192 protein-coding genes, 4 tRNA genes and 1 pseudogene (2 of these 197 cut by a window edge) are annotated in these 230,686 nt (G+C 54.6%); 138 read left to right on the top strand and 59 right to left on the bottom strand.

From position 1 onward, the window contains the following. Window positions 1-1,300, bottom strand: partial view of a protease pro-enzyme activation domain-containing protein gene (locus tag LT85_RS14710; RefSeq protein WP_052135203.1) — the 5' portion only. 698 nt of this gene lie to the left of the window's left edge; 1,300 of the gene's 1,998 nt are visible here — the first part of the coding sequence; its start codon is at window positions 1,298-1,300; its stop codon lies beyond the left edge, outside the window. A gap of 1,042 nt (window positions 1,301-2,342) precedes the next feature. On the opposite strand from LT85_RS14710, the gene LT85_RS14705 reads away from it, so the two are divergent. Beyond that, the gene (locus tag LT85_RS14705) at window positions 2,343-3,791 is read left to right on the top strand and encodes a DHA2 family efflux MFS transporter permease subunit (protein WP_038490042.1); all 1,449 of its coding nucleotides are present in this window, start codon (window positions 2,343-2,345) and stop codon (window positions 3,789-3,791) included. 29 nt (window positions 3,792-3,820) lie between these two features. Here LT85_RS14705 and LT85_RS14700 read toward each other — a convergent pair whose 3' ends face one another. From LT85_RS14700 to LT85_RS14690, 3 genes are read right to left on the bottom strand one after another with little or no spacing between them, the layout of a single operon-like run. Continuing rightward, the gene (locus LT85_RS14700) at window positions 3,821-4,267 is read right to left on the bottom strand and encodes a YeeE/YedE family protein (RefSeq protein WP_038490039.1); all 447 of its coding nucleotides are present in this window, start codon (window positions 4,265-4,267) and stop codon (window positions 3,821-3,823) included. A 1-nt stretch (window position 4,268) separates the two neighbouring features. Further along, the gene (locus tag LT85_RS14695; protein ID WP_038490037.1) at window positions 4,269-4,703 is read right to left on the bottom strand and encodes a YeeE/YedE family protein; all 435 of its coding nucleotides are present in this window, start codon (window positions 4,701-4,703) and stop codon (window positions 4,269-4,271) included. Further along, entirely contained in the window at window positions 4,700-5,032 is a 333-nt protein-coding gene (locus tag LT85_RS14690; RefSeq protein WP_038490032.1) for an ArsR/SmtB family transcription factor, read from the bottom strand. Before LT85_RS14690 ends, LT85_RS14695 begins: the two co-directional genes overlap by 4 nt. A gap of 515 nt (window positions 5,033-5,547) precedes the next feature. Between LT85_RS14690 and LT85_RS14685 the strand changes: the two genes are divergently transcribed. The 6 genes from LT85_RS14685 (at window position 5,548) to msrA (ending at window position 17,015) form a co-directional block, all read left to right on the top strand. Beyond that, complete coding sequence (locus tag LT85_RS14685; RefSeq protein WP_038490029.1) at window positions 5,548-5,883, top strand: hypothetical protein; 336 nt, start codon at window positions 5,548-5,550, stop codon at window positions 5,881-5,883. A 137-nt stretch (window positions 5,884-6,020) separates the two neighbouring features. Beyond that, the gene (locus LT85_RS14680) at window positions 6,021-11,864 is read left to right on the top strand and encodes an alpha-2-macroglobulin family protein (RefSeq protein WP_437177300.1); all 5,844 of its coding nucleotides are present in this window, start codon (window positions 6,021-6,023) and stop codon (window positions 11,862-11,864) included. A 113-nt stretch (window positions 11,865-11,977) separates the two neighbouring features. Next, complete coding sequence (pbpC, locus tag LT85_RS14675) at window positions 11,978-14,176, top strand: penicillin-binding protein 1C (protein WP_052135537.1); 2,199 nt, start codon at window positions 11,978-11,980, stop codon at window positions 14,174-14,176. A gap of 452 nt (window positions 14,177-14,628) precedes the next feature. Next, window positions 14,629-14,835, top strand: a complete 207-nt coding sequence (locus LT85_RS14670; RefSeq protein ID WP_038490027.1) for a hypothetical protein — start codon at window positions 14,629-14,631, stop codon at window positions 14,833-14,835. A 289-nt stretch (window positions 14,836-15,124) separates the two neighbouring features. Next, complete coding sequence (locus LT85_RS14665) at window positions 15,125-16,336, top strand: MBL fold metallo-hydrolase (RefSeq protein ID WP_367379772.1); 1,212 nt, start codon at window positions 15,125-15,127, stop codon at window positions 16,334-16,336. Between the two features lie 169 nt (window positions 16,337-16,505). Next, a complete protein-coding gene (gene msrA / locus LT85_RS14660) occupies window positions 16,506-17,015 on the top strand; it encodes a peptide-methionine (S)-S-oxide reductase MsrA (RefSeq protein ID WP_038490024.1) in 510 nt (169 codons plus the stop codon). 116 nt (window positions 17,016-17,131) lie between these two features. On the opposite strand, the gene LT85_RS14655 is transcribed toward msrA, so the two are convergent. Next, window positions 17,132-18,148: a 1-aminocyclopropane-1-carboxylate deaminase gene (locus tag LT85_RS14655; RefSeq protein ID WP_038490020.1), complete on the bottom strand. Its 1,017-nt coding sequence runs from the start codon at window positions 18,146-18,148 to the stop codon at window positions 17,132-17,134. 207 nt (window positions 18,149-18,355) lie between these two features. Between LT85_RS14655 and LT85_RS14650 the strand changes: the two genes are divergently transcribed. Then, window positions 18,356-18,865, top strand: a complete 510-nt coding sequence (locus tag LT85_RS14650; protein ID WP_038490018.1) for an Lrp/AsnC family transcriptional regulator — start codon at window positions 18,356-18,358, stop codon at window positions 18,863-18,865. A gap of 18 nt (window positions 18,866-18,883) precedes the next feature. On the opposite strand, the gene LT85_RS14645 is transcribed toward LT85_RS14650, so the two are convergent. The 7 genes from LT85_RS14645 to LT85_RS14615 form a co-directional block, all read right to left on the bottom strand. Beyond that, on the bottom strand, window positions 18,884-19,609 hold the full coding sequence (locus LT85_RS14645) for an ABC transporter ATP-binding protein (protein ID WP_038490016.1): 726 nt from the start codon (window positions 19,607-19,609) through the stop codon (window positions 18,884-18,886). Further along, a complete protein-coding gene (locus LT85_RS14640; RefSeq protein ID WP_038490012.1) occupies window positions 19,606-20,355 on the bottom strand; it encodes an ABC transporter ATP-binding protein in 750 nt (249 codons plus the stop codon). The genes LT85_RS14645 and LT85_RS14640 overlap by 4 nt, the downstream gene beginning before the upstream one ends. Further along, window positions 20,352-21,245 (bottom strand): branched-chain amino acid ABC transporter permease, encoded by an 894-nt coding sequence (locus LT85_RS14635; RefSeq protein ID WP_081992783.1) that lies wholly within the window; start codon window positions 21,243-21,245, stop codon window positions 20,352-20,354. The genes LT85_RS14640 and LT85_RS14635 overlap by 4 nt, the downstream gene beginning before the upstream one ends. 53 nt (window positions 21,246-21,298) lie before the next feature. Beyond that, window positions 21,299-22,168 carry a branched-chain amino acid ABC transporter permease gene (locus LT85_RS14630; protein WP_038490005.1) on the bottom strand — a complete coding sequence of 290 codons (870 nt, stop codon included), beginning with the start codon at window positions 22,166-22,168 and terminating at the stop codon, window positions 21,299-21,301. Window positions 22,169-22,320: 152 nt separating this feature from the next. After that, window positions 22,321-23,577, bottom strand: a complete 1,257-nt coding sequence (locus tag LT85_RS14625; protein ID WP_038490003.1) for an ABC transporter substrate-binding protein — start codon at window positions 23,575-23,577, stop codon at window positions 22,321-22,323. Between the two features lie 380 nt (window positions 23,578-23,957). Further along, window positions 23,958-24,353, bottom strand: coding sequence for a GFA family protein (locus LT85_RS14620; protein WP_038490000.1), 396 nt, complete (start codon window positions 24,351-24,353; stop codon window positions 23,958-23,960). 238 nt (window positions 24,354-24,591) lie between these two features. Further along, window positions 24,592-25,278: a phosphatase PAP2 family protein gene (locus tag LT85_RS14615; RefSeq protein ID WP_216595014.1), complete on the bottom strand. Its 687-nt coding sequence runs from the start codon at window positions 25,276-25,278 to the stop codon at window positions 24,592-24,594. Between the two features lie 747 nt (window positions 25,279-26,025). On the opposite strand from LT85_RS14615, the gene LT85_RS26655 reads away from it, so the two are divergent. The 36 genes from LT85_RS26655 to LT85_RS26645 all read left to right on the top strand — a co-directional run bounded on the left by LT85_RS26655 (window position 26,026) and on the right by LT85_RS26645 (window position 62,926). Next, window positions 26,026-26,280: a hypothetical protein gene (locus tag LT85_RS26655; protein ID WP_156117540.1), complete on the top strand. Its 255-nt coding sequence runs from the start codon at window positions 26,026-26,028 to the stop codon at window positions 26,278-26,280. A 395-nt stretch (window positions 26,281-26,675) separates the two neighbouring features. Continuing rightward, on the top strand, window positions 26,676-27,854 hold the full coding sequence (gene epsL / locus LT85_RS14610; RefSeq protein ID WP_038496293.1) for an XrtB/PEP-CTERM-associated polysaccharide biosynthesis outer membrane protein EpsL: 1,179 nt from the start codon (window positions 26,676-26,678) through the stop codon (window positions 27,852-27,854). A gap of 10 nt (window positions 27,855-27,864) precedes the next feature. Next, window positions 27,865-29,244 carry an undecaprenyl-phosphate glucose phosphotransferase gene (locus tag LT85_RS14605; RefSeq protein WP_038489997.1) on the top strand — a complete coding sequence of 460 codons (1,380 nt, stop codon included), beginning with the start codon at window positions 27,865-27,867 and terminating at the stop codon, window positions 29,242-29,244. A 96-nt stretch (window positions 29,245-29,340) separates the two neighbouring features. Continuing rightward, on the top strand, window positions 29,341-29,874 hold the full coding sequence (locus tag LT85_RS14600) for a hypothetical protein (protein ID WP_052135201.1): 534 nt from the start codon (window positions 29,341-29,343) through the stop codon (window positions 29,872-29,874). 37 nt (window positions 29,875-29,911) lie between these two features. After that, window positions 29,912-30,868 (top strand): EpsD family peptidyl-prolyl cis-trans isomerase, encoded by a 957-nt coding sequence (locus tag LT85_RS14595; protein WP_253273558.1) that lies wholly within the window; start codon window positions 29,912-29,914, stop codon window positions 30,866-30,868. A gap of 38 nt (window positions 30,869-30,906) precedes the next feature. Next, entirely contained in the window at window positions 30,907-31,698 is a 792-nt protein-coding gene (epsE, locus tag LT85_RS14590) for a polysaccharide export protein EpsE (protein WP_038496288.1), read from the top strand. Between the two features lie 55 nt (window positions 31,699-31,753). Continuing rightward, window positions 31,754-33,145 (top strand): chain length determinant protein EpsF, encoded by a 1,392-nt coding sequence (gene epsF / locus LT85_RS14585; RefSeq protein WP_038489991.1) that lies wholly within the window; start codon window positions 31,754-31,756, stop codon window positions 33,143-33,145. Between the two features lie 57 nt (window positions 33,146-33,202). Continuing rightward, on the top strand, window positions 33,203-34,084 hold the full coding sequence (gene epsG, locus LT85_RS14580; protein ID WP_038489988.1) for a chain length determinant protein tyrosine kinase EpsG: 882 nt from the start codon (window positions 33,203-33,205) through the stop codon (window positions 34,082-34,084). Continuing rightward, complete coding sequence (locus LT85_RS14575) at window positions 34,084-35,340, top strand: polysaccharide polymerase (RefSeq protein ID WP_156117539.1); 1,257 nt, start codon at window positions 34,084-34,086, stop codon at window positions 35,338-35,340. Before epsG ends, LT85_RS14575 begins: the two co-directional genes overlap by 1 nt. Beyond that, entirely contained in the window at window positions 35,330-36,451 is a 1,122-nt protein-coding gene (locus LT85_RS14570; RefSeq protein ID WP_038489984.1) for a glycosyltransferase family 4 protein, read from the top strand. Before LT85_RS14575 ends, LT85_RS14570 begins: the two co-directional genes overlap by 11 nt. Before the next feature lie 11 nt (window positions 36,452-36,462). Beyond that, a complete protein-coding gene (locus LT85_RS14565; RefSeq protein WP_038496285.1) occupies window positions 36,463-37,545 on the top strand; it encodes an acyltransferase family protein in 1,083 nt (360 codons plus the stop codon). Beyond that, the gene (locus tag LT85_RS14560) at window positions 37,542-38,606 is read left to right on the top strand and encodes a glycoside hydrolase family 5 protein (RefSeq protein ID WP_253273557.1); all 1,065 of its coding nucleotides are present in this window, start codon (window positions 37,542-37,544) and stop codon (window positions 38,604-38,606) included. Before LT85_RS14565 ends, LT85_RS14560 begins: the two co-directional genes overlap by 4 nt. Window positions 38,607-38,671: 65 nt before the next feature. Then, window positions 38,672-39,508 (top strand): glycosyltransferase family 2 protein, encoded by an 837-nt coding sequence (locus tag LT85_RS14555; protein WP_038496282.1) that lies wholly within the window; start codon window positions 38,672-38,674, stop codon window positions 39,506-39,508. Then, window positions 39,505-40,989, top strand: a complete 1,485-nt coding sequence (locus LT85_RS14550) for a lipopolysaccharide biosynthesis protein (RefSeq protein WP_038496278.1) — start codon at window positions 39,505-39,507, stop codon at window positions 40,987-40,989. Before LT85_RS14555 ends, LT85_RS14550 begins: the two co-directional genes overlap by 4 nt. A 69-nt stretch (window positions 40,990-41,058) precedes the next feature. Further along, window positions 41,059-41,799, top strand: a complete 741-nt coding sequence (locus LT85_RS14545) for a WecB/TagA/CpsF family glycosyltransferase (protein WP_253273556.1) — start codon at window positions 41,059-41,061, stop codon at window positions 41,797-41,799. 57 nt (window positions 41,800-41,856) lie between these two features. Next, the gene (locus LT85_RS14540) at window positions 41,857-42,999 is read left to right on the top strand and encodes a sugar phosphate nucleotidyltransferase (protein ID WP_038489977.1); all 1,143 of its coding nucleotides are present in this window, start codon (window positions 41,857-41,859) and stop codon (window positions 42,997-42,999) included. Further along, window positions 42,996-44,447, top strand: coding sequence for a mannose-1-phosphate guanylyltransferase/mannose-6-phosphate isomerase (locus tag LT85_RS14535; protein WP_038489974.1), 1,452 nt, complete (start codon window positions 42,996-42,998; stop codon window positions 44,445-44,447). The genes LT85_RS14540 and LT85_RS14535 overlap by 4 nt, the downstream gene beginning before the upstream one ends. A gap of 18 nt (window positions 44,448-44,465) precedes the next feature. Next, on the top strand, window positions 44,466-45,878 hold the full coding sequence (locus LT85_RS14530) for a phosphomannomutase/phosphoglucomutase (protein WP_038489971.1): 1,413 nt from the start codon (window positions 44,466-44,468) through the stop codon (window positions 45,876-45,878). Beyond that, complete coding sequence (locus tag LT85_RS14525) at window positions 45,879-46,934, top strand: acyltransferase family protein (protein ID WP_038489969.1); 1,056 nt, start codon at window positions 45,879-45,881, stop codon at window positions 46,932-46,934. A gap of 195 nt (window positions 46,935-47,129) precedes the next feature. Continuing rightward, complete coding sequence (locus tag LT85_RS14520) at window positions 47,130-47,336, top strand: glycine zipper 2TM domain-containing protein (RefSeq protein WP_038489966.1); 207 nt, start codon at window positions 47,130-47,132, stop codon at window positions 47,334-47,336. Between the two features lie 311 nt (window positions 47,337-47,647). Next, complete coding sequence (locus LT85_RS14515; protein WP_038489964.1) at window positions 47,648-47,980, top strand: BON domain-containing protein; 333 nt, start codon at window positions 47,648-47,650, stop codon at window positions 47,978-47,980. A gap of 82 nt (window positions 47,981-48,062) precedes the next feature. Then, window positions 48,063-48,329: a hypothetical protein gene (locus tag LT85_RS26650; RefSeq protein ID WP_156117538.1), complete on the top strand. Its 267-nt coding sequence runs from the start codon at window positions 48,063-48,065 to the stop codon at window positions 48,327-48,329. Window positions 48,330-48,464: 135 nt separating this feature from the next. After that, window positions 48,465-49,007, top strand: a complete 543-nt coding sequence (locus LT85_RS25465; RefSeq protein WP_052135198.1) for a hypothetical protein — start codon at window positions 48,465-48,467, stop codon at window positions 49,005-49,007. 443 nt (window positions 49,008-49,450) lie between these two features. Continuing rightward, a complete protein-coding gene (locus LT85_RS14505; protein ID WP_156117537.1) occupies window positions 49,451-49,672 on the top strand; it encodes a hypothetical protein in 222 nt (73 codons plus the stop codon). Between the two features lie 602 nt (window positions 49,673-50,274). After that, complete coding sequence (locus LT85_RS14495; RefSeq protein WP_052135197.1) at window positions 50,275-50,895, top strand: hypothetical protein; 621 nt, start codon at window positions 50,275-50,277, stop codon at window positions 50,893-50,895. Window positions 50,896-50,957: 62 nt separating this feature from the next. Beyond that, a protein-coding gene (locus LT85_RS14485; protein ID WP_253273555.1) for an IS3 family transposase occupies window positions 50,958-52,099 on the top strand; the annotation gives its coding sequence in 2 pieces (ribosomal slippage) (window positions 50,958-51,210 and window positions 51,210-52,099; 1,143 coding nt in all). Window positions 52,100-52,399: 300 nt separating this feature from the next. After that, window positions 52,400-52,891, top strand: coding sequence for an Hcp family type VI secretion system effector (locus LT85_RS14480; protein ID WP_038489956.1), 492 nt, complete (start codon window positions 52,400-52,402; stop codon window positions 52,889-52,891). 99 nt (window positions 52,892-52,990) lie between these two features. Continuing rightward, complete coding sequence (locus LT85_RS14475; protein WP_052135196.1) at window positions 52,991-55,495, top strand: type VI secretion system Vgr family protein; 2,505 nt, start codon at window positions 52,991-52,993, stop codon at window positions 55,493-55,495. Next, window positions 55,492-56,376, top strand: a complete 885-nt coding sequence (locus LT85_RS14470) for a DUF4123 domain-containing protein (RefSeq protein WP_038489952.1) — start codon at window positions 55,492-55,494, stop codon at window positions 56,374-56,376. The genes LT85_RS14475 and LT85_RS14470 overlap by 4 nt, the downstream gene beginning before the upstream one ends. Before the next feature lie 69 nt (window positions 56,377-56,445). Beyond that, window positions 56,446-56,796: a hypothetical protein gene (locus tag LT85_RS14465; RefSeq protein ID WP_038489950.1), complete on the top strand. Its 351-nt coding sequence runs from the start codon at window positions 56,446-56,448 to the stop codon at window positions 56,794-56,796. A 106-nt stretch (window positions 56,797-56,902) separates the two neighbouring features. Continuing rightward, window positions 56,903-57,505 carry a DUF3304 domain-containing protein gene (locus LT85_RS14460; RefSeq protein WP_038489947.1) on the top strand — a complete coding sequence of 201 codons (603 nt, stop codon included), beginning with the start codon at window positions 56,903-56,905 and terminating at the stop codon, window positions 57,503-57,505. Continuing rightward, window positions 57,502-59,466: a T6SS phospholipase effector Tle1-like catalytic domain-containing protein gene (locus tag LT85_RS25460; protein ID WP_052135195.1), complete on the top strand. Its 1,965-nt coding sequence runs from the start codon at window positions 57,502-57,504 to the stop codon at window positions 59,464-59,466. The genes LT85_RS14460 and LT85_RS25460 overlap by 4 nt, the downstream gene beginning before the upstream one ends. 12 nt (window positions 59,467-59,478) lie before the next feature. Then, complete coding sequence (locus tag LT85_RS14450) at window positions 59,479-59,745, top strand: PAAR domain-containing protein (RefSeq protein ID WP_038489945.1); 267 nt, start codon at window positions 59,479-59,481, stop codon at window positions 59,743-59,745. Between the two features lie 4 nt (window positions 59,746-59,749). Next, the gene (locus LT85_RS14445) at window positions 59,750-61,114 is read left to right on the top strand and encodes a hypothetical protein (RefSeq protein ID WP_156117536.1); all 1,365 of its coding nucleotides are present in this window, start codon (window positions 59,750-59,752) and stop codon (window positions 61,112-61,114) included. After that, the gene (locus LT85_RS14440; protein ID WP_038489939.1) at window positions 61,114-61,413 is read left to right on the top strand and encodes a hypothetical protein; all 300 of its coding nucleotides are present in this window, start codon (window positions 61,114-61,116) and stop codon (window positions 61,411-61,413) included. The genes LT85_RS14445 and LT85_RS14440 overlap by 1 nt, the downstream gene beginning before the upstream one ends. Before the next feature lie 10 nt (window positions 61,414-61,423). Beyond that, complete coding sequence (locus tag LT85_RS26645; protein WP_156117535.1) at window positions 61,424-62,926, top strand: zinc-ribbon domain-containing protein; 1,503 nt, start codon at window positions 61,424-61,426, stop codon at window positions 62,924-62,926. 737 nt (window positions 62,927-63,663) lie between these two features. Here LT85_RS26645 and LT85_RS25455 read toward each other — a convergent pair. Together LT85_RS25455 and LT85_RS14420 are read right to left on the bottom strand one after the other, a co-directional pair. Continuing rightward, entirely contained in the window at window positions 63,664-66,984 is a 3,321-nt protein-coding gene (locus LT85_RS25455; RefSeq protein ID WP_052135194.1) for an NERD domain-containing protein, read from the bottom strand. A 1,043-nt stretch (window positions 66,985-68,027) separates the two neighbouring features. Further along, window positions 68,028-68,825 (bottom strand): recombinase family protein, encoded by a 798-nt coding sequence (locus tag LT85_RS14420; protein ID WP_156117534.1) that lies wholly within the window; start codon window positions 68,823-68,825, stop codon window positions 68,028-68,030. A gap of 108 nt (window positions 68,826-68,933) precedes the next feature. Here LT85_RS14420 and LT85_RS14415 point away from each other — a divergent pair, with 108 nt between their 5' ends. The 6 genes from LT85_RS14415 to LT85_RS14400 all read left to right on the top strand — a co-directional run bounded on the left by LT85_RS14415 (window position 68,934) and on the right by LT85_RS14400 (window position 84,953). Then, window positions 68,934-70,763 carry a ShlB/FhaC/HecB family hemolysin secretion/activation protein gene (locus LT85_RS14415; protein WP_253273554.1) on the top strand — a complete coding sequence of 610 codons (1,830 nt, stop codon included), beginning with the start codon at window positions 68,934-68,936 and terminating at the stop codon, window positions 70,761-70,763. A gap of 37 nt (window positions 70,764-70,800) precedes the next feature. Next, window positions 70,801-82,218 carry a hemagglutinin repeat-containing protein gene (locus LT85_RS14410; protein ID WP_038489927.1) on the top strand — a complete coding sequence of 3,806 codons (11,418 nt, stop codon included), beginning with the start codon at window positions 70,801-70,803 and terminating at the stop codon, window positions 82,216-82,218. A gap of 166 nt (window positions 82,219-82,384) precedes the next feature. Next, on the top strand, window positions 82,385-83,374 hold the full coding sequence (locus tag LT85_RS26060; RefSeq protein WP_081992396.1) for a CdiA family toxin C-terminal domain-containing protein: 990 nt from the start codon (window positions 82,385-82,387) through the stop codon (window positions 83,372-83,374). Window positions 83,375-83,381: 7 nt separating this feature from the next. Then, entirely contained in the window at window positions 83,382-83,786 is a 405-nt protein-coding gene (cdiI, locus tag LT85_RS14405) for a ribonuclease toxin immunity protein CdiI (protein ID WP_156117533.1), read from the top strand. Window positions 83,787-84,120: 334 nt separating this feature from the next. Then, a complete protein-coding gene (locus LT85_RS26640) occupies window positions 84,121-84,504 on the top strand; it encodes a hypothetical protein (RefSeq protein WP_156117532.1) in 384 nt (127 codons plus the stop codon). Beyond that, a complete protein-coding gene (locus tag LT85_RS14400) occupies window positions 84,501-84,953 on the top strand; it encodes a hypothetical protein (RefSeq protein ID WP_052135192.1) in 453 nt (150 codons plus the stop codon). The genes LT85_RS26640 and LT85_RS14400 overlap by 4 nt, the downstream gene beginning before the upstream one ends. 1,242 nt (window positions 84,954-86,195) lie before the next feature. On the opposite strand, the gene LT85_RS14395 is transcribed toward LT85_RS14400, so the two are convergent. Further along, window positions 86,196-86,272 (bottom strand) — tRNA-Pro (locus LT85_RS14395). Between the two features lie 167 nt (window positions 86,273-86,439). Here LT85_RS14395 and LT85_RS14390 point away from each other — a divergent pair. Beyond that, entirely contained in the window at window positions 86,440-87,561 is a 1,122-nt protein-coding gene (locus LT85_RS14390; protein WP_038489926.1) for a M14 family metallopeptidase, read from the top strand. 67 nt (window positions 87,562-87,628) lie between these two features. Here LT85_RS14390 and LT85_RS14385 read toward each other — a convergent pair whose 3' ends face one another. The 5 genes from LT85_RS14385 to LT85_RS14365 form a co-directional block, all read right to left on the bottom strand. Further along, window positions 87,629-88,882, bottom strand: a complete 1,254-nt coding sequence (locus LT85_RS14385; protein ID WP_038489923.1) for a DUF2863 family protein — start codon at window positions 88,880-88,882, stop codon at window positions 87,629-87,631. 355 nt (window positions 88,883-89,237) lie between these two features. Then, complete coding sequence (gene acnA / locus LT85_RS14380; protein ID WP_038489920.1) at window positions 89,238-91,949, bottom strand: aconitate hydratase AcnA; 2,712 nt, start codon at window positions 91,947-91,949, stop codon at window positions 89,238-89,240. Window positions 91,950-91,974: 25 nt separating this feature from the next. Continuing rightward, window positions 91,975-92,472 (bottom strand): hypothetical protein, encoded by a 498-nt coding sequence (locus LT85_RS14375; protein ID WP_038489917.1) that lies wholly within the window; start codon window positions 92,470-92,472, stop codon window positions 91,975-91,977. Window positions 92,473-92,530: 58 nt separating this feature from the next. Then, window positions 92,531-93,502: an HpcH/HpaI aldolase/citrate lyase family protein gene (locus LT85_RS14370; protein ID WP_038489913.1), complete on the bottom strand. Its 972-nt coding sequence runs from the start codon at window positions 93,500-93,502 to the stop codon at window positions 92,531-92,533. A gap of 89 nt (window positions 93,503-93,591) precedes the next feature. After that, window positions 93,592-94,581 (bottom strand): malate dehydrogenase, encoded by a 990-nt coding sequence (locus tag LT85_RS14365; protein ID WP_038489909.1) that lies wholly within the window; start codon window positions 94,579-94,581, stop codon window positions 93,592-93,594. 445 nt (window positions 94,582-95,026) lie between these two features. Between LT85_RS14365 and LT85_RS14360 the strand changes: the two genes are divergently transcribed. The 13 genes from LT85_RS14360 to LT85_RS14300 all read left to right on the top strand — a co-directional run bounded on the left by LT85_RS14360 (window position 95,027) and on the right by LT85_RS14300 (window position 110,230). Then, window positions 95,027-95,833, top strand: a complete 807-nt coding sequence (locus tag LT85_RS14360; protein WP_038489906.1) for a GntR family transcriptional regulator — start codon at window positions 95,027-95,029, stop codon at window positions 95,831-95,833. Window positions 95,834-96,069: 236 nt separating this feature from the next. After that, window positions 96,070-96,480 (top strand): succinate dehydrogenase, cytochrome b556 subunit, encoded by a 411-nt coding sequence (gene sdhC, locus LT85_RS14355; RefSeq protein WP_038489904.1) that lies wholly within the window; start codon window positions 96,070-96,072, stop codon window positions 96,478-96,480. Next, window positions 96,480-96,845, top strand: a complete 366-nt coding sequence (gene sdhD, locus LT85_RS14350; protein WP_038489902.1) for a succinate dehydrogenase, hydrophobic membrane anchor protein — start codon at window positions 96,480-96,482, stop codon at window positions 96,843-96,845. Before sdhC ends, sdhD begins: the two co-directional genes overlap by 1 nt. Before the next feature lie 2 nt (window positions 96,846-96,847). Continuing rightward, window positions 96,848-98,626, top strand: a complete 1,779-nt coding sequence (gene sdhA / locus LT85_RS14345) for a succinate dehydrogenase flavoprotein subunit (RefSeq protein WP_038489900.1) — start codon at window positions 96,848-96,850, stop codon at window positions 98,624-98,626. A 183-nt stretch (window positions 98,627-98,809) separates the two neighbouring features. Further along, complete coding sequence (locus LT85_RS14340; protein WP_038489897.1) at window positions 98,810-99,523, top strand: succinate dehydrogenase iron-sulfur subunit; 714 nt, start codon at window positions 98,810-98,812, stop codon at window positions 99,521-99,523. Between the two features lie 251 nt (window positions 99,524-99,774). Next, the gene (locus LT85_RS14335) at window positions 99,775-100,044 is read left to right on the top strand and encodes a succinate dehydrogenase assembly factor 2 (RefSeq protein WP_038489894.1); all 270 of its coding nucleotides are present in this window, start codon (window positions 99,775-99,777) and stop codon (window positions 100,042-100,044) included. 107 nt (window positions 100,045-100,151) lie between these two features. Next, window positions 100,152-101,456 carry a citrate synthase gene (gltA, locus tag LT85_RS14330; RefSeq protein WP_038489891.1) on the top strand — a complete coding sequence of 435 codons (1,305 nt, stop codon included), beginning with the start codon at window positions 100,152-100,154 and terminating at the stop codon, window positions 101,454-101,456. Window positions 101,457-101,798: 342 nt separating this feature from the next. Then, a complete protein-coding gene (locus tag LT85_RS14325) occupies window positions 101,799-104,654 on the top strand; it encodes a 2-oxoglutarate dehydrogenase E1 component (protein WP_038489888.1) in 2,856 nt (951 codons plus the stop codon). Between the two features lie 57 nt (window positions 104,655-104,711). After that, entirely contained in the window at window positions 104,712-105,977 is a 1,266-nt protein-coding gene (gene odhB, locus LT85_RS14320) for a 2-oxoglutarate dehydrogenase complex dihydrolipoyllysine-residue succinyltransferase (protein WP_038489885.1), read from the top strand. Between the two features lie 204 nt (window positions 105,978-106,181). After that, complete coding sequence (gene lpdA / locus LT85_RS14315) at window positions 106,182-107,609, top strand: dihydrolipoyl dehydrogenase (protein WP_038489881.1); 1,428 nt, start codon at window positions 106,182-106,184, stop codon at window positions 107,607-107,609. 13 nt (window positions 107,610-107,622) lie between these two features. Next, complete coding sequence (locus tag LT85_RS14310; RefSeq protein ID WP_052135191.1) at window positions 107,623-108,051, top strand: hypothetical protein; 429 nt, start codon at window positions 107,623-107,625, stop codon at window positions 108,049-108,051. 207 nt (window positions 108,052-108,258) lie between these two features. Continuing rightward, a complete protein-coding gene (zapE, locus tag LT85_RS14305; RefSeq protein WP_038489878.1) occupies window positions 108,259-109,356 on the top strand; it encodes a cell division protein ZapE in 1,098 nt (365 codons plus the stop codon). Between the two features lie 61 nt (window positions 109,357-109,417). Continuing rightward, window positions 109,418-110,230, top strand: a complete 813-nt coding sequence (locus tag LT85_RS14300) for a hypothetical protein (RefSeq protein ID WP_038489876.1) — start codon at window positions 109,418-109,420, stop codon at window positions 110,228-110,230. A gap of 46 nt (window positions 110,231-110,276) precedes the next feature. On the opposite strand, the gene LT85_RS14295 is transcribed toward LT85_RS14300, so the two are convergent. Then, window positions 110,277-111,083, bottom strand: coding sequence for a PP2C family protein-serine/threonine phosphatase (locus LT85_RS14295; protein ID WP_038489873.1), 807 nt, complete (start codon window positions 111,081-111,083; stop codon window positions 110,277-110,279). Window positions 111,084-111,294: 211 nt separating this feature from the next. On the opposite strand from LT85_RS14295, the gene LT85_RS14290 reads away from it, so the two are divergent. From LT85_RS14290 to LT85_RS14280, 3 genes are all read left to right on the top strand, one after another. Beyond that, entirely contained in the window at window positions 111,295-111,495 is a 201-nt protein-coding gene (locus LT85_RS14290) for a YdcH family protein (RefSeq protein WP_038496252.1), read from the top strand. 135 nt (window positions 111,496-111,630) lie between these two features. Beyond that, window positions 111,631-113,637, top strand: a complete 2,007-nt coding sequence (locus LT85_RS14285) for an ATP-dependent DNA helicase (RefSeq protein ID WP_253273754.1) — start codon at window positions 111,631-111,633, stop codon at window positions 113,635-113,637. Window positions 113,638-113,817: 180 nt separating this feature from the next. Beyond that, entirely contained in the window at window positions 113,818-115,272 is a 1,455-nt protein-coding gene (locus tag LT85_RS14280) for a Ppx/GppA phosphatase family protein (protein ID WP_038489870.1), read from the top strand. A 156-nt stretch (window positions 115,273-115,428) separates the two neighbouring features. Here the strand turns inward: LT85_RS14280 and LT85_RS14275 are convergent, their stop codons facing one another. Then, window positions 115,429-116,541, bottom strand: coding sequence for an ABC transporter substrate-binding protein (locus LT85_RS14275; protein ID WP_253273553.1), 1,113 nt, complete (start codon window positions 116,539-116,541; stop codon window positions 115,429-115,431). 195 nt (window positions 116,542-116,736) lie between these two features. On the opposite strand from LT85_RS14275, the gene LT85_RS14270 reads away from it, so the two are divergent. The 4 genes from LT85_RS14270 (at window position 116,737) to LT85_RS14255 (ending at window position 120,360) form a co-directional block, all read left to right on the top strand. Continuing rightward, window positions 116,737-117,264: a hypothetical protein gene (locus tag LT85_RS14270; RefSeq protein WP_038489864.1), complete on the top strand. Its 528-nt coding sequence runs from the start codon at window positions 116,737-116,739 to the stop codon at window positions 117,262-117,264. A 401-nt stretch (window positions 117,265-117,665) separates the two neighbouring features. Then, on the top strand, window positions 117,666-118,433 hold the full coding sequence (locus tag LT85_RS14265) for a GNAT family N-acetyltransferase (RefSeq protein WP_038489861.1): 768 nt from the start codon (window positions 117,666-117,668) through the stop codon (window positions 118,431-118,433). Then, on the top strand, window positions 118,430-119,320 hold the full coding sequence (locus tag LT85_RS14260; protein ID WP_038489858.1) for a UDP-2,3-diacylglucosamine diphosphatase: 891 nt from the start codon (window positions 118,430-118,432) through the stop codon (window positions 119,318-119,320). Before LT85_RS14265 ends, LT85_RS14260 begins: the two co-directional genes overlap by 4 nt. Beyond that, window positions 119,302-120,360 (top strand): glycosyltransferase family 4 protein, encoded by a 1,059-nt coding sequence (locus LT85_RS14255; protein ID WP_038489855.1) that lies wholly within the window; start codon window positions 119,302-119,304, stop codon window positions 120,358-120,360. Before LT85_RS14260 ends, LT85_RS14255 begins: the two co-directional genes overlap by 19 nt. A gap of 62 nt (window positions 120,361-120,422) precedes the next feature. Here LT85_RS14255 and LT85_RS14250 read toward each other — a convergent pair whose 3' ends face one another. After that, window positions 120,423-121,238 (bottom strand): outer membrane protein assembly factor BamD, encoded by an 816-nt coding sequence (locus LT85_RS14250; RefSeq protein WP_038489852.1) that lies wholly within the window; start codon window positions 121,236-121,238, stop codon window positions 120,423-120,425. A 93-nt stretch (window positions 121,239-121,331) separates the two neighbouring features. On the opposite strand from LT85_RS14250, the gene LT85_RS14245 reads away from it, so the two are divergent. Both LT85_RS14245 and pgeF read left to right on the top strand, forming a co-directional pair. Beyond that, complete coding sequence (locus LT85_RS14245) at window positions 121,332-122,387, top strand: RluA family pseudouridine synthase (RefSeq protein ID WP_038489850.1); 1,056 nt, start codon at window positions 121,332-121,334, stop codon at window positions 122,385-122,387. A 67-nt stretch (window positions 122,388-122,454) separates the two neighbouring features. Further along, window positions 122,455-123,270, top strand: coding sequence for a peptidoglycan editing factor PgeF (gene pgeF / locus LT85_RS14240; protein ID WP_038489847.1), 816 nt, complete (start codon window positions 122,455-122,457; stop codon window positions 123,268-123,270). Between the two features lie 24 nt (window positions 123,271-123,294). Here pgeF and LT85_RS14235 read toward each other — a convergent pair whose 3' ends face one another. After that, window positions 123,295-123,555: a hypothetical protein gene (locus tag LT85_RS14235; protein ID WP_038489844.1), complete on the bottom strand. Its 261-nt coding sequence runs from the start codon at window positions 123,553-123,555 to the stop codon at window positions 123,295-123,297. Between the two features lie 68 nt (window positions 123,556-123,623). Here LT85_RS14235 and phaC point away from each other — a divergent pair, with 68 nt between their 5' ends. From phaC to LT85_RS14205, 6 genes are all read left to right on the top strand, one after another. Beyond that, window positions 123,624-125,420 (top strand): class I poly(R)-hydroxyalkanoic acid synthase, encoded by a 1,797-nt coding sequence (phaC, locus tag LT85_RS14230; protein ID WP_038489841.1) that lies wholly within the window; start codon window positions 123,624-123,626, stop codon window positions 125,418-125,420. 155 nt (window positions 125,421-125,575) lie between these two features. Beyond that, window positions 125,576-126,316: a 3-ketoacyl-ACP reductase gene (locus LT85_RS14225; RefSeq protein ID WP_038489839.1), complete on the top strand. Its 741-nt coding sequence runs from the start codon at window positions 125,576-125,578 to the stop codon at window positions 126,314-126,316. 227 nt (window positions 126,317-126,543) lie between these two features. Next, complete coding sequence (gene phaR, locus LT85_RS14220; RefSeq protein WP_038489835.1) at window positions 126,544-127,110, top strand: polyhydroxyalkanoate synthesis repressor PhaR; 567 nt, start codon at window positions 126,544-126,546, stop codon at window positions 127,108-127,110. Between the two features lie 108 nt (window positions 127,111-127,218). Then, on the top strand, window positions 127,219-128,601 hold the full coding sequence (gene rimO, locus LT85_RS14215) for a 30S ribosomal protein S12 methylthiotransferase RimO (RefSeq protein WP_038489832.1): 1,383 nt from the start codon (window positions 127,219-127,221) through the stop codon (window positions 128,599-128,601). Continuing rightward, entirely contained in the window at window positions 128,598-129,050 is a 453-nt protein-coding gene (locus LT85_RS14210) for a hypothetical protein (RefSeq protein WP_038496246.1), read from the top strand. Before rimO ends, LT85_RS14210 begins: the two co-directional genes overlap by 4 nt. A 14-nt stretch (window positions 129,051-129,064) precedes the next feature. Continuing rightward, window positions 129,065-130,228: a cystathionine beta-lyase gene (locus LT85_RS14205; RefSeq protein WP_038489829.1), complete on the top strand. Its 1,164-nt coding sequence runs from the start codon at window positions 129,065-129,067 to the stop codon at window positions 130,226-130,228. An 84-nt stretch (window positions 130,229-130,312) separates the two neighbouring features. On the opposite strand, the gene LT85_RS14200 is transcribed toward LT85_RS14205, so the two are convergent. The 5 genes from LT85_RS14200 to mfd all read right to left on the bottom strand — a co-directional run bounded on the left by LT85_RS14200 (window position 130,313) and on the right by mfd (window position 136,595). Beyond that, the gene (locus LT85_RS14200; protein WP_253273551.1) at window positions 130,313-131,080 is read right to left on the bottom strand and encodes a class I SAM-dependent methyltransferase; all 768 of its coding nucleotides are present in this window, start codon (window positions 131,078-131,080) and stop codon (window positions 130,313-130,315) included. Between the two features lie 144 nt (window positions 131,081-131,224). Then, window positions 131,225-131,761 (bottom strand): GNAT family N-acetyltransferase, encoded by a 537-nt coding sequence (locus LT85_RS14195; protein WP_052135189.1) that lies wholly within the window; start codon window positions 131,759-131,761, stop codon window positions 131,225-131,227. Between the two features lie 75 nt (window positions 131,762-131,836). Then, a complete protein-coding gene (locus LT85_RS14190) occupies window positions 131,837-132,199 on the bottom strand; it encodes a DUF4870 family protein (protein ID WP_038489823.1) in 363 nt (120 codons plus the stop codon). Window positions 132,200-132,256: 57 nt separating this feature from the next. Beyond that, window positions 132,257-133,105: a phosphoserine phosphatase SerB gene (gene serB, locus LT85_RS14185; RefSeq protein WP_038489821.1), complete on the bottom strand. Its 849-nt coding sequence runs from the start codon at window positions 133,103-133,105 to the stop codon at window positions 132,257-132,259. Between the two features lie 49 nt (window positions 133,106-133,154). Beyond that, entirely contained in the window at window positions 133,155-136,595 is a 3,441-nt protein-coding gene (gene mfd / locus LT85_RS14180; protein WP_038489818.1) for a transcription-repair coupling factor, read from the bottom strand. Between the two features lie 148 nt (window positions 136,596-136,743). Here mfd and ispD point away from each other — a divergent pair, with 148 nt between their 5' ends. Continuing rightward, window positions 136,744-137,436: a 2-C-methyl-D-erythritol 4-phosphate cytidylyltransferase gene (gene ispD, locus LT85_RS14175; RefSeq protein WP_052135188.1), complete on the top strand. Its 693-nt coding sequence runs from the start codon at window positions 136,744-136,746 to the stop codon at window positions 137,434-137,436. Between the two features lie 52 nt (window positions 137,437-137,488). Further along, the gene (gene ispF / locus LT85_RS14170; protein ID WP_038489813.1) at window positions 137,489-137,974 is read left to right on the top strand and encodes a 2-C-methyl-D-erythritol 2,4-cyclodiphosphate synthase; all 486 of its coding nucleotides are present in this window, start codon (window positions 137,489-137,491) and stop codon (window positions 137,972-137,974) included. Between the two features lie 62 nt (window positions 137,975-138,036). Here ispF and LT85_RS14165 read toward each other — a convergent pair whose 3' ends face one another. Both LT85_RS14165 and ompR read right to left on the bottom strand, forming a co-directional pair. Then, window positions 138,037-139,377 carry a sensor histidine kinase gene (locus LT85_RS14165; protein WP_038489810.1) on the bottom strand — a complete coding sequence of 447 codons (1,341 nt, stop codon included), beginning with the start codon at window positions 139,375-139,377 and terminating at the stop codon, window positions 138,037-138,039. Between the two features lie 51 nt (window positions 139,378-139,428). Further along, the gene (ompR, locus tag LT85_RS14160) at window positions 139,429-140,190 is read right to left on the bottom strand and encodes an osmolarity response regulator transcription factor OmpR (RefSeq protein WP_301280466.1); all 762 of its coding nucleotides are present in this window, start codon (window positions 140,188-140,190) and stop codon (window positions 139,429-139,431) included. 218 nt (window positions 140,191-140,408) lie between these two features. Here ompR and LT85_RS26635 point away from each other — a divergent pair, with 218 nt between their 5' ends. Together LT85_RS26635 and LT85_RS14150 are read left to right on the top strand one after the other, a co-directional pair. Then, on the top strand, window positions 140,409-140,645 hold the full coding sequence (locus tag LT85_RS26635) for a hypothetical protein (protein ID WP_156117531.1): 237 nt from the start codon (window positions 140,409-140,411) through the stop codon (window positions 140,643-140,645). Between the two features lie 385 nt (window positions 140,646-141,030). Next, window positions 141,031-142,893 carry an aspartyl protease family protein gene (locus LT85_RS14150; protein ID WP_172656984.1) on the top strand — a complete coding sequence of 621 codons (1,863 nt, stop codon included), beginning with the start codon at window positions 141,031-141,033 and terminating at the stop codon, window positions 142,891-142,893. A 73-nt stretch (window positions 142,894-142,966) separates the two neighbouring features. On the opposite strand, the gene LT85_RS14145 is transcribed toward LT85_RS14150, so the two are convergent. Together LT85_RS14145 and LT85_RS14140 are read right to left on the bottom strand one after the other, a co-directional pair. Then, window positions 142,967-143,043 (bottom strand) — tRNA-Arg (locus LT85_RS14145). A gap of 72 nt (window positions 143,044-143,115) precedes the next feature. Beyond that, window positions 143,116-143,192, bottom strand: a tRNA-Arg gene (locus tag LT85_RS14140). 291 nt (window positions 143,193-143,483) lie between these two features. On the opposite strand from LT85_RS14140, the gene LT85_RS14135 reads away from it, so the two are divergent. The 5 genes from LT85_RS14135 (at window position 143,484) to LT85_RS14115 (ending at window position 147,953) form a co-directional block, all read left to right on the top strand. Next, complete coding sequence (locus LT85_RS14135) at window positions 143,484-144,026, top strand: iron transporter (RefSeq protein ID WP_038489800.1); 543 nt, start codon at window positions 143,484-143,486, stop codon at window positions 144,024-144,026. A gap of 36 nt (window positions 144,027-144,062) precedes the next feature. After that, complete coding sequence (locus LT85_RS14130; protein ID WP_052135536.1) at window positions 144,063-144,395, top strand: cupredoxin domain-containing protein; 333 nt, start codon at window positions 144,063-144,065, stop codon at window positions 144,393-144,395. A gap of 118 nt (window positions 144,396-144,513) precedes the next feature. Beyond that, window positions 144,514-145,344 (top strand): FTR1 family iron permease, encoded by an 831-nt coding sequence (locus tag LT85_RS14125; protein WP_038489799.1) that lies wholly within the window; start codon window positions 144,514-144,516, stop codon window positions 145,342-145,344. Between the two features lie 4 nt (window positions 145,345-145,348). After that, window positions 145,349-146,752: a 4Fe-4S binding protein gene (locus tag LT85_RS14120; RefSeq protein ID WP_253273550.1), complete on the top strand. Its 1,404-nt coding sequence runs from the start codon at window positions 145,349-145,351 to the stop codon at window positions 146,750-146,752. Window positions 146,753-146,933: 181 nt separating this feature from the next. After that, window positions 146,934-147,953 (top strand): bile acid:sodium symporter family protein, encoded by a 1,020-nt coding sequence (locus tag LT85_RS14115; RefSeq protein ID WP_038489793.1) that lies wholly within the window; start codon window positions 146,934-146,936, stop codon window positions 147,951-147,953. A 40-nt stretch (window positions 147,954-147,993) separates the two neighbouring features. On the opposite strand, the gene LT85_RS14110 is transcribed toward LT85_RS14115, so the two are convergent. The 3 genes from LT85_RS14110 to LT85_RS14100 all read right to left on the bottom strand — a co-directional run bounded on the left by LT85_RS14110 (window position 147,994) and on the right by LT85_RS14100 (window position 152,173). Beyond that, entirely contained in the window at window positions 147,994-149,043 is a 1,050-nt protein-coding gene (locus LT85_RS14110) for an NADP(H)-dependent aldo-keto reductase (RefSeq protein ID WP_038489790.1), read from the bottom strand. Window positions 149,044-149,201: 158 nt separating this feature from the next. After that, window positions 149,202-150,485, bottom strand: coding sequence for an MFS transporter (locus tag LT85_RS14105; protein ID WP_172656983.1), 1,284 nt, complete (start codon window positions 150,483-150,485; stop codon window positions 149,202-149,204). A gap of 104 nt (window positions 150,486-150,589) precedes the next feature. Continuing rightward, window positions 150,590-152,173, bottom strand: coding sequence for an ABC transporter substrate-binding protein (locus tag LT85_RS14100; protein ID WP_038489787.1), 1,584 nt, complete (start codon window positions 152,171-152,173; stop codon window positions 150,590-150,592). Between the two features lie 355 nt (window positions 152,174-152,528). Between LT85_RS14100 and LT85_RS14095 the strand changes: the two genes are divergently transcribed. The 11 genes from LT85_RS14095 (at window position 152,529) to LT85_RS14045 (ending at window position 163,966) form a co-directional block, all read left to right on the top strand. Next, entirely contained in the window at window positions 152,529-152,732 is a 204-nt protein-coding gene (locus tag LT85_RS14095) for a cold-shock protein (RefSeq protein WP_014005790.1), read from the top strand. Window positions 152,733-153,051: 319 nt separating this feature from the next. Beyond that, complete coding sequence (locus LT85_RS14090) at window positions 153,052-154,209, top strand: ABC transporter substrate-binding protein (protein WP_038489784.1); 1,158 nt, start codon at window positions 153,052-153,054, stop codon at window positions 154,207-154,209. Window positions 154,210-154,380: 171 nt separating this feature from the next. Continuing rightward, the gene (locus tag LT85_RS14085; protein ID WP_038489781.1) at window positions 154,381-155,271 is read left to right on the top strand and encodes a branched-chain amino acid ABC transporter permease; all 891 of its coding nucleotides are present in this window, start codon (window positions 154,381-154,383) and stop codon (window positions 155,269-155,271) included. Between the two features lie 2 nt (window positions 155,272-155,273). After that, entirely contained in the window at window positions 155,274-157,247 is a 1,974-nt protein-coding gene (locus LT85_RS14080) for a branched-chain amino acid ABC transporter ATP-binding protein/permease (RefSeq protein WP_038489778.1), read from the top strand. Window position 157,248: 1 nt separating this feature from the next. Beyond that, window positions 157,249-157,974, top strand: a complete 726-nt coding sequence (locus LT85_RS14075; RefSeq protein ID WP_038489775.1) for an ABC transporter ATP-binding protein — start codon at window positions 157,249-157,251, stop codon at window positions 157,972-157,974. Window positions 157,975-158,168: 194 nt separating this feature from the next. Continuing rightward, a complete protein-coding gene (locus LT85_RS14070; protein ID WP_216595013.1) occupies window positions 158,169-158,978 on the top strand; it encodes a hypothetical protein in 810 nt (269 codons plus the stop codon). 116 nt (window positions 158,979-159,094) lie between these two features. After that, window positions 159,095-162,067, top strand: coding sequence for a putative bifunctional diguanylate cyclase/phosphodiesterase (locus LT85_RS14065; RefSeq protein ID WP_052135186.1), 2,973 nt, complete (start codon window positions 159,095-159,097; stop codon window positions 162,065-162,067). A 6-nt stretch (window positions 162,068-162,073) separates the two neighbouring features. Continuing rightward, on the top strand, window positions 162,074-162,673 hold the full coding sequence (locus tag LT85_RS14060) for a LysE/ArgO family amino acid transporter (protein WP_038489773.1): 600 nt from the start codon (window positions 162,074-162,076) through the stop codon (window positions 162,671-162,673). A gap of 88 nt (window positions 162,674-162,761) precedes the next feature. Continuing rightward, the gene (locus LT85_RS14055; protein ID WP_038489771.1) at window positions 162,762-163,073 is read left to right on the top strand and encodes a Dabb family protein; all 312 of its coding nucleotides are present in this window, start codon (window positions 162,762-162,764) and stop codon (window positions 163,071-163,073) included. A gap of 8 nt (window positions 163,074-163,081) precedes the next feature. Beyond that, window positions 163,082-163,510 (top strand): PaaI family thioesterase, encoded by a 429-nt coding sequence (locus tag LT85_RS14050; protein WP_038489768.1) that lies wholly within the window; start codon window positions 163,082-163,084, stop codon window positions 163,508-163,510. Window positions 163,511-163,540: 30 nt separating this feature from the next. Then, window positions 163,541-163,966 (top strand): GNAT family N-acetyltransferase, encoded by a 426-nt coding sequence (locus tag LT85_RS14045; RefSeq protein ID WP_038489765.1) that lies wholly within the window; start codon window positions 163,541-163,543, stop codon window positions 163,964-163,966. 35 nt (window positions 163,967-164,001) lie between these two features. On the opposite strand, the gene LT85_RS14040 is transcribed toward LT85_RS14045, so the two are convergent. From LT85_RS14040 to ygfZ, 3 genes are read right to left on the bottom strand one after another with little or no spacing between them, the layout of a single operon-like run. Then, complete coding sequence (locus LT85_RS14040; RefSeq protein ID WP_038489762.1) at window positions 164,002-164,787, bottom strand: NRDE family protein; 786 nt, start codon at window positions 164,785-164,787, stop codon at window positions 164,002-164,004. After that, window positions 164,778-165,071 (bottom strand): DUF4936 family protein, encoded by a 294-nt coding sequence (locus tag LT85_RS14035; RefSeq protein ID WP_038489759.1) that lies wholly within the window; start codon window positions 165,069-165,071, stop codon window positions 164,778-164,780. Before LT85_RS14035 ends, LT85_RS14040 begins: the two co-directional genes overlap by 10 nt. A 7-nt stretch (window positions 165,072-165,078) precedes the next feature. Then, window positions 165,079-166,122: a CAF17-like 4Fe-4S cluster assembly/insertion protein YgfZ gene (gene ygfZ, locus LT85_RS14030; protein ID WP_038489756.1), complete on the bottom strand. Its 1,044-nt coding sequence runs from the start codon at window positions 166,120-166,122 to the stop codon at window positions 165,079-165,081. A 146-nt stretch (window positions 166,123-166,268) separates the two neighbouring features. Here ygfZ and mltG point away from each other — a divergent pair, with 146 nt between their 5' ends. The 8 genes from mltG to LT85_RS13990 all read left to right on the top strand — a co-directional run bounded on the left by mltG (window position 166,269) and on the right by LT85_RS13990 (window position 172,313). Next, complete coding sequence (gene mltG, locus LT85_RS14025; RefSeq protein WP_038496232.1) at window positions 166,269-167,225, top strand: endolytic transglycosylase MltG; 957 nt, start codon at window positions 166,269-166,271, stop codon at window positions 167,223-167,225. Between the two features lie 240 nt (window positions 167,226-167,465). Beyond that, complete coding sequence (gene tmk, locus LT85_RS14020; protein ID WP_038489753.1) at window positions 167,466-168,089, top strand: dTMP kinase; 624 nt, start codon at window positions 167,466-167,468, stop codon at window positions 168,087-168,089. Continuing rightward, the gene (locus LT85_RS14015) at window positions 168,086-169,129 is read left to right on the top strand and encodes a DNA polymerase III subunit delta' (RefSeq protein WP_038489750.1); all 1,044 of its coding nucleotides are present in this window, start codon (window positions 168,086-168,088) and stop codon (window positions 169,127-169,129) included. Before tmk ends, LT85_RS14015 begins: the two co-directional genes overlap by 4 nt. A gap of 20 nt (window positions 169,130-169,149) precedes the next feature. Beyond that, window positions 169,150-169,530 carry a PilZ domain-containing protein gene (locus LT85_RS14010; RefSeq protein ID WP_038489749.1) on the top strand — a complete coding sequence of 127 codons (381 nt, stop codon included), beginning with the start codon at window positions 169,150-169,152 and terminating at the stop codon, window positions 169,528-169,530. Window positions 169,531-169,559: 29 nt separating this feature from the next. Further along, the gene (locus tag LT85_RS14005; RefSeq protein WP_038489747.1) at window positions 169,560-170,081 is read left to right on the top strand and encodes a GNAT family N-acetyltransferase; all 522 of its coding nucleotides are present in this window, start codon (window positions 169,560-169,562) and stop codon (window positions 170,079-170,081) included. A gap of 213 nt (window positions 170,082-170,294) precedes the next feature. Then, window positions 170,295-170,879, top strand: a complete 585-nt coding sequence (gene rdgB / locus LT85_RS14000; RefSeq protein ID WP_038489744.1) for an RdgB/HAM1 family non-canonical purine NTP pyrophosphatase — start codon at window positions 170,295-170,297, stop codon at window positions 170,877-170,879. Then, window positions 170,876-172,132: a radical SAM family heme chaperone HemW gene (gene hemW, locus LT85_RS13995; protein ID WP_038489741.1), complete on the top strand. Its 1,257-nt coding sequence runs from the start codon at window positions 170,876-170,878 to the stop codon at window positions 172,130-172,132. Before rdgB ends, hemW begins: the two co-directional genes overlap by 4 nt. A 91-nt stretch (window positions 172,133-172,223) precedes the next feature. Beyond that, window positions 172,224-172,313: transfer RNA gene (locus LT85_RS13990), tRNA-Ser, on the top strand. Window positions 172,314-172,765: 452 nt separating this feature from the next. On the opposite strand, the gene LT85_RS26950 is transcribed toward LT85_RS13990, so the two are convergent. Beyond that, on the bottom strand, window positions 172,766-173,044 hold the full coding sequence (locus tag LT85_RS26950) for an integrase (RefSeq protein WP_038489738.1): 279 nt from the start codon (window positions 173,042-173,044) through the stop codon (window positions 172,766-172,768). Between the two features lie 37 nt (window positions 173,045-173,081). Here LT85_RS26950 and LT85_RS13980 point away from each other — a divergent pair, with 37 nt between their 5' ends. The 3 genes from LT85_RS13980 (at window position 173,082) to LT85_RS13975 (ending at window position 175,854) form a co-directional block, all read left to right on the top strand. After that, complete coding sequence (locus LT85_RS13980) at window positions 173,082-174,404, top strand: hypothetical protein (RefSeq protein WP_038489734.1); 1,323 nt, start codon at window positions 173,082-173,084, stop codon at window positions 174,402-174,404. Window positions 174,405-174,777: 373 nt separating this feature from the next. Next, entirely contained in the window at window positions 174,778-174,897 is a 120-nt protein-coding gene (locus LT85_RS27175) for a hypothetical protein (protein ID WP_253273549.1), read from the top strand. A gap of 105 nt (window positions 174,898-175,002) precedes the next feature. After that, on the top strand, window positions 175,003-175,854 hold the full coding sequence (locus LT85_RS13975; RefSeq protein WP_038489731.1) for a toll/interleukin-1 receptor domain-containing protein: 852 nt from the start codon (window positions 175,003-175,005) through the stop codon (window positions 175,852-175,854). A gap of 114 nt (window positions 175,855-175,968) precedes the next feature. Here the strand turns inward: LT85_RS13975 and LT85_RS13970 are convergent, their stop codons facing one another. The 4 genes from LT85_RS13970 to LT85_RS13955 all read right to left on the bottom strand — a co-directional run bounded on the left by LT85_RS13970 (window position 175,969) and on the right by LT85_RS13955 (window position 179,978). Then, window positions 175,969-177,057, bottom strand: a complete 1,089-nt coding sequence (locus LT85_RS13970) for a GIY-YIG nuclease family protein (protein WP_038489728.1) — start codon at window positions 177,055-177,057, stop codon at window positions 175,969-175,971. A 261-nt stretch (window positions 177,058-177,318) separates the two neighbouring features. Next, complete coding sequence (locus LT85_RS13965; RefSeq protein WP_253273548.1) at window positions 177,319-178,179, bottom strand: FRG domain-containing protein; 861 nt, start codon at window positions 178,177-178,179, stop codon at window positions 177,319-177,321. Between the two features lie 150 nt (window positions 178,180-178,329). Then, window positions 178,330-179,463, bottom strand: a complete 1,134-nt coding sequence (locus LT85_RS13960) for a hypothetical protein (protein ID WP_038489726.1) — start codon at window positions 179,461-179,463, stop codon at window positions 178,330-178,332. Further along, window positions 179,460-179,978: a DUF4365 domain-containing protein gene (locus LT85_RS13955; RefSeq protein WP_081992393.1), complete on the bottom strand. Its 519-nt coding sequence runs from the start codon at window positions 179,976-179,978 to the stop codon at window positions 179,460-179,462. Before LT85_RS13955 ends, LT85_RS13960 begins: the two co-directional genes overlap by 4 nt. Before the next feature lie 789 nt (window positions 179,979-180,767). On the opposite strand from LT85_RS13955, the gene ampC reads away from it, so the two are divergent. The 5 genes from ampC to LT85_RS13930 all read left to right on the top strand — a co-directional run bounded on the left by ampC (window position 180,768) and on the right by LT85_RS13930 (window position 187,030). Next, window positions 180,768-181,958 carry a class C beta-lactamase gene (ampC, locus tag LT85_RS13950; RefSeq protein WP_038489723.1) on the top strand — a complete coding sequence of 397 codons (1,191 nt, stop codon included), beginning with the start codon at window positions 180,768-180,770 and terminating at the stop codon, window positions 181,956-181,958. A 15-nt stretch (window positions 181,959-181,973) separates the two neighbouring features. After that, window positions 181,974-182,978, top strand: coding sequence for a porin (locus tag LT85_RS13945; protein WP_038489721.1), 1,005 nt, complete (start codon window positions 181,974-181,976; stop codon window positions 182,976-182,978). Window positions 182,979-183,334: 356 nt separating this feature from the next. Further along, on the top strand, window positions 183,335-184,153 hold the full coding sequence (gene blaOXA, locus LT85_RS13940) for a class D beta-lactamase (RefSeq protein ID WP_052135181.1): 819 nt from the start codon (window positions 183,335-183,337) through the stop codon (window positions 184,151-184,153). An 87-nt stretch (window positions 184,154-184,240) separates the two neighbouring features. After that, entirely contained in the window at window positions 184,241-185,062 is an 822-nt protein-coding gene (locus LT85_RS13935; protein ID WP_038489718.1) for a M23 family metallopeptidase, read from the top strand. 159 nt (window positions 185,063-185,221) lie between these two features. Continuing rightward, complete coding sequence (locus tag LT85_RS13930; protein ID WP_081992392.1) at window positions 185,222-187,030, top strand: ABC transporter substrate-binding protein; 1,809 nt, start codon at window positions 185,222-185,224, stop codon at window positions 187,028-187,030. A gap of 91 nt (window positions 187,031-187,121) precedes the next feature. Here LT85_RS13930 and LT85_RS13925 read toward each other — a convergent pair whose 3' ends face one another. Then, a complete protein-coding gene (locus tag LT85_RS13925; RefSeq protein WP_038489712.1) occupies window positions 187,122-188,459 on the bottom strand; it encodes a tetratricopeptide repeat protein in 1,338 nt (445 codons plus the stop codon). 367 nt (window positions 188,460-188,826) lie between these two features. On the opposite strand from LT85_RS13925, the gene LT85_RS26625 reads away from it, so the two are divergent. From LT85_RS26625 to LT85_RS13870, 10 genes and pseudogenes are all read left to right on the top strand, one after another. Further along, entirely contained in the window at window positions 188,827-188,991 is a 165-nt protein-coding gene (locus tag LT85_RS26625; protein WP_156117529.1) for a hypothetical protein, read from the top strand. A gap of 1 nt (window position 188,992) precedes the next feature. Beyond that, window positions 188,993-189,802 (top strand): hypothetical protein, encoded by an 810-nt coding sequence (locus LT85_RS13920; protein WP_038489709.1) that lies wholly within the window; start codon window positions 188,993-188,995, stop codon window positions 189,800-189,802. A 55-nt stretch (window positions 189,803-189,857) separates the two neighbouring features. After that, the gene (locus LT85_RS13915; protein ID WP_038489707.1) at window positions 189,858-190,595 is read left to right on the top strand and encodes a hypothetical protein; all 738 of its coding nucleotides are present in this window, start codon (window positions 189,858-189,860) and stop codon (window positions 190,593-190,595) included. Between the two features lie 488 nt (window positions 190,596-191,083). Next, window positions 191,084-191,134: pseudogene (locus LT85_RS27680) on the top strand (ESPR-type extended signal peptide-containing protein); the annotation flags it as partial. 234 nt (window positions 191,135-191,368) lie between these two features. Beyond that, window positions 191,369-197,494 carry a YadA-like family protein gene (locus tag LT85_RS26620; protein ID WP_437177299.1) on the top strand — a complete coding sequence of 2,042 codons (6,126 nt, stop codon included), beginning with the start codon at window positions 191,369-191,371 and terminating at the stop codon, window positions 197,492-197,494. A 215-nt stretch (window positions 197,495-197,709) separates the two neighbouring features. Then, window positions 197,710-198,153: a transposase gene (locus LT85_RS25445; protein WP_052135177.1), complete on the top strand. Its 444-nt coding sequence runs from the start codon at window positions 197,710-197,712 to the stop codon at window positions 198,151-198,153. A 101-nt stretch (window positions 198,154-198,254) separates the two neighbouring features. Then, on the top strand, window positions 198,255-198,857 hold the full coding sequence (locus tag LT85_RS13885; RefSeq protein WP_038489706.1) for a hypothetical protein: 603 nt from the start codon (window positions 198,255-198,257) through the stop codon (window positions 198,855-198,857). 359 nt (window positions 198,858-199,216) lie between these two features. Then, the gene (locus LT85_RS13880) at window positions 199,217-199,924 is read left to right on the top strand and encodes a class I SAM-dependent methyltransferase (protein WP_253273547.1); all 708 of its coding nucleotides are present in this window, start codon (window positions 199,217-199,219) and stop codon (window positions 199,922-199,924) included. A gap of 145 nt (window positions 199,925-200,069) precedes the next feature. After that, window positions 200,070-201,419, top strand: a complete 1,350-nt coding sequence (locus tag LT85_RS13875; RefSeq protein WP_172656982.1) for a tetratricopeptide repeat protein — start codon at window positions 200,070-200,072, stop codon at window positions 201,417-201,419. A 612-nt stretch (window positions 201,420-202,031) separates the two neighbouring features. Beyond that, window positions 202,032-203,609, top strand: a complete 1,578-nt coding sequence (locus LT85_RS13870) for an OmpA family protein (RefSeq protein WP_038489699.1) — start codon at window positions 202,032-202,034, stop codon at window positions 203,607-203,609. 444 nt (window positions 203,610-204,053) lie between these two features. On the opposite strand, the gene LT85_RS13865 is transcribed toward LT85_RS13870, so the two are convergent. Next, entirely contained in the window at window positions 204,054-204,530 is a 477-nt protein-coding gene (locus LT85_RS13865; RefSeq protein ID WP_038489696.1) for an Lrp/AsnC family transcriptional regulator, read from the bottom strand. A 245-nt stretch (window positions 204,531-204,775) separates the two neighbouring features. Between LT85_RS13865 and LT85_RS13860 the strand changes: the two genes are divergently transcribed. The 4 genes from LT85_RS13860 to LT85_RS13845 all read left to right on the top strand — a co-directional run bounded on the left by LT85_RS13860 (window position 204,776) and on the right by LT85_RS13845 (window position 208,904). Then, a complete protein-coding gene (locus LT85_RS13860) occupies window positions 204,776-205,984 on the top strand; it encodes an amino acid aminotransferase (RefSeq protein WP_038496204.1) in 1,209 nt (402 codons plus the stop codon). 45 nt (window positions 205,985-206,029) lie between these two features. Next, window positions 206,030-206,422, top strand: a complete 393-nt coding sequence (locus tag LT85_RS13855) for a RidA family protein (protein ID WP_038489693.1) — start codon at window positions 206,030-206,032, stop codon at window positions 206,420-206,422. Window positions 206,423-206,567: 145 nt separating this feature from the next. Next, window positions 206,568-207,689, top strand: coding sequence for a porin (locus LT85_RS13850; RefSeq protein WP_038489690.1), 1,122 nt, complete (start codon window positions 206,568-206,570; stop codon window positions 207,687-207,689). Between the two features lie 69 nt (window positions 207,690-207,758). Then, window positions 207,759-208,904: a branched-chain amino acid ABC transporter substrate-binding protein gene (locus tag LT85_RS13845; RefSeq protein WP_038489687.1), complete on the top strand. Its 1,146-nt coding sequence runs from the start codon at window positions 207,759-207,761 to the stop codon at window positions 208,902-208,904. 825 nt (window positions 208,905-209,729) lie between these two features. On the opposite strand, the gene fusA is transcribed toward LT85_RS13845, so the two are convergent. From fusA to LT85_RS13825, 3 genes are all read right to left on the bottom strand, one after another. Next, on the bottom strand, window positions 209,730-211,775 hold the full coding sequence (gene fusA / locus LT85_RS13835; RefSeq protein ID WP_038489682.1) for an elongation factor G: 2,046 nt from the start codon (window positions 211,773-211,775) through the stop codon (window positions 209,730-209,732). A gap of 404 nt (window positions 211,776-212,179) precedes the next feature. After that, the gene (locus LT85_RS26615; protein ID WP_156117528.1) at window positions 212,180-212,353 is read right to left on the bottom strand and encodes a hypothetical protein; all 174 of its coding nucleotides are present in this window, start codon (window positions 212,351-212,353) and stop codon (window positions 212,180-212,182) included. A gap of 114 nt (window positions 212,354-212,467) precedes the next feature. After that, window positions 212,468-213,604 carry an NHL repeat-containing protein gene (locus LT85_RS13825; protein ID WP_052135175.1) on the bottom strand — a complete coding sequence of 379 codons (1,137 nt, stop codon included), beginning with the start codon at window positions 213,602-213,604 and terminating at the stop codon, window positions 212,468-212,470. Between the two features lie 251 nt (window positions 213,605-213,855). On the opposite strand from LT85_RS13825, the gene LT85_RS13820 reads away from it, so the two are divergent. Then, window positions 213,856-214,545: a haloacid dehalogenase type II gene (locus LT85_RS13820; protein ID WP_038489676.1), complete on the top strand. Its 690-nt coding sequence runs from the start codon at window positions 213,856-213,858 to the stop codon at window positions 214,543-214,545. Window positions 214,546-214,550: 5 nt separating this feature from the next. Here the strand turns inward: LT85_RS13820 and LT85_RS13815 are convergent, their stop codons facing one another. Both LT85_RS13815 and LT85_RS13810 read right to left on the bottom strand, forming a co-directional pair. Beyond that, entirely contained in the window at window positions 214,551-216,311 is a 1,761-nt protein-coding gene (locus tag LT85_RS13815; RefSeq protein WP_038489673.1) for a chloride channel protein, read from the bottom strand. Between the two features lie 8 nt (window positions 216,312-216,319). Continuing rightward, window positions 216,320-216,727 carry a MarR family winged helix-turn-helix transcriptional regulator gene (locus tag LT85_RS13810; RefSeq protein WP_038489672.1) on the bottom strand — a complete coding sequence of 136 codons (408 nt, stop codon included), beginning with the start codon at window positions 216,725-216,727 and terminating at the stop codon, window positions 216,320-216,322. Window positions 216,728-216,947: 220 nt separating this feature from the next. Between LT85_RS13810 and LT85_RS13805 the strand changes: the two genes are divergently transcribed. Beyond that, entirely contained in the window at window positions 216,948-217,541 is a 594-nt protein-coding gene (locus tag LT85_RS13805; RefSeq protein ID WP_081992388.1) for a YdeI/OmpD-associated family protein, read from the top strand. A gap of 22 nt (window positions 217,542-217,563) precedes the next feature. On the opposite strand, the gene LT85_RS13800 is transcribed toward LT85_RS13805, so the two are convergent. Both LT85_RS13800 and LT85_RS13795 read right to left on the bottom strand, forming a co-directional pair. Then, the gene (locus LT85_RS13800) at window positions 217,564-217,926 is read right to left on the bottom strand and encodes a cupredoxin domain-containing protein (RefSeq protein WP_038489669.1); all 363 of its coding nucleotides are present in this window, start codon (window positions 217,924-217,926) and stop codon (window positions 217,564-217,566) included. A gap of 2 nt (window positions 217,927-217,928) precedes the next feature. Continuing rightward, on the bottom strand, window positions 217,929-218,849 hold the full coding sequence (locus tag LT85_RS13795; protein WP_038489666.1) for a metallophosphoesterase: 921 nt from the start codon (window positions 218,847-218,849) through the stop codon (window positions 217,929-217,931). A gap of 152 nt (window positions 218,850-219,001) precedes the next feature. Here LT85_RS13795 and LT85_RS13790 point away from each other — a divergent pair, with 152 nt between their 5' ends. The 6 genes from LT85_RS13790 (at window position 219,002) to LT85_RS13765 (ending at window position 222,924) form a co-directional block, all read left to right on the top strand. Next, window positions 219,002-219,574, top strand: a complete 573-nt coding sequence (locus LT85_RS13790; protein ID WP_038489662.1) for a sigma-70 family RNA polymerase sigma factor — start codon at window positions 219,002-219,004, stop codon at window positions 219,572-219,574. Continuing rightward, window positions 219,571-220,341: an anti-sigma factor family protein gene (locus tag LT85_RS13785; RefSeq protein WP_081992383.1), complete on the top strand. Its 771-nt coding sequence runs from the start codon at window positions 219,571-219,573 to the stop codon at window positions 220,339-220,341. Before LT85_RS13790 ends, LT85_RS13785 begins: the two co-directional genes overlap by 4 nt. A gap of 121 nt (window positions 220,342-220,462) precedes the next feature. After that, window positions 220,463-221,029 carry a hypothetical protein gene (locus LT85_RS13780; RefSeq protein ID WP_052135174.1) on the top strand — a complete coding sequence of 189 codons (567 nt, stop codon included), beginning with the start codon at window positions 220,463-220,465 and terminating at the stop codon, window positions 221,027-221,029. A gap of 536 nt (window positions 221,030-221,565) precedes the next feature. Further along, the gene (locus LT85_RS13775) at window positions 221,566-221,751 is read left to right on the top strand and encodes a hypothetical protein (protein WP_038489657.1); all 186 of its coding nucleotides are present in this window, start codon (window positions 221,566-221,568) and stop codon (window positions 221,749-221,751) included. A gap of 73 nt (window positions 221,752-221,824) precedes the next feature. After that, window positions 221,825-222,049, top strand: a complete 225-nt coding sequence (locus LT85_RS13770; protein ID WP_038489654.1) for a hypothetical protein — start codon at window positions 221,825-221,827, stop codon at window positions 222,047-222,049. 260 nt (window positions 222,050-222,309) lie between these two features. Further along, window positions 222,310-222,924: a glutathione S-transferase gene (locus LT85_RS13765; RefSeq protein ID WP_038489651.1), complete on the top strand. Its 615-nt coding sequence runs from the start codon at window positions 222,310-222,312 to the stop codon at window positions 222,922-222,924. 222 nt (window positions 222,925-223,146) lie between these two features. Here the strand turns inward: LT85_RS13765 and LT85_RS13760 are convergent, their stop codons facing one another. Continuing rightward, window positions 223,147-223,551, bottom strand: a complete 405-nt coding sequence (locus LT85_RS13760) for a hypothetical protein (RefSeq protein WP_038489649.1) — start codon at window positions 223,549-223,551, stop codon at window positions 223,147-223,149. A 165-nt stretch (window positions 223,552-223,716) separates the two neighbouring features. After that, window positions 223,717-225,120 (bottom strand): MFS transporter, encoded by a 1,404-nt coding sequence (locus tag LT85_RS13755; protein WP_052135173.1) that lies wholly within the window; start codon window positions 225,118-225,120, stop codon window positions 223,717-223,719. A 135-nt stretch (window positions 225,121-225,255) separates the two neighbouring features. On the opposite strand from LT85_RS13755, the gene LT85_RS13750 reads away from it, so the two are divergent. Then, window positions 225,256-226,122: a LysR family transcriptional regulator gene (locus LT85_RS13750; protein WP_038489646.1), complete on the top strand. Its 867-nt coding sequence runs from the start codon at window positions 225,256-225,258 to the stop codon at window positions 226,120-226,122. 6 nt (window positions 226,123-226,128) lie between these two features. Here the strand turns inward: LT85_RS13750 and LT85_RS13745 are convergent, their stop codons facing one another. From LT85_RS13745 to LT85_RS13730, 4 genes are all read right to left on the bottom strand, one after another. Next, window positions 226,129-226,833 (bottom strand): glutathione binding-like protein, encoded by a 705-nt coding sequence (locus LT85_RS13745; protein ID WP_038489644.1) that lies wholly within the window; start codon window positions 226,831-226,833, stop codon window positions 226,129-226,131. 76 nt (window positions 226,834-226,909) lie between these two features. Further along, window positions 226,910-228,013 (bottom strand): lipocalin-like domain-containing protein, encoded by a 1,104-nt coding sequence (locus LT85_RS13740; RefSeq protein ID WP_081992775.1) that lies wholly within the window; start codon window positions 228,011-228,013, stop codon window positions 226,910-226,912. 8 nt (window positions 228,014-228,021) lie between these two features. Beyond that, window positions 228,022-230,610: an ABC transporter permease gene (locus LT85_RS13735; RefSeq protein WP_052135171.1), complete on the bottom strand. Its 2,589-nt coding sequence runs from the start codon at window positions 230,608-230,610 to the stop codon at window positions 228,022-228,024. Next, window positions 230,607-230,686, bottom strand: the 3' end of a protein-coding gene (locus LT85_RS13730; RefSeq protein WP_052135170.1) for an ABC transporter ATP-binding protein. The gene runs 655 nt beyond the window's last position; 80 of the gene's 735 nt are visible here — the last part of the coding sequence; its start codon lies beyond the right edge, outside the window; it ends in the stop codon at window positions 230,607-230,609. The genes LT85_RS13735 and LT85_RS13730 overlap by 4 nt, the downstream gene beginning before the upstream one ends.

The raw sequence follows: 230,686 nt of genomic DNA, 5'->3' as shown, positions 1-230,686 counted from the left end.
TAGGTGCAGGCTCAGTAGTGCTTGGTCCGCCGCCGGCGCCGCCGCTTGCGCTTTGCTGGCAGCTTTGCCAATCCGAGCAAGACCAGACGGATTCCGACGACCAGGCATTATTCGAACCTGTATTCACCTGTGTGCCGCCGACTGCAATCACATACGGCGATACCGCAGGATAGCTTTGGGTTGTGGCGCTAGTGCCGCACTCATAGGCGCCAGAGTCACCCGACGACACCGAGAATGTTTGTCCTTGGGCCACTGCAGACTGGAAGATCTGGTCGTTGCTGGCGGTGATACCCGACGATTGCGCGTCGGTTTCGCATTCACCCAGGGAGACATTGATGGCTTGCGCCTTGTTGTCGATCACCACCTGGTTGTAGGCCGAAGTCAGGTCTGCATCGCTCAAGGTGTTGGCTGCGTACAAGATCATTTGCTTGATCGTGCCGCCTGCCGCTGCCAGCGAGCTTTGCGTATCCATGTTCCATTCATCGATACCGGAAGTATCGCTGCTGGCGCCATTGATCACCACGGTGGAGACATTGGTTTGCGGATAGCCGGCGTTAGCTGTGAAGGTGTTCAGATCCGCAATGGTTTGCGTCAGGTCGCCCTGGGTGATGATGCCGATGGTGGCATTGCTCGCGCTAGGCAGGCCGGCTGCATTGTAGATGGCCGGAAAATCCGTAGGGCTGTGACCGGTTACCGACTGTATCCTGGCGTTGGTGCTGACGTTCGCTTTCTTCAGCATGGTGTGATGCAGATGCACCGTTTGCAGGCCATGCACCGCCAGCACAATGCCGCCCAGTGCTTGTGGCACGGCAGCATCGCTGACGTTGGCGTAAGCGCTGCGGCCGTTCACGCTATAGGTATGCAGTTCGGTATTGAATGCCGATTTCACCGAGCCTGCGGAACCGTTGGCGCTAACCAGAAGGTTGTTGGCCGAAACGGTGATGTTGGTAAAGCCGGTACGCGTCAGATGATCGACCACGGCCTGGACTTGCGCCTTGGTAGGTGCATACTGGCGCAGGAAGTCTTCGCTAGACAGCGTCTTGTGCGAGCGTCCAGCCATCAGGTCGGCGGTAAGCTGATCCAGTTGCGCTTTGTTGCGCAGTTTCAGCGCCACCACCACGTGAGTCAGGGCGCCGGCTTGCATGGCCGAGATATGCGTCACAGCGGTTCGCGCCGTGCTTGCGACAGCGGTGGCCTTGGTCGCGGTAGGCGCCCAGGTTTCCGCGTGAGCGGTTGTGGCGAACGCGGCAATCGTCATCGCCGCGAGCGCCAGCATTTTAAAGTTGGATCTGAATGTCATTACTTTACTCCGGTTTTTTAGGGATAAAGTGATCCTGCCGACGGTGGTCGGCGGAATCTGCTCAGTGAATGCATTCCCCTGAAATGTAAGGCTCTCAAGGGAAGTCGCAATTTCCCGCAACGTCAATGCGGCCTGGCGTTGTGGCGAAATTCCTTGTTGCCCGTATCCGCATAAATTGCGGATACGGCGCACGCGCCCGGCGACAGATCAGCATCTGCCTGGCGTGTTGAAAACATTGGTGAAAACTTCGACGGCGTGCGCCTGCTTGTTCCAGGAGGCGCTACTTGCTAAGAGGCTGTTGCAAAATCAAGATGGCTAGGCGCGCCGACGAAGACAGTACGAGCAGTACGGCTAGGAGCGGATGGCCGCCCCGACGTAACAACGCCAGGTTAATTTTGCAACAGCCTCTAAGGCTCCTGGCTGGACAAACTGGCCAATCTATCCAGATGCCGGGAGTGACGTGATGCGAACGACGAGACGAATACTGTAGCCGTCAGCTTGGCGGCCGCAACGTTACGGCGGCGGCATGCAGTGGCGGCGATGGCAATGCGGTGAAGCAGGGCAGGCGTGCGGCATCGTCGAATAACGATGTTGGAAAAAGCGGAACGGCTGATCTGTATCTAACGCAAGGCATATTGCTTTCCCCTTGAGGATTGACAGCGGCAGCCGGTTCTCTTTTTATTGTCCCTGGTCAGAGAAAAAGCAGCCCTTATGCACCATGTTTCGAAAAGTAATTCAGGCTTGTTGGGAATTCAGAGTAAAGCAAATATTTCCATGTGGCAATGTAATTTATCGTTTTATTTTGTAACAGAGAACAGACAGATCTGTTTAATTTTCGAATGTAAAACTAGATGGTTTTTTGAATGTAAAGCCAGGCTGGCTGTGCTTGAGCGGCGGTCACAAGTGCGTCATGCTGCGCTTCATGTAAATGGCTGGACCACTGCTTGGGTGTGCATGAGTGGCGCGACCCGTGATCGCAACATATTTTGTATACTCGAGCGATTAGCCGTAACGCACCCCGCCTATTTTCGAAGAGGTTTTCATGCAAGCAGTACAAGCCAAGTCGCGTCTGCACTGGCTGCCGTTCATCGTCGCCGCCACCTTTTTCATGGAGTATCTGGATACCACGATCATTGCGACGGCATTGCCGCAGATGGCGCGCGACTTTCATGTCGGTCCAAATGAATTAAGCCTGGGCATGACCGCTTACATGCTGACGCTGGCGGTCTTCATCCCGGTCAGCGGCTGGGTTGCCGACCGCGTTGGTTCGCGCACCGTGTTCGCTTCGGCGATCGTGATTTTTACACTGGCGTCGATACTGTGCGGGCTGTCCGGCAGCGTGTTTGAATTCACCGCGGCCCGTATCCTGCAGGGGATAGGCGGCGCGATGATGGTGCCGGTAGGGCGCCTGATCGTGGTGCGCAACACCAGCAAAGACAAGTTGATGCAGGCGATTTCCACCATTACCTGGCCAGCCATCGTCGCGCCGGTGGTCGGTCCTTCGATTGGCGGCTTTATCACCACCTATGCGTCCTGGCACTGGATATTCCTGATGAATGTGCCGTTTGGCATAGCGGCCCTGAGCGCGGTGATTGCCATCGTTCCCAATGAACGCGGCGACAACCGGCGGCCGCTCGACATGCTGGGTTTTGTCCTCAGCGGCGCGGCCTTGACCTCCTTGTTGTACGGCACCGAACTGGCCAGCCACATGGAAGCCAATTTTGTCGTCGCGTTGAGTTTTGTGGCGGCCGGCATTGTGCTGGGCGTGATTGCCTATCGCCATGCGTTGGGGCGCGAACATCCCTTGCTCGATTTTTCGACATTGAAGGTGCCGACGTTTTCAGTCACGGTCATCACCGGTTCGGCCACCCGCATCGGGATTGAAGCCGTGCCGTATCTGCTGCCGCTGCTGTTCCAGATCGGTTTCGGCTTGTCGGCATTTCGTTCCGGCTTGCTGCTGCTGGCTAGCGCGCTCGGCAATCTGGGTATGAAGATGTTCACCACGCGCATCATCAGGTGCTACGGTTTCCGTCGCGTTGCCGTGACCAACGTGACGATTGCCGCGCTGTTCGTATTTGCCTGCAGCTGGCTGACGCCGTCGACGCCGCTGGCATGGATATTAATCACCTTGTTCATCTACGGCCTGGCGCGTTCCTTGCAATTTTCGACGCTGGCGACACTGGCCTATGCTGATATCGGCGAAGCGCAGAAGAGCTCCGCCAGCACCTTGTGGAGCGTGGCGCAGCAAATGACGATCGGCATGGGCATTGCGTTCGGCGCTTTGGCATTGCGGGTTGCGGCCTATTTCCGCGACGCTGATGTGGCTGCTCCTGAAGCGCATTTCGTCCTGGCCGATTTTCACTGGGCCTTTGTGATGGCGGCGATGTTGACGCTGATTACCGTGCTCGGCTATCGCGGTCTGGCGAGGAATGCCGGCAGCAACCTTGGCGGTGGCGCGCAGTCGAAACAAAGTAACGCCGTCACGCGGTAGCTAGGTTGAGCGGCGGGCAGCTTTGCCCGCTACTGAGAGGCCTTGTCTGTTTCTTCAGCGTGGACAGAACGTCGTTCGGCCAGAGAGAAAATCATCATGCCGGCGAGCATGGCAACAACAAATAATATTGCTTTTGGCTCGCCGCTGCCGAGGCTCACCAGGCTCGGCCCTGGGCAGAATCCCGCGAGGCCCCAGCCGGCGCCGAACAGGGTGCTTCCGGCGAGCAGGCGGCGGTCGATGCGCGTCGTTGTCGGCAACGACATTGGCGCCCCGAATGCGCTCTGCTTGAGTCGCCGTGCAAGTGCGAAGCCGATGGAGCTGATCGCGATTGCACCTGTCATAACGAACGCTAGCGATGGGTCCCAATTCCCGGCCAGATCAAGAAAGCCCAGTACCTTGGCAGGGTTGGCCATGCCGGATACGATCAGTCCTATGCCGAATATCATGCCGGCCAGTAGTGCGTTGAGAATCAGCATGTCACAGCTCCAGCAGATGGCGAATGACGAAGACTGTGCAAAAGCCCGTCGCCATGAATGTCGCGGTGGCGGCAAGCGAACGGACTGAGCCGCGTGACAGGCCACATACGCCGTGGCCGCTGGTGCAGCCGGACGCGTAGCGGGTGCCGATGCCGACCAGCAGGCCGGCCGCAACGAGCGTTAGCGGCGATGACGTAATTGTTGCGACGGGTAGCGATGTGAAAGATTTGAATAGCCAGGGTGCAGCGAGCAGCCCAAGCACAAACGCGATGCGCCACACCCGGTCGCCAGGAGGTGCGTTGAACAGGCCGCCAAGGATTCCGCTAATGCCAGCGATGCGGCCGTTTCCGATCACGAGCAGCATTGCCGCAAAACCGATTAGCAGGCCGCCAGCCAGCGCCGCGATCGGCGTGAAGTGCGCAAGATCGATACTCATTTCATGCCCCCTTTGGTTTTGCCGCAATAGAGGCTCGACAATGTCTGCATAATGCTGAGGACTTCGGCGCTCGCCAGGCTGTAGTACATGTATTTACCCTCACGGCGTGCGTTGACCAAGCCTTCTTCGCGCAGCACGCCGAGGTGTTGCGAAAGGCTCGGTTGACGAAGGCCTATCGAGGCTTCCAGTTCACCGACGTTATGCTCCCCTTCGAACAACTGGCATAGCAGCAGCAAGCGGTCTTCCTGCGCCATGGCCTTGAGGAGTGCGCAGCACTTTGCCGCGGAATGACGCAGCGCGTCGAGCGCAGCGGGAGAGGGCGTTTCCATTGGTTGATAATCCTTTGCCTTTCAATGTGTCAATTTAAATTATATATTAAGACATAATGTATTTTGATATATTGATTGAAGCATGAAATGGAGCATGAAAAGGAATCACATCGTCCGCCTGGCGGAAGCGAGCATAAATTCGTTTATTGCTTTTGCCGGAAGGTTGCTTGATAACGGGCTTTAACAGCGACACTAACAACAGGCTTTAACGTCACAGCAAACATCCGTATTCGGATCGATAACGGATCGCGCTCACCCACTTGGGATAATGATCATTTGCGATCGCTGGCATCGGACGGAGCGCATCTACTTGAACCCCTGCCAATGCTGATCATCTCCCACTAATCGTGAAAATTTAGTTGTCGCAATCCCATGTAATAAGTTGTAGAATTGCAACAAATAAATTGCAATTAATTCAATCGCACAAAACTTTGAAACCAGCCCTTTAGCGGCTGGTTTTATGTTGTGCTTACTCGGGATAGAGGTTTTTATCCGCCTCAAGACAGGACGAAAAAATGATCGTGATTTGGAAGGGTTGGGGCTTATTGGTTATCGTCATTGCAGCATTGATAGTAGTATTGACGACTACGGTTTTTGACAAGATCGGTTTGCCGGTCGCTTTTGGTGCTGCACTCGGAATGTTCATTTCCGCAGCCGCGATCTGGCAGGTCGGAAATAAATTCAACTCGCCGCTCAAGAACAGGATCCTGATTGATAAACAAAGCGGTGCGGAGGTGGTTTTAAAACCGGATCATTCCTTATTTTTCATAAAAATGCAGTATTGGGCATTCATTGCAGGTGCGATCGGTCTGTTCATGCTGATCAATCTTGTGGCGGGGCGTCAGGCTTGACGCAGTCGAATTTTAAAAAAAGAATGGCGGCGAAGCCCAAAGCAAGCGAACCGCCATTGTCATGTTTTCCTAGTCTGAGGACGTCCATGCGACCAGCGATCGAACGCAAAGAACCAAGCGGCAGCGCCATGAAATTTATGGGGCTGTTTTTTTTCGCCTGCAAGCTCCCGAGGGGCGCTCGAAATATCCTGCATGTCCTCGCGCTGCTCATGGCGTTGCTGCTCAGCCAGATGGCGTATGCCGCCGCGGGTAGCATCAACAGTTTTTCTCCGCAGGGCGACATCGCACAGGTGCGCCAGGTGCGCGTCAATTTTTCGGAGGCCGCCGTCAAATTCGGCGATCCGAAGGCGCCGATGCCGTTCGATATTAACTGCGCCGAGGCCGGCAGCGGCCGTTGGGCCGACGAGCGCAACTGGATCTATGATTTCGTGCGCGACGTCGGACCGGGCACACGCTGCAGCTTTACGCTGAAGCCAGGCTTCAAATTGTTGTCGGGTGCTGCGGTGTCCGGCAAGACCGTGTTCCAGTTCAATACCGGCGGTCCTGCCGTCATCAATGTCATGCCGTCGGACGATGGCATCGATGAAGATCAGATTTTCATCCTGGTGCAAAACGGCGCCGCGACCAGCGACAGTATCTTGCAACACGTCTATTGCGAAGCCGAAGGCGTCCATGAGCGGATTCCGGTCAAGATGATCTCCGGCCCGGTGCGCAAGGATCTGCTTGATCATTTTGCCGAAAAAATCAATCCAGAGCGCGTCAGTACCTTGCAATGCCAACAGCGCCTGCCCAACGATGGGGCAGTCCAGTTGACCTGGGACAAGGGCGTGATGACGCCGTCGGGCGTCGCCACCCGCCAGCCACAAGTGTTCAAGTTCAAGGTGCGGCCAACCTTTACGGCCAGTTTCAGCTGCGAGCGCGAGAATGCGAATGCGGCCTGCGCGCCGATTCTGCCGCTGCGCGTATTGTTCACCTCGCCGGTGCCACGCAAGCTGGCGGAAAATGTCATCGTGAACGCCGCCAACGGCAAACTGAAGCCGTTCTTTGAAAAAAACGACACCGACGATACGGTGACGCGGCTGACCTTCAATCCGCCTTTCGCCGAGAAATCGGAACTCAGCATCGAATTGCCAAGAGACTTCAAGGACGAAAGCGGCCGTCCCTTATCAAATGCCGCTGCATTCCCTATGAAGACCCGCATGGCGGATTATCCGCCGCTGGCTAAATTTCCTTCCGCGCCATTCGGCATCATCGAGCTTAACGCCGACGCCACGTTACCGGTGACCCTGCGCAGCGTCGAGGCCGGCATGATTGCGCGCAGCGCCGATGGCAAGATCCATCCCGGCAATGTCAGCAACCTGAAAGTCACCGACGACCAGAGCATCATTGCCTGGCTGACCAAGCTCAATCGCTATCACGAAAGCACCATCACCATCAACAAGCAGCCGGTCGAAACCCGCAGCATCGGCATCCTGGCCAAGCAAGCCGGGGTAAAGACCCTGGCGCTGCCGCCGTCGCCGGAAACCAAGGATGGCATCCGGCCGTTCGAAGTGATCGGTATCCCGCTCAAGGATCCGGGTTTCTACGTGGTCGAGCTGGAATCGCAAAAGCTTGGCGCCGCCTTGCTAGGTAAAGCCGCGCCGATGTTTGTGAGGACCAGCGCGCTGGTGACCAACCTTTCGGTACACGTCAAGATCGGCCGCCAGAATGGCGCGGTGTGGGTCACCACGCTGGACAACGCCAAGCCGGTCAGCGACGCCGACGTGCGCATTTCCGATTGCCGCGGCACCGAGCTGTGGCGCGGCAAGACGGATAAAACCGGGATCGTCATGGTGCCGGAGTTTCCGGATGATATTTGCCGCAATGGCGAGCAATCTGAATCCGGACAAATCTCCGGATTCTTTGTCAGCGCCCGCAAGACCGATGAAAAAGGCCGGCCCGACATGGCTTTTGCGCTGACCTCCTGGAACAACGGCATCGAATCATGGCGCTTCAATTTGCCGACGGATACAGACAAGGCCTCCACCGTACGCGCACACACAGTATTTGACCGTACTTTGTTCCGTGCCGGCGAAACGGTGTCGATGAAACATGTGATCCGTACCGAAACCATGCAGGGTTTCGGCTTGCTGGCGAAAGACAAATTGCCTACCCGGGTACGCATCGTCCATCAGGGCAGCGGCCAGGAATACCAGTTTGCACTGACCTGGCGCGGCCAGAAGAATGCCGAAACCGTATTCGCGATACCCAAGGAAGCCAAGCTAGGCAGCTATGAAGTGATGCTCGACAGCGGAACGGTAAAGAGCGTCGTCGACAATAGCAATGCGAGTGCCGAAGGCGACAATGGCAATGACAGCGGTGATCAGGATGATAACAACGGCGGCCGCCGCAGTTATAGCACCGGCGGTTTCCGGGTTGAAGAGTTCCGCCTGCCCTTGTTGCAGGGCCGGATCACGCCGCCGAAGAGCCTGATCGCACCGAAAGAAGTGCCGCTGGATGTGCAGTTGAACTACCTGAACGGTGGCGGTGCGTCTGGCCAGTCGGTGCATGTCACCAGCCTGTTGCGCAGCAAAGGCGTCAGCTTCTCTGCCTACGACGGCTATTCCTTTTCGGCAGCCAGGAACGATGAAGACAATGCGGCGGACGACCAGAAAATCGTTGCCGATAAATTGCCGGTGACGCTAGACAAGAACGGCGGCGGCAAGACGGTGGTGAAGGATTTGCCGGCCATTACAGCGCCGAAGGAACTGCTGACGGAAATGACCTTTGCCGATCCGAACGGCGAAATTCAGACTGTCTCAAGCGTCACGCCGATATGGCCAGCAGCGGTGGTGGTTGGTCTGAAAGCGGGGGAGTGGGTCTCCGTGAAGAAAAAACTGACTTTGACCGCGGTCGCCCTGAACGCAGCAGGCCAGCCGCAAAGCGGCGTATCGATTGACATTAGCGGTTCTTCCAAACGCACCAACTCGTATCGCAAGCGTATGGTGGGCGGTTTCTACGCCTATGAGAACACCACTACCGGCAGCGATCTCGGTTCACTCTGTTCCGGCAAGACTGACGCTCGCGGCCTGATGATCTGTACCGTGGAACTGTCGGAACCGGGCAACATCGAACTGACGGCCAAGGGCAAGGACGATAGCGGCAAGATCTCGCTCGCCACCAGCTCGGTGTGGGTGACCAAACAGGGAGAACTCTGGTTCGATGGCGAGAACCAGGACCGCATCGATATCTTGCCGGAGAAAAAGAATTATCAACCCGGCGAAACCGCCAAGTTCCAGGTGCGCATGCCGTTCCGTTATGCGACCGTGCTGGTCGCGGTAGAGCGCGAAGGCGTGATTGAAACCCAGGTGCTGCAACTGAACGGCCAGGATCCGACCTTCAGCCTGCCAGTCAAGGCCGGCTATGCGCCGAACGTGTTTGTCTCGGTGCTGGCGGTGCGCGGCCGCATGCGCGACGTGCCTTGGTATTCCTTTTTTACCTGGGGCTGGAAAGAGCCGTTGAACTGGTGGCATGAGTTCAAGGAATACCAGGCGCCAAGCGCGACCGTCGATCTTGCCAAACCGGCCTACAAGTTCGGCATTGCTGAAATCTCGGTCGGCGCGGCAGCCAATCAGCTGGCGGTGACGGTCAAGGCTGACCAGCCTAGTTACGCGATCCGCACGACCGCCAAGGTGAATATCCAGGTCAACCTGCCGAACGGCAAGCCGGCGGCCGGCGCTGAAATCGCCCTGGCGGCGGTGGATGAAGCCTTGCTGGAGCTGGAACCCAACAAGAGCTGGGATTTGCTGCAGGCGATGCTGCAGCGTCGCAGCTACGGCGTAGAAACCTCGACCGCGCAGATGCAGGTAGTCGGCAAGCGCCATTACGGCCGCAAGGCGATCCCTGCCGGCGGCGGCGGCGGTAAATCGCCGACGCGTGAACTGTTCGATACCTTGTTGCTGTGGAAACCTGCCATTGTGCTGGATGCCAATGGCCGGGCGCAGGTTGACGTGCCGTTGAACGACGCATTGACCAGCTTCAAGATAGTCGCAGTGGCGCAAAGCGGCGACAGCCTGTTCGGCACCGGCGCGGTGAGTATCCGTTCTACCCAGGATTTGCAGCTGATTTCCGGTCTGCCGCCGTTGGTGCGTGAAGGCGATGATTTCAGCGCCATGGTCACGGTGCGCAATACCACCACGCGTGTGATGCAAGTCAATGCTACCGCCCAGGCAGCAGGCCTGACAGCGCCATTACCAGCCAAAGACATCAGCATCCCGGCTGGCGAGTCGCGCGAGCTGGTGTGGGCGGTGACCGTGCCGCCGGATGCGCCGCAGCTGGTATGGGAAATCAACGCCCAGGAACAAGGCGGCCCCAAGGTCAAGGACGCCATCAAGTTCACCCAGCGGGTAGTGCCCGCAGTGCCAGTGACGGTGCAGCAGGCGACCATGTTCCAGCTCGATAAGCCGTTCAGCATGTCGGTGGCGCCACCGGCCGATGGCCTGCCGGGGCGCGGCGGGCTGGCAGTGTCGTTGTCGCCTTCGCTGGCTGGTAATAGCGAAGGATTGCGCCGTTATTTTGTCAATTATCCATTTTCCTGCCTGGAGCAAAAGACTTCGCGTGCAATCGGCTTGCGCGACGACGTGGCATGGCAAAAGGTGGCAAACGACCTGCCAACCTATCTGGACAGCGACGGCCTGGCTTACTACTATCCGCCGACCGAAAGCAACGCGCGGCGCGGCAGCGATACCTTGACCGCGTATTTGCTGGCGATCACGCAAGAATCCGGCTTTGCGATTCCGCAGCAAAGCCGCGACAAGATGCTGGATGGCCTGGCGGCTTTTGTCGAAGGCAAGATCACGCGCGATTTCTGGTCGCCCAAGAAAGATCTGGACGTGCGCAAGCTGGCGGCGCTGGAAGCCTTGTCACGCTATGACCGGGTACGGCCGGCAATGCTGGACTCGATCCAGTTGTCACCGAACCTGTGGCCGACTTCGGCGGTGCTGGACTGGATCAATATCTTGCAACGCGTGTCCAGCATTCCCGAGCGCGCCAAACGCCTGGCAGAAGCAGACCAGATTATCCGTGCTCGCCTGAATTACCAAAGTACGCGTATGGGCTTTTCGACTGAGACCGACGACTATTGGTGGTGGCTGATGGCCAGTGCCGATGTCAATGCCAACAGGCTGGTGCTGACCATGCTGGACAACCCGGCATGGAAAGAAGATATGCCGAAATTGATCAATGGCGCCATTCAGCGGCAGGTGCGCGGTCACTGGGCAACCACCACCGCCAACGTGTGGGGTAGCCTTGCCTTGCAAAAATTCGGTCAGAAATTCGAAGCTGAAAAAGTCGCCGGCGTGACCAAGGTGTCGCTGGAGCAGGGCGCAACCGTGGTTGGCAGCCAAAGCTTCAACTGGCCAGCGGCCGCAAGCGCCGTTACAACCGAAGGCGGCAAGCTGCAACTGCCGTGGCCAGCCACCAAGGCGCCTGCGGACCTGAAACTGAACCACGCTGGCAGCGGTGCGCCGTGGATTACCGTGCAAAGCCTGGCGGCGGTGACGCTGAAAAAGCCGTTCTCAAGCGGTTACCGGATCACCAAGAGCATCGTTCCGGTCGAGCAAAAGGAAAAAGGCAAATACAGCCGCGGCGATATCTTCCGTATCGATCTGGAGATCGACGCGCAGACCGACATGACATGGGTAGTCGCCACCGATCCGATTCCGGCCGGCGCTACCTTGCTGGGCTCGGGCCTGGGCCGCGATTCGGCGATTGCAACCACCGGCGAGCGGCCAAGCGGCAGCGCATGGCTGGCCTACGAAGAGCGCAGCTTCGAAGCGTTCCGTAGTTACTACGAGTATGTGCCTAAGGGTAAATTCACCATGACCTATACCTTCCGTCTCAATAATCCGGGTGAGTTCAGCCTGCCGCCAACCCGGGTAGAGGCGATGTATGCGCCGGAAATGTTTGGCGAGATGCCTAATCCGAAATGGATGGTGAAGTGAGTTTGAACCAAAACGCGATTTTCGGCGATATCGGCGATCACGACAAGAACGCTGTATCGCCAGAGGGGCAGGGTTACCGGCAGCACTTGAAGCGTTGGTCGTTGACGGTGGTTATGCTGCTGGCCTTCAGCACCAATCAGGCGCATGCGCTGCAAAAATTCGCCGATGTGCAGCAAGAGTTCCGCTCTTCGGAAGCGAGCCTGTATGACCGCAAAGGCCAGCTTCTGCAGGAAATTCGCCTGAATCCGCACGAGCGCCGTTTATCGTGGGTGGCGCTGGAGGATGTTTCTCCGGCTTTGCGCAACGCTTTGGTGGCATCCGAAGACCGGCGCTTCTACCAGCATAGCGGCGTCGACTGGAACGCGGTGGCCGCTGCCGCATGGGGTAATTTGTGGAACAGCCGGACGCGCGGCGCTTCGACCATCACCATGCAACTCGCAGGTTTGCTGGATGACGATCTGCGACGCCGCACCTCGCCGCGTTCGTTCAGCCAGAAACTGTCGCAGGTGATGGTGGCGCAGCTGTTGGAGCGTAACTGGCGCAAGGATCAGATCCTTGAGGCCTATCTCAACCTGGTTAGTTTTCGCGGCGAGCTGGTGGGCATACATGCCTTGTCGCGGGTCTTGTTCGGCAAGCATCCAAGCGGTTTGAGCCAGCGCGAGGCGGCCATTGCCGTGGCGTTGATCCGCGGTCCGAATGCGACGCCGGCCCGGGTCACCGAGCGCGCCTGCCGCATCCTGCAAGAGCAGCATGCCAGCCAGGAGTGCAAGGACCTGGAAAGCTTTGCCTTGCTGGCCCTGGCGCGTACCGGATCGAATTCCGAAGTCATTGTCACCACCACTGCGCCACAGCTGGCGCCGCATCTGGCACGCAGGCTGCTGCGCACACCGGGGCAATCGCTGCGCTCGACGCTGGATGCCGGCGTGCAGCGCTTCGCCACCGATGCCTTGCAGCGGCAACTGGCGGCGCTGACCGATCGCAACATCCAGGATGGCGCCATCATCGCCATCGACAACGCTAGCGGCGACGTGCTGGCGTGGGTTGGTTCCAGCGCAACGTTTTCTCGCGCCGCCGATGTCGATGGCGTGCTGGCCCTGCGCCAAGCCGGGTCGACCTTGAAACCCTTCCTGTACGAACTTGCAATCGAAAAAAGATGGATGACGGCGGCGTCGCTGCTCAACGATGCGGCAATCAACCTGCCGACCGCCAGCGGCCTGTATATCCCGCAAAACTACGACAAACAGTTCAAAGGCTTGGTCAGCGTGCGCACGGCGCTGGGCTCATCGCTAAATATCCCAGCGGTGCGCACCCTGGTGACGGTAACGCCGACCGCTTTTTTCGAACGCCTGCAACAGCTCGGTTTCCAGCTACGCGAATCGGGCGATTATTACGGCTACAGCCTGGCATTGGGCAGCGCCGATATCAGCTTGCTGGCGCTGACCAATGCCTACCGCGCATTGGCCAATCAAGGACGCTACAGCGGTATACGGACTGCGCTTAGCGACCCGCCGGTAAAAATGAGCAAGGCGATGGACGCGGGCGCCACCTTCATCATCGGCAACATTCTCTCCGACCGCAGCGCCCGCAGCCGCACCTTCGGTCTTGAGAACGCACTCTCGACCAGGGTCTGGACCGCGGTCAAGACCGGCACCTCGAAAGACATGCGCGACAACTGGGCTGTCGGTTATTCGGACCGTTACACGGTCGGCGTCTGGGTCGGCAACGCCTCCGGCTTGCCGATGTGGGATGTCTCTGGCGTCACCGGCGCCGCGCCGATCTGGCAAGAGGTCATGCAATACCTGCACAGCCGCGACCAGCTGCGGCAACACATTCCGCAAAAGCCGGACGGCGTGATCGAACAGGCGATCCGCTACGAAGACAAGGCTGAAGCGCCGCGCCAGGAATATTTTTTAGCAGGAACGGAGCAGGCCGTTATCAGAACCGCGAAGTCCGACGATATCGGCATAGCGATACGCTACCCGACGCCAGGCATGCTGGTGGCGCTCGATCCGGATATCCCACCCGAGCACCAGCGCATACGTTTCGAAGCCGGTGGTATCTCCAGCGGCTCCTGGCGGCTTGATGGCAGGCTGCTGAAGCCGGTGGCGCAAACCAAAGCCGGCAAGAAAACGAGCCAGCCAATCTCGGCGCAAAACCAGCAGCTTGCCCTAGACTGGATGCCCTGGCCGGGCCGGCATGTGCTGGAGTTATTGGACGAAAAGCAAACAGTGCTTGATCAAGTCAGATTCGAGGTGCGGGGAGCGGTCGAAAAAGAAATGCCGCCGAAACCCGATCGCCGTAGCCGGAAATAATGGATGTCTCGCTAGTTTTCGCCGCGTGCTATAGCGGCTCCACGAAATTATGATTGCTTATATTGTCTCAAGGTAATTTTATTGTAATTCAGAATTTGAGAACACTAGATAAAACTTCAATCTAAATTGTAGGAAATATGCCAACTTTGTGACCGAGGCGGTCTTGCAGGGTCATGCGAGACCCAACCCCATCGGGAATTTCTACGGCTGCAGTTCAGAGTGCGTGATGCCGGCAGGACGAAATAACTAAATTTGGGCAGGCGGTCAATAGCTGACGGACTAGATTGCGAGAATGATCGAATAGTTGTGTTATGCGGGGAAGTTGAATGTCGCCAGAAAGTCGTTGGCCATGTTTCCAACTGATGGCGAGTACAATGAATTTTGCTTGCAACATTAGGACTGCTGGCGATGTTCTGATGGATTCGATGAATTTTCATATCTAGGAGACGCGAATGACCAAAAGTCTTTTTATTAGCCAGGATGCATCTGGACATTTTATCGTCGAACCTGCTCATAGCAGCACGCCAATTCACACGGCAACGACGCAGGAAGGCGCCATTATCTGGGCAAAGAAAAATCATGCAAACAATCCGCTGCACGCGGCCCGCGTTCCAGAGTTGCATGATAAAAAAATCCCCAGCCATTGGCGCAAAGTCTAACCAGACTAAATCGACTCAGCGGGAAACGCTGGGTCGTGTTGCCGATATGGGAATCGTTCCTTCATTTTTCTGAAGCGCTTTATCCTGGTACGCCTGGCAAAGGTACTGAGATCAGGCGCCTCTGTTTCAGCTTCGCGTCGGAGCGGATGAAATACAAGATGGCGCTGCCGATCATTTCCAGAGCCAGTCGATAGTCCAGTACGTTTCACACCTCACCGAACTCATCCATTTGCCTCTGAAAATCTCCCGAATCCTGCACGCCGGCTACTTGTTTGAGTGCGACGATACGATGATCGCATTCGATCCCATCGTTGAAAATCCATTCAGCAGGAATTGCCATGCCTTCCCTGAAGTCAGCTTTGATCACGAGCAAGTGCGTCAGCTTAAGCTGGACGCCGTTTTTATTTCACACTTCCATGATGACCACTGCTCGCTGGAAAGCCTGGATTTCCTGGATCGCCAGACGCCGATCTATCTGTATTGCATCTTCGAACAATTATTCTCGATGATCCGTGCGTTGGGTTTCGAGCATGTGCATAGCCTGAAAATCGACATGCCCGTGCAAATCGGCGCAATTGAGGTCATTCCCAGAAAAGCCCTCGATGCCGATGTCGATTCCATGTTCCACGTCAAGGCGGCCGGCCTGAACATTCTGAACTTGGTCGACTCATGGATTGATCCTTCTACGTTGTCTGAGCTGGCCGGCTTTGCCCCTTGGGACATGGTGCTGTGGCCCTTTCAGACCATGCACGAAATCGATGTGATAGCGCCATCCCGCGCGGTCTCCGGCGCCGTCGAATTACCGGAAGAATGGATAGGGCAGTTGAGGGCGTTAAATCCCAGGTACGTGGTGCCCAACTCCTGCCAGTTCGTACAGGAACCCTGGTCCTGGTACAACCACGCGTTATTTCCGGTCACCTACCGGCAATTCCAGCAAGAAATCGAGACGGCCTTGCCGACGACACGCGTACTCAGGCTGAATCCATCGGTCTCGGTGGTATTGGACCAGACGTCGCTGGAACCGGCAGCGCCGCTCAGCTGGGTTATCCCGGTTGGCGACCAGGACGTCGATTATCAGTACTGGCCCAATCTCAAACCACCCGCCACGGCTGAAATTGCTGGACGTTTTGCGCCGTTAAGCGTCGAGCAAACTGAGTTGGTGATGAAGTTCTGCCGCACGGGTTTGCCGGAAAAATACCGCGACATGGAATTACCCGACGATAGCTTTTTCCGGCAGCCGCGGCTGTGGCAGTTGACGCTGTACGGTAATGCCGGCGACGCTACGCATTTCCACTATCGTACCGATGGCGACAGTATCGAGCTCGTCGGTCCTACCGACGAACCCTTGTCCTGGACTACCGAGGTCTCGCTCGCCAAATGCTATGCCGCGCTGGCGCTGGGGGAGTCATTGACTTCGATGTATGTCAGGATCAACGACCATACCTTCGATGCCAATGGGATGCCGAGCTTGCCTCTGCGGATATTGTCGACGATCCCTTGATCCGCTGTCTGTTCAATGATTCCGTTGCCGCCTACCAGGCGGCGCAACTGGTACGGATCAACGCAAGGACTGGGCGGGCGCAAGAATTGGTCGCAAAAGAGTAAGATGCAGCTATAAAATGTTGCTATCAAATGCAAGCAATGCGTTATTTTGAAAAAAGGAAACGACAATGACAACAGTAAGCGAAAAAGCCATTCTTGCAGGAGGCTGTTTCTGGGGCGTACAGGACCTGCTGCGCAGTTATCCGGGCATACTCGCCACGCGGGTCGGATATAGCGGCGGTGATGTCGCCAATGCCACTTATCGCCATCACGGCACACATGCTGAAGCTATCGAAGTGACTTTCGATCCGCAGGTCATCAGCTACCGCAAACTATTGGAATTCTTCTTCCAGATACACGATCCCAGCACAACGAATCGCCAGGGCAACGATATCGGGACAAGTTATCGCTCCGCCATTTTCTACACCGGCGAACAGCAGAAGCAGACTGCGGAAGACACCATTGCCGATGTCGATGCCTCTGGCCTGTGGCCAGGAAAAGTGGTGACCGAAGTTGCGCCGGCGGGGCCATTCTGGGAGGCAGAACCCGAGCATCAGGACTATTTGCTGCGTATCCCTGCGGGGTATACCTGCCACTTCGTTCGACCCGACTGGCGGTTGCCGCATCGAGAAAAGTGATAGGCAAGAAGGCCGTCAAGCCTTCAGCATCGCTGCTGGCGCCAAGTGAGTCAGTGACGCCGATTCCGCTACTCTTTTGGAATGGATTGTAGAGAGTAGCGGGGGAGTAGCGCTCTTTATCCGTTGCGGAACAAGAAGCTATAGGCGTTCAGCGCCGGCACGCCACCCAGATGCGCGTACAGGACCTTGGCGCCTTGCGGGAATTCACCCAGCCTGACCTTCTCGATCATCCCGTGCATTGATTTACCCTCGTAGACCGGATCGGTCAGCATTCCCTCCAGGCGGGCGCAAAGGCGGATTGCTTCTAGCGTGCCGTCGTTCGGCAAACCATATTCGGGACCACCAAAGCGTGTATCCAGAATTACGTCCCTGGCGGTGATGTCACGGTCGAGTTCGACCAGCCCGGCAGTATTTTTGGCGATGCGCAGAATCTGATCGAAGGTCTGTTGTGGTTTGGCCGAGGCGTCGATGCCGATGACCTTGTCTGCACGGCCATCTGCCGCAAAACCCACCAACATGCCGGCTTGCGTGCTGCCGGTCACCGAGCAGGTCACGATGTAATCGAATTTGAAACCCAGCTCGGCTTCCTGTTGCCGGACTTCTTCGGCAAAGCCGACGAATCCCAGTCCGCCGCGCGGGTGCTCGGAGCAACCCGCCGGAATCGGAAATGGCTTGCCGCCGGCTTTGCGCACATCTTCCATGGCTTGTTCCCAGCTTTGCCGGATGCCGATATCAAATCCGGCGCTGTCGAGCCGCACGTCGGCGCCCATGATGCGCGACATTTCGATGTTGCCGACCCGGTCGTAGACAGCATCCGAGTAGTTCACCCAGTTCTCCTGCACCAGGACACATTTAAGTCCGAGGTGTGCCGCCACTGCGGCTACCTGGCGCGTCTGATTGGACTGGATGCCGCCAATGGAAACCAGCGTGTCATAGCCACCTTCCAGTGCTTCAGGAATGAGGTATTCGAGTTTGCGTGTCTTGTTGCCGCCGAAGGCCAGGCCGCTGTTGCAGTCTTCGCGTTTCGCATACAAATCTACTTTTCCGCCGAGATGGGCGCTGAGCCGTTTGAGCGGCTGGATCGGCGTGGGACCGAAAGTCAGGGAGTGACGGGGAAATTTCTTCAGGTTCATGGGAGCGGCTCCTGGGGTTAGGGTGCGTATCCGTGCATCAAAACTGGCAAAGAAAACCGGCGTGTCTGAATCCAGATTTCATCGATGCCGAGATCGCATCCATATTAGAATTAAAGCGGTGAAACATGGTTGCAAATTTCACCGGTAAATCGAACTTAAAAGACGAATTTTATTAATATGTATATCTTTTATTTTGAAATTAATAATATGAAAGCAATAAAATTTCGTACAGAGAAGTTGCCGCCTGATGCGGTTGGCGAAGCCCTGGATCGCACCGACCGCGCCATCCTTAAAATACTTCAGCGCGATGCATCCATATCGAATGTGGCGCTTGCGGCAAAAGTGAATATGAGTGCGCCTGCATGCTTGCGGCGCGTTGAGCGTCTCAAGGAGTTGGGACTGATCAAGGGAATTGTGGCGTTGCTCAACCCGCGCGCCCTTGATGCCGGTACGTTGGTGATGATCGGCGTCGTGCTGGATAGATCAACGCCGGAATCGTTTGCCGATTTCGAAAAAGCAGTGCAAAAGGTAGCCGGCTGTCTCGAATGCCATGTTGTCACCGGCGAGTTCGACTACTTCATGCTTGTACGCACAAGGGACAACGATAGTTACAATCGCCTGCACGCAGAGCAGTTGCTGTATTTACCGGGCGTAAGGCAAATCCGTACATTTATGGTGCTCAAGGAAGTTCTTTCTACTACCCAGTTGCCGGTTTGATTTCAAGTGTGCCGGCGACTATGCGGCATCATCCTCCCAGTTTTCAACACTCGCCCCAGCCAGCGAGCGCATTCGCGCTTCATCGCTGGCAAACTCCTTGACGGCTCCCTGGAAAACCACGCGGCCATCGTCGAGCACACAGGCGCTATCGGCAATCTCGACTGCGGCGCGTACATTCTGTTCGACCAGCAGCACAGAAATACCCTCGCGGCGCATCGCCGCAATCACTTCAAATACTTCTTGCACGAGAAGCGGCGCCAGGCCTTGCGACGGTTCATCTAACAGCAGGAGTTTGGGATTGAGCATGAGTGCGCGTGCAATTGCCAGCATTTCTTGTTCGCCGCCGGACAGTTGGCGGCCTTTGTTCATGCAACGCTCCTTCAGGCGGGGAAACAACTTGTAGACGCGTTCCAGCGTCCACGGTCCGGAGCCTGCAAGCGGTACCTTGAGATTTTCTTCGACGCTCAAATTCTGGAACACGCGCCGTCCTTCAGGTACATATCCGACACCAAGCGCAGCGATGCGGTAGGGCGACCATGCGGTAGTTACCTTACCCATGATATGTACCACGCCTTCGCGAGCGCGCGTCAAGCCCATCAGGCTGCGCAGCGTGGTTGTTTTTCCCGCGCCGTTACGTCCCAGAAGTGCAACGATTTCCCCCTCGCGTACGTGCAGCGACACCGAGTGCAGGATATGACTCTTGCCATAAAACGTGTGCAGTCCCTGGGCTTCCACGACATTCATTTGGTTTTCCCCAAATAGGCTGCCTGTACATTTTCATTTGCAGCGATTTCGGCGGGCGTGCCTTCAACCAGTACACTTCCTTCGGCGAGTACCATGATGTGCTGGGCCAGCCGGAAAATGACACGCATGTCGTGCTCGATAATCACCATCGTCAGTGCCAGCTCTTCGTGCAGATGGTGTATCAGTTGAGTGATATCGTAAGTTTCCTGGTCCCCCATGCCGGCGGTCGGTTCGTCAAGCAGTAACAGGCGTGGGCGAAGTGCGAGCGACATGGCGATCTCGACGGTGCGCTGGTCGCCCGGAGATAACTCGCCGACTAGCTTTCTGTCCTTGGCGGCAAGGCTGCTCATGGCGATCAGTTCGTCGACGCGTCCCCGTACTGTTGCCTTCCCGGTGCGCGATAGCCATGGGCTCAGGCGATAGCCAGCTTCAATTTCTACCGGGATGCGCAGATTGTCGCGCACCGATAATTCAGGAAATACCTCGGTAATCTGAAAAGTCCGCGCCATGCCCATCTTTACCCGGCGATGAGGCGGCATGCCCGTAATATCCTGCCCGTCAAACAAGATGCGCCCGACTGTAGGAGGGAAAAAGCCGCTGATCAGATTGAAGAAAGTCGTCTTTCCGGCGCCATTCGGGCCGATGACAGCCCGCAGCTCGCCCGGCTCGATAATCATCGAGACCTCATTGACCGCCCGCAGGCTGCCGAAATAACAGGAGACGTTTTCGACGGTCAGTAAGCTCATGAGTCCTCTTTTTTATGAAAAAGGCCGAGGACGCCACGTGGGAAAAACAGGACGACCAAAATGAAAAGCAGGCCAATAAATGACATCCAGTTCTCTGTGTGGCTGGAAATATAGTCTTGCAAGACGACGAAAATCGCGGCGCCAATCAACGGCCCCCAAAACGAGCGCATGCCGCCGAGCACCGTCATGATAACGAAATCGCCCGACTGATTCCAGTGTAAGCCGTGCGGGTCGGCGAAATTGTTGAGCAAGGCGTAGAGTGTGCCCGCCAGGCTCACGAACAGGCACGAAATCACGAACGACAGCCAGATGTGCGACGCTATCGGAATACCCAGGAATTGTGCGCGGCGTTCATTTTCGCGGATGGCCAGCAGCGTGCGGCCAAACGGCGAGCGAAGCAGTGCAGCCATGATGGCGACTGCGACGGCAAAACAAATCAGTACGAAGTAATAGAATATTTTGTCATTGCCCAGAATGTCGATCGTGCCAAATCCCAGGTTAATCGGTATACGGTGCCAGCCGGAGAGGCCGTCATCACCGCCGGTGACGGTATTCCAGCGGAAGGCGATGAAGTAAAAAACTTGTCCGAAGGCGATCGTCGCCATGGCGAAATAGACGCCACGCAATTTGACAATCAGTGCGCCAACGACGGCCGCTGCTGCGGTGCCCACCGCTATTCCGATCAGGATGCCGAGAGGAGTGCTAGGTGTCAGGTATCTGATTGTCATGCCTACGCCGTACGCGCCCAGACCAAAATAGGCTGCGTGTCCGAAGGACAAGACGCCGGTAAATCCCAGCAGGAAGTTGAGCGACATGGCCGCCAGCCCCATGACCAGGACACGGCTGCCCAATGCAGGATATCCGCCAATCGAGCTCATCCAGAAGGGCATGCTGAGCAACACGGCCCAGATCGCCAGATCGCTTGCCAGGTTGTAGCGGCTGTTCACCGTATCCTCCCTTCTTCTCCCAGCAAGCCGCGCGGGCGCAACAACAGTACGAGGGCCATCATCACATATATCACCGCTTCGGTTGCCGAGGGAAAGAATACGGAGGTGACGCTCGATGCGACACCGATCAAAATCCCACCCAGCAGTGTGCCGGGAAGGCTACCGAGGCCGCCGACAATGATGGCGACGAAGCTTGGCATGATGAGCGAATCGCCGATTGTCGGTTGCAGGCCGAGCATGCCGGCGGCAAGCACGCCGGCCAGTCCGGCCAAATAGATGCCGAGACCGAAGTTCAGGTTGCGCAGTATCCGCACGTTGACTCCAAGTGCGGACACCATGTCAAGGTCGGAAGTGCCGGCACGGATCCGTATGCCGAGCCGCGTGTGGTTAAGGATCAGGAACAGGCCGATCACCACGCCGATCACCAGCAGCAGCATCAGCAGCCGATAGCCTGTCAGGAAAAACAGGGTCGCATTCAGCGGCGTGGTCAGCGCGGCAGGTATCTCGTAAGGAAGTGTCTGTGGCCCCCAGATATAGCGCGTGCCGTCCTGCAGTATGAAAGCCAGTCCGAATGTCAGCAGCAAGCTGTACAAGGGGTCGCGCCCATACAGCCGGCGAATCAGCACGCGTTCTGTAACCAGGCCAAGTATTGCGGTTAGCACCGGAGCGATCAGCAAAGCTAGCCAGAAACCTGTGTATGGGAACAACGTGTAGGCCAGATAGGCACCCATCGCAAGGAAGCCGCCGTGGGCGAAGTTGATGACCCCGCTCAGGTTGAGAATCAAGGACAAGCCGAGCGCCATCAGCGCATAGAATGCGCCGATGATGATGCCATTGAAGACGTTGAAAAGGATGAGTTCGGTCATGTTGCCCTCGCCGATACAGTTCGCCAGTTTGGTCTGGCGGACTGCAAAATATGATTCGGCGATTTCTTCTTATTCGCCGCGTGCGGTGCTGCAAGACCCGCATCCAAGCCAGTCGTCGCCTATCGCTGCGGACAGCATAGCCCGGTTGGCGTCTAGGACCATTTCATGGTGCAGCCTGTCTGCGAGACCGGCAATGCCGCCTCGGAGCCCTTGACCACGGAGTCCACATGAAACAGATCTTCGGGAGCGGAGCCTTTTTCGACGGCGTGTCCGACATACAGGTTCGGCATGAGCTGATGGTCGCCAGCACGATAGAAGGGCGTGTCGGGCATCAATCCAACTTCGGGCGGCAGCTTGAATCCTTCGAGCGCCTTGGCCAGTTTGACTGCGTCCAGGGTCTTTTCCTGGTTAGCGACGAGCGCCACGGTCCAGACTGCAACATAGCCGAACCAGTGACGCGCAGTTGGCACCCTGCCGGCTCTTTTCTTGATTACGGCGACGAATTCGGCAACATGCGGCACGTTGGGCTGGTTCCAGTACCATTCGAAAACCCAGGTACCGATGCGAGCATTGGGAGGCAATCCCTCCAGCACTTCGAGTTCTTGCTGGGCGCCGGCGATATGGAAGCGTTTGTCCAGGCCGAATTGCACGGCCTGCTTGAGTGAGTTAACTGCATCGTCTCCCGCTGTGAGAAAGAGGACGACGTCCGGATTCGCGGCTTGCGCCTTGATCAGGTAGGGCGAATAATCGCTTGTTCCAAGGGGCGCCAATGCCGCGCCAACCCCTGTTCCGCCATATGTTTTAAGGCTGGCCTCGAAGCCCTGCTGCAGGGTATGGCCGAACGCATAGTCCGGTGTGATGAAAAACCATTTCTTGCCGTACTTTTCGAAAAGGAGTCTCGCAACAGAATTGGTTTCCATGCGAGTGGTATTGCACACACGAAATACGTTCCAGTGACAGTCGGTGCCGGTCACGGCATCGGTGTGGCCGCCGGTAACTATATGCAATGTTCGGAGTTCATTGGAAACTTGACCGATCGCTAGCGCCATCGCGGAATTGACGTTTCCCAAGAGAAAGTCAACCTTGTCGCGCGCGATCAGCTTGCGTGCCTTTTGTACTGCCGTACCGGTGTCGGCGCTAGTCGAATCTTCCACCACCAGCTGCACCGGACGCCCAAGAATGCCGCCCTTGGCATTAATTTGCTCAATGGCGAGCTCGCACCCGATTTGTTCATTTTTGCCAAGTTCGGCATAGGTTCCGGTGAGAGGATTGTCGAGCCCGAACTTGATGGGTTCCTCACCATAGGCCTTGGTGACGAATGGGGCTGCAATTTGCAAAATGCCAGTCGCCACTGCGGCTTTGAGAATTGTCCTGCGTTGCGGATTGCCGATAGCTGCGTGATCGCCCATTTTGTTCTCCTTCTTTGGACCACAACCTCTGGGCCGTGACATGACCATGCGGTCTCCGGGGAGTCAAGATCGCCTTTAGGGAAGGCTATGGGCGGCGAGGCCGGTTCGTGCATTGGTGTATCAACATCTTGCGCCGGATCGGCAGGTTGCTTACTTGTCCACAACCTCGCTGATATTAATATAGGACACAATCCAAGCCCGAACAAGCCTTCGAGGCAACATGATCTTAGAGGCGTACCCCCGTTCTCCAGGGGGATGACATTCGAGAGGCAGATAGCTCCCTGGCGCCGGATATTGGTAGCAACGTGGAACAGGTGGCGCACACAACCCGGCATCGTCTCGCAAAAATGGTGCAGTTGCCGCTGACGAGCGCACGCGGGCTAATCCATGTGCTCGATGCCTGCGGGCATTTCAACCCAGGTGTGCATGCGTTCTTCGTACACCGAGAACGTGGGGGCGGGAAAGGCCGGATCTGCAAAAGCCCCGACGGGAATAACGATGCTGTCTCCGCTGTCCTCGATGGTGTAGTACACCGTGGCGCCGCATGTGGCGCAGAAGTGGAACGTGCTCTTGCTTCCAGCATCCCCGACCCGAACGAAGGTGCTCGATGCTCCGGCAATGGCCACCGAGCTCGCGGGAAATCGCGCTTGTGCAGCGAACACGCTGCCCGTTCTGCGTTGGCAGTCCAGGCAGTGGCAAACGGAGACGCGAACAGGGGCGGCCGACGTAGTAGCGGTGAGCTGGCCGCAAGAGCAACTGGCAGTTCGGTGCGTCATCTTGAGGCCCGTGTTTCGTGCGGCTCAATTGGGCTAAGGCAGCGCCTGCGAATTGCCGCCTCCGGCTCGCTGCGTCTGTCGGTGGTCAATGTCATTCTATGTATGCTCCTTAGACTTGCCGCTTACTATTGATTGTATGCATCCCATTTCAATGCTTAGGTAGACTGGTAGCGCCGGGACGAATCCGGGCAGCCTGTAAATTCGAGTCGACCGATTTCCGTTGCATGCTGTTACCTGGCTATCTGGGAAAATATTTCACTATCCCTTCAAGCAGCAATCGGATGTCGCCAAACATCACGCCTATTTCAGTGCTGATGATGAACAGCGCCGTCTGAAACGCCGCAGGATATCTGTTCATGAGCGTAACGCAGTAGCCGTCATATAGTCTGGTCACACTAGCGCGCGTGCTGAGTGCGACACACGCGATTCCCAAAATGCCGCCGGCGAAAATGTCGGTAGGGTAGTGCAAGCCGAGGTACACCCTGGGCAGCGCAATGAAGATCAGGACATACAGATAGGCCAGCCATCCTGCGCTTCTTGAAATCAAAAAAATTCCGGTGGCGAGACTGAAAAACAATGCGGCATGGTCGCTTGGGAAGGAACTCCATATGTACAAGGCCTGACTCTCCGGCACCGGCAGCCCGATATAGGTTTGATGGGCGAGCGCCAGGTTTGCAAAAGGGCGGGGCTGATACGGGCCGAGATTGTTCGCGACCCTGGCGATGAACACCGCGACTACGCATCCCAGCAATGTCGCGATGATAATCCGCCGGGTGTCCGATTTCGGATCGGAGTCCCGAAACCAGAAATACCAGATCAGGCCCATGACAGGGAAACCTTTGAACAGGTTCGAGCCGGAAATATAGTGAACGATTTGATTGAAAGGCGCTGACATCACCGTAAATTGGTTCAACCAATTGATCACGGCTACATCCAGGTCATTGTTCCACATTGTGTCCGTCCATATCTTGAGCAGGTTGTCTCAATGCGCTACCCGAGCGTCTGGAGAATATATCGCTTTCCTGCATTTTTTTTCAAAATTTCTTGCAAATCGTTTTGTGGAAAGTTGAATTTATGTGCGGCGGTCAGTTTGCAATGATTCGCCTCAACGGAGTACGCAGGTAAAAATCCGCCTTCAGGATTTTCACATTATTTCCATTTTATTGTGCTATGCACAATTGCGTATTCTGTATGAATAATAATGTTAAAGATTGATTTTTAAAATAGCTAATTTATGTTGAGAAGAATCGCCGGCTATGTCTGTTAGCGTACAGAGAAATGTAGTGGATAGATTCAAAATAAAAATCGTTGCATGCCGTGAAGCCTTATATTTAAAGAGTTTTGGAGGGGGTGTAAAAAATTTTCAAAATTGGAACTTAAATGTTTCCATGTATTCTCAAATCGTCAACGCACTAGTTGTCATCGTGAGAACTGCCAAAAAGTAAGATGTAACAAATCGTTTCAAAACAGAACTAACGATGTTTTACATATGTCTTTATGTTGGCCTGCAGCATAACTCTGACTGTGCACTTAATGTACATGTCCGAGAGGGCGACAGCTTGCTCCTTCAATGCTTTCAGAACGTAAAGCACTGAATAGCAATGCTGACTTTACTCAATTTCTTGCATGAGTCGCAACCAGGCTCGTTAAGTATTCTGTTAAAGGAAATATCATGCAAACAAACGTTCCGCCGTTGCGCCGAAAACGAGCCTCAAATGGCCGTTCCATCGCAGCACGCGTCCATGTAGTTGATGCGAATCCAAAGGGGTTTTCTGGCAACAATATTTTTGTTGCTGTGTCTGGATTGCGCCGCCTCGCATCAGTTAACTCGGTAGCAAAAATTCAATATCAAACAACGCGGGGAAGCGGTCCGTATCGCAAACTTCCTGCGGCATTCCGTCCACTGTTTCTTAACCGGATTCTTTAGTTGCCTTTAGCGCATTTCGACGCAAAGCGATAACCGCGGATTCGGCTTGCATAAGCAATGCCGATACCGGGAATTTCTCTGAAGTAATTGACGTTGGCCCGACTCTTTTGAAAGATGCGGCGCCGTAGCCCCTTGTCGCCCTTTGATAAATCCGAAGCGCTCTGGAGGCCAGTTATCGACTGATGTTTCTACCATTTTCATTGCCAGGCGTACAGCTCTGGCCAATAGGAGTGGTGTTGATGTCATGCAATTTGGACCAGCTTATTGGTCCAGGAAGGTGTTTGATGGACAGATATATGAGAAGTCGTGCCGTGTTTTATCGTGTGCCCTGGAGATGCGTTTTTTTGATACCGATGTGCTCCTTCGCTGCAGTACCGGCTATTGCTGGCGACCTGGTGCCTACCGACGTAATTCCGACGCCCGACATTATTACCCCTCCGCCTGATGCAGTCACTCCGTATGCAGGTTACGGAATCAGCTATGACAACAATTTGCTGAGATTGCCGGATTCCGCATCGGCGCAGGCCATGGGGATAGGCAGCAATTTGTCCGATATCACGCACAGGTATCTGTTCGGCCTGGCGGTGGACAAATCACTCAGCCAGCAGCACCTGACGGCGAACGTGAATGTGGCGAAAGTCGATTACGACAGATTCGACCAGCTCAATCATCTGGAGAAGAATCTGGCGGCTAACTGGAACTGGCATGCAGGCAATCAATTCCAGGGGAATGTTGGCGTCAATTATTCGCAAGGACTGACTCCATTCATCGATTTCCACTTGCTGGAACGTAATCTGCGCACGCAAGAGGATGTCTACGCTGACGGCGCCTGGCTGTTCCATCCCAGCTGGCGCGTGCGTGCGGGAGTGACGTATAGCAAATTGTGGTACGACCTGGAATCGCAACGACCGGGCGACAACTCGAAGAATCAAGAAGAACTGGGGCTAGATTACCTGGCTGCCAGCGGCAGCACAATCGGACTGCAGTTGCGCCATACGCGCGCCGATTACCCGACGCCGGAACTGGATAGCGGCGTGCCGGTATTCAACGGCTATGACCAGAACGAGATCAAGGGCAAGGTCGATTGGCTGTTGACCGGCAAGACCACGCTGCACTTCCTGGGCGGATGGGTGAGCCGAAAGCAGGATGAATTCCCTGTCCGAAATTTTAGCGGCATCAATACGCGCGTCTCAGCCGACTGGTCGCCCACCGGGAAAATCGACGTCTCCGTCGCCGGCTGGCGGGAAATCGGCGCAGTTGACGATGTCTCTACCGTGTACTCCCTGAATCACGGCGCCAGCATCGCCTCGGCTTGGCAATATTCCGACAAAGTCCGTCTGGTAGCCCAGTACAAATATGAAAAAAGAGATTTCAGCCAATCGGCGGCGGCCGGTATCTTCAGCGCCACCAATCCAAACGATGCGCTGCGCAACATGGCGCTGAGCGTGATCTACAACCCGACGCTGCATTGGCGTGTCCAGTTGTCGGGCGTTCGCAGTACGCAGATCCTCAACAATGCGCCAGGCGGCTATGTGAGTAACGGCGTGATGTTCAACACGCGTTATTCATTCTAAGGGGTGGCAAATGACTGAGAACGACATCCCGCTGGTTTCTTTCTTCAAGCGTCTGCTTGATCCGCTGATTATTCTCGGCTCCTTGTATCTGATCATCCTGGTACAGGACGAAGTATTCACGGGCAGTTACCTGGTGCTGATGATTATCGCTTTCTTCATTTCTTCCTATATCTACGAACAAATCGAACTCTATCGTACTTTGCACATTGGAAAACAGCTGGCATATGCCGTCGATATTTTCCTGGGCTGGGCGATCACCATTGCTATCCTGGTCCTGATAGGGCAAGGCACCGGATTGCGCTATGAATTTTCCGACCGCGTGATCGGCACCTGGTTTGTGCTCGCGCCTTTTGCGCTGCTGCTTAGCCGCCTGACAGCCTACATGTTGGCATTCAATTTCGGCAAAAATCCGGAAGTGCGGTCGGCGGTGATCGTCGGCTCCAACGATCCTGGGGGAGGTATTCTCAGCCGGCTGGCTTCGCCAGGCAATGCAGGTATCGATATCCGTGGATTTTTTGAAGATACAGGCAGGTCGGCCGATGTGCATAGCCTCAGTCCCTACCTTGGCGCTATCGCCGACGTCCGGTCATACGTCCTTGCGCACAAGATCAGGACCATCTTTATCTGCCTGCCGATGTCGGAGCAGGCCAGGGTGCTGGCACTGATGGAAGAGCTGCGGGATACGACCGCCTCGGTCTACCTGGTGCCGGACATCTATACCTACGGTTTCATACAAGCGCGCCTCGACCATGTCGGTGGTGTGCCGGTGATCGGTATCTGGGAGACGCCGTTTACCGGCCTGCGCGGCGTAGTCAAGCGCGGCAGCGACATTGTATTGGCAATCCTGATCCAGATTTTTTTGTTGCCGATTATGGTAGCGATAGCAGTCGGCGTCAAACTCTCGTCCCCCGGAAAAATCATCTTTGCGCAGCGCCGCTATGGCTTGAATGGCGAAGAAATCGTGGTCTACAAATTTCGCTCGATGACAGTCGCCGAGGATGGCGCCGTAGTCGCCCAGGCCAAAAAGAACGATGTGCGGGTTACTCCCTTCGGCAGCTTTTTACGGCGCACTTCGCTCGATGAATTGCCGCAGTTTTTCAACGTTTTGCAGGGGCGCATGAGCATCGTCGGCCCGCGTCCGCATGCAGTTGCACACAATGAACTGTATCGCAAGCTCATCAGCGGCTACATGCTGCGGCACAAAGTCAAACCTGGCATTACCGGCTGGGCACAGGTGAACGGGTACCGCGGAGAGACGGACACCCTGGACAAAATGCGTTCGCGGATCGAGTTCGATCTTGAGTATTTGCGCAACTGGTCGCTGGCGTTGGACTTGTGGATCATCGTTCGCACCGTTAAAGAAGTATTGAAAAAAGACAGCGCCTATTGATGCGCTGCAAAAGCAGGATCAATGGAGACCCGGCTAACGCCTTGTGCGGGGCTGGAAACAATTCCATATGCAATGAATTTTGTCAGGAGAAACATCATGCAAAGAGCCAGGTTGTTGACAACTCTGCTACTCACAATTTCTTTCACGGTTTCTTGTGGTTCCGCCCTGGCGGCGACACCGGTTTTTCAGCTAGATGCGGGGCAGGGCGAGAAAGCCCTGGCACACGCGATTGATGCTTACCCGTCCGGCAGAACCGGCGCGATGCAAGCGATGCCGGCAGACTCCGCCTCGGCGCCAGTACAGCAAATCCCTGTCGCCTCCATCGTGTTTAGCGAGGCCGGCGCATCGAATGGCGCGTGGCTCAGTGGTAATGCTATTCCCGTCGTGTATTCTCCCGGCGCTGATAACCGGCGCTGGCCTGAAAAAGTGATTTCACGCCTGAACATTTCGGACGATTCGCTGTTTTATTTCCTCAGGGATTTCAAGGCGCGGCCGCTGCAAAAGCCTGCCCGATGGAGCATTTTGCTGATCGGACTTTGCTTCCTGCTATACCAGGTGCGTCGCCGTCCTGCGCGCACTTCGATCGGCTTCCCGTCTGCGGTAATGCAAGTTGCGCCTAGCGCTGCGTGACCTCATGCCAGCCATTGCCTTTTATCCGATGGAAAAAATGAAAATTGTCTCTTCGCAAATCAAGGGCGTTGGCATATTGTTATTGCTGACCGCCGTGAGCTTGTCCGCCTGCGGCGATCAGAAGAAAAAGACCGGCAAGGTGCTCGCCCGCGTCAACGGCGAGCCGATTACGGCGCTTCAACTGGAAACCGAGTTGAGTTACGCAAACGACGCAAAGAAAGCGGGCCAGCAGCAACCACTGCGCGAGCAGGCTCTGGAGGCGTTGATCGACCGCCAGATATTGCTGGACGAAGCTTTGCGCAACAAGCTCGACCGCGATCCGAAACTGATGCAGATCATAGATCGTTTCAAGACCCAGGCAATTGTCCAGGCTTATCTGGAGTCGATAGAGGCCGGCCGTGGCAAACCTTCCAAGGCGGAAATCCATGCCTATTTTCAAGGTCATCCGGAATTGTTTGCACATCGAAGAATATTTAATGTCCAGCAATTGAGTATTGCCGAACAAGACCTCACTCCTTCGCTCAAGTCGACGATGGATTCGGCAAAAACCTTGAACCAGGTCGCTGCCTGGTTGCAAAAAAACGGCGTTCCCTATGAGGTGGCCAAGCTTTCATATACCAGCGCCGAGCTGCCGCCCGAGGTTGCCGGAAAACTTCAACAACTGGGCAGTAATCGCTTGTTCGTCGTGAAGGACGGTGGGAAAGGCTTGCTGTGCGCACTCACGGAATCCAGGGAAAGTCCTGTCACAGAAGAGATTGCTGGCGCACAAATCGAGCGTTATTTGCTGAATAAACGGATGCAGGAAGTGGCAGCGGCGGAAATTGCGCGGCTGCGCGCTTTGACGAAACTCGAATACGTCGACAAACCTGCGGCGCAGGTAGTGGAGGGGAATGCCGCTTTGGCGACAGGGCTGCCGGATAAGAAAGTAGCTGAGAAGAACGTAGCTGACAAGAAAAACACGCACGCCATGCAAGATATGGCCGGACTCAAATGAGCAAACGCATGCAAAAAATTACTCACAGGGTGAATAAGATGAAACTCCGATTCTATCAATCCATGGTGGCCTTGCTGCTGGCTATCTGCATCGTTCCTGCCTTCGCCGCCGATACGCCGCTGGGAGCGGGTGACGCCTTGAAAATCTCGGTGTTCGGCAATCCCGATCTGAGCCTGGAGACCAAAGTCAGCGATGCCGGCAATATTACTTTCCCTCTGATCGGCAATGTCAGTGTTGGAGGCTTGTCTACAGCTGATGCTGAAAAGAAAATCTCCGGAATGTTGACCGACGGCGGCTTCTTGCGCAAAGCGGAAGTGAACATCATGGTGACGGAATTGCAAAGCCAGATGGTGTCAGTGCTTGGCCAGGTCTTGCATCCGGGGCGTTATGCGATCAGCGGTAAGCGCAACGTGACTGACATGCTGGCGGCAGCAGGCGGGGTCAGCCCGGAAGGCGGCGATACCGCCACCGTCATTCGTGTCCGCAATGGCAAAACCATCAAGCAAGTCGTGAACCTGGTTGAGATGATTCATTCAGCCGACATGAAATCGAATCTGGATCTCAGCAACGGCGACATGGTGTACGTGGATCGCGCACCAAAATTCTATATTTATGGCGAGGTGCAGCACCCCGGCGGATACAGGCTGGAAGCAAACATGACGGTGATCCAGGCGCTGTCGGTAGGCGGCGGCCTGACTCCGCGCGGCACCGAGCGAGGCCTGCGTATCAAGCGCCGCGACGCCAGCGGCAATGAGCAGATGATCGATGCGAAAAACAACGAAGTGCTGCAAACGGATGACGTTGTCTACGTGAAAGAGAGTCTGTTTTGATGTGCGGCATTGATAGCTGCTGCCAATTCCGAGCCAGCGCTCGAGAGGAGCTTCCATGACTTTCCCCCAACTCCTGACCATTTTGCGGGCACGCTATAAGGTCATCCTGGCGACATTGCTGATCGTGGTAACGGCCACCGTCGCGGTCAGTCTCGCATTGCCAAAAATCTACAGGACATCGACCACCGTTCTGCTCAATTACAAAGGCACAGACCCGGTGTCTGGCCGTGTCCTGGCAGCGCAGCTGGTATCCGGATATATGGCGACCCAGATGGATATCGTCGCAAGCAGGAGCGTGGCCTTGAAGGCGGTTGACAATCTCGGATTGGCTAACGATCCGGACGTCAGGCAGCGCTTCCGGATGGCCACCGGCCGCAATGCCTCAATTCGCGACTGGCTTGCCGATTCATTGCTGAAGATGGTGGAGGTTGCGCCTTCGCGGGAAAGCAGCGTGATCGAAATTATCGCCAAGGGCAACGATCCGGCATTCGTTGCCAAGGTTGCGAACGCTTTTGCGACTGCTTACCAGCAGCTGAACCTGCAGATCAAGGTCGAACCCTTGCATCAGGCTTCGCAATATTTTTCCGGCGAAGTCAAGACGTTGCGCGCCAACCTGGAGGAAGCGGAGAACAAGCTGTCGAAATATCAGCAAGATCACGGCATCGTCAGCACCGACAATCACCTCGACGTCGAGACGGCACGGCTGAACGAGCTGTCGACGCAGCTGGTCCAGGCCCAGGGCCAGGCGATAGAAGCGTCGTCGCGCGGCAGCCAGGCAATGGGAAGCGGCGGCAGGGATTCACCGGATGTGGCGTCAAACATGCTGATCCAGAATCTGAAATCGTCCTTGGCTACGGCAGAAGGGAAGTTCGCCATGCTGTCGCAGAACCTGGACCGCAATCATCCGCAATATCAGGCTGCCAAAGCCGAAGTAGACAGATTGCAGGCCGAACTCAACAGCAGTATCAGCTCGACCAATAACAGCGTCGCCAATAACGGCCGCATACAGCGCCAGCGCGAAGCAGAGGTGCGGGCAGCGCTGAGCGCCCAGACAGCGAAGGTGCTGCAACTGAATCGTGCGCGCGACGAACTGTCGGTGCTTGGCAAGGATGTGGAGAGCGCGCAGCACGCCTACGATGCCGCCATGCAGCGCCTGGCGCAGACCGAACTCGAAGGCAATGCGAACCAGTCCGATGTGTCGGTGCTTAATCCTGCCGCCACGCCGACGCGTCCCGCCAGCCCCAATGTCATGCTCAATACGGTGCTGTCGATATTGCTTGGCAGCACGCTTGGTCTGGCGCTGGCGATCCTGGCAGAAATGGCCAACCGGCGTGTGAGGTCCGCCAACGATCTGCTGAAGGTGTTGCAGGCGCCGATGCTGGGAACCATTGCTTGGGGAAAACCTGCGCGCAGGTCGGGGTTCACCAGCCTGTTTTTATCGAGATGACTGCGGTCATTGCAGTGCGATCTTGATGAATATGCCCAAGATGAAAATGGAGGTCAAATGAACAAACCGGTAAGTTCCATACTGAGTGCCGCTGCAGCAGCGGCGCCGCGCAAGGATGCGCACATTGGTCGAATGCTGGTGGAGCAGGGCAAGCTCACACCTGATCAGGTAGAAAAAGTACGGCTGTTGCAAAAACAGGAAGGATTGCGCTTCGGCGAGGCAGCAAAGCGCCTTGGCCTGGTAAGCGATGCCGATATCCAGCAGGTGCTGTCGCGCCAGTTCGACTATCCCTACCTGCAAGACGGTAACGGTAATTATCCGTCGACGCTGATGGCTGCTTATCAGCCATTCAGCACCGAGGTAGAAGTACTGCGCTCGATACGCAGCCAGTTGATGTTGCGCTGGTTCACGGCGGGACGCAAGAAACTGGCTATTGCCAGCGTTAATCCAGGTGACGGCACCAGTTTGCTGGCAGCTAATCTTGCTGTTGTATTTTCGCAGCTGGGCGAGCAGACCTTGCTGGTCGACGCAAACTTGCGCGCCCCGCGCCAACATCAGATTTTCAATCTGCCCGCCGAGCGTGGACTGGCCGATGTGTTGGCTGGACGCAGCGGCCTGGACATGGTGGCAATGGTTGAATCGTTCGTCGATCTGTCGCTGCTGCCGGCAGGTTCGCCCGTGCCCAATCCTCAAGAACTGTTTAACCGCGCCAGCTTCGGTGTACTCAACCAGACGCTGTGCGATCGCTTTGACATCGTTTTATACGACACACCGGCGTTCCTGAGCTCGGCCGATGCCTTGATTGTCGCCGCCCGTGCCGGCGGGGTATTGCTGGTGGTGCGGAAAGATCGTACGCGAGTAGCCGATCTTGCCGATTTCAGCGATCAGCTGCGACGTAGCGGCGTCGAAATTGTCGGTTCTGTCATGGTGAGTTTCTGATGAATGAGAGCCAGTTTATGCAGCCGGGCCCGATGGTCCGGGAGCAGTCCGCCCTGGCTGCACCGGCCGGGCGGCTGACATTCTGGATATTGATGGGGGCGTTGGGATATCAGGCCGTCCTGTGCTCAATTCACACGAATCTGCATAGCATCTCCATGGCGGATGTGGCGCTCGCCGAAGCGGCCATCTATCTCGGCTGCGTAGTCGTCCTGGCCAGGCATATCCGGCTTGAACTGCTTGCTGTCGCCAGCCTGGCGGCGGCCTATCTGCTGCTGCTGGCGATCTTGCGCAATCAGCTGGATCCAAAGGGATTCAGGGATGTGATGATTCCCATCCTGTTCTACGGGCTTGGACGGCAAGTCGGCAGCGTGAAATTTGCTGACCGTGTGCTTAAGCTGATGATTTTGGTGGTGCTGGCATTCGGCTTTTTTGAATTGTTTTTCCTGGACTGGTTTTCCCGCGTTTTCAATATTTTTTCTTATTACGTCAATCAGGGCGGTCTGGCTGCCGGGTCCAACTGGGCCAAGGATAGCGTGTTAGGGCTCAATGGCATGCGGCCGGAAGGAATCGGCCGCACCATCCTGCCCTCATTGCTCGGCAACCATCGCATATCTTCCATTTTCCTGGAGCCGGTTTCACTAGGCAATTTTGCCGTCATTGTCGCCGCCTGGGGTCTGGCCAAACGTCGCGAAGAGATCAAGGAAATGATTTTCTTCGTGCTGGCTGCCGCCGTCATGATTGCCTTGAGCGATTCGCGCTACGGCATGATTACGGTCGCCGCGCTGGTGCTGCTGCGCTGCCTGCCGCTGGGCAAGCACTATACGTGGACGCTGGTTTTTCCGTTGCTTAGCATCGCCATGCTGCTCGTGCTGGCAGGCTATTTCGGCGGCCAGTATAGCGACAGCGTCCTGGGCCGTTTGTATGTCAGCGGCCGCACTTTGCTGAATCTGGATTTGGGAATGATTTTCGGCCTGGATGGATTCAACTTCGGCTTTGGCGACATGGGCTATCCCTCGCTGCTCACCAGGCTGGGCGTGTTGCTCTGTCTGTTTCTATGGGGCGCGTTCTGGATGCTCAAAATGGAAGACGAACGCGGCGAACGCCTGCGCGCGTACATCACCCTGTATATGTCTCTGATCCTGTGCGTGAGCGGCACTTCTCTGTTTGCCTTGAAAACCGCCGGCATTCTCTGGTTTCTGGTCGGCTGCGTGGCGAACCACCAAAGTGATGAAAAGGAAATTCAACATGCCTATTAAAGTTACGCACATTGTGCGCCAATACGCTCCATCTATCGGCGGCATGGAAGACGTGGTCCAAAACATCGCCCGGCAGCAGCGCGAGCAGCATGGACAACTTCCCAAGATCCTTACGCTCAACCGCCTGTTCAGGAATTCAGCGGAGTTTCTGGAGCCGGAAGCTTTGATCAACGGCGTCGGCGTGATCCGGTTGCCGTTTCATGGCACCAGCAGATATCCACTGTGTCCGCAGGTATTGCGTCATCTCGAAGACACCGACGTGATCCACGTGCATGGCATCGATTTCTTTTTCGATTACCTTGCCGCTACCAAGTTTTTACACAAACGACCGCTGGTGGCATCGACACATGGTGGCTTTTTTCATACCAAATTTGCATCGAGGTCGAAGAAAGTCTATTTCAACACCATCACGCGTGCTTCCAGCCTGGCTTATGACAAGATCATCGCCACTAGCGACAACGATGGCGATATCTTTAGGAATATTGTCAAGCCGCCAAAACTGGCAGTGATTGAAAACGGCGTCAATGTCGAAAAATACAGCGATCAGTCGGCAACGCTATCGACTCGGACACTGATCTATTTCGGCCGCTGGTCCGTCAACAAGGGCTTGCTGGAAACGTTGGCCCTGTTCAAACAACTGGTAGCGCACGGGCCCGACTGGAAACTGATCATCGCTGGTCGCGAATACGATCACAGCGCCGCTGAATTGAAAGCCGTCGTGGAGCAGCAACAATTGACCGGATCGGTGCAGATAGCGGCGAATCCTTCCGATCATGAATTGTCGGTCTTGATCGGCCAATCCAGTTATTTCATCTGCCTGTCCCGCCATGAAGGTTTTGGCATTGCGCCGATTGAAGCGATGAGCGCGGGGCTGACCCCGATACTGAGCGACATCCCGCCATTTCGCCACTTGGTCGAACAATCCCGTATCGGCCTGTTGCTTGCGCCCGGAAACGAGGAAGCCAATGTAACGCAAATATCCAGACTGTACGAAGGCACAGCGTCCGACTATGCGCGGAGGCGGTCGCAGGTGCAGTTGTTTGCCGAACGTTACAACTGGCGGCATATCGCGGATAAGTATGTCGACGTCTATAAAGCGTTGATGAGCTGATGATGCCTGCCATGAACCAGACAAGAATCGATGCGATCACCGGTTTGCGTGGAATGGCCGCGTTGCTGGTGGTGTATGGCCATTCGGTGGAGTGGTTTTCCCTGCCTTGGGAAAATCATTTTTCCGGAGAAATCGGCGTGATGATTTTTTTCTCGCTGAGCGGCTTTCTCATGGCTTATCTTTATCTCGGCAAACAGTTCTCGGCCTTGAACGTCACCGAGTATGCAATATCCAGGTTTTCAAGAATCGCACCGGCCTATCTGGTCATCGTACTGCTGTCTCTGTTCATCTACACAAAAATTGATCCGCATTTCGTCTACGACATATCGGCTAAGAACATCCTGCGTCATCTGCTGTTTTCGGGAAACGTGTCGGTATTCTGGAGCATTACGCCAGAAGTCGAGTTCTATTTCCTGTTCGTTCTGGTATGGGCCGCAGCCAGCCGCTACGTCAACCGCCTGGATATCCTCGGCCTGGTTTTCCTGGCGCTTTGCTGCATGATCCTGTTGTCGTATCGGGCCTCATTTCCCGGCACGTTTATCGGATCAAAACTGCATTATTTCCTGTTTGGCGTCATCGCCGGCATTATTCGTTCGAAAATCAGGTCCGACAGGCAAGGACCCAAATCGTTGACTGTGCTGCATGCCTTGCTGATTGCATCGACGGTACTGATGCTCGGCGGCTGGCTGTCACTGCCTTTTGCCAGCAACAACGATTTCTATAGCAGCATCATGACAGCCATTTTCGGCGCCTTGCTCGTGTTCAGCCTGTCGTTCTCATCTGCGCTCGGAGCTGTCGTTTTTGAAAATAAATTCATCGTCTTATGCGGGGAATGCAGTTTCTCCATTTACCTGCTGCATATGCCGGTTATTTACCTGGTGCATAAATTGCACCCTGAACCGCTTCAGCTTATTTTCCTGCTTCCTTTTACCGTTTTTGTATTGCTGTCTTCCTGGCTGAATTTCCAGCTGATTGAGAAGCCTGGGGCACGGTTCATCAAATCCGTCGGGATTGTTTTTAAACGGACAGTCATTCCGCTTTTTGCATTGGCAAGCAATTCACGATCGGTAACCACGGAAAGGGAGATTAGATGATAAAGCCATTACCAATCGCGGCACATGGCTGCTGGTGGCAGCGGTCCTTGGCAGGGCGTCGCATGCTTGGGCTGGCGCTGGCCGTCGCATGCTTTTTCTTCTCCCATCTGGCGGCGGCCAGTTGCCTTGACGGGAACCGGATGACCGGCGTCAATCTCAGCGGAGCCGAGTTCGCGGCGGACAAATTGCCCGGGACGATCTTTAAGGATTACGTTTATCCCGATCCGGCCGATATGCGCCATTTTCAATCCTTGGGCATGAACACCTTCCGGCTACCGTTTCTGTGGGAACGGATACAGCCCCAATTGTTGGGTCCGCTAGATGAAGCCGAGGTGCACCGCATAGAAGAAACGGTTGCTGCCGCACGGTCGCTGGGGACCTGCGTGATCCTTGATGTCCACAACTACGGCGAATATCGGGGCAAGCCGATCGGCTCTACTGAGGTGCCGCGCGCCGCGCTGGCCGACTTGTGGACGCGGCTACTGGCGCGGTTCAAGGACCCTGAGAACACCGCTTTCGGCTTGATGAACGAACCAAGCAAACTGCCTGTCGCCGAATGGGCGGCGGTGGCGCAGGAAACCCTGAACATACTGCGAAAAAAGGGATCACGCCATTTGATCCTGGTTCCCGGCGGCAGCTGGAGTGGGGCGCATTCCTGGTTTGCAAAAGACAACGGGGTATCGAACGCCGACGCTTTCCGCCGGTTTCACGATCCTGCCGATAACTACATGATCGAAGTGCATCAGTATGCGGATGCGGATTTTTCCGGGACCAGCAACACCTGTGTCGACCCGGCGCGCTTGGGCGCCATCATGGCCGATATCGCGGTATGGGCAAATTCGACCAGGCGACGCCTGTTTCTCGGTGAGTTCGGCGTGCCCGCCAATCAGCAATGTCTGCAAGCACTGGCCGCCATCATGGATGGCATGAAAGGCAACTCCGCCTGGGGTGGCTGGACTTATTGGACCAGCGGCAAGTGGCTTGGTAATTATCCGTTTAGCTTGCAGCCCGACAGCAATGGCGACAAGCCGCAAATGACAATTTTGAAAACCGGCATGTGACAGATGTACTTGGCGAGATGTGAAGTGATGTACCGCCTATGCACGAGACTGACAAAGGGAACGATATGAAATTTTCACTGGTGCTAGCAACGCTAGGACGCTCCGAAGAAGTGGCACGGCTTTTAGAGTCGCTGGACGCCCAAGATTATCGGAATTTTGAACTGATCGTGGTCGACCAGAACGACGACGACAGGCTGGTTCCGCTGCTGGCGTTGTACGGCAGGAAATTCCCCATCCGGCACATTCGTTCAGCTGAGCGCGGCGCCTCGCGCGCGCGCAATGCGGGCCTGGCGGTAGCCGCTGGCGACGTGATTGCCTTTCCCGACGACGATTGCTGGTATCCGCCGCGCCTGCTTGATCTGGTGGTAACTGTCCTGAGCGACCATCAGGAGCTGGACGGCATTACGGGACGTTTCACTGACGGCAGCGGCCGTACAGAAGGGCGCTGGCTGGCGCGCAGCATGTTGCTGGACCGGTATAACGTCTGGCGCGGCGCAATTGAATTCAGTATTTTCCTGCGGCGGCGGGTGGTCGAGGCGGTCGGACAGTTCGATGAGTCGCTGGGCGTCGGCGCCGGCACCGCATGGGGGGCGGCGGAGGGAACCGATTATCTGCTGCGCAGTTTGCAGCAGGGCTTCAAGTTGAAGTATCTGAGCGATATGACGCTGCACCATCCGGTGAAAACCGCCAATTTCGATGACAGTGCTTGTAGCCGGCAAAAGAAATATGAAGCGGGCATCGGCCGCGTGATGCGCATCAACGGTTATCCGTTCTGGTATTTTCCCGTGGCCTGTTTGCGGACCTGCTGCGGGGTTTTGCTGGCCATAGCGACTGGCAATCTTCCTAAGGCACGCTTCAAGTACGTCAGCGTATTGGCCCGCGTGCAGGGATGGCGGACATGAACGTAAAGAAACAGCACGGCATGAGCGGCAACCTGGCGTCCGGCTCGGTCTGGTCGATCGTGGATAACCTCGCGCAGCAGTTGCTGTCGTTCGTGATCTTTGCCGTGCTGGCGCGCTTTCTAGCACCGGATGCCTTTGGTTTGCTGACGGTCGCCAATCTTTTCATTTTATTTGCCCGGTTGGTCGTGTTCGACGCCATCGCCATGCCTATCGTGCGTGCCATTGCGCCCAATGACAGGCTGTATTCCTGGGTGTTCACGTGCTGCTCGATTGCCGGCTTGTTGCTGACTGCGGCAATGTTCTTTTCGGCTGACTTGATTTCATCGTTATTTCGCGCGCCAAACCTGAAAGTAGTGCTGCAGGGGATGAGTGTTTCAATTCTCTTATTCGGACTGGTGCGGGCCTATGAGGCCAGGCTGGTACGTAACATGATGTTCAGGCAACTCGCAATCCGCTCGATTGCTTCGGTGATGATTGGCGGCGGGATCGGTATTGCGCTTGCGGCCAGCGGCTGGGGCGCGATGTCGCTGGTGGTGCAGCAGGTCACGGCATCCGGCCTGGGGCTGCTGCTGGTCGTGGTGCAAAGCCGATGGCTGCCGGCGATCGTTTTTGATCGTGCGCTGAACGGTAAATACTGGAACGATATCCGGCAGGTCGGAATGACCGGCGCGCTGAGTTTTGCCAACACCAATGGCGATTCGCTCCTGGTCGGCTTTTTTCTGGGGCCGCATGCCACCGGCTTGTATAACCTGGCCAAGCGTATTACCTCGGCGGTGTACCTGGTGATCTCCAGTTCCATGCAAAAAGTCGCGCTGCCGGTATTTTCCGATGCGGGGACGGACAAGGCTGCGCTGCGGCGCGGCTATCTGAAAATTGTCGGCATCACGCTGTTTTGCATGGCCCCTTTGCTGTGTTTCCAAGGCGTACTGGCAGAGCCTTTGGTAGTGGCCGTTTTTGGCGCTAAATGGCTGCCTGCGGCGCCCGTAGTCGGTGTTCTGGCGCTGCTGTATATGGTGTCGTCGATCGTTCATCTGAATGACTACGTGTTTTTTGCAATGGGAAAAAATCGCTTGCCGGTGTGGCTCGGTATCGCGCAATTGCTGCTGGCAACGACGTTGGCTGCAGGATTTTATCAATTCGGCCTGCTCGGCATGAGCCTGGCGTTTTGCGGCGCCTACCTGGTTGTATTTCCGATTTCACAATATCTGCTGAACCGCGAACTCGGTCTCGATGTGCGCGTGATGTGGTATGCGCTAGCGCCGCCATTGGTGGGGAGCGTCATCCTGTTTCTCGGGTTAGCCGGCTATCTCTCACTGATGCCGGAACGCTTCACCAACATCACGCTGATAGGAGGGGGGGTAGTCATCGCGTGTCTGCTGTACCCGCTCATGGTTGCCGCTACAGGCTGGCGCATCAGGGCGGTTAACGCTTCCTGGCATGAATTGCTGTTGTCCGCCATGCGGCTGCGCCGTGCGCGATAGGCGACGCTGCGCTGGGCAGGACGCGCAGTCCTTGCTCGATTGGTTCTGTTGTCAATGAAGGAGTTTCTTGTGGCTGAAAAAAATGTTATTCCCATCGCCGGCTTTCCGGTGGTCAAAACCACCACGCCCGTGTTGTCACGATATCTGCTGCGGACGATGTGGATCAACAAAAAAATGACCTTGTTCTTTGCCAATACGAATTTCATCGTTCAGTGCCGCCATCTGCTGGACAAGATGAAAAACATGTCGGTGACAATCGTCAATGACGGTGTCGGCATGGATATCGCCGCCTATCTGTTCCGCCGCGACGCGTTCAAAGAGAATTTGAACGGTACGGATTTCATTCCGTACTTTCTTTCTGGCGCAAACATTTCGATGCGCGTGTTCATGCTGGGTGGGAAACCCGAGATGCTTGGCAAGGCTGCCGAATATGTGCGCACGACCTTGAAACAGGAAGTGGTCGGTACATGCGACGGCTACGGCGGGCTGGCAAAAGATCGCGCCGTCCTGGTTGAGCTGATCAACAACGCACAGGCAGAAATGGTGCTGGTGGCGCTGGGCAATCCGATGCAGGAGGAATGGATCCTGGCTAATCGCCAGGCGCTCGATGCCAATGTGGTGATCGGGGTCGGCGCCTTGTTTGATTTCTGGAGTGGCGACAAGCCGCGCGCGCCGCGCCTGGTGCAACGGATTCATCTTGAATGGCTGTACCGCCTCTGCATCGAGCCGCGGCGATTAGTACGCCGCTATACCGTCGACATCGTGAAATTCCTGTTGTTGTGCCGCAAATACAGTGGAGAAAGTTCGTAGATAACTGTAACGGCAACACACGACATATTTTTTATCAACTTGCATGAGGTGACATCAATGAAAGCAATGATTCTAGCCGCCGGCAAAGGTACCCGGGTACGCCCGCTGACCTACGATCTCCCCAAGCCGATGATTCCGATTCTGGGAAAGCCGGTGATGGCTTATCTGGTTGAATACCTTGCCAGCTATGGCGTCAAGGACATCATGGTCAATGTCAGTTATCTGCATCATAAGATCGAAGAATATTTCGGCGACGGAAAGCAGTTCGGGGTGCAGATCGGCTATTCCTTCGAAGGCTACGTCAATGAAAGCGGCGAAGTGGTGCCGGAGCCGCTTGGCTCGGCTGGCGGCATCAAGAAAATCCAGGAATTCGCGCACTTTTTCGACGACACCACCATCGTGATATGCGGCGACGCCCTGATCGACCTTGATCTTATCTCCGCACTGTTCGAACACAAGCGCAAAGGCGCGCTTGCCAGCGTCATTACCAAGGAAGTGCCGTGGGACAAGGTCGACAGCTATGGCGTGGTTGTCATGGACAAGGATGGCCGGGTGCAGTCGTTCCAGGAGAAACCGAAGCAAGAGGAAGCCCTGTCGAATTTCGCCAGCACCGGCATTTACATCTTTGAACCGGAAGTAATCGATCTGATCCCTGCAGATACCGTGTTCGACATCGGTTCCGAACTGTTTCCGCTAATGGCGCAAAAGGGCTTGCCGTTCTACGCGCAGCAAGGCTTTTTCAACTGGATCGATATCGGCAGCGTGACCGATTTCTGGAGCGTCTCGCAAAGCGTGCTGCAGGGCGAAGTCGCCCAGATGGAAATCCCGGGGCAGCAAATTGCCGAGGGTGTGTGGGTGGGTCTCAATACCAGTATAGATTGGGAGGGCAGCACCATCGAAGGTCCGGTGTATATCGGTTCCGGTTGCCGCATCGAAGCCGGCTGCAAGATTGTCGGCCCGACCTGGATCGGACATGGCAGTCACATCTGTTCCGGCGCCCAGGTGGTGCGCAGCGTGCTGTTTGAATACACCCGCATACTCTGCGACGCCCAACTGGACGAGGTGATCGTATTCAAGGAGTACAGCGTGAACCGGGCAGGCGACATGCGTCGTTTGCAGGAGAGCGACACCCATGAGTGGGGCGACGCGCGCGACCGTGCGCCGGAAAGCGCAAACGAACTGGCGATGAGCGAGCTATGAAAATATATCCTGTTATCCTTGCCGGAGGGTCCGGAACGCGGTTGTGGCCATTGTCGCGCGAAGCCCTGCCGAAGCAACTGTTGCCGTTGTGTTCCAGATATTCCATGTTGCAGGAAACCTTGCTGCGCCTGGCAGAGTGGACGGAACTGATGCCGCCTCTGCTCACCTGCGGTAACGAGCATCGTTTCATGGTGGCAGAGCAGTTGCGGGCGATCGGGATTGCGCCGCTCGGCATTTTGCTGGAGCCGGAAGGCCGGAACACTGCGCCTACGGTTGCGGTGGCGGCGCACTATCTGTTGCAGCATGTGAAAGAGAGAAAGGCCGATGCAGAGAGCAAGGCAGATGCGCTGATGCTGGTGCTGCCGGCCGATCATATGATTAATGACCCCGAAGCTTTTCACGCAGCTATCCAGCGTGCCGCGCTAGCGGCAGGAAAGGGCGCGCTCGCGACGTTCGGCATCGTGCCGTCCGCGCCGGAAACCGGTTACGGCTATATCCGCCGAGCCAAGACAGCATTGCCTGGTACCGAAAGATGTTACGCCGTCGAACGGTTCGTCGAAAAGCCGGACAAGGCGACTGCGGAGATGTTTGTGAAGGACGACGCATACAGTTGGAACAGCGGCATGTTTCTGTTCCAGCCGAAGCGGTATCTGGAAGAGTTGCGCGAGTTTCGGCCGCTTATCGCGGAGAGCTCTCAAAAGGCTTTCGAGGGGGCCTATCGCGATCTCGATTTCTGTCGGCTGGATGAAGTTTCTTTCGCGGCCTGTCCGGCGGAATCCATCGATTATGCGGTGATGGAGCATACCCGGCACGCGGTGGTGGTGCCGGCTGAAATCGGCTGGAACGATATCGGCTCCTGGTCTGCGTTGTGGCAAGTACTGAAAGGCGATGAAAACGGCAATGTACTGCGCGGCGATGTGTATACGGACGACGTGCGAAATTCGCTGATACGTGCTGAAAACCGCTTTGTAGCGGTAGTCGGCATCCAGGACGTGGTGGTGGTGGAAACCAAGGATGCGGTGCTGGTGGTGCATAAGGACCAGGTGCAAGGCGTCAAGAAAATCGTCGAAGACCTCAAGAAGAATAGCCGTACCGAACACATGAACCATATCCGCGTGTATCGGCCCTGGGGCAGCTATGAAGGCATCGACATGGGCGACCGCTTTCAGGTCAAGCGGATTACGGTGGAGCCGGGCGGCAAGCTTTCCTTGCAAATGCACCATCACCGCGCGGAACATTGGGTGGTAGTGAGCGGAACGGCGCGTATTACCCGGGGAGAAGAAGAAAAATTTCTCACTGAAAATGAATCGACTTATATCCCTATCGGCGTCAAGCACAGGCTTGAGAATCCCGGGAAATTGCCGCTGCATTTGATAGAAGTGCAGTCAGGAAGCTATCTCGGCGAAGACGACATTGTCCGTTTCGACGATATTTATAAACGAAGTTAACTTGTATAGGCACACATCATGCTCTCAATTCAAAAATCGATATTTAAAGCTTATGACATTCGCGGCGTAGTCGGGACCACCCTGGACGCCGGTATCGCTCGCCAGATTGGCCGGGCGTTTGGCCTGGCGGCGCGCGCCAAAGGCGAGCATGAAGTCGTTATCGGCCGCGATGGGCGCTTGTCCGGCCCGGAACTGGCCGAAGCCCTGGCCGCAGGCTTGCAAGATGTCGGCATGGCGGTGATTGATCTTGGCGTGGTGGTGACGCCGATGGTGTACTTTGCGACACATGTGCTGGGCGCGCAGTCCGGAATCATGGTTACCGGCAGTCATAATCCGCCGGATTACAACGGTTTCAAGATGGTGCTGGCAGGTGAAGCGATTTATGGCGATGCGATCCAGCAGTTATACCGTAGGATTGCCAGCGACAGCATTAATGCCACGAATGCCACGGCAGCGACAGTAACCGGCAGCTATCGCAAGCATGACATCAAGGAAGCCTATTTGCAGCGGATTATCGGTGACGTCAGGCTGGTGCGTCCGATGAAGATCGTGGTCGACTGCGGCAACGGCGTCGCCGGTGCATTTGCCGGCGAGCTGTATCGTGCGCTCGGTTGCGAGGTGCAAGAACTGTTCTGCGAGGTGGACGGCACTTTTCCCAACCATCATCCCGATCCCGCGCATCCGGAAAACCTGCAAGACGTGATCCGTACCTTGCAGAACTCGGATGCCGAACTGGGACTGGCATTCGATGGCGACGGCGACCGCCTTGGCGTGGTCACCAAGGATGGCCAGATTATTTACCCGGATCGCCAGTTGATGTTGTTTGCCGCAGACGTGCTGACCCGTAACCCCGGCCGCGAAATCCTGTACGACGTCAAATGCACGCGCCATCTGGCGCCATGGATAGCAACGCACGGCGGCAAGCCGCTGATGTGGAAGACCGGCCACTCGCTGGTCAAAGCCAAGATGCGCGAAACCGGGGCGCCGCTCGGAGGAGAAATGAGCGGACATATTTTCTTCAAGGATCGCTGGTACGGCTTCGATGACGGTCTGTACGCAGGCGCGCGTTTGCTGGAGCTGCTCAGCCATGAAAGCGATCCGTCTGCATTGTTGAACGCATTGCCACAGTCTGTCAGCACGCCCGAGCTGCAACTGCAGTTGCACGAGGGAGAGAATTTCGCATTGATCGAACAGTTACAACGGGAAGCAGATTTCCCTGGATCCGACGAGATCATCAAGATTGACGGTTTGCGGGTCGAATATCCAGGCGGCTTTGGTCTGGCTCGCTCGTCCAATACCACACCGGTAGTGGTGATGCGCTTTGAAGCAGAGTCGGATCATGTGCTGGCGCTTATCCAGGCGGAATTCGGGCGTGTGATCCTGGCCGCCAAGCCAGATGCGCAGCTGCCTTTTTCAACCTCCTTAACCTAGATGAATTCGTCTTTTCTGCAGCAGCGCTCGCTATACAGCACCACCGTATCCGATCGCTTTGGCTTTGTAGATAACGCCAAGGCGATCGGCATCATACTGGTTGTCCTCGGCCACAGCCGGGGTCTGCCAGATTATGTGGCGCGCGTTATATTCAGCTTCCACGTCCCCCTGTTTTTCTTCCTTTCCGGATTCCTGCTAAAAGCAAGCAAATTGAACGCAACTGTTTTTAGCAATGTAAAACAGACAGTGCGAACCCTTGGCGTACCTTATGTTTTCTTTTTCCTGTTCGCATTCCTGTATTGGATCGCCACGCGCAATATAGGAGAGAAGGGCGTGCTTTTTTCCGGCCGGGCATGGTATGAGCCAGTAGCCGGATTATTTACCGGCCTGGAGCCGGATTTGTACATAGATCCGCCGCTGTGGTTTTTCCCCTGCCTGATCCTGACTGCGATCATGTATCAGGCTTCACGCAAATTCATGACGTTGCTGGCGTCGACGGGGTTGTTTGCGGTTCTCGCATTTGTAGTTACGATGATCTGGAAATATCTTCCATACAGGCTTCCGCTTGGGATGGACAGCATGTGGATCGCGCTATCGTTTTATGCAATAGGGCAGTTTGTCCGCGATAAAATGCAATTCGAAAACAGGGCGGTCATCTATCTTTTGCTGATTTTTTCCCTGTCGTCGACGCTACTGATTTATACAGGTTCATTTAACGACAAAGTCGACCTGGCTAACATGTACTTCGGCATGCGGCCGGCGTTTTATCTGCTGACTTCGCTGCTGGGCATTATCGCCACATTTTCTGTATCGGGCCTATTGCCGGCATGTGGAATAAGCCGCTGGCTTTCAGCCAATACGCTGGTTATTTTTCCGGCGCATTTTGTTTTCCTGGGAGTGGTGCGGGGTATGGCGACATCCTTGCATGTTATTCCGAAAAACTACAACTACGCCCTGGGCTGGAGCATCGTCAGCACGGTTCTGGCTATCTTGCTTTGCATTCCTCTGGCTTATTTCTTCCGCCGTTTTCTGGCACGTATGTATGGAAACGGATAGCTCGGATGTATTGCTGTAAATTTTCTCCGGATTAATATTGTCAATTGTTTCAGGTTGGGGAAAGAAAAAGTGTACATACGACACGGAAACCCCCGATGCTTGGCATAGTTGCTGCGCTCTTTAAACGGGAACTTGAGAAAACTGACGTCCTCTAACCTATACGAGTCGAGTGTGACGATTAAAAAGGAGGCTAGCATGAGTTCCAAGCAAAGATTGGGCACTGCCATTCTCGCCATCGTGGTTTTAGCAGGATGCGCCGACTGGACGCCGCGAACACGAAATACTGCGGCAGGTGCAGCCATCGGTGGTGTTGCAGGTGCGGTATTGACTAATGGTAGCGGCATCGGCACGGTCGGAGGCGCGGCCGTCGGCGGCGTTATCGGGAATGAAATAAAGAAATAGCAATACTTTCCCCGCACGGAGCAGATGTCTTGCCGAGTGACTAATTTGACGGTAAGAAAGTCGACGATTGCTGGGCTGTCGGGTTTCATGACGCGGCGGCCTTGCCAATCAATCAGTGCGGGACCACGGCGAGCCAGTGGAACAGTCCGCCGCGCGTCATTCACTAATTCCCCGGGAGTCAATATGACCGTTAAATAATTTTTCTATCAACATCCGCGCTGCGCGTGAATCGAAGGCGCGCGTAAATTGAATACATAAATAGGCGCTTCATGATTATTCCAATACGCATTTAATCAAGATAGGAGCTCATCATGACAGTCAAATCAACATCAATCTGTTTCTTCGTTATCGCCGCATTGCTGGTACCTGTTGCGACCTACGCCGCCGATTATTCGACGACTCCGGCAAAACCCGTGACGATAGTCAAGGATTCGATCATCACAACAAAAATAAAGAGCAAGCTGACCGCAGAGAAGCTGGCCTTTGCAACTGATATAAAAATTGATACGGATAACAATGGTGTCGTGACGCTAAGCGGTAGCGTCGCCACTAAGGAAGAGGCCGACAAGGTGGCTGCCATTGCGCGTGGCACCGACGGTGTCAAGGCGGTCAATAACGACATCAAAGTAACAGGGAATCCTTGATAGGAGGTAGAAAGCATTGATGAAAAAATGAAGAAGAGCACTTTTGATATGCAATACGTCAACCAAGCTTTATGGAGGCAATATGTTAAGCAAACATGTATTTCTTGCCGCAGCTATTGCTAGTACGCTCTTGACCGGATGCAAGAAAGCCGATGAGATGTCGACGCCGGCGACACCGATGCAAGCCCCATCCCCACAGGCTTCGCCAGTCGCTCCTGCACCGACTCCTCCGTCAGCCAGCACGCCACCGGCAGCTGCTACAACCGCTCCTGCTACGCCCGATACGAGCGGCGGGACGACCAAGGCACCCGGCGCGGCAAGCGGCGCCAGTGGGAGCGCTTCTTATTAATCTGATGACGCCCATTCAGCGTGATTCAACCCCGCAAAAAATAACCAACAAGTTAGGGATAGTCATCGGGAAATAAGTACTGATGAATGGGCGTGTCAATCGTAAGCAGACAAGATGTTATAGGAGGCTTTACCAATGAAAGCGACCACTATCTTGCTGGCGATGTTGAGTATTTCTTTTTCTGCGCTGGCACAATCTCCGACCCCGCCTGAGTTGCCTGCCGAAATGCAGCCGCAATTGCAACCTCCACTGCAACCACCGGTGCAGGCTGAGCCACAAACTCCAACCCAGCCTGAATCGCAATTCCGAGAACCGGCGGGCTCCCTTGCAATCCACGCACAGCCCCAATCCCAGAACGGGTTTACCTATGTATGCGGCGGCGTGGGCCTGGATGAATCAACGTCCATGAAACGAATGGCAAAAAAGTATGACTTGATGTCTACTTTTTCCACTCGCAATGGCAGCTATCTGGCTGATATCAATGTGAATATTTCGAGTGGCGATGGAAAAGCGACATTGCAAACGACGTGCGACGGACCAATCCTGCTGGTCAAATTCCCGCATGCGGGCACCTATCGCATTCGTGCAGCAGTGGGCGACGACACGCAAACAAAAACAGCTCAGATACCGGGCTTACGAAGCATGCAGTCAATGGTTTTCGTTTGGCGCGCAAGTTAGATGCAAGCCCGACTTACCTGAATGTTTTGCCTGACGAAATTTCGTTCGTGGGTCTGCTTAGTGCAATCCCGGACGGGATTTCCGACGGTGAAACGGAGGATCTTTACAAAGGCGCAAGGCAAGCCTGTGAAGTCTCAAAGCTATCCCCTGGCCGAGTGATGATCCTCCGGATAGTCGTCCTGCATATGCATAGCAACCATCAAAGCACGTTGCAATGTAAAGAAATCCGCAAGCAATTTCAGCGTGATCGCCGTAGTGAGGTTCTGCGCGGTACGCTGTCCTGAAAGCAGGTATGCCAGAGATGATGCGCTACGACGTCGTGTCTTTTAGTCACGCTGCCGATTTTTGTGGTCGTACGACAGGCAGTACGCGATCATCCGGTTTGGAACCGCAGATACTCGGTACAGTCATACTAGGGTTCAGTTATGTTCTTGGAGGGTGAGATGGCCTTGACTCATGGCAATGACGAGTACATGTTGTCGTTGCAGATTGTTCCTAGTGACGAAAATAGTTTTTCTTGGACAATTGTAACGACCGAACACCGCGATGGTCACATCATCCAGTCCAAAGAGGTTTCCCCTGCAACTTTCGTTACGGTCGGTGAGGCGGAGGCCGATGGAGAAAACCAATTGCTTAAGATGTTTGAGGCTCATTCTGCCGGTTGAGGGTGTGTGCCTCGTCCAACTATGACTGCAGGGAACGGGACAATGAAATACGGGACTGGGTGTCGTAGAGAGGCTCTTGCGAGGGTCCCGGCCACTGGCTCCATATAGTCTTGCTTTCATCGATTCATCCGCGCCTGGCGTCTTCCGAAACAAAAAAAGCAGCGTCGCATATGGTTGGACTGTATCCGATGGAATACTAGATCAACGATGTGTCGACTTATGACCAATTTTACCTGCCAATTGCTTGAGAAACATTGGAGCAGAATCCGCGGCAAAAAGAACACCTGCCAATGCACCCATTAATACCGATAGCCGCGCAGGTTTTGAACTGGCCGACGTGCACCGTGTACAGGGAAGTGAATTTATCGCAGATGCGGTACAGGCTGTCGCCGATGAACTACGAAAAGCAGTATTTCGAACAACTGGTGAGCGTCTAGCAAACTGGTGGCGATTCAGATCCTCTAAATACCAATCTCGTCGATAAAATTTATAAGCATGAAGCCGGTTTTCCCGATCTGAAAAAAAACGTTACTACTGATCCGGTCACTGGTATTAGTTATTATCCGAGGATCGCCGCATCTACAGGGCCAATTGAAAATAAGATGCTTAAGGAAGAAACCCTGTTTAGGGCTTTTGGAACCCATGGGACAACACATGGATTCGAAGTCAGGGAAACTAATCCAATAGGACCATTTTGGGGGCGCGGGGTACCTCCAAAAACAGCCGAAGAGTGGCGGCAAGAATATGGTGTGCTTGACGAATGGAACCGAAATGGCTGGCTATCAATTGTTCGCATCCCAGAAGGTGTAGAAATTCCGGCGTGCGTTAGCAAGGTTTCGGAACAATTTGGGAAAGATATCCCGGGGCAATTTCTCAGAGGTGGTGGCAAGCAAGCTGTCATTCACGCTTTCTTCGAAGATCAGATTGTCGAAATGGTTGATCGTCTGTATAAGGCCGGTGGAGGAAAGCGCACCATTGCTATGGCAGATGGGAAAACCATTGAGGTCGAAGTCAAGCAAAGCGGGTGGAGTGGCATCAATGGAAAAATAGGTTACGGTGAGACGGCGATTCCAGGAGCTTCTATGACTGAGCGCCTGGGCACGACTGAAATGCAAAAGAAAATCGGCGAAGAGTATGTTAAGCAGGTCGCTGCAGCCGCGCAGCCAAAGAACAGCGCGCAAGCGAAAACAGAAGTGCACTTTAGAGTGACCCTGTCCCAATAAACAGTCCCGATTAAAAGTAAAGAATCCGGCATAATTTTCTGACAATAGACAGGAGAGTAGCCGTGAAGAGAAGCAAATTTACAGAACAGCAGATTGCGTTTGCACTGAAGCAGGCGGAATTGGGAACGACGGTCGATGAGGTATGCCGCAAGCTTGGGATATCTGAGGCGACGTTTTACAACTGGAAGAAGAAGTATGGTGGCCTAGGGCCTTCCGAGCTACGACGGCTTCGTCAGTTGGAAGAAGAGAACACGAAGCTCAAGAAGCTGGTTGCAGATCTGAGTCTGGACAAAGTCATGCTTCAGGATGTTCTGTCAAAAAAGCTCTGAAGCCTTCCCGTCGCCGTACGCTGATCGATGAATTATGCGACCGTTACCGGGCCAGCCTGACGAAAGTCTGTGCACTGTTGCGTACGTCTCGGGCGTTGTATCGGTACCAGTCCGTGGCGCGTGATTCATCTGCCTTGACAATGCGTATTAGGGAAATAACGGCAACACGCATTCACTATGGCTATCGTCGAGTGCATGTGATGTTGAAACGGGAAGGCTGGCAAGACAATGTCAAACGCGTCTATCGGTTATATCGCGAACAAGGGCTGTCGCTACGCCTCAAACGCCCCCGCCGTAATCGGACAGCGCGACTAAGGCAGCCAAAGAGTCTGGTGACGGCCATGAATCAAATATGGAGCATGGATTTTGTAGCCGACGCTCTATTTGACGGCAGAAGACTCCGTATGCTGACGGTCGTCGATAACCATACGCGTGAGTGCTTGGCGATTGAGGTCGGGCAAAGCCTAAAGGGAGAGAATGTTGCCATGACGCTGAACCAGATTGCCGCTACCAGGGGATTACCTGAGACGATCAAATCGGATAATGGATCGGAATTCATTTCGAAAGTGATGGATCGCTGGGCCTATGAGCGTGGTGTCGAGCTGGATTTCAGTCGGCCTGGGCGGCCGACCGATAATGCCAAGTGTGAAAGCTTCAACGGCCGCCTGCGGCAGGAATGCCTGAACGAGCACTGGTTCATGTCGTTGGACGATGCAAAACAAAAAATTGAAGCCTGGCGCAAGGAGTATAACGAGAGCAGACCCCACTCTGCATTACAATGGGCAACACCCGCAGAGTATGCCCAGATGGCAAGGGATAGCGTCATTTCTGGGCAAACAAAAACGTCGGAAATCTCTACTTCTGATCGGGACTAATTCGGGTACAGGGTCAAAACGTCGGAAATCTCTACTTCTGATCGGGACTAATTCGGGTACAGGGTCACTTAGTTAGCAGACAGAACCATCTGTTCAATTTTCTTTAGCTTTATTTTCTCCAGAAATACGGGTTCGTCGATTTAAATGATGCTGCCACCTGACAAAATTGACAGGTACGGTGGATGTTTGTTTTGCACTACACTGGCATGTTAAAAATCGTATGAGCATTTACGCGTCATTGTCGGCTTGCGAACAGAGCGAGATGCAATCATAACCATTCATAAATAGGGGAGTACTACCATGGCTATCGACGTATATCTGCAAATTAATGGCATCAAAGGCGAGTCTACTGACAGCGCGCACAAAGATTGGATCGAGTGCAAGTCGGTACAGTGGGAAGTGCTGCAACCCAAGTCAGCTACAGCATCGACAGGCGGTGGCCATACAGCTGAACGTTGCGAGCATAAGGATATCGTCATTACTAAGATCGCAGACCTGGCTACACCCCTGCTGTTGCAAAACTGCTCCTCAGGGAAAACTATCGACAGTGCCAAATTTGAGTTCCTGCGCGCCGACGGCAAGGGCGATCGCATCAAGTATTTTGAAATCGAGTTGTCCAACGTGCTGATTTCCGACGTGACGCCGTCCGTTGCGGAAGGCGATGTTCTGGGCGAGTCCGTCAGCCTGAAATATTCCAAAGTCAAATGGAAGTACACACAGCAAAAAATTGGTGGCGGCTCGGGCGGCAACACTTCCGGCGGCTGGGATCTGTCTGTCAACAAGGTCGTATAATTCTTTTTGCATTCCTGACGAGAGTCGCGGCATTTCGGTGCTGCGGCTTTTTTGCTTTTGCCGCGAATGCTCAGTCTAGAATCTTATTGAAAGTAGTCAATGGTCACATTGCTTGGTGCAATCGGCGGCGTCAGCCAGCAAAGCCGTCTGCTTAAACTCGATACCCCGCTCGGTACTGACGTCCTGCTTCCTCATCGCGTAGTTGCCCATGACCGTCTAGGCCGCGGTTATACCTACACCCTCGATGTGTTGTCCCTGCAGAGCGATATCGAACTCAAGCAGTTGATCGCCCAGCCGGTGACGTTGTGGATCCAGCAAGCCGACAAACGTAGCTATCTGCCAGTGCACGGCTATGTACACCAAGCCGGCATGCTCGGTCACGACGGCCAGTTCACGGTCTATCAGCTGGCGTTTTCTTCCTGGCTGCATTTTCTCCAATACCGGCAAGATGCCCGCATCTGGCAAGACAAGACCGCCGACGACATCATCAGCGACGTGTTTGACCAGCATACGCAGGCACGCGGCAATTTCCGCTTCGATCTGACACAGCCCGCGCCGTCGCGCTCCTATTGCACGCAATACGAGAGCGACTGGAATTTCGTGATGCGCCTGATGGAAGAAGAAGGTTGGTACAGCTATCACGAACAGAAGCAGGATGGCTCAGGCCATACGCTGGTCATCACCGATTCGGTGCGCCTGTTAAAGCCGCTGGCGCCGGAAGAAATCCGTTTCCACCGGGCTGGCAGCAACGATGAAGTCGACAAGATCACCCGCTGGGGCGGTCAGCGCAAGCTACTCAGCCGGCAGTTGTCGACCGTCACCTATGACTACAAATCTCCCGGCAACAATAAAGCCACCAGCACCTATACCCTCGATGGTCACGGTGCGGTGCCGAATCAGCTGGAAATCTACGAATACACGGGTAACTACACCTATCTGGAACGTGATCGCGGCGACAAGCTGGCCAAGATCAAGGTGGAGGCCTGGGAGTCACAGGCCAAGCGTTACTTTGCCTGGTCGAGTGTTCCCCGTCTCGCCGCCGGCGTCGGTCGCTGGTTCAGCCTGGCGGATCATACGGATCACGACCGCGATTCCGACCAAGATCGCCAGTTCATCGTCATCGGTCTGCATTGGTACATCGAAAACAACCTGCCACTGTCGACGACGGTCAATCATTTTCCCGGGAGCCTGGAACAGCAAATCGCCGACGCCAAGCAACAGACCGCGACCAGCGACAAGATCACCAACGAACAAAGCGGCTATTGTGCCAACAGCATCGAGGTGCAGCGCCGTACAGTGGAATACCGTAGCCCGTTTGAGCATCACAAGCCGGAGATGCATGCGCAGATCGCCACGGTGGTGGGGCCCAAAAGTGAAGAGATTTATACGGACTCTCTCAACCGCGTCAAGGTCTTGTTCCCCTGGAACCGCTTGAATCCGGGTGATGAAAAAGCGTCTTGCTGGGTGCGCGTCAGCTATCCGAATGCGGGGCAAGGTTATGGCGCCCTCAATGTGCCGCGCAAAGGCCAGGAAGTCGTGATCACCTTCCTGGGTGGCGATGCTGACCGGCCATTGATCACAGGCCGCGTCTACAACGGCGCGCAGACGCCTAATTGGCATACCGATGGCAAGCTGTCAGGGTATAAATCCAAGGAGTACAAAGGCAGTGGATTTACGCAGCTGGTGATGGACGACAATACCAACCAGAACCGAGTCCAGCTCTATAGCAGCAATACCAACGCGCAGCTCAATCTGGGTTACTTGGTCGGGCAGCAAGGCAATACCCGCCAGGCATTTTATGGTTCGGGTTTTTCTCTCAATTCAGATGCCTATGGCGCCATTACTACCCATCAAGGATTGTACATCAGCACTTTCGGCCGTCCTGGTGCGCAAGGATCGCAACTGGATGTGCGGGAAGCCCATCAGCAACTGGAAGCCGGCCAGAATCTGACAAAGTCGCTATCAGACACCAGTGTAAAAGCAAACGCCGAAGCCCTGGACGGTCAAAAGAGCCTGCAAGAATTTACGGAGGCAACGCAAGACAAATACGAGGGCGAAAACCAGCAGCAGGCCAATCGTTTCAAGGAACCGATTCTGCTGGTGGCCTCACCGGCTGGCATCGGTCTCACCACGCCCAAGAGCGCGCACATTCACAGCGGCGAGAACGTCACGCTGTCTTCAGGCACCGACACCAATCTGGCGGTCGGCAAGAGCCTGGTTGCCAGCATTAAGGAAAAACTCAGCCTGTTTGTGTATAACGGCGGTATCAAGCTGTTTGCGGCTAAGGGCAAGGTCGAGATCCAGTCACAGAGCGACAACCTGGACATCATTGCCGAGAAGGTGCTGAGGCTGATTTCGACTACCGACAACATTGAAATCTGGGCCGACAAAGAAATCACTATCGGCGCCGGTGGCTCTGCCATCAAAATCAATAAGGCCGGTATTACCGACCTCACCAGCGGTCAGCGAATTATTCACCAAGGTGATTTCAACCTGACCGGGCCGCAAACTTTGAATCCGACGATGCCAGTTCTTCCTAAAACCGTGTGCATTCCCTGTCTTCTCAAGGCGCTGAAATCTGGCTCTGGATTGGCTGTGATATGACTGCTTACTATGCACAAAATCTAACTAATCTTAAGAACGTAAGTACTGCGTTATTGGTGCAAATAGAAGAACGACCTGATTTGAACTGGTCATTACTGATCGACAGAGCATTTGATTATGGACAGGATGGCGGGCCGCAAATTACTGGAACGAATTGCTATGACGGCGAGGATACGACAGAATTGAAGGGGGTCGCACCGTGGCTGTTGACTTTTTATACGCCAGGACAATCTGTTACTGCGGCCAAGCAATTATTTTATCGTTGGCTTAGTCATTGTAGTGGGCGACCAATGGTAAGCATTGTCGCCAGCAAAGAGACTGCTCAGCAAATTGCAGGCGAATGGAAAAATTTGCATTTTGTTGAAGCTAGTGACGGGCAAAAACTGCTGCTGCGGTTCTCTGATACTCGCGTGCTCGTCAATTTACCCAAGCTACTGACAAACGAGCAATGGGCAACATTAACCTCGCCATTGGACTTATGGTTGACGATAGATCGGGAAGGTGAGTTGATTGCTTGCCCATTTTTGCCTACGCAATCAATAAAAAGCAAAGCTCCTTTTGAGTTAAGCGACGGCCAAATCGCTGCCTTCACTAATGCCGCTGAATCTGATGCAATGATCGACTATTTGGCAGAAAACATGCGGGACATTATTCCACATGACATTTCGCCTGCGCAGTTGTACGCAATCATCGCTGATACCTTAGCATTGGCGATGCAATATGGAGTAGTCATGTGGCCTGATAAATTTTCATTGATTTGCGCGGCATGTCTGACGCTCGGCGAATGCAATCGAGATCCGTCATTGGGCGCCTTGCTAAAAGAGCGTGGCTGGAACCCTGGCGCTCTGGGCGAAGCGCTGGAGGCAGCAGGTGTCATTTAATAGGCGTCGAAGTTGAGCGGCTACTAAGCTGTCACACGTTTTAATGTTTCGTGCAATCGGAGTATTGTAATGACCGAGATCAAATCTCAAGCGGTGCTCAGTGAACACTATGACGGTGCGGGTACCAGGGCCGCGAAAATGTCGAGATCGAGAATGCGTAACAGGTTGGCCATAGCGGCGGCGATTAGCATATGTCTTTTGAGCCTGGGTTATATATATTTCGATGCGGCGGTAGAGTTCGGACAGGGATTGTTCTGGATGCTTATCTATACTTGGCCAATTACAGGTTTGCCATTATTGCTTGGCATACTGGTGCTTGTAGCTATTGGGTTTCAACGTTTGACAGGGCTTTCTTTCATAAAAAATGCGGTGTGGGTTTTTGCAACAGTTTTATTCATAGTCTTAGTAGCGTTTGCCTGAGCCTGAGAGATGTCATTATTTGGAATCTATTTACCGAAGTTATCAAGGCTTCTTTGGAAAGCATGACTAGACTTGGTGAATTACCATGCTAAAGAGATAGGAAAACATGAACAATGTAACTGATTCCAACGTTGATACTGATGTGAGCAATATGCGACGCTTTGCAACGAATAAGAAGAGACTCTCCTGGTCTAATCAGATTGGAAGTGTGACGCGTTCCCTGTTGATGCTGAGTACATTAGGAATTGCGGGATTGCTGGCTGGCTGTTCTGAAGAAAAAATTCCTGTGGAAATAACCGGCTACGATCACATTCCGGACTGGTCAATCAGTGGGTTCTCGATAAATGGCGGAAGTGGCCGCAATCTGGATCCAGGAACTGGTGGGCCAGGCGGTTCGTGTTGTATAGAAATTCCTAAACATTGGCGCCCTGGTCTGAAAGCAAAAGTGATCTGGGGGTATGACACAAAGCAAACCGATCCCCGGACTCCCCCGCCGTCACAGGAAGCTGAAGTAGATATCCCGGAATATACGCCAGAAAATTTGGGGGCTGCGCAAGTACATTTCTACCCTAATCATCGTATAAAAGTAGTGATCTCCAAGTATTACTTGGGGAGCCCCAAATATCCCATGAGTCCTGAAGATATGCTGCCATGGACCGTAGACCAAAGTTTGATTGAGTATTATAAAAAGAGAGAGGGTGGAAAATGAGTGGGATTGATTTTGCATTGAATCCCGAACTTGGGGATACGCGAAGCCGCGAGCGGCCACTGAGCAATCGCGAACAGATGCAGCGTGCACGAGCACTCTGCGCTCTATCGGCGCAACCCAATGAACTTTCTTGCTCGGGAAATCTTTTCGTCGGAATTTTTTTCGACGGCACAGGTAACAACGAAGATAATGATTACAAAGCGTACATAAACGATCCGTCCAAACAGAAGCACAGTAATGTGGTCCGCTTGTATCATACCTATCTGCCCAACAAAATTGGCACGAACGCTTATTATCCATATTACATTCCTGGTGTTGGTACACCTTTCCCACAAATAGGAGATGCAGGCGGAGGCTTGGGATCAGCGACTTCCTGGGGGGGAGAACCACGAATTATTTGGGGATTGACTCGAATATTTAATGCGGTACACGCTTACCACACTAACTCGAATCTAATACCCGATAGCCAAGCCAAAGCTATTACAGAAGGCTTAGGGGGAGTAGGTTCTGTTGGTGCACAGAGACGTTACTCGCTTAAGCAAGTCTGGCAGGAAAAACTCAAAGCTGCTATCAAAGATCGCAAACCGGAAATTCTACAAATCAGCGTGAGCGTATTTGGGTTTTCCCGTGGTGCAGCCGAAGCCCGTACATTTGTTAACTGGCTCTATGAAATATGTGAGCAAAAAGATGGAGGCTGGCGCTTTGCCGGGATACCGCTGCGGGTCCAGTTTATGGGGCTATTCGATACAGTGGCTTCAGTCGGTATTGCCGGACTTTATACCATCGTTGAAGGACATCAGTCCTGGGCAGACGGCACCATGCAGATTCATCCTCATGTAGAGCAGTGCCTGCATTTTGTGGCGGCTCATGAGGTCCGCGGCTGTTTCCCTTCAGACTCGGTGCGGGTCGAAGGTAAGTATCCTCCCAACGCCAAAGAATATTTGTATCCGGGCATGCACTCTGACGTGGGAGGGGGGTATGACAATGCATCGCAAGGGAAAAGCACAGATTTGGCTCGCATTCCGGGCTTTGAAATGTACTGTGCAGCCTTGGCGGCGGGAGTGCCGCTAACGCAATACCATGATTTAGATAAAAAAGTTGCGACAGCCCTCACTCCTGACCAGGCCGCGATCGATGCCTTCAAATCGTATTCTAGTCTGGCCGCAATTACACCTGGACCCTTGGAAGATATGGTGCGCCAGCACATGAGCTGGTACTTCAGCTACCGCTGGCAGTCGCGTGATGACTCCTACGCCCAGCGCTCCTTCTTCGGGCGCGCCAAGAAAAGCGCACCTGCAGAGGTGAAGTATCTACAGCGTACACAGCGCGCATTCATGCATGTCGTGATGAAGCTTGGCGAGGAAATCGACCAGAGGATAAAGTCGCCAAGCATGTGGAGCAATGACGACGCGCTGGAAACTCCCTATGCCAGGTCGCAGTCCTCCATCGTGTCTATCATGCCATTAATCTCCGCAGCGGATTCAGCAATAGAATTCAATAATCGCCGCACTGCCTCTAATGAAGATACGCAAGGCAGAATAGATGCAAAGGCAGCCAATATTCTTGCCGATGTTGCTCGATGGAGAAAATGGCTTTCTGATCAAAATCAGGCGGAGGTACGCGATGCTGAAGCCCCTGAGCGTGACCCATTAAGTCTGGTTGATGCATTGAAACCTGCAAAAATACCAGAAGCAGTGGGAGAATTCTTTGATACCTATGTGCATGATTCAATGGCTGGATTCGCTGCGAATAGCAGCGTGGATGAGTTTATCTGGAATGGTATTGGGATGGCCAAATTCAGGCGCATTTATTTTGGAGACCGCGGCGACGCGATGACCAAGGAAGCGGTCGAAAAAACGAATAAAGAACGCGTTGCCAAGGCTAGTCACGATAGAAGGCAACGGGCGCAATGGGATTCTGAGTCTCGGGAATTCTCTCGTACACAAATGCCAATGCGATGATCGGGGGATCTAATGGCGCTTTCCATTATTCGCCTGGGTGATAAAACTACGCATGGCGGCGTCGTTATCAGTGCTTCATCGATTCACACCATCCGCGGCCTCGGCATCGCCCGCGTTGGCGATATGGTGACTTGTCCACAATCCGGGCACGGTACCAACCCTATCGTCGAAGGATCGCCGACATTCACCATCGACGGCCGCCAAGTCGCATTGCACGGACATCATACAGCTTGCGGCTGCGCCTTGATCTCCAGCATACCGACCGCTTCACAAGGGTAATATTTTGAAATTGACTGCATTTTTCACCTTTCCAAGCATCGCGGTGCGCGGCGTAACGTGGCTGGCCACATTTTTGCTGCTCACGGTATTCTGGATAGTGCTGTTGCGATTCCTGCCGGCGGACGGATTGTTTCATTATCTCGGCACGATTGGCATGACAGGTATGCAGTCTATTGCAGCGATTACGCTGTTGCCGCCGCTGGCGCTATCTTTGCTGGGCTGGATCAGCGTGCAGACGCTTACGCCGACCGCAGTGGCGCCCAAGGTGGTGCCAACTCCACCGATTCCCGAGGCGGTCGTTTCGCCGCCAGCAGAGATGTTACGTATCGCTGCGTGGAGTGCGGTGACGCCGTTTGGCGGCGCCGGCGCAACAGTATCTAGCAGCCGGGAGCAAGAAAAAATCTTCCGCCCTGACGATGTAGTACGTAATGCCGATGGCCATCCAGTTCATACGGCCACAGTTAAAGAACTGCCCTTGGAAATACTCAACTACCCGGTCGGCACCCGTTCTCGCACTATGCGCATCACTGCGATGCTGGTGACAGTGCTCAATGCCTTGTTTGAACAGCAAGAGGAATTAGCTCAATCTGACAAAACGGATGCAACGGCCTACTGGCTGATTCCAGAAGCGTTACCGCTGAATAATGAAACGCGCCTCAGTTTCTCTATGGCCTGGACGCATTCGTCTTGGTCCCAGGTTCACTTTGATTTGCATCTTTTGTCTGGAGCAACAGAAAATATTTATGACACGGTAAATTCGTTGCAGCTGCATATGAGCAATAACAAAATGCCTTACGTCTTGCTGTTAGCTGCCGATAGCCTGGTGAACCCTGATGAATTGAGTTTGCCGCTGGCACTGGACCAGGTATTTTCCAGCACGGTAACGGATGGCTTTGTCCCGGCGGAAGGGGCGGCAGGAATGCTATTGGTGAATGTGGCGTTTGCCGCACGCGCACAGATGGACGGACTTCTCACGCTTGGCTCTGCACAGCGTAGTCTGCGTACCTCGGACCGCACAGCAAAGGGCAAAGTCGATTCCGTCACGTTGACGGCCTGCATCACAGAGGCAATGACGGCATCCAAGATCACTGCTGGCGAGGTCGGTGCCGTGATCAGCGATACAGATCATCGTTTTTCACGTGCAAGTGAAGTGATAGACGCTATGGAGAAGACATTACCGGAACTTGATCCCTTGTCGCAACGAATCGGGCCAATGGCTTACACGGGATCCTTTGGCGCGGCGTCGGATCTGATCCATATCGCGTTAGCCGCTGAGATGGCGACGACAACCGAGCAAGCCGTGTTAGTTGTCAGCGTTGCGGATACTCGGAAAACTGCGGCGATGATGATTATGCCGGATCGTGTCTGATGGACGAGGATTCGCTCGACAACCAGGCCTGGAATGGGCCTCCAGGTGCTCTGGTCGAAGTTGCCAACGATGACAGCGAGGCCATGCGTTTCAGAGAAGGCGGCCTAATGCAGTTGAAGGGCGGACCCAAGCGCAGTACTGAGTCGATTTTCACGGTCGCGTTGGTTGCTTCTCTTGCGTTAGGCAGTCAGCCCATTCGGTGTGCAGGCGTTGTCCCCGGTGTCTCGATGCGCGTCAATGCAGGAGCACGCATGGCAGCAATGAAGATGTTGAATACCTGGTGTCTGCGAGAAGACTAGAAACGCGGCCATGACTTCACCCAAAAAAACAGCCACGCGATTGGTGACAGGGATTGCCAAGTTACGTGACCGTTATCCCCTTGCGGGCCAAGCCGCTGCAACTCGCCGGAAGAACGGGCTGCTATTGCTGCGCGGGATTTCCAAACTGCACAGCGGAGAATGTCTGGCAACAAGCGTAGATAAAACCGTGGGGCAGCTGTACCGATTGCGTTGCGCACACGGACACGAATGGGACGCCGAACTCAGACAATTGTACAAAGGTGCCTGGTGCTCTGCTTGCGTGTTCCAATCGTATCGTCTTACTATCGAAGACATGCAGGAGCGAGCAGGGAAGCGCGGCGGCCTTTGTCTGTCAACGCAATACGTCAATGCCCATACGCGTCTCCAATGGCAATGTGAGGTCGGGCATCAATGGCTGGCAACGCCGCACAATATCCGGGGCGGTAGATGGTGTCCAAAATGTCGCGGTTACCTGCCGGCGGAAGAGCAAATTGCTTTGTTGGCTCGCATAGCGCAAGAACGTGGCGGCAAGTTGCTATCGACCGTCTATGGCGGTAGCGACGAACTACTGCAGTGGCGATGCGCGGAGGGACACACTTGGATGTCAACCCCTGGTTCGGTAAAAAATGGAAAATCCTGGTGTCCAAAATGTCGCGGCCGCTACCCGAAAAAAGAAATGCTGGCGCAGTATCGTCAGATAGCGCGAGAACGTGGTGGCGAGTTGCTGTCGACGCATTTCGTTAGTACCCAGGATAATTTGACCTGGCGTTGCTGTGACGGCCATACCTGGGAGGCGCAACCGAACAATATCAAACTTGGGACCTGGTGTCCGAAGTGCCACGGATTCTGCACCGACGAAGAACATTACGCAATTCTTTGCGAGCTGGCGCTTGCTCGCGGTGGCAGGCTTCTTTCGGAACGTTACTTAGGTCCGGACCACAAATTGACCTGGGCCTGTCACCGTGGCCATACATGGAATGCTACGCGCACGTCGGTCAAACTGAATGGCCGCTGGTGTCCAAGATGCCGGATACTTGACACAAACGGTCCTAAGCAGATGCAGAAATACCTGGCTGTCGCAAGGGAACGTGGTGGCCAATGCCTGTCAACTGAATACATGACTTCGCATAAGCAGATGCAATGGCAATGCGCCGAAGGCCACATTTTTTCTGCAACCCCATCCAACGTGATGGGTGGAAAATGGTGTCCGAGGTGCATCGGTAGAATGTCGGCGGAAGAGCATTATGCGCAGCTCACCCAGCTGGCGCGAGAACGCGGAGGAAAACTGCTCTCAGAGCGATTTGTCTCATTGGACAAAAAAATGACCTGGCTCTGCCACCGGGGACATGCATGGCGGGCTATTCCCAGCTCGGTTAAACGTGGGACTTGGTGTAAGCAATGTGCAATTCTTGAAAAATGCGGACCAAGATCTGCTTGGAAATATTTGTCACCATCAGATCAGCGAGACGATCTTGTATTTTCCTCAGGCGAGGCAGATAACAAAAAAATATAAATCCATACCAGAATGGAGCAATACCGATCAGTCATGAGCTGTAGTAAGCCAGATTTGACCTGCCGGGAAGTGTCGGATTTCGTCGCAACTTGAGCTTAACCAAAGGACTGAGTTCGGCCTGGTGCGGATGCTCAGAAATCGGAGGAGAGGGTTTGGCTAAAATCGAGATACCGTTGGGCTTACTTGGTGACAATCAGTGAATTTTCCCCAAGGGAAAGTAGGTAGAGTGGCATGATCCACCATTGTCACGGGATCGGCATGAACTTAAAGCTACCGCAAGATATATACATTCGTGTCTCCGAGCAGATCAACGCAATCGTGAACAACTTGGAATGCCTCTCCTTAGGCGAAGAAATCGTCGACGCTAAGCGTATCGCGCTTGAAACATTTACCAAGATCAGTGACGAAATTACGAACCACATAACGATGCTCGAACAGAGTGCTGAAAGGTCTCAGCTCTAGGGGGTAGAGCTGGACATTTTCTCTGGCAAGACGTGAAAACTCCGTCATATTTCGGCGAATATAGTTTTCTATAAATTATCAAAAAAATTAGCGGAGGATTTCGTGCATCTTCACTCGTATCGCCTCAGAAATTTTCGACGCCTGAAGGAGGCTCATATTGAGCTTGCTGACGACATATCAATATTTGTAGGATCGAATACACGAAAGTGAGTAGTAGACATTGAGAGCATCTTTTGCGAGGAAAACATCTTACATGTTCGTCCGACGTGGATACATCAATTGTACCGAACGTCTGTCCGCTCCTCAATTTTCTTGATGGCTTCAAGAGCACTGATGCCGTGACGTTCGTGATCGCAAAGGTCTCGGAGCGCTTGCAGATCATCGACAACTCCCGCCTCACCCAAAACCTGAATGGCAAAATATGCAATGCTATCGGTATTGTCATGGAACCCATGCTCGAAGTATGAGACTTGTTCATGCCGCCACTTGAGCACTTCCCTACAGATTGCAACACAGATATCCGGGTAGTGCGTCATTAAGGAAACTCGCGCCCCATCGGTCGACAGCATGCGCGACGTAGCGAGTTGTAATGCGCCGGCACTTGCACACCGCGAATGGTCCAGAAGAACAGAGCGCGCAGCGGCGGTATAGATTGATGTCTGCGGGGCATCCACGTCGGTGCGACTGGCCCAGTAATAGAGCTCGCCGCATGCCAGCATGGCATGCTCCGCCGCAGTTATTGGTTCGCCTCTAAATTGAGATAAATCAGCACCGAGATACCCCAAAGCTTCATGAGCACTAATGAAAACCTCTACAGCATCTTGAGGCATGAAGCTCTGTTTGTCCGGCAATGCCGCCCATCGAGCAATCGCAGGTCCCACATTAGGGTCGTTGAATTCGGATAGCTGCCGGATGAGTATTCCTAAGAACGAAAGGTAGGGTGCTTCTGCACCGCGACATGCCTTCGTAAGAAGAAGTTTCTTTCTCGAATCATCAAGCCCCTGTATCTCGTCCCAGTACGAGGTGTCAAAGGGATGATCAAACTGGCGTGAAAAGAGACCCCATGCCGCCAAATCGGACTCGACGCTGTCCGTACTTAAGGCATCCTCAATTTCATTGCGAATGACAGGGATATGACTTTGCTCCTCTTCTTCTAGCGCGCCTAACGCACTAAGGGCTTCAAAAATCATGGTGTTCATCATGATACCCAGTTTGTCCAAAGAGGCCTCGAGCGCTTCGACAATGTCGGTGCGATATGGCTCTTCTGCATCACGGAAATACCGTGCAGAATCGATCAAATCGAGTTGAAGGTGATACGGATAGGCCCTAATGTTCTGCAACATTCGAGCAACGTATTGAACCGTCTCCTTGCTACATGCTGAAAATTTAGTCAACCCGATGAGAAAATAAAACTGGCCAGGAGTCTCTGCATGAGACCATTCCTCATGGAGTGTCGTGCCGAATCCTTGACCTTCCTGGCCGCGAAACGATAGACGCCCACTATGGATAAAGTTGATCAGTTGCGATATGGCTGCTTCCCGGTGCATGACGTACGCCGCCGAAAACACCGCATGTCGAAGCGGAATTTTGTTAGCCTTCGCGTCAGCAACATGTGCATCTGAGAAAATTGCGATGGTTTCGTCCATGTGTCGGCACGCCGCCATGACGACATCCAGATACTGCCCATTCATCAAGCCTTGTCCAATAGCCGTAAGATAGAAGCAAAACTCTTTGAGTTCGTGACGAAGAGAGTTTATGTCGATGGCTATGCTGTTCCATCCTTTCCCGACAATCTGAAAACCGAGACCTTGCGCTTCGGCAAACATAACCTCTAACAATCTCTCAATCTTACGTTTCACGATAGATTGCGCTATAGCGCCACACTCGCCACGAGCACAAGCGGCCAGCAAGTCGTGATCAGTGAGACTTTCAAGCACTCCATACATGACGCGGTCATCTTCAATGGCCCCGAGAATGAAGGTCTTTGATGAGAAAAATCGCGGTGACCCCAATGCCGCGCGAATGCGCGTCAAATCCCCATGGGCCGACCTGATTACGGCTTCGGCAGAGAATGCGGAGAAGAATAGTTCGTGAATGAAGCTGACTCTGTCGCCCCGCACCTGCAGCAACTGGGACCGCAATAATTGCTGCCGGGCCGCATGATCTAGATTGGTCGAATCGCAGAGTCGATAGAACTCGCGCACAGAGAGACTAAAACAGGCTCTGTCAACAAGTGTTTCTGCAAATATACTGAGAAACCGAATACCATCGGCGGCGGCAGTCCCAAGTTTCTGTCTCGCATAAGCGTCGAAAAGTGCGAACCTGCTTGCGCCTGTCGGCAAAAAACCGCCAACCTGTCCCACGAGCCGTGACTCAAGGCCAGAGTTCGCTACTTGGAGAAGAATACGGAAATTTCCGGCACGGTCACCTCGCTCTTCGATCTTGGCAAGGCTTACCTTGAATTCTTCGGAGGGTTGTTTGACGATGACCGATTTCGTCGTTAGGAGATCAGCGCGGACAAGATCTTGCTGCGTACTGACGACGACGCCCGTACCATAGCGTAACGCAAACGCCCTGAGACTTCTCGTAAGATTTACCTTAAGGTCATCCCGACATTCGTTATAGCCATCTAAGAACAGGATGACGCGCTTTCCGAGAAGCCTGCTCGCAGTGATGATACTGCTCGCTGAACGTGCGCTCAATAGAGCGGCCTCCCTGTCGAGAAGTCGCTGAAATTCACCATCAAAGTTCTTTGCGGAGACAAATATCGGAACGCAGCCAACTGCTACGCACGATATGGCACAGGATGTTGCGAGTAGCGTCTTACCACAGCCGGATGGCCCATGGATCAGTACACCGGCGTCACCACCTGCGACCATTGATTGAACTTGAGATAATTCAATTTCAAGAATTCCGCATCTGTACCGATCGCTAACAAACTCCGATGTCAGCGGTCTGTAAAAATCACCGAATGCCTTGAGATATGTATCATGTAACCTTTCCGCAACAAGGACTTCATCGTTGAGTGCAGCATCAGCGCTCGCAACCGCCTCAAGCCCCAGTTTCCTTGCCAATGCTTCACACGAGTCTTTCGTTAAGAGAGCACCTGATGGACGCATCAACAGCTGCGCAATCTGATCTGGCCCAGTGACCGCGACCTTGAAGTCATCTGGAGTTGTCGTCGATCCTTCCGGAACAATAGGGGTAACTACAACAAGTCCGTTTGGGTAGCCATCAATCTGGCCAATTCGCTGCATTTCGTCACGGAGCGCATTCTTGGCATTCAACGCCTGGATGTACGCATTACCGATCTTTCTCGCGCCATACGGCCCAAGTTGCTCCCACTGACCATTCACACCCCCGCGAATTGGCAGTGAATAGCCTTTTATCTCAATAACGAGTGTTGTTCTCTCCGTGAAAACAGTCAGGTCTATCTGTCGTCCCGCAGCATGGAAGTTGGCAAAGATGTAGGCCCAGTTACGCATTTTCGTCAGCGTCTCACAGACTGTGCGAAGACAGTCGTGCTCTGACCGGTTCTGTACAGTATCCCCGATGAAAATGTGAATTAAAGGCGTGGCATCTAGGCTGGTAGTCATCGCTTGTACCCGGCACTCTTCTGGAGAGGCAGGCTATCTGAATTACCAATCGGAAGAAATTATCTTGTCGCTCAGGAGCGCTCCATGTGCCAGGAGCTCGCAGAACTTCCCACATCATTATTTTAAATCGTCGCTACCGAACGAAAATCATCCCTCGAACGTTCGATCATGCTGGCTCAGCGCGCAATGGCTTGCTGTTCACAGCCTCCTTCCCGGTCACTCAATGTTGGGGTAGTGGTCGTGGGGTAAAAAATAGCTTTTAACGAGATCCGTATAAAGTCGATGCATGCTCGTTGACGAAATTAAAGACTTTTTTGTTATTTCAATGACGGTGACGTCCTCCTTGCCCTTCTTAAATTTATCCGTACATAGTCTATGCACAGTATTTTTATCTACATGATGACTAAGAACGCATAGGTTCTGAATACCGGCATAGTCCGGCGATTTGGCGTTCAACTCCGCCACATTCGCAAGAAATTTATGATAGTTAGGATTGTTACTCCCCCCGTCCAAATTGACTTCATATAAGTACTTTGCCATTGCCTACGCCTTAAAGTGAATTTACAGTGACAAAAACCTCCAATGGGCATTAGCAGACTGAGTTTCGCAGCCTGACACATGCGACAGCAGCGGCGTGAGTTTTCGAAACTGATTGTAATGCTTATTAACTGATATATTCCATCGCGACACCGAAATGTTGGATGTGGATCTTACGTATATGTCCCGGTTGCAGCAAACAGACGGGCGAGCGCGCAGCCGATACCATTCGTGCCGCCGATCATAGCCACTTTTTACTACGTAGAGAGCCATGGACTATTGGCTTCCGCTCCCAATGGATATGTTTGCGCGAATACCATACTACATGCTCTAGCAGCCTGAAATATATGGACATGGGTGCGCGAACGCACTGTGCACCCGACAACTCTTTCGGACCTTCTTGAAGGTAGCCGATAGAGGGATTTCATGTGTATCGGCTCAGAATTTAATCCAACATGCGCGTGCGCTGTCAGATATATATTTCTACAAAGCCCGTCATCAATGACCTAGCTTTGCTTGCAATATCGATGCACTGTAACGCGATCAACGCCAAATTGACGCGCCAATTCGCTGCGATTCTCACCGGCGTCATACCGGCGTTTCAACTCAATCTGCATTTCGTCAGTTAACTTTGGTTTGCGGCCCTGGTACTTTCCCTCCTTGCGTGCCCTGGTAATGCCTTCTTGCTGGCGCTCCTTACGAATTCCATTTTCAAACTCTGCGAAACCAGCAAACATGGTCAATGCAAGTTTCCCGGCCGGCGTCTGCGTATCGAACCCCTGCATGAGGATCACTAGGCGAATGCCGCGCTCGCTTAGTGTATTGATCTGGGTGAGCACGTCAATTGTGCTACGGCCAAGACGATCCAACGCATACACAACAAGAGTGTCACCTTCTCTTAGGTACTGGGTGCAGGCTGACCAACCGGCCCTGCTTTTAGCTGCCGTAGTGCCGCTGGTAGCCTCATCAGTGAATTCCTTCGTTATTTTCCAGCCAGCCGCTGCTATGGCCTGGCGCTGATTCTGCACAGTTTGGTCTTTGGTTGAAACGCGCAAATACGAAATAACACTGGTCATATATATAGTAGGTGGCTGTTTACGTTGCAATAGGGTTGCATTTCTATAATGCAACATAAATAACCATTGCGCAACATATTTCGCAACGCCTTTAGGCAAGCCTAGGGGCGTCTTGCTTGGGTACACCGTATTGCAACGGCCCCGCTGAACGTTGTTCCTGCGCAACCAATTCATATCAAATCCCCCTGGTAAAAGTGAACCTTTGCAAAATCCCACTGGATTTGACAATCCTTAAACTCTTAACAATTAGTTTCCTCCATATAATCACCCCAAAATAAAATGTAATGAAAGCAAACAATGGGGAAAAACACGTGCTCAGGCAAAGGTGAGGGACTTTTGTCGGGTTTCGCAAGGGGGATTGGACTGGCGCTTCTGTTGGCGGGGACGACTCACGACGGCAGGACGCAGACCGCCCAGCCGCCGCCCGATCTTGAGGAGCTGCGCCGGCACGACCCAAATGTGCAAACGCCTTCCAGCGAAGAGCAGCGCCGTCGCGGCCAGATCGAGTTACAGGAACGCCAGCGTCAGTTGCAAGCGCCGAACGTGACGCTCGACGGTAAGGCAGCCGCTGAAGCAGCCGACAGCCTGACGTTGCCCAACGAATCGCCGTGCTTTCGTGTTCACCAGTTTGTCCTGGATGTGCCGAAACAGTTGCCGCCGGCGGCACGAAACGCCGGTGCCAGCGACTTACCTTTCGATCAATTCCGCTTCGCCCAGGATTACCTGCGTCAATACGCCAATTCCTGCATTGGCAAGCAGGGACTGAGTCTGATTGAGAAGCGCTTAAGTAATCTGATTTTAAGCAAAGGTTATAGCACGACGCGCGTCGGCATTCCTGGACAGGATATTGCCGGCGGCACGCTCACTCTGACGCTGGTTCCCGGTGTGATTCGCGCCATTCGCTTTTCCGATCCTAGCCTGTACGGCACCTGGCGCAGCGCGTTTCCGACCGGTCCTGGCAAGTTGCTCAATCTGCGTGATCTGGAGCAGGGATTGGAGCAAATGAAGCGGGTTCCCAGCCAGGATGTGGACATGCAAATCGTCCCTGGGGACGCGCCGGGAGAAAGCGACGTCGTGATCCAGGTCAAACGCAGCAAGTCGTGGAAGCTGACCGGCACCTTCGACGACAGCGGCAGCAAAGGCACCGGCAAGCTGCAAGCGGGCCTGAATCTGGCGGTGGACAATCCGCTGAGATTGAACGATATGTTTAATATCGGCGTCAATACCGACGCCGAGCGCAAGGCAGGCCAGCGTGGCACCACCGGTAATAGCGTGTATTACGCTGTGCCAGCGGGGTACTGGAATTTTGCGGTATCGGGTAGCAGTAATGACTACCATCAGGAAGTGGCGGGCGCGAACCAGACGTTCATTTCCAGCGGCAAGGCGCGCAATCTCGAATTCAAAATTGCCCAATTATTCCAACGCGACCAATCGCAAAAGAACACCTGGCAATTCAGGGTGGGCAAGCGCTGGAGCCACTCCTATATCGAAGACACCGAAATCGCCGCACAGCAGCGCGATACCACGTTTGCCGAGTTGGCCTGGGTCCACACCCATTATTTCGGTCGCGCCCAGCTGGACCTGACGGTCGCCAACAAATGGGGTGTGAACTGGCTCAATGGGCAAACCTATGCGCGGGATGTACTGGGGCAGGTTGATCCAGGTTCACCCAATCTGCATTACACCTTGCAGACCATCGACGCCACCTTGAGTGTGCCGTTCCAGATCGCCAGTCAGCCTGTGACCTACATCGGCACGTTTCGTGGCCAGGCCACACGTTCAGCATTGTACCTGTCCGACCAGTTCAGCATCGGTAACCGCTATACCGTACGTGGCTTTGACGGCGAATTGACGCTGGCCGCCGAGCGCGGCTTTTACGTGCGCAATGAACTGGATCTGCCTATCGGCAACAGCGGCCAGACCGGCTACGTTGGGCTGGATTACGGTCAGGTCTATGGCCCCAGTGTACGCGGCTGGCCTGCAACATCCGATAGGCTCGCCAACCCAGGTCTTCTCGGCAACAAGCTGGCGGGCACGGCCATCGGACTGCGCGGCGGTGTATTCGGGTTGACCTACGACATATTTTCCAGCTGGGCGCTGTATAAGCCGCAAGGTTTTAGTACGGCCATGCCCGCGGTCGGCTTTAATTTGACTTACCAATATTAGTCCCTGAGTTGTCCTTGACCTGCATCGGAACACGAACATGAACAATAACAATTATCGCGTCATTTTTAACAAGCATCGTGGCATGTTGATGGCCGTCGCGGAGAACGTGGCGAGTCAGGGAAAATCGACAGGTGGGCAAGCAGGCAGTACGGTGACGTCCAGTTCGCCGCTGATGCGCCTGGCGTATCTCGGCGTGGCCGTTGCGGCTTTATTTGGTGGCGTCACTGTGGTTTCTGCCCAGATCGTGGCCGATCCGAATGCGGGTAGCCGTCGTCCGACCGTCTCGACGACCGCCAGCGGCATACCGCTTGTCAACATTGTTGCGCCCAATGCGACGGGATTGAGTCACAACCAATACAATCAGTTTAACGTGGGCAGCCAGGGAGCCATTCTCAACAATGCCCAGACCATCACGCAAACGCAGACGGCAGGCTTCGTGGCCGGCAATCCGAACCTCGCCAACGGCAGCGCCCGTATCATTCTCAACGAGGTGACAGGAACAGGGCGATCACAGCTCAATGGCTATATTGAAGTTGCAGGCCAGCAGGCCCAGGTGATTGTCGCGAACGGTAACGGAATTTCCTGCAGTGGATGTGGATTCATCAACACCTCACGCGGTGTGCTGACGACCGGCGCGCCGGTGTTCGGCGGCGATGGTAGTTTAAGTGCATTTCGGGTGACCGGCGGCGATATCCAGATCGGTGCTGGCGGACTCAATGCCAATAACATGACGCAGACGGATCTGATCGCCCGCAGCGTGGCAGTCAACGGTCAATTGCAAGCGCAGAACCTGAACGTCATCACCGGCACGAACCAGGTCAACTATGCGGATCTCGGCGTGACCGTCATTCAGGGCGACAACAACAAACCGACGGTAGGCATCGACGTGGCGCAGCTCGGTGGCATGTATGCCAATAAGATCAAACTGGTCGGCACCGAGGCGGGCGTAGGTGTGGTCGCGCTGGGTAACATCGGCGCGCAAGCCGGTGACCTCAATATCGACAACATGGGCGTCGTTACGTTGAACGGTTCGACCAATGCCAGCGGCCAGATCCGTATTGTCGGCAACGACGGCGTGACCAACACCGGCACCTTATACGGCCAGCAGGGCGCCCAGATCTACAGCGCTGGTCAGATCGCCAACAGCGGCACCATCGCTGCGCAAAACGATTTAACTTTATTCTCCGGCAGCATCGCATCGACGGGTGTGCTGGGCGCTGGCGTCAATGCCAACGGCCAGGCGACGCAGGCGGGCAATTTAAACCTGGTGGCGTCGGGCGCTATCGGCGCGACCGGTACGAATACTGCGGGCGGCAATCTGTGGATGCATGGCGCCAGTGTGAATGTGCGCGGCGCGCAGAGCAATGCGGCCGGCAATGTTGTCCTGGATGCGCTCGGGGGAAATATTGACCAGACCGCTAGTACATTGCAAGCCGGAGGCGCTGCGACATGGACCGCTACTGGCGCCATCATCAACGACCAGGGCAAGATCAACGTATCTCAACTGACCAGCAACTCGGCTAGTTTGTCGAACGTCGGCGGCACCATGACGCAATCGGGTACTGCCGACACCAGTATCACGACCACGGGCGCAATCAGCAACAACGGCGGCACCATTACCACCAATGCCGGCAATCTGTTGATCAAGTCCGGTAGTCTGGATAACACCGGCGGCCAGATCAATCACGCCGGCGCGGGGACCGCCACCATCCAGAGCGGCGCGCTCACCAACGCGCAAGGCGTCATCGGCACCAACGGCCAGTTGGCGCTGACGGCTGCCAGTGTGAATAACCAGGCGGGTAATCTGTCGTCGGTCGGCCAGACCACCGCCCATATTGCCGGTGACATCAGCAACACGCACGGCAGTATCCAGTCCGGTGGCGCATTGACCGTGACGGCTGTCAACCTCGACAATACGGCAGGCAGCATCAAATCGTTGAACAGCGACGGCATGAGTCTCAGTGCTACCGGCCAACTGACCAATGCGGCCGGCGGCGTGATCGGCGGTAATGGCAATACCTCAATTACGGCCGGATCGCTGGTCAACAGCAGCACTATCAGCGCGGTTCAGAATCTGGGCGTGAGTACGACGCAGGCCCTCAACAACTCGGCAGGTACGCTAGCGGCGGGTGGCGCGGTGAACGGCTCTGCAGGTACGACCCTGACCAACAATGCCGGCACGATTTCGGCGGGACAGGTGATACTGAACGCGCATGACCTGGTCAATCAAGCTGGTCTGATTGCACAAAAGGGTACCGGCACCATGACGGTGGGCGCCACCAATGCCATCGATAACACGCATGGCACCATTGAAGGCAATGCCGGCACGCTGGCGATCCATTCCGGCACATTGACGAACGACAGCGGCACGATTTCACAGGCGGCCGCCGGCGCACTGAACATCAGCACCGGGACATTCTCGAATCAAGCCGGCAAGGTAGCGACCAATGGCGCAGCCACCATCAATGCAGGGGCGACCACGAATAGCGGCGCCATCATCGCGCAACAGACCTTGAATTTGACGGCGGCTTCTCTCAACAATAACAACGGCACCATTGGTTCGAATGGCGCTTTGGCGCTCAATGCGGGGTCGCAACTGACCAACAGCGGCGGCACCATCGAGGCAGGCACAACGGCCAGCCCGTCCAGCGCCACCATTACCGCCTCTACGCTCGACAACAGTGCCGGCACCCTGGGCGCTGGCACCATTGACCTGGAGGCGGGTACGCTGGTTAACGCAACCGGCAAGATCATCCAGAACAACAGTAATGGCACGGCGACCATCAATGTCTCGCAGTTGCTTAACAACAGTAACGGCATCATCGGTGTGACGGCGAAGAATTTGACGCTGGCGCCGGCGGCCTTGCAGAACAACGGCGGCAGCATTGCCCACATGGGGACCGGTACCTTGACGGTGCAGACCGGAACGCTGTCGAACAACGGCGGCGTACTTGGCACCAACGGTGCGGCCACGATCACGGCCAGCAGTATCGCTAACCAGGGCGGCAAGCTGAGTGCGGTCGGTAACGAATCGGTCACCAGTTCGTCCACCATCGATAACAGCCAGGCCGGCTACATTGGCGGCGCGGCGGTGACGGTAAACGCGATGGCTGGCCAGATCAACAACCAGGGCGGCACCATTGAAGGCGCCAGCACGGGCGCGACCGTCAACGCCCAATCGTTGAACAACACCGGCGGTAAAGTCCAGAGTCTGGGTGCCGGTGCGGTGAATGTGAGTATTGCCCAGGCATTGATCAACGATAGCGGCAGCATCAGCGGCAAGGGGGCCGTCACGGCCACTGCCAACAGCATCAGCAACGTCGGTGGCGCTATGGGTGCGTTGGGCGACCTGACGGTCACGTCGGCAACTACCCTGGACAACAGCAACGGCTCCATGGAAGGCATGGGCAACGTCGCCACGACCGCGCAAGGCGCATTGACCAACGTCGGCGGCAAGATCGAAGCGCTGGGCAGCACTGGTCAGTTGCAGGTAGCCGGTTCGACCATCGACAACACTAACGGCAAGATCATCAATGTCGGCACAGGTCTGACGACGATTTCCGGAGCGAGCGGCATCACAAATGCCGACCCGTCCGGCGTGACCGGCGCCGGCCTGATGGGCGGCGCCGGTGACGTTATTGTCACGACTCCAACGCTGTCCAACGTGCAGGGCGGCCATATCATCGCCGGCGGCGCGTTGAATCTGAATACCACCAATAGCCTGGATAACACCGCCGGCCAATTGATCGCCACCGGCGCTTTGACGCTCAACCAGCCGGGCGCAGTACTGACCAACGTCGGCGGCGGCATCAGCGGCGGCAGCGTCGCCTTGACCACGGCCAGTATCGACAACACCAACGGTTCGATTGCCAATCCATCTGGCAGCGGCGGCGGTGTGGCGATCAATACAGGAACGTTCACCAATACCAACGGCGCTGTCGGCAGCGATGTCGACCTGCAACTCACCACCAATTCCCTGATCGGAGACGGCAAGATCGTCGCCGGCCGCGACGGCAATGTCAGCCTGCAGGGAGATTACACCTATGACGCCGGCAACCAGATCACCGCGAATCGCAATCTCACTTTGTCGACCACCGGCACCTTGACCAATACAGCGACCATGTCGGCCGCCGGCAATATTACGGTCAATGCCGCCAATGTCATCAACCAGGCCGGCGCCGACATCGCCTCCGGCAATCCGGGTGATTTGACCACCGGCACCACGACCGTCAATACCGGCTCCGGCAATCTGACCAATGCCGGCCGCATCGAAGGCAACAACGTCAACACCACCAGCAACCAGGTCAACAACACCGGCACGCTGATCGGCAATGCCGTGACGGTCAACGCCAATACGCTGACCAACGATGGCGCAGCCGCCATCATCGCCGGCGTCAACCAGGTTAATTTGTGGGTCAGCGGCACCGTCAATAACCAGAATGGGGCGACGCTCTACAGCCTGGGCGACCTGAACATGGCCGCCAATGGCGCCAAAGACGCAAACGGCTATCTGTTCAACCAGACTGGCACAATCAATAATCTGTCGTCCACTATCGAAGCCGACGGCACCATGAATGTGGCAGCCAACCAGATCAACAATGTGCGCCAGAACGTACAGATCAATACGGTCACGCTCTCCAATACCACGACGACGATGGCGCCACCGACCTGGTGGTCGTCGTTGCGGCCATTGGGGGCTTACGGCGCACGTTTCGTCAATGCGAATACGCGCATACAGGATGTCTACTATGTGAATCCGTCGCAGATTGTATCGACAACACCGATGGTGACACCCGACGGTTATCTGATTTACCAGGTAGTGGTGAATTTATCGCCGACCGATTCCGCGTTTGAGCATATGACGGGCGGAGTAGGCCAGCCCTCGCCGTCTGGCGTCATCGGCGCCCAGTATGGCAGCCAGACGCGTGTGACCCCTACGGCGGGAACACAGACGCTGTATCTCACCTCGGTGGGAAACAATCAAACCAATCCAGACCAGGTCGCTGGCAGCACCGCCTGGCCGCAATACACGACTGACCAGATACAGAACGTGCTGGGCACCATCAGCTACTCGAATCAGTACGGCAACTGCACCACCAATTGCGTGCGGCTGCAAACCGAACCGAACTATACGAATCCAGCGACCACGTTCCTGGGATACAGCATGCGCAGTCAGGCTGACGTTCCCGGCGGCTATCCGGTCGAGGTGCAGCGCATCGCCAACCAGGTGGTGACCGCCACCCAATTGGCCGCGACATCAGGTGCGCCGGCGAAAATTACCTCCGGCGGCGACATGCATCTGGCCATCGGTACGCAACTCAATAACAACAATGGTCAAATTGCCGCTGGCGGTAACTTGACCATTGACGGCACCCCATCTGCCGACGGCAGCAACAACACCAAGATCGTCAATACATCGACGCAATTAACGCAGACTTATACCTCCACCAATCAGTCGGGATTCGGCACGGCCGATTCCTTGCCCTCGCCACCGGTGCAGTGGACAACCTGGAGCAATACCCCGATTACCCTGAACACCGGTGTCGTCGGCGGTACCATCACCAGCAACCAGGCCGTGTCGATTACCGGTGGCCAGATCAATAACACCAGCGTGATTGCGTCGACGCGTCCTATCGGCGCCAGTGCGGCGTCGCTGGGTCTGGGAGATGGCATTGCGCCGCTTGGCCTGGCAAGCAATGGCGCTGTAGGCGTGGCGACCGGCAATTCAAACGGTGTCGCCGGCGCGAATCCGGTCACCGGCGGCGGCAGTACCGGTACACCGGGCGCAGCCCGTGTGGTCGATGGCGCCCGCGCCGGCGCCGTCAATACGGTATTGCCGACCAACGGGCTGTATCACGTCGAGCCGCAGGCGAATCAGCCGTATCTGATTCAAACCGATCCGCGCTTTACGGTCTACGGCAATTTTATTTCCAGCGATTACATGCTCAATCTGCTGGGGATCAATCCGGCGGCCACTGAAAAACGGCTGGGCGATGGTTTCTATGAACAGAAGCTCATCACCGATCAGGTCACCAATCTGACCGGAAAACGGTACCTCAATGGCTATGCCAACAATGAGGACGAATACAAAGCATTGATGACCAATGGGGTGCAGTACGCCAAAGAATTCAATATGGTCCCTGGCATTGCCTTGAGCGATGCGCAGATGGCGGCGCTGACCACGGATATCGTCTGGCTGGTCAATCAAACCGTGACGCTACCGGACGGCAGCCAGCAGACTGTCCTGGTGCCGCAGGTATATCTCGCCAAGAACCTGGATTTAAGCCCGACCGGCGCGGTGATTGCCGGTAGTTCCACTGCAATACATGCCACAGACATCACCAATACCGGCGGAACTATTTCCGGTACGCAGCAACTGTTACTGGCGGCCGATCACGACATCAGCAACATCGGCGGTACGCTGTCGGGCGGCAATATCGGCCTGTTTGCAGGCAACAATATCCTCGATCAGTCGACCACCAATACGGCGATTACCCAATTCGGCAATAACAGCTCGGTGGTGACCGCCGTGGGCGCGGTGGGGGCGATTGCGGCGACCCAGAACCTGGTCATGTCGGCCGGGCAGAATGTGAATCTGCAAGGCGCGAAGGTCACCGCCGGCGGCAATGCGATGGTCACCGCTGGCAGCGCCATCAATGTCGAGACGGTCTCGACCGGTAGCCAGTATGTGCAATCCACCGCACAGGGCACGACGGTGATGCAGAACACCCATGCAGTCGGCAGCGACATTGCGGCCGGCGGCAATCTGGGCGTGGTGAGCAAGGGCGACACTACCATTACCGGCAGCAATCTGTCGTCGGGCAAGGACATGCTGGTCGCTGCCGGCGGCAATATGACGATCCAGAACGCCGTTGATAGCAGTAGTTACCATACGGATGGACATGTTGGAAACGCGACGCAGGTTCTTGATCAACATGGTCAAACGGCCGTGGGCAGCAGCTTATCGGCAGGTGGCAATGCGACGGTATTGGCCGGCGCCCAGCAAGACGCCTTTGGCAATGTGGTCCTGGTCAAAGGCGCGCCGGCGAAAGATTTGACGCTGACCGCCAGCACAATTACGGCCGGCACTAACGCAGATGGTCTGGGCAATGCGGCCCTGGGCGCGACCGGTAGTGTGACTATCGGCGAAGCCATGCTGCACAGTGATTTCAGCAAAGAGGACAGGAACAGCAGTAAAGGCTTCCTGTCCAGCAGTAGCAGCCATGATATGGAGGCGATGTCGGCTAACGTCGCGCAGGGCAGTACGGTTGCCGGCAATCAGGTCAGCGTCACCGCTGGTAAGGACATCACTGTGCGCGGCAGTAACGTCGTTGGCTTGAATGATGTTGCCTTGACGGCCGCCAGCGGTAAGGTCGCCATTGTGTCGACGCAAGACACCAGCGAGACGACATCAAGCCACGAACAGAAGAAATCCGGCTTTACGGCGAGTTTCTCTGCCGGGGTTGCCAGTGTCGGTTACGGTAAATCCAGCGCAGCCAGCCAGGACAGTGTCGAGACGGTGCAGCAGCAGGGATCGAGTGTTGCCTCGATCAACGGCAACACGCGTATTCAAGCGGGGGATAGCTTGAACGTTGTCGCCTCGGATATCAGCGCCGGCCAGAATCTGACGCTGATCGGCAAGAGTGTCGATCTTTCCGCCGCACAAAACACCAGTGTGGAACACGGCGCGCAGCAATCCAGCTCCAGCGGGTTCTCGGTGGGGGTGACGTACAATCCTCTCGCGGCCTTCAAGAGCGCCTATCAGCAAAGCGCGAGTAGCAACCCGAGTACCAGTTTGCTGGGTAAAGCCACCAAGTTTGGCGATGCGATTGGCGACGGTACGCTGGCGGCAAACACCCCTGTGGTGGTGCAAGCCGGGTCGCACAGCGCCAGCGGCAACCAGGACCACGCCACCAGCACTGCCCAGGTCAGCTCACTCACTGCGGGCAACAATTTGACGGTGCTTGCCACCGGCGGCAGCATCACCAGCCAGGGCGCGAGCATGAGCGCTGTCGGCGACGCCACGCTGATCGCCAAAGACAGCATCAATCTGGATGTGGCGCATAGTTTCGAGACCCAGGGACAAGGCAATACAGCCAGCGGCTGGAGCGTGGATAACCGGGGTAGTTTGCCGGCTGGCGTAATGCATGGCCAAGGCACCGGCAACGGCAGTACCGACACCGTCCATGGAACCAGCCTCTCGGCAGGCGGCAAAGCCACGCTGGCCACCACCGATGGCGATATCACCCTGACTGCCGCCAATCTGGTCGCCAACAGCGATTTGAGCATCAACGCCGCCAAAAATCTGACAATCCAAAGCGGACAGAATACGCTCACCAACGCCAACCAGAGTAACAACCAGGCCATCGGTAAAGTCGTGATCTCCGATACGGAGCGCTTTGCAGGTTACAGCTCAGATAAGAGCCAAGATAACAACACCGCCGTCACCCAGGTGGTGTCCAATGTCGGCAGCCTGCAAGGTAATGTCAACTTGACTGCAGGAGGCGCCTACACGCAGACCGCCAGCAATGTACTGGCAAAGAACGATATCAACATCACTGGTCAATCGATCAACATCAATACTGCGAACAACACGGGCAATAGCGCGCAAAGCAGTTCAGATCTGAAGGTGGGGGCCTTTGCGACCGTCACTTCGCCGTTGATCGATCTTGGCAACAATCTTGAGAATGCCAAGAAATCCGATGGCCGTCTGCAAGCCCTGCAAGGTTTGGCGGCGGCATCGAATGCGTATCAAGCCGTCAGTGCCGAAAACGCTGCAGCGGGTGTGGGCGGGAGCGGTGAATTGCTCAAAGCAGAGGTCGGCGTCGGCTTTACGACCGCCAATAGCCAGGATCGCAGCAACTATAGCCAGGCCATGGGCAGCACGATTCAAGGTGGCGGCAATGTCAATCTCACCAGTACCGCAGGTGATATTCACGCCACCGGCGCGGTGATCGCGGCCGGCAATACGCCAGGCAGCACTTTAACGCTCAATTCCGCCCAAAACATCCTGCTTGACGCCGGACAGAGTACGACTGCCAGCAGCGGTAGTAATCATAGTGCGGGCGTGCAAATCGGTGTGGGGTATGAGGTAGGTGCACGAACCGGGGCATACGCCTTTGCCAGCGCCAACGTAGGCAACGGGAACTACAACAATACTGCAACGACCAACAGCAACACGCATTTAAGCGGCGACACCGTGACCTTGAAATCCAAGGGCGACACGACTTTACAAGGCGCTGATGTCAACGCCAATACGATTAATGCGGATGTCGCCGGCAAGCTGGCGATCACATCGGTGCAAGACACTAGCACCCAGCACAATGAACAAAGCAATATCGGTGGACGGGTGCAGGTCGCCTTCGGCAACGCGTGGGATGTGTCGGGCAGCTTGTCGCAATCGAACGCCAATGGCAGTAGCCAGGCGGTTAATCAGCAGTCGGGGCTGTTTGCCGGTAACGGCGGCTATCACGTCACCGCCGATTCGGTTGCCTTGAAAGGCGGCGCAATTACCAGCACCAATGCCGCCAACTCCGATCTGACTGCCAACTCTCTCTCAGTGCAAAACATCACCAACCAGATGAATTACTCGGCGAATACGGCGAGTATATCGGGCGGCATGAGTAGTGATGGCCAAACCAGTAACGGCGTACCTAGTCCTAATGTCATCCCTAGCATTGGGGTGCAAGACAATGGCAAAGCCACGTCCACCACCTACGGCACCGTCACCGACGGCAATATTACTATCGGCGGCCAGCATATGACGAGTGCGGCCGGGTTGGGAGCGCACACCGATCTGGCAACCGCCAATGGCGCCATTGCGGCCTTGCCTAATCTGCAGAATGTGATGAGCAATCAACAGGCGATCGCAACTGCGGTCAACACGATAACAAGCACCAGCCTGCAAATAGCTGGTGACAGACGCCAGGGAGCAGGGCAGCAAGCTACTCAAGCGCAGGGGGATGTCGACACGGCCAATACCGAGATAGCGCAGGCACAAGCGGTCCTCGACAATCCGGACAGCTCCGACGCACAAAAGGCGCAAGCTCAGCAAAACCTCGATCTCGCTACGCAAAATTTGGGTAGCGCCCAACAAGCCGCCAGCGACGCGCAAGCGGCGCTCAAGAACTGGGGGCCGACAGGCGATTACACACGTGCCTTGAGCATCGTGACAGGGTTATTGACCGGTAGTCTTGCCGGTCAGAGTGTCGGGCAGCTTGCCGCTAATGCCAGTGCTCCGTATGCGGCAGAGGCCATCGGCAATTACTTTGCGCAACCGGGTAACGCCAATCAGACAGAGCAACTTCTCAGTCACGCCGTGCTGGGGGCGGTTCTTGCTGCAGCAAATGGTACTAGCGCTGCAGCGGGCGCTGGTGCTGGTGCATCGGGTGAGTTGGCCGCGCAAGTGCTGACCCGCGAGCTATACCCGAATGCGTATGATGCCAATGGTAACTTCCATCCGGATCAGCTCAGTGCCGATCAGCTCAATAACGTGATCGCCTTGTCGACGGCAGTGGGTGCACTGGTGTCGGGTACGACGGGTGGCTCGCTCGCCGCTGCTAGTGTAGGCGGGAGTATTGCGGCGAATGCGGCCACCTATAATCGGCTGCTAAATCACAATGAAGCGCAAGTTATACAACAGAATGCTAGGCGTTTTGCGATACAGCTTTATGGAACCGATAATCCAACGCAGGCTCAAATTAGTACCGCGACCTCGTTACTCGCAAATACGGCAGAAAATCTTGTAAATAACAATGTCGGCTACGATGTGCCATATTCAGCGCAGGCTGCGTCATTCTTACAAACCTTGCAATCTGAATATGCAGCGCAGCACCCTGATTTGTCTACCGGGAACGGGCAGTATCTGTTTTACGCGACGGATGCGCAGAAAAATCAACCTTGGCTCAATGCCGGCACAGGAAATAGTGCTGTCAATAGTTTGATTATTAAGACGCCTTGGACTAGCGCGGATACAACATCAACGGTATCTTATTCAGCGAACAACCCTTATACACCAAGCAATCCTTGTATTTCGGCGGAATGTATTCCCGTAGGAAATCCTGGAGCAGGATTTGACTATATTTCTCTACAAGGAAATTTCTATATCGCATCGGGTGGCATTGCCGTTAATTTACACGATGGAAATATGTATGGGCAATGGGCATTAGGAAAATCATATCCCTTTGGATATAAACCTGGGGTGACGTTTACAGCGGGAAATATCATTGGCGGAGCCGATGCATACTCAACCGGCCAATTTTTACAAGGAGCTGGTGCTTCTGCAGGAGGATTTTACCCATTCCCTCCGCTTCCAATTGTTGGAGTCGGAGGTGGAGTGAATCACAGTTATGGGGGCGCAACTTCAACGGAAGTCGGTCTGAGCTTCCCAGCAGGACCTGGTGGTGGAGTGTCACCTGTTGGTTATGGATTCGATTTAAACAAAAAGAAGGAGTAATAAAATGTTCGGTCCAGGAATGACAGATGAGCAATATAAAAAACTTCCGCGTGCATGGAAAATCACTTATTGGATCGTCATTGCAATTGTATTTTCAATTATTGGATATTTTTGGATTCGACGATATTTCTGAAGATGTATCAATTTTAAATTGCGGCAGGGGTTAATGCTGGTGCGCAATATACAATGTGTGACCGGCCTGTTGGATACGGATCCAAACAAGGCTGCGGCGCTGGCCCAGCAAGCCCGTGGCGCGTCAGATATCGCAGAGCAAAACCTGCTGTTAAGTACAGGAGCGTTTAGTACCTATGGCTTCACTGACATGGCATTTGATACGGGAACTCGGGTAGTAAACGCATTATCTGATACCACGCGTGACGCTATTAATTTGCTTGGATACGTTTTAACACACGGGCCTAATGCCCTTCCGCAGACTCCACCAGACTTGCCGGATGGCTCTGGGCCAACGGGAAGCGCTGGTGCGGTAGTGACGCCAGCGATACCGATCTGTGAGCCGCCGATCTGTACTATGTTGCCGCCAATTACTGTCTATGGTTCGACAAGTAACTTGCCGAGCAACGTGCTTTTGTCTACCGGCGATAATAGTGGGAGCACTAACTCGAATAGCAGCGATAGCAATACTAAAAATAATGGTTCAACAACAAATACGGGTTCACAGGCATCGCCGACGGGGGCATCGACTCAGCCAGCTTTTAATGCCAATATTGAAAATCATCTAACATCAGTTGATGGATTCAGTCAACAAAGCGGGGTAGGAGGAGCGCATACTACGAACGCGTTTAATCAAGCTGTGACTCAAAATAAATTGGATATCGTTAATACCAGTCCCGGATCGGTAGATGGAATTACAAATGTTACGTACAAAATTCCTGCAAAAAATCCAGATGGAAGTATTGTGGTCGATGTAACGGGGCAGACAGTATATAAAAATCAAGAATATACGAAAACGATTTATGACCCATCAATAATCTCGACACAAACGGTGACAAAAATGGGTGAGCAAGCTGCCACCAATGGTTATGCAGCTGCAATCGCAGCAGGAAAAACGCAATTTGATGCTGCCGCTGGAGGATTGATTTTCCGTGTGTACATTGATCCTGTAACCAAAAATATTACCAATTTCTTTCCAAAGTGAGGTGAGTATGAATAATTCAAAACATGACGAATTTCATGCGATGAATCCATATTTATTTGAACAATTAGATCGAGAAAATGATTCTTACTGGATAGTAAAAGACTATTTTAATAGCATCAGATGGCCTCAGGAATTTCTTGAAGGCATGTCTCGTCTTGTGAAAAAGATTGGATGGGTACCAGAAGGGGCCGGATGCATATTTCCTGATTTTGTGGATGCCGATCCGAGTGGACATTTTAAAGGCGTAAAATTTTGGTATGGAAATTATGAAATAGTAATTGCTGAAGATAAATTTATAGAACTCGCCTCTTTAGCATTTGATTTATTTGCCAAAGAACACCCGGAATATAAGGGGGAAGTCGATAATTTTCGTCACGAATTAAGTCAGAATTTTGATAAGGAAACCGATTAACGGTTAGTCGATACTACGCGTCAGGGTATTAACCTGTTTGGAAATGTTTTAACGCGCGGGCCTAATGCCATTCCGCAGACTCCGCCTGACCTTCCTGATGGTTCTGGGCCGACGGGAAGCGCTGGTGCGGTGGTGACGCCACCTGTTGGTATGTGTCTGCCACCAGCCTGTGAGATGCTGCTGCCGCCAGTCGTTGTTTATGGCTCGACAGGCAAATTGCCGAGTAACGTGCTTGTCTACTAGCAATGACAGTGGAAGTGAAAATTCTAGTAGTGACGGTAGTAGTACGCAAGGGACAAGGCCAGCCCAAGGCAGTTCGTCGACGTTGCCTGGCATGAATCGACCAGTACGCACCCCAAACTCTGATTTCCCCCCAGATCAGACGGTTGTTAATGCAATGAAAACCCCTCAAGTACAAAATATGGTCGCGAACGTTGAGTGCGGTGATTGCTCCGACATTGCAGGGTATTTGTACAATGCTTCAGGTGGAAAAGGGCAAGTTATCAAGGTGACACCAAATACGCCAAATAGTCTGAATGTATACGAAAATGGAAATCTTGAAAGCGGTCAGTCGTACCATCAGGTATTTACAGATGGGCGTTATGTATATGATCCACGAGTATCGTCGACGCCGATACCAAAAGGTGATTGGTTGCAGTTAATAACGAATACCAATCCTGGCGGAGTTTCTATCTCAGCAGTGAGAGGCGGGAAATGAATAATCTTAGTTTAGCTAATGGGGATGAGTTGTTTTTAGTAATCCAAGAATTTGCTGAAATCGAATGGCGGAAGTATCGGCAAAGAATTGTTGAGGTTGAAATGAAAAATGGCACATTTTTGCGAGAAGACCATTCCCAACTTCCTCCATTTACAACAGTTAGATTTCAATCGGAAAACAAAGATTTTTTGGCGAAATTGAAATCGGCTGTCGAGGGTTATGAAGGAATGGTCAAATGGAATTTCATAGGGCATGAACGGCTAGTATTATCAGGGATAAATTGGGTAATTCATCCAAAATTTGTTGATGATCTAAGAACAGAAGCGATTGACAAAGGAACTCACGATGTTCATCACTATATCGAACAGCACTATCCAGAGCTCGCTATTAATGCATACGCTGATCTGCTAGGTTTAGCAGAACATGTCCGAGCGAGTTTGCTTATTTAAAATAGATGTTCCACTATCTTAAGGTGACTTATTAGAAATATTATTGATACGCTATCTGAGCGGGAGCTGCAAACCGTTTTTGAATGTCTATCCGCGCTTGAACAGGAAGAATTTTGTCCTGAATGGGAATTTGAAACTTTATTTGGGATTTCAAGGAAGCAACTTGCAGCCGTACGCGAAGCGTGGCCCGAAGTTAATGTTCACGATTCAAACGTGGGTGCGGCTGTGATTGGTGCAATGAATCACCTGTTAGGTTATCCGCGTGGTCAAGACGTATGCTGGAATAAGTACATTAGTGTTGAACCCAATGTTATTAAATCAACTTTGGAAAAATTGCTTGCTTTAGGGTTGTAGGTCAGGCTACTGGCTTTGTTGCAGGTGTCGATGCCACTACGCAGGAAATCTGTGCTACCGACGTTTGACCTACTCAGGGATAGTGCGGATATATTTGAGGGCGTCAGAGGGGAAGCCGGACTATGACAGAGTACCCTCGATTACGCCTAAAGTACCCGTGTTACAGGTTCATAGCCTATCGGCGACCGTTAGCGAATGATAAACTAATCCGTATCGCCCCAATGGCTGGATTGATACCCCAACAATCTGCCGCAAACGCAAAAAAGCCCACGGCTAAGGTGGGCTTCGTTGTTAAATTCTGATTTCCGTTGTGAATTTCACGATGCGAAAATATAGAATATGTCTAACTATTTGATTCTATTGAATTAGTTGGGGTGGCTGACGGGACTCGAACCCGCGACAACAGGAATCACAATCCCATACTCGATGACATTATCTGCCCTAGAGAATTGCGATATTGTGAAAGTAAGAAATTAGTTAAATCAATGGGTTATGTAATTTAGAGTTGCGATTTAATATCGCATTAAAAATAGCTTAACTCATTGATCTTAAAGAGGAAATGTATGATTGAGACGGTAGCTTCATAGCCTATCCGTTGGGGCAGGTTCTGGGGACGAATCCGGGGACGAATTAGGGGTGTTAAGGGTAAAGACAGGAGAAGGCGCACTATGGCGAGTTCCCCTACGTTCCCCTCAATACCCCTATCTATTTGGTTCGAGTCCAATCGTGTCCGAGGCGGCCTATCGGGACGTTGGAGGCAAATTTGCAAAGCCCCCCCCCAGTGTTTGCCTCAGCAAGGGCATAAAAAAACAGCACTGTATATTAGACAATGTCTAATATACAGTGCTGTCCGTTTATACAGCTTGCGCCGTAAGTCATTGATTCAATTGGTCGGGGCGAGAAGATTCGAACTTCCGACCCCTTGCACCCCATGCAAGTACGCTACCAGGCTGCGCTACGCCCCGACAAGCCTGTTATTATATCAGAGCAAAATTGCTTTGTTTCCAACGGAATACAAAGAATGTTTAAAAATTTTCCAATCGTTGTCTGGTCGGCGCTGGCGCTGGTTGTTGTGCAGTCATTGACAATGATCAGATGCCTCGCGGAAGGCGATCCTCTTTGAAATAATCTTATGTCAATAAAAATTAGCCAGCAGTTTGACGCCGCAGCGATTGAAGTCGTGCGCGCGGATAGTCCTCAGCAGATTGAATTGAAAATCCGCAGCGATTCGCATGCCGATTTCACACAGTGGTTTTATTTTCGCTTGCAAGGCGCACGCGATGAGGATTGCACCATTCGTTTTCTGAATGCTGGCGCAACCACCTATCCAAAAGGGTGGGAGGGCTACCAGGCGGTGGCCAGCTATGATCGCGAAAACTGGTTCCGGGTGCCGACCAGCTTCGACGGCCAGGTCATGACCATCAGCCATACGCCGGATTACGATAGTGTCTACTACGCTTATTTCGAGCCGTATTCCTGGGAGCGTCACCTGGCGTTGCTGGGACAGGCGGAACAATCGCCGCTGGCGCGCGTGCGGGATATCGGTACTACCGTCGATGGTCGGGATATGAACTTGCTGGTGATCGGTAATCCTAACGCTGCCAAGAAAGTGTGGGTCATCGCTCGCCAACATCCTGGTGAAACCATGGCGGAATGGTTTGTAGAGGGCATGGTTGATGCCTTGCTGGATAGTGCTAACCCGCTGGCGACCAAGGTATTGCAGCATGCAGTGTTTTATATCGTGCCGAACATGAATCCTGATGGCTCGGTGCGCGGTAACTTGCGCACCAATGCCGCCGGCGCCAATCTGAATCGCGAATGGATGACGCCGTCGCTGGAGCGTAGCCCGGAAGTATTTGCGGTGAAAAACAAGATCCATGAAGTCGGCTGCGACCTGTTCCTCGATGTGCACGGTGATGAAGCTTTACCGTATATCTTCGTGGCCGGTTCGGAAATGCTGGAAGACTTTAGTCCGCAACAAGCGGTAGAGCAGCAAAAATTCATTGACGACTTCCAGCGCGCCAGCCCGGATTTCCAGACTGAATTCGGTTATTCAGCGAGCAAATACAGCAGTGACGTATTGACGCTGGCGTCCAAATATATCGGCCACACTTTCAAGTGCGTATCGCTGACGCTGGAACTGCCGTTCAAGGATAACGCCAATCTGCCGGATGTCCAGGTTGGTTGGGACGGCGCACGCAGCGCACGTCTGGGTGAAGTTGTATTGCAGCCGATCTTGCGGGCGTTTGAATAAGATCGATCGTTTTATCGATGAAACTGGTATTGCGGATTAGGCCTGTAATACCAGTGTTCGTAGTCGATTAGTGAAAATGCGCCGATCCGCTCGGCGTATCCTCTGGCGTCTCGGGGTGCACCAGATCGCCTTCGCGGTCGGGATAAAACGGCGTACCGCAATCGTCGCAAAACTCCATCGCAAACAGGTCGGTATGCCGCTGGATATCATCAATGCCGCATTCGCGCAACAGGCTCAGGATCTGCTCGAGCGGGGTTTCCGGCTCTGCCGTGGCGGCATCGCTGTCGCTGGAGCGCGTAATGATTTCTTCGTTGGCTTCTTCCGGCCCGTAGAGCGGCCAGACTACGCCGTAGATGATCTCGTTGGTCTGGCCCACGGAAAAGCCGATGCGGTATTCATCGACGCGGCCGCTTTCCGGCTGCTCGCTGAAGCGGCCGATGCTGGCATGCAAATCCTTCGATGCAATATCCAGCGTGTGCGACAGGTAATAGCTGGCGGCGCGCAGGGAGGCTGGGCGAATTTGCAGGTCGGCTTCGCGGCAGGCGGCATAGTAAGCCTCCGGCAGCAGCAGCTGGACCCCGCAACCGGGCAGCAGACGGGTAATGCTGGGCGTGACCTGGTTGCGCCATTGTTCCAGCGCTTGTTCCTTGTTGGCAGCGATATGTCCGGCTTGCCCGTGCGCCACTTGCCAGTGAAATAGCGGCATGCCGCTCGGCACCACCAGGGCGGCCAGCAGGTAACGGGTGTCAGCCAGGTAGGGCGCAGTTTGTGGTGGATTGGCGGGACTGCGCACTGGCGTTGCGTTCAGCGCTGCTTGCGACAATTGCTGCAGCAAAGCGAAGGTATCGGCGTGGCTGCGCGGTAACTGATCGATGGCGTACAGCGACGGCACGATGGCGCTCTGCACATCCGGAGCCAGAATGTGGGCGTGCAGATGAGCGCTGACGGTCAGCATGACGTCGGCCGCAACCGGCCCCGATCCGATCGAAAAGCGGGTCCATGCCAGCAATGGAATGCCGATTAGCAGGCAGTCATACTGTTTTCCTTGATGCTCGATGGTGCTGGATTCGCTACAGGCTTCAACTACGTCCATCAGGACGTCATAGCCGTCAGGTTCGGTCGGGAACAACTGCTCCAGGGCGCCGTCGATCGGCTCTTGATGCTGCGCCTTGAAATGCTTGTTGAGAAGCGCTTCAATATCGCGCTCCCAGGCACGCTCCTCAAGACGGCTGGAGGCTTGAATCAATGCTTGCGCCAACTCGGCCAAACGGTGGCTGTCGGCAGAAAATTTACGGGAAGGTTTTTTTGACGGACGGCGCATAGTAGGTAAGGTAAGGAGCTGAGCTGACAACATAGTCAATATCTTACTGCGCGGCCGTAACGGATGCTTCTTGCACATCCAATGGCGCCAGCGGGCAAAGAGACGCTCACATACTCGTTGATCAATGTATCGACAAATATGCGCCGCTTTTCCGTGCTGCCTTCTGGCCTACGACCGCTTGCTGAGAGTTTTCGAGGACTCTGAGGCAGGAAGACTGCAAAATCCTATTGTAGTGGATTTAACCGTATGTTGAATAAAACTACGTGACGAGATTTCAAGAAGAAATTAGTGGCAGAAATGACAAACGCCGGCATTGCCGGCGTTTGGGGTTAAAGCAAACTGCGGGTTACAGCTGTTATGCCGCCAGCAACTGACGCAACACGAATGGCAGGATGCCGCCGTGTTTGTAGTAGTCGACTTCGATTGGCGTATCGATACGCAGCAAAACCTTGACTTCCTTGGTTTCACCGTTGGCGCGACGGATCACCAGGATAGCGTCTTGCTGTGGCTTGATTTCGCCGTCGATACCCTTCAGGTCGAAAGTCTCGTTGCCGGTGATGCCCAGCGTTTGCACGCTGTCGGTACCGATGAATTGCAGTGGCAATACACCCATGCCGACCAGGTTGGAGCGGTGGATGCGCTCGAACGAACGGGCAAACACGGCTTTCACGCCCAGCAGTTGAGTGCCCTTGGCAGCCCAGTCGCGCGACGAACCAGTGCCGTATTCTTCGCCGGCAAACACCATGGTAGGCACGTCGTCCTTGACGTATTCCATAGCCGCGTCATAGATCGACGTTTCCTTGCCGCTTGGCTGGTGCAGGGTGATGCCGCCTTCAATTCGCGAACCGTCCGGTGTGGCAGGAATCATCAGGTTCTTGATGCGGACGTTAGCGAAAGTACCGCGCATCATGATTTCGTGATTGCCGCGACGCGAGCCGTAGGAGTTGAAGTCAGCCTTCAGTACGCCGTTGGCAGTCAGCCATTTACCTGCCGGGCTGGATTCCTTGATGGAGCCAGCTGGCGAGATGTGATCGGTAGTGATCGAATCGCCGAACACGCCCAGTGCACGGGCGCCGGTGATGCCGGTCGCTGCAGCCTTCGGCACCATGGTGAAATCCTGGAAGAACGGTGGCTCTGCGATGTAGGTCGATTTCGGCCAGTTATAGACTTCGCCGCCGGCGACGCCCTTGATGGCTTCCCACAGCTTGCCTGGTGCGCCCTTGACGTCGGCATAGTTGGTCTTGAAGGTCTTGGCGTTCATCGCAAACTTCATCAGCTTGGCGACTTCTTGCGAAGTTGGCCAAATGTCGCCCAGATAGATATCTTTGCCACCCTTGCCCTTGCCAACCGGCTCCGTCATCAGGTCGCGTGTCATGTTGCCGGCGATCGCGTAAGCGACGACCAGCGGTGGCGAGGCCAGGAAGTTGGAGCGAATGTTCGGATGGATCCGCGCTTCGAAGTTACGGTTGCCGGACAATACAGCCGAGGCCACCACGTCGTTCTTGACGATAGCTTCGTTCATGGCTGGGGTCAGGTCGCCGGCGTTGCCGATACAAGTGGTGCAGCCGTAGGCGGTGACGCCGAAGCCGAGCTTTTCCAGGTATGGCAGCAAGCCTGCCGCTTCCAGGTATTCGGTAACGACGCGTGAGCCAGGGGCCAGCGAAGTCTTGATATGCGACGATACCTTGAGGCCGGCTTCAACCGCTTTCTTGGCCAGCAAACCGGCCGCCAGCATGACGCTTGGGTTGGAGGTGTTGGTGCAAGATGTGATTGCAGCGATCAGCACGTCGCCGTTTTGCAGATTGACGCCGTCGGCATTGACGTAGGTCGCATCCAGGTCTTCGATTTTCTTGTTGAAGCCGTTTTCTGCGATTGGCTTGCTGAACAGTTCGGCGAAGTTGGCTTTGACATGGCCGATTTCGATACGGTCTTGCGGACGCTTCGGGCCAGCCAGTGACGGTGCGACAGTAGCCAGATCGAGTTCGACGACGGTGGTGTAGTCGATGTCGCCTGCCTTTGGAATGCCGTACAGGTTTTGTGCTTTGAAATAACCAGCGAAAGCATCGATTTCTGCCTTGCTGCGGCCAGTGCCCTGGAAGTATTCGATGGTCGCATCGTCAACCGGGAAGAAGCCCATGGTCGCGCCGTATTCAGGCGCCATATTGGCGATAGTCGCACGGTCGGTCAGGCTCAGCGAGGCTGTGCCTTCGCCGAAGAACTCGACGAACTTGCCGACGACTTTTGCCTTGCGCAACAATTCGGTGATGGTCAGGACCAGATCGGTGGCGGTAACGCCTTCACGCAACTGGCCGGTCAGGTTCACGCCGACGACGTCAGGCGTCAGGAAGTAAACCGGTTGACCCAGCATGCCGGCTTCCGCCTCGATGCCGCCCACGCCCCAGCCGACTACGCCGATGCCATTGATCATAGTGGTGTGGGAATCAGTACCAACCAGAGTATCTGGATAGTAGACCGAATCCTTCTTGTGGACGCCGCGCGCCAGGTATTCAAGGTTTACCTGGTGGACGATGCCGAAACCTGGAGGCACGACGCCGAAAGTATCGAATGCCTGCATGCCCCATTTCATGAACTGGTAGCGCTCGTTGTTGCGCTGGAATTCCAGTTTCATGTTGAGGTCGAGCGCTTTCTTTTCACGGAAATGGTCGATCTGCACCGAGTGGTCGACGACCAGGTCGACCGGCACCAGCGGCTCGATGTTCTTGGCGTTCTTGCCCAGGCTTGCTGCGACGTTGCGCATTGCAGCCAGGTCGGCCAGCAGCGGTACGCCGGTAAAATCTTGCAGTACTACGCGCGCCACGACGAAAGGGATTTCATCGGTGCGGGCTGCCGTTGCGCCCCAGTTGGCGAGCTGCTTGACATGCTCTTCGGTGACTTTCTTGCCGTCGCAGTTACGCAGTACGGATTCCAGCACGACGCGGATCGATACTGGCAAGCGCGAGATGTTGACGCCGAGTTTTTTCTCCAGGGCAGGCAAGGAATAGAATTTGCCTTTCTTGGAATCGGAAATCTTGAATTCCTTGAGTGTGTTCAACGTATTACGGGACATGATATCTCCTGAGGTTACAACTAAATTACAAACTGTTTGCCGGATCAACTGGGGTCGGGGCAGGCATTTCTTCTTGCGTCGGCGATTTGCATTCATTCGCCAGTTGATGTCCTTGTTTTGAATCGAGCAAAATGCCCTTGGCCGGGATGCCGATCCACAGCAGGCCGTATTTGCGGTTTTCAAAGCGGTTGGCGCCGGTGGTGGTCGGCACGCGCGTCAGGCGGTGCAGGGTTTTGCCCCAGCGCAGCGCGATATGTTTGTCGTCCTCGGCATTGGTGTAAATGGTCAGGCTGTTGCCAAGTTCGCATTTGTAGTCGACGGAAACTGAGGTTTTGATATCCGGCGTGCCTTCGTCTTCACCGTCATCCACTTCGACGGGAGCAGCTTTCGCTGCAGGCTTCTTTGCTGCTTTTTTTGTGGTCTTTTTTGTCGTGGTGCTGGTTTGGGCTTGCGCCTGCGGCGCTACCACTGCCAGGCTGGCGCACAGCAAAACCAGGGCGGACAAACTCGTTGACAGGCTCATTCTCATTTCATTGCTCCATAATGCAATCCGTCGCTTATTTCAGTAACGGCGGATGCGGTTATAACAAGGTACTGGTAGTTTCAGGTAATGCGGCGCCGCTATTTTTTGCCCGCTGCAGTACGCTCCAGTAATACCGGTAACTGGCGCGGTCATGCAGCGTGCCCTCGTGTTGTATCGGTCCCCATTCTGCTTGCTGGGCTGCAAGCAGAATCTGTGCCGCAACGGCTATTTCAGATTGCGGCGGGGTAAATGCGTTCAATATCGGCTTGATCTGCTGTGGATGGATGCTCCACATCCGGGTGTAGCCGAACTCCTCCCTGGCGCGACCGGCATCGGCAGCGACGCTGGCGCTATCCTTGATGTCGGTGGTGACGTTATGCGATGGCGCCTTGCCGTGCGCATGGCAGGCTGCAGCAATTTCCAGCTTGGCACGGGCTACCAGCGGATGGCTGAACTGGCCGGGAGAGCGCATCGCCGCACTCGGAATCGCACCATAATGGGCGGATACAAAATCCATGATGCCGAAGGACAGCGACTGTACTTGCGGCAGGGCGGCGATGGCGAAGACATCAGCCAATGCGCCGTGGGTTTCTATCAAAACGTGGACCGGCAGGTTTTCCCGGCCGGCGCGGCTGCTATGGTGCCCGATGAGGTCAATGGCGGCGATAACTTCCGCCACGCTTTCGACCTTCGGCAGCATCAGGTAAGCCAGCCGGTTGGCGGCGCCCTGGCAGATGATCTTGATATCTTGTTCGAAAAAAGCATTGCCGCTATCGTGTACGCGAGCACCTATGCGTTCGAAGCGGTTGTCTGCGCCGGAGATGATGCTGGCGACCAGTTGCGCATGGACTGCTTCGTTGCCGGCGCTGGCGCCGTCTTCGCAGTCCAGCGTAATGTCAAAGACCGGGCCTAGTTCCTGTTGCAGGTCGATCGATTTACGCATGAGCTTTTCAGCGCCGGCGTAATGATCGCAGACCGGTAGCGAGACCGGCTGTTGCTTGCCTAGGAATAAGACCTGGGTAGGGTGCATTGCGAAGTATTCTTAAAGTTGCGGACAAACAAAGTCAGGCGCTGCATGGCAATGGCTGTGTTGCCATGCAGGTGTTGCTCAGTGCGGGTTTAGCCGACCAAGTGTTTCACGCCATCACGCTCTTCTTGCAGCTCTTTCAGCGTGAGGTTGATGCGCTCTTGCGAGAACGCGTCGATTTCCAAGCCTTGAACGATTTTGTATTCGCCGTTCTCGGTTGTGACAGGGAAGCCGAACATGGTGCCTTCAGGGATGCCGTAAGAGCCATCGGACGGCACGCCCATGGTGGTCCACTTGCCGTTGGTACCCAGTACCCAGTCGCGTACGTGGTCGATTGCTGCGTTAGCAGCAGAGGCTGCCGACGACAGGCCGCGTGCTTCGATGATCGCTGCGCCGCGCTTGCCAACTGTTGGCAGGAACACGTCCTTGTTCCAGACTTGGTCGTTGATCAGGTCTTTGACCGATGCGCCGTCGGCTGTCGCGTAGCGATAGTCTGCGTACATGGTTGGCGAGTGGTTGCCCCATACGCACAGTTTTTCAATAGCGGAAACCGGTTTGCCGATCTTGGCCGCAACTTGCGACAAGGCGCGGTTGTGGTCCAGGCGCAGCATCGCTGTAAAGTTCTTGGCTGGCAGGTTAGGCGCCGATTTCATGGCGATGTAAGCGTTGGTGTTGGCTGGATTGCCAACCACCAGTACCTTGACATTGCGCGAAGCAACAGCATCCAGCGCCTTGCCTTGCACTGTGAAAATCTGTGCATTGGCTTCCAGCAGGTCTTTGCGCTCCATGCCTGGGCCGCGTGGGCGGGCGCCAACCAGCAAGGCAACGTCAGCATCCTTGAATGCAGTCAGCGGATCGCTGTGGGCAGTGATGCCAGCCAGCAGCGGGAAGGCGCAATCGTCGACTTCCATGATCACGCCTTTCAGCGCTTTTTGTGCTTTTTCGTCAGGGATTTCCAGCAGTTGCAGAATGACCGGTTGGTCTTTGCCGAGCAGGTCGCCATTGGCGATGCGGAACAACAGGGAATAACCGATTTGACCAGCGGCGCCGGTAACGGCAACACGCAGAGGGGACTTAGCCATGTTGAATCTCCAGAGAGGTGATAAAAAAATTGCGGGACAGAGTTCAATGGCCAACGTGACGCGGCGAATTACTCTGTCCCTACCGTTTACAACGGTCAAATTACAAAAGTCCCAGCCAGAAACAAAAGCGGCGACTCAATACCTAACACGTAACCTCTAATGATACCGACGAAAGCCACAGTCGTCAGTTTGTTTCGCGTAGATTCGGCGGTTGAAAATTGCAACCGCAGATTGCAGCTTATAACTTCGACACTGTGTCCGGCGTTGACCTGAAACCGGTTTGCTTTGATTTGCTTGTTGTGCAGGCTATCAATTAAGTCTAATGCCCGCGAGTTTAGGCTTGGCAACATGGTATGTCAATCAATATCTTATATCTTATATAAGACATATCATTGAGCATTTTTTTCTGGACGACAATGGCTGTTTTATGGTGAAATCCGAGGTTATGAGTTCCATCCCGTCCAATCCGAGTAGTGACCCAGCCAGCCCGAGCGCCGCTGCCCCCGGAGCGTCCCCGGCAGCTTCGCCGGCAAGCTCCCCGACTTTTAGTCCGCTCTACCAGCAAATCAAGGCGTTGATCATGCAGCGCCTGCAGTCCGGTGAGTGGAAGTCCGGCGAATTGATCCCCAGCGAAGTCGAACTTGGCAACCGTTTCAAGGTGAGTCAGGGGACCGTGCGCAAGGCAATTGACGAACTGGCGGCGGAAAACCTGCTGGTGCGACGCCAAGGTAAGGGCACTTTCGTCGCCACTCATCACGAAGCGCGCTCGCAATTCCGTTTCCTGCGTCTGATGCCGGACAGCGATGAGCCGCAAGTCACCGATAAAAGAGTAATTGAGCTGAAGCGTTTGCGTGCGCCGGCGGATATTGCGCGCCAGTTGGGTATGAAATCAGGTGACTCCGTAGTTTATGTCAAGCGCGTGCTGGCTTTTGACGGGGTGCCGACGATACTGGAAGAGTTGTGGTTGCCGGGCGCGCTGTTCAAGGCGTTGACGCTAGAGCGCCTGGCTGAATATAAGGGGCCGATGTACGGTCTGTTTGAAACCGAATTCGGCACGCGCATGATTCGCGCGACTGAGCAGATTCGCGCCGCTAGCGCGGATGCAGATGCCGCCGAGTTGCTGGCTGTGGAAAAATTGTCGCCTTTGCTTTGCGTCGAGCGCGTGTCTTTTACCTATGGCGACAAGCCGGTGGAAGTGCGGCGTGGGCTGTATGTGACCAATCGTCATCATTACCAGAATGAGTTGAGTTGAGGGTTTGCTTGACGCTCGGGGCAGAATTGCCGGTTGCGTGTGAGTGCGGCCGACTGGTGGCAGAATGGCAAAGTTCTAAGATGTGCTAGCAGCAATTCGCAATAAGGAATTGCGCAATAACGAATAATAAATATTGGTGTGCTGCACAAAAATCGGCGAAAATTGCGGGATTGCTTAGATCGTCAACTTAGAGCGTCAAAAAAGCATCAAAATTTTAAACTGAGGAGAACCCTGTTATGTCTGAAGCCGCGAAACCCAATCGGCCACAGTTTCGTAATATAAACATTACACAAATTGTGGGTTACCGCTTGCCGCTGGCAGGCATTATTTCGATTTTGCATCGCATTAGTGGCTTGTTGATGTTTCTGTTGCTGCCTTTTATCTTGTTCATGCTGGATAAGAGCCTGGTATCTGAGACGTCCTTCGAATACTTCAAAGGCTTTACGTCGGGCTGGTTTGTCAAGCTCGTCATCCTGGCCCTGTCCTGGGCATACCTGCATCATTTCTGCGCCGGCATTCGCCACCTCGTCATGGATAACCACATCGGCCTGAGCAAGGATAGCGCGCGCAAATCGGCTGCCAGCGTATTGGTGATCAGCCTGCCGTTGGCGCTGATCGTTGCATTGAAACTGTTCGGAGCATTCTAATGGCAGATAATAATATCGGTGGCAAGCGTCTGGTTGTCGGCGCGCATTACGGTTTGCGCGACTGGCTCGCGCAGCGTGCAACAGCGATCGTGATGGCGGTCTATACCGTCATTTTGCTGGTTTCCTTTCTGACCGCCAGCAACTTCACGTATGAAGGCTGGGCAGGCCTGTTTTCTCACCAGTGGTTCAAGCTGGCTACTTTCGTAGCGCTGATGGCACTGTTTTTTCATGCATGGATCGGTGTGCGTGATATCTGGATGGATTACGTCAAGCCTGTCGCTCTGCGCCTGGTCTTGCAAGTTGCCACAATTTTGTGGTTGGTCGGTTGTGCCGGATGGGCGGCGCAGATTTTGTGGAGAGTGTAATCGTGTCATCAATCAAATCCACAATTCCTACACGCCGCTTTGATGCGGTAATCGTTGGCGCCGGTGGTTCGGGCATGCGTGCTTCGCTGCAATTGGCGGAAGCTGGTTTGAATGTTGCGGTCTTGTCGAAGGTGTTTCCTACCCGTTCGCACACGGTTGCGGCGCAGGGCGGTATTGGCGCCTCGCTGGGTAACATGTCCGAGGACAGCTGGTACTGGCACATGTTTGACACCATCAAGGGCTCGGATTACCTGGGCGACCAGGATGCGATCGAATTTATGTGTCGCGAAGCGCCTAAAGCAGTGTATGAGCTGGAGCATTTCGGCATGCCGTTCGATCGTAACGCCGATGGCACCATTTATCAGCGTCCGTTCGGCGGCCACTCGGCCAACTTCGGCGAAAAGCCGGTAGCGCGTGCTTGCGCTGCTGCTGACCGTACCGGCCACGCGCTGTTGCACACGCTGTATCAGCGTAATGTCCGCGCCAAGACCCATTTCTTCGTTGAATGGATGGCGATCGACCTGGTGCGGGATGCCGAAGGCGATGTCATCGGCGTCGTTGCTCTGGAAATGGAAACCGGCGAAGTCATGATGCTGGAAGCCAAGACCACGGTGATGGCGACCGGCGGAGCAGGGCGTATCTGGGCGGCGTCCACCAATGCCTTCATCAATACCGGTGACGGTATGGGTATGGCGGCGCGCGCTGGCATTCCATTGGAAGACATGGAGTTCTGGCAATTCCACCCAACTGGCGTAGCCGGGGCGGGTGTGTTGATTACAGAAGGCGTTCGCGGCGAGGGCGGTATCCTGATCAACGCCAACGGCGAACGTTTCATGGAGCGTTACGCACCAACCCTGAAAGATCTGGCCCCGCGCGATTTCGTCTCGCGGTCGATGGACCAGGAAATCAAGGAAGGCCGTGGTTGCGGTCCTCACAAAGATCACGTCATGCTGGATCTGCGTCATATCGGCGCCGAAACCATCATGAAGCGTCTGCCGTCGATTCTGGAAATCGGCCACAAGTTCGCTAACGTTGACGCCTTGAAAGAGCCGATTCCGGTCGTGCCGACCATTCATTACCAAATGGGTGGTATCCCGACTAACGTCTATGGCCAGGTGGTAGTGCCGAAGAACGGCGTCCCGAATGCTGTGGTGAATGGCCTGTATGCAATTGGCGAATGCGCCTGCGTATCGGTGCACGGCGCTAATCGCCTGGGCACCAACTCGCTGCTGGATCTGGTGGTGTTCGGCCGTGCGGCTGGTAATCACATTGTCGACAGCAAGCTTAAAGATCGCAGCAACAAGCCGTTGCCGGCGGATGCCACGGACGCCGCTTTGGCGCGCATGGCCAAGCTGGAAAACAGCACCGGTTCCGAGCGCGTGCAAGACGTGGCCGGCGATATCCGCAAGACTATGCAGCAATACTGTGGCGTGTTCCGTACCGATGAGTTGCTGCAACAGGGCTACAAGGAAATCATGGTGCTGGATGAGCGTCGCAAGCATGTTGCGTTCAAGGATAAATCGAAAGTGTTCAATACAGCGCGCGTTGAAGCGCTGGAGCTGGATAACATGATCGAAACCGCCAAGGCCACCATCACCGCAGCGGCAGCGCGTAAAGAATCACGCGGCGCACATGCGCATCGCGATTACGAACACCGTGACGATGAAAACTGGATGAAGCACAGCTTGTGGTATTCCGAAGGTAATCGTCTCGACTACAAGCCGGTCATCACCAAGCCGTTGACAGTTGATACGTTCAAGCCAAAGCCACGCACATTCTGACCAATTGCGGGACAGAGGCGGCCAGCGGTGGCTTTGAGAGCCACCGTAGCGTGGCGAATTACTCTGTCCTCAACTGACTAGACGGTGCGAAAGTTGTAAAGAAAAGTATTTGTAGGAGAGGATTCGAGGGCAGGTAGAACCGCCAAGCGACTCTGATCCAACGCCCAACTAAAAGGTATAGCCATGTCATCACGTACTTTGAAATTCAAAATTTACCGTTACGATCCCGATAAGGATGCCAAGCCTTATATGCAGGACCTGACGGTCGAACTGCTGCCAACCGACAAGATGTTGCTGGATGCTTTGCAGCGTATCAAGGCCGATGTGGATGATTCGCTGGCGCTGCGCCGTTCATGCCGCGAAGGTGTGTGCGGTTCCGACGCAATGAACATCAACGGCAAGAACGGCCTGGCGTGCACCACCAACCTGAACGAGTTGAGCGAGCCTATTATCCTCAAGCCGTTGCCAGGCTTGCCGGTGATTCGCGACCTGATCGTCGACATGACCCAGTTCTTCAAACAATATGAGTCGATCAAGCCGTTCCTGATCAACGACAACATCCCGCCGGAAAAAGAGCGGCTGCAATCGCCGGAACAACGCGAAGAGCTGGATGGTTTGTACGAATGCATCTTGTGCGCATGCTGCTCGACTTCCTGCCCGTCGTTCTGGTGGAATCCGGACAAGTTTGTCGGCCCGGCCGGTTTACTGCAAGCCTACCGCTTCATCGCAGATAGCCGCGACGAAGCTACCGGCGCGCGCCTGGACAATCTGGAAGATCCGTATCGCCTGTTCCGCTGCCGTTCGATCATGAATTGCGTCGATGTCTGCCCTAAGGGGTTGAACCCGAACGCGGCTATCGGCAAGATCAAAGAGCTAATGGTCCGTCGCGCTGTATAAAAGGGTAGCTCTAATACCCTACTGCGCGGCTCAATCTCTGGCCTGTGATGCTCGCTGTACATTCGTACAGCTGCGCTTCTCGGCCAGACCTTGGGCTAGGTCAGCGCAGCTGAGGCTACGGATCTTAGAGCTTCCGGTAGACCTGAGAAGGGTGGGGCTGTTTTTGTTCTTCCCCCTTTTTTTTTGTAGTGGTTTTAGAGCTGTTCGTCGACGTCGTCGGACGGCGATTTCAAATAGAATAAGTGGTTTTCATGTCTATCATCCATCAAGCCGATCCAGCCAACCGAGCCCGACTGCGTTGGCGTGCGCGGCGCGGTTTGCTTGAAAACGATTTGATACTGACCCGTTTCCTGGACGCCAATGAAGTCACCATGACGGACGATGATGTCGACGCTTTTTCGCGCTTGATGGAGCTGTCCGACAATGAACTAATGGATTTGCTACTGGTCCGTAAAGAACCGGACGGATTGCTGGATCTGCCGCAAGTGCATGCCCTGTTAGCTAGAATACGCGTGGCTTGAAGCTCGCTTGGCCTTGGTCGCAGTGATGCGGTCGCCGCGGATGTTGAGTCGCCTGCAAGCGCGTTTTTGTTTTTTGATTTAGAGTAATTTTTTGTGAGGGAAGTGCCATGACCAATGCTGATACTAAAGCCACGCTATCGTTCTCCGATGGCAGCCCATCCGTAGAATTTCCTATTTACAAGGGCACCGTCGGCCCTGAAGTCATCGATATCCGCAAGCTGTACGGCGCTACCGGCAAGTTCACCTATGATCCAGGCTTCATGTCCACGGCGGCCTGTAATTCGTCGATCACGTACATCGATGGCGACAAAGGTGAGTTGCAATATCGCGGCTACCCGATCGAGCAACTGGCTGTCAATTGCGATTTCCTGGATACCTGCTACCTGCTGCTGAACGGAGAACTGCCGACAGCCAAGCAAAAAGCAGCCTTCGACGCTACCGTGACCCAGCACACCATGGTGCACGAGCAGATGCAATTTTTCTTCCGTGGTTTCCGCCGCGACGCGCATCCGATGGCCGTACTGGTCGGCACAGTCGGCGCCTTGTCGTCGTTCTACCACGACTCGCTGGACATCACTGATCCGCATCACCGCGAAGTGTCGGCGATCCGCCTGATCGCCAAGCTGCCGACACTGGTGGCAATGGCCTACAAGTACAACGTCGGCCAGCCTTTCGTCTACCCACGCAATAATCTGTCGTACAGCGCGAACTTCATGCACATGATGTTCTCGACCCCGTGCGAAGAATACAAGGTCAACGACGTGCTGGTGCGCGCACTGGACCGTATCCTGACTTTGCATGCGGATCACGAGCAAAATGCGTCGACGTCGACCGTGCGCCTGGCAGGTTCCAGCGGCGCCAATCCGTTTGCCTGTATTGCTGCCGGTATCGCTTGCTTGTGGGGCCCCGCACACGGCGGCGCCAACGAAGCGGCACTCAACATGCTGAAGGAAATTGGTTCGGTCGACAATATTCCTGAATTCATTGCTAAGGTGAAGGACAAGAATTCCGGCGTCAAGCTGATGGGCTTCGGTCATCGCGTCTACAAAAACTTTGACCCGCGCGCCAAGCTGATGCGTGAAACATGCTACGAAGTGCTGAACGAGCTGGGCCTGCACGACGATCCGTTGTTCAAGCTGGCGATGGCGCTGGAAAAAGTGGCGCTGGAAGACGAATACTTCGTTTCCCGCAAGCTGTATCCGAACGTCGACTTCTACTCCGGCATCGTGCAATCGGCGCTGGGTATTCCAACGTCGCTGTTCACCGGTATCTTCGCGATGGCGCGTACCGTCGGCTGGATCGCGCAATGGAACGAAATGATTTCCGATCCAGAGCAAAAAATCGGCCGTCCACGTCAGTTGTTTGTTGGTTCGCCAGCGCGTGACGTGCCGCCGATGGATAAACGCGGTTAATTTGTACTGAGTCAGCACTGAGTCAATCAGCGTGAGTATGGAATAGCAACACATAAACAGCGAATCCTCGGATTCGCTGTTTGCATTTCTGCGGGTTATGCTATGCTCTTGTCCTGTGCCGATTTATCAGGCTGCAGCGTAGTAGAAACATGTGGTGAGCGTGTTTTGAAGGGCAGGCGAGTAGTGCCAAAATGTTGTACCCGAATTGAATAGTAGTTAAAAGAACACTGTAATAGAGCCCTTCCCCACAACTTGATGTGCAATCCGCTAACCGGTCAGGCCGTGTCGCGGAAGGTTATGTTAACCCGCTAATCTCGCGAAACGCGAAGAAAGGTGAGCAAGATGATGCAACAATACCGCTCTAATTCATATCTCTTCGGAGGTAATGCACCGTACATTGAAGAGCTGTACGAGTCATACCTCGACAATCCCGGTTCAGTTGCCGATAACTGGCGCGCATATTTTGACGCCATGCAACACGTACCTGCCGTCGACGGCTCAGACAAGCCTGACGTAGGCCACGCTTCCGTCATCGCCTCATTCGCCGAGCGCGCCAAGCAAGGTCCAATCCGTACTATCTCCGCTTCAGCCGATGCTGAAATGGGTTTCAAGCGCGTTGCTGCAACGCAATTAATTGCTGCCTATCGTTACCTTGGCTCCCGCTGGGCCAATCTGGACCCGCTGCAACGCCAGGAACGTTCCGCACTGCCGGAACTGGAACCAAGCTTCTACGGTTTCACCGATGCCGACATGGACATCGTGTTCAACATCAGCAACACCTACTTCGGTCCGGAAACTGCAACCTTGCGCGATCTGCTCAATGCACTGCGCGAGACATATTGCCGTTCGATCGGTACTGAATACATGTACATCAGCGATCCGACCGAAAAGCGTTGGATGCAAGAGCGCCTGGAGTCTACTCGCTCGGCGCCGGTATTCACCGCAGAAAAGAAGAAACACATCCTTGACCGCCTGACCGCGGCTGAAGGCCTGGAGCGCTACCTGCATACCCGTTATGTCGGCCAGAAGCGTTTCTCCCTGGAAGGTGGCGAAAGCTTCATCGTCTCCCTGGATGAAACCATCCAGCGCGCCGGTGAAAAGGGTGTCCAGGAAATCGTTATCGGCATGGCCCACCGCGGCCGCCTGAACGTGCTGGTCAACACCCTGGGCAAGATGCCGCAAGAGCTGTTCGCAGAATTCGAAGGCAAGCATGCCGACGACCTGCCAGCCGGCGACGTCAAGTACCATCAAGGCTTCTCTTCAGACATCACTAGCCCAGGCGGTCCGGTGCATCTGTCGCTGGCGTTCAACCCGTCACATCTGGAAATCGTCAACCCGGTAGTTGAGGGTTCGGTCAAGGCCCGTATGGAACGCCGCGGCGATACCGACGGTTCGCAAGTGCTGCCGATCCTGGTGCACGGCGATGCGGCTTTCGCTGGCCAGGGCGTTGTGATGGAAACCCTGAATCTGGCGCAAACGCGTGGTTACGGCACAGGCGGTACCGTGCATATCGTGATCAACAACCAGATCGGCTTCACCACTTCCGATCCGCGCGATTCCCGTTCGACCCTGTACTGCTCGGACGTCGTCAAGATGATCGAAGCACCGGTTCTGCACGTCAACGGCGATGATCCGGAAGCGGTGGTGTACGCTACCCAGATCGCACTCGATTACCGCATGGAATTCAAGAAGGATATCGTGGTCGATATCATCTGTTTCCGCAAGCTGGGCCACAACGAACAAGATACGCCAGCGCTGACGCAGCCGCTGATGTACAAGAAAATCGGCCAGCATCCAGGCACCCGCAAGCTGTACGCGGACAAGCTGGCTGCCCAAGGCGCCATTGCAACTGACGAAGGCGACGCGATGGTCAAGGCTTTTCGCGATGCGATGGACGCTGGCAAGCACACTGTTGATCCTGTCATCTCCAACTTCAAGAGTAAATATGCCGTCGACTGGCTGCCATTCCTGAACCGCAAATGGACTGACGCCGCTGATACATCGGTGCCTGTGACTGAGCTGAAGCGCCTGGCCGGCCGTATCACAACCGTGCCGGAAAATTTCAAGGTCCACGCACTGGTTGAAAAAGTACTGAACGACCGCGCAGCAATGGGCCGTGGCGAACTCAACCTCGACTGGGGTATGGGCGAGCATCTGGCCTACGCGTCGCTGGTATCTTCCGGTTATGCAATCCGTCTGACCGGCCAGGATGCAGGCCGCGGCACCTTCGTTCACCGTCACGCGGTATTGCATGACCAAAACCGTGAGCGTTGGGATGCAGGCAGCTATATTCCTCTGCAAAATATCTCCGAACAGCAAGCGCCGTTCAAGGTCATCGATTCGGTACTGTCGGAAGAAGCTGTGCTCGGTTTCGAATACGGTTATTCCACAGCAGAACCAAACACGCTGACTATCTGGGAAGCGCAATTCGGCGACTTCGCCAACGGCGCGCAAGTCGTGATCGACCAGTTCATCAGCTCCGGCGAAGTGAAGTGGGGCCGTGCTTCTGGCCTGGTCATGATGCTGCCGCACGGTTACGAAGGCCAAGGCCCGGAACACTCGTCGGCCCGCCTGGAACGTTATTTGCAACTGTGCGCAGACAACAACATGCAAGTGGTGCAGCCGACTACCGCAGCGCAGATTTTCCATCTGCTGCGCCGCCAGATGATCCGCCTGTTCCGCAAGCCGCTGGTGATCATGACGCCGAAGTCGCTGTTGCGTAACAAGGACGCCGGTTCGCCGTTGTCTGATTTCAGCAAGGGCAGCTTCCAGACCGTGATCGGCGAAGTCGATGACAAGATCGACCCTAAGAAGGTCAAGCGCATCGTCGCTTGCTCGGGCAAGGTTTACTACGATCTGGTCAATGCACGTAAAGAGCGTGGTCAGACCGATGTCGCAATTATCCGCCTGGAACAACTGTATCCGTTCCCGCACAAGGCATTCGCTGCCGAGTTGAAGCAGTTCCCGCACTTCAACGAGCTGGTATGGGCTCAGGATGAGCCGCAAAACCAGGGCGCGTGGTTGCAGATCCAGCACAATATTTTTGAAAACCTGGAAGATGGTCAAAAGCTTGCGTATGCAGGCCGTCCAGCCAGCGCGTCGCCAGCGGTCGGTTACTACGACAAGCACTATGCGCAGCAAAAAGCATTGCTGGATACGGCATTTTCCAAGCTCAAAGGTTTTGTTCTTACCAAATAATTGACGACCGGGCAGGCCTGGATGGCCTGCCTGCCGCACCATCTTACGGAGAATTAAATGGCACTTCTTGAAGTAAAAGTTCCGCAATTGTCGGAATCCGTCGCTGAAGCGACTTTGTTGACATGGCATAAGAAAATTGGCGATGTAGTCAAGCGCGACGAAAACCTGATCGACATCGAAACAGATAAAGTTGTACTCGAATTACCTGCGCCAGCTGACGGCGTGATCGTTCAATTGATTCAACCTGATGGCAGCACCGTGGTAGCCGATCAAATCATCGCAATCATCGATACCGACGCTTCGGCCAAGGTCAGCCCGATGGAAGTAGCTGCGGTGCCAGTGCCGCAAGCCGGCCACGCGCCAACTCCGGTTGCAGCGCCTGAATTGCAATCGAAATCTGCAGCCGGCATCGCCATGCCAGCCGCAGCAAAACTGCTGGCCGAAAACAACATGTCGGCGGCGCAAATCGACGGCAGCGGCAAAGATGGCCGCGTCACCAAGGGTGACGTCCTCGGCGCGGTAGCCAACAAGGCTGCGGCTCCTGCGCCTGCACCTCTGGCCGCAGCGCCAGCCAAGGCGCTCCTGCAACAAGTTGCAGCGCCGACCAAGGCTAACCTGGACGATCGTCCGGAAGAGCGTGTGCCGATGAGCCGTCTGCGCGCCCGTATCGCCGAGCGCCTGGTGCAATCGCAATCGACTAACGCCATCTTGACGACATTCAATGAAGTCAACATGCAGCCAGTCATGGATCTGCGTACCAAGTACAAAGACAAGTTCGAAAAAGAGCATGGCGTCAAGCTGGGCTTCATGTCGTTCTTCGTCAAGGCGGCGGTTGCTGCATTGAAGAAATACCCGATCGTCAATGCTTCGGTAGATGGCAACGACATCGTGTACCACGGCTATTTCGATATCGGTATCGCGGTCGGTTCACCACGCGGCCTGGTAGTGCCGGTGTTGCGTGACGCCGACCAGATGTCGATTGCCGACATCGAAAAGAAAATCGGCGAATTCGGCGCCAAGGCCAAGGACGGCAAGCTGACCCTGGACGACCTGACCGGCGGTACTTTCTCGATTTCCAACGGTGGTACTTTCGGTTCGATGTTGTCGACCCCGATCATCAACCCGCCACAATCGGCGATCCTGGGCGTGCATGCGACCAAGGACCGTGCTGTGGTCGAAAACGGCCAGATCGTGGTGCGTCCGATGAACTACCTGGCAATGTCTTACGATCACCGTATCATCGACGGTCGTGAAGCAGTGCTGGCGCTGGTTGCCATGAAAGAAGCGCTGGAAGATCCTGCCCGCCTGTTGCTGGACCTGTAAGCTTTAAACCCGCCAGACGCGCGCCCTGATTCTGTTTTCTGCCCATTCAGCGGTGCAAAAAACAGGGCAGGGCGCGTCGTTTAGGTGGATAGGTAAATGATGAGAGCCTTGTCGTCATTGTTTGTCCGCGCCGCACAGGATTTTCCGATGTACGCAGGCAAAACAGATAATGAACTGACATGGCAATAACTCGAAGGATGGAAAATGAGCAAACAATTTGATGTCGTTGTAATCGGTGGCGGTCCCGGCGGTTATATTGCAGCAATTCGCGCTGCACAACTGGGTTTCAGTACAGCATGTATCGATGAATGGAAAAATGCCAAGAACGGTCCTGCACCGGGCGGCACTTGCACCAACGTCGGTTGTATTCCTTCCAAGGCACTGCTGCAATCGTCCGAGCATTTCGAACATGCCGGCCATGCTTTCGCCGAGCACGGCATCAATGTCAAGGGCCTGGAGCTGAATCTGGGCCAGATGCTGGCGCGCAAGGATGGCGTGGTCAAGCAGAATAACGAAGGTATCCTGTACCTGTTCAAGAAGAACAAAGTCACCTTTTTCCACGGCCGCGGTTCTTTCGTCAAGGGCGATGCCGGCGGTTATGAGATCAAGGTTGCAGGTGCCACCGAAGAAACTATTTCCGCAAAGCACGTCGTGCTGGCAACCGGCTCCAATGCCCGCGAACTACCTGGCGCACCGTTTGACGAAAAACTGATCCTGTCGAATGCCGGCGCGCTGGCAATTGATGCGGTTCCGGCTAAACTGGGTGTTATCGGCGCCGGCGTCATCGGCCTCGAAATGGGTAGCGTCTGGCGTCGCCTGGGTTCTGACGTCAGCGTGCTGGAAGCATTGCCGACTTTCCTCGGTGCAGTCGATGAGCAAATTGCCAAGGAAGCCGGCAAGCTGTTCACCAAGCAAGGTCTGAAAGTCAGTCTGGGCGTCAAGATCGGTGCTATCACGGCTGGCAAGAACGACGTTACGGTTGAGTATGTCGACGCCACAGGCGCAGCGCAAAAAGCCGTCTACGACAAACTGATCATTTCGATCGGCCGTACGCCGAACACGATCGGCCTGAATGGCGATGCAGTTGGCTTGAAGCTGGACGAGCGTGGTTTCATCGCCGTCGACGACAACTGCAAGACCAATTTGCCAAACGTTTGGGCCGTGGGCGATGTGGTGCGCGGGCCGATGCTGGCGCACAAGGCTGAGGAAGAAGGCGTTGCGGTTGCCGAGCGTATTGCCGGACAGCATGGTCACGTCAATTTCAATACCATTCCTTGGGTGATCTATACATCGCCGGAAATCGCCTGGGTTGGAAAGACAGAACAACAACTGAAGGCAGATGGAGTAGCATACAAGGCTGGCACCTTCCCGTTCCTGGCAAATGGCCGGGCGCGTGCTTTGGGCGATACTTCGGGTATGGTCAAATTCTTGGCGGATGCCAAGACTGACGAGATCCTGGGCGTCCATATTGTTGGTCCAATGGCGTCGGAATTGATTTCCGAAGCTGTGGTCGCGATGGAATTTCGCGCTTCTGCGGAAGACATCGCACGTATCTGCCATGCGCACCCATCCTTGTCGGAAGCGACCAAGGAAGCAGCGCTGGCGGTCGACAAGCGGTCTTTGAACTTTTAAGAAAGAAGCAAAAATGCGTGTTCTGTTGCCGTCGCTGACTCTGATGTTAGGCGTTGCATTATCCGGTTGCGCCACCGTAGCGTCGGAGAACGGTCACGTGTTGATCGAGGCCACTTCTGACAGCCAGCAGCTGTCAGGTGCGCGCTGCGTCGTCAAAACCGACAGCAGCCGCTGGAATGTGGTGACCCCGGGCGACGTGTTGATCGTGACAGCAGATGGTGACTTGCACGTAGTATGCGACAAGCCAGGCTATCGTACCTCGGAAGTGGTTTACCGTGCGCCGCCTGGCTTGAATTCCCCTAGCGTCGGGATTGGAGCCTCTGGTGGCAGTGGCGGCGTAGGCGCTGCCGGCATCGGCCTCGGCGCCAATTTGCCACTCAGCTTTGGCGGCAAGGAAAAAGCTTATCCGAGCCGCGTGCTGGTAGAAATGGGGCGATCATAGCCGCCAGGGGTGTTGCTTGCGAAGTTGCTTGAATTGAGGTGGGTGAGCGAAAGCTCGCCCATTTTTATTTTTGCTGGCGATTTGCCTTAACTAGGGTTGCAAATATTAATTTTCTGTTAATGTTTGGCTAACTTTGGAATACGGGGCGGATAGCGCTTAGCTGATCCGTTCCACGAATTTTCGAACTGAATTTGAATTGAAGATGCCATGAATGTACTAGAGTTTTACGAACAGGCGTTGACGCAGCGCGGTTTCCAGGCTGACGATGCGCAACGGCGCGCAGTCGACCGCCTGCAGCGTTCTTACGATGAGTGGGTGGAGTACAAGGCGCAGCGTTCCAATTCCTTCAAACGTTTGATCCATCGGCCGGACGTGCCGCGCGGCGTCTACATGTGGGGTGGCGTTGGGCGCGGCAAATCCTTTTTGATGGACAGCTTCTATTCCGTCGTGCCGGTGGTGCGTAAAACCCGCTTGCACTTCCATGAGTTCATGCGAGCCGTTCATCGACAGCTGGACGAGCTCAAAGGCGTTGCCGATCCGCTCGATGAAGTGGCCAAACGGGTTGCCAAGAAATACCGCCTGATCTGCTTCGACGAATTTCATGTGTCAGATATCGCTGACGCCATGATTCTCTACAACCTGCTGAAAGCCTTGTTCGACAATGGCGTGTCGTTCGTCATGACCTCGAACTATGAGCCCAGCACATTGTATCCGGACGGTTTGCACCGCGACCGTATGCTGCCGACCATCAAACTATTGCAAGATAATCTTGACGTCATGAACATCGATGCCGGCATTGATTACCGTAAGCGTGCGTTGGAACAGGTGGAGAGTTACCATGCGCCGCTGAATGCTGAGACCGACCGCGCCTTGCGCCACGCGTTTGCGGGCGTGGCCGAGACTGTCGACGAAGATCCTATGGTGGACATCGAAGCGCGTAAAATCAAGGCGTTGCGACGTGCCGGCGGGGTAATCTGGTTTGATTTCAATACCTTGTGCGGCGGCCCGCGCTCACAAAATGATTACCTCGAAATTGCCAGTCGCTTCCATACGGTGATATTGTCCGGTATCCCGCAGATGTCGGCGGCAATGTCGTCTGAAGCGCGCCGCTTTACCTGGTTGATCGATGTGTTCTATGATCATAAGATCAAGCTGATCATGTCAGCTGCTGTGGCGCCGGACCAGCTCTACACGCAGGGTATGCTGGCAAATGAGTTTCACCGCACCGTGTCGCGTATCATGGAGATGCAGTCGCGCGAATATATGGATAGCGAACGGCGCTCCGAAGCCGATTCCATCGTCTGAGTCGGCGCGGCATTATCTGAGCAGTAGTGACTAAATAATGTATAGAAATGGATAGGTACTAGTGGAATTTGCCTCTTTGATTTTGGCTCCCCGGCCACGTTCGCTGGCGCTGGCGATTACCGCCGCGTTGTTGACCTGGTGTGCCGGTGCGCAGGCGGCTGACGCCGTCCCGCTCAAATCGGTCGCCGAGCCGGCGGCTGAATTGACGGCGCGTTACCCGCTTGAATCGCTTACTTCCGTGGATGTGGCGAATAAGGCTTTGAACGACGTAGCCGACGCCAAGGCCGAAGTGGCGGCGCGTGACTTGGAACAGCGGCGTGTCTGCTACGCCAAATTTTTCGTCAATCACTGTCTTGACGCCGCCAAGGAACAGCGCCGCCTGGCACTAAAGGCGATTCGTCCGGTAGATATCACTGCCAATGCATTTTTGCGCAAGGATCGCGCCGATGAACGCGACAAGGCGCTGGCGGTGCAAGATGCCCAGCATCCCGCCGAAGCCGCGCAGAAGGCGCAGGATCAAAAGGAAAAAGAGCTGAGCAACGCCGATAAGGTCAAGCAGGGTGCGGCCAAAGACAAGGAAGTGGAAGCCAATACGCGTAAGCATCTGGGTGAAGCCGATAAGCGCGTCGCAGATCATAATGCACGCGTATTGAAGGCTCAGCAGGATGAGGCGGCCAAGACCGCGCAACGCGCAGCCAACGTGGCGGCATTTGAGAAAAAGGCGCAGGATTCGGCGGCGCGCCAGAAGGAAGTAGCGGCAAATAAAGCCGCTAAGGCCAAGGATCTGGCCAACAAGAAAGCGGCTGAAGCCAGCGCGCCAGCGACGCCGGCTGTACCGCCTGCCGCTGCCCCCGCATCTGTTCCAAAACCATAAACCAAGCCGTTAGCTTAGCGCTGCCTGAGCTAACGGCGATTGCGGTTTAGACCGCGCGGCGCATCTTCTTGACTGTGTAGTTTTGCGCTTCTTTCGGCAGCGCCACCAGTTTGACGATGGCGAACGTGCAGTTATCGGCAGCATGTCCTTCGGCGCGCTTGCGCGTTTTGTTGATCAGCATTTCAGCTGCATCGCGCGGCTTGTTCATGGCGATCGCTGCACCCAGCTCATCTTCGGTGAAGTAATGCCACAGACCGTCCGAGCACAGCAGGAAGGCGTCGCCGGCCTTGAGGCCGGTATGGCGGCTGATGCTGACCTTGGGCGTATCGGTGCTGGAGCCCAGCGCGTTCAACAAGATGTTAGACAAATTGTGCGATTTCGCTTCGTTACGTGTCAGCTTGCCTTCAGCCACCAGTTTTTCAACGTACGAGTGATCGATGGTGTGCTCGGCAAAATTAGGTCCGTCGAAACGGTACAGGCGCGAATCACCGACATGACCCCAAGTCGCAGTGCCATCCGGCGACAGCACCAGGATCACCATCGTGGTATGCGGATCCTTGTCGTTGGAGAAGCCGCTAAGTTTGATGACAGTGTGGGTTTCCAGCGCGATGTTGTGCAACATGGCTTCGACATTGTCGATCAAAGGCGAGAAGCCCTCGAATATCTGCTTGGCAGTGCAAATTACTTGTTCGGCCGCCAAGGCGCCGCCGCTGCGGCCGCCCATGCCATCTGCTAGCACTGCCATCATGTACCCCGGTGCTTTGGGGGCGGTAAATAATGCGGCACGGTCTTGTTGTTCCTGGCGGTCACCGATGTGCTGGCCGGTACCGGCTTCGATCTTGTATTGGCTCATTCGTCTGGGTAGATTAAACTGCATCCTATTCTAGGTAATTCCGGATTTGCCGGATTGTGATCCGGCGCTAACTGGTCGTTTATTTTCGCTAATCGTCGCTTGCTTAACTGTCCGGACGCAAACAGCAAGAAGTTGATGGGAAATATTATACGCAGGAATGATTTTCAAGGTGTTTCCACATGTTAACATTTTCCAACGCCAGAAACTGACCATGATCGATCGAGAAGAAATCCTTCGCCGCATTATAGAACTCGAAGTCGAACATCGTGATCTCGATGCCGCCATTCATACCATGACACAACAGGTTTTGCATGAGGAATTGCAGTTGCGTCGCCTGAAAAAGCGTAAATTGCAACTGAAAGACCAGATCACGCTATTAAGAATGCAATTAATTCCAGACATCCCTGCCTGAAAGCTCACCCCAAGGCTGATACGATGTATATAGTCGCTTTATTACGACCGTATCCCAGCCACCGCTTTAATGAAGTAAGTTACCTTGACTGAAGATCCATCCCCCCTTGCCGCCGAAATCGCCGTTGCCGCCGCAATCAATCTCCCGGCGCCCGGCGTCCACGATGCGGACGTTGACCGTTTGTTCGCCAGTTCCGGCCCGCTGGGACAGGCGGTGGGCGGCTTTCGTCCGCGCCAGGCGCAGACCGAAATGGCCAAAGCCATTGCCGATGCCATCGCCCAGCAACGAACCCTGATCGCCGAAGCCGGCACCGGCACCGGCAAGACCTTCGCCTATCTGGTGCCAGCTTTGCTATGGGGTGGCAAGGTGATCGTCTCGACCGGCACCAAGAACTTGCAGGACCAGCTGTTCCTGCGCGATATCCCGACCGTGCGCAAGGCGCTCAGTGCGCCGGTTTCGATTGCGCTGCTCAAGGGGCGCGCCAATTATCTTTGCCATTTCCATCTGGAGCGTACGCTCCAGAATGGCCGCATGACGTCACGCGAGGATGTTGGTTACTTGCGCGAGATATCGCGCTTCATGAAAACCACTTCTTCCGGCGACAAGGCCGAATTGTCGTTGGTGCCGGAAACCGCGCCGATCTGGAATCTTGTGACCTCGACCCGCGATACCTGCATGGGTGCCGAGTGCCAGTACTACCAGGATTGCTTCGTCATGAAGGCGCGCAAAGAAGCGCAGCAAGCCGATGTAGTGGTGGTCAACCATCATCTGTTTTTTGCCGATGTGGCGCTGAAGGATACCGGCGTCGCCGAATTGCTGCCCTCGGCCAACACCATCATTTTCGATGAAGCGCACCAGCTGCCTGAAGTGGCGACTTTGTTTTTTGGTAATACCGTCTCTACTTCGCAAATCCTGGAGCTGTGCCGCGACGTGCTGGCGGAAGGTTTGTCGCACGCACGGGATGGCGCCGACTGGGGACAAGTCGTTCTGCCGGTCGAAAAAGCCGCGCGCGACCTGCGTCTGACATTCCCGCAAGACGTAGTGCGCCTTGCGGTGAACCAGATTGCCGCCTCCAGCACGTTCTTTCCGGCGCTGGAAAATCTGCGCACCCAGCTGCACGGTATGATTGCAGTTCTGGAAAAATCGGCGGAACGGGCTGAAACCATTGAACAGTGCCGTACTCGTGCGGTAGAGCTCGGCTACAAGCTGGACGGCTGGAACAGCGCTCCGAGCGCCGCCAAGAAGCCTGGCAAGGCGGTAGTTCCGGATGAGGGTGAAGGCAGCGTCTTGTGGGTCGAGGCTTTTTCATCTTCGCTGCAACTGCACCAGACGCCATTGTCGGTCGCGCCGATTTTCAACAAGCAGCGCGAAGGCGTAGCGCGCTCATGGATCTTTACCTCGGCAACGCTGGCGGTAAAGAACGATTTCCAGCATTATGCGGCGCAAATGGGCCTGGGCGACGAGCCGGCGCAATCCTGGCCTAGTCCCTTCGACTATGGCGAACAGGGACTGCTATATGTGCCACAGAATCTCCCTCAGCCCAATTCGCCCGACTATACCGACGCTGTGATTGATGCGGCGTTGCCGGTGATCGAAGCCTCGGGTGGCCGCGCCTTCCTGCTGTGCACCACCATCCGTGCAGTCAACCGTGCGGCGGAGCGCTTGCGGGCAGAATTTGAAGCACGTCATCTGGATTTCCCGTTGATGGTGCAGGGCGAAGCCGGGCGTACCGAATTGCTGGACCGCTTCCGTGCCGCCGGCAATGCAGTGCTGATCGGTAGCCAGAGTTTCTGGGAAGGTGTCGATGTGCGTGGCGAAGCGTTATCACTGGTCATTATCGACAAGCTGCCGTTTTCGCCACCGGACGATCCGGTACTGGCGGCGCGCATCGAAGCGCTCGAATCCAAGGGGATGAACGGCTTCATGCATCACCAATTGCCGGCGGCCATCATTAACCTCAAGCAGGGCGCCGGCCGCCTGATCCGTGACGAGGGCGATCGCGGAGTACTGATGATTTGCGATCCGCGCCTGATTTCAAAGGGTTACGGTCGCCGCATATGGCAGAGTCTGCCGCCATTCAAGCGCACCCGCGAGCTGGATGCGGTAAAGGCTTTTTGGCGCGGTGACGCTGTAAAGGAATAACTGGCATTATCGATGCTGGCGCGATCAGGGCTGATCGGCTAAGCTGGGCTGGACGAAGCCGCTCGGGCTTGTCATCAGCATGTAATAATCTGTCTCTATTGTCGCAGCTTGCATTTCGGAAGCGCGGTGCGCGATAGTGTGCCGGTTTTTGTCGAACGTTCGTTTGGATAAAGGTAAGCAATGTTTGCAGCAGTGGATTTGGGGTCCAACAGTTTTCGTTTGCATATTGGCAAATACAATGGTGATGCGATTCGCGTCATCAAGAGCGCGCGCGACCCTATCCGTCTGGCTGCCGGACTCGATAGCAAGGGTTATCTGACCGAGCAGGCGATGCAGATAGCGCTGGATTCATTGGCGCGCTTTCGCAATATCCTGGCCGACTACCAGCTGGAAGCGGTGCGCGTGGTGGCGACCAACACGCTGCGCGTGGCCAAGAATGCCGCTGAATTCCTGCCGATCGCCGAGCAGGTGATCGGCTATCCGATTGAAATCATTTCGGGCGAAGAAGAGGGCCGCCTGATCTACATGGGTGTTGCCAGCATGCTGCGCCTGCCCAACGAAAAACGACTGGTGCTGGACATCGGCGGCGGCTCTACCGAGCTGATCCTGGGCCGCGGCCAGCAGATTGAACGGGTGGAATCGTTCGGTATTGGCACCGTTAACCAGAGCCTGGCATTTTTTTCCGATGGCCAGATTACTGCCGAAGCCTACGACTCAGCGGTACTTTCCGCGCGCAGTCACTTCGAAGACGCCGCGCCGCCGTATCGGCCTCAGAACTGGAGCCACGCTTACGGTTCTTCCGGCACCATCCGCGCGATTGCCGAAACCATCGAAAAAAACAATCTGGGCGATCATCGTTTGTCCTATACCAGCATGGAAGCCTTGCGCGCGCGCTTTGTCGAGTTCGGCCACGTCAGCCGCATCGATCTGCTCGGCATGAAGCCGGATCGCGCTGCGGTTATGGTGGGTGGCCTGGCGGTGCTGATCGGCCTGATGCAAGAACTGGGCATCGAAGTGATTCAGCCGATCGAAGCCGGTTTGCGTATGGGGGTCATGTGGGATTTGCAGCTGCGCGGAACCCGGCTGGATCGTCGGGATCAGTCGGTGCACGATTTCTCGCAGCGTTTTCATGTTGATCAGTTACGCGCCAGCCGGGTTGCTGAAACGGCAACGTCATTGTTCGATATGCTCAAGCCGACCAACGATGGCCTCAGCCAGTATCTGCATTGGAGCGCCTTGTTGCATGAAGTCGGGCTGGTGGTGTCGCAAAGCGGTTATCACAAGCATGCCGCCTACCTGATCGAAAATGCCGACTTGTCCGGCTTCACCACGCGCGAACAGCGTGCAATGAGCATGCTGATCCTTGGTCAGAAGGGAAACTTACGCAAGATCAGCGATGCTTTGCTCGATCCGGATTTCTCCAAGGCGGTGCTAGCCTTGCGCCTGGCCGTCATGTTCCTGCATTCACGCATAGAAATCGATCTCGATGAACTGCGCTTGAAAATGAAGAGCAAGATCGAGCTTGATATCAAGCGCGATTGGATCGAGGACCATCCTACGGCGACGTATTGGATGACCAAAGAGCAGGACTGGTGGCGCGAGATCGGCGTTGAGTTTTCCATCCGTCGCACCTGACGAGCGCAGCCCCTATCTATATTGGCTCTGCGCAGACCACGCTAACTCAAACTGTAAACAGAAATACTATTCTGGAAAAGCACGAAAATTTCATTAGCTTTATTTCGTGCTTTACTTGAAGTAGCTTTTTTGACCTGAAAACCCTCGGGACTGTTTCTAATAGGTCAGCCCGCTTGCCTTGTTAAACAAGGCAATGTCGACATAATTGGAGAGATGGTTGCTGTTGGCCGTTTCGCCGACCATATAGCCACCGATATCAAAGCCGCCGCCGGGAATTGTGTATTCCGACTGGCCGGCGATGCGCTTTCCTGGTTGCAGCAGACGGATCCAGGATTTGGCTGCTGCGAATCCTTCTAGCGTCAAGGCCGATACCGGTTCATCGCGGTATTTGCGCATCATGTTCAGGTGCTCCAGCTGGATTGGCGAGCTGCCGATGCCGGGATTCGGCACCACTTGTGAAAATACGGTCCATTCGACGGCTTTGCCGCCGGCCAGTTCACGCAGCGTTGTCAGGTTGGTGAGAGAAGAGCCTGCGACAAAAGTTTGTGGTGCCAGCCTCCGGAATTCCTTGAGAAATACCCCTGCGCTCACGGTGTCGGCAACCATGATCACAAATCCTGGCTTGGCAGCGGCCAGGGCTGCGGTTTCTCGGCTGATCTGTTTTTGGTCGCTGGTCAGGTGTACGGTGCCGCTGAGCTTGATGCCGGTTTCCTTCATCTGTTCCAGGAGGCGCTGATACGCATCGGCGGTGGCGGCCGATTCCTGGTAAACGACGCCGATATCCTTGATGCCAAGTTTGTCGAAATGGGAAAATATATGGCGGATCTCTTGCTGGTAGCTGGGACGCCAGAAAAGAACCCGGTCGTTTTTCTGGTAATCGGCGCCGGCCAGCGGGCCGTATAAAGTCAGGCCGCTGCGCTTGAAATCGGCCGAATTCAGCACCGCCCGGGTGACCTCGTCGCTGACGCCACCGAACAGATAAGAGACGTGAGCCTGTCCAATCAGTTCGGCAACGGCTTTGACTGACAAATCGGCCTGTCCATGATCGTCGCGGACCAGATACTGGATGCGACGGCCGTTGATGCCTCCCTTTGTATTCAGGACGTCAAAATAAGTCTTTATTCCCGCTACGTAGTCGCGACCCAGATCGGCGTTCGGACCGGACAGGTCGATGGCCTGGCCGACCACGATCTCGTCGCCAGCGGCATGCGCCAGCAACGGCAGGCATAACGCAAAACCAGTCAGGTACTTGCGCAAAATACGTTTCAAGTTTAAGTTCATCAAAAAAAGGAAATAGTGTGGCGGAGGAGTCGCAGTGTCCTTGTTTAATATGACCGCTTGATGAAATTGTCATGTTGACGGGCCTGAAAATGAAGCTCTTGATTACATTGTTAATGAAGCTGCTCTTGCTGAAGCTCAAAGAATTGTATATATTATTTATACGATTTATTAATGGAGAATTGAATGGTTGCCAGTAAAATTGTTAAACGTGCAGTTAAAAAACCTGTAGTCGCCGTCAGAGCAGCTGTCAAAGCCAAGCCAGTAGCGCGGCCTGCAGTCAAAGCCAGCCCGAAGGCGGCGCCAGCAGTTAAGGCCGCGGTAAAGCCGGCAGTGAAGGCAGTGGCCAAGGTTGCGCCGAAGGCGGCCCCTAAGCTGGCAGCCAAGCCAGTGTTGAAGCCGGTTCCAAAGCCGTTGCTCGCCACCAAGCCGATCGCCGTCAAGCCGGCTCCAAGCCTGAAGGCTTTGCCGGACGCGAAGGGCAAGGTCAAGAAGGCCAAGCTGGTGCGTGACAGTTTCACCATGCCAGCCGATGAGTATCAGGTCCTGGCCGACGTCAAGAAGACTTTCCTGAAGGCCGGCCTGGAAGTGAAAAAGAGCGAATTGCTGCGTGTCGGCGTTGCCCTGATCCGTGAGTTGGACCTGGCAAACCTGAAGCTGGCAGTAGCTAGTCTGCCGCCTGTGAAGGCCGGTCGTCCGAAAAAAGAAAAATAAGCTCAGGGCATGGCGTGAGGCTTTATAAGTCGTTGTTTTTACGGCATATCAGGCAAAAACTGCCCACGGAAAGCACGGAAAGCGCGGAAATATTCCTAGGTTTATTTCTGCGTCTTCCGTGCTTTCTGTATTTTAAGAGGCAATTGCAAACATACTTGGCGTTGTTGCCTATGCAAGGTGTGCCCTTGCTTGCAAGCCGAGGCCGTTCCACTGGCAGGCGCCAGTGTCGTCTGAAATCTCTGCTTCGCCTTCCTGGCCATCTATGTTTGCAACAGCCTCTAAGTAAACAATTATTGTGTTTTGGGCACTGTTGCAATGTCATGAAACCGAAATAAATTTGTCACTTTCTTGAAGTAATCGGCAGTTAGGCTTGTCATCGTCACAATCTGAAAGGACGATGAATGCAACTCCTAACTAATGCTGGCGCAGCGAACTCAAGTGAAGCCAAGTTGACGGTTAGTCTGGCCAGTACGCAGGAAGAGGTGCGCGAAGTGCAGCGCCTGCGCTACAAAGTTTTTATCGAGGCGATGGGCCTGTCTGCTTTGGCCAATGCCGATGGCCTGGACAGCGATGAATTTGACTCTTACTGCGATCACCTGATCGTACGTGATACCAAGACGCTGAAGGTGGTGGGTACGTATCGTGTCATGAGCCCGCATGGGGCGCGGCGCATGGGGCGTTATTACTCCGAGCAGGAGTTTGACCTCAGTCGACTCGACAATTTGCGCAGCAGCATTGCTGAAGCAGGGCGTGCCTGCATCGACCCTGATTACCGTAGCGGCAGCGTCATCATGATGCTGTGGGCCGGCCTGGCGGCATTCATGCGGCGCGAGCGGTGTGATTACCTGATGGGCTGCGCCAGCGTCAGCCTGGCCGATGGCGGTCATAACGCCGCCGCCTTGTATCACGCACTGGATCAAAACAGTTTCTCTCCCGCAGAGTACCGCGTGACGCCGCATGTGCCGTTCCCTGTCTATGAGCGCGAGTCAGGCCATGTGGCGCAAATGCCCCCGCTATTGAAGGGCTATCTGCGCAGTGGGGCGTGGGTCTGCGGCGATCCAGCCTGGGATCCGGACTTTCATTCAGCTGATTTTTTCTTGCTGTTACCCCTGTCCAAACTGGACGGCCGTTATGCACGTCACTATCTGAAAGAATCGAGGGCGACATGAAACCAGGCGAACAGTTTCTGGAAGCAGCTTTGTTCGGTGCCAATTTGAACCCTGGCGCCGGACCCACGTCGAAGCGCGAGCCGGTTCGCTTTCGCACGATCTGGATTTCCGATGTTCATTTGGGAACCACTGGCTGCCAGGCTGCTCGTCTGCTGGAATTCTTGCGCGCCACCGAATCGGATACCTTGTATCTGGTGGGTGACATCATCGACGGCTGGCAACTGAAACGCCGCTGGTACTGGGACCAGATCCACAACAACGTGGTGCAGACAGTCCTGAAAAAAGCGCGCAAGGGCACTGAAGTGATTTTTGTGCCGGGTAACCACGACGAGGCGGTGCGCCAGTTCATCGATCTTGATTTCGGTGGTATCCGCATCCGCGACGAATTGATACATACCACCGCCAACGGCAAGCGTATGCTGGTGCTGCACGGCGATCGTTTCGATGGCGTGATCGCCTGTGCCAAGTGGCTGGCCTATGTCGGTGACGGCCTTTACACCGTCATCCTCAAGTTCAACCAGTGGTTCAATGGCTGGCGCGCACGCGCAGGCTTGCCTTACTGGTCTTTGTCGCAATACCTGAAGCTCAAGGTAAAGAACGCTGTCAACTACATCTCCTCATTTGAAGATGCGCTGGCGGCGGAGGCGCAAAAGAAAGGCCTCGACGGCGTCATCTGCGGTCACATCCACAAGCCGGAAATCCGCGACATCAACGGCATCACGTATTGCAACGATGGCGACTGGGTTGAAAGCCTGTCTGCATTGGTAGAAGAGGCCAGCGGCGAGTTGCGCCTGGTTACCTGGCAGGAGATTATGCAAATGAGCAAGCAGCAAAAAAATGCAGCTTCCAGCAAACAGACTAGAGAATTATGCGAATTGCCATCGTAACGGACGCCGGACAATCACAAATCAACGGCGTAGTTAACACGCTGCGCGCCACCACCTCCTGCCTGCGCAATAATGGCCACGAAGTCTTGCTCCTTAGTGCTGACGATTGCCCGACTTTTGCATGCCCTACCTATCCTGAAATTCGTCTGGCGCAAAAGCCTTACGCTAAAGTCGCCGCCAGTTTGAAAGCGTTTGCGCCGGATTGCATTCATATCTCGACGGAAGGGCCGATGGGCCTGGCTGCGCGGCGCTTTTGCCTGCGTCAGGGAATTGGTTTTACCACGGCCTATCACACCCGTTTTCCGGAATATCTGAGTGCGCGCAACATCCTTCCCAAGGCGATCACTTATCGCTGGCTACGCTGGTTCCATGGTCCGTCCAAGGCCGTCATGGTGCCGACGCAGCATGTGATGAAAGAACTGGAGCAGCGCGGCTTCCGCCGTCTGGTGCTGTGGGGCCGGGGAGTGGATACCGAGCGCTTCAAGCCGGTCGATGAAGATCACGCTTGCATCGTCCGCCCCTTGTACCTGTATGTTGGCCGCGTTGCGGTAGAAAAGAATATCGAAGCGTTCCTACAGGTTGATTTGCCCGGTACTAAATGGGTGATCGGCGATGGTCCATTGCGCGAAGAACTGCAGCTACGCTATCCGCAAGTGCAATTCCTGGGTGCCAAGGCGCATCATGAGTTGACCTCGTATTACAACTGCGCCGACGTCATGGTATTCCCCAGTCATACCGATACCTTCGGTCTGGTCATGGTGGAAGCGATGGCCTGCGGTGTTCCGGTTGCAGCCTATCCGGTCGCAGGGCCGGTGGATGTGGTCGCGCACGGGCGTTCGGGAATACTGGATGAAGACCTGACCTCGGCCTGCCTGCTGGCGCTCAGCCTGGACCGGCGGGAGGTGCGTCGGCATGCACTGGAGTATTCGTGGGAGGTGGCGACCCAGCAGTTTCAGCATCATCTGCATCAGATCAAGGGTGCCAAGGCCATTCCAAAGAAGTTGCTGACCAGTCAATCTCGACCGGCTTCTGGCTTGTAGTCATAAAAAAAGCCCCGCAGCAATGCGGGGCTTTTTGTTGGGCTGGAAAGTTATCCAAGCTGTTACCAGAATTTCCACCAATGTTCTTTGGCCACCACCTTGGAGCTGTTGGTGCCAGTGCCGCCGACATAAACACTGTTCGGGTAGGTCTTCTTCAGCACGCGTTCGGAATCGTCATGCAATTGCGTCATGCCGAGAGCGGCGTACGATTCCACCATGATGTGCAGCGCTTCTTCCACCGCTGGCGCATCGCGATATTCCTGGATTGCGCTTTGGGCGCGATTGGCTGCTGCGACGTAAGCGCCGCGGCGATAGTAGTAGCTGGCAACGTGGACGTCGTACTGCGCCAGCGCATTCACCAGGTACTTCATGCGGTCCAGAGAGTCGGGTGCATAAGTGCTGTCAGGGAAGCGGACCACGACTTGCTTGAACGCATCGAACGCATCGCGTGCAGCTTTCGGGTCGCGTTCGGTGGCGTCTTCGCTGGACAGGAAGTCGAAAATACTGACTTTGTCATTGAAGTTGACCAGGCCTCGCAGGTAGTACATATAGTCGACGTTAGGGTGGTTCGGGTGCAGTTTGATGAAGCGGTCGATGGCTGCCAGCGCTTCAGGCTGCTCGCCTTGGCGATAGTGAGCATAGGCAATGTCCATCTGCGCTTGTTGCGCGTAAGTGCCGAACGGATAGCGCGATTCCAGCTTTTCAAAGTACTTAATTGCCTTATCGTAGCCACCGCTGTTCATTTCGTCCTTGGCCTCCGAGTATAATCGGGGCGCGGACCAGTTTGCGGTTTCATCGACTTTGTCTGGCAGCAAGCCACACGCGGACAAGGAGATAACGAATGCAGCAGCAGCTAGTTTTAAGAGTCTTTTTTGCATAGTTTTTTGCAAGATTGCGTATGTTTACCTGTAATTGCGCGTTTCAGCCACATTGGTTAGCGTAATAACTTAACGATTCACTGATTATAGCCGATGGGACTTCCTCTGATGTCATTTACCAAGCCAAATTTGGCTGAAAGTCTGCCAGACGCCGATTTAGAGGTCAATATCGATGACCTCGACGAAGCCAACGATGATGGCGATGTCGCGACGGCCAGCGCGCCGATAGTATTGCAATTAACGCCTGATGTGTGCGGAACACGTCTTGATAAAGTAGTTTCGAGCCTGGTGCCGCAATATTCGCGCAGCCGCATCCAGCAATGGATTGAAGCCGGCCATGTGACCGTGGATGGCAAAGTCTGCACCACCACCAAACTGACTACCTACGGCGACGAAACCGTGGTGGTGTTGCCGCAGCCTGCTCCTGACGAGCAGGCATTTACTCCGGAAGACATGCCGCTTTCAGTCGTCTATGAAGATGCAGCGATCATCGTCATTGACAAACCAGCCGGCCTGGTGGTTCACCCTGCAGCCGGCAACTGGTCCGGCACTTTGCTGAACGGCTTGCTGTTTCGCTGGCCGTCGCTGGTGGGGGTGCCGCGCGCCGGCATCGTACATCGTCTGGATAAGGATACCAGCGGGTTGATGGTGGTCGCCAAGACACTGGAAGCGCAGACTGACCTGGTGCGTCAGTTGCAGGCGCGCACAGTCAAGCGCCAGTATCTGGCGCTGGTGTGGGGCACGCCGCAGTTGAGCGGCACCGTCGATAGCCCGATGGCGCGTCATCCACGTGACCGCATCAAGATGGCGGTTTCCGACAGCTTGATCGCCAAGCCGGCCATTACGCATTACCAGCGGCTGGGAACCGGCTTGCTGGACCGGCGCCCGGTCAGTCTGATGGGTTGTCGCTTGGAAACTGGGCGTACGCATCAGATTCGCGTCCATATGCAGTCGCTTGGGTTTTCTCTGGTGGGTGACGCCTTGTATGGCAAGCAACATCTGATGCCGGCATTTCCGCGTCAGGCATTACAGGCGTCGCGTCTCGGTTTGATCCATCCGACTACTGGCAAGTCCTGCGAATGGTTTGCTCCATTGCCGCAGGACTTCGCCGACCTGCTGGCCAAGGCGGGCATGAGCGTGCCGGAATAAGCGGTTATTTGAGCAGGAGCAGCTGCTAATTTCGTAGATAAAATGGAAAGCTGGGAACCCTAAGCACATGCATTTGATTATTCCGAACTGGGCCGGCGTGCCAGCCAACATCGGCGCTCTCGCTACTTTGCGCAGCGGTGGCGTCAGCCAGGGACCTTACGACGACGGCAATGGCGGCGGAGGGCTGAACATTGGCGCTCATGTCGAGGATGCGCCGCAAGCCGTGGTGCTGAATCGTGCGCTGTTGGGCGTCTTGTTGCCGGCCTCGCCGCTGTGGCTGACGCAAGTGCACGGTCATCACGTGGTGGATGCGGGTGAGGTTGATAATGTACCTGGGGCTGTCGAAGCAGATGCAGCGATTGCAACCCGCCCCGGGGTAGTCTGCGCAATTCAGACCGCCGATTGTCTGCCGGTCTTGTTTGCTGACGTCAATGGCCGGGTGGTTGGCGCTGCGCATGCTGGCTGGCGCGGCTTGCAGGGTGGGGTATTGCAGAATACCGTGGCGCGCATGCGGGCTTCTGGCGCTGGACCGATTGTGGCTTGGCTAGGTGCGGCTATCGGGCCTGGAAAATTCGAAGTCGGCGCCGATGTTCTTCAGGCATTTACCGATACAGCACAAGCTCCTGAAGCGGCTGTCGGCGCATCTGCCGAAATGACGCCCGCAGCACGCATGGCGCAAACTCAGGCGTGTTTTACGCCGATTGCGCAGCGGCCAAGCAAGTATCTCGCAGATATTTACCAACTGGCGCGAATCGCTTTGGGGCAGGCTGGTGTGACGCAAATTTACGGTGGCGGCTTGTGTACGGTAACAGATATAAATTGTTATTCTTATCGCCGCGACCGGGTAACCGGCCGCATGGCGTCGCTGATCTGGCTAAAATAAGTGGCGTCTGTTTCGTACTCTGCCTTATTCTGTTTTTTTTGCCGGAGCCAGCGGTTGTTCGGCTGCGGCGGCGGCTGGTGTGGCTTTTTCCTGAGCTGCCAGCTGCGCAGAGTTTTCAGCGCGCTGTCGATTTCTCTTGCGCTGCGGTGTGCCCATCAGGTATAAAACAATTGACAAAGGAAAAACACCGTACAGCAGAAATGTCATTACACCGGCAACCGCGTTAGCTTCCGTAATGGCCATCATGAAGACGACGTAGATCCAGGCGATGGCGACGATGTACATTATGGTTCCTGCTTTAGAGTCAATCCGATAAAAGATACACGAAAATAAGCCAAAACAACGGTCATCGCATGAATACGCCTAATTTTTCTGTTTTCGATCCTGCCGCATTGTTGCAACTCTCGCAGCAATTCAATCAAGCCTTCAATCCGCAATTTCTTCAGCAGCTTAGCAAGATCGGCGATCCCAATATGTTTCTGGGCGCGCTGAATAGCTCTGCGCACGCTCAGAGCGCGACGGTCGCTGCGGGGCTGGGTGAACTGGGTATTTCGCTGGATCCGGCGGCGCTGGAAAAGCTGCAAGCGCAGTACACGCAACGGCTCTCTGCCTTGTGGCAAGACATGCTGGCGGCGCGGCTGCCCGCCATCGACGACCGCCGCTTTAGCGCTGCCGCCTGGCACGGCAATCCGCTATATGCATTTAATGCTGCGGCGTATTTGCTCAATGCGCATTTCCTGACAGCGATGGTGGATGCGCTCGATGCGCCGCCGAAGATCAAGCGCAAGATCGGCTTTACGGTGCAGCAGATGATCGACGCCATGGCGCCGTCAAATTTCCTGGCGACCAATCCCGCGGCTCAACAGAAAATCGTCGAGACTAATGGTGAAAGCCTGACCAAGGGTATTGCGCAGCTGATTGCGGACATACACAAGGGTCGGGTATCGCAGACCGATGAATCGGCATTTGAAGTCGGCAAGGACGTGGCGACGACCGAAGGCGCGGTGGTATTTGAAAACGACCTGTTCCAACTGATTCAGTACAGGCCGCTGACGGCCAAGGTATTCCAGCGGCCCTTGCTGATCGTGCCGCCTTGCATCAACAAATTTTATATCCTCGACCTGCAGCCGCAGAACTCGCTGGTGCGTTACGCGGTGGAGCAGGGACACAGCGTGTTCCTGATTTCCTGGCGCAATGCCGACGAATCGCTGGCGCATACTACCTGGGACGAGTACATCGACGATGGCGCCATCCAGGCGATCAAGCTGGTACAGGAAATTTCCGGCCAGGACAAGATCAATGCGCTCGGCTTTTGCGTCGGCGGCACGATCTTGTCGACTGCGCTGGCGAAGCTGGCGGCGACCAAAATCAATCCGGTTGCCAGCCTGACATTATTGACAGCTTTCCTGGATTTCAGCGATACCGGTATCCTCGATGTTTATATCGACGACATGCAAATACGCATGCGCGAGCAGGCGATCGGCCAAGGCGGGCTGATGCCAGGACGCGAGTTCGGTTCAGCGTTTTCCAGTCTGCGGCCGAATGACCTGCTGTGGAACTATGTCGAATCGAATTACCTCAAGGGCGAGCAGCCGAGTTCCTTCGACCTGCTGTACTGGAATGCCGACAGCACCAATTTGCCGGGACCGATGTTTTGCTATTACCTGCGCAATATGTACCTGGATAATTCGCTGAAGGATGCTGGAAAGCTGTCGGTGGGTGGCCAAAAGATTGACCTCGGCAAGATTGATGCGCCAACCTTCATCTACGCCTCACGTGAAGATCACATCGTTCCCTGGGCCTCGGCCTATGCCTCGCTCTCTTTGCTTAACCCAAAGAAACCGAAGCAGAATCGCTTCGTGCTGGGCGCCTCTGGCCATATCGCCGGTGTGATCAATCCGCCGTCCAAGAACAAGCGCAGCTACTGGACCAACAAAGCCAACGAGGGCGCCGGCAAGAAAATACCGGAAAATTCCGACGCCTGGCTGGCCGGCGCCGTTGAGCATCCGGGCAGCTGGTGGACCGAATGGGCGGAATTTTTATCCGGGCATGCAGGAAAACAAGTAGCAGCGCCGCGCAAATTAGGAAATACTAAGCACGACGTCATCGAACCGGCGCCGGGAAGTTATGTCAAAGTCAGGGCGGAGTAAGTGCAAAATGAGTACGAGCTAAGTGCGGGACCGTTGCAGAACAAGGATAGATGAAAACAAGACACCTCAAAGTGCGGAAGACAGTAGGGCAAACAGCAAGTCAGTAAGTGGATGGCAGATCGTTTTTTGAATTGTTTTTTTGAAGGAGACAAGAGATGGCAAAGCGAATCGTTTATGTGACCGGGGGAATGGGCGGTATCGGCACCCCAATTTGTACTCGTCTTTGCACAGATGGCTTTACTGTGGTCGCGGGTTGCGGCCCGAATTCGACACGCAAGGATAAATGGCTGGCTGACATGCGCGCCAAGGGTTTTGATATTCACGCCTCGGAAGGCAATGTCTCCGACTGGGAATCCTGCAAGACGGCGTTCGAGAAGGTCAAGGCTGAGATCGGCGAAATCGATATCCTGATTAATAACGCCGGCATCACGCGTGACGGCCAGTTCCGCAAGATGTCCAAGGCTGACTGGGATGCGGTGATCGACACTAACCTGAATTCGCTGTTTAACGTTACCAAACAGGTCATCGATGGCATGGCGGATCGCGGCTGGGGCCGGATTGTCAATATTTCATCGGTCAACGGCCAGAAAGGCCAGTTCGGCCAAACCAACTATTCGACCGCCAAAGCCGGGATTCATGGTTTCACCATGGCGCTGGCGCAAGAAGTGGCGACCAAGGGCGTGACAGTCAATACCGTCTCTCCGGGCTATGTCGGTACCGATATGGTGCGTTCCATCCGGCCGGATGTGCTGGAAAAAATCGTCGCCGGGATTCCGGTCAAGCGCCTAGGTGAGCCGGAGGAAATTGCCTCCATCATTTCCTGGATTGTGTCGGATGAAGGCGGCTATGCCACCGGTTCCGACTTCTCGCTGAATGGCGGCTTGCACATGGGCTAATCTGGCCCGTTTGCCTATCCCGCGTGAAGCGCGTCGACGGTTCACGCGGGATATCTAGATGCCTAGCTTGGATTGCTTGTTGGGTTGCCTTGTTTATATTGCAATGCAATAAATCTCCCTATAAAGCCTTTGTACATGTTTTGCGCAATATAATGAAGTGCTGCAGCAAATCGATACACGGCGCAGCATAGTTAAAACGTGTTATGGCGCAGTAACCTGGGACAGAAATGACTACTACAAAAAAGACGTCTGAACGCTTGATCAAGAAATATCCGAATCGTCGCCTGTACGATACGCAAACCAGTTCCTACATCACGCTGACCGACGTCAAGCAACTGGTGTTGGACAATGAAGAATTTGTGGTGCTGGATGCCAAGACCGATGACGATCTGACGCGCAGTATCCTGTTGCAGATCATTTTGGAAGAAGAGTCCAACGGCACGCCGATGTTTTCCAGCGCGGCTTTGTCGCAAATCATTCGCTACTACGGCCACGCTATGCAAGGAATGATGGGCTCCTACCTGGAAAAGAATATCCAAGCCTTTATCGATATCCAGAACAAGCTCGCCGAAAATTCCAAGGGCCTATATGAAGGCAAGCCCTTTAGCCCGGAAATGTGGACTCAGTTCATGAATGTCCAGGGACCGATGATGCAAGGGATGATGAGCAACTACATCGAGCAGAGCAAGGGCCTGTTTATCCAGATGCAGGAGCAGATGCAAAACCAGACCAAGAACATGTTTGGCACATTCCCGTTCGCACCGCCGCCACCAGGCGACAAGACAAAAAAATAATTACCAGTACAGGCTCTTGACCACGTGACAGGTTTTTAGAGCCCATGACGGGTAACCATGGCAGTGGAAGGGGTACAATAGCGACTTTGCTTTGACCCCATTTCAGTCATGTCCACAGTCATTCCAGCAGCGTCAGCTGCACCTGCAACAGCCCCTAAAGTCGGTTTCGTCTCCCTTGGTTGCCCTAAGGCACTGGTTGATTCCGAACAAATCCTTACTCAATTGCGTGCGGAAGGTTATGAAACTGCCAAGTCTTATGAGGGCGCTGACCTGGTCATCGTCAACACTTGCGGTTTTATCGACGCTGCTGTGCAGGAGTCGCTGGACGCCATCGGCGAGGCGCTGAGCGAAAACGGCAAGGTTATCGTTACCGGTTGCCTGGGCGCGAAAAAAGACGCCGACGGCGACGACATCATTCAAAAGATTCACCCGAAAGTGCTGGAAGTGACCGGCCCGCATGCTGTCGGCGAAGTCATGTTTGCTGTCCATAAGCATTTGCCGAAGCCGCATGCTCCGTTCATCGATTTGTTGCCGCCGCAGGGCATCAAGCTGACGCCCAAGCATTTTGCTTATCTGAAGATATCGGAAGGCTGTAACCACCGTTGCAGCTTCTGCATCATTCCGTCGATGCGCGGCGACCTGGTGTCGCGTCCGATCGCCGATATCATGATGGAAGCCGAGAATCTGTTCAAGGCTGGCGTCAAGGAATTGCTGGTGATTTCTCAAGACACCAGCGCCTACGGCGTCGATGTCAAGTTCCGCATGGGTTTCTGGAACGGCAAGCCGGTCAAGACCCACATGACGCAACTGGTTACCGCACTGGGCGAGATCGCTGCGCAATACGGCGCCTGGGTCCGTCTGCACTACGTTTATCCCTATCCGCACGTCGATCAGATCATCCCGTTGATGGCCGAAGGCAAGGTGCTGCCATACCTGGATGTGCCTTTGCAACATGCGCATCCGGATGTCCTGAAGCGGATGAAGCGCCCGGCCAGCGGCGAAAAGAATATCGAGCGCATCCAGGCCTGGCGCGCGATGTGTCCAGATCTGACGATCCGCTCTACCTTTATCGCCGGCTTTCCGGGCGAGACTGAAGCTGAATTTGAATATCTGCTGGACTTCCTGAAAGAGGCCGAGATCGATCGTCTCGGTTGCTTTGCCTATTCTCCGGTAGAAGGTGCGACCGCCAATGCGCTGGATAATCCGGTGCCGGAAGAACTGCGCGAAGAACGCCGCGGCCGCGTCATGCAGTTGCAGGAAGAGATTTCCAAGAAGCGCTTGCAAGCGAAGGTCGGCAAGACCATGCGCGTGCTGATCGATTCCGTCGATCGCAGCGGCGGCGTCGGCCGTTCCAGCGCCGATGCGCCTGAAATCGATGGCGTGGTCTACGTCAAGCCGCCGTACGAACCGCACAAGAAGCTGGTGGTCGGTGAGTTTGTCGATGTCACCATTACTGCATCCGATGCGCATGATTTATGGGCAGCTGCATGATGGCAGGGAAGTTCGTAGTTTCGTTGGCGTTGTTGCTTGGCCTGGGTTCTGGTTTGGCATTCGCGGATAGCAACAATGACGCAGCAGCTGTACCAGTTGCTGCGCTAGCTGCTCCAAACTTGTTCGCCAAACCGCTGACCTTGCGCGGCACTCTGGGCGACGCCAAGATTGAGATGCATCTGCAATTGAAACCCGACCCTACCGAGGGCATTCAGGGCAGCTATGTGATTGCAGGACAAACGGCCAAGATATTGCTTGCCGGCGAGTCGGAAAATACCGATGTCATCATGGAAGAATCGGTCAACGGCAAGGACGTATCCGGCGAATGGGCCGGGACGCTGGTTGGCGGCATTTTTACTGGTACCTGGTCGACCACCGATGACGCAGTGACGAAACCATTTGTGTTGACGGTTCAAGGCCCGGCGCAAAGCGCCAGGCCAGTCAAATAATTCTTCAAAATAATATGGCAAAAAAACAGCTTCAAACGGCGATCATCCACAGCGATTATCAGGCGCCTGATGGTTTTGGCGCATTTCCAGTCGCGATACACCACGCTTCCACGGTGCTGTTCAAGAACGTCGCCGCAATGCGTGCGCGGAACTGGCAAGAAAAAAATAGCTACACCTACGGTTTGCACGGTACGCCGACTTCGTTTACGTTAGAGGCGAGGCTGGCGGAAATCGAGGGCGGCCAGCATTGTTTGCTTGCGCCGAGCGGCCTGGCGGCGATCACGATGGTCGATCTGGCCTTGCTGAAGAGCGGCGACGATGTGCTGCTGCCGGATAATGTGTATAACCCGAACCGTGATCTGGGCAATTGGCTGGCCCGTGATTTCGGTATCACTGCGCGTTATTACGACCCGTTGGTCGGCGCGGGCATCGTTGACCTGATTCAACCGAATACGCGCCTGATCTGGACCGAAGCGCCAGGTTCGGTGTCGATGGAGATGCCTGATATTCCTGCGATTTGCCGGGCAGCCCATGCCAAGGGCGTGTTGGTCGCAATCGACAACACCTGGTCCGCCGGTCTCGCCTTGCGTGCTTTCGACCTTGGCGTCGACATCGTGATGCACGCCCTGACCAAATACCAGTCTGGTGGCTCGGACATCCTGATGGGCGCTGTGATCACGCGTGATGCCGCACTCAACCAGCGTCTGCAGACAGCGCACATGAGGCTGGGTTTTGGTGTTGGTATGGATGATGCCTATCTTGTGCTGCGCAGCCTGCCGACCATGAAAATGCGCTTCGAAGCGCATGATGCGGCTGCGCGTAAAATCGCCGCCTGGCTGAAGCAACGCCCCGAAATCAGCCGCGTGCTGCATCCGGCGTTTGCGGATTGTCCGGGGCACGATATCTGGAAGCGCGACTTTACAGGCGCGGCGGGTTTGTTTTCGGTCGTATTCAATGATCGTTATAGCGAAGAACAGACCGACCGTTTCGTCGACAGTCTGCAACTGTTCAAGATCGGATACAGTTGGGGTGGCGCCAACAGTTTATGCGTGCCTTACCGGATTCAGAGCATGCGCAGTAACTGGCAAGACAAGGGTATCCTGGTGCGCTTCAATATCGGTCTGGAAGATCCGCAGGATTTGATTGCAGACATTGAACAAGCCTTCGCTGTCATGTAAAAACTGATACCGGATCTTGCCTTGGCATGATCGAAATAAAAAAGCCGACCCGCCAGGTCGGCTTTTTTACGTGTTAGCGGCAGATCAGTTCTTTTGCAGCAGATAGTAGCCGAATCCCAGTGTCGATCTGCCCGATGCGAGATAGCTGTCGTACCAGCGCTGAGCTCTGTCTCCAAAGGCCTGGGCATCAGGATCTTCAGGATGCGCCGCTATATATTGCATGATTGCAGCGCAGTACATGCGCTCGTATTGATCCCATTCATCGTCGTTGCTCGCCGCCATTGTGCGGAGTGTATAACCGTGCGCCACAGTGCGCTTGGCATTTTCAGCATGCCCGGTCAGCTCATCTTCCCTGGCGTCGAGAATCGCCAGGTATTCATCTGAAGGGCGTTGTTTCCAGTAGGCTTCGCCGACCAACAGCTTGCCGCCGGGCTTCAACCACTGCTTGCAGATAGTGAGGCAGTGCTCGAACCCGTCGAACGCGTGCGTCGATCCGATACAAAGAATGGCGTCATAGCCACTGGCCGGAAACGGATGATGTTTGACCTCGCTCTCGATCAAGGTCAGCCGATCGTCGTCCGGATTGCTGGCGACCCAAGCATCAGACGCTTCAGCAAGGAAATATGAATTGATGTCGACGCCGACGCCGCGCACTGGCTGCGATTTCAACAAATCGCGCAGTAACGCAGCTTTGCCGCAACCTGCATCCAATACCAAGGCGTCAGGTTGCAGTTGCAGCGCTGCTAGTAATTCGGCGGCTCTGTTCGGGGAAAGCGGACTGCAGTAATGATGCCCGTTATGGGCGATGGTGGTGTACTTGAACCGATCTTGTGCAAAAGTAGAAATGGCCATGGCGGCGCGTTCCTTTAAAGTGGTTGATGTTTTTTTCACTCATAAAAGAAACGCAAGCATGCATACCCAGCCCCCATGTCATCGATGCCCGTGAATTGCGGGCGATTATTGAAGATCCATCATAGCAGATCATTGTTGCTGTAGCTAAGTCAGCCGTTGCAACATATAAACCGGGGCGTTTTGGTTGCCGGCCACTCGATAGCTGTCAAGGTTTTCCCTGGCAGGGGAATGTTGGACCTCTACAGATGCATAGCCGAGTGTCCCCCAGAATGATTGCGACTGCTGCACTGATACCAGTGCGCTCCATGCCATGGCGTTTCCTCGCGCATGGTTCAGCGCTGCCGCCACCAATGTATTGGCCGCACGCTGGCCGCGGGCGCTTGGCGATACTGCGAGATCGTGCAGGTACAAGCAATCCGGCATCGCCGCGATCTTGAACTGGTCGCCCAGCGCAGTGATCGCATCCTTTTGCGACGGGTAACAAAACAGATAAGCTGCCGCACTTTGCCTAGGTAGCGACCAGATCCAGCAAGTGGTAGGAGTGAGCGCCAGGCGGGCGCGAAATACTTCTTCGGATTCCTGCATGGATGGCGGATAGCACTCGGCTTGGATCCGCATGACGGACGCAATGTCGTTGTCATGCATGGCGCGGACCGCAGGCGAGGTAAGATTGTTGCTCATGCCTTGAAGATGTGTGCTGGGAAGGGGGGTGCAATGCCGCGACAGCCTGCGTTTGCAGGCTGCCTGAGGAGGAGATTATGCCGGCATTGCCTTGTTGTCATTCAAATCGATCAAGCCTTTCAGCAAGCGATAGGCTTTCCACAGCCAGGCCAGTCCCCACACCACGAATGCCAGCGGAATCCCGATGACGGTCAGGAATAGCGCACCACCCACGAACATCCACAGCAGATACCACCAGAACGAGCGGATCTGCCAATTGTGGTGACTGTACACAAAGCTGTCGGCTGCATCCTGACGTTTTACATAGTTGATAATCAATGGAATCCAGGAAAATGCACCCAGAGAGAACAGCAGGCTTGCGGCGTGAAACAGGTAGAGCCACCAGGCCAGGTTCTTCTCGGAATGCAGTTTGCTATCAAAAACCAGTTCGTTCGCCATGTTTTTCCTTCAAGTAGAGGATTTAACGGTATCCCTAGGCGTCGATTTCAGTAGAAATCACGCCAATATAGGCAAGATGCCATCCAAACCGACAAAATTCAAGGCCACGCTGGCTTTTTTACGTACCACAGGCTTCGCACGGAAGGCGACCGACAGGCCGGCGACGCTCATCATGTTGAGATCGTTGGCGCCGTCACCCATGACAATCGCCTGATTGGCGGCAATACCCAACTCGACGCAGACACGTTCGACCGTGCGCTGTTTTTCTTCGGCGTTGACGATGCCACCCAGCACTTTGCCGGTCAGCTTGCCGTCGACGATTTCAAGCACATTGGAGTGCGCGTAATCAAGCCCGAGGGAAGCTTTCATGCGGTCTGTGAAGAAGGTGAAACCTCCCGAAACCAGCAAGGTCTTGATGCCGGCAGCCTTGGCCGCAGCCAGCATTTTTTCTGCGCCGGGCGACAATTGCAACCGTTCGTCATACACCCGTTGCAAAGCCGATGCATCCAGGCCTTTGAGCAAGGCGACGCGCCGGGTCAGGCTTTCGTTGAACTCCAGTTCGCCGCGCATTGCGGCTTCGGTGATCTCCGAAACTTGCGGCTTCAAACCCTGCATATCGGCGATTTCATCGATGCATTCGATGGTAATCAGGGTTGAGTCCATATCCATCGCCAGCAATTTGAAATCGCTCAATTTCGGAGAGGATAGCAACAAGGCATAGTCGACTTGCGCGCTATAGCAGCTGGCGTCGAGCTGCGCTTTCAACGATTCGCTCAATGCGATGCCGTCGCAGCGCCATGCATGGCGACCGCCGCTGGAGATGTCGGTTGCGGCAACGCCGGTCAGTGCGGCAATGCGGTCAATGGCGTCGCGTTCTGCGTTCAGGCTTTGCAGGATCAGGTTCATGTGTCGGTATCGGTTTCGTGAAAATTGATGGAGCTATCTGTTGTTCGACTTACCCGGCCAGGGCTTTGATTGTTGTCTTGACCTGCGTCAGGCGCGCTGCCAGATCGGGCATGTTGACGGTGATGCGCAATTTATCCTGGCCATTCAGCTTGATATGGCGGTTCTTTTGTATCAGGTCGATGATGCGCATGGCGTCGATTGGCGGGTTGGGCACGAATTGCAGCAAGGCCGAATCGGTATGCGCATCGATTTTGACGATGCCGATCGATTTCGCGGAAATCCGCAATCTGTGCGTTTCGATCAACGCCTTGGCAGGATCCGGTAGCTTACCGAAACGGTCGATCAATTCTTCCTGCAGGTCGTCGATCTTGTCTTGCGCACTGCAATTCGCCAGTCGTTTGTAGATCGACAAACGTTCATGCACATCGCCGCAATAATCATTGGGAAGCAGGGCGGGGACGTGCAGATTGATTTCGGTGGTGGTCGACAATGGCGCCGCCAGATCAGGCTCCTGTCCATTTTTCAGGGCGCGTACCGCTTCATTGAGCATGTCGGAATACAGCTGGAAACCGATCTCATGCATTTCGCCGGACTGGTTATCACCGAGCACCTCGCCGGCCCCACGGATTTCCAGGTCGTGCATCGCCAGGTAGAAACCGCTGCCGAGCTCTTCCATTTGCTGGATTGCGTCCAGGCGGCGCTGCGCCAGCTTGGTCAAGCCTTGCACGTCGTGCACCAGCAAGTAAGCGTAAGCCTGGTGATGCGAACGGCCGACCCGGCCACGTAACTGGTGCAACTGCGCCAAGCCGAACTTGTCAGCGCGGTGCATGATGATGGTGTTGGCAGTCGGGACGTCAATCCCGGTTTCGATAATCGTCGTGCACAGCAGGATGTTGAAGCGCTGGGCGACAAAATCGCGCATGACTTTTTCCAGATCGCGCTCATGCATCTGGCCATGGGCGATAGCGATACGGGCTTCCGGCAGTAAAGCCTCCAGCATTGCCTTGCGGTTCTGTATGGTTTCGACTTCGTTGTGCAGGAAGTAAACCTGGCCACCGCGTTTCAACTCGCGCAGGCATGCCTCACGGATGGTCGATTCGCCTTCGCTGCGGACGAAGGTTTTGATCGCCAGGCGCTTTTGCGGCGCAGTAGCGATGATAGAGAATTCGCGCAGGCCTTCCAGCGCCATGCCCAAGGTACGCGGGATCGGTGTGGCGGTCAGCGTCAGCACGTCCACTTCGGAACGCAAGGCCTTGAGCGCTTCCTTTTGCCGCACGCCGAAGCGGTGTTCTTCGTCGATGATTACCAGCCCCAGTCGCGAAAACTTGATATCGTCCGATAGCAGTTTGTGGGTGCCGATGACAATGTCGAGCGTACCGTCGGCCATACCCTTGACGGCTTGTGTGATTTCCTTGCCGGAGCGGAAGCGCGACAGTTCGGCGATTTTCACCGGCCAGTCGGCAAAGCGGTCGGTGAAGGTTTGCGCGTGCTGTTCCGCCAGCAAGGTAGTTGGCGCCAGGATGGCGACTTGTTTGCCGCCCAGTACCGCAACAAAGGCGGCGCGCAAGGCGACCTCGGTCTTGCCAAAGCCGACATCGCCGCAAATCAGGCGGTCCATCGGCTTGCCGCTGGTCATGTCCTTGATGACGGCATTGATGGCGGCAGCCTGGTCGGCGGTTTCTTCAAAACCGAAGCTTTCGGAGAATGCTTCGTAATCGTGGGCGGAATATTCGAAAGCATGGCCCTGGCGTACCGCTCGGCGGGCGTACAGGTTAAGCAGTTCTGCCGCGGTGTCGCGCACTTGCTGCGCGGCGCGGCGCTTGGCTTTTTCCCACTGGCCGGATCCGAGCGCATGCAGCGGTGCGTCCTCCGGCGAGGCGCCGGAATAACGCGAGATCACATGTAATTGCGAGACCGGCACATACAGCTTGGTGTCCTTGGCATATTCCAGGTGCAGGAATTCGGTCTCGCCTTCACCCAGATCCATGCTCAGCAAGCCCATGTAGCGGCCGATGCCATGGTTGATGTGTACTACCGGATCGCCGATCTTGAGTTCCGACAGATCGCGCACCATCGATTCGACCTGAGTCACACCTTCTTGTTTCTTCTTGCCGATCCTGCGGCCGGATCCCGCGTAGAGCTCGGTTTCTGTGATGAAGACGTATTGCGGCAACTCGAAACCAGCGTGCAGCGGCGCTACGCCCAGCATCAGTTTTTGGGGCGAGCCAATAAAGTCGGCATAGCCGTCGCACAGGGCAAGCGGCAGGTTGTATTCGTTGAAATACTGCTGCAAGGTTTCGCGGCGGCCGTTGGTTTCGGCGCAGATCATCACACGGCGGTCGGTTTGCAGCAGGTAGGCGCGCAGGTTGGTCAGCGGATCGTCGATGCGGCGGTTGACTGCGATGTTGGGAATCGGCGCCGACAAGTCTGAGGCGGCATCGCTCCGCTGGATCACCCAGCGGCCAAAGGGCTTGACCAGGCCAAAGAAAATTTCGTCGGTTAAAAACAAGGCTTCCGGCGCCAGCAAAGGCCGTTCACGGTCCGATTTCAGGAATTTATAGCGCGATTGGGTATCGCCCCAGAAGCGCTGGATAGCGCCGTCGATATCGCCTGCCAGCGCAAAGGTGGCGTTTGTCGGCAGGTAGTCGAACAGGGTCGCGGTTTCTTCAAAGAATAGGGGTAAATAATATTCGATGCCGGCTGAGGCGATGCCGTTGCCAATGTCCTTGTATATTGCCGAACGTGAAGGGTCGCCTTCGAATACTTCGCGCCAGCGGCTGCGGAAAGCGGAGCGTGCGGCTTCGTCCATAGGAAATTCGCGGCCGGGCAGCAAGCGCACTTCCTTGACCGGGTAGAGCGAGCGCTGGGTATCGGCATCGAAAGTGCGGATGGTTTCGATGGCGTCGCCAAACAGGTCTAGCCGGTACGGAAGGACCGAACCCATCGGGAAAATATCGATCAGACCGCCGCGCACCGAGTACTCGCCGGGAGACATGACCTGATTGACATGGCCGTAGCCGGCCAGCGTCAGTTGCGTTTTCAGGCGCGCTTCGTCCAGCGTCTCGCCCTGCTTGAAAAAGAAGGTATAACCAGCCAAGAAAGACGGCGGAGCCATCCTGACCAGCGCTGTAGTAGCCGGTACCAGCAAGACGTCACAATGACCACTCTGCACTTCGTACAGTGTCGCCAGACGTTCGGATACCAGATCCTGATGCGGCGAAAAGGCGTCGTAGGGCAGGGTTTCCCAGTCTGGCAGCAAATGGCAACGCAAGCCGTTGGACTGCTCGCAGCTTGCCTGGAACCAGGGAATTTCTGTCCGCAGGCGTTGGCCGTCGGTGGCGTCGGCCACCACGACCACCAGCATGCGCTGTTGCTGCTTGAGCGCCAGCGCGGCTTGCGCCAACGCATACGCATCGGCCGAGCCGTGCAAGGCAGGCAAGGCAAATTGGGTGGCCGGCTTGGGCAGCAATTCTTCTAGATCTAGGGACATTAGAGCCTGTTAACTTGAAACAAACGATAAAGCAAACGCGTGTACGGCTGGTGGTCGAAAAAAGCCACAAAGCGCCTGATTTGACAGTTAAAATTCAGAGCCGCATTATAAACCACCAGCCTGAACGCCGATTTCCCTGAGCCCGCGCATGAATACACCCCGCTATTTTGCCCTGATTCCCGCCGCCGGCGTCGGCACCCGGCTGGGAGCGACGATTCCCAAGCAATATATGCAACTGGCCGGCCAGCCGATGCTGGCGCATGTATTGACTACTTTTGCCGCTGCCAGCCTGATTAGCCACGTATTCGTCGTGGTTAGCGCCGATGACGGCTATATTGCCGACCTGATGGCCGCCGCGCCACATTTGCAGGGGCGGGTGACGGTGCTGTTTCACGGCGGCGCCAGCCGTCAGGAGTCCGTATTGAACGGTTTGCAGGCGATCAGGCAGCAGGTTGACGAGGAAGACTGGATACTGGTGCATGACGCCGCCCGGCCGGGACTTACCCAGAGTTTGATCCAGCACTTGATCACGACGCTGGGGGGCGATCTGGTGGGCGGATTATTGGCGTTGCCGGTGGTCGATACGCTGAAGCGCGGCGATCAGAATGCCCGCGTGGCGCAAACCGTCGAACGTGCTGCGCTGTGGGCTGCGCAAACGCCGCAAATGTTCCGCTACAGCTTGCTGACACGCGCCCTGATCCTGGCCGATGCGGTCACCGATGAGGCTGGCGCGGTCGAGTTGCTAGGCTTGCAGCCACGTCTGGTCGAAGGTAGTCCGCGTAATTTCAAAGTGACTCTGCCGCATGACGTCGCGTTGGCCGAAATGTTTTTAAAGGAATAATGTTGAAATTAACCATGCTGTATTTAAAAAACTCGCATTTAAAGGTATATCCATGAGCCAACAATTTCGCATCGGCCAGGGCTATGATTGCCACGCTTTGCAAGTCGGGCGGCCACTGATTATCGGCGGCGTGACTATCCCGCATAAAACCGGTTTGCTGGGGCATTCTGATGCAGATGTCTTGCTACACGCGATTATCGATGCCTTGTTCGGCGCGGCTGCGCTGGGCGATATCGGCCGCCATTTTTCCGATACCGATGTGCAGTTTGCGGGCGCCGATTCACGCAAATTACTGCGCGAGGCGGTCCGCCTGATCGCCGCCGCCGGCTATGCAATCGGCAATATCGATTCGACCATCATCGCCCAGGCGCCGAAAATGGCGCCGCATATTCCGCAAATGGTGGCGCACATTGCCGAAGATTGCGGAGTCGCGGTCAACCAGGTCAATGTCAAAGCCAAAACCAATGAAAAACTTGGCTATCTGGGACGGGAAGAGGGAATTGCCGCTGAAGCGGTCGCTTTGCTATTCCTGCGCTGATCAATCGGATTCATCGCATCGCAGGCAGGCTTGCATTGCAGTGGGTCAGCCTGCCTTTGACGCTACGCTTTCAGTTGCATGTCGATCTGGGTGTTCAGGCCACCGCCTTCGCGATTGCTGAGCCGTAGTTTGCCGCCATGCTGTTTGATGATGCGGCTGACGATCGCCAGCCCCAGTCCTGAGCCGTTGGCTTGTCCGCGGGCGACATCGAGGCGAGTGAACGGCCGCAACAACCGGTCTATCTCGCCGTCCGGAATGCCTGGGCCGTGATCTGCGATGTTGACGATCGCCCGATCCTGCCGCGCCTGGCAGTTGATATCGATATCAACGCAGTCGTCGCCGTCTTTTTTTCCGTAGCGGCGGGAATTTTCGATGACGTTGTTCAGTACGCGCCGCAGTTCGGTTTCATTGCCGGAAATATGGATGCCCGGCGCAATATCGGTCTTGATCCGGATGTCGGCCTGGCGTTCCGCCGTTTGCACCACGTTGTCGATCAACTCGCTCAGGTTGATTTTCTCAAAACTGCTGGTATCCGTCGGTTTGGCATAGTGCAAGAATTGGCCAATGATGCCATCCATTTGCGCCAGGTCGGATTGCATGCCGCCACGCGCGTCATCGGACAGGTTTGCCATTTCGACCTCAAGCAGCATGCGCGCCAGCGGCGTGCGCAAGTCATGCGAGATGCCGGCCAGGATAATCGCCCGGTCGGATTCGATGCGTTGCAGGTCGCTGACCATCTGGTTGAAGCTGCGGTTGGCTTCTTCAATCTCGGTTGGCCCGGTTTCCGGCAAGGGTTCGGGCTGCAGGCCTTTGGCGACCGCCCTGGTTGCGGCGGTCAGGCGCGATAGCGGCTGGTTGATCAGGGTAGAAATGAACATCGCTCCCAGCAGCGACAGTATCAACGCCACGCTGGCCCATTGCAGCCATTGTACGCCGGAGCCACGCTCCACCCGGTCGCGGTCTAGCACAAGCCAGTATTCATCGCCGTCGATTTTGAAGCTGACCCAGAAACCGCTGATGTCGTTGACCCTGGAAGAAAAACGGGTCTGGTTGCCGAGCTTGGAACGTATCTCCTTTTCCACGTCCGGCATCAAGGCGTCGTCGGTAGGAGGATCGATCTGGTCGGTGTCTTCCAGCGGATAGATGCGGATACCTTCGTTGCTGGCGAGGTCGAACAACAATTCGCGCCGCAAGTCAGGCGCGGAGTGGGTCAGGGCGGCGCGGGTGATGGTGACGATCGAGATGATTTGCGCGGCCAGTTGCTGCGCCCGCGGACCGCGCTCGACGATGCGAAAACTGGCGATCCAGGTCACCATGCTGACCGTGATCAGGAACGCCAGCATGAAAAAGGTCCGCCACAGCAGACCGCTTTTCAGCCACGCCAGGCGGTTAGTTCCTGCCATGAGGCCACCTGCTGCAACGCTTGTTGGATAACCTTGCTACGCAAACAGGCATCAACGTGGCTGGCCTTCCGGAATGAACACATAGCCCAGTCCCCACACCGTCTGGATATACAGCGGGCTGGCTGGATCCGGTTCGATCAGCTTGCGCAGGCGCGAGATTTGCACGTCGAGGCTGCGATCGAATACTTCATATTCGCGGCCACGCGCCAGTTCCATCAGCTTTTCACGCGACAGCGGTTGCCGTGCGTGCCGCGCAAATACCTTGAGTACGGAGAATTCACCGGTGGTCAGGGGAATTGATTCGCCATTTTTTTTCAAGGTACGGGTGCCAAGGTCGAGTATGAATTCGCCGAACTCGAAGGATTGCGGCGTCTCCGACGGTGCGCCGGGCAATTCTTCCGGACCTTTGCGGCGCAGCACTGCGCTGATACGGGCCACCAGTTCGCGTGGATTGAATGGCTTTGGCAGATAATCATCCGCGCCCATTTCCAGGCCGACGATACGGTCCACGTCTTCGCCTTTGGCGGTGAGCATGATGATCGGTGTCTGGTCGCCGGCGCCGCGCAGGCGGCGGCAGATGGCCAAGCCGTCTTCGCCCGGCAGCATCAGATCAAGCACCAGAAGATCGTAGCGCTCGCGTATCCACAGCTTGTTCATGGCCTGTGAATTCTCCGCCGTGACCACCTGGAAGCCTTGCTCGGTCAGGTAGCGTCGCAGCAGATCGCGCAATCGGATATCGTCGTCAACCACCAAAATCTTATGTTGGTGGGCGGTGGATGTTTGTGTTGGGGTGTTGATCGTATTCATGGTCATATGGTAACTTCAGAGTGCGCATCAAAAATACAGTTAGGTGCCATGGATTACAAAGTGTTACAAACTTTACCAAAAACGTCTTATGCCGATTAATGGGGGAGCTTACACTTAATTTGTGACGATTAAATCTTAACCGTTATCCTGAATACACAGAAGAAGTCCATATGATGATGATGTTTCGGAAAATCAGTGTTTGTTTATTGTTGCTGTCGGCAATAATGAGCGCATCTGCACGTTCCGACCGAGTACCTGAGGAGCGTGGCGAGCGTCGCATGCCGCCTTCTCAGTATGAGCCACGCCGTGGCCAAGCGCCAGATGAGCAGTGGCAAAATCGCGAGCGCAACGCCGAACAAGGCGAAGGTAATGCGCGAAACCGCATGTCGCCGGATGAGCGGCGCGCCTTGCGCCAGCAAATCGACAGGGCAGGCCGCGATATTTATCCGCAACGACGTTGATATTGCGCGATCTGTGTTGGTCCAACGAACCGGTGATGAAGATCGCCGGTTTTTTTTCGCCTGTCTTTTTTGTCTGCATGTGTATGAATATATCCAGTGACATCCAGCGGCAGTAAAAATGGCATAACAAATTTCTCATGAGGGGCGTCATTTTCATCAAATGAGGGCTGTTTGCGGAAAACTGCGCCGACTGTACGGAGTAGCCTTTCGATGATATTTTGTGCTTACGGGCAACTTTATCATGCAAATGGCTGGCGCTCTTCGAAAATAATAACGCGGCGCGAAACGAATGATGTCGATCGTGCTGCAGTTATCCAGTGCGGATTTTCTGTGGATTGCTCATGAAACAAGGCTAATTTCTACTTCAATCTTTTTGGAGCATTGCATGAACCGTTTAGAGTTTCTTTCCCCTGTATTTGTTGTCGCGGCCCTCCTTGTGTCGGCTAATGTCCTGGCGGAGCTGTCCAGGGCAGATATGTTGATTGCGGCGGCAAGGGACGCCATGGGCAGCCCGGCAGCATGGAGCAAGGCGATGGTCTTGCATGAAACCGGCAAGATTTCGGCAGGCGGCTTGAGCGGCAATTATGAAAACTGGGAAGATCTCGGCTCCCTGCATAATTCTGGCAGTTATGTGCTCGGACCAACGTCAGGCAGCAATGGCTGGGACGGCAAGCAGGCGTGGACTACCGATGCCACCAAGGAGGTGCGCATCGAAAAGAGCAGCGAGGCGACCGCCGGCGCGATTCAAGACGCCTATCGCAGCGGCTACGCCTTTTTGTTCCCCGACCGCTTTCCCGGTACCGCGGACTATAGCGGTGCCAGGCAGGCCGATGGCAAGACCTATGAGTCGGTAAAATTCACCCCCAAAGGAGCTGAGCCTTTTGAAATCTGGTTTGATCCTGCAACCCATTTGGTAGCGCGTGAAATTCAATTGACCGGCGTGCAGCCGGCGACGTTTATTTTTTCAGATTTCGCCAAGGCTGACGGTATTTTGCTGCCAAGGAAAACCATTCAAAGAACCGCCAACAATCCCAAATACGATGCCATAGGTGAGGTTGCATCCATCGCCCTAGGAGCTGTGGGGCAGGAGAGTCGTTATGCACCTCCGGCGCCGCCAAAGAATTCGGCGCAATGGCCGACAGGCCAGGATTCTGTGACCTTGCCGTTTCGGCTGCTGAATAATCATATTTACGTGGAAGCTTCCATCAATGGCGCACAACCGCAACTGTTTGTCTTTGATACCGGCGCCACCAATATTCTCGACACCAACGCTGCCAAGGTGCTGGGTGTCGCGGTAGAGGGAGCATTGCCTGGCGGCGGCTTTGGCGACAAGGTCGAGGATTTTGGCCTGGCCAAGGTCAAAAGTGTCTCGCTGGGCGGACTGACGCTTCCCGATCAGGTATTTGGCACTGAAAATTCGACCGGATGGGGCGCGATTGAAGGCATTAAATCAGCCGGACTTTTGGGTTATGAGTTCGTTAAACGCGCGGTGCTGACGATCGATTATGCGAAGCGTACTTTGACCTTTACGAAGCAAGAGGCGTTTCATCCGCCCAAGGATGTACCGCCAATTCCATTTACCTTTGACAGCCATATCCCGATGGTGGCCGGCACGCTGGACGGTTTTACCGGTGAATTCGAAATCGATACCGGTTCGCGCGGCGCGCTGACGGTGATGCGTACCTTCGCCGACGCCAACGGGCTGGTGGATAAATACCATGCGACCCGCACGGCGACCGTGGGTTACGGTGTCGGCGGCCCCTCCAAGGCGCTGTTGGCGAGAGCCGGCAAACTTACGCTTGGGCCGGTTGTGATTGCAGCGCCGGTGACTGAACTCATTACGGATAAGGGCGGCGCGGCTAACGCCACGCGTACTGCTGGCAATATCGGCGGCGATCTGCTGAAACGGTTCACGGTGACTTTCGACTATGCGCACCAGAACATCTGGCTGCAAGCCAATCTGCAGGCCGGCAAGTTGCAGGCGTTCGATCGTTCCGGCCTGTGGATCTCCAGGGCGGAGGGCGGCGATATCATGGTGGGTGATGTGGCCAATCAGAGTGCGGCAGCGGAGATTGGGCTTGCTGCCGGCGATGAAATTGTCAGTATCAACGGCAAATCTGCCAAGGACACTGCAATTTACGACTTGCGGGAGGAGTTCAAAGGTACGCCTGGAACAAAATTTGTCCTTGGCGTGAAGAGCAAGGGTGGCGAGCGAACCCTGACCCTGGTGTTGGCCGACCAGGTATAAGCAAGCCGATTGAAAAAGCGCGACGTAAACCAGAAAGGGGTTGCAAGATTTCTCTTGCAACCCCTTGTACTACTGGTGCGGCTGGCAGGAATCGAACCCACGACCCCTTGGTTCGTAGCCAAGTACTCTATCCAGCTGAGCTACAGCCGCAAAAAAACTAAAATCGCATACTCATATATAGAAAGGGGTTGCAAGATTTCTCTTGCAACCCCTCGGAATTGCTGGTGCGGCTGGCAGGAATCGAACCCACGACCCCTTGGTTCGTAGCCAAGTACTCTATCCAGCTGAGCTACAGCCGCGAAAAACAAAATTATATATTAGCTTTGTTTAATTTGGAAGAGAAAAATATTTAAAAACTCCATATTTTCAATCGCTTGCGGAGGAAATCTCTTTTTCTGCTTGCGCTCAACCAAGTCCGTTACTATGCCTGAATCATTGCAAATTGGGAAGCTTTATTTTCAATTTTCTACCTTTGATCTTTAATTTCTTACTATGAAGTCCTTCAAGGTCTGGGAAATAAGCAAAGTCGCCAGATGCTATAATTAACAATAATCATTATCATTTGTTGCTCAGGAAAGAAGGTTTATCACATGAAGATAAGAATGATCGCGGCGGCTTTGTTGTTGTCCCTTGGTATTGCTGGTGCTGCAACAGCGGCCGAGTACCCGATTGGCAAGCAGCAAATCATGAATGGTCTTGAGATTGCGGCGGTTTATCTGCAGCCGATCAAAATGGAGCCGGAAGGCATGATGCGCAAGGCAGAACTGTCTGACATCCATGTCGAAGCCGACATTCATGCTGTAAAGAATAATCCAAATGGTTTTGCCGAAGGCGACTGGATGCCGAGTCTTGTCATCTCCTACGAATTCACCAAAGCCGGTTCGACCCAGGTGATCAAGGGCGACATGATGCCGATGGTGGCTAGCGATGGTCCGCATTACGGCGACAACGTCAAGCTGGCAGGGCCAGGTAAGTATACTTTGAAGATGATCATCTCGCCGCCGTCGGCGAATGCCGGTGCGCACTTTGGCCGCCATGTCGACAAGGAAACCGGCGTCGGCGCCTGGTTCAAGCCGTTTGAAGTGGTCAACGAGTTCACCTTCGCTGGTGTTGGTAAAAAAGGCGGGTATTAATTTCTCATGAGTTTCCGATTGGAGAGCATGACCATGATGTCTGCCAAAGTACGCGGTCTGTTAGGTTCCGGCCTGTTTTTTGTGGCGGCTGTTTCATTCGCTGCCGATTTGCCGACCTTCAAGCTGGAAATGAAAGATGGCGTATTGAACCCGGCACGGATCGAAGTCCCCGCCGGCAAGAAAATCAAAATCGAAATTCATAATCTCGGCAAGTCAGCGGTGGAATTTGAAAGCGTCCAGCTACGCAAGGAAAAAGTCTTGGCGCCAGGTGCCGAATCATTCGTTGTGATTGCACCGCTGTCGCCGGGCGAGTACAAGTTTTTCGATGATTTTCATGCGACTGCGCAGGGCGTCATCGTTGCTAAATAATGCCCCCATATAGGGGCCGAGATTGGTTGTGTTTGTAGATATTGCAGGGTAGGGCTGATGAGTTGCCGGACAAACCTGGCAGCGGGCGGTTCTATCCTCAACTGACTGGAGATTCGAGATGGGCCAGGTATTATTCATCGTCTGGCGCGAAAGCGTCGAGGCCTTGCTGGTAGTGGGTATTTTGCATGCGTGGCTGAAGAACGGCGGCGAAGCCGCACGCCGGGGTTTGCCTTATTTGTGGAGCGGCGTCGGCGTCGGCGTCCTGGCCGCAATTGGCCTCGGCGCAGCGCTGCTGGGCTTTAGCGAGTTGCTGTCGGGCGACGCCCAGGATTATTTTCAGATCGTCATGGTGATCGTGGCGGCGATATTGATCGTGCAGATGGTGTTCTGGATGCGCAAGCATGGCCGTACTTTAAAGCGCGATATGGAAACCTCGCTGAGCGAAAATATGCAGAAAGCCAGCTGGTGGGGCGTGTTTGCGCTGGCGGCACTGGCGATTGCGCGCGAGGGTAGCGAAACCGTGATTTTCCTGTACGGCCTCGGTCTGGCACAGCAGGGTGAAAGCGCCGGCGCCATGGTGCTGGCGACAGCGCTTGGTTTTGCGCTGGCGTTCCTGACCTTCTATCTGTTGCAGCTCGGTGGTAAAATTTTCTCTTGGCGTCGCTTCTTTCAAGTCACTGAAATCATCTTGTTGTTCCTGGCCGCAGGTTTGTTGTTGACCGGTATAGAGCGTCTGATGTCGCTGGACATTATCCCGACACTGATCGATCCGGTCTGGGACAGCTCACGCCTGCTCGACGATACGACGACATTCGGCAACCTGGTGTCCACGCTGACTGGCTATCGCGCACAACCTGCACTGATGAGTTTGCTGGTATATGTGGCTTACTGGGTGGGGGTACTGTTATTCCTGAAGCGCGCCCGGCCCCAAGCAACCCCGGCGAAATGATCTGATGACTACTTGTGCAATTCCCCAAACGCGACTTTCCCGCACTGCTGACTGGATGCGGGACCATGCGAAACTGATTCGCTGGGTACAGTGGGGGATTGTGCTTCTCTACGGCTTCCTGATCCTGGTGCCGATCTTTCTGCCCTTGCCGGACGAGACCGCACACATCTGGTCGAACCTGACCCTGATCGCGCAATTTGCCTTCTGGGGCATCTGGTGGCCATTCGTGCTGATCAGCATGGTGTTGATGGGGCGCGTTTGGTGCGGGGTGTTGTGTCCGGAAGGGGCATTGACCGAGTTCGCCAGCCGCCACGGCCTGGGCAAGGCAATCCCGCACTGGATGCGTTGGGGCGGCTGGCCGTTCGTGGCGTTTGCGCTGACAACCATCTATGGACAGATGGTCAGTGTCTATCAATATCCGAAAGCGGTGCTGCTGGTGTTGGGTGGCTCCACGCTTGGCGCCATCGTCGTCGGCTATCTGTATGGCCGCGATAAGCGTGTCTGGTGTAAATACCTGTGTCCGGTGAATGGCGTGTTCGGCCTGCTGGCGAAGCTCGCGCCGTTTCACTACAAGGTCAACGAAACGGCCTGGCGCGCCTCATACGGCACGCAAAGCCACACCAAGGGCCGCACGATCATCCCGGTCAATTGCGCGCCGCTGGTGCCGTTGCGCGCCATGAAGGGCGCGGCGGATTGCCACATGTGCGGCCGTTGCAGCGGTCATCGCGACGCCATCGAGTTGACTTGGCGCGCACCCACCGAGGAAATCGTCCAGCATGGCGAGCGGCAGAACAGCTTGTGGGAAAGCGCATTGGCCCTGTATGGCCTGATGGGAATCGCCATCGGCGCCTTCCACTGGTCGGCCAGCCCCTGGTTTGTCCAGGTCAAGCAAGCCATCGCCACCTGGCTGATCGATCGCGACATCATGTGGCCTTTCGATACGCACGCGCCGTGGTGGGTGTTTACCAATTATCCTGCGCAGAACGATGTGTTCAGCTGGCTTGATGGCGGGCTGGTGATTGCCTATATCCTGACTACCGGCCTGGTGCTCGGCACCGCGCTCACTGTACTGTTCGCGCTAGGCAGTCGCGTGCTCGGCGGCTGGGATCGTGCACGTTTCAATCATCTGGTGCAGGCCACGATTCCGCTGGCGGGATGCGGCGTGTTCGTCGGCTTGTCGGCGACCACTGTCAGTTTGCTGCGCGGCGAGCATTTGCCGATATTCTGGGCCAATGACTTGCGCGCCATCCTCCTGATCGCCACCACCTTGTGGAGCGTATGGCTGGCTTGGCGCGTCACCGGGCGTTATACGTCATCATCCGCGCGCCGCCTATTCAGCATGACGCCGGTTGTCGCCGGCCTGGCTCTTGTTAATTTTGCCTGGCTGCTGATGTTCTGGTTGTGGTAAATCCCCATCGTTACATGTAACAAAACCAACAATCTTCGATGCCGGCTGTGGTTAATGCGTAAAATGAGCCCATTATCCCGCCTGCATCTGACTTGCCGGATCACGCTCCTGATGTAAGAAGGGAGGGGGCTGGCGTAGTCAGGGAACCGCTTTTTCAACTTTGACTCACGTTGCCTCTATCATGGTTCGCCCACGCTTTTTACCTGACAACTTCACGTTGTTGCTGGTTACCACAGTTCTTATCGCCAGCCTCTTCCCTTGCAGGGGCCAGGTCGCGGTTTCCTTCAACCTGATCACCACGCTGGCCATCGGCCTGCTGTTTTTTCTGCATGGCGCCAAATTATCGCGCGAAGCGGTGGTGCAGGGGGCGTTGCACTGGCGTCTGCATCTGACCGTGCTGCTCGCCACTTTCGTTTTATTCCCGCTGCTCGGGCTGCTGCTAAAGCCAGCCTTGCTGCCGCTGGTCACGCCAGATCTGTATTTGGGCATCCTGTTTTTATGCACCTTGCCGTCGACTGTGCAATCGTCGATCGCTTTTACTTCGGTCGCGCGCGGCAACGTGCCTGCGGCCGTTTGCTGCGCATCGGCCTCGAATTTGCTGGGCATTTTCCTGACGCCGGTGCTGGTCGGGCTGGTGGTAGTCGCGCATGGCCAGGGCAAGGGTTCGTTCGATTCCATCATGAATATCGTGCTGCAGCTGCTGGTGCCGTTTATTGCCGGCCAGATTGCGCGGCGCTGGATCAGCGGCTGGCTCGAAAAGCATAAAATCATATTGAAGATAGTCGACCAGGGCTCGATCTTGCTGGTGGTCTACACAGCGTTCAGTGAAGCCGTGGTGCAGGGGCTGTGGCAGCAATTGCCGCCGGTTTCTTTATTGGGATTGATGGTGGTGGTGTCCTTGCTGCTGTTCGTAATGCTGACCATTGCGACCTTCGCCAGCCGGCGCATGGGTTTCAACAAGGAAGATGAAATCACGATCGTATTTTGCGGCTCGAAGAAGAGTTTGGCGAGCGGCGTGCCGATGGCCAAGGTGCTGTTTGCAGGCCATACCGTCGGCATGATTGTCTTGCCGTTGATGCTGTTCCACCAGATTCAATTGATGGTCTGCGCCATACTGGCAAAGCGTTATGCCAGCCGTCCAGTTGAAATCATGGCGGCTGGGCCGGGGCCAGTGTGGTCTGACGTCAGTCCGGAAGACTGAGCGCTGGTCTCGGTGGTCACGCCGAGACCTTCATTTCAAATTACGGAGCTGGGTTGGGTTGGCGCGCATGAATCGCTTCAATCTCGCGCAAGATATCTTCATCCAGTGTGAGATTCACGCTATCCAGGTTGCTCTGCAACTGTTCCATCGTCGTCGCGCCAATAATATTGCTGGTCAAAAAGCCGCGGCTGTTGACGAAGGCCAGCGCCATTTGCGCCGGATCGAGGCCGTGCTTTTTCGCTAGCGCCACATAGTCGCCGATTACCCGGTTGACTTGCGGGTTGGTATAGCGGCTGAAGCGCTCGAATAAGGTCAGGCGGCCGGCGGCAGGCTTGGCGCCATCCAGATATTTTCCCGACAGCACGCCGAAGGCGAGCGGTGAATACGCCAGCAGGCCGACTTGCTCGCGGTATGAAAATTCCGAATGGCCGATTTCGAAAGTACGGTTGAGCAGACTGTACGGATTCTGGATGCTGACTACGCGCGGTAAATCGAATTTTTCCGAGGCTCTCAAAAACTGTGCGATTCCCCACGGCGTTTCATTCGAAATCCCGATATGGCGCACCTTGCCGGCTTTGATGAAATCAGCCAGGATGGTCAGCGTTTCCTCGATCGGCACCGTATCCTCATCAGCCATATGCGTGTAGTTCAGCATGCCGAAACAGTTGACGCTACGATCAGGCCAATGTAGTTGGTAGAGATCAACATAATCTGTCTGCAACCGTTCCAGGCTGCCGTTCAACGCTTCAGTCAATCCCTTGCGGTCGAAATTGTTGACGCCGCCGCGCACATGGCGCGGATTGTGCGGTTTGCGCGCCGGTCCGGTCGCCTTGGTGGCGATCATCACCTGATCGCGCTTGCCGGATTTTTTCAGCCAGCTGCCGACATAACGTTCGGTCAGTCCCTGCGTCTCGGCGCGCGGCGGCACGGGGTACATTTCTGCGGTGTCGATCAGATTGACGCCATGCGCGAGCGCCAGGTCGATTTGCGCATGTGCTTCTGTTTCGCTGTTTTGTTCGCCCCAGGTCATGGTGCCGAGTGTTATCAGGCTGACTTTGAGCTTGCTGTGTCCGAGTTCACGATATTGCATTGAGGCTTCCTTTGCTGCAGGCAGAAAAATAACTAAATGATTTGCGAAGATGTGAGGCCGCTCAATTGCATGCGCCATATTCTGAGGAGGATATGCAGTATAGCGGCAAGCGCATTTTGCTGCAGGTCGCGGCCTGATTGGCTGAGCAGGCCAAGGGATCAGCTGGTTTTGACTGTGGCAGTGGTCGCCGCATGCGGATTAGCCAACCGGTCCAGACCGAACAGGGTCGGAAACAACCGTATCCATAACACCACCACCACAATGGTGCCGACACCACCAAGCAGAACCGCATGCACCGGACCCAGCCAGGCTGCGGTAACACCAGACTCAAACTCGCCGAGCTGGTTGGAGGTGCCGATGAACACGGAATTGACAGCGCTGACGCGGCCGCGCATATGGTCCGGCGTTTCCAGTTGGACGAAGGATGAGCGTACCACTACGCTGATCATGTCGGAAGCTCCGAGCACTGCCAGTGCCATCAGTGACAAAATAAACCAGTGCGACAACGCAAACACCATCGTCGCTACGCCGAAGACGGCCACTGCGGCAAACATGGTGTGTCCGACACGCCGGCTCAAGGGACGGCGCGCCAGGAAAATTGCAGTAGACAAAGCGCCTACCGCCGGCGCCGAACGTAGTAAGCCGAGGCCTAGCGGGCCGGTCGCGAGAATGTCATGTGCATAAATCGGTAGCAGTGCGGTGGCGCCACCCAATAACACGGCGAACAGATCCAGCGAAATGGCGCCGAGAATCGCCGGCCTGCTTTTGATGAAAGCAATTCCTGCCAGCAAGGATTTGACCGTAGCCGGCTCGCGCCGTGGCAAGACACTTTCAATCCGGATCAGCGATACCAGCAGGCTAGCGCCAATGAACAGAACGCTGCTGCTGGTATACACCGCGCTTGGTCCCATGACATACATAAAGCCGCCCAGCGCCGGGCCGATAATCACGGCAGTTTGCGTGGCCGATGCCGACCAGGCGATAGCGCGCGGCAGTAATTTCGGTGGCACCAAGCCGGGCACCAGCGCTTGCAAGGTGGGTGATTCAAAAGCGCGGGTGGCGCCAATCACAAACACAATCGCAAAGATCGCCTCCTTGGTCAGCCAACCGTGGTAACTGCCGACGGCTAACGCGGCGGCTGCCAGGCCCTCGATAAACAGGCAAATGCGGGCAATCTTGCGGCGGTCATAGCGATCGGCGACATGGCCGACCACCAGCGCCAGGAACAAGGCCGGCAGAAACTGCACCAGGCCGACCATCCCAAGGTCGAAAGCGCTATGCGTAAGTTGATAAACCTGCCAGCCCACCGCGACGATCTGCATCTGGTTGGCGACGGTGGATGCAACGCGCGCACGCCAGAACAAGGTGAACGGGCGATGACGCAGGGCTGATTCTGTTTCGGGAGTGGATGTGGGGTCGGGGGCAGCAGCGGGGGTGGTCATTATTCGGTAGCAGAATCAGGGGAGTCAGTGCGAGGCAAGGGCATAGGATATGCCGATCCAACAAAAAAAGCCGCTATCTTTAGCGGCTTTTTTGTTGCATGTGGTTATTCGGGATGAAACTGATATGCAAATGTAAATTCATCCGTACGCGGCGTGTACTTCAGCCCCTTGCGCAGTGCCCAGGTCGCGTATTGGTGATACAGCGGAATCAGCGCGTAGTCGTTGAGTGCCAGCACGGCGCCCTGGCGGGCAAAATCCTGGCGTTGCTTCTGCTCTACCGAAGCCAGCGACGATTGCACTAGCTGATCCAGTTTCGGGTTGCTGTACTTGCCCCAGTTCCAGGAGCCCCAGCCGGTATCCGGGTTGGTGGTGCCGAGCAGGGTGCGCAAGCCGAAATCGCCGGCCAGCGTGCCCCAGCCTAGCAGCGCGGCACTGTACTCGCCAGCACGCGCCTTGCCGAAGTAGACCGCCAGCGGCAGTGTTTCCACCTTGGCCTGGATTCCGACCCGGTTCAGGAATTGCGCCACCGTCTGTACTACGCGCTCATCGTTGATGTAGCGATTGTTCGGACCATGCAACGTGATGCCGAAGCCGTTTGGATAGCCAGCTTCCGCCAGCAGTTTCTTGGCGCCCTCAGGATCGTATTTTTCCACTTTCAATGTATCGGCATAGCCCAGGATACCGGGTGCGACGATATTCGAAGCCGGCACTGCCAATCCTTCTAGGGTACGGTCGACCAGGGCCTGGCGATTGATCGCCTTGGAAATGGCTTGCCGCACGCGCACGTCTTTCAAGGGATTCTTGTCCAGCGGTTTGCCGTTTTTATCGGTAATGTCAGGTGACTTGTCGCGCGACTGGTCCAGGGTCCAGAAGAGGGTGCGCCAGGATATTTTTTGCGCCAGTGTGAATTTCGGATTGGTTTTCAGTTTGGCCAGGTCGGCGGGCGGGACATTTTCGATAGCGTCGACTTCACCCGCCAGCAAGGCTGCCAGGCGCGCACCGTCCGAGGTCAGGATACGGAAGGTGACTTTGTCCCATGCTGGTTTCTCACCCCAATAGACATCGTTGCGCACCAGTTCGATACGGTCGCCGCGTTTGAAGCTGGCGAATTTGAAAGGCCCGGTGCCGACCAGCGCCTTGCCGCTGTTGAAATCGTCGGTCGTGGCGTTTTGCGCGGCTTTCTTCGAGACGATGAAAATCGTGCTGACGTCCAGCGCCAGCGGACCATATGGCGTGGCGGTTTTCAGCCGTACTGTATATGGGTCGACTACCTGCTTGCTGATAATTTGCTTGGTGTAACTGGTAAATGGTCCCGGGCTGTTGGTCAGGGTGGCGGGCCGGTCCAGCGAAAACACAACATCTTCCGCAGTGAGGTTGGAGCCGTCGCTGAACTTGACGCCATGGCGCAGCTTGAACTCCCAGGTCAGCTGATCGATCGCCTTCCAGGAAGTCGCCAGGCCAGGAATCAAATGGCCGTTGGCATCCACATTTACCAAGGCATCGAACAAATGCGATGAAAGCGAGATATTTGGCGCGAGATTATTGAAGTGCGGATCCAGGGTGGATACATCGGCATATAATCCGATCTTCAGATCAGCGGCGTAGCCGGCCGCAGGGCTCAAAGACACCAGGGCGCTCAGGCCGGCAAAGGCCAGGCCGAGCATTTTCTTTCTGGAAAACTGAAGCATGCGATCTCCCAATCGTGATGAAGTAAGGCGAGCTCTCATTCTATGGTGGCTAATATAATTATCAAAACACAATAATTTCTTTTTGTTATGTGTTTTAGTTATATAAAAGATGATGCCAAGACTCCGCTGAAACTTGGCGGAGTACGTTAAAAGTGCTCGAGGAATGCAGTCGAAAATGCAATTCTTTCTCTCGACGCAACTTTTATTTGCCGGCCCGTGCTTTTAATAAAATTATCGGTTATAATGCGACATCGTTTAAGATTCGAGCTAGTAGTGCAGTATTAGTCTGTCATTTCTTTCTTGCTTCAAACGATCTAACGGGCGACAGCCCAACTTAACTGAAATAGGAAATGTAATGGCAACTGGTATCGTAAAGTGGTTCAATGATTCGAAGGGTTTTGGTTTTATTACTCCTGACGAAGGTGGTGAAGATCTGTTCGCACACTTCTCCGCAATCAATTCTTCCGGCTTCAAGTCGCTGCAAGAGAACCAACGCGTTTCTTTCGAAGTTACTGCTGGCCCAAAGGGTAAGCAAGCTTCGAACATTCAAGCTATCTAATTAAATTTAGTCGCTGAATCAGCATCGCAAAAAACCCCGGTTCGCCGGGGTTTTTTTTCGTCTGTAGCAATCGTAGCGTTGGCAAAACGCGTTGTTCCGCCTGGCCCGGCGCGACACCATATACACATAGCAATATGTGTCATAAGAGTGCAATGGAAGGCCGTTGTCAGGAACTTGTAAGGGTGGACTGAAATGCTGGAGAAGTCTGTATACAGATAATATTTCTTTACAGTAAGCTTGGCGGGGTTTTACGTTAATCGAGTACTTCGGCATGCGCGCACGCCGGGACTTATCTTATAAAAAACACGGAGGAGAATGCATGAACACCATAGGTAAAGCATGTATAGCGGCAGCGTTGATGAGCTGGTCGCTTGCCAGTATGGCAGCAGAGCCAATCAAGATTGGCGTCAGCGGTCCTTTCACCGGCGGCTCGGCGCCGATGGGTGTTTCCATGCGCGATGGCGTTAAGCTGGCGGTGGCCGACATCAATGCCAAAGGCGGCGTGTTGGGGCGCCAGTTGCAGCTGGTTGAGCGCGACGATGAAGCGAAGAACGAACGCGGCGTCCAGATCGCCCAGGAATTAATCAATAAGGAAAAAGTGGTCGGGACGGTTGGCTTCATTAATACCGGCGTCGCCTTGGCATCGCAGCGTTTCTATCAGGAAGCCAAGATCCCGGTCATGGATAACGTGGCAACTGGCACCATCGTCACCAAGCAGTTTGTGCTGCCGGAAAACAAGGATAACTACGTGTTTCGTAACGCCGCCAACGACACCATCCAGTCTGCGATGATTGTCGACGAAGCGGTTATTCGCCAAAAACATACCAAGGTCGCGATTCTGGCCGACTCGACCAATTATGGCCAGCTCGGCCGTGAAGATCTGGAGCGTGCTTTGGGCGTCAAGGGCATCAAGCCGGTCGCCGTCGAAAAATACAATCTGAAAGACGTCGACATGACGGCCCAGCTGCTCAAGGCGAAGCAGGGCGGAGCCCAGGTAGTGCTGACCTACGGCATTGGCCCTGAGCTGGCGCAAATCGCCAACGGCATGGAAAAACTGAACTGGAGAGTGCCCATCATCGGCAGCTGGACATTGTCGATGGGGAATTTCATCGACAACGCAGGCAAGAACGGCGAAGGCGCGCGCATGCCGCAAACCTTTATCCAGGATCCCAGCACGCCTAAACGCAAGGCTTTCATCGAAGCCTATCAAAAAGCCTACAAAGTGGATCGTATTCCATCGCCGGTTTCCGCAGCGCAGGGATATGACTCCATCTATCTGTTAGTTGCAGCCATCAAGCAAGCCGGCAGCACCGACGGCGTCAAGGTGCGCGAGGCGCTGGAAAACCTGAGCGGTACGGTGGATGGTGTTGTCACCAATTACTCTAAACCGTACACGCATGATGACCACGAAGCAATCAAGTCGAGCATGGTTGTGATTGGCGAAGTCAAGAATGGCCGTGTTGCATTAGCCAAGTGATGACAAGCCGGTGTGCCGCAATGGTGGTCACCGGCAAGTAATTTGCCCGACGCATCCGAATTCCAGCCTGCGCTTGCGGGCTGGATTTATTGGGTCGAACGGTAGCGCCGCTTTGCCATATCGCGGCTGCTGCTTTTTTTGCTGTACTTGGCGCATTTTCTCGGACCCATCATGGAAATTCTGCTGCAACTCGTCTTCAGCGGCATCGCGCTTGGCATGATCTACGCGGTGATCGCATTCGGTTATCAACTCACATTCGCCACTTCCGGCACCCTCAATTTCGGTCAGGGCGAAGCCCTGATGCTGGGCGCCCTGGTTGGCCTTAGCCTGGTCGGCAATATCCATGGCGGTCCTTATCTGAACTACTGGCTGATGATTCCGGTGGTGATCGTGTTCGGTGCACTGCAAGGTGCGGTGGTCGAATGGATAGGCGTACGTCCTGCACTCAAGATCAAATCGGAATTCGGCTGGATCATGTCGACCATCGCACTGGCTATCATCTTCAAAAACGTCGCTGAGAATATCTGGGGCAAGGATGACTTGACCTTTCCAACGCCGCTGTCGGCAACGCCGTTCCAAGTACTTGGCGCCAATGTCCAGCCGATGCAAATTGTGGTGGTGTTGGGTGCGCTGGCGATGATGCTGGCGGTAGAACTGTTCAATCGTAAATCGATCTATGGCAAGGCCGTGGTCGCCACCTCGAACGATCGCGATGCAGCCGGACTGATGGGTATCAACACAAGCATGGTGATCACGTTTTCGTATGCATTGTCATCGGCAACGGCCGCTTTCGCCGGCGTACTGGTGGCGCCGCTGACGCTGACCGGCGCTACCATGGGCACTTCGCTTGGCCTGAAGGCCTTCGCGGTGGCGATTATCGGCGGCCTGACATCGGGCATGGGAGCGATTGTCGGCGGCTTGATCCTGGGGATTGCTGAGACACTGACCGGCTTCTATATTTCAACCGGATACAAGGAAGTACCCGGCCTGGTGCTGCTACTGCTGGTCCTGGCGATCAAGCCGGCGGGGTTGTTCGGCAAGACAGCCATCAAGAAGGTGTGAACATGAATAAAAAGTTATTCGCACTGTCTATCGTTGGCATCTTGTTGCTATTGGCATTCCCGCAGATTATTCCGAATCCGTATTACATCCACCTCGCCGAAACTATCCTGATTTACGCCATCCTGCTGTTCGGGCTGGATATCGTAGTCGGCTATACCGGCCAGGTTTCGCTCGGGCATGCAGGCTTGTTTGGCATCGGTTCGTACACCACCGGTGTGCTGGTATTCAAGCTCGGCTGGCCGTTCCTGATTGCGGCGCCGGCTAGCCTGCTTGTTACAGCTGGCTTCGGCGCCATCCTGGCCTTGCCCGCGTTGCGCGTGACTGGGCCTTACCTGGCCATGGTGACGCTGGCGTTCGGCACCATCATCCAGATCCTGATCAATGAAATGAGTTTCCTGACGGATGGCCCGATGGGCATCAAGCTGAACAAGCCTGATTTTTTCGGCCATCGCCTGGATGAAGTCGGCTATTTCTATCTGGTGGCGGGCTTGATGGTGCTGTCGCTGATCGTGGTCCATCGCATCGTCAAATCGCATCTGGGGCGCGCGTTCCAGGCGCTCCGCGATAGCCCGATCGCGTCGGATTGCATGGGTGTTTCGGTGTACCGCTACAAAGTGATCGCATTCGTGATCAGCGCCGCGCTGGCCGGGCTGGCTGGCAGCTTGTATGCTTATTCCGAGGAATATATTTCACCGAACACCTACAACTTCGAACTGACCATCCTGTTCCTGCTGGCGGTCATCATGGGGGGGAGAAAAAGCCGTATCGGCTCGCTGCTTGGCGCGCTGATTGTTGTCATGCTGCCGAGCTTGTTGGCGGATATCGAACTGTTTCGGCAGATAGCCACCACGGCAGCTGTGATCGGCGTACTGGCGGCGGCATTCCTGTTGTGGAAAAAACGCAAGACGTTGCGCGAAATGGCTGTGCCATTGGCCGCCACTGTCGGCATGGCGATATTTTCCTATCGGCTGGAAAATATTACCGACTGGCGTTTGACGATATTCGGCTTGATGACATTGTTCGTCGTCTATTACCTGCAGGATGGGATTGTCGGCTTTGCCCGCAATATTATGGGCCGCAAAATGAACGCAGCAGATAAACCTGCCAGCGTTGTGGTCAGCCCTGAACAGGTGTGGGCAGCAAGCGTTGGAAGCGTCGCAGTTGGCAGTACGCTGCTGAGCGGCCAGAAAATCCTGATGCAATTCGGTGGCCTCAAGGCCTTGAACGAAGTCAACCTGGATATCGTCAAAGGCAGTGTGCACGGTCTGATCGGGCCGAACGGCTCGGGCAAGAGCACCATGATGAACGTCCTCAGCGGTATTTACAAGCCGACTTCCGGCAAGGTTGAATTCAATGGCAAGACGATTTCCGGTTCGACGCCTTCGGCAATTGCCTTGGGCGGTGTTGCCCGTACTTTTCAGAATGTGCAACTGTTCGGCGAAATGACGGCCGCAGAAAATGTGCTGGTCGGCTTGCACCACACCTTCCGCAGTAGTGTGCTGGACGTGATCTTCAGTACGCCGCGTTATCGACGCGAAGAGCAGCGTGCGAGGGAGCGCGCCGCCAGCATCCTGGAATTCGTCGGACTGAGCGATCTGGCAGGAGAGGAGGCGCGTAACCTGCCATATGGCAAGCAGCGTCTACTGGAAATCGGCCGCGCGCTGGGCCTGAACCCGGAACTGTTGTTGCTGGATGAGCCAGCGGCCGGACTGACTGCGCCGGATATCAAAGAGCTGATAGCGATCATCCACAAAATCCGGGAGCACGGCATTACGATTATTCTGATCGAACATCACATGGATGTCGTGATGTCGATCTCCGATATTGTGACGGTGCTGGACTTCGGCCAGAAAATCGCCGAAGGAAAACCAGGGACTGTGCAAAACGATCCCAAGGTGATCGAAGCCTATCTTGGCGGCAGCGACGGCGAAGCTGACGCCGACTCGCCATTCACTTCCAATCTAGCGGAGTCATAAGATGCTCTCGATTTCCAATTTGCACGCCGCGTACGGCAAGGTCGAAGTGTTGCACGGTATTTCGCTGGATGTGCCGAAAGGCAAGGTGGTGACGCTGATCGGCTCTAACGGCGCCGGCAAGACCACCACCATGCGCGCCATTTCCGGCATGATCAAAGCCAAAGCCGGTAACGTCACCCTGGCCGGGGTTGATGTAACCGGCCTGGCTTCTCACAAGATTGCGCGTGCCGGGCTGGCGCATTCGCCTGAAGGGCGACGAGTGTTTGCCACCATGAGCGTGGTCGATAATCTTTTGCTCGGCGCATTTCCGCGCTTTACCCGCATGCGTCCGCGTGGTGACATCAAACAGGATCTTGAACGGGCGTTGGAACTATTTCCACGCTTGAAAGAGCGGCAAACCCAGCTGGCCGGCACCTTGTCCGGAGGCGAGCAGCAAATGCTGGCCATGGCGCGCGCCGTCATGCTCAATCCAGAAGTGATTTTGCTTGACGAGCCCTCGATGGGGCTGGCGCCGATTCTGGTGGAAGAGGTGTTTCGCATCATCTCCCGGCTCAAGGCAGAGGGTGTAACAATGTTGCTGGTGGAGCAATTCGCTGCGGCGGCTTTGAATGTCGCCGATTATGGTTATGTGCTGGAAAATGGACGGATTTCGGTGCATGGTCCGGCTGAAAAACTGAAGAACGATCCGGCAGTCAAGGCAGCTTATTTAGGGGGAGGGCAGCACTGAATAGGTGCAAGATGTTGTTGAAAATTAATTATTTTGAGTCTGCAGTTGTTTTACATGAGTTATATGCCACTAATGATCAAATTGTGAGCAGGGTTTAGTTTTCTTCAGTGCGCCGAACGTGAGAATCTGGTCGTACCGTAATGCGATGTATGCATAAAGCGGTTAACCATGTTTTCTACTTCGGAGCATTCGACATGAAACTAGATCATCCAATAATCTCATCCGATCACGTTATCGACGACGTTAGCGTACCCCCATTTTTACCGTCAAAAAATCCTGTGGTAACGCTGCGCGAGCAGCGCTTGCCATTTACTATCCGAATAGTGAATGACGAACAGGCTTTGCAGAAAGCAGTAGGAATTCGCCATGCTGCCTACAGTCGTCATTTGCCCGAACTGGCCCAAAATCTGCGAGAGTTTGAGCAGGCAGATATTGCGCAAGATACGATTATATTATTGGCGGAGTCCAAGCTCGACGGCACATCTTTGGGGACGATGCGCATTCAAACAAATCTTGATCAGCCATTAGTACTGGAGCAATCGGTAACGTTGCCGCCATGGCTACAGGGCTGGCACTTGGCAGAGGCTACGCGCCTGGGAGTGGCTTCTGGTCAAATCGGTAAGATGGTAAAAACCTTACTCTTCAAGGCTTATTTTTTGTACTGTCTCGAGAACGGGATCGACTGGATGGTAATTACAGCGCGCTCGCCGTTAGATCGGCAATATGATGCCTTGTTGTTTCAAGATGTCTTTTCCGGAGGACAGTTCATCCCGATGCAACATGTCGGCATGTTGCCCCATCGTGTCATGGCGTTTGAAGTCGCGACCGCTAGAACGCGTTGGGCCGCTGCCGCACATCCGTTGTTTGCCTTGATGTTTGAAATACATCACGCCGATTTGATTCTTGACCAGGCTTACAATCCGTTAATGGCCCAACGTGGCACATCGTCCATGCGCCATGATAATCAAGAACGGCAACAACAGATAGACAAGCCCCTGGGTTAGCGATTCAATTCGTATTTGTAAATATGATATTGAGAGGGTGATATTGTCGTAAAAGAACATCATGGTGCTTTTTTTACAGTACAGTAGAACCCTCTCACTCTACGGACGCGATGTTTATGTGGCTATTCCATGCCGACACGCCGAAAAGTCTCACCAAAAATCTCAAGCCGCAAGACTGGGCGGTGTTCTATTTTTCGGTAGTATTGGTGCCAGCTTTGGTTGTTGTATTTACGATCCTTGCTTTCGCTACACTCGACAGCCGTTTCGGACATAACGAGCCAGGCTCGTCGCCAATACATGTATTGAGCGACCCAAAGCAACGTCTTCTTCCGGAGCAGGCATTTCAGAAGCTGACTGGGACATCACTGCAGGCTTACTACAACACGCAACTGCAAGAGACGCCGTTTTGGTTTTCTTTTGTAGTATCGGCGACACCTGATTCAGCTGTTACTGAACTTGAGCTGCCATCGCGCCATGCGCAGCAATTGAGTTGCTGGAGCGATGGTGGCCAGCGCTTGCTTGGAACGGGTAGCCGCTACAAGGTCGATGGCCAGATCAAGGCGGAAAAAACCGGATTTGTTTTATCTTTTTCAGCGCGCTCTTTACCCGTGGAAGTATTGTGCAAGGGCGTTTTTTCCGGTCCTGCTCGTATTTCCGTGCGTCAGTGGGGTAGTTCCGATTTCGCGCAGTCGCAGAAGGAGTTTTATCGCGGCATAGGCTTGATGGAAGGCGGACTGTTGACGCTGACGCTGTTTGTGCTGGTGGCAGCTCTAATCAATCGTGAATGGATGTATGTCTTATTTGCGGTATGGCTTCTGGGTAATCTGCGTCTCGGCGCGAATGCCATGGGATGGGATGCCCATTGGCTGATATGGACGATTCCGAACCAATGGCTACCATGGTTGCGCAAATTGACCTTTGCCACCTATTACATCGTGACGTTTACTTTGTTCGGCAGATTGTTCCAGAATGAGTTGAAGCAGATTGGCTTTGTTTTCTTGCAAAATGTTTTACGCTGGCTGGGTGCAGTCTTGCTAGTTGCTGCCTTTTTCCTGTCCTATCAGCATTTTCTTCCTATGTTATGGTGCTGGACTGTCGCAGGCATACTCATATTGATTTTTTTGCTCGCGCGCATCGTGTGGAAAGCCCGCACCCGGGCAGTGCTCTGGTACTGCGCATCCATGTTTGTCGTGCTGTTTACGCGGGTTGATGAGGTGGTGGCCGCTGCGTTTGGTATCAAGACGCTGGACGAGGTTCCCAACAACGTGATTGTGGCTTTGCTGTCGAGTTTGATGGCGTCTTTTGCTTTTGCTGAACAAATGCGCGCTGGAAAACGCGAATTGGCGATGGTCCAGGCCGAATTGCGCACTACCTACGACGTTACCCCGATCGGTTTGTTTACGCTCTCGGCGGATGGGAGCTTTGTGCGCACCAATCCGGCTCTGGAAAAAATTCTTGGTCATGATGCTGGCACGCAGTGGCTAAAAAAATGGGACGACTATTTCGAGCCAGGCGCTCATGAGAGACTGTCGAAAATTGTTTCCGGCAATGGCGGTAATGAGGCCGAGCTTCACGGGATTGGCGGTGTTGATGGCAAGGCTAGTACCTACCTGGTGACAGCGACGTTTGCCAATGGCCGCATAGAAGGCTCGTTGCAAGACATCACCGATCGTTCCCATGCTGTCGAGCGTTTGCGTTTCCTGGCCGAACACGATCCGCTGACCGGCGTGTTGAACCGTCGCGGCATCGAGATCATGCTAGAGCAAGCCATCGAACGTCAATGCGATGACCGGCCTCTAGCCCTGGCTTATCTTGACCTGGATCGTTTTAAGCTGATCAACGATCTGTTTGGCCACCAATCCGGCGATGAAGTGTTAAAGCAGCTATGTGAACGTGTCCAGCTATCGTTGGGCGAAGGTAATCATATCGGCCGTATCGGGGGTGATGAATTCATTGTCCTGTTCCAGGATGTAGAGATTAGCGTCGCTACTGAAATCTGTTCTGCCATTATTCAAAGAATCAGCTATCAGTCTTATCATATCGGCGCGCGCGCATTTCATGTCAAAGGTTCGATCGGTTTGATCGAAGTAGCTGCAGGCATGCGTGTGCAAGACGCCATTTCAGCTGCGGATCGCGCTTGCCGCGAAGCCAAGAAGGCTCATGACGAGCATATCGTGGTGTATCACAAGAATGCCTCGGTATTCCGGGAACGGATGGAAGAGCTCAGTCTGATCGAAAGACTGGGGGGGGAGTTCTTGCCGCCTGGTTTGTTCGTTGAAATGCAGCCGATCATGTCGCTGAAAGAGCCTGAAGCTTCACTCAATTTTGAAGTGCTGCTAAGGCTGCGCGACTCTGATAATAAAGTTGTGCCGGCAACCAGGGTGATTGCAGCGGCGGAAGAAAACGGCAGTATTGCAGTAATTGATCGCTGGGTCATGACCACGGTGCTGGAGTGGCTTGACCAGCATCAATCGCAGCTACCGTTGACCAGGTTCGTTTGCGTGAATCTGAGCGGAGCTTCGCTCAACGATGAAAAATTCATTCAGGATCTTTTCCTGATTATGGAAAAGCACCTGAAGGTGGTGCCAATGCTGTGTATCGAGGTGACGGAAAGCGTTGCATTGCACGATCTGGAACATACCAGCCGCATCATCGAGCGCTTGCAAGCGTTGGGCGCCAAGGTGGCGCTGGATGATTTCGGCGCCGGCTATACCTCCTTTACCTATCTGAAGAGCCTGTCGGCAGATGCGTTGAAAATTGATGGTGCATTCATTCAAAGCATGAACAAGCATCCCGCCAATGAGGCGATTGTCGAAGCGATCGTCGAGCTGGCGCGTAACCTCGGTATGAAAAGCATTGCCGAGTGGGTGGAAGACTGCGCGATGATCGAAGCGTTGGCCAAGCTTGGCGTCGATTACGTGCAAGGTTTCATTGTTGCGAAGCCGCAGTCTCCCGATGCCATCTTGTCGGCCCGTTCTGCCGCCAGTTTTATTACCGACCCGGACGTGGCGCGCTTTGTGGCCGAACGCAGCAATACGGATGACGGCAACGCCGATGGCGAGAGCCGTTTGCCTATTAACTTGCATTGAATATTCATGACCGCTGTTATTTCTGGCTTCACGCTTTCTCTCTCATTAATTCTCGCCATCGGTTCACAAAATGCCTTTGTTCTTAAACAGGGGCTGAAACGCGAACATGTGTTTTGGGTTTGCCTGACTTGCGCCTTGTCTGATGCCATCCTGATATTGCTAGGCGTGTTGGGCTTGTCGATTGTAATTACCCATGCACCTTGGCTGGCCACTGTGATGCGCTACGGTGGCGCGGCATTCTTGTTCTTGTATGGCGCACGCAGCTTCATCACTGCGTGGAAGTCCTCGGCAGTACTGACGCAATCGGGGGATACTCAAGCAGCCTTGCTACCGACCTTGCTGGTGTGTGCGGCGCTAACCTGGCTTAACCCGCACGTCTATCTGGATACGGTGCTGTTGATTGGCTCCATATCGACTCAATTTCCGGGGCAGCAAGCCGAATTCGCTGCCGGCGCGATGCTGGCTTCGCTGGTGTTCTTTTTTTCACTGGGCTACGGCGCGGCCTTGTTGCGGCCGATATTTGCCAAGCCTGTTTCCTGGCGCATACTGGAAGTTGTGGTTGGCATCACCATGTGGACGATTGCCTATAAATTACTGATCGAATAAGGCGATGCGCGAGCGGGTAAAATAGCGCATGAATTTAAGGCATATCGGCAAAGCAACAGCTTCACCCATCTACATCGGAGAGATCCCCATGAGCAAGACATTGAAGCATATCGTATTCTGGAAACTGAAAGAGCAGGCAGAAGGCGCAGACAAGGCCGCCAATGCATTGAAAGTGAAGGCTTTGCTGGACGGTTGCGCCGGCATCGTACCCGGCATGCTGAAGTTCGAAGCTGTGATAGCGCAGCCCGGAATGGATGCAACCTGCGACGTGGTGCTCTATTCAGAATTTGAATCGGAGGCAGCGCTGGAAGCCTATCAACATCATCCAACCCATGAGGCGATCAAGCCTTTCGTCGGTGCCGTGCGGGAATCGCGCCATTGCATGGACTACCTGAGCTGAACAGCGTTATGTTTCCTTCCCATGTTTTCCCGATCGACAATCCTTTTCTTAGTTATCTCGGCGTTGAATTCGTCGCGATGGGCGAGGGAGCAGCCGAGCTGGCCCTGATTTTACAACCGCATCACATGAATAGCTGGCAGGTGACGCATGGCGGTGTATCGATGACCATGCTGGATGTGGTCATGGCGCTGGCCGGCCGTTCGCTTTATCCGCAGGCCGAAGCAGCGGTCACGGTTGAAATGAAAACCAGTTTTCTGCAGCCGGCTGGCCAGACCGGCGCGCGTATCGTCGCCAAAGGCCGGGCTTTTCACCAATCCACCACCATGTGTTTTTGCGACGCCGAGCTATGGCACGGCGATCATCTGGTGGCCAAGGCGATGGGTACTTTCAAGTATCTCCGACACCACCGCGCAGCCCTCAAGATCAAACCGGGTTGAAGAAGACCATCAATTTATACGAGTAAAGCCATGAAATTTCATCTGACCGTCGACAACTGGGTAGTGCAGAAAGCCGACGCCCGCGCCGTGCGTTTCGACGTTTTCGTGATCGAGCAGAAAATCCCGGTCGAACTGGAGTGGGACGATATGGATGAGCATTGCCTGCATGCCGTCGCCTATGACGAAACCGGCCAAGCTATCGGCACTGGCCGTTTGCTGCCTGATGGTCACATCGGCCGCATGGCTGTGCGCTTGACAGGGCGCAGCAAGGGAATTGGCGCCGCCATTCTGGAAGCCTTGATGGCAAAGGCGCGCCAGCGCGGCGACAGCGAAGCGGCGTTGAATGCGCAAACCCAAGCGGAAGCGTTTTATGGGCGCCACGGTTTTATCCGTGACGGCGAGGAATTCTACGAAGCCGGTATTGCGCATATCTGCATGCGCCACGTGTTTACCTGAAAGCAGCCGGGACGTTATATAACTGGCGTTTGCATTCAGCGTGAACAGCGGCGTGTCGATTTGGATGGTGCGTGGGTCCGGCACGGTGCGCCGGATGGCGTCGCGACTCTTTCATGCAGCATGGCGCTGCCGTTGGTCTTGAGCTTGACCAGGGTGGTGGCGCGGGTGCCATAGTCGGGCGATTCGATGAATACCGCGGACAGCATGCGTTCGGTTTCGATATCAACGCCCGTGGAGGGCAGGCGGCAGTCGCCGGAGCGGGTGGTATCGCTCAGCATGTCAAAGAAGCAGGCGTCCGGCGCGCCCTGGCACAGCAGGCTGGAAAATTGGGCTTTGGTGCGCACTACCTTGGGCCAGCAGACGTCCAGCGTGGCATTCGACAAACCGTACACGCCCGGTGCCAAAGGCTGGCCGTTGCGGGCATCGGTTTCGCCCTTGTTGGAATACCAGATCAACTGCTTGCCATCGCCGACCAGCAGGTTGAAGCCGTTGAAGCGGGCTGCATCCACTGCGATTTCAGCGACATACTCGGCTGCCGTTTTTCTGCTGCCCAGGAAGTCCGATACCAGTGCGCCGCGGCTGGGTGCATCGGGCCGTCGTTCTGAGGGCGCGCGTACATTAGTGATGGCGGCGAAGCGACCACCGCGGGTAATGCCGATCCAGGTTCCGCCATCTTTCAGATCGCGGCCAGCGTAGATGTCGGGTTGATCTTCCCACCAACTGGCGGGAGCTGTCGGGCGCGCATAAAATTCATCGCGGTTGGCGGCGGCTATCAGAGGCGAGCCAGGAATGACTTGCCACGCAAAAACAATCAAGCACATGATGAGATATTCACAAAAAATTCGGTATGACGAGGACTCTCGATGAGGGCAGCCAAGCCGTGCCGGGCTACGGCCTCATCAATTAATTGCATAAAATCCGGCGGCACCGAAGAATACACTTCCATCCAGGTATGCTGTTCGTCTTTCATCTCCGCGCTGCGTTTGAGCGCTGTATTGATCTGATGTTGCAGCGACAGCTCGGCCTGCATCTTGGCCGCCGCGCGGTCGAATTCCTGAGCGCGGGCGGCAGCGACCTTGTAGTAGATATAGATATTCGTGCTCATCTTCTGCTCAGGCCGACAGTTCTGAGTCGGTCACGTCGATGATCGAGTAGGGCAAGGTCTGGATCTGCATCTGCGCACCGTCCGCAGAGCCCAGATGTATCGTGCCGCCGCTTTCCAGTGCAGCAAGCTTGATCTCCAGCAGGCAGCTGCTACTGTGCGCGCTGTTCGTTTCTGCATTGACGATCATGCCGCAAGGCTGTTCCGGATCGTTGCTGGAAAATACTTCGGTGGCTGCGGCGACGCCGATTGTCTCTACTGTAGCCAGTACTGTGCGGCGTTTGAGCTTGCCCAGATACTGGCTGCGGGCGACAATTTCTTGCCCCGGATAACAGCCTTTTTTGAAATTGACGCCGCCAATCACTTCGAAATTAATCATCTGTGGCACGAATTGTTCTTGCGTGGCCAGGGTGACTTGCGGGATGCCGGCCTGGATGTCGCTCAGGCGCCAGGCTTGCGCATCGAGCGCCTGCAGCTTGTTGCTGAGCAACGGCCATGCAGCGATCGCGATCTCGGGGCTGGTGATCCATTGGTAACGCGGTGCGGAACTGGCATCGGCGACGCGAATCAGGCTGCCGTGCTCATTATCTATCTTGGCATAGGGCGTATTTGGCAATGTCGGAAACCAGGGCGTCAAGGCTGCTCCTGCACCATCGCCAGCCACGCCAAGCACTATTTGCGTATCCGATACGTCGACAAGTTTCGCCTTGGCGCGCATCACGAACATTTGCAGGCGTTTTTGAATCGCCGCCTGCATGTTGCGCGGTAGTTGCAGCAAAATATTGTCGCCACTCTTCCACATCAGGAAAGTTGCAAGCAAACGTCCTTTGGGTGAGCAGTAGCCGGCCAGCCGTGCCTGGCCGGGATTCAGATTCTGGACGTCGTTGGTGAGTTGGGTGTGCAGGAAGCTGGCGGCGTCTTCTCCGCTCAAGGCGATCAGGCCCAGATCAGGCAGCGGCGCAAAAAAAGAGGGGTTGGCATTGCCAGCGGCCGGCAGTGTCGCCAACGCTTGTTGCTGTAAAAATTCTTGCCAAGTACTTGTTATTTCATTCATAAATTGAGGGCATTTCCAAAACAGCGATTATCATATTGGGTTGATTATAGTGATGTCACAAAAAAGGCGTTGGAATTGGCCGATTTTGGGCGATGCGTGAAAACCATTCGGAGCGACCGGTCTTGTTTAAAAAACTATTGTTGTGGATGATCTTGCTAGGTGCTCTGGCGGCTGGCGGCGTGGCTTACTGGGCCAAGCAACCGGTTTTTGAGGCTGGGGCAGTGCGTCCGTTCACAATTAAACCCGGCAGTACATTGGCAAGTTCGGTGCAGCAAATCGCTGACGCCGGGGTTGGCGTGAATCCAGAGTTGCTGGAATTGCTGGCGCGCGTTACTGACAAGGGTGGCAAGCTGAAGGCCGGCAGTTATGAGTTAAAACCCGGCACTACGCCGTTGCGGTTGCTGACGCAGCTGGTACGCGGTGAGTTTGCGCAAGAATCGCTGACCGTGATCGAAGGCTGGACCTTCCGCCAGATGCGGCAGGCGGTGGCGGCGCAGGCTTCTCTGAAGCACGATACTGCGGCGTTGTCCGATGCTGAGCTGCTGGAAAAGATCACGCCTGACTACACCATGCCAGAAGGCTTGTTCTTCCCGGATACCTATTTGTTCGCCAAAGGATCCAGCGACCTGCAAGTGTACAAGCAAGCGCACGCCTTGCTGCTGAAGCGCCTCAACCAGGCTTGGGAAGGGCGCGACACCTCGTTGCCCTACAAGACGCCCTACGACGCGTTGATCATGGCTTCCATTGTGGAGAAAGAAACCGGCCGCCGGGCTGACCGCAGTACGATCGCCGGTGTCTTTGTCAATCGCCTCAAGATCGGCATGCTGTTGCAAACCGATCCGACCGTGATTTACGGCATGGGCGACCAATACCAGGGCATTATCCGCAAACGCGACCTGACTGCAGACACACCGTACAATACTTATACGCGCGGCGGCTTGCCTCCGACACCGATTGCCTTACCTGGCGCCGAATCGATTGCCGCGGCGCTGCATCCGGCGCAAACCGATGCTTTGTACTTTGTCGCCCGAGGCGATGGCAGCAGTCATTTCTCGAGCAATCTGGGTGAGCACAACCAGGCAGTCAATCAATATCAACGCTAATGCGATGTGAATCCAGCGTTAATTCAGTGTTAATAGATGCTGGATTTTCTTGCGATGCGCGATAATGACAACGAAACAGAAGCGCTATTCCACAGCGTGATACAGCTTAAATACAGCTTAAGAGGTTGTTGCAAATGCAGATGGCTAGGCGCTCCGACGAAGGCAGTACGCGTAGTACGGCTAGAAGAAGCAACAACGCCAGGTGTGTTTGCAACAGCCTCTAAATATTCAGGTTAAATAATGGCATCAGGAAAATTCATCACATTTGAAGGCATAGACGGCGCCGGCAAATCGACCCATATCGGTTTTGTGGCGGAGTTGTTGCGCCAGCACGGCCTGACCGTGGTCGCTACCCGCGAACCGGGCGGCACAGCATTGGGTGAGGCGTTGCGCGAAGTCTTGCTGCACCAGAAGATGCATCTGGAAACCGAGGCCATGCTGATGTTCGCCGCCCGCCGCGAGCATCTGGCGCAGGTTATCGAGCCGGCGCTGGCGCGCGGCGACTGGGTGATTTCAGACCGTTTCAGCGATGCGACCTTTGCGTATCAGGGCGGCGGCCGGCAATTGCCGCTGGCGAAGTTGGAAGCGCTGGAGCAATGGGTGCATCCGCATCTGCAACCGGACCTGACCTTGCTGTTCGACGTGCCGCTCGAAGTGGCGCGGACCCGCCTGGATGCAACCCGGACGCTGGATAAATTCGAGCAGGAGAAAGCAGATTTCTTCGCCGCCACGCGGGCCGAATATCTGCGACGTGCAGCGCAGTTTCCTGAGCGCTTCCAGATCATCGACGCCACCCGGACGATTGCGGAAATCCAGCAAACGCTGGCGCACATCATCGCCGGCCTGTGTAAAGCTGATGCATGAGTAATTCCTTGTTTCCATGGCAAGGCGACGTCTGGCAGCAATTGCAGCAGATGCGGACGCGCTTGCCGCACGCAATCCTGTTTCATGGCGCCGAAGGCATAGGTAAAACCGTGTTCGCCGAACAGTTCGCGCAATCGCTGTTGTGCGAGACGCCGCAGGCGGATGGCCATGCTTGCGGCACATGTGGCTCTTGCGGCTGGTTCATGCAATATAACCATCCCGATTACCGGCGCGTACGGCCAGAGATCCTGGATGGTGACGAGGCGGGCGACCCGGACGCCGCTGAAGGCGAGGCTGGCGATGGCAAGAAGACCGCCAAGTCAGCCAAGGCGCCGTCCAAGGAAATCAAGATCGACCAGATCCGCGCCTTGTCCGGCTTCATGAACATTTCCACCCATCGCCAGGGCCAGCGGGTAGTGTTGCTGTATCCGGCTGAAACGCTGAATACCGCAGCCGCCAACGCCTTGCTGAAAACCTTGGAAGAGCCGCCGCCGAATACGGTTTTCCTGCTGAGTTCGAACAGCCTGGACCGCTTGCTGCCGACCATCCTCTCGCGCTGCCGTAAATTCGCCATGCCGCTACCTTCACGCGAGCAGGCGCTGGCCTGGCTACGCCTGCAAGACGTCAAGGATGCCGATGTCTGGCTGGCCGAGCAGGGTGGCGCTCCGCTGACCGCTTACGCGCAGTCGCAAAGCGAAGGGCGCGAGCTGATCGATGCATTTTTGCAGCATTTGACCCGGCCCGGCATCAATGGCGCGCTGAAATGCGCTGAACTCTTGCAAAAAGCGCCGGTGGCCGAGCTGGTAACCTGGCAACAGCGCTGGCTGTACGACCTGTTTTCGCTTAAATTGTGCGGCACAATCCGGTATTATCCTCGTTATGAAAAGGCGCTGGCCGCGCTGGCAGCCAAAGTGGATACCGGTGCTCTGCTGCGAGCGCTGAAAAGCAGCAACGAGCGCCGGGCGATTGCAGAACATCCGCTGTCGGCGCGACTCTTCATTGAAGAGATGCTACTGGACTACGCCACCATGTTTGCTTGAATTTTATTTATAGGATCGAGATGGCAGAGAACACTACAATCCCGGCCGAGCCGGTCAAATTATCCCGGCCCTCGGTATTGTCGCTGGTAATCAAGGAAAAATCGGCGCTGTACGCCGCGTATATGCCGTTCCTGAACAATGGCGGCATCTTTGTGCCGACCAACAAGATCTATCACATCGGCGACGAAATTTACCTGATCCTGAGTCTGATGGACGACGGCACCAAATATCCAATCGCCGCCAAGGTGGCGTGGATTACGCCGAAAAACGCCAATAACAACAAGGCGCAGGGCGTGGGTGTGCATTTTCCCGATGACGATAGCGGCCAGCGTCTGCGCAAGCGGATTGAAGAAGTGTTGGGATCTGCACTCGGCTCGGCCCGGCCGACGCATACCTACTAAGACAGACTATTACTTATTACTGCATCGATATGAATCACACGGATTACAGTTTCAGATTGGCGGTCCAGCAAGACTTGCCGGCGATCGTCGCCATCTACAACAGCACTGTGGCCTCGCGCGAGGTGACTGCCGATACCGAACCGGTCAGCGTGGCTTCGCGCCAAGCCTGGTTCGATCATCATAATCCAGAGCGTCGCCCGCTGTGGGTGGTGGAACAGAAGGGCGCAGATGGCCAGATGGCGTTGTTGGGCTGGCTTTCGTATTCCGATTTCTATGGCCGTCCGGCCTATGCCGGCACTGCGGAACTGTCCATCTACATTCATGAAGATGCGCGCGGCAAAGGCATGGGCAGATATTTGCTAGGGAAGGCCATCGAGCACGCCCCGAGCATCGGTGTGCATACTTTGCTGGGTTTTGTGTTCGGCCATAACCAGCCAAGTCTGAAGTTGTTCGATGCGTTTGGCTTTGAACGCTGGGCGAATATGCCGCGCGTTGCTACCCTGGACGGTATCGAACGCGATCTGGTTATCCTGGGCAAGCGCGTAGCCTGATCCGGTGTGCTGGCGCTTCTTGAGCGTCGTTCGTTCGCCAAGGTTCTCGTTCACGGAAAACACGAAGACACGAAAAAATCCTCTGAAGATTTCTTCGTGTCTTTCGTAGCTTTTATGGAGCATGTCTTTAAGTCATCAACCGGAGCGGCCAACAGGCGGTCTCTCCCGAGCACTGTAAAATAGCGCCTTTCCTTCCTTTGTTTCGAGTAGCCCATGTCGCGCACCCTTGTTCTGGCCTCCAATAATGCCGGAAAATTAAAAGAATTCAGCCAATTGCTGGCGCAGATCGATTTCGACGTTCGTCCGCAAGGTGAATTTGACGTCCCCGAGGCAGAAGAGCCGTATCTGACGTTTGTTGAAAACGCCCTCACCAAAGCCCGTCACGCGTCGCGTCTGACAGGTTTGCCGGCATTAGCCGACGATTCAGGTGTCTGTGTCAACGCTCTGGGCGGTGCGCCAGGGGTGCTGTCGGCACGTTACGCAGGCGAACCTAAATCCGACGTAGCCAACAACCGGAAGCTGCTCGATGACCTGGCTTCGCATGCTGACAAATCGGCCTATTATTATTGTGTGCTGGTCTTTGTGCGCCATGCCGACGATCCACAGCCGGTGATCGCCGACGGCCGTTGGAACGGCCAGATCATTAGCGAGGCACGCGGCGCGGGCGGATTCGGCTACGACCCCTATTTTTTGATCACTGAGCATAACAAAACCGCGGCCGAATTTACCGCCGCCGAGAAGAATGCGATATCGCATCGCGGCCAGGCATTGCGCGCGCTGGTAGAGAAACTACGATGATCCCGATCAAGCCCATCGGCATGCCAGGACAAGCCAAAAGCGCTCCTGCCGATAAACCATCCGCCGCTGCCCAAGCCGCGCTGGCCTATCTGCAACCGGGTGCGCTCAGCCTGAGCGCTTTGCCGCCGCTGTCGTTGTACATCCACTTCCCATGGTGCGTAAAGAAGTGCCCGTATTGCGATTTCAACTCGCATGAAGCCACGGGCGGTTTTCCTGAAGAAGAATATCTTGCCGCCTTGCGCGCCGATCTGGAAGCAGCCTTGCCGCTGATCTGGGGCCGCAAGATTTACACGATCTTCATCGGCGGCGGTACGCCCAGCCTGATGTCGGCAGCCGGACTGGATCGCCTGATGTCCGACGTGCGCTCTTTGCTGCCGCTCGATGGCGCAGCGGAAATCACAATGGAAGCCAATCCCGGCACCTTCGAAGCCGAGAAGTTCAAGTCCTACCGCAACAGCGGCATCAACCGCCTGTCGATCGGCATCCAGAGTTTTAATGGGCGCCATTTGCAAGCGCTGGGACGGATTCACGACGACGGCGAAGCGCGCAGGGCAGTTGAGATCGCCCATGCGACGTTCGACAATTTCAATCTCGACCTGATGTATGCGCTGCCATCGCAAACCATGGAAGAAGCGCAGCAAGACGTCGCCACCGCCATCGGCTTCGCGCCGCCGCACCTCTCGCTGTACCATCTGACGCTGGAACCAAACACTTACTTCGCCAAGTATCCGCCAGCGATACCTGACGCTGACGCCAGCGCAGAAATGCAAGACATGATCAGCGCACACACCTGCGCCGCCGGCTACGGCCACTACGAAGTGTCCGCCTACGCCCAGGCCGGACGCCAGGCCCGGCACAATCTGAATTACTGGCAATTCGGCGATTACCTCGGCATCGGCGCCGGCGCCCACACCAAGCTGTCGTTCCCGCACCGCGTCATACGCCAGATGCGCTACAAACAGCCCAAAGCCTATCTGGAACACAGCCGGCTGGGGAACGTGGTGCAGGAAGAAGTGGAAATCAACCGCAACGATCTCGGCTTCGAATTCATGTTGAACACGCTACGCTTAAATAACGGCTTTGAAGTCAATCTGTTCAGCGAACGCACCGGGCTGGCGCTCAACACGATAGAAAAATCCCTGAACCAGGCCGAAGCCAAAGGCTTGCTGTATCGCGATCACAAAATCATCAAGCCGACCGCACTGGGTCAGCGGTTTTTGAATGACTTGCAGCAAATGTTCCTGCAGGATTGAGCTGTTTTCCTGGTCAATCCGGGAGAATTTCAATAAAAAGCAGGGCAGGTATCGTTAATCTGTTGCGAATTAGGTATAATTACGCCTCTCTGGAAGTGTGGCCGAGTGGTTGAAGGCACTAGTCTTGAAAACTAGCGACGGTTTATCCCGTTCGTGAGTTCGAATCTCACCGCTTCCGCCAGATCTCAAGTAAAACGGCCCTTTGCGGGCCGTTTTACTTTTCTGCCCAAGCCTACGAGCAGAAATCATTTCCGCATTTTTCATCGTTTCCGCATATTTAAAAGAACAGCGCCAAGTAGGGCATTTTTCTATTGCCTGCGATGATGTTTTTTTGTGTAGATCTTTTGGTAATTTGATGTGGAATAAGCAATGGTGACGGACTTCCATCCTGGCAAGGATTTATCCGTTTTTTGCTATTTGAGCCAAATCAACACAGCACCATTGCCTTAGTGTACCAACTTGCATCACACTGGCTCATCTCTTATGGAAATTTGAGATGAAGTTAAAAATTGAAATTCAATTGAACATAATTGCGCTGGTCGTAATTATTAAATTGATCCTGCAGTGGCTTTGACCGTTTGATGTTGTAAAGCTAAGGCCGCCTTCGGGCGGCCTTTTTGCTCGAATAGTCGTCTATCTGGTCGGTTTGACTTTCTCGCCTACGCGCCGATAGACCTGCCTGGTAATCTCCTCCTCCGTGTGGCCAAGCAATTTACTCGCCTCGGTGAGGCTGTCAATTTCACTTGCGGCCTTAGGGCGGATATCTCTGAATTGAAATTCTTTGATGCGTCCGGCCAGGTAGTCGTTGCCATCGCTGGCAGCTTTATGGGCTGCTGCTTCCCGCGCGCTGTCAAAGCGCGTGCGCAGTGTCCATTTTTTTAGTGCCTCGCCTTCCGGCACGTCCACCGGCAAGACGAACTCGTTTGGCCGTATCGCACTCTGGCACTTATTGTGCTATCCCTATGCGGTCTATGATGGCAAGCTGGAGATTGGTTCCAATACCTACATCGGCGCGCCGAACCTGCAGCAGGTGGCCGACGGCGTGTGGAAGGAGATGCAGGACTCGAAGATTGCCATGGCGAACGGTCCGCATTCCTGGCTGTGCGACTATTTTGTCATCACAAAGACCCGCGTGTACGTGACTGGCTTCGAAGAGCAATGGTTTGTCGGCCGTGTCGCGCTCGCCAAGGGACAGTCTGTCGGCATCGCCGGTAAGCACCGATGGGCCCAGCTGATCATTGTCGACGAGGCCGCCGGCGTGAGCGACGACCACTTCGACGTGATCGACGGTACGCAGACGCAGCCCTGCAACCGCACGCTGATTGCGTCTCAGGGCGTCCGTAGCAGTGGCCGGCATCATGCCTCCCATCACAAGCTGTCGGCACGCAATGGCGGCTCATGGCATTCGTTGCGCTTTAATTCCGAGCGTTCGCCGTTTGCGACCACCAAATGGCTCAAGGAGCGGGAGAAGGAGAGCGGCGGCCGGGATTCCGTCGAATATCAGATTCGCGTATTGGGCCTGTTTCCGGAGCAATCGGAGCGCTTCTTGTTGGGCCGCAGCCAGGTAGAGAAGCTGGTTGGCGCAGAGCGCACTATCAGCGCCGGCGAGCCCTACGGCAACCTGTTTATCATCGACGTGGCCGCCGGCGTGTTCCGTGACAAGACCGTTGGCACCTATGCGCGCGTGATCGGCAACGGCGATCGCATCGATGCTGACCCGCGCCGCGTGGACATTATGGAGGTGCCTATCTTTTCTAATGCTCTGGACTGGCAGCACATTGCCGGCGAGGTGTTCCACTACACGCAACGTCTGTCCAACTGCACCATCCTGGTCGACGTTGGCGGGCAGGGTATCCAGTTCGCCAAGATGCTAGAAAACCTCGGCTGCCCCAACGTCGTCAAGATCAACTGGGGCAATCCATGCTTCAAGAAGAAAAATAAGGATCGATTCTTCAACCTGCGGGCGCAATGTTCTGTCCTAGCTGCAGAAGCGGTGAAGGACGCGCGCATCACGTTTTCCAATCAACATGTCCAAGACCTGCTCGATCAGGCATCCAAGATTCCCTATTTCTTCGATGAGAAGGCCAGGTATCACATCGAGCCCAAAGAAAAGATGAAGGAGGAGGGCATCCCGTCACCCGACCTATGGGATACCGTCTGCATGGTCTTTCTGGAGAACGCGCATTACATTGGGTCAGATGACGATCATGCCAGCCCATCCAGTTTAGATGCAGCACGTAAGGCTGCGGAAGATGCGTTTGCTGATGCCTAAACTTGAATTTGCTGCATAGATGTACTAATTGCTCAGTAAAGCAGGAATTTAGCCAAAATGAAATATTTCCTTTTGGTATTAATTATTTGTTATTATTCCAGCCGGAGTAGATCCATGGATCTACAGGCAATGCAAGGAAACAGAGGAGGCAGGATGGAAGTTTCGCAAACTAGTGTTGTGCCGCTATATCCGGCTCGGATGTTTGAATCGGTGCATTGCGCGGCGATCTATTTGAAAGACTGACCGTGGCCAAATCGCCTTCTAACCCATATGCCGCTGGCGAACAGGACCTTGCCGACCTAGCTGCTGTCCGTCGACTGTTCGACTCTTGCTAAATTTCACGAAGAAGGATGTCCCAGGTTTCCAACTCATCGTGACCGAACACGCAAACCTTCGAGATCAATGGTTTCAAGATGCATTGGTGGAGCAACCTTGGACTAAACCGCCTGCTCTGGTGCCGGAGGATTGGCCGTTGCCACCGAATGGTTCATAGCGTCATTTCTTCTTCCGATAAGGAATATTTCATTGAAGAAGCCGGAACCGATGTAATTGGAATTTAATTGATAGTACAACGCGGTCTGAATATCTCGGGCTTCTGATGAAGTCGAACAACCACTTTCTTTTATTTATGAATCATTGGAATCGAATCCGTAGTGCAGTGCGTGGCGCACAAGCAGCCATCGCTTCTGAACCCAAACAATTGGCATCCATTGCTCCTCTGATCGAAGACGCTCTTATCATTTTGGCCAAGCGCCCGTCGAAGGAGGCAATTGGTGAAGTCGAATATTTGTTAAAACGAGCTCAAGAGTTTGTGGTGTCATGGCGCCCTTCGCCTCGACCATCACCAGGTGTTTTTTACGTACAACCCGGATGGGCGAAAAGCACTGATGATCAAACAAGTGAAGCTCTCTCTCTTTTGCAAGAGTTTCGTCAAAGTGATTTAATAGAATCGACGGCCACCGAAGTACCTACGACTATGAAAATATTCATAAGCCACAGCAACGCTGACGCTACGATCGCCGAAGCACTCGTGGAATTAATCCGAGCATCTTTGAACTTGAGCTCCAAAGATATCCGTTGTACAAGCGTAGACGGATACAAATTGCCCGCTGGAGCAGACTCAGACCAACAACTTCGATCCGAGGTTTTTGAGAGCCAAGCGTTTATTGCTCTTTTGAGTCCAGTAAGTCTGGGGTCGATTTACGTTATGTTTGAACTTGGTGCGCGATGGGGAGCCGGCCGTTACTTGGCACCTATCATGATAGGTGGGACGAAGGGAAGCGATCTTAAAGCGCCTTTATCTGCGATTCACGCTATCAGCGGCACCTCTGAGGCGGATATACACCAACTGGTTGAAAAACTTGCCGAAAAAATGGATATCACGCCAGAGAAACCCTCTGGATACAGCAAGGCTCTTCGGCTTTTTACAAAGGCCGCTGCTGCAAAATAGTTTCAGTATTGAGGTAATATTTTGCTGGTTATCTGCTATCTGATGATAGCGAGTTGTCCAACTTATGAGTTACAGCATAGTTTGCAATATGCAATCGGAGCACGGGGACGCCGGTCAGCTTCGCAACAGGTAGCGCATTTGCGGCAGTAGGATACCTGTGAATTCGTCATAGCGGCGGTCACGCTCTGCGGGCAGCTCACGCAGCCACTGTTCGATCCTCGCTGCCTGTAAGGTCGTGGCCGACGGCACAAACGCTCTCCATCCGAATAGAAACAGGTGATGGAACGGAGGGCCGTTCCGGCGTCTGCGAGCCATTGCGCCACCCAGCACGCAGAAGGCATCTTGACAATTGGAAGCCACAGGTCGGTTGTCACGGAAGCTGAGCAGGACTGGCAAGATTCCTTTTTCGTCCCAGAATGCACTGTCCAGTGCGGCATCAAAATCACTGTGCCAAAATCGGTATCGCGTCAGTCCGTACAAGGCCGAAAACAAGTTGTCGCGCAGGCTGGGGGATGGCGATTCGTAGTAGCGCAGGGCCAGCGTCAGTATATTTTCAAGTGCCACGTGCCAACTGCCCTGTAGCTCGTAGCTGCTGCGGTTCAGGGCAGCTCGTTGGATACGTTCCCATTGACCTTGGCGCACTAGCGCCGCATCCACCTCCGCCTGATCAAGCATGCAGTACTGTCCACCTCGCACGTGCTGGCGACCGAACTGTTCCATGGTCTGGACCGTCAGGGCATCTTCGATGCGCGCGGCCTCGCTATCTGATGTCAAACCGGTGTTGGCGCAGCGCATCACTCGCAGGGGCTGGTGCAGGGCTGTCCATTGCGAGCCTACTCCGGAATGGTGTTGCTTGAAGCGAGCCTCGACATTGCGCGTCATTCCGACGTAGAAATTGTTATTCGCCAGTTCCAGCACGTAGAGCCACAACGTAGTAGGGTTTGAGCGCACGGAGAGCTTGGTAGGCTCGACGGCGACAGGATTTCGGCGCGCTAGTCCTATCGCTAGGAATTCTTGCGCATGCGCGATATCGATGATCTGACCGAGGATGGAGCGCTTCCATCCCTTGGGAGCCGGCCCGGCGACACCGAGCAGGCAGAGTTGTTCACGGGTCCAGCCTCCGCGCGCGCTGGCGCCAGAGAGCAGAAACTCTTCGGTGATCTGTATGGTAGTACGTGAATGTTCGTTTTGATTTTCTGTCATTCTATGCCCTCACATTTGGCAAAAATATCTCAAATATAGGCGTCGTCGCGGGGTGTGTATAGGAGGCGGAGCTGATGGTCGCTTGCACATCGAACCAAAGGACAAAGAAGGCGGAGGAGGGTATTCCATCGCCGGATCTGTGGGATACCGTCTGTAGACCTTCCTGGAGAATGCGCATTACATCGGGTCGGCAGACTATGATTCCAGTCAAACTAGGGTAGATACGGCACGACGGGCTGCAAAGGACGCGTTTGCTGATGCCTATTGAGATTGTGATAACGCAATGAACTGCCAATTCAAATGCCTGCATAGCCCATCAAAATCTGGGAAGATAGTCTTGGCATTCACTCCCAATCTATCCAACGAAATTAGAGTTTCATCACGATACTGCGCCGGAATGGTGTATTGGTAGAGATGCTTTTTGATTTCTGAGTTGGTTTCGAGCGAGACAAATCGTTTGGATGATTTTGAGTATCGGTGCAGCGTAAACCAACCATGCTGAGCAATAATTCGATTATTGTTCATACGCGGCTGAAAAACTTGTGTTTTTGAGCTTGCAAACGGATTGCTTTCAAATACGTCCTCATCCAAAAGATCATCCGCGATCAACGCATATACGTAGACGTCGCCTGGACGCCTGTCTGAGCAGGCAAACCAAAGTGCGGCAAGTGGATTGCTTGTCCAATCAAGCAGGCGGGTTTTAAGCCCGTAGTGTTGAGCGCGAACTAGAATATCGAGATCTGTTTCATTTGAATCAGGCAACATTGACGAACCTTGCAATCTCAATTGCTTGAGAATTTCTTTTTCCATCACAGTAGTATCAATTTTCGGATCAAGTCTCGCTATTGAAGGTAATAAATTACCGGATATGGACTGTCCGCGGAAGAAAACGCGATTGGCAACGAGGTCGAATATATCGATCTCTTTGATAAAGGAAAGGCAATTGCTCAGAATGATTTTTTCCATAATTTTCTTTTCCCTTGATATGCGTGTAAGTGTAATTTGACTAACTTCGGCAAGTGTTGTGGAGAATATTTCAGGTGCAATCAAGGTACAAGCAATGTGGCTCAAAGAGGAAAAGGTTCTGGGGCGAGTATCAAAATTGCGCAGTAGTACATGCATATGACGGTTAAGCCTGGTTCCTACCGAACGCATTCCGGGGTGTGGGTACGGCTTTGGAACATTCGATCTTAAATCTACGTGATTCTGCTCACTGTTCTGTCACGCTGCCCCGAATTTTGTAATGGCCGTTGAGAATTAGGTGTGAGCTGCCTACGAGGACGCCTTATCCACAATTCGGAACCTCGTAATTGCTTCCATTGACCAGCTATTTCCGTTTCGTTGCAACTGACCTTGTGCGTAAATTTGCTTACCTGTGGTATGAGCGTCAATGGCTTGCAAATACCAATCGGGTCCAAGTGTCATTTTCACTTCGATTGGGCCATATTCGCGATGGAAAATTTTCAAAGCAACGTTTCGTCGTGAATCGTTATCGTTTGGATTGTTCACGCAATGTAAGTTAATTACGATCCCAGTAATTTCATCGGCCCGCGGTTGGACAATCTTCAGCTGTTCGGCAACGTGTTGCAAAATGCTGACCTCTGCCTCGCCAATTACCCGACCCCGGAAATTTTTTACATCATCTGACGGCGAGATAGATGTCGCCCATTGGATGTCAAAATTAAATGGGATCTGGCCAAGCAGGCCTATTTCAGCAAGTGCGTCACACATCCTCGCGTTTAGGCCGGTATCGTATGACGATATAAGTGTGGTCGGATCGCTTGTCTTCACCGCTTCATCTAGCAAAATCAAGCCGCGCACTATTCGCTCAACAATTTTCCGCTGTTTGGGCGGTTCAAACAGATTGCCGGTCTCTAATGGCTTGGCTACGGTGGTTGCTACTTCAAAACCAAAACTCCCTTTGAAGGTGTGGCAAAACTCGAACTTGTCAAACAATGGTGTAGCGCTCGACAATGGATTTTCATAGTGCGGCTTTGCATCAATTTCGGAGCATGCCGAATAAACTACGAGATTTCGAATGGCCTTTACATGGCGAGGGGCATCGTCAATGGGGATGGAGGATGCCGAGCTTGGCAGCTGAAGGCGAATCAGCAGTGAGTCAGAGTTTAGGCCCGCTATCTCAGCGAACATATTGGATAGCGTTTTGCCTTCAATCTGACTTAAAGAAACGACCGCTTGTCTAATCCGTTCACGGAAATCAGAAAAATTCTCCGCGGCCGGTAGAATCAGTTGCAACGCATCTTCAGAGTCTTTTTTGAGATCGTATATTTGCCATTTTTTGTTTTCTACGAATGCAGATATCCAACCCGATCGGCTCAAGTACGAGCGAAGATCGTAGAGGCTAATTCGATCTAGTAGTTGGTCAATATTTCTATCGGCATTCATTGCAGTGTCTCACCATAAATTTTATGCTTCATGTCAGTTATGGATTGACATGTGAGCAGCTGCGACCGAGGAATTCTGATACGAAGAGAGGAGCTATTTGTAGTCGCGGGGCCATCCACGAAGAAATAATAGCAGCACTTCTTAATTACGAGTTCATCCTCGCAAACTTTGAGCCATTGTGTTTGATCACGTGGGAGGCAGCACAATATCAGTACGCACGGCGTTGTTGCATTGTCGCGGCGAAAAACCAGTCTGTTATATGCGTCTGCCTCAAGGTCAAAAACTATATGTTCCGCTTCGGCGATCCATTTGACGCTCGCCTTTAGCTGTAGCTCCAAAATAACACCGAGGTCTATTCTTTTGGAATCGTGTTTTCCTATCCTTCTAACTTCAAGATCGACACCAAAGTCATGTGAAATGGTGTTCGGTACATGCCCCGCATTGGCTATGATTGCGCTGACATATGAGGTGCTAATCAACTCTTCAATCGTTTGTATGGGAAGCATGCTTTTCATTGATTGGCTTGGTTACGGGCAATGGTGGCAAGTCTCGCATGTTTGTGCCCCAAATCATTTTGGCAATTATTGCACAATTGAAATATATTATCAAATAACTAAATTTGATTGTCTTGGTACAAGTGATTTGTTGTTCCGAGGATTACAAAGAGGTCGGAAGCCCAGGCAATTGGGCAATAGGAAAACCACCGAATTTCCCTCATGGCGATGGTTCTATCATCGTCGCCATGAAACCTACCGCCATTCCATCTCCTGGTCTGTGAAATACCTTGTAAATGGCTTTCTTAGAAAATGCGTATTACGTCGGGCCGGCGGAGTACGCTTCCGTTCCGTCTGGGGTCAATGCTGCGCGCTAGGCAGCAGGGGACTGGCTTGCTGATGCGTAGTGCAGAAGCCCGTTTGCCAGAAGTCTGTCCCTTATGAGAGGTCGGACTTGTCCACCATTAAAGCAACATCGAGACAAGACTATAAATGTGGCGTTATTTTTAGGACTGGTCCTATATCGTTTGTTTTAAAAAATACATTAACCCTTGTAGCCGCAGTGCCGCACTTTCTTCTTTCAATAGCTGGTTAAGTAGCCAGCTTGCAAATTTTAGACTATGGAAAAGTGGAGGCAATTCATTGGCTGTACAGAGCGTTGTCCAGAGAAATGTTCATCATGCATAAGTTTTTCTTTTGTCAGGCTAAGTTTAATCTAGATTGTTAATAGGTTGGAAATAGACGATATTTAGGGGGGGGCAAAATTGTCGAGTTGTAAATTTCACATATCAAATATAGGGCTATTCCACGATGCATCGAAAAACCATCAACAGAATAAAATTGCTGTCATTGACAGCCTGTTTTGTCACATACCATAGCTATGCTGCTAGCAACATTGACAAAGCAAGTGTTCAAAACATTGTGGATGCTGCTATTCAGCCGCTGCTACAGAAAAACGCTATTCCTGGGATGGCCATTGCGGTCACCGTCGATGGCAAGAACTACATTTACAACTACGGTGTGGCCTCCAAGGAAACCAGGCAAAAAATTACCGATGAGACCCTATTTGAGGTCGGCTCATTCAGTAAGACATTTGCTGCAACCATTGCTTCGTATGCGGAAATTGATGGCAAACTTTCACTCTCTGATAGCGCCAGCAAATATTTGCCATCTTTGCGCGGCGGCAATTTTGACGCTATCAGCTTGTTGAATTTTGGCACGCATACTTCCAGTCTACCTTTGTTCGTACCTGACTCCATTGAGAACACAGATCAGTTATTGGATTACCTAAAAAAATGGCAGCCTTCTCATGCTGCAGGTACGTATCGAAATTATTCAAACATAGGTATTGGCATGCTCGGCATGATTGCGGCCAAGAGCATGAATGAGTCATACGACGACGTACTTGAAAAAAAATTATTTCCTGAACTGGGTATGACGCACAGTTATCTCAATGTGCCGGCTGACCAGACTAATAATTACGCACAAGGCTATACAAAAAAAGATGAGCCGGTCCGTTTGAACGTGGGGATGTTGGCCTCTGAGGCCTATGGGGTGAAATCGACAGCGGCGGATTTAATTCGGTTCATTGACGTGAACATCAATGCTGGTAAGCAAGGCGGAAAATGGCAACGTGCGGTGGCCGCCACGCATATTGGATATTTTAACTCGGGCGCTATGACGCAAGATTTGATGTGGGAGCAATATCCTTATCCGGTAGAACTGAAAAGGGTATTGGCAGGGAACGCGGCTACCTACACTGATGCTGTAGCAACCAAACTAAACCCGTCGCTGCAGCCACAGGCGGACGTGCTGATTAATAAAACCGGCTCGACTAATGGCTTTGCAACTTATGCAGCTTTTGTTCCTGCTAAGAAAATAGGCGTCGTGATATTGGCAAATAAAAATTACGCTATTGATGAGCGGGTAACTGCTGCGTATCAAATATTGACCCAGCTAGATGATCGTACAGCATCAAAAAGCAAATCGCCGGCGAAATAGGTGGCTTGTTTAAAAATGAAAAAAGCAATACTTGCATTTGGACTGTTGGGCGCACATGCAATTACGGTGTGCGCGCAAGCCGACGTCGTGACGTATGGCGTGGTAGATATCGGTGTCGCACACGAAAAGAATAGTAGCCTTAACGGATCTGTTACTAGAATGGACAGCGGCATTTTTAATGGCAATCGTCTTGGTATCAAAGGGGCGGAAGATTTCGGTGCAGGCGTTTCCGCCGTCTTTACCCTTGAAAGCGGTTTTACAGCTGATACCGGTGTCTTGGGACAAGGTGGCTTATTGTTCGGACGCCAGGCATGGGTTGGGCTGAGCGGCGACCTTGGCGTCATCCAGCTTGGACGTCAAAGAAATACTGTTTATGCGAATGCGTACGTGTTTGATCCGTTTGCAGATGCCTTGGCTGGAGATTCTGCTCGTTTGTTCAACTATTCGGGCTATCGCAGCAATAACATGGTTAGCTACGGCTATGAAAGCAACGGTCTCCGCGGGCAATTGCAATACAGTCTGGGTGAAGTCGTCGGCAATGCTGCTGCAAGCAGTACGCGCGCCGGGTACGCAGGCTATAGAAAGGGGCCGTTGGATGTCGTATTGACGCACCACAGGACGAACAATACGGCAGGTAACACGGGTAAAGCGACTCTGATTGGCGGCAACTATGACTTTGGCATGATCAAAGCGTTCGCTGCCTATGCATGGAATAAAGGCGTCAGGCAAGACGGTAGTATTAGCCATGGTGCCGACATACGTAGTGGGCTGATAGGCATAACAGCCTCAATCGGCGATGCGAGTACTGTTATGGTCTCTTACATTCGGTTGTGGGATAAGGTCGTCAGTGACGCGAATGCCAGCCAGGTTGCCATCGGCTATGTACACGATTTGTCCAAGCGTACGGCGTTATATGCCAGTCATTCGCGCTTAACGAACGAGAGCAACGCCAGCTATTTGGTAGCGACAGAAGGTTTGACGGCTCACTTGTTCAACGCCGGTATCCGTCACAAGTTCTAGGAATTCATTATTGGATGGAAAGTGGTTGCTCTAGCTGGCAATGGAAATCGAAGGGCCATCAAATAGCATCCGATCTGTTTGCATTTTGTTTGACGAGGGGCAAACGGGCATTTAAGAGTTAAGACATATTCTGAAACGCTCGTGAAAGGGACGGTAGTTCGGGGTGGCAATCTTCGCAAGATCAATCCCAACACAGGAAAGAGAAACACAGTTGTGGATATTGTCGGCTTTTTCCGCAACTACATCGGCCTGGATTATATATTTTGAGTAGAGGATGAACCTTGCTTTACCAGTAATGCTCTGCGACTAGTGCATCACTAGGCGACTTTATATTTTCTTTAAATGAGATGGTATTTATGAAATATTTGCAATATGCAGTGACAGGATTTTTTGCGTCAAGCCTTTTTGTTGTTTCGGTTCAGGCCAAAACGATTTGTACTGTTGTTGCCGATGCAAAGACAGGTAGTGTCCTACTGCAACAAGGTAGTTGTAACGAGCGATATACACCGGCCTCGACATTCAAGATCGCTCTGAGCGTGATGGGATTCGATGCTGGATTCTTGAAAGATGAACATACGCCGACCTTACCGTTTCACGAAGGCTATGTGGATTGGGGCGGTGACAACTGGCGTCAGCCGACGGACGCCGTGAGATGGTTGAAATATTCAGTTGTCTGGTTCTCGCAACAGATAACTCATTCCCTCGGTGAGCCGCGTCTGCACAAATATGCAAGCGACTTCGACTACGGTAATGCCGATTTTTCAGGAGACCCAGGTAAAAACAATGGTCTTGAACGTGCCTGGATTAGCTCCTCATTAAAAATTTCACCCTTGGAGCAGGTCGCGTTCCTGAAGAAGTTGCTCAACCGAGAGTTGTCCGTGACACCGAATGCCATGAGCATGACACTTAAGGTGGTGGAAAAGACTACGCTGTCCGGTGGCTGGGAGGTTCAGGGCAAGACCGGGATGGCTTATCCAAGGAAGGAAAATGGGGAGTTTGATGAGAGTCGTCCATACGGCTGGTTTGTCGGCTGGACTACAAAAGGTATGCGCCCCCTCGTTTTTGCGCATCTGATCCAGGACGATAAGAAGGAGTCCGGTACAGCAGGTGTGCGGTCACGCGACGTCTTTTTGAAAGAATTACCTGCATTGGCTGATTCTCTGGCCACTAAATAAGCTTATCAGGAGCACTAACGTTTCACACTTAGCATTCCGAATGCGGCAGTGCCTGATACTTATGCCCCTTTCTCCACTGGATCACTCATGATGCATTTTATAGGCTCCCTGATATTATTTTGCTTAGCCTTCAACGCCTGTGCTGACAGTAAAATCACTCAGCAGTTGAACAAGCCGGTGCCCGGCGGCGTGGCAGTGGTTGATCTTGGCCGGGCTGTCCAGATACCGAAAGCCAGCTACCAGAGTAGGCCCGTGCTGGTGGTCAAGGAGCAGAGCAATTGGTTAGCAATTGTAGGTATTCCTCTTACGGTGAAACCTGGTATTCAGCAGATCAGTTCAAATGGCCACAATTTCAACTTTACCGTTGCCAACAAAAAATACCCGGAACAACGCATTACCTTGAAAAACAAACGAATGGTCAATCCCGAATCCGCTGATCTAAAGCGTATTGAGGCAGAGAGAGCGGTGCTGATTCAGGGATATCGAACATTCAATACCGTTACACCTAGTAATGTGTTGTTGGATAAACCGGTAAACGGTCCGCTCTCCAGCAAGTTCGGTGTACGCCGTTTCTTTAATGGCGAAGAACGCAATCCCCATTCTGGGCTTGACTTTGCCGTACCGACGGGCACGCCAGTAAAGACACCCGCAGATGGAAAAGTGATCTTGGTGGGCAACTATTTTTTCAATGGTAATACGGTCTATGTCGATCACGGGCAAGGTTTTATCAGTATGTTTTGCCATTTGTCGAAAATTGATGTGCTGGTCGGGCAGTCGTTGGTTCGCGGGGAGTTTGTCGGCAAAGTCGGTTCTACTGGACGTGCGACCGGACCGCATCTTCACTGGAATATCAGCCTGAATGAAACACGAGTGGACCCAGCGATCTTCATCGGGGCATTTCAGCCATGAGCTTTTGAGATTTTAGTGTCCTGAATGGCCACCAGTATCATAGGCGCTCCTCAGCCTATAATTAAGGCGCGAAACAGCGCGCAGACGCATTCAAGATTGAAGTCGTCAAGCAAATGACGGATCTGCATCAATAGGGAGTCTAGTCAAAAGGCAAAGAAAATGCGTCGTAAATTTTCAAGTCTGCTTGGTTTAAAAAGAGGAATGGTCGGGAGAATGTTGCTTGTTGCGGCGTTTGCGGGCAGCGTCGGAGTTGCCACTGGTACCAATCCAGCTGACCCGTCGAAAGTAATCAAGATGAGCTTTGAAGCCGCGGACGATGGATTCGACATGATCAGGACCGCCAATTTCTATTCAGGTAGCGTCAGCGAGGTCATCTACGAAACCTTGCTTACTTATGACTATTTGGCGCGGCCAGCCAAACTGGTGCCCGAAACCGCGGAAGTCATGCCGGAAATCAGTGAAGACGGCAAAACCTATACGTTCCATATCAAAAAGGGTATTTATTTCTCTCCCGACCGGGCATTCAAGGGTGTGCGCAGAGAGCTCACCGCCGAAGACTATATATACACATTCAAGCGCGTGCTCGATCCGCAAAGCCGCTCGGTACATGCAAGTTTCCTCGCCGGGAAAATTGTCGGCCTTGATGATTTGGCTGCGCAGGCCCAGAAATCCGGCCATTTCAGCTACGACGCCCCGGTTGCCGGTTTGCAGGCACCAGATCGTTATACCTTGCGTATTACCTTGAACTCTAAGGACTACAACTTCCTCAACATCATGGCCTATGTCGCCTTTGGCGCGGTGGCGCAGGAAGTCATCACGACTTACGGCGCGCAAAGCGGACAGCATCCGGTAGGAACTGGCCCGTACATGCTGCAAACCTACGTACCACGCAGCAAAATCATCTTAGTCGCCAATCCCGAGTATCGCGGCTTTACCTGGGATTTCAAAACTTCCACCGACGCCATCGACAAACAAATCATCAAAGACATGCAAGGCAAGAGAATGCCACAGGTCGGAAGAGTCGAAATCAACATTATTGAAGAAGAACAGTCTCGCTGGCTGGCATTCCAGGGTAAGCAGATCGACTTCGATAAAATGCCGCAACTGGCCGCGCCATCCGTATTGGATGGAGACAAACTGAAGCCCGAATACGTCGGGCAACGAATCCAGCTACAACGCATAGTGGACGCTAGCACCTCCTTTACGATCATGAACTACAGGGATCCGATCATAGGCGGCAATAGCCTCGACAAGATTGCTCTACGGCGCGCGATCGTTATGGCGTATGACAACAAGCGGGAAGTTGATTTACTGAATAATGGTCAGGCCACTAAGCTGGAAATGTTTATTCCGCCAGGTGTGGTTGGCTACAATCCAAATTATCGCAGCAGCGTCGCCTACGATCCCGTGCTAGCAAACAAGCTGCTGGATTATTTCGGCTACAAACACGGTGCCGATGGCTATCGCAGCATGCCTGATGGCAAACCTCTGCTGCTAAAATTAGCCCGCGAACAAGTAACATCTTCTCAAGAAATTTCCGAGCTATGGAAGCTTGGCCTGGACCAGATTGGTATCCGCTCTGAGTTCGTCGTAAATAATTTTGCCGACAATGTGAAAGCCGCCGTCCAGTGCAAGCTGATGTTGTGGAACGTCGGCTGGACGGCGACCTATCCGGAAGGGCAGAATTTCATGCAATTGCTCTATGGTGCCAACATTGGCCAGAACAATCTCGGCTGCTATGATTCGCCGGTCTACAATGCGCTGTACGACAAAGCCGTTACTCTGCCGCTAGGCCCTGAGCGAAATACGATCTATCTGCAGATGAATCGCCAGATCGAAGCAGATTCGGCTTTGGTGCTGAGAACCACCCGGATACGTAGCTGGCTAGCACGGCCATGGGTCAAGGGTTTCAAGAAACACCCGATTCTGCATTCCGAATGGCCATACATCGATGTCGACAAACATTAACTGGTGTTGCCGCAGATGCGTACCTGATCCAATGTTGGCGCGGTTTTCGATGCGAATCAACACAAATTAATCTTTTTTAGTTGCGCTGTTCTTATTCAGGAGGCATATGGGAAAAGACTTTGGCGTACACCTCAGGATAATCTGGATGCTGTTTCAACTCTGCACATTCCGGAACGCTCAGTGAAAACGGTAAGACGCCAAATCCGGTTTCAGCTGCCGCTTTCACTTTTATCATCGCTTCGTCAATCATCCCCATTGCAACTAAAGCCGCCAGATGTATCCCATGAATGCTGTCATACTTTTCAATGACTTCCAGAGCGCCTACATGATCACCGCAACGCGCAAGTATGTATGCCACGCCCCTCGACGAGAGGGCGTACGCATAGCGATTTTTTTTCACAAAATGACGAGCGGCATGCGCCAATTCCGGCTGTGGATCGATCCAAGCTAGCGTATAGAGCAGATTTATATAAGCTGTAGGACTATTTGGATGAGACGAATATGCGCTTCGTGCCTGAGCAAGCACTTCGGCTTGATCCATATTCGCACAGGCGTAGGCACGTACTAGTCCGACAGCTATATTCGGCGAGAAAGGATTGAGTTGAGCGGCAGACTGTATAACACGGATGGCTTCGGATGACGCATTTGTATTTACTAGATGAAAGCCATAACGATAATAGGCGACATCATCGTCCGGAGACATTTGTAGCGCTTGCTTGTGCGCGACCCTGGCTTCATCGAAATGCCATTTGCAATCATAGAGGTAGCCTCTCTGTGATTGCAGACCTTGCAAATAGGGTTCGGCATCTTGAACTAATTTTAATTGGCTAAGGGCATCGTCAATTTGCGAGCGCCGTATATTCCCATCAAAAAATGCCCTCTCTGCTACGTATTGTGCGAGCAACAGCTTGGGAAGCATATAGTCTGGAGCTTTTGAAATGACATTTTTGAGTATTGACTCCGCTTGGGAAAATGCATCCTGCGAGCGATTTTCCAGTAGTTGCCGGGCATGGATGCAAGCCTCGACTAATGCGGCAGGAGGCTTTACCACATCAGGTTTTTCGGGGGAGGGAGTCGTCGCGGGGACAAGGAATAGTCGCCGCACCTTATCCGACAAAATCACCAGGCGATAACCTTGACCATAAAAGGAATCGATTTGCACTACACCGGTATAAGAGAGGGCTCGGCGCAGTCGTGTAATACATCGCACCAAACCATCATCTGACATGCGCCCGGCCCAAACATTTTTTGAAAAATCCTCCTTTGAAACCACTTTCGGCCAGGCACTCAACAACAGGCGAAAGGCTCCGCGTTCCTTGGGAGGTAAAAAGAGAAGTGATTTCTTGTAGGAAATAAATCCATCCCGGTCTACATCGAACCCGGCAAATGATGGATCTATATCGGCAAGTGGGCTTGATGAATTAATCATTTTCTGTCACCCACAACATTTTCCGTGATCTGCGCAATAATTAACGATTAAATTATAGCAAAATTGCTTCAATTTAATTGTCAATTATTGTTGTGTTTTATTCAAACTATCTATCGATTTTCAAGTGGAAATGTCCCAACCTATTGCAGCAAAAAACGACCCATGTGCCTTAGCTGCTCAAATAGCTAAATAAGAGGAAAATCCCCACCTTTTGATCATGGCGATGGTTCTATCATCGTCGCCATGAAACCTTCCATTATCGCTCAAGACATCCAAGCCATGGTCAGCCACTGGCTGGGTACGCCGCCCAATGGCTATCTCGGCTCGAACTACGGGTGCTGATCCCCAGTCGCTGCTACAAAACCCCATGGCGGCCGGCATCGGCGATGACTTCATCGTTAAAATGCGCGGCGATGTACTCGCGCTTGATGCTATGCCGTCTGGCGCCGTCAATGTTTTCTATGTAGATTCGGAGCCAGATCGCCGCGAATTGATTGTTGATGTGGCCGGCTGGCAGGAACGCGTCAGCTGATATGGCCTATTCAAAAGAGGATTTTGATCGTGTGATCGTCAATTCGGTATCGCAGTTTCCCGAATTGGCGGCGCTTTACCAGGTGGGCGATCCGCGTTTGCTGCAAGCACAGTCGGCGATCGCGCAAATGATGGCCATGATGTCGCAGCAGTTGGAGATCGGCGCCATGGAACCCTTCGACAAGGTGAGGGATTCGACGATACTGGCTGATGCCTCGTTGAAGGGCTTGATGCCGATGGCAATCCCCGCGCGAGTGAGAGTGCGGGTTGAGAATCCTACAGGGGCGCCGTTTTCTATTGCCGCTGGCCGTGGGTTGCTCGATTCTAGTGGGCGAATGTATGTCGCCGATTTACCGGTGACGGTGCCTGCCGATGGCGCGGGATATGCCGAGTTGCTGCAAAAGCAGGTACGTACTATTGCGCATACTGTCAGCGTTTCGCAACCATTCTATAAAATCGAGGTGTCGCAACCTAGCGATGGTCGGTTTATCAGCGGTATTTCGATTGCAGATGCGTCCGGCACACCGTATATCTACAGTGTCGAATTTACGAATGTTGCCAATGGCGACAAGGTATTTCATGTGGAATGCGATGAATGCCGGCGCCTGTTCGTGGTGTTCGGTTACGCCGGTTATGTCGGTTATCAGCCGAGTGTCGGCGAGGTACTGACCCTGACGGTGTATGAGGCCACGGGCGATGTCAGGCCGGATGCTGGCAGCCCGTTTCGTGCTGGACTATGCCATTGCGCCGCAAGACGGTCAGATCAAGATAACGATGGATTCGTTGTTGATCCCTGGCGCTGCGCCGATTGATATCGTGACGCTGCGCGAACTGTGCAAATACCCGTCGGCCTATGACTAGGCGGCGGTGTATTTAGGCGAATTTGATTTCCTGGTTCGTCGCAACATCTCCGGGTTGAAATTTCTGTCAATCTGGAATGAGACGATTGAAGAATTGATACGTGGGCCAAGTCTCGACAATATCAACCGGCTATTCGTTTCCTTTGTTCCACCCGATGGCGCCACGTGCGCTGCCATCGAACAAGAAATAGTACGCGCCATCAAGTCCGCGGACGACTCTTATCGGATCGTATTCGTCACTCCGGCCATTCTTGACATCGGATTGACGATCGCTGCGGAGATTGCCCGTATCCATGATGCCCAGGCCGTCAAAAAGCAGATTCTGGATGTGTTACTGAATGAATATGGCGAGAAAGCGGTACCGATTCGCGCCGGCATGTTGGTGGTGAAATACAAGGTCATCTATGAGCTGCTGAAAAAGAGTGTCCAGGCGCTGCAAGATTCGGGGAGCGACTTTTCCGTCGTGATCGCCCCTATGCAGAGTAAGCAGCTACCGATCTACATTACAGAAGTTGATAACGAGCGTTTTGTTATTAATGCTGGCTTCGTGCGCCTCTACAATGCCGCCTGGTCAGGCGAGTCTGCCGGACCTGCCGCCGAGTCTGACCGTGAACCCGCCGGCATTTCGCTTGCTGAAGTTGCGGAAGTCGAAATTCATAACGCCTCTAATTGTCGAGCATGGGCAGAAATGACATTGGGATTACGAAAACACTATGAGGAAATAAAAAGGGAAGCCGCACGTTGATTTTGTTTTATTGAAAAAGTTATTTTTTTACGAATCTATCCTGCGTATCTGCCACAAAAAGCCTTTATACGTATGCATCGATCACCGGACTATTTTGACTCCGGAGTCTCCAGTAGGAGCAGTGTGATGCCGCATATCACTATAGCAAGGATATGTGAAGTGAAAGCAACAGATACCGGTTGAACGCCGGCGAAATTCCGGCGGTTGCAAACAGGAAAGCAACGAATGCCGGCGGCTTGCCGGCCATTTAGTTAATGATTGTTTGGCCCTCTTTTTTTTCTAAAAATCCCCTCTACACTCCCAACCATTCATAGCGTCGTCGACGGGTGATTCGCCTGGGAATAACTCCTTGGAGCTCCGTAAGCGTCGTGTCGCACGTTCAATTTCTTAGGGAAATTGGATCGAGTCGCCACCAGCAAAAACACCATTTTTCGGGGCTGGCGGAGTCTAATTTTCAATCTTATTGCGCGTATCGCAGGAGTGTAAAAATGAACAAGATTTATCGGGTTATATGGAGCAAAATCACAGGTGATTATTGTGTTGTTGGTGAACTTGCAAAGAGTAAAAGTAAGGGCGCGGCTGATATTTCTAGACAAAGAGATGCCAAGTTATTCGAGGCGCGGAGGCATGGCTTTCTTGTGAGGCCGATTGTTGGGGGTATTGCATCTATCTTCTTTTTGGGAAGTGGGGGCGTAGCGTGGGCCGGTACACTGAGTAATTGCTTGGGAACCAGCCAAGAGCCTGGTGCGGCCGCCAACACCAATGCATATTCTATGCTTGGTGGAGCCACCGCTAGCGCTGCGCAATGGGCATTTACCGTCTCCACCGGGGCGGAAGGGAACTGTGGTACCGCCTCCACTAATACCGGCTTGATACTTGCTGAGTCCCCTAATGCTAGTGCCGGTACCGCTGGCAGTCTAGCATATGTATGGGTTGGTTCCAACGCGAATAACGCCGCCGGAGCTATTACGCTATACGGTCCATCAGGTATAAATTTAAAAGGCAACACAGCTGTGACCGGGACATTTTCTAGCAGTGGTCTTGCGACGTTTTCTAGCGGTGCCAGCCTAGCCGGGAATAAACTTACAAATGTCGCCGCCGGTACGGTAGCAACTGATGGAGTAAATTTTGGCCAACTAACTTCGTTGTCGACTTCAACTTCGACTGGCTTGAGTACGACCAACAGCAATGTAACTTCGTTGTCGACCTCGGCCTCGACCGGCATTACCTCACTGTCGACTGGTCTGAGCACAACGAATAGCAACGTGACTTCCTTGTCGACGTCTGCCTCAACCGGCATCGCGTCGTTGTCGACTGGCTTGAGCACGACCAATAGCAACGTGACGTCGCTGTCGACCTCGACCTCGACCGGTATCAGCACCAACGCCAGCAACATTGGTTCGCTGTCGACGGGGCTGAGCACAACCAACAGCAACGTGACCTCGCTGTCGACCTCGACATCGACTGGCATCAGCACTAACGCCAGCAATATCGGTTCGCTGTCGACTGGCCTGAGCACCACCAACAGCAACGTAACCTCGCTGTCGACGTCAACATCGACAGGGATCAGCACCAACGCCAGCAATATCGGTTCGCTGTCGACTGGCCTGAGTACCACCAACAGCAATGTGTCGTCGTTGTCGACGTCCACGTCGACCGGGATCAGCACGACCGCCAGCAATATCGGTTCGTTGTCGGCTGGTCTGAGCACCACCAATAGCAACGTGTCCTCGCTGTCGACTTCAACTTCGACTGGCTTGAGTACGACCAACAGCAATGTAACTTCGTTGTCGACCTCGGCGTCGACCGGCATTACCTCGCTGTCGACTGGTCTGAGCACAACGAATAGCAACGTGACTTCCTTGTCGACGTCTGCCTCAACCGGCATCGCGTCGTTGTCGACTGGCCTGAGTACAACGAACAGCAACGTGACGTCGCTCTCGACGTCGACCTCAACCGGCATCAGCACCAACGCCAGCAATATCGGTTCCTTGTCAACGGGGTTGAGCACAACCAACAGCAACGTAACGTCGCTGTCGACCTCGACCTCGACCGGTATCAGCACCAACGCCAGCAACATTGGTTCGCTGTCGACGGGGCTGAGCACAACCAACAGCAACGTGACCTCGCTGTCGACCTCGACATCGACTGGCATCAGCACCAACGCCAGTAACATCGGTTCACTGTCGACTGGTCTGAGCACGACCAATAGCAACGTGACGTCGTTGTCCACGTCAACCTCGACCGGTATCAGCACCAACGCCAGCAATATCGGTTCCTTGTCCACTGGTCTGAGCACGACCAATAGCAATGTGACGTCGTTGTCCACGTCGACCTCGACAGGCATCAGCACCAACGCCAGCAATATCGGTTCCTTGTCAACGGGGTTGAGCACCACCAACAGCAACGTAACGTCGCTGTCGACCTCGACCTCGACGGGCATCAGCACCAACGCCAGCAATATCGGTTCGCTGTCGACCGGCTTGAGCACCACCAATAGCAACGTAACATCGTTGTCGACCTCGACCTCAACCGGCATCAGCACCAACGCCAGCAACATTGGTTCCTTGTCCACAGGCCTGAGCACGACCAATAGCAATGTGACGTCGTTGTCCACGTCGACCTCGACAGGCATCAGCACCAACGCCAGCAATATCGGTTCCTTGTCAACGGGGTTGAGCACCACCAACAGCAACGTAACGTCGCTGTCGACCTCGACCTCGACGGGCATCAGCACCAACGCCAGCAACATCGGTTCGCTGTCGACCGGCTTGAGCACCACCAATAGCAACGTAACATCGTTGTCGACGTCGACCTCAACCGGCATCAGCACCAACGCCAGCAACATTGGTTCGCTGTCGACGGGGCTGAGCACAACCAACAGCAACGTGACCTCGCTGTCGACCTCGACATCGACTGGCATCAGCACCAACGCCAGTAACATCGGTTCACTGTCGACTGGTCTGAGCACGACCAATAGCAACGTGACGTCGTTGTCCACGTCAACCTCGACCGGTATCAGCACCAACGCCAGCAATATCGGTTCCTTGTCCACTGGTCTGAGCACGACCAACAGCAACGTGACGTCGTTGTCCACGTCGACCTCGACAGGGATCAGCACCAACGTCAGCAATATCGGTTCGTTGTCGACTGGCCTGAGCACGACAAACAGCAACGTGACCTCGCTGTCGACGTCAACGTCGACAGGGATCAGCACCAACGCCAGCAACATCGGTTCGTTGTCGACCGGCCTGAGCACGACCAACAGCAACGTAACGTCGTTGTCGACTTCAACCTCGACCGGGATCAGCACCAACGCCAGCAACATCGGTTCGTTGTTGACCGGCCTGAGCACGACCAACAGCAACGTAACGTCGTTGTCGACTTCAACCTCGACCGGGATCAGCACCAACGCCAGCAACATCGGTTCGCTGTCCACTGGCCTGAACACAACGAATAGCAATTTGACTTCACTGTCGACGTCGACATCGACGGGGTTTGCGTCCTTGTCTACTGGTGTTGCAAATTCAGTTCAGTACGATAATCCTGGTCACACCAGCGTTACATTGGGCGGAGTCGGCGCAACTACACCGGTGACGTTGACTAACGTTGCGGCTGGCGTGAACCCAACAGATGCGGTCAATTTCAGCCAGTTATCATCTTTGTCAACGTCGACCTCGACTGGTATCAGCACCAACGCCAGCAACATCGGTTCGCTGTCGACAGGTTTGAGCACGACCAACAGCAACGTGACGTCGCTGTCGACTTCGACGTCAACTGGTATCAGCACCAACGCCAGCAACATCGGCTCCTTGTCGACTGGTTTGAGCACGACCAACAGTAATTTGACATCGCTGTCGTCGTCTGTGGGTTCGGTCACTACGCAAATTGGATCGTTGTCGACTGGTCTGAGCACGACCAACAGCAATGTGACTTCGCTGTCGACGTCGACCTCAACCGGGATCAGCACCAACGCCAGCAACATTGGTTCGCTGTCCACCGGCCTGAGCACGACCAACAGCAACGTGACTTCGCTGTCGACTTCGACGTCGACTGGCATCAGCACCAACGCCAGCAATATCGATTCGTTGTCGACCGGCCTGAGCACGACCAACAGCAACGTGACCTCGCTGTCGACGTCAACGTCGACAGGGATCAGCACCAACGCCAGCAACATTGGTTCGTTGTCGACCGGCCTGAGCACCACCAACAGCAACGTAACGTCGTTGTCGACTTCAACCTCGACCGGGATCAGCACCAACGCCAGCAACATTGGTTCGTTGTCCACTAGCCTGAGCACGACCAACAGCAACGTGACGTCGTTGTCGACTTCGGCATCGACCGGGATCAGCACCAACGCCAGCAATATCGGTTCGTTGTCGACTGGCCTGAGCACGACCAACAGCAACGTGACCTCCCTGTCGACGTCAACGTCGACAGGGATCAGCACCAACGCCAGCAACATCGGCTCGCTGTCGACTGGCCTGAGCACCACCAACAGCAACGTCACGTCGTTGTCGACGTCGGCCTCGACCGGCATCAGCACCAACGCCAGCAACATTGGTTCGCTGTCGACTGGTCTAAGCACGACCAACAGCAATGTGACTTCGCTATCGACCTCGACCTCGACTGGCATCAGCACCAACGCCAGCAACATTGGTTCGTTGTCCACTGGCCTGAGCACCACCAACAGCAATGTGACTTCGCTGTCGACGTCGACGTCGACAGGGATCAGCACCAACGCCAGCAACATCGGTTCGCTGTCGACTGGCCTGAGCACGACCAACAGCAATGTGACTTCGTTGTCGACCTCGACCTCGACAGGGATCAGCACTAACGCCAGCAATATCGGTTCCTTGTCGACCGGCCTGAGTACGACCAATAGCAATGTGACATCGCTGTCGACTTCTGCCTCGACAGGGATCAGCACCAACGCCAGCAACATCGGTTCGCTGTCGACGGGGCTGAGCACGACTAATAGCAACGTAACGTCGTTGTCGACGTCAACCTCGACCGGGATCAGCACCAACGCCAGCAACATTGGTTCGTTGTCGACCGGCCTGAGTACGACCAACAGCAATGTGACATCGCTGTCGACGTCGACCTCAACCGGTATCAGCACCAACGCCAGCAACATCGGTTCGTTGTCCACTGGCTTGAGCACGACCAACAGCAATGTGACGTCGTTGTCCACGTCGACCTCGACCGGCATCAGCACCAACGCTAGCAACATCGGTTCGCTGTCCACCGGCTTGAGCACGACCAACAGCAACGTGACGTCGCTGTCGACGTCGACATCGACAGGGATCAGCACCAATGCCAGCAACATTGGCTCGCTGTCCACTGGCCTGAGCACCACCAACAGCAACATAACGTCGTTGTCGACTTCAACCTCGACCGGTATCAGCACCAACGCCAGCAACATCGGTTCGCTGTCCACTGGCCTGAACACAACGAATAGCAATTTGACTTCATTGTCGACGTCGACATCGACGGGGTTTGCGTCCTTGTCTACTGGTGTTGCAAATTCAGTTCAGTACGACAATCCTGGTCACACCAGCGTTACATTGGGTGGAGTCGGCGCAACTACACCGGTGACGTTGACTAACGTTGCGGCTGGTGTGAAGCCAACAGATGCGGTCAATTTCAGTCAGTTGTCATCTCTGTCGACATCGACTTCGAGCGGCCTGAGTACGGCGACAAGCGGCATCGCTTCCTTGTCGACAGGCTTGAGCACGACTAACAGCAACGTGACGTCGCTGTCGACCTCTACGTCGACCGGGATCGCTTCGCTGTCGACTGGTTTGAGTAGCACCAACAGCAATGTGTCATCGCTGTCGACAGCAACTTCAACTGGCCTGAGCACGATTAGCAGTAACGTCACGTCGCTGTCGACATCGACGTCGACCGGTTTGAGCACTGCGGCAAGTGGTATTTCTTCGTTGTCCACCGGTTTGAGCAGCACCAACAGCAACGTAACGTCGTTATCGACGGGATTGTCGTCCTTGTCGACGGGGCTAAATCAAATTGGCTCTCTGTCAACTGGCCTGGTGGCTGTGGCCGCTGGAAATGCAGCGCTGAAGCCGTTGGCAGATGCGTCGAATGCTGCTGCCGCGAATGGCGCCATGCTGGGTGGAACCATCATGGGTGGTTCTAACGGCGACGGCACAGTCCAGACCCTCGGCACCAATGGTGCTGTCGTGAAGACGGTTACACCATCGACCTGTACCACCGTCAATGGCATTGATGCAACTGGAACAGGCCTGTGTGCGCAAGCGACTAAAGATGGCGCCACAGCGCTTGGCTCCAACGCGCAAGCGACCGCTACCAATACCACCGCGGTTGGTTTCCGCGCGCTGGCCTCCTCGGCGGGTGCGGTGGCGCTCGGCTATAACGCCCAGGCCACCGGTGATCCTACTGTGGCAATTGGCTATAACTCGCTTGCCGCCGGCAATAACTCGGTGGCGATGGGGGCAGGGGCGCAAGCAACCGGCACCAATTCCGTAGCGCTGGGTGCCGGTTCCATAGCCGATCAGGACAATACGGTGTCTGTAGGTGCTCCTGGCAGTGAGCGCCGTATCACCAACGTGGCCGCTGGCGTCAATCCGACCGATGCTGTGAATGTATCGCAATTGACTAACGTTCAAAATCAGGTCGGCAATGTTCAACGTATCGCCTACAGCGGGGTGGCGATGGCGGGAGCGCTGGCTGGCATACCACAAGTAGATTATGGCAAGACATTCGCGTTGGGTGCGGGGATGGGAAGTTACGCCGGATACACAGCGCTTGCGATTGGTGCAAGTGCTCGGGTGAATCAAAACACCGTCATCAAATTGGGCGTAAGCACAACATCTGCCAGCCATACGTTGATTAACGCCGGCGTTGGATTTTCATGGTGATCAGGACGTCAGTCTTGACGCTTTGAAGCTTGTCATGGATGCCCCATCGTAATAATGCAGGTGTGGGGCTGATCATGATCGAAAGTTGTTCTTTGAATTTATTAAAGCACAATTATTTGAAAAATTGAATGGCATTGGAAGTGTCGCCGCAAAGAAGCATTCATGACTTTAATGCGGCGATTTTTTAGATATGTAAATTAGTATTGGAGTTCATCATGATTCTTCGAGACGATCAATGGAGAAGACTGGAGCCGTTAATGCTCGGTAAATACGGCGATTCGGGAGCTAAGGGACGCGACAACCGTCTATTTATCGATGCAGTACTTTGGTATGTGTTGGGAGAAAAGGGGGGATTGTGGAGCAAGTTGCCCTCGAAATTCGGGAAGTGGAATACCGTTTATATGCGCTTTAAGCGTTGGAATGAAAGTGGCATCTGGCAGCAACTCGTTGAAGATATAGCTGATGACGACGAGTTATATGGCGCAATCAAAAAAATCGCTGATTTAGGGGAGTACAGAAAAGTAAGTAAGGTGCGGAAGGCATTAAGGAAAACCAATCGGGAAGTTTATAACTCAAGTTTCGCCCAGGCTCCTATCAATGAAGAAGTCAGTTCTGAGACTGACGTTTCGACTTTGCACTGGTTGTCATTAGTAGGTTAGTGCTGAGATACAGGGCCAATTGGGGAGTTTAGGTTGACTGCCCGTTTTTACAAACGAGTCCTTGTCGCGCCCAGCTTGGCTACGATATAAGCTGTCTCGGCATGTTCGAGCAGGCCGAAGTTGTGCTGCGAGATGTGCTGCCGTTGTTGGAGTCCAACCCGAAAACCTACTACCAGATCAAATTGGAATTGGCGTTTGTGAAATACCGTCTGGGAAAATATCATGAAGCTCATTTGCTGCAAAAGTCACTTCATGAGCCTGAATGGTGTGAAGTTTGGACGCGGTTGATCTCATTCAACGGGGACAATAGCTGGTTCTTGCCATGCAAGGACAAGGTTCTCTGCGATCAATCGGTGGCAGGAAAAAGTATTTTGGTCGCCGGCGAAGGGGGTATCGGCGATCTGCTGCAATTTTCTCGATACATGGAAAATCTGTGGAAAGAGGGGGCTACGGTTATTTATTGCCAGGCGCTGCGAGCACTTCATGGCCTGCTGAAAAGTTGGAACATCTCGACTTGTTCATTTCGATTGATTCAGCACCTGCGCATCTGGCTGGTGCGCGTAATCGTCCTGTGTGGCTGTTGTTATCGCAGGCGTGTGATTATCGATGGTGCGACTGGCCGCGCTTCATACCTTGGTATTCCTCTATGCGCCTGTACCGCCAAACTACGCTGGGAGATTGGTCGCAAACGATTGCTGAAATGAGCGCGGTATTGCTTGTAAAAGACGACAAGTCAGGTCGGTAATGATAGAAATTTTGGAGTGGCACCTTATTCTAGCGTGGACAAATACTTCCAATCGTCGGGGATGGCTATTAAGAGGCTAGTTAAGATTGTCGCGAGCGGAATGTTTTTTTTCAGTGATGGGGTGATTTTCTGAGCGGCTCAACTCAGCAACCCTCATCAAAGTACAAGAGTTTGCCAGGATGACCATCCAGGGATGGCGTTCCCCATGACCGCCTTTTCACATTTCACTCCCCTATGAATCATAATCCTTACGCATGCAATAAAGTTCCAGAAATCACTCCGTGCAAATGTTGCGCTCAGACTTCAACGCTGGTTGGCGTGGTTGATTTTTCCAGATGCGGCGCGGATGTACATGCGGGTAAGAAGGTTGATCCCTATGCGGGCTGGCCGGTGTACTTTTACCGCTGCGGTGCTTGCGGCTTCACCTTCACCCGGGCGCTCGACAACTGGAGCGCCGAAGATTTTGCTACGCACATTTACAACGACGACTACGTCCGCCATGATCCGGATTACCTTGGCGCCAGGCCACGCTCCAATGCTGATCTAATCATGCACAACATGGGGAGCGTTAGGGAGCGGACCAGCTTGCTCGACTATGGTTCAGGCATGGGCTTGATGACTGAAATTCTCGAACAAAACGGCTTTGACTCCGTTGCCAGCTTCGATCCGTTCTCCTCCACCCGGCGTCCTGATCGACAGTTCAACATGGTGACTTGCTTCGAAGTATTCGAACACGTGCAGGACCCGATAGCCCTCGTCAAGGACATCAACAGATTCCTCAGCCCTGATGGCGCGGTGCTGTTCAGCACTTTGCTCTGTACACCACAAGCGGTTGATGGAGACTTGCACAACTGGTGGTATTGCGCGCCTCGCAACGGCCATATTTCCTTCTATACGCTGGAGGCGTTGACCGCGCTGGCGGCGCGCTTCGAGTTGCGGGTTCTCAGCTTTAGCGACGGTTTGCATGCAATGTACCGACCACAGATCGCGGAATGGCTGAAGCCATTCATGCCGTCAAACGGATAAGTAAGCAAATACCTGCGGTTCTAGTTGGAGAACCTTTTAATGAGGTCGAAAACATTGACCCGAAAGCCGCTGTGAAAACGATCAGGCGAGTAGGGTGCTATTTTCGATAAATACAAAATTAAAATAAGTTGTTGAAGTAATGAAAATGAATATCAAATTACATGCGACCTCAGATATTAGTCCACACGTCGCCGGATTTATAGTTGATCAGGATGGCTTTATTTTCTTTAAAGATGCTTTTCTCTTCCTGTCACCAAAAGAACGCGGCGTATTCCGCTTGTTGCTTGAGGCATGGCCGAAAGTGGTTTCCAAAGCGGAGTTTTCTAAGAGTATATGGGCAGGACGCATGTCCGACGACGCCCTTGTCCGTTGCATAACCAGACTTCGCTGTTCGCTGTCACCTTTTAAATTGATTCGGATAAATGCATTTTATAGGGGGGGATATCGATTAACAATTTTGCCTGAAGAGGTGGCGGCAAGCGCCTCAATTGTTTCGTCGTCAACTATCCATGCTCGCCCATTGGATCCTGAAAAAAATGATCCTGCACTGATTCAAGCGTGTATGCACGCGCGGCAATTGCTTGAGCAACGCTCCCTGGAAGCGATTGATCGAGCTGAACTGGTTTTACGAAACACAATTGCAAGCGCACCCGATTGCGTGGCTGCTAAATTACTTTTGGCGCAGTGTGCAGTGAGTAAAATAAACTACGGTGCTGACGTAAATCGATCTGTAATAGATAAAGGCTTGACGATGCTTGAATGGGTTGAGGGTATAGCGCCTCAAACATCTGGCTTGCAATCGCAAATAGGACATTTGTTAGATTGTAAATGGGATTTTCACGAAGCCCGTCTTCGGCATAAAAGGGCGTTGGCCATGTTTCCCGACGACGCCACTGCAAACCTGAATTATGGATTGCACCTGCTCATTGAGGGTGCTTATTCGGATGCCGTAGCCGTATTTCGCACCGCAGTTGAGTTAAACCCTTTCTCGCCGCATTTGGCCGTTATGCTCGCTCGTGCAGGTGCTTTAGCCAGCGGAGATGTGAACGAGGCTGTCACATTAGCTCGAGCCGCATACCTTTCTCATAAAGACAGTGTGCAAACTTATTTATATTTGCTATGCACATTGGCGACGAAGGATCCGCAACCTGAAATTGCACATGCGGCACGGCATTTTGCACGAACCCGTGCAACGTGGGCGCTTGCGTCCGGAGCTGTCTCCTATATTCTTGCACGGTGCGGAGATCATGCCGGGGCTCTTGAGATTGTTGAAAAAGAATCTAAAGAAGGCGCCAGCATTCACGCCATATATACGGCAGCACTACTGTCGATGGGGATGCTTGAAGAAGCAATGACGAGGGTAAAGAAGGCGGTGGCCTGTGGCTGTGGATCATTGCCAATAATATTGAATATGCCGGAAAATCTCGGGCTGCACAAACATCCTGATTACCCAGAGGTACGTTTGAGTGTATTTTCCCGTGTCGCGAATATGTAGCAATCCCCCATTCCATACCCATGCATTATTACTTGGCGTGCTTGCGCCGAAACGCATCTTGGATATCGGCTGGCCGTTCGCCAGCACCCTTGCATCGTGGTCTTCCTCAATGAAATAGAAAAGGTGTATCGCGATGTGCTGGAAATTAAGGGAAATCGCATTGAGACATCAGACGTTGGAGCGTACGGAAAAAGACGTTTATTTTTTCATGTAGGTTTATTTGAAAACAACTGAAAATAGACATTTTTTGACATTGAGTTCCATGAGGCGAATTCGGTAATGATATTGCTGCTGGTAATCGGATTATCAGCGCACCGTTGCATATGCCGTTTCACTCATTGTGGTTGATGAAATTATTGCCACCAACATGAAGAAATTTGTGTAAGAGGCTTCATTCATTATCTATTGTCCCCAAAAAGACAAAAATAGAATCCCCCCCCCCGCCCACTCACAAGTCAAATTTTTACGTCATTTAATGTAAGTAATTGTTCATTAAATTTCCTTGTTAGAATTCGATTTAATTAACATAAGTTCACCAATGGTTTAGTCAAAAACAGTTAGAGTTCATCGTTAATATTTTTCAACGTAACCATATTTTCTGGGGATACTAATATGAGTGTGAATCTCTTGCAGCTTGCGCAAACCATACTGGGTGGACAAACAATTCAGCTAATAGGCGCCCATTTCGGCATTGATGCAAACAAAGCCAAAACTGTTTTTGACACTGTCGTGCCAACATTGATTGGCTCTTTGGTGAAGAAGGCCGAGACGCCGGAAGGGGCTCGCGCATTGTATTCTTCGATCATGTCATCAAAAGTTGATGCCAATATTGGCAGCAATTTGACCAACGTGTTCAGTAATCCGGTAGCACTGAATAATTTGGTCAAAGTCGGTGGCGAGCAATCTGTCGGCTTGCTCGGCGGTAAAGCTGAAGATGTGGCAGCTGCTGTCGCTCAGCACACAAACGCTCCTGTCAGCACAGTAGAATCAATGACCGGCTTGGCTACGGCCACTTTGTTTGGCTTGATCAAAAATCACCTCCAAGCCAGCAATGGCCAGCAGCATGCGCTCATTTCTACGCTGGCGCACCAAGTGCAGTTCATTCATGGGAAATTGCCAGAGGGCGTATGGGCGGCGTTGGGCTTCGGTGCCGTGACAACGTTCTTCGAAGGTATTGGCGGCAAACTCAAAAATGCATTGTCGGCATTTCACGTAGAGATGCCGCAAGCTATGCGCCATAACGCGAGTGTTGTAGCGCCGGATGAAAAGAAATCAGGTCTTGCCAAATGGTGGTGGCTCATTCCATTGTTGGCCTTGGCTGCATTATTGTTCTTCCTGCGCGGTTGTAATAAAGAGGCGACCCCAGCAACAGCGCAAGTTGCAGCGCCTGCTGTTGCATCTGCCCCTGCCGTACTCGTGAACGAGCCGTCACTGTCGTTAACAACAGACAAAGACGGCAAAGCCGTCGTTACTGCGACGGTGGGTAGCGAGGAAGAAAAGGCCGCAATTTTGAGCGATTTGAAAAAGGTCTATGGCGATGCAGTTACCGCCGACATCAAAGTCGATTCGACGACCAAGCCTGCCGGCTGGCTGGAGAAATTGCCTGATTTGTTGACGAGCCTCAAGTTGCCAAATGCAGAGTTGACTATCAAGGGCAATAATATTGAGATCGGCGGCGCTGCAACAGATCCTAAGCTGGCTTTGCTTGATAAGACAAAAGCACTTTTCGGTGCAGGATATGTGGTTTCACAGTTCGATCTTTCCGAAGCCATAGCCAACAGCAAGAAAAAATTCGAAGATGCTCTGGCAGCGCTTAAACCGGGTTCTTGCACCACATCCGATGTGGTGGGGGCCATGAATACTTATGCGTTCAATTTTTCTTCTGGCTCTTTTGAAATTCCAAAGGAAGATGCTCTGGAATTCGGTAAGGCCGTAACTGCTATTCAGAGTTGCGCTAAAGATGCCAAGTTAGAAATCGATGGCCATACCGATAATGTCGGGGCACCTGCGACCAATATGGAATTGTCGAAAAAGCGTGCTGATTCTGTGCGCGATTTCTTTGTGTCAAAAGGTATTGCTGCCAGCGTTTTGACCACTAAGGCATATGGTGATTCAAAACCTGTTGGTGACAACGATATCGCTAGTGGCCGTTTCAAAAATCGTCGTATTGAATTTAGCGAGCAAAAGTAATTAATTTTGGATTTGGATTCAGCCCGCGCCGAAAGGTTAGCGGGCTTTTTTTATTGAAGCGTAGGGGAGTTGTCGCATTTTTTTCGCAACTTTGTCTATTACCATTACTCTGATGCGATTGATTTCATCGCTGGAGTCGTTGTATGCGGTAATTTAAATATATAAATTATTGTTGAAGAATGTTATCCACAATCCTTTTTTCTACTGCTTCCAGAACAAACATGAAGTCGGCGTTGCGCACCCTGTGTGCGCGTGTCAGTCACGTCTATCGCGATAATGACTGGCTGTTGGGTAAAGTGTTCACGACGCAACAAGCACCACTCAGCGCCTTGCTGGCATTGATCAAGAGAATTCTGGCTCGCAGCCGAAAGACAAGGACAAGTTGTATGCGCTGTATATGCCGGAAGTAGAATAAAAGATATTTTTCTTTTTCTTCGTATATGTTCAGGACGATAGCTTGATCAGGTCGAGCAGCGATCCATCTCTTTTCAACGTCGCCAGGACGATATTCGAATTTGTCGACATGACGCCGGGCGCTTTATGGAGCTGGTTTTGGACGAAATCGGAATAATGATCCAGGTTCCTGGTGCGGACTGTCAGCACGTAGTTTGTTGATCCCGTTACGATCCTCGCCTCAACTACTTCGGGCCAGCGGCCCAGAGCCTGAACGAAATTTTCATGCCAGCGATCGACGTCGTGCCGCATCGATACATGCACTATCGCTTCAAATTCCAGGCCGCATTCCTTGGCCGAAATTGCGCATCGGTATCCGGCGATCACGCCAGCATCTTCCATTAATTTCACCCGCCTGAAGCAAGCCGAGGCAGACAAGTTCACCGCATCGGCCAGTTCTTGATTGGTGGTTTTAGCATTCTTTTCCAGATGGCGAAGGATGCGCAAATCTGTCAGGTCGATATCCATATTGAAAATTTCACCAATAAACTAACAATTTACGAAATGGTTTTGCGTATTTCATTCAATGTGCGCTGCAGAAAGGAGAAATATTGAGCATCCTCTTTGATACCATATTTTTCACATAAAGAGATGCCTGCTCATCAAAAAAACCGGTCATGTCCCTTCGCCGCGTCAGCCGGACGCTCATCGAAGGTCTGCCGTCGATTGCGAAAGCGCGCGTCCGTTTTTTCATCCGCGGAGACCGAAAACCAATGTTCAAGCACATCCCTCCTTATCCAGGCGACCCGATCATGTCGCTGTTCGAGGCATTTCAAAAAGATCATCACCCACGCAAAATCAACCTCAGCATCGGCCTTTATTACGACAACGAGAACAATATCCCGGTCCTCGAGTGCGTACGCCGGGCGAAGGCGTTGCTCGCCAATGAGGACAAGCCGCATACCTACTTGCCGATGGAAGGGATGGCGTTGTATCGACAGATGCTGCAAGAAACCGTGTTCGGTAAGGACAGCCCAGTCTTGCGCGACAAGCGTGTCGCCACCATCCAATCCGTCGGCGGTTCCGGCGCGCTGCGTATCGGCGCCGATTTCCTGAAAACCTATTTTCCCGGCAGCGCGGTATGGGTCAGCGATCCGACCTGGGACAACCATCAGGTCATCTTCGCCGGCGCCGGCCTGGAAATCCATGCCTACCCCTATTACGACGAACTGACCAACAGCCTGAAGTTCGAGCAGATGCTCGGCTGCATCTCAACCTTGCCGGCGCATAGCATCGTTCTGCTGCAACCTTGTTGCCACAATCCGACAGGCATCGACATGTCGCGTGAGCAATGGCTTGAGCTGATTCCTGTGTTGCAGCAGCGGCGGTTGATTCCCTTCATGGATATGGCGTATCAGGGATTCGGCGACGGCCTCGACGAAGACGCCTGGGCGATCCGGACGATGGCCAATGCCGGCATGCCTTTCGTGGTCAGCAATTCCTTTTCGAAGAATTTTTCGCTGTATGGCGAACGCAGCGGCGGCTTGTCGTTCGTCGCCGCGAGCGAGGCTGAAGCGACCACGATCCTGGGGCAGTTGAAAGCTGCAGTGCGCCGCATCTATTCCAGCCCGCCGCTGTATGGCGCAAGACTGATTTCCACGGTATTGGGAACGCCGGAGCTGGCCGCTCAGTGGGATGCTGAAGTGGCGCAGATGCGGATTCGCATCCGCCATATGCGAACCTCGCTACAGCAGCTCCTGCAACACAAGTTGTCGGAAGCAGCGGCTGGCTATCTCACCGAACAACGCGGCATGTTCAGCTACACCGGCTTGTCCGCTGCGGAAGTCGATCGCCTGCGGGAAGAGCAGGGCGTCTATCTGTTGCGCTCCGGCCGCATGTGCGTGGCCGGCCTCAATGAGGCCAACATCGAACACGTCGCCGCATCGATGGCCGATATCTTGCGCGCCCGCATCAATCCCTGATCGCTTACGCAGAGCCGTCACTCAATAAAAAACAGGAGACCATGCATGCCTCAAATCATTGAAACAGGACTGCCGGCACCGTCGCAACCGTTCTCATGGGCGACCCATGCCAATGGCATCATGTATACGACGCACGGCCCGGTTGACGCCGACGGCAGGATAGCCGGCGCCGACATTACCGCACAGGCGGTGCTTACTTTCGACAATCTGGCGATGACGATTGCCGCCTCCGGCGCCGCCCTGGAGGACGTCGTGCAGGTTCTCATCTACATGCGTGCCGCCCAGGACATGCCGGCCATCGATGCCGTCTATCGGAAGTATTTCTCCAAGCCCTATCCAAACCGCAGCAGCGTCGCGGTGCAAGGTTTTGTGCATCCGGAGATGAGGATCGAGGTCATCGCCTACGTCAGGATTCCGCCGCAACCGGCACAGGCATAAGTGCAGGAACAAGTACAGAAATAAGCATAGAAATAAACACAGAAATAAGTACGGGATACACAGAAGCCCTGAATCGTTTTCGTTTCTCCGCAACAAAAAAACCATGCGGAGAAATTTCACTAGAAGTAAACAGGAGGAGACAAGTATGAAGACATTCCCAGCACAACTTGCCATAGGCATGCTCATCGCTGGCAGCGCATCAGCACAAACAGCTGTGACCATCTACGGTATCGCAGATATGTCGTTCGATCGTTTTTCAGGCAGTAACGGCGGCCTCCAATCAAACGCTACGGTGACGCGCCTTGACTCGAACGCCGGCAACAACCTGGCCGGCAGCCGGCTAGGCTTCAAGGGAAAAGAAGATCTGGGTGGCGGACTGAGCGCAGATTTTAAACTGGAAATGGGTATCCAGATGGACACCGGCGCCTCCGAGCAAGGCAGCAATGAGCTGTTCGGCCGCGCAGCAAACGTCGGCTTGAATGGCGGCTTCGGCTCAGTCCATCTCGGACGCCAGGATACGCCGGCATTCGAGCTGCTCAACAATATCGATCCAATGGGCGTCGGTTTGGCAGGTTCGTCCGGGAATATTCAAATCGGCAACAAAGCCCTGTTCCCGGTAGGCGGACTGAAGGGTGTGCCGGAGCAAGGCTGGATCGGTCTTGGCGCAATCCGGGCGAACAATAGCGTCCGTTACGACACGCCGAATCTGGGCAGATTTAGCGGCAGCGTATTGTATAGCCTGGGTGAAGTAGCCGGATCAAGCCAGGGGAGTGTCGGCGTGATCGGCCTCAATTACAAGCAAGGTCCGCTGTACGTCGGCTATGTGCATATCGACGATCATGGCGCCGGAGTGGTCAGTCCCGCCACTGTAGATTTCAATCAAAAAAGCGATGCCATTGGCGCCACTTATGACTTCGGCCCAGCCAAATTGCACGCGCTGGTCGCCACCAAAACGGCGCACTCTGCTGGCGTTACCGATAAAGCCAATTATTATCTGCTGGGCGTTAGCGCCCCGATCGGCAGCAGTACCCAGGCACTGGCGAGCTGGAATCGCTCTTCCGGCCGTAATTCCAATGCAAACAGCGCCGATCAATACGGCCTTGGTCTTCTGTACTCCTTGTCGAAACGGACCACGCTGTACACTTCCGTTGCCAAGATCATTAACAAAGGCAATGCAGCTTTCGGTATCGACGGCTATGCCAATCACGACGGCGCCGCTTTTGACTACTCAACGTTGTTCAACATGGGCATTACCCATTCTTTCTAAATTGGATGATCCCGCTGCAATCTACAAGTTGCAGCGGTCTAGTGTTTTTATAACTATTTGGAGACGTTCATGCAACTCACGAAAAAAATCGTTCCACTCACTGGAGCAATTGCCTTTGCAATAGCAGGTATGGCATCGGCGCAGGAACAGGTCGTTCGAATTGGCCATGTCGGCCCGCTTACCGGTGCTATCGCCCATTTGGGCAAAGACAACGAAAATGGCGCCCGCATGGCCATCGAAGAGTTAAATGCCAAAGGTATGACGCTGGGCGGCAAGAAAGTGAAATTCGAGCTGGACACGGAGGACGATGGCGCCGATCCCAAGCAAGCAACCACAGTTGCCCAGAAGCTGGTTGATGCCCACGTCAACGGCGTTATCGGCCATATGACTTCAGGGACTACGATTCCTGCATCGAAGATCTACTACGATGCCGGTATTCCGCAAATCTCGCCGTCGGCAACCAATCCGAAATATACCCTTCAGGGCTTTAACACCACCTTCCGCGTGGTCGCCAACGACGGCCAGCTGGGCGGCGCCCTGGGACGCTATGCGGCGCAATCTCTAAAAGCCAAGAACGTTGCCGTCATCGATGATCGTACGGCTTACGGCCAAGGCATTGCGGAAGAATTCACCAAATCGGCAAAAGGCGCCGGAGTACATATCGTTACAACCCAGTTCACCAACGATAAGGCGACCGATTTCACCGCCATCCTGACCGCAATCAAGGCGAAGAATCCGGACATGGTGTTTTTCGGCGGCATGGACGCGGTTGGCGGCCCGATGCTGCGACAGATGAAGCAACTCGGCATCAAAGTCAGATTCATGGGCGGCGATGGCTTGTGCAGCGCCGACTTGCCGAAATTGGCCGGCGACGGACTGGAAGACGATAAGGTAGTCTGCGCGGAAGCCGGCGGGGTCTCCGACGCCGACAAAAAACCGATGGAGGATTTCAAGGCCGCTTACAAGAAGCGGTTCGGCCAGGACGTGGTAATTTACGCCCCCTATGTTTACGATGCGTTGATGGCCATGGCCGATGCAATGCAAAAAGCCGACTCCTCCGATCCGAAGAAATATCTGCCATTCCTGGCCAAGATCGCTCACAAAGGCGTGACCGGCATGATTTCATTCGATGCCAAGGGCGACATCAAGGACGGTTCGTTGACTTTATATACCTATAAGGGTGGTGCGCGCACCAAAATAGCAACAGTCAAGTAATCGATTCAAGCCTGTGTATTCGTGCGCCCGTTCAGTGCTGCGAGCTTTAAGTGCATCATTGTACGGGTCAATCTTTCGGCAAGCCCATGCCCCGCTTCGGAGCCCGGGAAGGAGATATGTGTGGCGCATCGTGACAATTTATTGCTCCAAACCTTACCAAATTATGGTTCCAGAAATGGGCTCGCCTTTTTAGGGTGTCAAATTTAAAGGACACAAACAATGGCTGAAAAAATAAAACTGTGGTTCGAACTCTACTGTCCACAAGAAGGATATGTCAACGCGCTGGATAACCGCTTTGGTCGGCTACCGGAATTCTTTGCGGACAAGCGCATATACGAAACCGTAAGGAACAAAAACGCCGATGACGTCCTGCCTGTCGGCATGATCTATTCGGGTGGACAGATTACCTCGCGATGGTCAATACCGAGGCACCCTAGCTGGTGCGGCAGCGTTCAGCACACGATCTATAGATCGAGGTCTTCGCAAGAGGTGATCTAAACATCCCAGATGCCTGCACGGCAAAAGCAAATGCCCCGTAGAACAATGCATCAGGAGTGTTTTGAACGCGCTGCGTTCTGCGCATCAGTTGAATCAGATTTGCCCTGCAATCTGCGTTTAGCACGATCTGGGCGATTGACTTCCAGAACTTCGACTCCTTGCTCGCGCCATCTCACTTTACGTACCGACTGCGCTGGCGATTAATGGCGTGGAATTGTTTGTCGCTCGTGAGACCAGAAAGCTGAAAAACGAGATATCCCCAAATCCCTGACACCCACAAAAAAATGGCGGCAAATCCAATAAACCCGGATTCGCCGCCACCCTTGCTTAAGCCGCAATAGCTTCCGTATGCGAACTAGCGCTTGCCGCATGACGCGCATACACTGCGCTCGCAAACGCTCTTCCTTGCGACAACGAGCGCAGATCGGTCGTATGGCCGAACAGTCTCGCGAGCGGCACTTCACCCACGATCTCGACACGGCCGGCATGGTCTTCTATGCCAAGCACGCGGCCGCTGCGCCGTTGCAAGTCGCCGATGACGTCGCCGGCATTGGCAGTTGGCGCATCGACTGTGACCGTCATCACCGGTTCCAGTAGCACCGGGTGCGCTCGTTTCAGGCCTGCCAATACGCCGTCTTTGGCCGCGACCGTAAAGGTCATGTCGCTGCTGTCGACAGCGTGGTGGTCGCCATCGAGCAAGGTGACCTTGACGCCGGTGACGGGCTGGCCCAACGGACCTTGCGCCAATGCCTGCCGCACGCCTTTTTCCACTGCCGGGAAGAAGGCAGACGGAATGGCGCCGCCTTTTACCGCGTTTTCAAACGCAAATGCGCCGTCAAACGGTTCAACGCGCAGGACGACGCGTGCATACTGGCCTTTGCCGCCGTTCTGTTTCGAGACTTTGCCTTCGACTTGTACTGCGGGGCCATCGATGGTCTCCTTATATGCTACATGCGGCGCGCCGGCTTTCACGTCGACGCCGGCTTCCCGGCGTACCCGTTCCAGCACCACATCGAGATGCAGTTCGCCTTGGCCCCATAGCACCGTTTCACCGGTTTCCGGATTGCTTTCCAGCCGCAGCGAGGGATCTTCGCGGCGGAAGCGGTCCAGTGCGACGATCATCTTGGAGCGATCGCCGCCGTTGGCTGGTTCGACGGCGAGTGCAACCACCGGCTCGCCAGCCTGGATTGTTTCCAGCGTGAGCGGGACTGCCTTCGTCGATAGCGTTTGGCCGGTCAGCGCATCCTTCAATCCTGCAATCGCAATGATGCTGCCGGCGGACGCCTCTTCGACGCCGACTCTTCGGTCTGCATGCACGACATATAAACGGCCGATCCGCACCGGGGCGCCGAGCGTCGCATTCCATACGGTATCGCCTTCGCGTAGCGTGCCGCCATAGAGCCGCACGAACGACAGCGATCCATGGTCGTCATGGATTACTTTGAATACCAGGGCGGCGAGCGGGTCCGACGGCGAGGTTCCCACGCTGACGCTAGCACCAGCCAGCAAGCCGGTTGGCGCGGCGCGCTCTTCGGGCGATGGCAGCCAGTCAACGATGGCGTCCAGCAGCGGCTCGATGCCAGCGTTCTTGTAGGCCGAACCGGCGAACACCGGCACCGCACGGCGTGCGATGGTCATGGCTCGCAGTCCGGTCGCAATCTCGATAGCGGACAAGGTGTCGTTGTCGAGGTAGGCGCTGGTCAACGCATCGCTGGCGTCGGCAGCAACGGCCGCTGCATGCGCGTAGGCATCCAGCGCGATCGCGGCCAGGTTCTGCGGCAACGCAGACGATGTCATCAGGCCGCTGGCGTCCCATGACAACAGTCTCTGGCCGAGCACGTCTATAGCACCGGCGAAGGTGTCAGCGGCGCCGACCGGAATTGTCAGCGGCACGGGCAGGGCGTCCAGGCGGTCTCGCATCTGGCCGACCACACGCTCGAAGTCGGCGCCGACGCGGTCCATCTTGTTGACGAACACGATCATTGGCACCGCATGCTTTTGCGCCTGGCGCCAGACCGTTTCGGTCTGCGGCTGGATGCCTTCGACGCCGCTCAGCACGGCGATTGCGCCGTCAAGCACGCGTAGCGAGCGTTCCACCTCGATGGCGAAATCGATGTGGCCCGGCGTATCGATCAATGTGAAGGTGTGGCCGTTCCAGACAGCGCGCGTGGCCGCCGCGCCGATGGTGATGCCGCGTTCCTTTTCCAGGTCCATGTGATCCATAGTGGCGGCTCCGTCGTGGACTTCGCCGGCGCGATGAATTTCACCCGTTTTAAGCAGGATGCGTTCGGAGAGAGTGGTCTTGCCGGCGTCGATGTGCGCGATGATGCCGAAGTTGCGCGAGTTGGCGCGGAGGGTGGTTGTAGCAGTCATGATGGTACTTTCAAGCATGGCAGGCGGTCGTGGATTGTCCTGGGGGACAGCGCCGCGGGAGCCATGCGACCACCTATTGTTCGTGGCCCCGCGCGCGTTCTACGTCGACTTGCTTCATGATATATATGCTCCTGAGCAGTACTTCTTGTGTGGTGTTGCGAAAATGGGATGCCTGAAAAAGCAAAAAGGCCCGAAGTGGGCCTTTGCGATGGTGCTCGGTTAAGAGCGGATCAACGGGCGCACTTCAGCGGCCCGGAACGTTGCAAGCAACGCGCCGGGAGGGTTGAGGTAAAAAAGAGGATGTCCGTGGATTTCATGTTCGAGATGCTAAGGAGATTTCGAAAGCCTGTCAAATTCATGATAACTATCCCAGTCATAGTATTAACCTTGCCGCGGCGTTTTTTTTAGTTTCCGGAAAATGCAATAAGGCTGCATACAATGATGATGCAAAAACTCATTAGCACTACAGGAAGATGGGTTTTCTCTGCTTGTTTTACATAGCCTTTTTTGACCAGAACAATGGCGCCAAAAATGACAATAACGCCGATGGCGATAATGGGTAGCAGATCGTCATTCATTGAAGCATTCTTCTGTCGATCGAGTATTCATCCACATTTCAGGCATGGTGTTATTTCAAGACCTGTATCAGCTATCAAAAGAGCCAATCCTGTGCATGAAATGCGGACGCACAGTTAAAAATTGAAAAGACACAGGCACGAAGAACCGCTGCCGCCGGACAGCAGAGTAGTGACCTGCCCACCAGGCGTCACCTTACGTAGTAAATTGTTGCCGGTGTCGGCAACATACAAATTGTTCGCGGCATCGGCTGCGATGCCCTTGGGCTGGTTGAATTTTGCGTTGTTGCCGTTGCCATCCGCGCTGCCGGCATTGCCCGCCGCGCCGGCGATGGTGCTGACGATGCCAGATGCAGACACACTGCGTATTAACTGATTGCCGGTGTCCGCTATCCGGATATTGCCTGAGCTATCTACCACGATGCCATTCGGCTGGTTGAAGCTGGCCCGTGTTCCGCTACCGTCATTGCTGCCGCTATTGCCGGAGCTACCTGCCAAAGTACTGACGTCGCCAGCCGGGGTCAGTTTGCGTATCGTGTTGTTGCTCGTATCGGCGATATACAGATTGGTTGCGCTGTCGATCGCAATGCCAAGAGGCAGATTGAATTGTGCGTTGCTGCCATTGCCATCGCTGCTGCCGACATTGCCGGCGCTACCTGCCAGCGTAGTTACGATACCGGTCGGGGTGATTTTGCGCACTGTGTCGTTGCCGGTATCTGCGACGTAGAGATTGCCGGCCGTATCAAGCACCACTCCCCAAGGCTGATTGAAACGGGCATTCCCTGCAACGCCGTCAACTTGCCCGGTTTGTCCAGCGCTTCCCGCCAGGGTTGACACGACCCCGGCAGAGGTGATTTTTCGGATGGTATTGTTTTGAGTGTCGGCTACGTACAGGTTTCCCGAGACGTCCACTGCGATGCCGCCGGGTTGATTGAAGCGCGCGTTCTGTGCATTGCCGTCGGTGCTGCCGACATTGCCTGCGCTACCCGCCACCGTGGTCGCAACGCCGGCAGAAGTGACTTTGCGGATGGTATTGTTGCCGGTATCACTCACAAACAGATTGCCGGCAGCGTCGACGGCAATGCCGATAAGCTGGTTAAAGCGAACGTTGTTGCCGGTGCCGTCGCTACTGCCTGCGGTGGTGCTGGAACTCGTATTGTTGCAAGATGTCGTCTGGTCAGTCCGGCAGCACGCCGCAAGCGTCAAGCCGAGCAGGAAAAGGGTAAATCTGACAGGTAATTGGCGGAGTCGCATTTCAGCTCTGTGGGTCGGGCGTCAATCGGATTGGCGGAAAATATACAGGTTCTTAATCAACGATGCCACTTGCCGCTAGGCTTCCAGATTTGCGGTGGATATTCTGTGGTCATTGACCGGACTTTTAGTTGGTAAATGTGAGTACGGAGTGCTGTTATATAGCTATTCATGACAAATCGATATCATGATATTACCGGATTTCAATGGTTTCTCAATTGCAAGTCTGAATTATTTTTTCAAGGGAATGACATATGGAAAAGATACGCGGTATTGTTTTTGACCTCTACGGAACGCTTTACGATGTGCATTCGGTAGCGGGACTGTGCGACACATATCATCCCGGCCGAGGGCTTGAGATCAGTACTCTCTGGAGGCAAAAGCAACTCGAATACACTTGGCTGCGCAGCTTGATGGGGCAGTACGTCGATTTTGAGCAGGCAACGCGCGATGCCTTGCTCTTCACATCCAGATATTTGACATTGCCTCTGGACGATGCCGCGCGCATGGCGCTTTGCGATGCATATCTGAAGATCAAGCCGTATCCTGAGGTGCCGGAGGCGCTGGACAGGCTACAGGCGATGCATATGCCGCTCGCCATTTTATCTAACGGCTCCGCGCATTCCATTCGCAGCGTTGTGACGGCATCCGGCCTTGCGCACCGCTTTCAGCATCTGATCAGCGCTGACAGCGCGCAAATCTTCAAGCCGCACCACAGCGTGTACAAGCTGGCCGAAGATCAGCTGCAGCAGGATCGGTCAGCGATTCTGTTTGTTTCCTCAAATGCCTGGGATGCATCCGGTGCGCGCCATTTCGGCTATCCGGTGTGCTGGATCAATCGCGCAGGCAATCCCTTTGACGAGCTTGGCCAGTCCCCCGACCATGTCGTGGCCGGGCTGGACCAGTTGGTGCACTGGTTCGAAGAGCGGATTGGCGCGGGTTGAGGCGTTTAGCTCAATAGGCGTTCGCGTTTTTGCTCTTCGTCGAAAAACAGGCGCGATGGCTTGATCAGATCGCTGCGGCTGATGATGCCTATCAGACGCCGGCTTTGCAGGTCGCTGATTACAGGTAGCCGTTCGAGATGATGTGTCGCCATTCGCGCCGCCGCGATGCGGCAGGTTTCGGAAGGCAGGGCCACCAGGCTGTCTGTGATGTGCTTGTGCGCGGGATTGAACAAGGTTGTCAATGGATTGCCGCCATCGACTTGCGGGCCGAAACTGCTGCGTTCGACCATTCCCATCAAACCTTGTGCTTCGTCGACCACCGGATAGCAGCGATGCACCTGTTGCGCGCCGAAATAGCGTTCCAGGGTTTCGGCAATGGTCAGGTTGGCCGGGATCGAGGCCACCGTGTGGCTCATTACTTCATCGACATGCTGGCGCTCCAGCGGATCGACGCCATATTCACGATAGATGTGGTAGCCGCGTCGGGCAATTTTTTCCGTCATGATTGAGCGTTTCATGGTCAGTACGGTAAAGCCGTAGGCAACGCCGGTGGTGAGCAACAGGGGTAGCAGTGCATTGGTGTCATGGGTCAGGCCGAAGGCGAATACGGCAGCGGTCAACGGTGCGCCCAGCACGCCGGCCAGCACGGCCGCCATGCATACCAGCGGCCATAAATGCGCGTCGCCGCCCGGAAGTACCGGCGCCAGTACGGTGCCGAGGCCGGCGCCGATGATCAATAACGGCGCCAGGACACCGCCAGAAGTGCCGGAACCCAGCGCGATGACCCAGATAACCGCTTTGACCAGCAGCAGGCTCAAGGCCAATTGCAAGGCCAGGTTGCCGTCGAGCAGATCGCCGATGACGTCGTAGCCGACGCCAAGTGCGCGCGGTTCAAAATAGCCGCCTATGCCGACTGCGATGCCGCCCAGCGCCGGCCACCACATCCAATGGATCGGCAGTTTGCTGAAAATATCTTCAACGCGGTACAAGGCGGTTGACATCAACGCAGACAAGGCGCCGCCGAGAATGCCTGCTACCGCGCATGAAAACAGGGCGCTGAGACCGATTTCGTGCGTCTGCAAAGGGAACAGAGGACCAGAATCAAGCAGCAGCGGGCGCGTGAAGCCGGCGACGGCGCACGCCACGATCACTGGTAGCAGACTGCGTGGACGCAATTCGAACAGCAACAGTTCGACTGCCAGCAGCACTGCAGCTATCGGCGTACCGAACACTGCGGTCATGCCGGCTGCGGCGCCGGCGACCAGCAAGGTTTTGCGCTCCGCCGCAGTAAGATGAAAAAGCTGGGCGATCAGCGAGCCGATAGCGCCGCCGGTCATGATGATGGGTCCTTCTGCGCCGAAAGGGCCGCCGCTGCCGATCACGATGCCGGACGACAGTGGCTTGAGAATGGCGACCTTGGCTGACATCTTGCTCTTGCCGAACAGGATGGCTTCGATCGCTTCGGGAATGCCATGGCCGCGGATTTTTTCAGAGCCGAAACGTGCGATCAAGCCCACGATCAAACCACCCAGCACAGGCAGCAGGATGACCCACAGGCCGAGATGATTACCCGCCGGCGAACGTACGGCGAAGGACAGCGATTGGTAGAAGAACAGGTTGGTGAATAGCCGGATCAGGTTCAGCAGGGCGTAGGCAGCCAATGTGCCGAATCCGCCGATGACGACCGCGATCAAGGAAATGCGCAGCAGCCGGGTGTCGGCCGCGAAATCGCGTTTGTGGGAATGTAGCTCGGAGGACGTAGACATGGTCAAACCTAGGTATTGATGGAAGGGATTCTGAAAATATCGGTCAAGGTATTCAATTCGGCGTGATGCAGCTCCGCCAGTTTGGCCAGACAACGCTCGCCGTCCGCCAGCAGATGAATATTGACCTGGCGTCGATCGATCTCGCTGGTCCGGCGCTGTACCAGCTTCAGTTTTTCACAGCGGGATATCAGGGCGACTACGCTGTGATGCTGCGACTGCAGGCGTTCGGCAAGCTCGCCGACGCTGGCCCACTCGCGGCCAGGGGACCCTTTGACATGCAGCAGCAACAGATACTGTTGCGGCGTGACGCCTTCTGCCTGCGCGGCTTCTTCGCTAAAGCGCAAGAACTTGCGCAGTTGGTAACGGAAGGCGGACAAGGCTTCGAAGTCCTGTTTTGATAGGGATGAACTTGGCATTGGGTGGGGCGATAACCGTCGTATTGGGAAGAGGGGGATTTGACGAAGGTTGAAAATATATCATATTACGATATATTTTTCCAAGGCATAGATGGCGTCGGATGCGCGGGCATTTGCATGCAAAGTGAAAGTCGGGCGCACATGTCGTATATTGCCATTTGGAAAATAGGTGACAATAATGGACAACTCCCGATAACTCCTATTCGCGCAGGAAAAGACTATGAGCCGAGATCGCACTTCAACTGAAGAGGTATCGATATTGCGGTTTGATGACCGCAAGGCCTGGGTGGCGTGGCTGAAAAAGAACCATGGCACGTCGCCCGGGGTATGGCTACGCTTGGCCAAGAAAAATGCGGAGCGTGCCTCCGTATCCCATCCAGACGCGCTGGAGTCGGCTTTGTGTTACGGCTGGATAGACGGCCAGCGGAAGAGTGACGATGCGGAGCATTGGCTGCAACGATTCACGCCACGCTCGGCGCGCAGCATTTGGTCAAAGATCAATCGGGATAAGGCGCTGGCCCTGATTGCGTCGGGTCAGATGCAGCCGCCGGGGCACGACGAGGTAGAGCGGGCAAAGGCCGATGGCCGTTGGGATGCCGCCTATGACTCCGCCCGCACCTCGACGGTACCCGATGATTTGCAGCTGGCGCTCGATGAAAACGCTGCCGCACAGGCATTTTTTACTACGCTTGATTCACAAAACCGCTACGCCGTTCTGTTCAGGATTCAAACCGCGAAAAAGGCCGAAACCAGGGCCAAGCGGATCGCGGCCTTCACCCAGATGCTGAGCGAGCATAAAAAAATACATCCCTGATGGCATGGAAGCCCGCGCCGACTCAGGTAACGAACACAGCGCCAGTCATGCTTTCGTGTCCGGAACCGCAGAATACGTCGCAATGAAAGGCAAATTCGCCGGTCTTGTCCGGCGTGAAGCGCAAGCGTGAGGTGGTGCCGGGAAGGATATCCGTGCGTACGGCAAAGTCTGGCAAGTTGAAGCCCATGACCACATCGAGCGTGGTGAATTCGAGCGTCACCGGTACATTTTTTTTCAAACGGATCTCGCCCGGAGTGAAATCGAATTTCTTGGCGACGATTTTGATTACCCGTTCTTGCGATTGCGCCAGCACCAGCCCGGTGGCGGCAAGGCTGCTGGCAGCCATACTTGCCAGCAGCAGCCGGCGTTTGTGGAGGAGGTTCATGATCAGCCTTTCAGTACCGGTAGTTCAATCAGCTTGTAGATCATCGGCTGTGCCACTGTGGTGTTCACTTGCCGAAAGCCGAGGCCGCGATAGGGATAGGTGTCGTCCCATGGAAGCGGCGTGCGCTTGGGTTGGGAACCCGGCGCCGGCAAGGGAAAGATCAGAGACTTCGCTGCATGATGGGCGATATGGCCGGTCATGTGGTGATGCTCCTGATGGATATGGCCGTAGAACACGGTCACGTTCGCATGTGTCAGCAGGAGTTCCACTGCCTTGGCGCCGTCGCGTGTGGCCCAGTCCCATTGCGGATACAGGTCGAATAATGGACGATGCGTGAAAACCACGATGCGGGCGTCCGGCGGCAATTGCTTCAGTTCATCGGCCAGCCAGGCCAGCTGGGTCTCGCCAATGCTGCCGGTGGGATCGGAGACGTTGTCGATGACGATGAAATTGACGCCTTTATGGGAGAAGCTGTAGTGTGTTTTACCGAAAAATTCCTGATAGGCCTCGCCATGGTCTAGCGAGGCATCGTGTTCGCCGGGCATGAAATGAACAGTCTTTACCTTGAGCTCGGAGACGATCTCCTTGAATTCGCGCAGCCGTGTGCGGCGCTCTTGCGGATCGTCGGTGGTATGCGTCAGGTCGCCGGTGAAGACGATAAAATCCGGCATCTGCTCCAGGCTGTTCACCGCCGCCACGGCTTTTTTCAAGGTGCCGTGGGCATCCGGGTTGGGGGCGCCTTCAAAGCCCCAGTGAGTATCGGACAACTGGACGAAAAAGAAGTCTTCGTTCTGCATCCCGGGCTGGGCGGCGGCGCTGGCCCAGCCGCTCAGGCCGGAAACGTAGATGGCGCCGCCCATTCCTGCCAGTTTGAGGAAGTTGCGGCGACTGACGGCATTGGCGCTGGTTTGGGTAGGTTTCATGATCCCTCCGTGGTCCGTGTTATGGCGATCACTTGATCGACAAAACCCTATACCGGTGTACCCTTTCATTTATTCCCGCTTTTATTTTTATTTTCGGGAATATATTCTTCGTGTCGGCGGTCTTGTGTTGCATGAACCCTGGAAACGCGTGAATGAGCGACTCGATAAAAAAGAAGCGGTTCCAAACTGTGGTGTTGCCGCACCTGAACTCGGCGTTCAACCTGGCATGTTGGCTCACGCGCAACCGCCAGGATGCAGAGGACGTGGTGCAAGAGGCCTATCTGCGCGCTTTCAGGTTCTTCGACGGCTTTCACGGCGAAGATGGCCGCGCCTGGCTTCTGACGATTGTGCGTAATACCTTTTACAATTGGTATCAGGGCAGCCAGAAACAGCGTCAGGAAACGTCGTTTGATGAGGAGTTACATCAGGCCGCGCCCGGCGACGTCATCGGCCAGATGGCGGCTGATAACGATCCGGAGGCGCTGCTGATGCGCAAAGACAGTGAGCTGCAGCTGCAGCAGGCGCTGCAAGCTTTGCCGCTGGAATTTCGCGAGGTGATGGTAATGCGCGAGCTGGAAGAACTGTCGTATAAGCAAATCGCTGCAATTGTCGGCATACCGATCGGCACCGTCATGTCGCGCCTCGGCCGTGGCCGTAAATTGCTGGCGACGATTCTGGCGCCAACCAGTGCAGCGCCGGTTGCGCCGTCGAGGCAGGAGCGATGATGGATCATCAGGAAGTACTGGAGCTATTGCCCGCCTTTGCAGACCAGGAACTAGGCATAGTCGAGACGCTTGAAATCCAGCGTCATCTGGATGGTTGCGCTGATTGCCAGCGCGAATATGCGGCACAGCGTATCGTCAGCGCGCGCTTTAAAAAAGAGGCCAGCTATTTTGATGCGCCGCCGCATCTGGCGGAGCGCATCATCGCCGCCTTGCCGCAGGATACGGTCAGCACCAGGTTTTGGCATTTGGGCTGGAATAACTTCAACTGGCGCAATTTCGGCGCCGCCATGGCGACAATGCTGGCGCTGGCCTGGAGCGTCGGCCTGTATCTTAATCTGCCGTCAGACCAGGACAAACTCACCGACGAAGTGGTCGCCAGCCATGTGCGCTCGCTCCAGGTCGATCACCTGTCGGACGTGGTCTCGACCGACCAGCACACGGTCAAGCCCTGGTTTAACGGCAAACTGAATTTTTCTCCGCCTGTTGTCGATCTGGCGCCCCAGGGGTTTCCGCTGGTGGGCGGCCGTCTCGATTATCTTGGCGGCCGGCCGGTGGCGGCGTTGGTCTACCGACATGCGAAGCATCCGATCAATCTGTATATATGGCCCACCACCGACCGCGATGCGCCGCCGCAGTTGCAAAACAGGCAAGGCTTTCATCTGGTGCGCTGGACCTGGGATGGCATGAATTATTGGACGGTATCGGATCTGGCAGCCAATGACCTGGAGCAATTTGCCGGCATGGTGCGGTCAATGGTGCGGCAGTAATCCGGCCTTCGGATAGATTTATTTCCTTTGGGAACAAGTGTTCATCTTGCAACGCTGTACAATGCCGGCGGTGTATTATCGACAAGATGTTATCTTTTATCTCACTCCCTAGGAAATATTGATGAAAAAGCTTTTTTTGATTGGCCTGATGAGTTACTGCACAGTTGCTTTTGCTGGCGCTGGCGGCACGTTGCTGGAAGTGCCGGTGACTTATCATCCGGACGCCGGGGTGGTTGAAAAGGTCAAGCAAGAGTGCCAGATCGAGAACATGTTGTCGCATCGTGTCGGCCCGGTACTGGCCAAGTTGAACAAGGGTGGCGATGGTACGGTCGCTACAGGTGCCGATGCAGCCGGCGCAAACTTGCTGCGCTTGCAGATTACGCATGTACTGGGCGTTGGCGGTGGAGCATGGAGCGGTCCGAAAGCCATTACAGTCGCAGCCGATCTGCTCGACGCTGACGGTAAAGTACTGCGTCATACCAAGATCAATCGCTGGTCTGTTGGCGGCATGTTCGGCGCCTTCAAGGGAACTTGCACCATTCTCGACCGCAGCGCTGCCGCCATCGCCAAGGACCTGAGCCGCTGGGTGCGTGATCCTTCTTATCAAGTAGCGGATGAGCCGGAGCCGAAAGAGGCAGAAGCTGCGCCTGTTGCGGTACCCGAAGTGACACCCGAAAAAATCCAGTAGTTTTTTTGCGGTGCGGCAAATTGCAGATGCCGGCCGCGAAGCGCAAGCTGTAAAGAAAGAGCCCCGTCATGGCGGGGCTCTTTCTTTTTTGTGCCGCATTTTTCCGGGTGGCGGGATGCTTCTTTAGTCTTTTGTGATGAGACTCAACAATTCAATAACATTTGACTCTTTGACAGATGCCGTTTCGTCGACGACAGTGAATAAGTCTGTGAGGCAGTAACGCGCGGAACCTTGTCAGTCGGTCCTGAAGGCATTGTCGCGCAAGTACAAATCACTGCCAATAATGACAGTTCAAGAGGGAACTTCAAAAGCGTAATATCAATCTGACCAAACGGGCCGCTGCAAATGGCGGCGTCGATTTGGCATTCTTGTCGTGGCGTTGCGTATTCGTTGATTTTTCAGGCCCTGCAAGTATCGACGGCATGCGTGAACGACAAGGCAAGTGTCGTTACTTTTTCTTGCAATAAGGGGCAAAAGGATACTCTTAGCGGTGCTAGGATAGCTCTTCCTTTCAATACACATCAAAGGAGATTGTAATGGTTAGGCTTAATGAAGCGACCGTCATTTTTAAGGGGCTTGCTTACGAATTCGACAGTACGGCTGAAGCGCAGGAGTTCAAGAAAAGCCTGGAAGCCGGCGGTGATCCCAAACGTTACGCCGACACTTTCAGGTGTATCGATATCTATGTAACACCTGCCAAGCGCGAAGTAGAGGAAGCTTGATCAGGCTGGTTTAAAGATGGTGTTATAGCAGCAAGTATCAAACGCGTTTGGAATTATTCAGTGGTTTAAGTTTATGTTATTCGCAACACAGCGTGAACGCGGAAATTTCAGGTACTCGCTGAAAATCAATTCCCTTGCCAACGGCAACTTCGAAGTACTCATCGTGATGGTAGCGATATCAGGTCCCGACAGAGCAATTGAACAGGTCTTCAAGCCCCCGATCGTGGCGGCAAGCGAGACCGACGCGCAAAATCTCGGCATCGAATGGTCCAAAATCTGGATTGATTCGCAATCATAGAATCGGTTGTCGATTGCACGGATTCGTAGATTTTTTTGCGGTTTTGATGCGATCGCGAACCGTCGGTCCGAGCGGCGGTCAACAGTTACGCACCCAATAATATCAAGTCCCGCGTTGGCGTTCGCTTGTATCGTTTGCACTGTTTCATGCTACGATTTACCGCTGATATTTCATATTCATAACGGTCTTCCCGATACGGTCTTCCCGATGGGGGAGCGCATGCAGCGGTGCTCGCCGCTGCATTTCCAACAGGAGAAACCATGCAGCTCATCGGTATGCTTGATTCACCTTATGTACGTCGCGTGTCGATTTCCCTCCAATTGCTTGGAATCCCGTTTGATCATCAGTCGATTTCGGTATTCAGCACGTTCGAACAGTTCCGGCAAATCAATCCGGTAGTCAAGGCGCCGTCGCTGGTGTGCGACGATGGCGGGGTGTTGATGGATTCCTCGCTGATCCTGGAATACGCCGAAGCATTGGTTGCGCCGCGCAAAAGCCTGATGCCGGTGGAAATCGGCGAACGGCTGCACGCCTTGCGGATTATCGGTTTGGGTTTGGCAGCGTGCGAGAAGAGTATCCAGATTGTCTACGAGCGCAACTTGCGGCCGCCAGAAAAGCAGCATCAGCCATGGGTCGATCGGGTCCAGGGCCAGTTGTTTGCTGCCTACCAGGCGCTGGAGATTGCACTGCGAGCAAAGCCATTGGATGTAACAAGCGACACCATTAGCCAAGCCGGCGTGACTACCGCTGTCGCCTGGCATTTCACGCAGATGATGTTGCCGGAAATCGTCATTGCATCGGATTATCCGTCCCTGCAAGCGTTTTCTGAAAAAGCCGAACAGCTAGCCGAATTCATTGCCGCACCGCCGTTGTAATGCATGTTTGCCACGCCGCCGGCTGTCGACGCCGCGGCCAGGATGTTTATTGCTGGTGAGTCGTGTTGCGCATGCCGCCGGTGTCATCGCACCAGCTAGGACGTGCATCGGGGTCGTCACATTTAAAATGCGGATAGGCACAACCGGCCAGTAGTGAAATGAGGAAGAGTATGCCTAAAGCTCCTAGTGCAGTTCTCATGAAAACCACCTGTCGGTCTGGTTTTAATTCATCAAGCGGCACTGCCGCAGCTCACACTTGTAAAGTTGTTGTTGCCCATCTTCGCAACTGATCTGGTAGGTTTCCACCGCGCTGGTTTTAGCGATCAGCTTGGCGCCGGCGGCCGGTGTGCAGGAGTTTCTGCGCGCCATGCGTTCCACCACGTCGGATAATTCACCGCGTTTCGACGTCGAGGTTTGCTGGGTTTGCTGGGTTTGCTGGGTTTGTTGTGGCATGTCGACAATCTGTTCCGACGGACTTAGTGATTCCGACAGAGATACCGGCGCCTCGGCCGGCGCCGGCGCGGTACTGCGCGGCGGCGTATAGCTGCGCACGTTTGGCTGCAGCACGCAGCCGGCGAGGAGGACAGTGGCGAGAAATAGAAATGGGCCTGTCAATGGACTTTTCATGCGTCTCCCAATAAAAAAGCATCAAGTTGGATATGATTTATCTGGGCTAAATGTATCACCTTTCGGTTGTGCTGAGCCCGGCCTTAAGTTTAGCTTGCTCGGGAGAAAATAGAAACCCGGGACCAATCAACGGCCGTTGTGAAAATATGGCGGCTCCGGTTTGTGTCAAACCGTCGCTCTGCTCAGGTTGGCTTGCGCATTGATGTAACGCCAAACCAGCAATGCTGCTGCGCCATAGGCCAGGGCGATGGCCCCAAAGGCGAGCGGCAGGCGGGTTTCCCAGCTTGGCGCGATATGCAGGATGCTGCCGATGATGGCGACGCCAACCAGCGCACCGATCTGGCGGTTGGCATTCAATGCAGCGGCGGCGCTGTTGGCGTGGCTGCGGCCGGCCACTTGCATCACGGTAGTGGTCATCGCCGGAATCGCAATGCCGACGCCCCAGTTGGCGATGGCGACCGCTAGCGCCAGCAGCAGGTAAGGGGTATCCGGCCTCATGCCGCTTAACAGCGCCGTCAGCGACGTTGCCAGCAGCAATCCGCCTAGCATCGGCATGCGGGCGCCCCAACGCGCGGTGATGCGTCCCGACAGCAGGTTCCCGACGGAGAATACCGCCATCACCGGCAGCAACTGCAAGCCGGTATGCAAGGCATCGCTGCCGCGTGCCTGTTGCAAAAACAGGCTCAACAGGAAGAGCTGGCCGAATGCGCTGAAGTTGATCAGGAAGCCAATCGCATTGGCGGCGGTAAAGTGCGGCGTGGCGAACAAGGCGCGCGGAAGCAATGGCTCGGCGCCGCGCTGTTCCCTGCGCACCAGCAAGGCAAGGGCAATCACGAATAGCGCGGCGGTCGCCAGAATCGGTGCCGAGGTCCAGCCATAGACCGGCCCTTCGATCAAGGTAAAGCAGAGGCCGGCGAGACCGCTGATTCCTAGCGCGTGGCTAAAGATCGGCAGTGTCCGCCAATGTCTAGGCGCAGCAGGGATTGCGTTTTGCGCCAGCAGCAGACCAAGCAAGCCGACTGGCAGGTTGATCAGGAACACGCTGCGCCAGCCGTAGCCGTCGACCAGTATGCCGCCGACCAATGGTCCCATGGCGGCGGCGACCGCGACAATCGCCGACCAGGTACCAAGCATGCGGGCGCGCACGCGGTCATCTTGATAAGCATGCGTCAGCAGGCTTAACGAGCTGGGCATGAACAAAGCGGAACCCACGCCTTGTAGCATACGGGCGGCAATCAGAGTGTTGCCGTTGGGGGCCGCGCCGCATAGCGCCGAGCCCAGCATGAATACTGCCAGACCACTCAGATAGACCGTCTTGGCGCCATAGCGGTCGGCCAGTGCGCCGCCGACCAGCAGCAAGGCGGCAAAGGTCAGTGTGTAACCATCAACCACCCACACCAGGCCGCTCAAGGGTACCCGCAGGTTGTGTGAAATATCGGCCAGGGCGACATTGACGGCTGTGACGTCCAGCATCGCCATGACAAAGCCGATGGCCAGCGTGATCAAGGGTAGCAAACCGCTTGGTGCTGCGCGGACGAGATTGGCGGGGGTAGGGCACTCAACGGCCATGATGTTTCTCCTGTGTTGCCAGCATGTCTAGCAATAGCTGTCTATGTTAGTGCGCTCTGCTGATGTAATAAATCAGTATAATTTCATCTCTCTGATGCAAAAATGCATCATGAATAATCGCTTGGATGGATATAAATGGATTGGGACAATGCCCGGATTTTTCTCGGGATATATCGGATCGGTACGCTGCGCGGCGCCGCTACGCGCTTGCGACTGGATCAGGCCACAGTTGGCCGCCGTCTGGCGGCGATGGAGGAATCGCTGGGTGCGCGTCTGTTTTTGCGCACGCCCGCCGGCTATGTGCCGACTCCCGCTGGCGAGCTAGCCTTTGCCACCGCAGAGCGGATGGAGCAGGCCGCCGACCAGTTGCAACGGCAGATGCAAGGCATCGACGATCGCTTGTCTGGCGTGGTGCGCCTGGCGGCTACCGATACCATGGGTAAGCATTTCCTGATGGTGGCGATGCAGCGGCTGCATGCCGTGCATCCGGATATCCGGGTGGTGCTGAGCACCTCGACCCAGCTGTCGAATCTGACCCGGCGCGAAGCTGATCTGGCGGTGCGCACGCTACGGCCCAGCAGTCCGGATTTGATTTCGCGCCATCTGACGCGCAGGGAAGTCGGTCTGTACGCATCCAGGAATTATCTGAAACTGCGCGGCGAACCGCAGCCGGATACGGCCTTGCAGGGACACGACCTGGTGATCTATCAGCGCAGTATCTCACCATCCCAAAGCGAAGCCTTATGCGGCGAACCTTGCAGCAATGCGCGGGTAGCGATGGAAGTGAACTCAGGCCTGATGATGATAGAAGCGGTGCGCGCCGGCATCGGCATTGGTGAATTGCCGACCCACATGGCAGACGGGGACCCTTTACTGGCACGCATCTGGCCGCAGCGGGCGGAAGCCTACGATATCTGGCTGGTGCTGCATGGCGATCTCAACCGCACGGCGCGGGTGCGCGCCGTAGCGGATGCTATCGTGGCAGTGTATGGTGAGATGTAGGCTGGCTTAGCGCTTGAGCGACGCAGCAGTTTGTCCGAACAAGACGTTGCGAGCGTCATCCGATATCGGCGCCACATTACGGGCATACACATCCTTGGCGCCGTTGTAGGCCTTGATCACGGCCGGCCTGGCGGCAATTCTGTCGAACCAGCGTTTAAGATGCGGGAAATCACTCAGATTCTGGCCATGCGATTCATGCGGCACAATCCATGGATAACTGGCCATGTCGGCAATCGAGTAATCCCCGGCGATAAATTCGCGGTCCGCCAGCCGGTGGTTCAATACGCCGTACAGGCGGTTGGTTTCGTTGGTGTAGCGGGTGATCGCATACGGTACTTTTTCTGGCGCGTACACATTGAAGTGGCCATTCTGTCCGGCCATCGGCCCCAGTCCACCCATTTGCCAGAACAGCCATTTCAGCACTTCATTGCGACCACGCAGACCGGCGGGCAGAAAGCGGCCGATTTTTTCAGCGAGATACAGCAGCATTGCGCCGGATTCGAACAGCGATATGGCCTCGCCGCCGTCAGCCGGAGCATGGTCTACCATGGCCGGGATTTTGTTGTTGGGCGATATGCTCAGGAACTCTGGCTTGAACTGGTCGCCGGCGCTGATGTTGACTGGGATCAGGTTGTAAGGCAGTCCCGCTTCCTCAAGAAACACGGTCATCTTGTGGCCGTTTGGAGTCGGACAGTAATAAAGATCAATCATGCTTTTTCCTGGAGGTGTTTTTTCGGTTTCATATTGAACCATAAAAGTCCTTTTTAAGCTGGGAGGGTGTGCGCTTTCAGAATTTCAACGCCTTGAGATAGCCTGTCAGTTCCAAATAGCCGCGGCCGGCGCGTTTGCCGTCGCGGTTCACGGTGACGGCGCCTTCCCAGTAGACGGATCCCGTCGATAGCCGCGAGTCGAGTTCCTGGTCGTCCTGCAGTGGCAGTAGCGACCATGTAAGGACGCCGGTATGCAAGACGGCTTGCACCGGATAGCTGGCGTCGGTGCGCGGCGAGCGCCAGCTGCGTTGCGGCACGAAGCTGACCTGATCAGGCTCGAACTGGGTGACTTGGCCGTGCGCATCGCGCAGGGCGGCATGCGCCCATATTTTTTTGCCGCTGCGATCACGGATCTGGAACGCCATCAAGGCCGAGCCGTCGTCGAGGTTGGCGCCGAGCCAGTCCCAGCCTACGGCATCGGCATCCAGCACGCTGGTCGACCATTCGTGATCGAGCCAGGCGTTGCCGCTGACTATTTGTGGCTGGTCGGTCCGGCCATTGCGGTTCACTTTGCCGCTCACCTGCAACTGCGGCTCACTGTAGTAATAGCTGGCTTGCGCCGCCTGCGGACCTTTGCGCGAATAGCCGCCGTCGCCTTGCAGCAGCGGCGGCTGGGTTGGTGTCAAGCTGAGTTCAAGCGTGAAATCGCGGGCGGCGACGCTAACTTGATAGTGGCCGTCGGCGGCGCGTAGCAAACGCCAGTTGTCCAGCGCGACGTCGGTATTGCCCTGCTTGGCATAGGCCAGGCCGAAGCCGGCGCGCGCGCTTTTTTGATCGTGCAGTAGTTTGCCGAGACTGGGATCGGACAGCGCCGCATGAGCCATGATCAGTTGGGTCGGCGCGAAAGCGCTGGGATTGGCGCGGTCGTGCTCAGTGGCGGAGCGGAAAAAGGTGATCTGAAAACCGACCGGCTTACCGTCCGGCATGGCGAGCCAGCCAGTGGCATACCACCACTCGGTGCGAAAATCCGGGTGCGCGCCGCTATCTTGCGGCAATGTCAGCGCGTGGTCTGGAGTTACCTGCGCAAATCGGGGCGGCGCGGCAAATGACGACGGCATCCACAACAGCAAGATGCATAGCAGCCATGCAGCCAGCCGCTTGCATTTTTTGTAAAGCATCATGCGCAACATCACCAATCCTCCCGCACAGCTTGCAACACATCGATAGATACGGCGCGCAGTCCGGCCAGCAAAGCCGTGGCGCCGGCGAAAACCAGTAGCAGCAGCGCCACGATAGCGAGCCCGAGCCAAGGCATGTGCAGATCCATCGTCCAGTGAAACGATTGCGGATTGACGATGAACACCAGGATCAAGCTGATTACCCAGCCAAGCAGGAACCCCACCGCCATTCCCAACGCCGTCAGCAAGCTACCTTCCAGCGCCAGCATGAACAGGATCTGGCGGCACGTGACGCCGACGTGGCGCAGCATGCCGAATTCGCGTGCGCGTGCCAGGGTTTGCGCGGAAAAAGTGGCGGCGACGCCGAACAGGCCGATCACGATGGCGACGATTTCCAGCAGATAGGTGATGGCGAAGCTGCGGTCGAAGATTTTCAGGGTGAGGGCGCGGATTTCTCCTGGCTGGGAAAATTCCAGCGCCGTACCAAACGGCAGCTTGCGCATTGCTGCAATCACGGTCGCTGGATCAACGCCGCGTTGCACACTGAGGGCGGCATCGCTGACTTCGTTATCGCCGCTGAGGCGCTGGTAATCCGCCAGACGTAGCTGGATTGCGCCGGTTTGCCGTGCATAGTCGCGCCAGACGCCAGCGACTACGGCCGGATAACTGCGCCCTCCCAGCGGCAGCATGAGATGCTGGCCCAGGCGATAGTGGTAGAGGTCGACCATCGCTTCCGATATCCACACGGGCAATTCATTGGCTGCCACGGCGGCGGTAACGGCCGCCTGCGGCAAGAGTGGGCCGATGATGGGCAAACTGCGTGCAGGATCGGCTGCATCGATACCACGCGCGATCAAAATCACCGGCGGTCGCGCCGGGTCCAGCGCCAAAGGAGAAGTGCGCAGGAAATCAGTGTGCGCCACCCCTGGCATGGTAGTCAACAAGCGTTGCTCGGCAGGGCGCATGGCGCCGGTTTCACCGTTGCCGGCGGAACGTACGTACAGGTCTGCGGACAATAGCTGCTGCATCCAGTCATCGACTGAAATGCGAAAGCTTGAGACCATGATGGCCATCGCCACGATCAGGCTAAAACTGGACAGCACGCCGCCAAGTGCAATCGAGGCTTGACCGGGAACGTTGGCCAGGCGTGCCAGCACCAGTGTCCGGACTATGCCGGTGCGGCGTCCCAGACTGAATCTCTGCAGTGCGGAAAACGCTAGCGCTGCTAGTCGCGGCATCAAGGTAATCCCGCCGATCAGCAGCAGAGCCACTGCCAGGTAGCCGAAGACAGGCAGGTTGAACAGGGGCGGCAGTTGCGTCAGTAACGCTCCTAGCAGCAAACAGCCAAGCGCCGGCCACGGTGTTGCCAGCCGTACCAGCGCACTTTCCTCACTGCCGGATTTGAGCGCCGCCGCCGGCTGCGCTTTGGCCGCCTCGAATGCTGGCGCCAGGCTGCCGAGCACGGCAATGCCGCTGCCTAAGGCAAAAAACACCAGGGCTGCCGGCCAGTCGAAATTGATGCTGGCCTGGACGCCATGGAAGTAACCGCCGCCGAGATCGCCCCCTAAAAAATGCAAAGCCGCGGCAGCCAGGCCATATCCCAGCGCTAGTCCTGATAGTGCGCCCAAACATCCGAGCAGCGCGCCTTCCAGCAACACCTGGCGCAACAGCTGGCTACGCCGCAAGCCCATCACGCGTAGCAGGGCGAATTGGGAACGGCGGCGGATCACCGACAGCGCCTGGGTCGAGAACACCAGGAAGGCGCCGGTAAACAAAGCCACCAGCGCCAGTACGTTCAGATTGATACGATAGGCGCGCGACATATTATTGTTGCGGCTGTCCTGATCCTGGCTCTCCGATACTTGCACGTTGGCCGGCAGCTGTTGACGCAGCTTTTCCGTGAATGCTTCACGATTGACGCCGGGCAGCAACTTGAGATCGATGCGCGAGAGCTTGCCGATGCTGCGATCGAAGCGCCATTGCGCCGCGCCGATATCCATGACGCCAAGCCGTTGGCCGACGCGTGCGCCGGTCAGGCCGCCAGCTACCCGCAAAGCGACGGTGCCGGTGCCGTTGCGCAGCGTCAGCTGCTCTCCCGGCTTGACTTGCAGCCACTCTTGCGCTGCCGCCGACAGGAAAATGGCGTCGTCGGCAAGAGTATCAAACGGCCGTTCTGGCGCTGGCACGCCGACCAGGTCTGGCGCTATCAGAGAGGCGCGAAAGACATCGATGCCGAGCACTTTCAGGGCGCTTTGCTGGCTCGGCACAGTAACGTTCAGTTCGAGCACCGGGCTGGCGACTGCGACACCCGGCCATTGCGCCAGTTGCGGATACAGTCCTTCATCGAGCCAGGCTTGCACGCCGCGTACCTGCAGATCGGACTGGCCGGACAAGCTGCGGGTAGCGGCGGAAAATTCGTTGAAGGCGGCATCGTTGATCAGATTGACCGCGTAACCGAGGGCGACGCCCAGCGCGATGGCGGCAATCGCCACCAGCGCACGTACCGGATGCGCGCGCCATTCACCAAGCAATAGCCAGCGCGCCAGGATGTGTAGCGGTTTGCTTGCATTGGCTGCGGTTGCAGTGGTGGCGGTGATCATTGCGGCGGCGGCAGAGAAGTGTTCTCCGGCAGTGAGCGCAGGCCGTCGGCTGTCATGAACAAGATGCGATCGGCGC

It is taken from the genome of Collimonas arenae (genome assembly GCF_000786695.1).
Classification (GTDB): domain Bacteria; phylum Pseudomonadota; class Gammaproteobacteria; order Burkholderiales; family Burkholderiaceae_D; genus Collimonas; species Collimonas arenae_A.
The sequence above is the reverse complement of the archived record's forward strand: the minus strand, read 5'-3'. Positions and strand labels throughout refer to the sequence as shown.

Excerpts from the sequence above, each read along its gene's own strand:
- LT85_RS14385 (WP_038489923.1), bottom strand. The coding sequence starts at position 88,882 with ATGCGCCGTCCGTCAAAAAAACCTTCCCGTAAATTTTCTGCCGACAGC.
- rimO (WP_038489832.1), top strand. The coding sequence starts at position 127,219 with ATGTCCACAGTCATTCCAGCAGCGTCAGCTGCACCTGCAACAGCCCCT.
- phaR (WP_038489835.1), top strand. The coding sequence starts at position 126,544 with ATGACTACTACAAAAAAGACGTCTGAACGCTTGATCAAGAAATATCCG.
- LT85_RS14540 (WP_038489977.1), top strand. The coding sequence starts at position 41,857 with ATGAAAGCAATGATTCTAGCCGCCGGCAAAGGTACCCGGGTACGCCCG.
- LT85_RS13885 (WP_038489706.1), top strand. The coding sequence starts at position 198,255 with ATGTTCGAGCAGGCCGAAGTTGTGCTGCGAGATGTGCTGCCGTTGTTG.
- LT85_RS14595 (WP_253273558.1), top strand. The coding sequence starts at position 29,912 with ATGAAAATTGTCTCTTCGCAAATCAAGGGCGTTGGCATATTGTTATTG.
- LT85_RS14360 (WP_038489906.1), top strand. The coding sequence starts at position 95,027 with ATGAGTTCCATCCCGTCCAATCCGAGTAGTGACCCAGCCAGCCCGAGC.
- LT85_RS14005 (WP_038489747.1), top strand. The coding sequence starts at position 169,560 with ATGAATCACACGGATTACAGTTTCAGATTGGCGGTCCAGCAAGACTTG.
- LT85_RS14475 (WP_052135196.1), top strand. The coding sequence starts at position 52,991 with ATGGTCACATTGCTTGGTGCAATCGGCGGCGTCAGCCAGCAAAGCCGT.
- LT85_RS14250 (WP_038489852.1), bottom strand. The coding sequence starts at position 121,238 with ATGCAAAAAAGACTCTTAAAACTAGCTGCTGCTGCATTCGTTATCTCC.
- LT85_RS13930 (WP_081992392.1), top strand. The coding sequence starts at position 185,222 with ATGCGTCGTAAATTTTCAAGTCTGCTTGGTTTAAAAAGAGGAATGGTC.
- LT85_RS14390 (WP_038489926.1), top strand. The coding sequence starts at position 86,440 with ATGTCAATAAAAATTAGCCAGCAGTTTGACGCCGCAGCGATTGAAGTC.
- LT85_RS14265 (WP_038489861.1), top strand. The coding sequence starts at position 117,666 with ATGCAACTCCTAACTAATGCTGGCGCAGCGAACTCAAGTGAAGCCAAG.
- LT85_RS14270 (WP_038489864.1), top strand. The coding sequence starts at position 116,737 with ATGGTTGCCAGTAAAATTGTTAAACGTGCAGTTAAAAAACCTGTAGTC.
- LT85_RS14055 (WP_038489771.1), top strand. The coding sequence starts at position 162,762 with ATGAGCAAGACATTGAAGCATATCGTATTCTGGAAACTGAAAGAGCAG.
- LT85_RS14400 (WP_052135192.1), top strand. The coding sequence starts at position 84,501 with ATGAATAATCTTAGTTTAGCTAATGGGGATGAGTTGTTTTTAGTAATC.
- LT85_RS14465 (WP_038489950.1), top strand. The coding sequence starts at position 56,446 with ATGACCGAGATCAAATCTCAAGCGGTGCTCAGTGAACACTATGACGGT.
- tmk (WP_038489753.1), top strand. The coding sequence starts at position 167,466 with ATGGCATCAGGAAAATTCATCACATTTGAAGGCATAGACGGCGCCGGC.
- LT85_RS13785 (WP_081992383.1), top strand. The coding sequence starts at position 219,571 with ATGATGGATCATCAGGAAGTACTGGAGCTATTGCCCGCCTTTGCAGAC.
- LT85_RS13800 (WP_038489669.1), bottom strand. The coding sequence starts at position 217,926 with ATGAACCTCCTCCACAAACGCCGGCTGCTGCTGGCAAGTATGGCTGCC.
- ygfZ (WP_038489756.1), bottom strand. The coding sequence starts at position 166,122 with ATGAATGAAATAACAAGTACTTGGCAAGAATTTTTACAGCAACAAGCG.
- LT85_RS26650 (WP_156117538.1), top strand. The coding sequence starts at position 48,063 with ATGTTAAGCAAACATGTATTTCTTGCCGCAGCTATTGCTAGTACGCTC.
- LT85_RS14505 (WP_156117537.1), top strand. The coding sequence starts at position 49,451 with ATGGCCTTGACTCATGGCAATGACGAGTACATGTTGTCGTTGCAGATT.
- pgeF (WP_038489847.1), top strand. The coding sequence starts at position 122,455 with ATGCATTTGATTATTCCGAACTGGGCCGGCGTGCCAGCCAACATCGGC.
- LT85_RS14245 (WP_038489850.1), top strand. The coding sequence starts at position 121,332 with ATGGGACTTCCTCTGATGTCATTTACCAAGCCAAATTTGGCTGAAAGT.
- ompR (WP_301280466.1), bottom strand. The coding sequence starts at position 140,190 with ATGACCATGAATACGATCAACACCCCAACACAAACATCCACCGCCCAC.
- sdhD (WP_038489902.1), top strand. The coding sequence starts at position 96,480 with ATGGCAGATAATAATATCGGTGGCAAGCGTCTGGTTGTCGGCGCGCAT.
- blaOXA (WP_052135181.1), top strand. The coding sequence starts at position 183,335 with ATGAAATATTTGCAATATGCAGTGACAGGATTTTTTGCGTCAAGCCTT.
- LT85_RS14705 (WP_038490042.1), top strand. The coding sequence starts at position 2,343 with ATGCAAGCAGTACAAGCCAAGTCGCGTCTGCACTGGCTGCCGTTCATC.
- LT85_RS14480 (WP_038489956.1), top strand. The coding sequence starts at position 52,400 with ATGGCTATCGACGTATATCTGCAAATTAATGGCATCAAAGGCGAGTCT.
- rdgB (WP_038489744.1), top strand. The coding sequence starts at position 170,295 with ATGTCGCGCACCCTTGTTCTGGCCTCCAATAATGCCGGAAAATTAAAA.
- LT85_RS14135 (WP_038489800.1), top strand. The coding sequence starts at position 143,484 with ATGAAGATAAGAATGATCGCGGCGGCTTTGTTGTTGTCCCTTGGTATT.
- LT85_RS25460 (WP_052135195.1), top strand. The coding sequence starts at position 57,502 with ATGAGTGGGATTGATTTTGCATTGAATCCCGAACTTGGGGATACGCGA.
- LT85_RS26620 (WP_437177299.1), top strand. The coding sequence starts at position 191,369 with ATGCTTGGTGGAGCCACCGCTAGCGCTGCGCAATGGGCATTTACCGTC.
- mfd (WP_038489818.1), bottom strand. The coding sequence starts at position 136,595 with ATGTCCCTAGATCTAGAAGAATTGCTGCCCAAGCCGGCCACCCAATTT.
- pbpC (WP_052135537.1), top strand. The coding sequence starts at position 11,978 with ATGCTGCTGGCCTTCAGCACCAATCAGGCGCATGCGCTGCAAAAATTC.
- phaC (WP_038489841.1), top strand. The coding sequence starts at position 123,624 with ATGAATACGCCTAATTTTTCTGTTTTCGATCCTGCCGCATTGTTGCAA.
- LT85_RS14050 (WP_038489768.1), top strand. The coding sequence starts at position 163,082 with ATGTTTCCTTCCCATGTTTTCCCGATCGACAATCCTTTTCTTAGTTAT.
- LT85_RS26635 (WP_156117531.1), top strand. The coding sequence starts at position 140,409 with ATGAGCGCATCTGCACGTTCCGACCGAGTACCTGAGGAGCGTGGCGAG.
- LT85_RS14535 (WP_038489974.1), top strand. The coding sequence starts at position 42,996 with ATGAAAATATATCCTGTTATCCTTGCCGGAGGGTCCGGAACGCGGTTG.
- LT85_RS14150 (WP_172656984.1), top strand. The coding sequence starts at position 141,031 with ATGAACCGTTTAGAGTTTCTTTCCCCTGTATTTGTTGTCGCGGCCCTC.
- LT85_RS14130 (WP_052135536.1), top strand. The coding sequence starts at position 144,063 with ATGTCTGCCAAAGTACGCGGTCTGTTAGGTTCCGGCCTGTTTTTTGTG.
- LT85_RS14060 (WP_038489773.1), top strand. The coding sequence starts at position 162,074 with ATGACCGCTGTTATTTCTGGCTTCACGCTTTCTCTCTCATTAATTCTC.
- LT85_RS13850 (WP_038489690.1), top strand. The coding sequence starts at position 206,568 with ATGAAGACATTCCCAGCACAACTTGCCATAGGCATGCTCATCGCTGGC.
- LT85_RS25445 (WP_052135177.1), top strand. The coding sequence starts at position 197,710 with ATGATTCTTCGAGACGATCAATGGAGAAGACTGGAGCCGTTAATGCTC.
- LT85_RS14095 (WP_014005790.1), top strand. The coding sequence starts at position 152,529 with ATGGCAACTGGTATCGTAAAGTGGTTCAATGATTCGAAGGGTTTTGGT.
- LT85_RS14410 (WP_038489927.1), top strand. The coding sequence starts at position 70,801 with ATGAACAATAACAATTATCGCGTCATTTTTAACAAGCATCGTGGCATG.
- LT85_RS13845 (WP_038489687.1), top strand. The coding sequence starts at position 207,759 with ATGCAACTCACGAAAAAAATCGTTCCACTCACTGGAGCAATTGCCTTT.
- LT85_RS13795 (WP_038489666.1), bottom strand. The coding sequence starts at position 218,849 with ATGAAACCTACCCAAACCAGCGCCAATGCCGTCAGTCGCCGCAACTTC.
- LT85_RS14115 (WP_038489793.1), top strand. The coding sequence starts at position 146,934 with ATGGTTCGCCCACGCTTTTTACCTGACAACTTCACGTTGTTGCTGGTT.
- LT85_RS14045 (WP_038489765.1), top strand. The coding sequence starts at position 163,541 with ATGAAATTTCATCTGACCGTCGACAACTGGGTAGTGCAGAAAGCCGAC.
- epsF (WP_038489991.1), top strand. The coding sequence starts at position 31,754 with ATGACTTTCCCCCAACTCCTGACCATTTTGCGGGCACGCTATAAGGTC.
- LT85_RS13945 (WP_038489721.1), top strand. The coding sequence starts at position 181,974 with ATGAAAAAAGCAATACTTGCATTTGGACTGTTGGGCGCACATGCAATT.
- LT85_RS14125 (WP_038489799.1), top strand. The coding sequence starts at position 144,514 with ATGGGCCAGGTATTATTCATCGTCTGGCGCGAAAGCGTCGAGGCCTTG.
- LT85_RS14525 (WP_038489969.1), top strand. The coding sequence starts at position 45,879 with ATGAATTCGTCTTTTCTGCAGCAGCGCTCGCTATACAGCACCACCGTA.
- LT85_RS13965 (WP_253273548.1), bottom strand. The coding sequence starts at position 178,179 with ATGCATGTACTACTGCGCAATTTTGATACTCGCCCCAGAACCTTTTCC.
- LT85_RS13875 (WP_172656982.1), top strand. The coding sequence starts at position 200,070 with ATGAATATCAAATTACATGCGACCTCAGATATTAGTCCACACGTCGCC.
- LT85_RS14190 (WP_038489823.1), bottom strand. The coding sequence starts at position 132,199 with ATGGCGAACGAACTGGTTTTTGATAGCAAACTGCATTCCGAGAAGAAC.
- LT85_RS14365 (WP_038489909.1), bottom strand. The coding sequence starts at position 94,581 with ATGGCTAAGTCCCCTCTGCGTGTTGCCGTTACCGGCGCCGCTGGTCAA.
- LT85_RS14620 (WP_038490000.1), bottom strand. The coding sequence starts at position 24,353 with ATGACGCACCGAACTGCCAGTTGCTCTTGCGGCCAGCTCACCGCTACT.
- LT85_RS13860 (WP_038496204.1), top strand. The coding sequence starts at position 204,776 with ATGTTCAAGCACATCCCTCCTTATCCAGGCGACCCGATCATGTCGCTG.
- LT85_RS14665 (WP_367379772.1), top strand. The coding sequence starts at position 15,125 with ATGATCGCATTCGATCCCATCGTTGAAAATCCATTCAGCAGGAATTGC.
- LT85_RS25455 (WP_052135194.1), bottom strand. The coding sequence starts at position 66,984 with ATGACTACCAGCCTAGATGCCACGCCTTTAATTCACATTTTCATCGGG.
- LT85_RS13925 (WP_038489712.1), bottom strand. The coding sequence starts at position 188,459 with ATGATTAATTCATCAAGCCCACTTGCCGATATAGATCCATCATTTGCC.
- LT85_RS13920 (WP_038489709.1), top strand. The coding sequence starts at position 188,993 with ATGGCCTATTCAAAAGAGGATTTTGATCGTGTGATCGTCAATTCGGTA.
- LT85_RS14690 (WP_038490032.1), bottom strand. The coding sequence starts at position 5,032 with ATGGAAACGCCCTCTCCCGCTGCGCTCGACGCGCTGCGTCATTCCGCG.
- LT85_RS13755 (WP_052135173.1), bottom strand. The coding sequence starts at position 225,120 with ATGGCCGTTGAGTGCCCTACCCCCGCCAATCTCGTCCGCGCAGCACCA.
- LT85_RS13810 (WP_038489672.1), bottom strand. The coding sequence starts at position 216,727 with ATGCCAAGTTCATCCCTATCAAAACAGGACTTCGAAGCCTTGTCCGCC.
- LT85_RS14040 (WP_038489762.1), bottom strand. The coding sequence starts at position 164,787 with ATGTGCTTGATTGTTTTTGCGTGGCAAGTCATTCCTGGCTCGCCTCTG.
- LT85_RS13815 (WP_038489673.1), bottom strand. The coding sequence starts at position 216,311 with ATGTCTACGTCCTCCGAGCTACATTCCCACAAACGCGATTTCGCGGCC.
- LT85_RS14575 (WP_156117539.1), top strand. The coding sequence starts at position 34,084 with ATGAATGAGAGCCAGTTTATGCAGCCGGGCCCGATGGTCCGGGAGCAG.
- LT85_RS14460 (WP_038489947.1), top strand. The coding sequence starts at position 56,903 with ATGAACAATGTAACTGATTCCAACGTTGATACTGATGTGAGCAATATG.
- LT85_RS26655 (WP_156117540.1), top strand. The coding sequence starts at position 26,026 with ATGCAAACAAACGTTCCGCCGTTGCGCCGAAAACGAGCCTCAAATGGC.
- LT85_RS14700 (WP_038490039.1), bottom strand. The coding sequence starts at position 4,267 with ATGCTGATTCTCAACGCACTACTGGCCGGCATGATATTCGGCATAGGA.
- LT85_RS13960 (WP_038489726.1), bottom strand. The coding sequence starts at position 179,463 with ATGAATGCCGATAGAAATATTGACCAACTACTAGATCGAATTAGCCTC.
- LT85_RS14065 (WP_052135186.1), top strand. The coding sequence starts at position 159,095 with ATGTGGCTATTCCATGCCGACACGCCGAAAAGTCTCACCAAAAATCTC.
- LT85_RS13735 (WP_052135171.1), bottom strand. The coding sequence starts at position 230,610 with ATGATCACCGCCACCACTGCAACCGCAGCCAATGCAAGCAAACCGCTA.
- gltA (WP_038489891.1), top strand. The coding sequence starts at position 100,152 with ATGACCAATGCTGATACTAAAGCCACGCTATCGTTCTCCGATGGCAGC.
- LT85_RS13935 (WP_038489718.1), top strand. The coding sequence starts at position 184,241 with ATGATGCATTTTATAGGCTCCCTGATATTATTTTGCTTAGCCTTCAAC.
- serB (WP_038489821.1), bottom strand. The coding sequence starts at position 133,105 with ATGAACCTGATCCTGCAAAGCCTGAACGCAGAACGCGACGCCATTGAC.
- LT85_RS14645 (WP_038490016.1), bottom strand. The coding sequence starts at position 19,609 with ATGAATGTCGTGGAAGCCCAGGGACTGCACACGTTTTATGGCAAGAGT.
- LT85_RS26640 (WP_156117532.1), top strand. The coding sequence starts at position 84,121 with ATGAATCGACCAGTACGCACCCCAAACTCTGATTTCCCCCCAGATCAG.
- LT85_RS25465 (WP_052135198.1), top strand. The coding sequence starts at position 48,465 with ATGAAAGCGACCACTATCTTGCTGGCGATGTTGAGTATTTCTTTTTCT.
- LT85_RS14450 (WP_038489945.1), top strand. The coding sequence starts at position 59,479 with ATGGCGCTTTCCATTATTCGCCTGGGTGATAAAACTACGCATGGCGGC.
- LT85_RS14105 (WP_172656983.1), bottom strand. The coding sequence starts at position 150,485 with ATGACCACCCCCGCTGCTGCCCCCGACCCCACATCCACTCCCGAAACA.
- LT85_RS14100 (WP_038489787.1), bottom strand. The coding sequence starts at position 152,173 with ATGCTTCAGTTTTCCAGAAAGAAAATGCTCGGCCTGGCCTTTGCCGGC.
- cdiI (WP_156117533.1), top strand. The coding sequence starts at position 83,382 with ATGAATAATTCAAAACATGACGAATTTCATGCGATGAATCCATATTTA.
- LT85_RS14165 (WP_038489810.1), bottom strand. The coding sequence starts at position 139,377 with ATGGCAGGAACTAACCGCCTGGCGTGGCTGAAAAGCGGTCTGCTGTGG.
- LT85_RS14310 (WP_052135191.1), top strand. The coding sequence starts at position 107,623 with ATGCGTGTTCTGTTGCCGTCGCTGACTCTGATGTTAGGCGTTGCATTA.
- epsG (WP_038489988.1), top strand. The coding sequence starts at position 33,203 with ATGAACAAACCGGTAAGTTCCATACTGAGTGCCGCTGCAGCAGCGGCG.
- LT85_RS14210 (WP_038496246.1), top strand. The coding sequence starts at position 128,598 with ATGATGGCAGGGAAGTTCGTAGTTTCGTTGGCGTTGTTGCTTGGCCTG.
- LT85_RS13780 (WP_052135174.1), top strand. The coding sequence starts at position 220,463 with ATGAAAAAGCTTTTTTTGATTGGCCTGATGAGTTACTGCACAGTTGCT.
- LT85_RS14260 (WP_038489858.1), top strand. The coding sequence starts at position 118,430 with ATGAAACCAGGCGAACAGTTTCTGGAAGCAGCTTTGTTCGGTGCCAAT.
- LT85_RS14630 (WP_038490005.1), bottom strand. The coding sequence starts at position 22,168 with ATGACCGAACTCATCCTTTTCAACGTCTTCAATGGCATCATCATCGGC.
- LT85_RS14375 (WP_038489917.1), bottom strand. The coding sequence starts at position 92,472 with ATGAGCCTGTCAACGAGTTTGTCCGCCCTGGTTTTGCTGTGCGCCAGC.
- mltG (WP_038496232.1), top strand. The coding sequence starts at position 166,269 with ATGATCTTGCTAGGTGCTCTGGCGGCTGGCGGCGTGGCTTACTGGGCC.
- LT85_RS14080 (WP_038489778.1), top strand. The coding sequence starts at position 155,274 with ATGAATAAAAAGTTATTCGCACTGTCTATCGTTGGCATCTTGTTGCTA.
- LT85_RS14565 (WP_038496285.1), top strand. The coding sequence starts at position 36,463 with ATGAACCAGACAAGAATCGATGCGATCACCGGTTTGCGTGGAATGGCC.
- LT85_RS14340 (WP_038489897.1), top strand. The coding sequence starts at position 98,810 with ATGTCATCACGTACTTTGAAATTCAAAATTTACCGTTACGATCCCGAT.
- LT85_RS14530 (WP_038489971.1), top strand. The coding sequence starts at position 44,466 with ATGCTCTCAATTCAAAAATCGATATTTAAAGCTTATGACATTCGCGGC.
- LT85_RS13770 (WP_038489654.1), top strand. The coding sequence starts at position 221,825 with ATGTTATTCGCAACACAGCGTGAACGCGGAAATTTCAGGTACTCGCTG.
- LT85_RS14640 (WP_038490012.1), bottom strand. The coding sequence starts at position 20,355 with ATGAGCTTACTGACCGTCGAAAACGTCTCCTGTTATTTCGGCAGCCTG.
- ispF (WP_038489813.1), top strand. The coding sequence starts at position 137,489 with ATGAGCCAACAATTTCGCATCGGCCAGGGCTATGATTGCCACGCTTTG.
- LT85_RS14520 (WP_038489966.1), top strand. The coding sequence starts at position 47,130 with ATGAGTTCCAAGCAAAGATTGGGCACTGCCATTCTCGCCATCGTGGTT.
- LT85_RS14290 (WP_038496252.1), top strand. The coding sequence starts at position 111,295 with ATGATCGATCGAGAAGAAATCCTTCGCCGCATTATAGAACTCGAAGTC.
- LT85_RS14635 (WP_081992783.1), bottom strand. The coding sequence starts at position 21,245 with ATGCCCTTCTGGATGAGCTCGATTGGCGGATATCCTGCATTGGGCAGC.
- LT85_RS14555 (WP_038496282.1), top strand. The coding sequence starts at position 38,672 with ATGAAATTTTCACTGGTGCTAGCAACGCTAGGACGCTCCGAAGAAGTG.
- fusA (WP_038489682.1), bottom strand. The coding sequence starts at position 211,775 with ATGACTGCTACAACCACCCTCCGCGCCAACTCGCGCAACTTCGGCATC.
- zapE (WP_038489878.1), top strand. The coding sequence starts at position 108,259 with ATGAATGTACTAGAGTTTTACGAACAGGCGTTGACGCAGCGCGGTTTC.
- LT85_RS13775 (WP_038489657.1), top strand. The coding sequence starts at position 221,566 with ATGGTTAGGCTTAATGAAGCGACCGTCATTTTTAAGGGGCTTGCTTAC.
- LT85_RS14205 (WP_038489829.1), top strand. The coding sequence starts at position 129,065 with ATGGCAAAAAAACAGCTTCAAACGGCGATCATCCACAGCGATTATCAG.
- LT85_RS13740 (WP_081992775.1), bottom strand. The coding sequence starts at position 228,013 with ATGATGCTTTACAAAAAATGCAAGCGGCTGGCTGCATGGCTGCTATGC.
- LT85_RS14600 (WP_052135201.1), top strand. The coding sequence starts at position 29,341 with ATGCAAAGAGCCAGGTTGTTGACAACTCTGCTACTCACAATTTCTTTC.
- LT85_RS13805 (WP_081992388.1), top strand. The coding sequence starts at position 216,948 with ATGAGCCGAGATCGCACTTCAACTGAAGAGGTATCGATATTGCGGTTT.
- LT85_RS14195 (WP_052135189.1), bottom strand. The coding sequence starts at position 131,761 with ATGAGCAACAATCTTACCTCGCCTGCGGTCCGCGCCATGCATGACAAC.
- LT85_RS14515 (WP_038489964.1), top strand. The coding sequence starts at position 47,648 with ATGACAGTCAAATCAACATCAATCTGTTTCTTCGTTATCGCCGCATTG.
- hemW (WP_038489741.1), top strand. The coding sequence starts at position 170,876 with ATGATCCCGATCAAGCCCATCGGCATGCCAGGACAAGCCAAAAGCGCT.
- LT85_RS14670 (WP_038490027.1), top strand. The coding sequence starts at position 14,629 with ATGACCAAAAGTCTTTTTATTAGCCAGGATGCATCTGGACATTTTATC.
- LT85_RS13760 (WP_038489649.1), bottom strand. The coding sequence starts at position 223,551 with ATGAAAAGTCCATTGACAGGCCCATTTCTATTTCTCGCCACTGTCCTC.
- LT85_RS14325 (WP_038489888.1), top strand. The coding sequence starts at position 101,799 with ATGATGCAACAATACCGCTCTAATTCATATCTCTTCGGAGGTAATGCA.
- LT85_RS14680 (WP_437177300.1), top strand. The coding sequence starts at position 6,021 with ATGGGGCTGTTTTTTTTCGCCTGCAAGCTCCCGAGGGGCGCTCGAAAT.
- LT85_RS14015 (WP_038489750.1), top strand. The coding sequence starts at position 168,086 with ATGAGTAATTCCTTGTTTCCATGGCAAGGCGACGTCTGGCAGCAATTG.
- LT85_RS14570 (WP_038489984.1), top strand. The coding sequence starts at position 35,330 with ATGCCTATTAAAGTTACGCACATTGTGCGCCAATACGCTCCATCTATC.
- msrA (WP_038490024.1), top strand. The coding sequence starts at position 16,506 with ATGACAACAGTAAGCGAAAAAGCCATTCTTGCAGGAGGCTGTTTCTGG.
- LT85_RS14200 (WP_253273551.1), bottom strand. The coding sequence starts at position 131,080 with ATGGCCATTTCTACTTTTGCACAAGATCGGTTCAAGTACACCACCATC.
- LT85_RS26625 (WP_156117529.1), top strand. The coding sequence starts at position 188,827 with ATGGCGGCCGGCATCGGCGATGACTTCATCGTTAAAATGCGCGGCGAT.
- LT85_RS13975 (WP_038489731.1), top strand. The coding sequence starts at position 175,003 with ATGAAGTCGAACAACCACTTTCTTTTATTTATGAATCATTGGAATCGA.
- LT85_RS14605 (WP_038489997.1), top strand. The coding sequence starts at position 27,865 with ATGACTGAGAACGACATCCCGCTGGTTTCTTTCTTCAAGCGTCTGCTT.
- LT85_RS13825 (WP_052135175.1), bottom strand. The coding sequence starts at position 213,604 with ATGCGACTCCGCCAATTACCTGTCAGATTTACCCTTTTCCTGCTCGGC.
- ampC (WP_038489723.1), top strand. The coding sequence starts at position 180,768 with ATGCATCGAAAAACCATCAACAGAATAAAATTGCTGTCATTGACAGCC.
- LT85_RS14440 (WP_038489939.1), top strand. The coding sequence starts at position 61,114 with ATGGACGAGGATTCGCTCGACAACCAGGCCTGGAATGGGCCTCCAGGT.
- LT85_RS13870 (WP_038489699.1), top strand. The coding sequence starts at position 202,032 with ATGAGTGTGAATCTCTTGCAGCTTGCGCAAACCATACTGGGTGGACAA.
- LT85_RS13865 (WP_038489696.1), bottom strand. The coding sequence starts at position 204,530 with ATGGATATCGACCTGACAGATTTGCGCATCCTTCGCCATCTGGAAAAG.
- LT85_RS14085 (WP_038489781.1), top strand. The coding sequence starts at position 154,381 with ATGGAAATTCTGCTGCAACTCGTCTTCAGCGGCATCGCGCTTGGCATG.
- LT85_RS14120 (WP_253273550.1), top strand. The coding sequence starts at position 145,349 with ATGACTACTTGTGCAATTCCCCAAACGCGACTTTCCCGCACTGCTGAC.
- LT85_RS14470 (WP_038489952.1), top strand. The coding sequence starts at position 55,492 with ATGACTGCTTACTATGCACAAAATCTAACTAATCTTAAGAACGTAAGT.
- LT85_RS13820 (WP_038489676.1), top strand. The coding sequence starts at position 213,856 with ATGGAAAAGATACGCGGTATTGTTTTTGACCTCTACGGAACGCTTTAC.
- LT85_RS13750 (WP_038489646.1), top strand. The coding sequence starts at position 225,256 with ATGGATTGGGACAATGCCCGGATTTTTCTCGGGATATATCGGATCGGT.
- LT85_RS14650 (WP_038490018.1), top strand. The coding sequence starts at position 18,356 with ATGAAAGCAATAAAATTTCGTACAGAGAAGTTGCCGCCTGATGCGGTT.
- LT85_RS13955 (WP_081992393.1), bottom strand. The coding sequence starts at position 179,978 with ATGAAAAGCATGCTTCCCATACAAACGATTGAAGAGTTGATTAGCACC.
- LT85_RS14625 (WP_038490003.1), bottom strand. The coding sequence starts at position 23,577 with ATGGGCGATCACGCAGCTATCGGCAATCCGCAACGCAGGACAATTCTC.
- LT85_RS14550 (WP_038496278.1), top strand. The coding sequence starts at position 39,505 with ATGAACGTAAAGAAACAGCACGGCATGAGCGGCAACCTGGCGTCCGGC.
- LT85_RS14225 (WP_038489839.1), top strand. The coding sequence starts at position 125,576 with ATGGCAAAGCGAATCGTTTATGTGACCGGGGGAATGGGCGGTATCGGC.
- ispD (WP_052135188.1), top strand. The coding sequence starts at position 136,744 with ATGAATACACCCCGCTATTTTGCCCTGATTCCCGCCGCCGGCGTCGGC.
- LT85_RS14075 (WP_038489775.1), top strand. The coding sequence starts at position 157,249 with ATGCTCTCGATTTCCAATTTGCACGCCGCGTACGGCAAGGTCGAAGTG.
- LT85_RS14495 (WP_052135197.1), top strand. The coding sequence starts at position 50,275 with ATGCTTAAGGAAGAAACCCTGTTTAGGGCTTTTGGAACCCATGGGACA.
- LT85_RS26060 (WP_081992396.1), top strand. The coding sequence starts at position 82,385 with ATGCTGGTGCGCAATATACAATGTGTGACCGGCCTGTTGGATACGGAT.
- sdhC (WP_038489904.1), top strand. The coding sequence starts at position 96,070 with ATGTCTGAAGCCGCGAAACCCAATCGGCCACAGTTTCGTAATATAAAC.
- lpdA (WP_038489881.1), top strand. The coding sequence starts at position 106,182 with ATGAGCAAACAATTTGATGTCGTTGTAATCGGTGGCGGTCCCGGCGGT.
- LT85_RS14110 (WP_038489790.1), bottom strand. The coding sequence starts at position 149,043 with ATGCAATATCGTGAACTCGGACACAGCAAGCTCAAAGTCAGCCTGATA.
- odhB (WP_038489885.1), top strand. The coding sequence starts at position 104,712 with ATGGCACTTCTTGAAGTAAAAGTTCCGCAATTGTCGGAATCCGTCGCT.
- LT85_RS14280 (WP_038489870.1), top strand. The coding sequence starts at position 113,818 with ATGTTTGCAGCAGTGGATTTGGGGTCCAACAGTTTTCGTTTGCATATT.
- LT85_RS13855 (WP_038489693.1), top strand. The coding sequence starts at position 206,030 with ATGCCTCAAATCATTGAAACAGGACTGCCGGCACCGTCGCAACCGTTC.
- LT85_RS14255 (WP_038489855.1), top strand. The coding sequence starts at position 119,302 with ATGCGAATTGCCATCGTAACGGACGCCGGACAATCACAAATCAACGGC.
- LT85_RS26615 (WP_156117528.1), bottom strand. The coding sequence starts at position 212,353 with ATGAATGACGATCTGCTACCCATTATCGCCATCGGCGTTATTGTCATT.
- acnA (WP_038489920.1), bottom strand. The coding sequence starts at position 91,949 with ATGTCCCGTAATACGTTGAACACACTCAAGGAATTCAAGATTTCCGAT.
- LT85_RS14070 (WP_216595013.1), top strand. The coding sequence starts at position 158,169 with ATGAAACTAGATCATCCAATAATCTCATCCGATCACGTTATCGACGAC.
- LT85_RS14335 (WP_038489894.1), top strand. The coding sequence starts at position 99,775 with ATGTCTATCATCCATCAAGCCGATCCAGCCAACCGAGCCCGACTGCGT.
- LT85_RS14655 (WP_038490020.1), bottom strand. The coding sequence starts at position 18,148 with ATGAACCTGAAGAAATTTCCCCGTCACTCCCTGACTTTCGGTCCCACG.
- LT85_RS14370 (WP_038489913.1), bottom strand. The coding sequence starts at position 93,502 with ATGCACCCTACCCAGGTCTTATTCCTAGGCAAGCAACAGCCGGTCTCG.
- epsE (WP_038496288.1), top strand. The coding sequence starts at position 30,907 with ATGAAACTCCGATTCTATCAATCCATGGTGGCCTTGCTGCTGGCTATC.
- LT85_RS14090 (WP_038489784.1), top strand. The coding sequence starts at position 153,052 with ATGAACACCATAGGTAAAGCATGTATAGCGGCAGCGTTGATGAGCTGG.
- LT85_RS14295 (WP_038489873.1), bottom strand. The coding sequence starts at position 111,083 with ATGAGCCAATACAAGATCGAAGCCGGTACCGGCCAGCACATCGGTGAC.
- LT85_RS14695 (WP_038490037.1), bottom strand. The coding sequence starts at position 4,703 with ATGAGTATCGATCTTGCGCACTTCACGCCGATCGCGGCGCTGGCTGGC.
- LT85_RS26645 (WP_156117535.1), top strand. The coding sequence starts at position 61,424 with ATGACTTCACCCAAAAAAACAGCCACGCGATTGGTGACAGGGATTGCC.
- LT85_RS14235 (WP_038489844.1), bottom strand. The coding sequence starts at position 123,555 with ATGTACATCGTCGCCATCGCCTGGATCTACGTCGTCTTCATGATGGCC.
- LT85_RS14010 (WP_038489749.1), top strand. The coding sequence starts at position 169,150 with ATGGCAGAGAACACTACAATCCCGGCCGAGCCGGTCAAATTATCCCGG.
- LT85_RS13790 (WP_038489662.1), top strand. The coding sequence starts at position 219,002 with ATGAGCGACTCGATAAAAAAGAAGCGGTTCCAAACTGTGGTGTTGCCG.
- LT85_RS13745 (WP_038489644.1), bottom strand. The coding sequence starts at position 226,833 with ATGATTGATCTTTATTACTGTCCGACTCCAAACGGCCACAAGATGACC.
- LT85_RS13970 (WP_038489728.1), bottom strand. The coding sequence starts at position 177,057 with ATGACAGAAAATCAAAACGAACATTCACGTACTACCATACAGATCACC.
- LT85_RS14035 (WP_038489759.1), bottom strand. The coding sequence starts at position 165,071 with ATGAGCACGAATATCTATATCTACTACAAGGTCGCTGCCGCCCGCGCT.
- LT85_RS14560 (WP_253273557.1), top strand. The coding sequence starts at position 37,542 with ATGATAAAGCCATTACCAATCGCGGCACATGGCTGCTGGTGGCAGCGG.
- LT85_RS14685 (WP_038490029.1), top strand. The coding sequence starts at position 5,548 with ATGATCGTGATTTGGAAGGGTTGGGGCTTATTGGTTATCGTCATTGCA.
- LT85_RS13765 (WP_038489651.1), top strand. The coding sequence starts at position 222,310 with ATGCAGCTCATCGGTATGCTTGATTCACCTTATGTACGTCGCGTGTCG.